This is a genomic window from Terriglobus albidus (genome assembly GCF_008000815.1).
Taxonomy (GTDB): Bacteria; Acidobacteriota; Terriglobia; order Terriglobales; family Acidobacteriaceae; genus Terriglobus; species Terriglobus albidus_A.
Window position 1 is genome coordinate 6046187 of sequence record NZ_CP042806.1, and the last position, 230686, is coordinate 6276872.

Annotated in this window: 181 protein-coding genes, 3 tRNA genes, 2 rRNA genes and 1 riboswitch (2 of these 187 cut by a window edge); of the genes, 88 read left to right on the plus strand and 98 right to left on the minus strand. The window is 59.1% G+C overall.

Going from position 1 to position 230686, the window contains the following annotated elements:
• From FTW19_RS24165 to FTW19_RS24185, 5 genes are all read right to left on the minus strand, one after another.
• Positions 1–2755, minus strand: a 23S ribosomal RNA gene (locus tag FTW19_RS24165); it reaches 180 nt to the left of the window's first position.
• A gap of 391 nt (positions 2756–3146) precedes the next feature.
• Positions 3147–3222, minus strand: a tRNA-Ala gene (locus FTW19_RS24170).
• Between the two features lie 46 nt (positions 3223–3268).
• A tRNA-Ile gene (locus FTW19_RS24175) sits at positions 3269–3345 on the minus strand.
• A gap of 246 nt (positions 3346–3591) precedes the next feature.
• A 16S ribosomal RNA gene (locus FTW19_RS24180) occupies positions 3592–5091 on the minus strand.
• The 16S and 23S rRNA genes sit together here with 2 tRNA genes alongside, the layout of an rRNA operon.
• A gap of 941 nt (positions 5092–6032) precedes the next feature.
• Positions 6033–6932 carry a M48 family metalloprotease gene (locus tag FTW19_RS24185; protein ID WP_147650117.1) on the minus strand — a complete coding sequence of 300 codons (900 nt, stop codon included), beginning with the start codon at positions 6930–6932 and terminating at the stop codon, positions 6033–6035.
• Between the two features lie 140 nt (positions 6933–7072).
• On the opposite strand from FTW19_RS24185, the gene FTW19_RS24190 reads away from it, so the two are divergent.
• Positions 7073–8014 carry a branched-chain amino acid transaminase gene (locus tag FTW19_RS24190; RefSeq protein WP_147650118.1) on the plus strand — a complete coding sequence of 314 codons (942 nt, stop codon included), beginning with the start codon at positions 7073–7075 and terminating at the stop codon, positions 8012–8014.
• A gap of 401 nt (positions 8015–8415) precedes the next feature.
• Here the strand turns inward: FTW19_RS24190 and FTW19_RS24195 are convergent, their stop codons facing one another.
• Together FTW19_RS24195 and FTW19_RS24200 are read right to left on the minus strand one after the other, a co-directional pair.
• Positions 8416–9420: an alpha/beta hydrolase gene (locus FTW19_RS24195; protein WP_147650119.1), complete on the minus strand. Its 1005-nt coding sequence runs from the start codon at positions 9418–9420 to the stop codon at positions 8416–8418.
• A 165-nt stretch (positions 9421–9585) separates the two neighbouring features.
• Complete coding sequence (locus tag FTW19_RS24200) at positions 9586–10101, minus strand: hypothetical protein (RefSeq protein WP_147650120.1); 516 nt, start codon at positions 10099–10101, stop codon at positions 9586–9588.
• A gap of 209 nt (positions 10102–10310) precedes the next feature.
• Here FTW19_RS24200 and FTW19_RS24205 point away from each other — a divergent pair, with 209 nt between their 5' ends.
• The 3 genes from FTW19_RS24205 (at position 10311) to ligD (ending at position 14744) form a co-directional block, all read left to right on the plus strand.
• Positions 10311–11258: a Ku protein gene (locus tag FTW19_RS24205; protein WP_147650121.1), complete on the plus strand. Its 948-nt coding sequence runs from the start codon at positions 10311–10313 to the stop codon at positions 11256–11258.
• 47 nt (positions 11259–11305) lie between these two features.
• Positions 11306–11677, plus strand: a complete 372-nt coding sequence (locus FTW19_RS24210) for a hypothetical protein (protein WP_147650122.1) — start codon at positions 11306–11308, stop codon at positions 11675–11677.
• A 304-nt stretch (positions 11678–11981) separates the two neighbouring features.
• Positions 11982–14744 (plus strand): DNA ligase D, encoded by a 2763-nt coding sequence (gene ligD, locus FTW19_RS24215; RefSeq protein WP_147650123.1) that lies wholly within the window; start codon positions 11982–11984, stop codon positions 14742–14744.
• Positions 14745–15231: 487 nt separating this feature from the next.
• On the opposite strand, the gene FTW19_RS24220 is transcribed toward ligD, so the two are convergent.
• Positions 15232–16266 carry an aldose epimerase family protein gene (locus FTW19_RS24220; RefSeq protein WP_246153473.1) on the minus strand — a complete coding sequence of 345 codons (1035 nt, stop codon included), beginning with the start codon at positions 16264–16266 and terminating at the stop codon, positions 15232–15234.
• Between the two features lie 48 nt (positions 16267–16314).
• Positions 16315–17598, minus strand: a complete 1284-nt coding sequence (locus FTW19_RS24225; RefSeq protein ID WP_147650125.1) for an aminotransferase class V-fold PLP-dependent enzyme — start codon at positions 17596–17598, stop codon at positions 16315–16317.
• Between the two features lie 153 nt (positions 17599–17751).
• Between FTW19_RS24225 and FTW19_RS24230 the strand changes: the two genes are divergently transcribed.
• From FTW19_RS24230 to priA, 8 genes are all read left to right on the plus strand, one after another.
• Positions 17752–19059, plus strand: coding sequence for an MFS transporter (locus FTW19_RS24230; RefSeq protein WP_147650126.1), 1308 nt, complete (start codon positions 17752–17754; stop codon positions 19057–19059).
• A 73-nt stretch (positions 19060–19132) separates the two neighbouring features.
• The gene (locus FTW19_RS24235) at positions 19133–19888 is read left to right on the plus strand and encodes a FadR/GntR family transcriptional regulator (RefSeq protein ID WP_147650127.1); all 756 of its coding nucleotides are present in this window, start codon (positions 19133–19135) and stop codon (positions 19886–19888) included.
• A 341-nt stretch (positions 19889–20229) separates the two neighbouring features.
• A complete protein-coding gene (gene metG, locus FTW19_RS24240; protein WP_147650128.1) occupies positions 20230–22362 on the plus strand; it encodes a methionine--tRNA ligase in 2133 nt (710 codons plus the stop codon).
• On the plus strand, positions 22362–23189 hold the full coding sequence (locus FTW19_RS24245; RefSeq protein WP_147650129.1) for a TatD family hydrolase: 828 nt from the start codon (positions 22362–22364) through the stop codon (positions 23187–23189). Before metG ends, FTW19_RS24245 begins: the two co-directional genes overlap by 1 nt.
• A gap of 282 nt (positions 23190–23471) precedes the next feature.
• Positions 23472–23972 carry a YajQ family cyclic di-GMP-binding protein gene (locus tag FTW19_RS24250; RefSeq protein WP_147650130.1) on the plus strand — a complete coding sequence of 167 codons (501 nt, stop codon included), beginning with the start codon at positions 23472–23474 and terminating at the stop codon, positions 23970–23972.
• Between the two features lie 116 nt (positions 23973–24088).
• Complete coding sequence (locus FTW19_RS24255; protein WP_147650131.1) at positions 24089–24376, plus strand: hypothetical protein; 288 nt, start codon at positions 24089–24091, stop codon at positions 24374–24376.
• Positions 24377–24393: 17 nt separating this feature from the next.
• A complete protein-coding gene (locus FTW19_RS24260; protein ID WP_147650132.1) occupies positions 24394–25383 on the plus strand; it encodes a polyprenyl synthetase family protein in 990 nt (329 codons plus the stop codon).
• A 414-nt stretch (positions 25384–25797) separates the two neighbouring features.
• A complete protein-coding gene (priA, locus tag FTW19_RS24265) occupies positions 25798–28290 on the plus strand; it encodes a replication restart helicase PriA (protein WP_147650133.1) in 2493 nt (830 codons plus the stop codon).
• Positions 28291–28572: 282 nt separating this feature from the next.
• Here the strand turns inward: priA and FTW19_RS24270 are convergent, their stop codons facing one another.
• Positions 28573–29574 carry a site-2 protease family protein gene (locus tag FTW19_RS24270; protein WP_147650134.1) on the minus strand — a complete coding sequence of 334 codons (1002 nt, stop codon included), beginning with the start codon at positions 29572–29574 and terminating at the stop codon, positions 28573–28575.
• A 48-nt stretch (positions 29575–29622) separates the two neighbouring features.
• Positions 29623–29892: an HU family DNA-binding protein gene (locus tag FTW19_RS24275; RefSeq protein ID WP_147650135.1), complete on the minus strand. Its 270-nt coding sequence runs from the start codon at positions 29890–29892 to the stop codon at positions 29623–29625.
• Between the two features lie 179 nt (positions 29893–30071).
• On the opposite strand from FTW19_RS24275, the gene dcd reads away from it, so the two are divergent.
• From dcd to FTW19_RS24310, 7 genes are all read left to right on the plus strand, one after another.
• Positions 30072–30626, plus strand: a complete 555-nt coding sequence (gene dcd / locus FTW19_RS24280) for a dCTP deaminase (protein WP_147650136.1) — start codon at positions 30072–30074, stop codon at positions 30624–30626.
• Positions 30627–30765: 139 nt separating this feature from the next.
• Positions 30766–31380 (plus strand): response regulator transcription factor, encoded by a 615-nt coding sequence (locus tag FTW19_RS24285; RefSeq protein WP_187143158.1) that lies wholly within the window; start codon positions 30766–30768, stop codon positions 31378–31380.
• A 302-nt stretch (positions 31381–31682) separates the two neighbouring features.
• Positions 31683–32375: a lipid-binding SYLF domain-containing protein gene (locus FTW19_RS24290; RefSeq protein ID WP_147650138.1), complete on the plus strand. Its 693-nt coding sequence runs from the start codon at positions 31683–31685 to the stop codon at positions 32373–32375.
• 63 nt (positions 32376–32438) lie between these two features.
• The gene (locus FTW19_RS24295) at positions 32439–34046 is read left to right on the plus strand and encodes a two-component system sensor histidine kinase NtrB (protein ID WP_147650139.1); all 1608 of its coding nucleotides are present in this window, start codon (positions 32439–32441) and stop codon (positions 34044–34046) included.
• Between the two features lie 140 nt (positions 34047–34186).
• Entirely contained in the window at positions 34187–35116 is a 930-nt protein-coding gene (locus tag FTW19_RS24300) for a lysophospholipid acyltransferase family protein (protein ID WP_147650140.1), read from the plus strand.
• A gap of 130 nt (positions 35117–35246) precedes the next feature.
• Positions 35247–36182 (plus strand): UDP-3-O-(3-hydroxymyristoyl)glucosamine N-acyltransferase, encoded by a 936-nt coding sequence (locus FTW19_RS24305; RefSeq protein ID WP_147650141.1) that lies wholly within the window; start codon positions 35247–35249, stop codon positions 36180–36182.
• A 3-nt stretch (positions 36183–36185) separates the two neighbouring features.
• Entirely contained in the window at positions 36186–36830 is a 645-nt protein-coding gene (locus FTW19_RS24310) for a hypothetical protein (protein ID WP_147650142.1), read from the plus strand.
• A gap of 122 nt (positions 36831–36952) precedes the next feature.
• Here the strand turns inward: FTW19_RS24310 and FTW19_RS24315 are convergent, their stop codons facing one another.
• Positions 36953–38401: a hypothetical protein gene (locus FTW19_RS24315; protein ID WP_147650143.1), complete on the minus strand. Its 1449-nt coding sequence runs from the start codon at positions 38399–38401 to the stop codon at positions 36953–36955.
• A gap of 136 nt (positions 38402–38537) precedes the next feature.
• Between FTW19_RS24315 and FTW19_RS24320 the strand changes: the two genes are divergently transcribed.
• The 3 genes from FTW19_RS24320 (at position 38538) to rpiA (ending at position 41439) form a co-directional block, all read left to right on the plus strand.
• A complete protein-coding gene (locus tag FTW19_RS24320) occupies positions 38538–40409 on the plus strand; it encodes a bifunctional homocysteine S-methyltransferase/methylenetetrahydrofolate reductase (RefSeq protein ID WP_147650144.1) in 1872 nt (623 codons plus the stop codon).
• Between the two features lie 14 nt (positions 40410–40423).
• On the plus strand, positions 40424–40642 hold the full coding sequence (gene xseB / locus FTW19_RS24325; RefSeq protein ID WP_147650145.1) for an exodeoxyribonuclease VII small subunit: 219 nt from the start codon (positions 40424–40426) through the stop codon (positions 40640–40642).
• A 101-nt stretch (positions 40643–40743) separates the two neighbouring features.
• Positions 40744–41439, plus strand: coding sequence for a ribose-5-phosphate isomerase RpiA (gene rpiA, locus FTW19_RS24330; protein ID WP_147650146.1), 696 nt, complete (start codon positions 40744–40746; stop codon positions 41437–41439).
• A gap of 250 nt (positions 41440–41689) precedes the next feature.
• Here rpiA and FTW19_RS24335 read toward each other — a convergent pair whose 3' ends face one another.
• Both FTW19_RS24335 and fbp read right to left on the minus strand, forming a co-directional pair.
• Positions 41690–41950: a hypothetical protein gene (locus FTW19_RS24335; protein ID WP_147650147.1), complete on the minus strand. Its 261-nt coding sequence runs from the start codon at positions 41948–41950 to the stop codon at positions 41690–41692.
• On the minus strand, positions 41950–42945 hold the full coding sequence (fbp, locus tag FTW19_RS24340; protein WP_246153474.1) for a class 1 fructose-bisphosphatase: 996 nt from the start codon (positions 42943–42945) through the stop codon (positions 41950–41952). The genes FTW19_RS24335 and fbp overlap by 1 nt, the downstream gene beginning before the upstream one ends.
• Before the next feature lie 89 nt (positions 42946–43034).
• Between fbp and FTW19_RS24345 the strand changes: the two genes are divergently transcribed.
• Positions 43035–44333 carry a M24 family metallopeptidase gene (locus tag FTW19_RS24345; protein ID WP_147650148.1) on the plus strand — a complete coding sequence of 433 codons (1299 nt, stop codon included), beginning with the start codon at positions 43035–43037 and terminating at the stop codon, positions 44331–44333.
• Positions 44334–44511: 178 nt separating this feature from the next.
• Here FTW19_RS24345 and FTW19_RS24350 read toward each other — a convergent pair whose 3' ends face one another.
• The 7 genes from FTW19_RS24350 to tilS all read right to left on the minus strand — a co-directional run bounded on the left by FTW19_RS24350 (position 44512) and on the right by tilS (position 53224).
• Positions 44512–45840 carry an IS4 family transposase gene (locus FTW19_RS24350; protein ID WP_147650149.1) on the minus strand — a complete coding sequence of 443 codons (1329 nt, stop codon included), beginning with the start codon at positions 45838–45840 and terminating at the stop codon, positions 44512–44514.
• Between the two features lie 184 nt (positions 45841–46024).
• A complete protein-coding gene (locus FTW19_RS24355) occupies positions 46025–47293 on the minus strand; it encodes a GGDEF domain-containing protein (protein WP_187143159.1) in 1269 nt (422 codons plus the stop codon).
• Positions 47294–47445: 152 nt separating this feature from the next.
• On the minus strand, positions 47446–48588 hold the full coding sequence (gene holA / locus FTW19_RS24360) for a DNA polymerase III subunit delta (protein WP_147650151.1): 1143 nt from the start codon (positions 48586–48588) through the stop codon (positions 47446–47448).
• A gap of 201 nt (positions 48589–48789) precedes the next feature.
• A complete protein-coding gene (lptE, locus tag FTW19_RS24365) occupies positions 48790–49305 on the minus strand; it encodes an LptE family protein (protein ID WP_147650152.1) in 516 nt (171 codons plus the stop codon).
• 327 nt (positions 49306–49632) lie between these two features.
• Complete coding sequence (locus FTW19_RS24370) at positions 49633–49989, minus strand: DUF4260 domain-containing protein (protein WP_147650153.1); 357 nt, start codon at positions 49987–49989, stop codon at positions 49633–49635.
• Between the two features lie 64 nt (positions 49990–50053).
• Entirely contained in the window at positions 50054–51970 is a 1917-nt protein-coding gene (ftsH, locus tag FTW19_RS24375; protein ID WP_147650154.1) for an ATP-dependent zinc metalloprotease FtsH, read from the minus strand.
• 216 nt (positions 51971–52186) lie between these two features.
• Positions 52187–53224 carry a tRNA lysidine(34) synthetase TilS gene (gene tilS / locus FTW19_RS24380; RefSeq protein ID WP_147650155.1) on the minus strand — a complete coding sequence of 346 codons (1038 nt, stop codon included), beginning with the start codon at positions 53222–53224 and terminating at the stop codon, positions 52187–52189.
• A 20-nt stretch (positions 53225–53244) separates the two neighbouring features.
• Between tilS and FTW19_RS24385 the strand changes: the two genes are divergently transcribed.
• Positions 53245–53700, plus strand: a complete 456-nt coding sequence (locus FTW19_RS24385; protein ID WP_147650156.1) for a GNAT family N-acetyltransferase — start codon at positions 53245–53247, stop codon at positions 53698–53700.
• Between the two features lie 245 nt (positions 53701–53945).
• On the opposite strand, the gene ispD is transcribed toward FTW19_RS24385, so the two are convergent.
• Positions 53946–54647, minus strand: coding sequence for a 2-C-methyl-D-erythritol 4-phosphate cytidylyltransferase (gene ispD, locus FTW19_RS24390; protein WP_147650157.1), 702 nt, complete (start codon positions 54645–54647; stop codon positions 53946–53948).
• A gap of 54 nt (positions 54648–54701) precedes the next feature.
• Between ispD and ispF the strand changes: the two genes are divergently transcribed.
• The 4 genes from ispF to gltX all read left to right on the plus strand — a co-directional run bounded on the left by ispF (position 54702) and on the right by gltX (position 57556).
• Positions 54702–55304, plus strand: coding sequence for a 2-C-methyl-D-erythritol 2,4-cyclodiphosphate synthase (gene ispF, locus FTW19_RS24395; RefSeq protein WP_147650158.1), 603 nt, complete (start codon positions 54702–54704; stop codon positions 55302–55304).
• 118 nt (positions 55305–55422) lie between these two features.
• The gene (locus FTW19_RS24400; protein ID WP_147650159.1) at positions 55423–55716 is read left to right on the plus strand and encodes a hypothetical protein; all 294 of its coding nucleotides are present in this window, start codon (positions 55423–55425) and stop codon (positions 55714–55716) included.
• A gap of 55 nt (positions 55717–55771) precedes the next feature.
• A complete protein-coding gene (locus tag FTW19_RS24405) occupies positions 55772–55984 on the plus strand; it encodes a hypothetical protein (protein ID WP_147650160.1) in 213 nt (70 codons plus the stop codon).
• 72 nt (positions 55985–56056) lie between these two features.
• Positions 56057–57556 (plus strand): glutamate--tRNA ligase, encoded by a 1500-nt coding sequence (gltX, locus tag FTW19_RS24410; protein ID WP_147650161.1) that lies wholly within the window; start codon positions 56057–56059, stop codon positions 57554–57556.
• 240 nt (positions 57557–57796) lie between these two features.
• Here gltX and FTW19_RS24415 read toward each other — a convergent pair whose 3' ends face one another.
• Both FTW19_RS24415 and FTW19_RS24420 read right to left on the minus strand, forming a co-directional pair.
• Positions 57797–58273 carry a protein-disulfide reductase DsbD N-terminal domain-containing protein gene (locus tag FTW19_RS24415; protein ID WP_147650162.1) on the minus strand — a complete coding sequence of 159 codons (477 nt, stop codon included), beginning with the start codon at positions 58271–58273 and terminating at the stop codon, positions 57797–57799.
• 2 nt (positions 58274–58275) lie between these two features.
• The gene (locus FTW19_RS24420) at positions 58276–58911 is read right to left on the minus strand and encodes a TlpA disulfide reductase family protein (RefSeq protein WP_147650163.1); all 636 of its coding nucleotides are present in this window, start codon (positions 58909–58911) and stop codon (positions 58276–58278) included.
• Between the two features lie 76 nt (positions 58912–58987).
• On the opposite strand from FTW19_RS24420, the gene FTW19_RS24425 reads away from it, so the two are divergent.
• Complete coding sequence (locus FTW19_RS24425) at positions 58988–59974, plus strand: KpsF/GutQ family sugar-phosphate isomerase (RefSeq protein ID WP_147650164.1); 987 nt, start codon at positions 58988–58990, stop codon at positions 59972–59974.
• A gap of 321 nt (positions 59975–60295) precedes the next feature.
• Here the strand turns inward: FTW19_RS24425 and FTW19_RS24430 are convergent, their stop codons facing one another.
• Positions 60296–61036: a Crp/Fnr family transcriptional regulator gene (locus FTW19_RS24430; RefSeq protein ID WP_147650165.1), complete on the minus strand. Its 741-nt coding sequence runs from the start codon at positions 61034–61036 to the stop codon at positions 60296–60298.
• 202 nt (positions 61037–61238) lie between these two features.
• Entirely contained in the window at positions 61239–61583 is a 345-nt protein-coding gene (locus FTW19_RS24435) for an STAS domain-containing protein (protein WP_147650166.1), read from the minus strand.
• Positions 61584–61664: 81 nt separating this feature from the next.
• On the opposite strand from FTW19_RS24435, the gene FTW19_RS24440 reads away from it, so the two are divergent.
• Together FTW19_RS24440 and FTW19_RS24445 are read left to right on the plus strand one after the other, a co-directional pair.
• Positions 61665–63410, plus strand: a complete 1746-nt coding sequence (locus FTW19_RS24440; RefSeq protein ID WP_147650167.1) for a proline--tRNA ligase — start codon at positions 61665–61667, stop codon at positions 63408–63410.
• 10 nt (positions 63411–63420) lie between these two features.
• Positions 63421–66015 carry a PBP1A family penicillin-binding protein gene (locus FTW19_RS24445; protein WP_147650168.1) on the plus strand — a complete coding sequence of 865 codons (2595 nt, stop codon included), beginning with the start codon at positions 63421–63423 and terminating at the stop codon, positions 66013–66015.
• Positions 66016–66351: 336 nt separating this feature from the next.
• Here FTW19_RS24445 and FTW19_RS24450 read toward each other — a convergent pair whose 3' ends face one another.
• Positions 66352–67563 (minus strand): acyltransferase family protein, encoded by a 1212-nt coding sequence (locus FTW19_RS24450; protein WP_147650169.1) that lies wholly within the window; start codon positions 67561–67563, stop codon positions 66352–66354.
• 1118 nt (positions 67564–68681) lie between these two features.
• Positions 68682–68852, minus strand: a complete 171-nt coding sequence (locus FTW19_RS26530; protein WP_432445163.1) for a hypothetical protein — start codon at positions 68850–68852, stop codon at positions 68682–68684.
• A 68-nt stretch (positions 68853–68920) separates the two neighbouring features.
• On the opposite strand from FTW19_RS26530, the gene FTW19_RS24460 reads away from it, so the two are divergent.
• Genes FTW19_RS24460 through rimM form a run of 3 tightly spaced genes read left to right on the plus strand, consistent with a single transcriptional unit; the run spans position 68921 to position 70754 of the window.
• A complete protein-coding gene (locus FTW19_RS24460; RefSeq protein WP_147650170.1) occupies positions 68921–69688 on the plus strand; it encodes an enoyl-ACP reductase FabI in 768 nt (255 codons plus the stop codon).
• An 11-nt stretch (positions 69689–69699) separates the two neighbouring features.
• Positions 69700–70209, plus strand: a complete 510-nt coding sequence (locus tag FTW19_RS24465) for a DinB family protein (protein WP_147650171.1) — start codon at positions 69700–69702, stop codon at positions 70207–70209.
• Positions 70206–70754, plus strand: coding sequence for a ribosome maturation factor RimM (gene rimM, locus FTW19_RS24470; protein WP_147650172.1), 549 nt, complete (start codon positions 70206–70208; stop codon positions 70752–70754). The genes FTW19_RS24465 and rimM overlap by 4 nt, the downstream gene beginning before the upstream one ends.
• A 179-nt stretch (positions 70755–70933) precedes the next feature.
• Here the strand turns inward: rimM and FTW19_RS24475 are convergent, their stop codons facing one another.
• The 6 genes from FTW19_RS24475 to FTW19_RS24500 form a co-directional block, all read right to left on the minus strand.
• Complete coding sequence (locus tag FTW19_RS24475; RefSeq protein ID WP_147650173.1) at positions 70934–71863, minus strand: hypothetical protein; 930 nt, start codon at positions 71861–71863, stop codon at positions 70934–70936.
• A gap of 236 nt (positions 71864–72099) precedes the next feature.
• Positions 72100–73494 carry an alpha/beta hydrolase family protein gene (locus FTW19_RS24480; RefSeq protein WP_147650174.1) on the minus strand — a complete coding sequence of 465 codons (1395 nt, stop codon included), beginning with the start codon at positions 73492–73494 and terminating at the stop codon, positions 72100–72102.
• A 23-nt stretch (positions 73495–73517) separates the two neighbouring features.
• Complete coding sequence (locus tag FTW19_RS24485; RefSeq protein WP_246153475.1) at positions 73518–74525, minus strand: pectinesterase family protein; 1008 nt, start codon at positions 74523–74525, stop codon at positions 73518–73520.
• 155 nt (positions 74526–74680) lie between these two features.
• On the minus strand, positions 74681–74947 hold the full coding sequence (locus FTW19_RS24490) for a hypothetical protein (RefSeq protein WP_147650175.1): 267 nt from the start codon (positions 74945–74947) through the stop codon (positions 74681–74683).
• A gap of 12 nt (positions 74948–74959) precedes the next feature.
• Positions 74960–76687, minus strand: coding sequence for a sodium:solute symporter family protein (locus FTW19_RS24495; RefSeq protein ID WP_147650176.1), 1728 nt, complete (start codon positions 76685–76687; stop codon positions 74960–74962).
• A gap of 603 nt (positions 76688–77290) precedes the next feature.
• Complete coding sequence (locus FTW19_RS24500) at positions 77291–78388, minus strand: L-rhamnose/proton symporter RhaT (RefSeq protein ID WP_147650177.1); 1098 nt, start codon at positions 78386–78388, stop codon at positions 77291–77293.
• Between the two features lie 171 nt (positions 78389–78559).
• Here FTW19_RS24500 and FTW19_RS24505 point away from each other — a divergent pair, with 171 nt between their 5' ends.
• The 6 genes from FTW19_RS24505 to FTW19_RS24530 all read left to right on the plus strand — a co-directional run bounded on the left by FTW19_RS24505 (position 78560) and on the right by FTW19_RS24530 (position 88164).
• Positions 78560–79774 carry a TIM barrel protein gene (locus tag FTW19_RS24505; RefSeq protein WP_147650178.1) on the plus strand — a complete coding sequence of 405 codons (1215 nt, stop codon included), beginning with the start codon at positions 78560–78562 and terminating at the stop codon, positions 79772–79774.
• Positions 79775–79823: 49 nt separating this feature from the next.
• The gene (locus tag FTW19_RS24510; protein ID WP_147650179.1) at positions 79824–80921 is read left to right on the plus strand and encodes a substrate-binding domain-containing protein; all 1098 of its coding nucleotides are present in this window, start codon (positions 79824–79826) and stop codon (positions 80919–80921) included.
• 390 nt (positions 80922–81311) lie between these two features.
• Positions 81312–84071, plus strand: a complete 2760-nt coding sequence (locus FTW19_RS24515) for a glycosyl hydrolase (RefSeq protein WP_147650180.1) — start codon at positions 81312–81314, stop codon at positions 84069–84071.
• Positions 84072–84081: 10 nt separating this feature from the next.
• Positions 84082–85491, plus strand: a complete 1410-nt coding sequence (locus FTW19_RS24520) for a glycoside hydrolase family 28 protein (protein WP_147650181.1) — start codon at positions 84082–84084, stop codon at positions 85489–85491.
• A gap of 7 nt (positions 85492–85498) precedes the next feature.
• A complete protein-coding gene (locus tag FTW19_RS24525; RefSeq protein ID WP_147650182.1) occupies positions 85499–86710 on the plus strand; it encodes a glycoside hydrolase family 88/105 protein in 1212 nt (403 codons plus the stop codon).
• A gap of 302 nt (positions 86711–87012) precedes the next feature.
• Positions 87013–88164 carry an IS481 family transposase gene (locus FTW19_RS24530; protein WP_147649897.1) on the plus strand — a complete coding sequence of 384 codons (1152 nt, stop codon included), beginning with the start codon at positions 87013–87015 and terminating at the stop codon, positions 88162–88164.
• A 340-nt stretch (positions 88165–88504) separates the two neighbouring features.
• Here FTW19_RS24530 and FTW19_RS24535 read toward each other — a convergent pair whose 3' ends face one another.
• The 3 genes from FTW19_RS24535 to FTW19_RS24545 form a co-directional block, all read right to left on the minus strand.
• Positions 88505–89845 (minus strand): oligogalacturonate lyase family protein, encoded by a 1341-nt coding sequence (locus FTW19_RS24535; RefSeq protein ID WP_147650183.1) that lies wholly within the window; start codon positions 89843–89845, stop codon positions 88505–88507.
• A gap of 91 nt (positions 89846–89936) precedes the next feature.
• Complete coding sequence (locus FTW19_RS24540) at positions 89937–93836, minus strand: carboxypeptidase-like regulatory domain-containing protein (protein WP_147650184.1); 3900 nt, start codon at positions 93834–93836, stop codon at positions 89937–89939.
• A 268-nt stretch (positions 93837–94104) separates the two neighbouring features.
• Positions 94105–95982: an alpha-L-arabinofuranosidase C-terminal domain-containing protein gene (locus FTW19_RS24545; RefSeq protein WP_246153477.1), complete on the minus strand. Its 1878-nt coding sequence runs from the start codon at positions 95980–95982 to the stop codon at positions 94105–94107.
• A gap of 187 nt (positions 95983–96169) precedes the next feature.
• Between FTW19_RS24545 and trmD the strand changes: the two genes are divergently transcribed.
• Complete coding sequence (trmD, locus tag FTW19_RS24550) at positions 96170–96964, plus strand: tRNA (guanosine(37)-N1)-methyltransferase TrmD (protein WP_147650186.1); 795 nt, start codon at positions 96170–96172, stop codon at positions 96962–96964.
• Between the two features lie 260 nt (positions 96965–97224).
• Here trmD and FTW19_RS24555 read toward each other — a convergent pair whose 3' ends face one another.
• The 12 genes from FTW19_RS24555 to dnaK all read right to left on the minus strand — a co-directional run bounded on the left by FTW19_RS24555 (position 97225) and on the right by dnaK (position 111643).
• A complete protein-coding gene (locus FTW19_RS24555) occupies positions 97225–98277 on the minus strand; it encodes an IS110 family transposase (protein WP_147650187.1) in 1053 nt (350 codons plus the stop codon).
• Positions 98278–98621: 344 nt separating this feature from the next.
• Positions 98622–99860, minus strand: a complete 1239-nt coding sequence (locus FTW19_RS24560; protein WP_246153478.1) for an MFS transporter — start codon at positions 99858–99860, stop codon at positions 98622–98624.
• The gene (locus tag FTW19_RS24565) at positions 99860–101461 is read right to left on the minus strand and encodes a fucose isomerase (protein WP_147650188.1); all 1602 of its coding nucleotides are present in this window, start codon (positions 101459–101461) and stop codon (positions 99860–99862) included. The genes FTW19_RS24560 and FTW19_RS24565 overlap by 1 nt, the downstream gene beginning before the upstream one ends.
• A 5-nt stretch (positions 101462–101466) precedes the next feature.
• Positions 101467–102369 carry a dihydrodipicolinate synthase family protein gene (locus FTW19_RS24570; protein WP_147650189.1) on the minus strand — a complete coding sequence of 301 codons (903 nt, stop codon included), beginning with the start codon at positions 102367–102369 and terminating at the stop codon, positions 101467–101469.
• Positions 102370–102514: 145 nt separating this feature from the next.
• A complete protein-coding gene (locus FTW19_RS24575; RefSeq protein ID WP_147650190.1) occupies positions 102515–103267 on the minus strand; it encodes a GntR family transcriptional regulator in 753 nt (250 codons plus the stop codon).
• Between the two features lie 374 nt (positions 103268–103641).
• Positions 103642–105567 (minus strand): CocE/NonD family hydrolase, encoded by a 1926-nt coding sequence (locus FTW19_RS24580; protein ID WP_246153479.1) that lies wholly within the window; start codon positions 105565–105567, stop codon positions 103642–103644.
• A 68-nt stretch (positions 105568–105635) separates the two neighbouring features.
• Positions 105636–106022, minus strand: coding sequence for a DUF3037 domain-containing protein (locus FTW19_RS24585; protein ID WP_246153480.1), 387 nt, complete (start codon positions 106020–106022; stop codon positions 105636–105638).
• Positions 106006–106785 carry a HipA family kinase gene (locus FTW19_RS24590; protein ID WP_147650192.1) on the minus strand — a complete coding sequence of 260 codons (780 nt, stop codon included), beginning with the start codon at positions 106783–106785 and terminating at the stop codon, positions 106006–106008. The genes FTW19_RS24585 and FTW19_RS24590 overlap by 17 nt, the downstream gene beginning before the upstream one ends.
• 462 nt (positions 106786–107247) lie before the next feature.
• Positions 107248–108456, minus strand: coding sequence for a DnaJ C-terminal domain-containing protein (locus FTW19_RS24600; RefSeq protein WP_147650194.1), 1209 nt, complete (start codon positions 108454–108456; stop codon positions 107248–107250).
• An 18-nt stretch (positions 108457–108474) separates the two neighbouring features.
• Entirely contained in the window at positions 108475–109392 is a 918-nt protein-coding gene (locus tag FTW19_RS24605) for an Fpg/Nei family DNA glycosylase (protein ID WP_147650195.1), read from the minus strand.
• Positions 109393–109422: 30 nt separating this feature from the next.
• On the minus strand, positions 109423–109593 hold the full coding sequence (locus FTW19_RS25965) for a hypothetical protein (RefSeq protein WP_187143160.1): 171 nt from the start codon (positions 109591–109593) through the stop codon (positions 109423–109425).
• Positions 109594–109729: 136 nt separating this feature from the next.
• Positions 109730–111643, minus strand: coding sequence for a molecular chaperone DnaK (dnaK, locus tag FTW19_RS24610; RefSeq protein WP_147650196.1), 1914 nt, complete (start codon positions 111641–111643; stop codon positions 109730–109732).
• Positions 111644–111831: 188 nt separating this feature from the next.
• Here dnaK and FTW19_RS24615 point away from each other — a divergent pair, with 188 nt between their 5' ends.
• Positions 111832–112599 carry a hypothetical protein gene (locus tag FTW19_RS24615; protein ID WP_147650197.1) on the plus strand — a complete coding sequence of 256 codons (768 nt, stop codon included), beginning with the start codon at positions 111832–111834 and terminating at the stop codon, positions 112597–112599.
• 62 nt (positions 112600–112661) lie between these two features.
• On the opposite strand, the gene FTW19_RS24620 is transcribed toward FTW19_RS24615, so the two are convergent.
• The 3 genes from FTW19_RS24620 to FTW19_RS24630 all read right to left on the minus strand — a co-directional run bounded on the left by FTW19_RS24620 (position 112662) and on the right by FTW19_RS24630 (position 115125).
• Positions 112662–113540, minus strand: coding sequence for a transglutaminase-like domain-containing protein (locus tag FTW19_RS24620; RefSeq protein WP_147650198.1), 879 nt, complete (start codon positions 113538–113540; stop codon positions 112662–112664).
• 86 nt (positions 113541–113626) lie between these two features.
• Entirely contained in the window at positions 113627–114376 is a 750-nt protein-coding gene (locus tag FTW19_RS24625; protein ID WP_246153481.1) for a molybdopterin-dependent oxidoreductase, read from the minus strand.
• Positions 114377–114378: 2 nt separating this feature from the next.
• Complete coding sequence (locus FTW19_RS24630) at positions 114379–115125, minus strand: cytochrome b/b6 domain-containing protein (RefSeq protein ID WP_246153482.1); 747 nt, start codon at positions 115123–115125, stop codon at positions 114379–114381.
• Positions 115126–115197: 72 nt separating this feature from the next.
• Between FTW19_RS24630 and FTW19_RS24635 the strand changes: the two genes are divergently transcribed.
• Positions 115198–116364 carry an AAA family ATPase gene (locus FTW19_RS24635; protein WP_147650200.1) on the plus strand — a complete coding sequence of 389 codons (1167 nt, stop codon included), beginning with the start codon at positions 115198–115200 and terminating at the stop codon, positions 116362–116364.
• Positions 116365–116385: 21 nt separating this feature from the next.
• On the opposite strand, the gene FTW19_RS24640 is transcribed toward FTW19_RS24635, so the two are convergent.
• The 7 genes from FTW19_RS24640 to FTW19_RS24670 form a co-directional block, all read right to left on the minus strand.
• The gene (locus FTW19_RS24640) at positions 116386–117474 is read right to left on the minus strand and encodes a hypothetical protein (RefSeq protein ID WP_147650201.1); all 1089 of its coding nucleotides are present in this window, start codon (positions 117472–117474) and stop codon (positions 116386–116388) included.
• Between the two features lie 325 nt (positions 117475–117799).
• Positions 117800–119623, minus strand: coding sequence for a beta-L-arabinofuranosidase domain-containing protein (locus FTW19_RS24645; protein WP_147650202.1), 1824 nt, complete (start codon positions 119621–119623; stop codon positions 117800–117802).
• An 18-nt stretch (positions 119624–119641) separates the two neighbouring features.
• Entirely contained in the window at positions 119642–120718 is a 1077-nt protein-coding gene (locus tag FTW19_RS24650) for a glycoside hydrolase family 88/105 protein (protein ID WP_147650203.1), read from the minus strand.
• Between the two features lie 278 nt (positions 120719–120996).
• Entirely contained in the window at positions 120997–122082 is a 1086-nt protein-coding gene (locus FTW19_RS24655; RefSeq protein ID WP_147650204.1) for a hypothetical protein, read from the minus strand.
• Between the two features lie 200 nt (positions 122083–122282).
• Positions 122283–123479 (minus strand): methionine adenosyltransferase, encoded by a 1197-nt coding sequence (gene metK / locus FTW19_RS24660; protein ID WP_147650205.1) that lies wholly within the window; start codon positions 123477–123479, stop codon positions 122283–122285.
• Positions 123480–123671: 192 nt separating this feature from the next.
• A complete protein-coding gene (locus FTW19_RS24665; protein ID WP_147650206.1) occupies positions 123672–127061 on the minus strand; it encodes a TonB-dependent receptor in 3390 nt (1129 codons plus the stop codon).
• Between the two features lie 205 nt (positions 127062–127266).
• The gene (locus FTW19_RS24670; RefSeq protein ID WP_147650207.1) at positions 127267–127692 is read right to left on the minus strand and encodes a helix-turn-helix domain-containing protein; all 426 of its coding nucleotides are present in this window, start codon (positions 127690–127692) and stop codon (positions 127267–127269) included.
• 100 nt (positions 127693–127792) lie between these two features.
• Between FTW19_RS24670 and FTW19_RS24675 the strand changes: the two genes are divergently transcribed.
• Both FTW19_RS24675 and FTW19_RS24680 read left to right on the plus strand, forming a co-directional pair.
• Entirely contained in the window at positions 127793–129286 is a 1494-nt protein-coding gene (locus FTW19_RS24675) for a hypothetical protein (protein WP_147650208.1), read from the plus strand.
• A 135-nt stretch (positions 129287–129421) separates the two neighbouring features.
• Positions 129422–130525: an ABC transporter permease gene (locus FTW19_RS24680; RefSeq protein WP_147650209.1), complete on the plus strand. Its 1104-nt coding sequence runs from the start codon at positions 129422–129424 to the stop codon at positions 130523–130525.
• Positions 130526–130847: 322 nt separating this feature from the next.
• On the opposite strand, the gene FTW19_RS24685 is transcribed toward FTW19_RS24680, so the two are convergent.
• Both FTW19_RS24685 and FTW19_RS24690 read right to left on the minus strand, forming a co-directional pair.
• Entirely contained in the window at positions 130848–132179 is a 1332-nt protein-coding gene (locus FTW19_RS24685) for a DUF1501 domain-containing protein (RefSeq protein ID WP_147650210.1), read from the minus strand.
• 32 nt (positions 132180–132211) lie between these two features.
• On the minus strand, positions 132212–134635 hold the full coding sequence (locus FTW19_RS24690) for a DUF1800 family protein (protein ID WP_147650211.1): 2424 nt from the start codon (positions 134633–134635) through the stop codon (positions 132212–132214).
• A 171-nt stretch (positions 134636–134806) separates the two neighbouring features.
• Between FTW19_RS24690 and FTW19_RS24695 the strand changes: the two genes are divergently transcribed.
• Positions 134807–136381: an ArnT family glycosyltransferase gene (locus FTW19_RS24695; RefSeq protein WP_246153483.1), complete on the plus strand. Its 1575-nt coding sequence runs from the start codon at positions 134807–134809 to the stop codon at positions 136379–136381.
• A 12-nt stretch (positions 136382–136393) separates the two neighbouring features.
• Here the strand turns inward: FTW19_RS24695 and FTW19_RS24700 are convergent, their stop codons facing one another.
• The 4 genes from FTW19_RS24700 to FTW19_RS24715 form a co-directional block, all read right to left on the minus strand.
• Positions 136394–136750: a VOC family protein gene (locus FTW19_RS24700; RefSeq protein WP_147650212.1), complete on the minus strand. Its 357-nt coding sequence runs from the start codon at positions 136748–136750 to the stop codon at positions 136394–136396.
• A gap of 48 nt (positions 136751–136798) precedes the next feature.
• Complete coding sequence (locus tag FTW19_RS24705; RefSeq protein ID WP_147650213.1) at positions 136799–137215, minus strand: MmcQ/YjbR family DNA-binding protein; 417 nt, start codon at positions 137213–137215, stop codon at positions 136799–136801.
• Positions 137216–137234: 19 nt separating this feature from the next.
• Entirely contained in the window at positions 137235–138821 is a 1587-nt protein-coding gene (locus FTW19_RS24710) for a DHA2 family efflux MFS transporter permease subunit (RefSeq protein WP_147650214.1), read from the minus strand.
• Positions 138822–139016: 195 nt separating this feature from the next.
• Complete coding sequence (locus FTW19_RS24715; protein ID WP_147650215.1) at positions 139017–140504, minus strand: GH39 family glycosyl hydrolase; 1488 nt, start codon at positions 140502–140504, stop codon at positions 139017–139019.
• Between the two features lie 275 nt (positions 140505–140779).
• Here FTW19_RS24715 and ada point away from each other — a divergent pair, with 275 nt between their 5' ends.
• Entirely contained in the window at positions 140780–141865 is a 1086-nt protein-coding gene (gene ada / locus FTW19_RS24720) for a bifunctional DNA-binding transcriptional regulator/O6-methylguanine-DNA methyltransferase Ada (protein ID WP_281292410.1), read from the plus strand.
• 247 nt (positions 141866–142112) lie between these two features.
• On the opposite strand, the gene FTW19_RS24725 is transcribed toward ada, so the two are convergent.
• Positions 142113–142988, minus strand: coding sequence for a carbon-nitrogen hydrolase family protein (locus tag FTW19_RS24725; protein WP_147650216.1), 876 nt, complete (start codon positions 142986–142988; stop codon positions 142113–142115).
• A 207-nt stretch (positions 142989–143195) separates the two neighbouring features.
• On the opposite strand from FTW19_RS24725, the gene FTW19_RS24730 reads away from it, so the two are divergent.
• From FTW19_RS24730 to ahcY, 3 genes are all read left to right on the plus strand, one after another.
• Positions 143196–143888, plus strand: a complete 693-nt coding sequence (locus FTW19_RS24730) for an epimerase (RefSeq protein ID WP_246153484.1) — start codon at positions 143196–143198, stop codon at positions 143886–143888.
• Positions 143889–143930: 42 nt separating this feature from the next.
• Complete coding sequence (locus FTW19_RS24735; protein ID WP_147650218.1) at positions 143931–144194, plus strand: hypothetical protein; 264 nt, start codon at positions 143931–143933, stop codon at positions 144192–144194.
• A gap of 346 nt (positions 144195–144540) precedes the next feature.
• On the plus strand, positions 144541–145971 hold the full coding sequence (gene ahcY / locus FTW19_RS24740) for an adenosylhomocysteinase (RefSeq protein WP_147650219.1): 1431 nt from the start codon (positions 144541–144543) through the stop codon (positions 145969–145971).
• A gap of 558 nt (positions 145972–146529) precedes the next feature.
• Here the strand turns inward: ahcY and FTW19_RS24745 are convergent.
• Positions 146530–146853: a hypothetical protein gene (locus FTW19_RS24745; protein ID WP_147650220.1), complete on the minus strand. Its 324-nt coding sequence runs from the start codon at positions 146851–146853 to the stop codon at positions 146530–146532.
• A gap of 124 nt (positions 146854–146977) precedes the next feature.
• Entirely contained in the window at positions 146978–147724 is a 747-nt protein-coding gene (locus FTW19_RS24750) for a DUF4397 domain-containing protein (protein ID WP_147650221.1), read from the minus strand.
• A 97-nt stretch (positions 147725–147821) separates the two neighbouring features.
• Between FTW19_RS24750 and FTW19_RS24755 the strand changes: the two genes are divergently transcribed.
• The gene (locus FTW19_RS24755) at positions 147822–148979 is read left to right on the plus strand and encodes an LssY C-terminal domain-containing protein (RefSeq protein WP_187143161.1); all 1158 of its coding nucleotides are present in this window, start codon (positions 147822–147824) and stop codon (positions 148977–148979) included.
• A gap of 166 nt (positions 148980–149145) precedes the next feature.
• Here the strand turns inward: FTW19_RS24755 and FTW19_RS24760 are convergent, their stop codons facing one another.
• From FTW19_RS24760 to FTW19_RS24775, 4 genes are all read right to left on the minus strand, one after another.
• On the minus strand, positions 149146–151785 hold the full coding sequence (locus FTW19_RS24760; protein WP_147650223.1) for a SpoIIE family protein phosphatase: 2640 nt from the start codon (positions 151783–151785) through the stop codon (positions 149146–149148).
• Positions 151786–151966: 181 nt separating this feature from the next.
• The gene (locus FTW19_RS24765) at positions 151967–152287 is read right to left on the minus strand and encodes a ComEA family DNA-binding protein (protein WP_147650224.1); all 321 of its coding nucleotides are present in this window, start codon (positions 152285–152287) and stop codon (positions 151967–151969) included.
• Positions 152288–152471: 184 nt separating this feature from the next.
• On the minus strand, positions 152472–152810 hold the full coding sequence (locus FTW19_RS24770; protein WP_147650225.1) for a ComEA family DNA-binding protein: 339 nt from the start codon (positions 152808–152810) through the stop codon (positions 152472–152474).
• Between the two features lie 366 nt (positions 152811–153176).
• On the minus strand, positions 153177–154229 hold the full coding sequence (locus FTW19_RS24775; RefSeq protein WP_147647179.1) for an IS110 family transposase: 1053 nt from the start codon (positions 154227–154229) through the stop codon (positions 153177–153179).
• Between the two features lie 285 nt (positions 154230–154514).
• On the opposite strand from FTW19_RS24775, the gene FTW19_RS24780 reads away from it, so the two are divergent.
• The 12 genes from FTW19_RS24780 (at position 154515) to FTW19_RS24835 (ending at position 164570) form a co-directional block, all read left to right on the plus strand.
• Positions 154515–155309 carry a glutaminyl-peptide cyclotransferase gene (locus tag FTW19_RS24780; protein ID WP_147650226.1) on the plus strand — a complete coding sequence of 265 codons (795 nt, stop codon included), beginning with the start codon at positions 154515–154517 and terminating at the stop codon, positions 155307–155309.
• A gap of 233 nt (positions 155310–155542) precedes the next feature.
• Positions 155543–155884, plus strand: a complete 342-nt coding sequence (gene hisI, locus FTW19_RS24785) for a phosphoribosyl-AMP cyclohydrolase (RefSeq protein ID WP_147650227.1) — start codon at positions 155543–155545, stop codon at positions 155882–155884.
• 3 nt (positions 155885–155887) lie between these two features.
• A complete protein-coding gene (gene hisG, locus FTW19_RS24790; RefSeq protein ID WP_147650228.1) occupies positions 155888–156763 on the plus strand; it encodes an ATP phosphoribosyltransferase in 876 nt (291 codons plus the stop codon).
• Entirely contained in the window at positions 156763–158025 is a 1263-nt protein-coding gene (gene hisD / locus FTW19_RS24795) for a histidinol dehydrogenase (RefSeq protein ID WP_147650229.1), read from the plus strand. The genes hisG and hisD overlap by 1 nt, the downstream gene beginning before the upstream one ends.
• Positions 158022–159158, plus strand: coding sequence for a pyridoxal phosphate-dependent aminotransferase (locus tag FTW19_RS24800; RefSeq protein WP_147650230.1), 1137 nt, complete (start codon positions 158022–158024; stop codon positions 159156–159158). Before hisD ends, FTW19_RS24800 begins: the two co-directional genes overlap by 4 nt.
• The gene (gene hisB, locus FTW19_RS24805; protein ID WP_246153485.1) at positions 159145–159795 is read left to right on the plus strand and encodes an imidazoleglycerol-phosphate dehydratase HisB; all 651 of its coding nucleotides are present in this window, start codon (positions 159145–159147) and stop codon (positions 159793–159795) included. Before FTW19_RS24800 ends, hisB begins: the two co-directional genes overlap by 14 nt.
• Complete coding sequence (locus FTW19_RS24810) at positions 159792–160136, plus strand: hypothetical protein (RefSeq protein WP_147650231.1); 345 nt, start codon at positions 159792–159794, stop codon at positions 160134–160136. Before hisB ends, FTW19_RS24810 begins: the two co-directional genes overlap by 4 nt.
• Positions 160133–160741, plus strand: a complete 609-nt coding sequence (gene hisH, locus FTW19_RS24815) for an imidazole glycerol phosphate synthase subunit HisH (RefSeq protein WP_147650232.1) — start codon at positions 160133–160135, stop codon at positions 160739–160741. Before FTW19_RS24810 ends, hisH begins: the two co-directional genes overlap by 4 nt.
• A 292-nt stretch (positions 160742–161033) precedes the next feature.
• Entirely contained in the window at positions 161034–161813 is a 780-nt protein-coding gene (hisF, locus tag FTW19_RS24820; protein WP_147650233.1) for an imidazole glycerol phosphate synthase subunit HisF, read from the plus strand.
• Between the two features lie 77 nt (positions 161814–161890).
• Positions 161891–162586 (plus strand): HisA/HisF-related TIM barrel protein, encoded by a 696-nt coding sequence (locus FTW19_RS24825; RefSeq protein ID WP_147650234.1) that lies wholly within the window; start codon positions 161891–161893, stop codon positions 162584–162586.
• A 43-nt stretch (positions 162587–162629) separates the two neighbouring features.
• Complete coding sequence (locus tag FTW19_RS24830) at positions 162630–163184, plus strand: methylated-DNA--[protein]-cysteine S-methyltransferase (RefSeq protein WP_147650235.1); 555 nt, start codon at positions 162630–162632, stop codon at positions 163182–163184.
• A gap of 162 nt (positions 163185–163346) precedes the next feature.
• Positions 163347–164570 (plus strand): hypothetical protein, encoded by a 1224-nt coding sequence (locus FTW19_RS24835; RefSeq protein ID WP_147650236.1) that lies wholly within the window; start codon positions 163347–163349, stop codon positions 164568–164570.
• A 283-nt stretch (positions 164571–164853) separates the two neighbouring features.
• On the opposite strand, the gene FTW19_RS24840 is transcribed toward FTW19_RS24835, so the two are convergent.
• Positions 164854–165906 (minus strand): VWA domain-containing protein, encoded by a 1053-nt coding sequence (locus tag FTW19_RS24840; RefSeq protein WP_147650237.1) that lies wholly within the window; start codon positions 165904–165906, stop codon positions 164854–164856.
• A gap of 154 nt (positions 165907–166060) precedes the next feature.
• Between FTW19_RS24840 and FTW19_RS24845 the strand changes: the two genes are divergently transcribed.
• The 6 genes from FTW19_RS24845 (at position 166061) to rseP (ending at position 173189) form a co-directional block, all read left to right on the plus strand.
• A complete protein-coding gene (locus FTW19_RS24845; RefSeq protein ID WP_246153486.1) occupies positions 166061–167338 on the plus strand; it encodes a VWA domain-containing protein in 1278 nt (425 codons plus the stop codon).
• 117 nt (positions 167339–167455) lie between these two features.
• Positions 167456–168373 carry an EamA family transporter gene (locus FTW19_RS24850; protein ID WP_147650238.1) on the plus strand — a complete coding sequence of 306 codons (918 nt, stop codon included), beginning with the start codon at positions 167456–167458 and terminating at the stop codon, positions 168371–168373.
• Positions 168374–168484: 111 nt separating this feature from the next.
• Positions 168485–169291 carry an isoprenyl transferase gene (locus FTW19_RS24855; protein ID WP_147650823.1) on the plus strand — a complete coding sequence of 269 codons (807 nt, stop codon included), beginning with the start codon at positions 168485–168487 and terminating at the stop codon, positions 169289–169291.
• 143 nt (positions 169292–169434) lie between these two features.
• Positions 169435–170256: a phosphatidate cytidylyltransferase gene (locus FTW19_RS24860; protein ID WP_147650239.1), complete on the plus strand. Its 822-nt coding sequence runs from the start codon at positions 169435–169437 to the stop codon at positions 170254–170256.
• A 382-nt stretch (positions 170257–170638) separates the two neighbouring features.
• Positions 170639–171817, plus strand: coding sequence for a 1-deoxy-D-xylulose-5-phosphate reductoisomerase (locus FTW19_RS24865; RefSeq protein WP_147650240.1), 1179 nt, complete (start codon positions 170639–170641; stop codon positions 171815–171817).
• A gap of 19 nt (positions 171818–171836) precedes the next feature.
• Positions 171837–173189 (plus strand): RIP metalloprotease RseP, encoded by a 1353-nt coding sequence (gene rseP / locus FTW19_RS24870; protein ID WP_147650241.1) that lies wholly within the window; start codon positions 171837–171839, stop codon positions 173187–173189.
• A gap of 207 nt (positions 173190–173396) precedes the next feature.
• Here rseP and FTW19_RS24875 read toward each other — a convergent pair whose 3' ends face one another.
• The 5 genes from FTW19_RS24875 to FTW19_RS24895 form a co-directional block, all read right to left on the minus strand.
• The gene (locus FTW19_RS24875; protein WP_147650242.1) at positions 173397–173786 is read right to left on the minus strand and encodes a YciI family protein; all 390 of its coding nucleotides are present in this window, start codon (positions 173784–173786) and stop codon (positions 173397–173399) included.
• 202 nt (positions 173787–173988) lie between these two features.
• Positions 173989–175431, minus strand: a complete 1443-nt coding sequence (locus tag FTW19_RS24880; protein ID WP_187143162.1) for a sensor histidine kinase — start codon at positions 175429–175431, stop codon at positions 173989–173991.
• 466 nt (positions 175432–175897) lie between these two features.
• Complete coding sequence (locus tag FTW19_RS24885) at positions 175898–176884, minus strand: DHH family phosphoesterase (protein WP_147650244.1); 987 nt, start codon at positions 176882–176884, stop codon at positions 175898–175900.
• Between the two features lie 189 nt (positions 176885–177073).
• Entirely contained in the window at positions 177074–177757 is a 684-nt protein-coding gene (locus FTW19_RS24890) for a GNAT family N-acetyltransferase (RefSeq protein ID WP_147650245.1), read from the minus strand.
• Positions 177754–179340, minus strand: coding sequence for a Na+/H+ antiporter (locus tag FTW19_RS24895; protein ID WP_147650246.1), 1587 nt, complete (start codon positions 179338–179340; stop codon positions 177754–177756). Before FTW19_RS24895 ends, FTW19_RS24890 begins: the two co-directional genes overlap by 4 nt.
• A 41-nt stretch (positions 179341–179381) precedes the next feature.
• Here FTW19_RS24895 and FTW19_RS24900 point away from each other — a divergent pair, with 41 nt between their 5' ends.
• Genes FTW19_RS24900 through FTW19_RS24915 form a run of 4 tightly spaced genes read left to right on the plus strand, consistent with a single transcriptional unit; the run spans position 179382 to position 184886 of the window.
• On the plus strand, positions 179382–181874 hold the full coding sequence (locus FTW19_RS24900) for a penicillin acylase family protein (RefSeq protein ID WP_147650247.1): 2493 nt from the start codon (positions 179382–179384) through the stop codon (positions 181872–181874).
• Positions 181871–183592 carry a hypothetical protein gene (locus tag FTW19_RS24905; protein ID WP_147650248.1) on the plus strand — a complete coding sequence of 574 codons (1722 nt, stop codon included), beginning with the start codon at positions 181871–181873 and terminating at the stop codon, positions 183590–183592. The genes FTW19_RS24900 and FTW19_RS24905 overlap by 4 nt, the downstream gene beginning before the upstream one ends.
• Positions 183593–183603: 11 nt before the next feature.
• Positions 183604–184509 carry a polyprenyl synthetase family protein gene (locus FTW19_RS24910; RefSeq protein ID WP_147650249.1) on the plus strand — a complete coding sequence of 302 codons (906 nt, stop codon included), beginning with the start codon at positions 183604–183606 and terminating at the stop codon, positions 184507–184509.
• A gap of 2 nt (positions 184510–184511) precedes the next feature.
• Positions 184512–184886, plus strand: a complete 375-nt coding sequence (locus tag FTW19_RS24915) for a DUF59 domain-containing protein (protein WP_147650250.1) — start codon at positions 184512–184514, stop codon at positions 184884–184886.
• A 269-nt stretch (positions 184887–185155) separates the two neighbouring features.
• On the opposite strand, the gene FTW19_RS24920 is transcribed toward FTW19_RS24915, so the two are convergent.
• Positions 185156–185719, minus strand: coding sequence for a peroxiredoxin family protein (locus FTW19_RS24920; protein WP_147650251.1), 564 nt, complete (start codon positions 185717–185719; stop codon positions 185156–185158).
• A gap of 141 nt (positions 185720–185860) precedes the next feature.
• Between FTW19_RS24920 and FTW19_RS24925 the strand changes: the two genes are divergently transcribed.
• Positions 185861–186589 carry a hypothetical protein gene (locus FTW19_RS24925; RefSeq protein WP_147650252.1) on the plus strand — a complete coding sequence of 243 codons (729 nt, stop codon included), beginning with the start codon at positions 185861–185863 and terminating at the stop codon, positions 186587–186589.
• A gap of 50 nt (positions 186590–186639) precedes the next feature.
• Here the strand turns inward: FTW19_RS24925 and FTW19_RS24930 are convergent, their stop codons facing one another.
• The 4 genes from FTW19_RS24930 to FTW19_RS24945 all read right to left on the minus strand — a co-directional run bounded on the left by FTW19_RS24930 (position 186640) and on the right by FTW19_RS24945 (position 190757).
• Positions 186640–187884, minus strand: coding sequence for an MFS transporter (locus FTW19_RS24930; protein ID WP_147650253.1), 1245 nt, complete (start codon positions 187882–187884; stop codon positions 186640–186642).
• Between the two features lie 35 nt (positions 187885–187919).
• Complete coding sequence (locus FTW19_RS24935; RefSeq protein ID WP_147650254.1) at positions 187920–188834, minus strand: tetratricopeptide repeat protein; 915 nt, start codon at positions 188832–188834, stop codon at positions 187920–187922.
• Between the two features lie 419 nt (positions 188835–189253).
• Positions 189254–189329, minus strand: a tRNA-Thr gene (locus FTW19_RS24940).
• Positions 189330–189674: 345 nt separating this feature from the next.
• Entirely contained in the window at positions 189675–190757 is a 1083-nt protein-coding gene (locus FTW19_RS24945) for a DUF6599 family protein (protein ID WP_147650255.1), read from the minus strand.
• Positions 190758–191024: 267 nt separating this feature from the next.
• Between FTW19_RS24945 and FTW19_RS24950 the strand changes: the two genes are divergently transcribed.
• A complete protein-coding gene (locus FTW19_RS24950; protein WP_147650256.1) occupies positions 191025–192536 on the plus strand; it encodes a M20/M25/M40 family metallo-hydrolase in 1512 nt (503 codons plus the stop codon).
• A gap of 197 nt (positions 192537–192733) precedes the next feature.
• Here FTW19_RS24950 and FTW19_RS24955 read toward each other — a convergent pair whose 3' ends face one another.
• A complete protein-coding gene (locus tag FTW19_RS24955) occupies positions 192734–195283 on the minus strand; it encodes an amylo-alpha-1,6-glucosidase (RefSeq protein ID WP_147650257.1) in 2550 nt (849 codons plus the stop codon).
• Positions 195284–195589: 306 nt separating this feature from the next.
• Positions 195590–199087 carry a TonB-dependent receptor gene (locus FTW19_RS24960; RefSeq protein ID WP_147650258.1) on the minus strand — a complete coding sequence of 1166 codons (3498 nt, stop codon included), beginning with the start codon at positions 199085–199087 and terminating at the stop codon, positions 195590–195592.
• Positions 199088–199248: 161 nt separating this feature from the next.
• Here FTW19_RS24960 and FTW19_RS24965 point away from each other — a divergent pair, with 161 nt between their 5' ends.
• Positions 199249–200445, plus strand: coding sequence for a hypothetical protein (locus FTW19_RS24965; RefSeq protein WP_147650259.1), 1197 nt, complete (start codon positions 199249–199251; stop codon positions 200443–200445).
• Positions 200446–200516: 71 nt separating this feature from the next.
• On the opposite strand, the gene FTW19_RS24970 is transcribed toward FTW19_RS24965, so the two are convergent.
• Together FTW19_RS24970 and alaS are read right to left on the minus strand one after the other, a co-directional pair.
• Complete coding sequence (locus FTW19_RS24970; RefSeq protein ID WP_147650260.1) at positions 200517–202793, minus strand: N-acetylmuramoyl-L-alanine amidase; 2277 nt, start codon at positions 202791–202793, stop codon at positions 200517–200519.
• Between the two features lie 308 nt (positions 202794–203101).
• A complete protein-coding gene (gene alaS, locus FTW19_RS24975) occupies positions 203102–205780 on the minus strand; it encodes an alanine--tRNA ligase (protein ID WP_147650261.1) in 2679 nt (892 codons plus the stop codon).
• Between the two features lie 126 nt (positions 205781–205906).
• Between alaS and FTW19_RS24980 the strand changes: the two genes are divergently transcribed.
• Positions 205907–207055, plus strand: coding sequence for a GGDEF domain-containing protein (locus FTW19_RS24980; RefSeq protein WP_147650262.1), 1149 nt, complete (start codon positions 205907–205909; stop codon positions 207053–207055).
• Between the two features lie 220 nt (positions 207056–207275).
• On the opposite strand, the gene FTW19_RS24985 is transcribed toward FTW19_RS24980, so the two are convergent.
• Positions 207276–207791, minus strand: coding sequence for a DinB family protein (locus FTW19_RS24985; RefSeq protein ID WP_147650263.1), 516 nt, complete (start codon positions 207789–207791; stop codon positions 207276–207278).
• A gap of 246 nt (positions 207792–208037) precedes the next feature.
• Here FTW19_RS24985 and FTW19_RS24990 point away from each other — a divergent pair, with 246 nt between their 5' ends.
• A complete protein-coding gene (locus FTW19_RS24990; RefSeq protein WP_147650264.1) occupies positions 208038–209270 on the plus strand; it encodes a YXWGXW repeat-containing protein in 1233 nt (410 codons plus the stop codon).
• A gap of 158 nt (positions 209271–209428) precedes the next feature.
• Here the strand turns inward: FTW19_RS24990 and FTW19_RS24995 are convergent, their stop codons facing one another.
• Together FTW19_RS24995 and FTW19_RS25000 are read right to left on the minus strand one after the other, a co-directional pair.
• Entirely contained in the window at positions 209429–210325 is an 897-nt protein-coding gene (locus FTW19_RS24995; protein ID WP_147650265.1) for a hypothetical protein, read from the minus strand.
• Positions 210322–210831 carry a regulatory protein RecX gene (locus FTW19_RS25000; RefSeq protein ID WP_246153488.1) on the minus strand — a complete coding sequence of 170 codons (510 nt, stop codon included), beginning with the start codon at positions 210829–210831 and terminating at the stop codon, positions 210322–210324. Before FTW19_RS25000 ends, FTW19_RS24995 begins: the two co-directional genes overlap by 4 nt.
• A gap of 440 nt (positions 210832–211271) precedes the next feature.
• Between FTW19_RS25000 and lepB the strand changes: the two genes are divergently transcribed.
• Both lepB and FTW19_RS25010 read left to right on the plus strand, forming a co-directional pair.
• Positions 211272–212069 (plus strand): signal peptidase I, encoded by a 798-nt coding sequence (gene lepB, locus FTW19_RS25005; RefSeq protein WP_147650267.1) that lies wholly within the window; start codon positions 211272–211274, stop codon positions 212067–212069.
• Positions 212070–213704, plus strand: coding sequence for an AsmA family protein (locus FTW19_RS25010; protein WP_147650268.1), 1635 nt, complete (start codon positions 212070–212072; stop codon positions 213702–213704).
• Positions 213705–213801: 97 nt separating this feature from the next.
• Here the strand turns inward: FTW19_RS25010 and FTW19_RS25015 are convergent, their stop codons facing one another.
• Positions 213802–215610, minus strand: a complete 1809-nt coding sequence (locus FTW19_RS25015) for a M1 family metallopeptidase (RefSeq protein ID WP_147650269.1) — start codon at positions 215608–215610, stop codon at positions 213802–213804.
• Positions 215611–216396 carry a 23S rRNA (guanosine(2251)-2'-O)-methyltransferase RlmB gene (gene rlmB / locus FTW19_RS25020; RefSeq protein ID WP_147650270.1) on the minus strand — a complete coding sequence of 262 codons (786 nt, stop codon included), beginning with the start codon at positions 216394–216396 and terminating at the stop codon, positions 215611–215613.
• Positions 216397–216580: 184 nt separating this feature from the next.
• Here rlmB and FTW19_RS25025 point away from each other — a divergent pair, with 184 nt between their 5' ends.
• The 4 genes from FTW19_RS25025 (at position 216581) to FTW19_RS25040 (ending at position 219016) form a co-directional block, all read left to right on the plus strand.
• A complete protein-coding gene (locus FTW19_RS25025) occupies positions 216581–217210 on the plus strand; it encodes an RNA polymerase sigma factor (RefSeq protein ID WP_147650271.1) in 630 nt (209 codons plus the stop codon).
• Complete coding sequence (locus FTW19_RS25030) at positions 217210–217533, plus strand: hypothetical protein (RefSeq protein ID WP_147650272.1); 324 nt, start codon at positions 217210–217212, stop codon at positions 217531–217533. The genes FTW19_RS25025 and FTW19_RS25030 overlap by 1 nt, the downstream gene beginning before the upstream one ends.
• The gene (locus FTW19_RS25035; RefSeq protein WP_147650273.1) at positions 217533–218072 is read left to right on the plus strand and encodes a zinc ribbon domain-containing protein; all 540 of its coding nucleotides are present in this window, start codon (positions 217533–217535) and stop codon (positions 218070–218072) included. The genes FTW19_RS25030 and FTW19_RS25035 overlap by 1 nt, the downstream gene beginning before the upstream one ends.
• Positions 218073–218197: 125 nt before the next feature.
• A complete protein-coding gene (locus tag FTW19_RS25040) occupies positions 218198–219016 on the plus strand; it encodes a LytR/AlgR family response regulator transcription factor (RefSeq protein ID WP_147650274.1) in 819 nt (272 codons plus the stop codon).
• Between the two features lie 280 nt (positions 219017–219296).
• Here the strand turns inward: FTW19_RS25040 and FTW19_RS25045 are convergent, their stop codons facing one another.
• The 5 genes from FTW19_RS25045 to gyrB form a co-directional block, all read right to left on the minus strand.
• The gene (locus FTW19_RS25045) at positions 219297–221084 is read right to left on the minus strand and encodes a tetratricopeptide repeat protein (protein WP_147650275.1); all 1788 of its coding nucleotides are present in this window, start codon (positions 221082–221084) and stop codon (positions 219297–219299) included.
• 27 nt (positions 221085–221111) lie between these two features.
• Positions 221112–221771, minus strand: coding sequence for a ferredoxin--NADP reductase (locus FTW19_RS25050; RefSeq protein WP_187143163.1), 660 nt, complete (start codon positions 221769–221771; stop codon positions 221112–221114).
• A complete protein-coding gene (locus tag FTW19_RS25055; protein ID WP_147650277.1) occupies positions 221768–222202 on the minus strand; it encodes a DUF971 domain-containing protein in 435 nt (144 codons plus the stop codon). Before FTW19_RS25055 ends, FTW19_RS25050 begins: the two co-directional genes overlap by 4 nt.
• 139 nt (positions 222203–222341) lie before the next feature.
• On the minus strand, positions 222342–223124 hold the full coding sequence (locus tag FTW19_RS25060) for a sulfite exporter TauE/SafE family protein (protein ID WP_147650278.1): 783 nt from the start codon (positions 223122–223124) through the stop codon (positions 222342–222344).
• A 257-nt stretch (positions 223125–223381) separates the two neighbouring features.
• Positions 223382–225994: a DNA topoisomerase (ATP-hydrolyzing) subunit B gene (gyrB, locus tag FTW19_RS25065; RefSeq protein ID WP_147650279.1), complete on the minus strand. Its 2613-nt coding sequence runs from the start codon at positions 225992–225994 to the stop codon at positions 223382–223384.
• A 151-nt stretch (positions 225995–226145) separates the two neighbouring features.
• Between gyrB and FTW19_RS25070 the strand changes: the two genes are divergently transcribed.
• A complete protein-coding gene (locus FTW19_RS25070; protein ID WP_147650280.1) occupies positions 226146–226685 on the plus strand; it encodes a GNAT family N-acetyltransferase in 540 nt (179 codons plus the stop codon).
• 118 nt (positions 226686–226803) lie between these two features.
• Here FTW19_RS25070 and metE read toward each other — a convergent pair whose 3' ends face one another.
• Complete coding sequence (metE, locus tag FTW19_RS25075) at positions 226804–229074, minus strand: 5-methyltetrahydropteroyltriglutamate--homocysteine S-methyltransferase (protein WP_147650281.1); 2271 nt, start codon at positions 229072–229074, stop codon at positions 226804–226806.
• A gap of 165 nt (positions 229075–229239) precedes the next feature.
• A riboswitch (cobalamin riboswitch) is annotated at positions 229240–229431 on the minus strand.
• A gap of 119 nt (positions 229432–229550) precedes the next feature.
• Between metE and rpmI the strand changes: the two genes are divergently transcribed.
• The 3 genes from rpmI to FTW19_RS25090 all read left to right on the plus strand — a co-directional run.
• On the plus strand, positions 229551–229748 hold the full coding sequence (gene rpmI / locus FTW19_RS25080; protein WP_147650282.1) for a 50S ribosomal protein L35: 198 nt from the start codon (positions 229551–229553) through the stop codon (positions 229746–229748).
• Between the two features lie 184 nt (positions 229749–229932).
• Positions 229933–230307 carry a 50S ribosomal protein L20 gene (gene rplT / locus FTW19_RS25085; protein ID WP_147650283.1) on the plus strand — a complete coding sequence of 125 codons (375 nt, stop codon included), beginning with the start codon at positions 229933–229935 and terminating at the stop codon, positions 230305–230307.
• Positions 230308–230576: 269 nt separating this feature from the next.
• Positions 230577–230686, plus strand: the beginning of a protein-coding gene (locus FTW19_RS25090; protein WP_246153777.1) for an FAD-binding oxidoreductase. It continues 1219 nt past the right edge of the window; only the first 110 of its 1329 coding nucleotides appear in the window; its start codon is at positions 230577–230579; the stop codon falls past the right edge of the window.

Sequence of the window (230686 nt, forward strand, 5' to 3'; positions counted from 1 at the left end):
CTACCCAGCCGTGCCTTTGGCAAGACAACTGGAACACAAGAGGTTCGTCCATCCCGGTCCTCTCGTACTAAGGACAGGCCCCCTCAAATCTCCTACGCCCACAGCAGATAGAGACCGAACTGTCTCGCGACGTTCTGAACCCAGCTCACGTACCGCTTTAATAGGCGAACAGCCTAACCCTTGGAACCTTCTACAGCTCCAGGATGCGATGAGCCGACATCGAGGTGCCAAACCATTGCGTCGATATGAACTCTTGGCAATGATCAGCCTGTTATCCCCGGCGTACCTTTTATCCGTTGAGCGATGGCCCTTCCATACAGAACCACCGGATCACTAAGGCCTGCTTTCGCATCTGCTCGACTTGTAGGTCTCGCAGTTAACCACACTTATGCCTTTGCACTCGACGGTCGATTTCCAAACGACCTGAGTGTAGCTTCGCGCGCCTCCGTTACAATTTAGGAGGCGACCGCCCCAGTCAAACTACCCGTCTTACAGTGTCCCTCTCCCGGATCACGGGAGTAGGTTAGGATCACAACAATCGCAGGGTGGTATCTCACCGTTGGCTCCTCCGAGACCGAAATCCCGGAATCAAAGCCTCCCACCTATCCTGCGCAGCAATTGCCGTAACCCACTGTAAAAGTATAGTAAAGGTGCACGGGGTCTTTTCGTCTAGCTGCGGGTAACCGGCATCTTCACCGGTACTACAAGTTCGCCGAGCAACTCGTTAAGACAGTCGTACGATCGTTACTCCATTCGTGCAGGTCGGAACTTACCCGACAAGGAATTTCGCTACCTTAGGACCGTTATAGTTACGGCCGCCGTTCACTGGGGCTTCAGTTCAAAGCTTCGAGTTACCTCTAACCTCTCCCTTTAACCTTCCAGCACCGGGCAGGAGTCAGCCCCTATACGTCGTTTTAGACTTTGCAGAGACCTGTGTTTTTGTTAAACAGTCGCCGTACGCGTTTCACTGCGGCCCACCAGAGGTGGGCGACCCTTCTCCCGAAGTTACGGGTCTAATTTGCCGAGTTCCTTAACAAGCCTTCACTCGAGCGCCTTTGGATATTCTCCTCGTCTACCTGTGTCGGTTTGGGGTACGGTTCCCAATCTCTCTCCTTAGAGGTTTTTCTTGGCAGCGTGGAATCAGCAGCTTACACCCATGCGGGCTTGCTTTGTGCCTCACTGTTAAGACCTGACGGATTTGCCTATCAGATCCAGCTTACGCACATCGACCGCCATAGCCATATGACGACCTGCTTATCCTTCTGCGTCACCCCATCGTAATAACGAGATATTGGGAGGTCCGGAATATTAACCGGATGTCCATCGCTTACGCCTCTCGGCCTCAGCTTAGGGACCGCCTAACCCTGAGCGGATTAACCTTCCTCAGGAAACCTTAGACTTTCGGCGTCAACGGTTCTCACGTTGATTATCGCTACTTATGCCGGCAGGGTCTCTTCTCAACGCTCCATCAGTCTTCTCAGTCTGACTTCATCGCTGTGAGAATGCTCTCCTACCACGCACACAAAGTGTGCATCCGCTGCTTCGGTATACAGTTTTAGCCCCGTTGTATTGTCGGCACCGGACCGCTTGACCAGTGAGCTATTACGCTTTCTTTAAAGGATGGCTGCTTCTAAGCCAACCTCCTGGCTGTCTGAGCGTTCCGACTTCCTTTCCCACTTAACTGTAATTTGGGGACCTTAGCAGGCGGTCTGGACTGTTTTCCTCTCGACTGTGAAGCTTAGCCCCCACAGTCTGACTCCCGGACTGGTTGTCATTGGCATTCGAAGTTTGGCTGGATTCGGTAAGCCGGAAAGCCCCCTAGTCCAATCATGTCTCTACCACCAACGCAAATCATCCGAGGCTAGCCCTAAAGCTATTTCGGAGAGAACGAGCTATCACGGAATTTGATTAGCCTTTCACCCCTACCCTCAGCTCATCCGAGCTTTTTTCAACAAACACCGGTTCGGTCCTCCAATGGGTGTTACCCCATCTTCAACCTGGCCAAGGGTAGATCATCCCGCTTCGCGTCTATTCCTGCCAACTTAATCGCCCTATTCAGACTCGCTTTCGCTGCGGCTCGCTCACGCTTAACCTTGCTGACAAGAATAACTAGCCGGCTCATTATGCAATAGGCACGCGGTCAGACATTCCCTTACGGGCATAGTCCTCCCACTGCTTGTAGGCACACGGTTTCAGGTACTTTTCACTCCCCTCACTGGGGTGCTTTTCGCCTTTCCCTCACGGTACTGGTTCACTATCGGTCAGAAACGAGTATTTAGCCTTACGGAATGGTCTCCGTGGATTCAAGCAGGGTTTCACGTGCCCCGCCTTACTCAGGTACCTGCTTCGAGTCTGGACTCATTTCGTCTACGCGCCTGTCACGCTCTATGGACCCATTTTCCAAAGGGTTCGACTATAAGCCAGATTGGTAACTCTACTGTTGCAGGCCCTACAACCCCCGTTGCACCGTAATGCGACGGGTTTGGGCTGTTCCGATTTCGCTCGCCACTACTTTCGGAATCGAGGTTTCTTTCTTCTCCTGGAGGTACTGAGATGGTTCACTTCCCTCCGTTCGCTTATCTCCGCCTATGAATTCAGCGGGATATAACTGGGTTTTGCCCAGCTGGGTTTCCCCATTCGGAAATCTCCGGATATAACGCCTGTGTGCGGCTCCCCGAAGCTTATCGCAGCTTGCCACGTCCTTCATCGCCTGTTTCTGCCAAGGCATCCACCGTGCGCCCTTAGTAGCTTGACCATAGAATTTACTCACACACAGAATGTGCGAGCGTCCAACTCTATGTTGTTGTCCGCCTTCGCTAGCGCGATTCACTCTCAGAAACTACCTGATCGCTATCGCCTAGCCGAATTATTCTAAAGACACTCAACACTGATTATTGTCAGCCGCATAAGGAAACAACCCTTACCGCTGACAGCTCAGCCTTGTAGTTATTTAATTTACCCAATCTATTCAGTTGTCAAACATCACTCGAGCAACCTTATGCTGCTCACCGACCTTGGCCGGCTTGAGTGTTGACTGCTACTCAAGGTTCAAGCTCCGACTTATCGTCAGAACCTCAACCTCAGTTAGAGGCAACGTTTTTCAGTATACCGCACTTAGCGGGATCGTCAAACCACATCGAGAGGGTTGGTGGAGCTGAGCGGGATCGAACCGCTGACCCCCTGCTTGCAAAGCAGGTGCTCTCCCAGCTGAGCTACAGCCCCATGGACAAACCATATTGCCGAGCCTGGCTGCTTTCTACCTGAGAAATGGTGGGCCTGGGTAGATTCGAACTACCGACCTCACCCTTATCAGGGGTGCGCTCTAGCCAACTGAGCTACAGGCCCTTTGGTAGAGCTTCCAGAAGCTCTCTCGAAAAGTTTTTCGAGGACACAGTTGAACGTGCGGACCAGCTAAGCCGGTCCTGACCATCGATGTCGATGACAAGCAAGCCAAAAGAAGGCTTGATTCAGAATTCCATCACTCCTGCAGGTAAGTCAGGCGATGGTTGACATGGTCACTATAACCGCTCGATCCGAAGATCGTCCGCATTCCGCGGAGCGCGTTTATATGCCATGACGTTTCTCTTTTAGAAAGGAGGTGATCCAGCCGCAGGTTCTCCTACGGCTACCTTGTTACGACTTCACCCCAATCATGAATTACACCTTGGGCGGCTGCTCCCTTGCGGTTAGCTCACCGACTTCTAGTGCAACCCACTTTCGTGATGTGACGGGCGGTGTGTACAAGGCCCGGGAACGTATTCACCGCAGCGTTCTGATCTGCGATTACTAGCGATTCCAGCTTCATGAAGTCGAGTTGCAGACTTCAATCCGAACTGAGGCCGGCTTTATCCGATTGGCTCCCCCTCACGGGTTCGCGACGGTTTGTACCGGCCATTGTAGCACGTGTGTAGCCCTGGACATAAAGGCCATGAGGACTTGACGTCATCCCCACCTTCCTCCCCGTTATCCGAGGCGGTTTCGCCAGAGTGCTCAACTAAATGGTAGCAACTGGAGATAAGGGTTGCGCTCGTTGCGGGACTTAACCCAACATCTCACGACACGAGCTGACGACAGCCATGCAGCACCTATATAGAGGCCTATTGCTAGGCGCCGATATTTCTACCGAATTCCTCTACATTTCGAGCCCAGGTAAGGTTCTTCGCGTTGCGTCGAATTAAACCACATGCTCCACCGCTTGTGCGGGCCCCCGTCAATTCCTTTGAGTTTCAGCCTTGCGACCGTACTCCCCAGGCGGATTGCTTATCGCGTTAGCTTCGGCACGACGGGATTGGGTACCCGACACACCAAGCAATCATCGTTTAGGGCTAGGACTACCAGGGTATCTAATCCTGTTTGCTCCCCTAGCTTTCGCGCCTCAGCGTCAGTTATGGTCCAGTGAGCCGCTTTCGCCACAGGTGTTCCTTCCGATATCTACGCATTTCACCGCTACACCGGAAATTCCACTCACCTCTCCCATACTCAAGCCCGGCAGTTTCCAGTGCAGACTTCGAGTTGAGCCCGAAGATTTCACACTAGACTTGCCAAACCGCCTACGCGCCCTTTACGCCCAATAATTCCGAACAACGCTTGCCCCCCTCGTATTACCGCGGCTGCTGGCACGAAGTTAGCCGGGGCTTCTTCTTCCGGTACCGTCATAATCGTCCCGATCGAAAGGAGTTTACGTCCCAAGAGACTTCATCCTCCACGCGGCGTTGCTGCGTCAGGGTTTCCCCCATTGCGCAAAATTCCCCACTGCTGCCTCCCGTAGGAGTCTGGACCGTGTTTCAGTTCCAGTGTGTCCGTGCGCCCTCTCAGGCCGGATACAGATCATCGCCTTGGTGGGCCATTACCCCGCCAACTAGCTAATCTGCCGCGACCCCCTCTCCAAGCGCATTGCTGCTTTGACTCGTAAGTGTTATGCGGTATTAGCCTCGGTTTCCCGAAGTTATTCCCCACTCGGAGGTAGGTTAGTCACGTGTTACTCACCCGTGCGCCACTTTACTCAGGTATTGCTACCCTTTCTCGTGCGACTTGCATGTGTTAGGCACGCCGCCAGCGTTGATTCTGAGCCAGGATCAAACTCTCGTTTGAAACCTGTTGGCAGCCCACAGGACGGAGGTCCGTGGGTCCTGCCTGCCCGCCAAGGCTCGAAAACCTGGCGGGCCATTACCTTGTGAGATTGATCAAGCCAAAGCTTGCATCTTCTCACGACTGGCACGTTCAACTATGTTGTCAAAGATCCGTAACGGACAACCGCCTTGGCGGGCCGTTTGGATCAAGGACTCAGGCGCGTAAACGCAACCATGTGTCCTCGAACTTGATGCGCTGTTTTGTCCGGGTGGTACGACTTCCACTTACCCGCTGGCTTCGATCCTCGATCTCAACCGCCGGTTCGCTTCGTCGTCGCTTTCGACTTGCGCCAACTTTTCTAAGGTATCGAACTTTCGTTCGCTTGTCAACCTCTTCGTTGCTTTTCTTTTCTTCACCCTATCTGCTATCGGTCCATCGGCCGATCAGCCCCGCGGGCACAGATAATGCGAATTCAAGAAGCAACTCTGTATTACTTAGAGTTTGACGTATCCACCTCAAGTGGCGTCATCACAGCACAGAAACTCAAACATCGCTTCAGTCGACACGCGACTGCGGCCTCTAGGGCCCTTTCGATTTCAACTTTGCAGTGGCTTGGGTTTGACTGGGGGCGGGGCATTTACCCTATCGCTCGGTCCCAAATACAAACGCTTGGACTGCGGGTTGAAGAATCTGATCTTTCTAGATTCTCCCAGTTTTCACCAGGGCGGCCTTCCCTTCAGGCTCGCGCTTCAACCTCAGCGTTGCTCGCTGTTCGCTGCAACGTTTTTGAATGTAACCCGTTGATGAACGGAAAGCAAGCTTAACGCTGTTGAAAATTGCATCTCAATGTTGAAAACCAACCAATACCTATTTGTATTCAACAACTTATAAAAGTTAAGGTTGCACCGGGAACGGTGCAACCTTTGTGTGGTGAAAATAGCTACGCGGAATTAGCCGCCGACTTAGTCCATCTTGGGAGCCTTCTCGTACTCCCCTGATTTCTTCCAGGCGCCCGCCTTTACCTCTTCCGCCTTTAACGCCTTCTCCTTCATGGCGATATCGTGCATCCTGCGGAACGCATCGGTGGTACGCACCTGTTTATCCCTGGGCGGAAGAGACGCAATCTCAGCGCTCACATACTGGGTCCGGTTCCCGGGATTAGGGTGATCGCTCAGAAACTGAGCCCCGCCCTCGCCATACTTCGCCTGAATAATCTCAAAGAACTGCGGCATGCCACGCGGATCGTATCCTGCGTCGTACAGAATATGCGTGCCCATCAGGTCAGCCTGCTTTTCGGCATCGCGCCCCATCCGCAGGAAGTCCAGCCCCGCAGCTGTCCCGATGCCCTGGGCGGCGATATCTCCGAGCCTGCCGCCAATGGTTGCCTGCGCCGCGATCTGCCCCAGGCCATACCAGATGCTCCGGGTCTGCTGCTTGGTGATGTTGCAGGTCGCGTGACGCATCACCACGTGGGAGAGCTCATGGCCCATCACGCCCGCCAGTTGCGCCTCGCTTTCGGCTGCCTGGACGGTCGCCAGATTCACAAACACCGACCCTCCCGGCAGCGCGAACGCGTTGATCTCATCGCTGGCGACGACGTGGAAGTTGTATCTCCACGCATATCCAGGGGCATAGTTCACCAGCTTCTCTCCCAACTGGCGCACGTAGACGGCGACCGGGTCGGAATCCTTCAGGACCGGCATCGCGTCGTAGACCTTGGCCGCTACCTGCTCGCCCTGTTTCTGCTCGTCCGGCTCGGTGAAGCCGTTCTTGCAGACCGGAAGTTGGATCTGCGTCGCCTCGCACCGGAGTGCCGCCGCCATTGCTACCACTACCAGCCATCGTGTCAGTTGCTTGTTCATCGCCGTCTCCACGCCCTACCGGGCCTGTGCCGCGATTGTAGTGAATCCCGCAGGAAACGGGAAAACACACGGAAAATGGCCCTTTTGCGGGCTATAATCTAACCCTTACCTCGCAACCGCGAGGCTTGGAGCGACGTACCATGCCAATTACGCCCACCCAGAACATCTGGCACAACGGACAGCTCATCCCCTGGGAGAAAGCCAACATCCACGTCATGTCCCACGTGGTGCACTATGGCTCTTCTGTATTTGAGGGGATCCGTGCCTACACCCAGGGCAGCTCCGCCGGCGTCTTCCGCCTGCCGGAGCACATGCAGCGCCTGATCGACTCGGCCAAGATCTACCGCATGCCCCTGCCCTACACCGTCGACCAGCTATGCGCCGCCGTCGTCGATGTCGTAGAGGCCAACGGTGTCGCTCCCTGCTACATCCGTCCAGTAGCCTTCCGCGGCTATGGTGAGATCGGCGTCAACCCCACCAAGTCGCCCATCGAGATCTACATCGCCAACTTTCCCTGGGGTAAGTACATTACCGCCAGCGAAGGCGCGGATGTCTGTATCTCCTCGTGGTCGCGCCTGGCGCCCAACACCATGCCGTCGCTGGCCAAAGCCGGCGCCAATTACATGAACTCGCAGCTCATCAACATGGAGGCCAAGGTCAACGGTTACGTGGAAGGCATCGCGCTGGACCGCAACGGCTACCTCTCCGAGGGCTCGGGCGAGAACCTCTTCCTCGTCCGCAACGGCGTCATCTACACCTCGCCGCTGGCGAACTCGGTACTGTCGGGCATTACGCGCGACTCCATCATCACCATTGCCAAGCATCTGGGCATTCCGGTGGTAGAGCAGTCACTGCCCCGCGAGCTGATCTATATCGCAGACGAGGCCTTCTTCACCGGCACCGCCGCCGAAGTGACCCATCTGCGCTCGGTCGACCAGATCATGATCGCTGACGGCAAGATGGGCCCCATCACCACCGCCATCCACGACGAGTTCTTCGCCCTGGTCAACGGCCTGCAGCCCGATCGCTACAACTGGCTGACGCCGGTGAACGTGAAAACCAACGAAGCAGCTTCGGTCTAGAAACTTCTGATGCAAGCAGAAGAGGCGGCCTGATGGCCGCCTCTTCTGTTTTGTGCCCGGTGTGCTAATCAATTCAAGATAGGCCACGCATTTGAAGTTGGTGGGAGCCGAGGCTTTTAGCCCTCGGGTTACCGGCTCAATAAAGAAATGGGCTTTAGAGTGTGTGTGAGGGTCGAATCTGCTCATCGAAGATATTGCCTCGTCGTAGCTGGCCGCGACGTACCGGCCATCGTTGGCGAGGTCGGCGTTCTGCAGATAGAGCGGAATCTCCCGCAGCACGGCCGCGGGATCGCTGGGCGCACACTTTCCGTATTGCCCGTCACTCGGGAAGCGGTCAACGATTGTGACCAGAGGCTCACAGCCGCCGACGGCACGAGGTTTGGAAGTTCTAACTATTTCGGTTATTGACTAATGTGGAGTAGCCGCGCCGTTTCTCCGTCAAGCGGGCGTTGAGTCGTGAGGACGAATCGCATCCAGCCGAGCATGGACATCTGCCAATCGTGCTTGCCGGTGATCTGAGAACCTTCTGATTCTTGTTGATTGTGTTGGATCAAGATGACATTTGCGCGGTTGCCAGCCACCCGCAGTGCATCCAGAAGTTTGGTGGGCACGACAAGAGAGTTGGGCGTAGCCTGGTCTCCTTGAATCAACAAGAATGGCGGAGCCGCGGAATGAACCAAATTCAACGGATCAATGGCAGCCACTGGCGAACTTGATGGCGATTCTGTCGAGAGGGGATCAGCATGGAACCCAGGATTTGGTGGCGAGGTCCAACCTCTGGGCGTAAGCACTCCCTTTGTTGGGGAAACCAACTCTTTGCCAAAGTCGCCGACACCGGCAAGCATCACAATCGCCTGAACTTCATCGGACTCCTTATCCCAATCGTATGGTGTCCGCTTTCCTTTTTCGGGCGGCATGAGGCCGGAGATTGTTGCCAGGTAGCCGCCCGCCTCATCGCCAATAAGCACAATCTTGTCAGGGGCGACGTTGAAGCGAGCGGCTTCATGTCGTACGAAGCGAACAGACCTCTGCACATCCATGATCATGTCATTTAGGGTCGCTCCTGGGGCCAGTCGATAGTCGACTGAAAAAACGGCAACGCCCGCAGCCACCAGACTGTTGGCCAGTGATAATTGGTTGAGGTCCCAGCCTGAGCCGGAGGTTAGTCCGCCCCGATGTATTAGAAGGGCGGCAGGGTGTGGTTCCGTGGGACAGGCAGGAGCCCAAATACGAATGGAAAGGTTGTCCTGTCCTTCTATTTTTCCTCCGCCCAGCCCGACACCAGCCAGCGGTAGAAATTCATGTCCTCGCTCGAACACACATGATGAAGCAGCGCCATTGGCTTGAGCGACTACTAGGTTGCCACACAGAAATAATGCTGCAGCTAGTACTCCATGGACGCGCATGGCTTGAGCTTATAACTGACAGCAAGCAGACCGTCAAGGATCTTGGTCAATTATGAATTATTCGGTGCCACGGTCTCTGTCCCACATTGCGTTTATGTGGTTGACTACCAAGAAGTACATCTGCATTCTATGCAGCGTATCGCTCTTGCCTGTCGGATATCCGCCCTAATGAGAAGCGACAGTCTCCGGCGCCAGCGTAATCGCGCGACCGTCGTTGAGCAGGATAAGTAAGTTTCCCGATGCTTGAAAACCCACGACTCTTCCCCATGGCCGTCCTTCACTGGAACGCGGCAACGATGTCAGATCCGCTACAGCCTCGCCTACAGTCACAACGCGTGTCCTGCCGGTGGCCGAGTAGAAGGTGATCAGCGTGTCTGAGGGTCGAACCTTCTCCTCGAAGATATTGCCTCCGTCATAGCTGGCGGCTACATACCGGCCATCGTTGGCGAGATCGGCGTTCTGCAGATAGAGCGGAATCTCCCACAGCATTGCCGAAGCATTGCTCGCCCGGAAGATCCTGGTCCGTTTCTCCTTCACGCTGGAGATCAGAAAGAAACGATGGTTCGGTGAATACTCCTTGTGGTCGGCAGGAGCAACAGGAGGGCTTGCGGCATACAGTATCGCAGGCACAATCATGAACAACGCAAGTGTTATCGAGCTGGTGATGGAAGGCCGAATCATTACTGCACGCACCTCCATCACGATAGGACGCCTGAAGACATCCAGCAGGGGTTAACCACTCCCCAACACTATGAACTAACTGGTAATCTTTGCGGCGAAGGGTTGGCGAAACTCAGCATAATTTCGGCGAAAACCCAAGAAAAACCGCAAAAAGGCATCCATTCCTGCCTACAATGGCTTCTCACGCCGTTGTTGGAGGAAGGCTCGTCATGGCTGCTCGTCCTTACTGGTCCGGTCACATTCAAATCTCCCTGGTCTCGTTCGCTGTCAAACTCTTTGTCGCTACGGAATCCAAGTCCGAGATCCGCTTTCATCAGATCAGCCGCTCCACCGGCGAACGGGTGAAGTACCAGAAGGTCAGTGCCTCGGAAGCAAACGAGTCGACGCCGGCCTCCACGGTCGAGAAGTCCGACATCGTAAAGGGCTATGAGTTCCGCAAGGGCGAATACATCCAGATCGAGCCGGAAGAGATTGCCAACCTCCGCATCCCCTCGCGCAATACCATCGCGCTGGAACAGTTCATCGCGCTCGAAGAGCTGGACCCCGCCTACTTCGAAAAGCCTTACTTCGTGGCGCCGGAAAACACAGCGCAGACAGAAGCCTTCGCCACCATCCGCGAAGCGTTGCGCGGCATGAAGAAAGCCGGCATCGGCAAGATCGCCTTCGGCGGCCGCGAGCATCTGGTCGCCATCGCCGCACCTGCGGACAAAGAGCTCAAGGGCCTGATGGCCTACACCATGCGCTACCAGGAAGAGCTCCGCGATGCGAAGGAGTACTTCAACGAGATCAAAGACGTCACTGTCGAAAAGGACCAGCTCGATCTCGCGCAGGAGCTGATCAAGCGCAAAGCGCAGAAGTTCGATCCGTCGAAGTGGCACGATGAGTATGAAGCCGCTCTGCGCGCCATGGTGCAGGCCAAGATCGACCACCAGCCCCTGCCGGTCGAAGAAGAACACCGGCCGATGGCCAAGGTCATCAACCTGATGGATGCGCTGCGCGCCTCGGTTCACGGCAACAAGCAGGAAGCAGCCCCCGCAGCCACAGGCCGCAAGAAGCCCGCGGCGAAGGCTACCGCATCCGATGCAAAGCGCGGCATGGAGATCGTGAAAGAGACGAAGGCCGTGGCAAAGAAGGGTGCGAAGAAGAAGTCAGCATGAGCAGATTGAATCATTGAAGAATGGAATGATTGAATAAGTTCTCGGTGATGAAGAAGCTTCTGCCCCTCCTGCTGACCGCTACTGCTCTGGCCGCACCTGATCCAACACCCAGGCAGGCGTGGAAGAACTTTCACGACCTGCTGCAACAGCAGTGTCCTGTTAAGCGCCTTGATCTGATGGCGCCTGCGGAGCTGTTGAACTCCATCGAAGATTACGAAACCCAACTCTCGGCCCAGGACATGGCACTGGTCGACAAGTACACGACTCGCGCATGCCGTGATGTGGCCGCAGGAGCAGGCTGCAACAACACCGGCTTCCTGCAGGCAGCGATCAAGCTCAACCGGCTGGAGCACTTCACCGGAAAGCTATGCCAGTTGCCGGTGGTCTGCACGGCGCAGTCGAAGTGTGCCGTGCCGTAGATGCAATATGGCTGCCCACGATCAGTAGACTAACCTCGGATCTGGGTGCCCCATCCATTGCGTAGCAATGGGTGGGAACGTTCGAGCGCAGCTCGAATCATTGGCTCCTGTGTAATCGGGCCCCACGACGAAAATGGCGAGTAAAAAAGCAGGTTCGAGCTGCGCTCGAATCTCCCACTCACGCTTTCGCGTGAATGGGGCACCCAGAGTATGGCCAACAGTGCGGCCTTTTTTCTCAAAGAACCAGCTCCGAAATACCGATCTTTGTAATACCCTCATCCCCACTGCGGCATCTGAATCCGACATGGCCACGAAAAAAGCAGCGAAGAAATCCGGAACACGCAAAGCTACCGCCAAGGCCACGGCGAAGCGCGCACCTACGGCCTCCTCAGCGGTCGACAAACAGCTTGCGAAGTATCGCTCCATGCGCGACTTTGGTATCACCGCCGAGCCTGCCGGAGGCCACAAAACCGCCAAGCTCAGCGAACGCCCGTTCGTCATTCAAAAGCACGCCGCGACGCGCCTGCACTATGACTTCCGGCTCGGCTGGAACGGTGTGCTGAAGAGCTGGGCCGTAGCCAAAGGGCCAAGCTACGTCGTCGCCGACAAACGGCTTGCCGTTGAGGTGGAAGACCATCCGATGGAGTACGGTGGCTTCGAAGGCATCATTCCCAAGGGACAGTACGGCGGCGGCACCGTCATGGTCTGGGACCACGGCACGTGGGTGCCGCAGCCGGGGCACGATTTCGACGAAGGGCTGAAGAGCGGCTCGCTGAAGTTCATCCTGCATGGCGAAAAGCTGAAAGGAAAATGGGCGTTGATCCGGATGAAAGGCGGACGCTTTGCTGGCGATACCAAGCCTGGCGCCAAGCCCAACTGGCTGCTCATCAAAGAACACGACGACTTCGAGCGCGGGCCCGATGATCCGCCGCTCACCGAAGCAGAGCCGGACTCAGTCGTTACCGGCCGCTCCATCGAGCAGATCGCCGCCGCCGAAGACCACGTCTGGAACAGCAAAGAGACCAGCACCAGCGACCAACCCTGGTACAAACAGCCGTCGAAGGCGCCCGAGGAGGCTCCTCGCAGCCCCAAACCACCCGGCAAGGCAGTCAAAAGCGCAGTCTCACTCGGGAAGCTTCCCAAGGAGGAGCTTCCCGAATTTTTGAAGCCCCAGCTCGCCGTAGAGGCTTTCACTCCGCCAACTGGCTCCAACTGGATTCACGAGCTCAAACTCGACGGCTATCGCATTCAGGCCCATATCGACCACGGCAAGGTAAAGCTATTCACCCGGCGCGGACTCGACTGGACACATCGTATCCGGCCTGTCGCCACCGCTCTGGCCAAGCTTCCAGTAACGACAGCCATCCTCGATGGAGAGCTCTGCGCCGTGCGTCCAGACGGCACCACCAGCTTTGCCGATCTGCAGGCTTCCTTCGAGCATGGAGAGCGCCGGGCACTCACCTACTTCGTCTTCGATCTACTGCATCTCGACGGTCACAACCCGCGCGATCTGCCGCTACTCAAACGCAAGGCCATGGTCGAGAAGCTGCTGACACAGCTTGACCATCCACAGATCCAGATCTCGCAACATTTGCAAGGCGACGCGAATGCCATCTTTCAGAACGCTTGCAGCCTGCATGCGGAAGGTATCGTCGCCAAGCGCGGCGATGCCCCCCATCGCGCGACACGCTCGCCGGAGTGGCTGAAGCTGAAGTGCATTCGCCAGCAGGAGTTTGTCGTCGGAGGCTTCACGCTTCCCTCCAATGCCATACACGGCGTAGGTGCACTCTTGCTGGGCTATTACAACGACCTGAAGCAGCTTATCTATGCAGGCCGCACTGGTACAGGCTTCGATGCCAGGACTCATACGATGTTGCGCGACAAGCTGAATGCGTTGCGACAGGCGAAGCCTGCTTTTCAGCGGGTCCCCAACGAAGCGCAGAAGGGCGTGCTCTGGGTAAAGCCCGAGCTCGTCGCTCAGGTCACCTTCACGACCTGGACCGCCGACAATCTCATACGACAGGCCGCCTTTCAGGGCCTTCGCGAAGACAAACCTGCGGAAGAGGTGCGCCGCGAAGAGCCAACGGTCGCTCCCTCCGCGAAGCAGGAGAGAGGGAGGATGCCGATGCCGCAAGCAGCTATAAAAGCGCCAACGCAAAATTCCATCGCAGCTCGAGTCGCGACGAAGAAGAAGACAACCGAAGACGCCGCGCCTGTCCGCCTGACCCATCCCGATAAGGTTCTCGATGCGGCCAGCCACCTCACCAAACAACAACTCGCCAACTACTACTGGGCGATCGCACCGTACATGCTGCCCCACATCACCAATCGCCCGTTATCGCTGGTGCGATGCCCTGAAGGTTCCGGCAAACCATGCTTCTTCCAGAAGCATGTAAATCACACGTTGCCGCCAGGCATCACGGGAACTCCCGTACCCGATAAGAAGACAGGCAAGATCGAGCAGTACATCACGCTCTCCACACCGGAGGCGCTAGCCGGACTGGCCCAGATGGGAGTGCTCGAGGTCCATCCGTGGGGATCGCAGAACGACGATCTGGAGCGGCCCGATCGCGTTGTCATCGATCTCGATCCTGACACAGCAATCTCCTGGAGCACTCTCTGTGACGCTGCCGCGGAGGTGCGCGATCGTCTGAAGAAGCTTGGTCTAACCTCCTTTTTGAAGACCACGGGAGGTAAGGGACTGCATGTCGTCATTCCCATCACGCCGAAACATGACTATGCAGCGGTGAAAGAGTGGGCGCATGAGTTCGTGCTGCAGATGGAGCGCAACAATCCGCGGCTCTATCTCAGCAAGATGAGCAAGGCCGCACGCGCGAACCATATCTTCCTCGACTATCTCCGCAATGAACGAGGAGCCACGGCAGTGGCTCCGTTCAGTCCGCGCGCTCGCGAGGGAGCACATGTTTCGCTCCCGCTTCCATGGACGGATCTCAAACTTCCTGAGCGGCCTGTCTTTACGGTTGTCGACTTCGAGACATGGAAGCCGCGGCTTAAGCGCGATCCGTGGAAAGAGATGGGGAAGGTGAAGCAGCAGTTGCCGATTTAGAGTGGCCGATGTTTTTGCCGCATTGCTCAACTACCGCGCGAAGCGCAACCATTTCGCACCGCAGATGCGAATGTATTGCTTAAGGGGACGGCTTCAGCCGTCCCGTAGAACGTCTTCATACTGATGCGGCTTTAGCCGCTGAGGTCAAATTCATTCACTTCGGAGTACTACATCTCCCCGCACATTTTCTGTTTGTCATTTCGCAGTGACCGAAGGGAACGGAGAAATCTGCTTCTCCCACGCATTGCCCTCAGCGGCTAAAGCCGCTTACTTATACGGCATCAGATCGCACGGCTGAAGCCGTGCGCTTAAGCAAGACAATCGCGCGTTGCGCGATGCTTCTTCTTCGCGGCAAAGCCGCGAAGAAGAAGCCAGTAACGCAGGTCCTTCGCCTATGGCTCAGGATGACAATCGAGAGAGCTACGCCCTCTTTGTTCGCGCTGTCTTAACGCTTTACCTTTTAACCTTCAACTTTTAACTTCATCCCTTACTTCACACCAAAGCCATACACCGTCTCCGACTCGAAGACCTCTCCCGGACGCAGCATGACCGATGGGAAATGGGCATGATTCGGCGAATCGGGAAAGTGCTGTGTCTCGAAGCAGAAGCCGGTCCGAGCGGTATAGACCTTACCGAAGCGGCCGACCAGCACGCCCTTCAGGTTATTGCCCGAATAGAACTGCATTCCCGGCTGAGTCGTCTTCACCGTGAGCGTGCGTCCGCTCTCAGGCTCGTGCGCCTGTGCCGCGACACGTATCGTCCCTGCATCCCCGTTCAACACCCAGGTATGGTCGTAGCCTTTGGCAAACTTCAACTGTTCATACTCCGCATCAGCACGGTCTGCAATCGCATGCTCGGTCCGGAAGTCCATCGGTGTTCCTTCCACCGGAGGCAGCTCACCCGTCGGAATGGAGGTCGCATCGGTCGGCACAAAGGCATCCGCGTTGATGACGATGCGCGTGTTGGTAATGTCGCCGCGGTCATCACCGCGCAGATTCCAGTAAGCGTGGTTGGTGAGATTGACCACCGTCGTCTTATCACTGGTCGCACGATAATGGATATGCAGATCGCTTCCCTTCAGGGTGTAGGTCACGGTGACCGTCATTGTCCCCGGAAAACCCATGTCGCCATCCGGCGAAACGAGTGAGAGCTCAACGCCATTCGGCACTTCCTTAGCAGTCCAGAGCTTCTTGTCGAAGCCCTGCGGTCCGCCATGAAGTGCGTTCTGTCCGTTGTTCTGCGGAATCTGGAAGGTCTGACCGTCCAGCTCAAACTGACCGCCGGCGATGCGGTTTGCGACACGTCCAACTGTGGCGCCGAAGAACGCCGTATCGCGCAGCCACTCTTCCAGCGTGTCGTAACCCAGTGAGATGTGCGCCATCTCGCCATTACGGTCTTTCGTCTTGACGCTGACAAGGCGGCCGCCCCAGTTCATCACACGAGCCTCGACCTGTTCGCTCTTCAGTGTGAAGATCTCTACCTCTGATCCGTCCGGCAACGTGCCGAAGACTGCCTTGCTCACCACAACCTCTCCGCCCATCCTTAACCCCATCCTTTTCGATTCGGTTCCCTACGCGAACATTCCCGACTCCGCCTTCAGCGCAGCCACCAGCTTATCTATCTCACCCTCAGTGTTATACAGCGCCGGTGTAACGCGGACAGCCGCTCCTTTGGCGATACCCTTTCGTGCAACCGTTACGATGCCGTACTTCTTCAAAAGGGTCTCCTGCATCTGCTTCGCCTGTTCAAAGCTTTTCATCCCCTTCACCCGGAACGAGGTCGTCGCACCGTAGCGGCCCTTTTCTTCCGGAGTCAGGATTTGGATACTGTCGATCTCCATTGCCTGATGGACCCAGCGATCCCGCAGGCCAGTCAGCCGGGCCTGCTTCTTCTCTACTGTCAGCCTGTTGTGAAAGGCGATGGCCGCGGGAACCGTAAGAGTCGCTGCAAAGTTATAAGTCCCCGGATACACGCGAGAGCGAACGTCGTCGGGAGCGTCCTCGCGGTTGCCCATGCAGAGCTCCAGGTCACCGAGCCGTTCTTTGCGGACATAGATGGCGCCGACACCCAGAGGAGCTCCAATCCACTTATGCAGGCTGAAGCCGGCGAAGTCGGCGTCGATCTCCATGAGGTTCACCGGCATCTGACCTACGGCCTGTGCTGTATCTAGAATCACCGCAACACCGTGCCGGCGCGCGATAGCGATGATCTCTCGAACTGGATTCACCAATCCTGTCTTATGGCAGAGGTGGGTAACCAGCATGAGCCGCGCCCTTGGCGTGTTCTTCAACTTCGTCTCATACGCATCCAGAATGGCCGTGGTAGTCGCAGGCTCTGGCATCTCAAATGTGGAGACCTTCACGCCGCGACGGTCTTCCAGATACAGCATGGTGTTCACCATGGCGTCGTAGTCGATATCGCAGAAGACAACCTCATCCCCTGGCTTCAACAGCCTGTACCCGATGATCAGGTCCTGCAGACTCTCGGTGCCGCAACGCGTCAACGCGATCTCGTCTTTCTGTACACCGACAAGCACCGCCACGTCGGTGCGTACTCTGTCCAGATCTGCGGCCAGCGTGCGATCCGTCGTAACACTGCGAACGAACGGGACATTCACGCGATTCAGGTATTGTGTCTGCCGCCAGTACTCGTCCATGACCGGGCGAGCCATCACATTCCAGTACGCGTTTTCAAGATTCGTCAGGCTGCGGTCTACGTCGTACCACTGGATGAACTCGGCTTCGTGCGCCGAACCAAACGCCGGCGCCTGCGGCTCCATCACATTGGTCATCGCCGCTGGCAACACAACTCCCCCGACTGCCAGCTTCAGGAAATCCCGTCTGTTTCCAGCCACTTCCGCCTCCGATTTGATTGCAACTCCGAACGATTTGTGCAGACTGGCTTCATCTTACCCAAGCAAACTCCTTGCCACCCCTCATCCCCGTCAACTATGCTCTGACCGGAGGGCCATACTGGTCTGACCAAAAATCCCCTTGGAGACCATCGCATGGCTGCCGTGACTCGCCCATCGAACTCGTCCAACCTTCGTTGGGTTGTCTGCTTCCTTCTCTTCCTTGCGACCACAATCAACTACATGGACCGGTCGGTCTTCTCGTTGATTGAGCCCGTCCTGCACGGCGTCTCCTTCATGGGCTGGAACCCGGCGGCCGACAAGTTCCATCAGCCGGTCTTCGACAACAACTTCGGCAATGTCGTTATCTTCTTTCAGATCGCCTACGGCATCGGCCTGCTGATCTCCGGACGCGTTGTGGACCGGCTCGGCACCAAGGCCGGCTACGCCATCGCCATCGCCGTATGGGGTCTGGCTTCCATGAGCCACTCCCTGGTGACTTCGGTCGTCGGTTTCTATATTGCACGTGTCTGCCTGGGTCTGGGCGAAGCCGGTAACTTCCCTGCGGCCATCAAAGCCACCTCCGAGTGGTTCCCCTCGGAAGAGCGCGGTCTGGCGACGGGCCTCTTCAACTCCGGTGCGAACTTCTCCGCGCTGATTGCGCCGCTACTGGTCTCTGCCGTCACCCTCCACTTCGGCTGGCGTTACGCTTTCGTCGCCACCGGCTCCATGGGCGTGGGCTGGCTGGTGCTGTGGCTGCTCTTCCCCTATGCCAAACTGCGCCCCTCGCAGGACACGCTGACGCAGCAATATGTTGCGTTGCCAGTGGAGAAGCAGGGCTTCCTCTCGATTCTGTTCACGCGGCGCGCCTGGGCCTTTGCCCTTGGTAAGGGACTCACCGACGGCGTGTGGTGGTTCTATCTCTTCTATCTGCCGCAGTTCCTTAACCGGAACTACGGCCTCGAGCTGCGCGCTCAGTACTGGTTCCTGGTCACCGTCTATCTGTTCTCGTCGGTCGGCTCCATCTTCGGCGGTGCGCTCTCGGGCATTCTGATGAAGCGCGGATTCTCCATCAATGCCGGCCGCAAGGTCGCCATGCTCTCCATGGCCATCTGCGTGATCCCCATCATCTTTGTGCCGCACGTTGGCTCGCTGTTCGTCAATAATCCATGGCCGGCTACGGCGCTCTTCGCTCTGGCCGCTGCTGCGCACCAGGGCTGGTCCGCCAATCTCTTCTCCACCACCGGTGACATGTTCCCGTCGAGCGCGGTCTCGACCGTCGTCGGCTTCGGCGGTGCCATGGGCGCCCTGGGCGGCGCCGTCTTTACCGCAGTGGTCAAAAAGAACCTTTCACTGCACCCGACGCTGATCTTCACCATGGCCGGAACCGTGTACCTGCTGGCTCTGGTGATCATGCACCTGCTGGTGCCGCGCATGGGACGCCCACTCGAAGCCACCGAATAGGTTGAACCAGTTCGACCATTGCCCGGACCAAAGTGGTATGCTTCGAGCGACCGCAAGGATTTGAATAGAAACCATGCCGACGAAGACATCCAACAGCCGTACTACGGCGAAACCACACTCTCAACTCACCATGCAGGTGGTGGAGCACGTCCGTTCCCTGATCGCCCGCGGCGAGTTGCGCCCCGGCGATCGTCTGCCGCCTGAGCGCGAGCTGGCGAAGAAACTCGATATCTCCCGCTCTTCGCTTCGTGCCGGCATTGGATTTCTGTCGGCCATGGGTGTGCTGAAGTCACGGCACGGCGCCGGTACCTTCGTCTCCGACGGTCCGCCGGCCCTGGATCGCAACTCACTCAATGTCCTGGGAGCGCTGCACGGCTTCCTGCCCTGGCAGATGTTTGAGGCGCGCCTGGTGCTGGAAGCGGATCTCGCCGCACTTGCCTCCGAGCGCGCCACCGATGAACACATCGCAGCCCTCGCCGAAGAGGTTGCCGAGATGTACGCCTCGCTGGAACAGCCGCAGGAGTACCTGATCCACGACGTCCGGTTTCACCGCACTATCGCTCTGGCTGCAGGAAACCCCATCCTGGCCACGCTGATGGAGACCATCACGGCGGCCCTGTATGACGTCCGTTCGAAGACAGTGGCGCAATCGACCGACCGCAAGGAGTCGGCGGAGATGCACCGTGCGATCTATCGTGCGATCCGCGCACGCAATCCCGAGGGAGCCCGCGATGCGATGCGTGAGCACCTCTATCGCGCCCGCGCCTCACAGGATATGGAAGTGCCTACCAGTGCGACCGAAGGCGCGGCCGGCAAGACACAGAGCTAACAAACAGAGCGCTGAAGGCGCGGCTCTATACCAGCCTGGGGCAACGCCCCAGGTACGGAGGTTGGGGAATGCTAAGAGGGCTGAAGGCCCGATCTATAATCCCGAATCGCCGCAATGCCACAGTCTCTAAACGAAACAGTCGTGAACCGTTGTATCCCCATCAAAGCGATACGCGTGGATTGATGGCTGCTTTATAGGGCGGGCCTTCAGCCCTTCAATCCTGTGGGCCTCGAACCCTGGGGCGTTGCCCTGGGCGTTGCCCCAGGCTGGTATAGAACGCGCCTTCAGCGCTTCCTGCCCCATTTATCCGCCTCCCACCCGTTTATCCTTAACAACTGACCATGTCTGACCAGCACAAGCCCGGCACCTTCTACCTGACCACGCCGATCTACTACGTCAATGCGCGTCCGCACATCGGCCATGCCTACACCACGCTCGCGGCCGATACCGTTGCGCGCCGCCAGCGCCTGCTGCGCGGTAACGACAACGTCTACTTCCTCACCGGCACCGATGAGCACGGGCAGAAGGTTCAGCGCTCGGCCGCAGCTGCCGGTATCACGCCGCAGCAGTTCACCGACGAGGTCTCGGCCACCTTCCGCGCGCTGTGGGACCGGATGGGCATCACCTACAACGACTACATCCGCACCACCGAGAAACGTCACGCCAAAGGTGTTCAGGCACTGTTCAACCGCCTCTACGAGGGCGGACACATCTACCTGGACAGCTACACCGGCAGCTACTGTGTCTCGGATGAAGCCTTTGTCGATCTGCCACCCGGAACTCCCTGCCCCGACTGCGGACGCCCGCTAGAGACCGTTACCGAAGAGAACTTCTACTTTCGCCTCTCAGGTTTTCAGCTTAAGTTGATCGACCTCATCGAGTCGGGGCGCTTCGCCGTCGAGCCGGAGGCCCGCCGCAACGAGGTGCTGAGCTTCCTACGCGGCAATGTCGCCGCGGCGCCCGCCGCGGCACTCGAACTCTCCGCCGCCGGCACGGCTTATATCCCCGGAGCGCTGAAAGACCTCTCCATCTCCCGCTCCAGCTTCGACTGGGGCATTCCCGTTCCTGAGCCCGCCGCCTCCGAGAGCAAGCAGAAGCACGTCATCTACGTCTGGCTGGACGCGCTTGCAAACTACATGACCGCGCTCGGCTTCGGGCAGGACGACTGCGAGAACTACGACAAGTTCTGGCCGGCCGATCTTCACCTCGTTGGCAAAGAGATCATTCGCTTCCACTGCATCTACTGGCCTGCCTTCCTTCTGGCCGCCGGACTTCCGCTGCCGAAGATGGTGCAGGCGCATGGATGGCTGCTCTTCGAAGAAAGCAAGATGAGCAAGTCACGCGGCAACATCGTGCGCGCCGAGACTATTCTGGACGCCTTCGGCACCCTGAAGCCCGAAGCCACAACAGAAGAACAGGACCTCTTCGGTACCGACGTGCTGCGCTACTTCCTGATGCGTGAGATTCCCTTCGGCCAGGACGGCAGCTTCAGCTTCGACGCCTTGGTACAGCGCTATAACTCTGACCTCGCCAACGGCTACGGCAATCTGGTCAGCCGCACGCTGGCAATGATCGAGAAGTACTTCGGGGGTGTTGTCCCGAATGTAGCGAACATTGAGACAACTGGCTCTCATCCTCGCGAAGCCCTCCTGAGCGGTGTCCCAACCGACTATGACTTCGGCGCGCACCTGCAGCGGATCTGGAATCTGATCGCTGTCACCGATGGCTACATCACGGCCAATGCGCCGTGGAAGCTCGCGGCTGACGAGACGAAGAAGGAGCAGCTTGCGGAGGTGCTATACAGCGCCGCAGAGGCGATCCGCCATCTGACCGCGGCGCTGTACCCGTACCTCCCCTACACGACCTGCAAGGTCTGGGCTCAGCTTGGGCTCGGCCAAATGACTGAGGCCGCCAACACAGGCGAACTCAAAAATCTCGAATGGGGCGGCCTGCAGCCGGGCACAAAGCTCGGTGCACTTGCTCCTATCTTCCCCCGCGCACCCAAGGAACTGATTCAGAAGATGACCGACACCGAACAGAAACCCGTCACAACCGAAGCTGCCACAGCGGTCGCTGAAGCCACAGCACCAGCAGAAGCCGCTGCTGCACCTGCCGAGAATGCCAACGGCATTCCTGCCATCGCCGAGACCATCACCATCGACGACTTCGCCAAGGTCGATCTGCGTGTCGCCAAGGTGCTCGCGGCCGAGCGCATTCCCAAAGCAGACAAGCTGCTGAAGCTGCAGGTAGATCTCGGCTTCGAGCAACGACAGATCCTTTCCGGCATTGCCGAGTTCTATGAGCCCGAACAGCTCATCGGCCGCACCGTCGTCATCGTCGCCAACCTCGCTCCCCGCAAGATGCGCGGCCTGGAGTCGAACGGCATGATCGTAGCCGCCAGCATCGGCGACCACGGACATCCTTACCTGGCGACCTTCCTCGAGAGCCTGCCCCTGGGAGCACGCCTCAAGTAATGCACCTGGTCGATTCGCACTGTCATCTGGACAATCCTCGCTATGTCGAGGATCTGGACGCCGTGCTGGCGCGCTCCTATGCCGCCGGCGTCCGCACCATCCTCACCATCGGCATCGGCGAAGGTCCGGCCTACATGGGCAACGGCCTGGCGCTGGCACGCTCCGCGACCGCGTCCACGCCTGCTGTCTACGCCAGCGCGGGCATCTATCCCGGCAACGCGCATGAGGCGACAGAGGCCGACTATGCGCGCCTGGAGCAGCTCATCCAGGATCCCAACTGCATCGCCGTCGGCGAGATAGGTTTGGACTACTACCACGCCGAGTCACCGGCCCCCGAAATTCAGGCAGCATGCTTTGTACGGCAGATGCGGATTGCCGTCGCGGCACGCAAGCCGATCCTGATCCACTGCCGCCCCAACGATGGCACACCCAACTTCCCCGGCCTGGATGTGTGGAACAACCTCTTCGCCCTGATCGAAGAACACTGGACGCCGCATGACATCACCGGCGTCATGCACTGCTTCAGTGGAACGCAGGCCCACGCCGACCGGAGCCTGGCCAACAACTTCGTCCTCTCCTTCGCGGGACACACAACCTTTCCAAAGTCCAAGGACCTGATGGCAGTCGCCGTCTCGACGCCCCTGGACCGCATTCTGGTGGAGACTGACGCCCCGTATCTGGCTCCGATTCCTCACCGCGGTCAGCGCAACGAGCCCGCCTACACGGCCTATACCGCCTCGGCTATTGCAGCTGCCCGCGGCCTGACGCCGCAGGATTTTGCCCAGGCGACTACCGCCAACTTCCGGCGCATCTTTGGCGTAAGCTAGGGTGTGTCATCAAACTCCTGTCGCCAGCGTTGCGAGCGCAAATTGGTCCAGACGAGGCGGAGGCCGAAGGCTGTGGCGGGTCCACAGTCGAGGACGACAACGAAGTATGGGCGAATCTGCGCCGCAACCCGGAGGGCCGGGGCAGATTTTCCCGATCTCTTCGTCCCTCGTCGTTCCAGTAGACCAGCTACAGTTCTCTCCTCACTCCTAGAGCTCAGAAAAATCTGCTCCCGGCGCTGACGGCAGGAGTTTGATGACACACCCTAGACCACGGAGAAAAACATGGCAGGCGAGAACTCGTTTGATGTTGTCAGCAAAGTAGATATCCAGGAAGTACGAAACGCCATTGAACAGGCGTTGAAAGAAGTAAAGGCCCGCTTCGATCTGAAGGACGCCAAGGGTGAGATCACCCTTGAAGGTCAGGACGTGATCCAGACCGCCGCCGCAGACGAGTACAAGCTGAAGGCGGTCAGCGAGATTCTGCAGCAGAAGCTGGTCAAGCGCGGCATCTCCCTTAAGAACCTGAACTTCGAAAAGATCGAGCAGGGCTCGCACGGATCTGCCCGGCAGAAGATCAAGCTGCAGCAGGGCATCCCCTCCGAGAAGGCCAAGCAGATCGTCGCCCTGATCAAGGATTCCAAGAAGAAGGCCCAGGCCTCCATTCAGGGCGATACGGTCCGCATCGCCTCCAAGGACCGCGACGTGCTGCAGGAGGTCATCGCGCTGCTGCGCGGCAAAGACCTCGGCATCGATCTGCAGTTCACCAACTATCGTTCGAACTAGAGCGTTTTCCCTGTTGCTGGGTATCCCGGAAGCGTCGTACAGCGGCGCTTTCATTACGGAAAGCGCCCATAGATGCGGAAGCCCTACACTACACCCACAGGGAAAAGCTCCAACCTATGACCAGAACCGCGGTAGTCGTCCAATACATTCAGACTGCCGTGGTTCTTGGCGTTCTCGCCGAGTTTATTGACGGAGCGACGCGGCACCTTCGCCCGCCCTGCCCGAGCTGCCTTACACCCCACGGCTGGCCCTTTCACTATTACTTCGACCCCGGCCCCGCGGGGCCGGGCGGCTGGATCTGGACTGGACTTGCAGTGGACCTGCTGCTGTTGCTCGGTCTCAGCGCGGTAATCGTCCGCCTGAGGCAACGCCGCGCTCTTACGGCGTCACCTTCGTCCAAGTAACTGGTACATTCAAAAGAGTGAGTGATTTGCAGATAGCGACGGCGAAAGAGGTCTTCGACCTGCTGCGTGACGATCTTGCCGCCATTGAGCGGGAGTTCGTCTCACAGTCGCAATCCCAGGTGGAAGTCATCACCGAGATCGGCCGCTATCTCATCGCCGGCGGCGGCAAGCGTATCCGCCCACTGCTGCTGCTACTCAGCGCCAAGGCCCTCGGCTTCGAGGGCGATTCGCGCATCCGGCTGGGATCGGTGGTCGAGATGCTGCACACCGCCACCCTGGTCCACGACGACATCATCGACGAGGCGGACACCCGCCGCGGCCGCCCCAGCTCCAACACCACATGGGGAAACTCCAAATGCGTCCTGGCCGGCGACTGGCTCTATATGCAGGCCTTCAACGTGGCGCTGCAGGAGCAGAACTTCCATATCCTCGACCTGCTGATTTCACTGACCCAGCAGATGGTCGAAGGTGAGCTGCTGCAGATGCAGAAGCTGGGCCACCTGATCAACGAGGAAGAGTACTTCGACCTGATCTTCCGCAAAACCGCCTGCCTCTTCAAGGTCTCCATGCAGCTCGGCGCGACTCTCGCTGGCGCTCCGGACGCGATTGAAGCCCAGCTCGGCGAGTACGGCCGCAATCTCGGCCTGGCCTTCCAGATCATCGACGATGTGCTGGACCTGACCGCGACCGAGTCGACCCTGGGCAAGCCTGTCGCCAGCGACCTTCGCGAAGGCAAGGCCACCCTGGCCGTGATCCACGCCCTGGAGCGTGGCACCGGGGCCGACCGCGAAGCCATCCGCACGGTACTGGCCGACCGCAGCTTCCAGCGCGTCACGCATTCACAGATTCTGGAGATCCTCGGACGGCACGGCTCGCTCGAGTACGCACACGACACCGCCCGCGCCTACGCCGAGGCGGCTCGGCTCTCCATCGCCGACCTGCCCGACACCGACGCCAAGCGCGCTCTGCTATGGGTGCCGGCTTACGTCGTCGACCGCGACCGGTAAATAAGCACTATCTTTTCGGATCTGTCATCCTGAGCAACGCGGGGTCCCCGGTCAGCTTTGCTGACTGGGGTGACAAAGCGAAGGACCTGCTTTTCTTGCCCTAAGTAGAAGCCTGGTGATCGTCGATCTCTTGTTTTGTCATTTCGTAGCGTAGCGGAGAAATCTGCTTCTCCAATACATGCCCTCAGCGGCTAAAGCCGCTTCCTTCGCAGCTCAACTCCGGCATGGCTGAAGCCATGCCCTTAAGCAAAACCGTTGCGCACCGCGCAACTAGTTCGCACCTGCGGTGCGAATGCCTCGCTTAAGGGGACGGCTTCAGCCGTCCCGTGAAAACGCTCCATAGACGGCGGCTTTAGCCGCTGAGGGCAAATCCCACCCCACATATCCGCACCCAATCCTCGTACCCTAGAACCAGTGTCCCGCTTCGCCGACATCGCTCTACCCGTCCCTCTGGACCGCCCGTTTACCTACGCGGTAAATGGCGTCGTGCCGGCTGTCGGAGCCCGTGTTCTGGTTCCCTTCTCCGGGCAGAAGCTGATGGGCATCGTCGTCAAAGTCCATGACACTCCTCCACCTCCCGAGGTCGAGACCAAGCCGATCCAGCAGGTGCTGGATGCAGATGCCGTACTCTCCCCTGAGCAGATGGAACTTGCCGGCTGGATCAGCAGCTACTACCTGGCGCCGCTGGGCGAGGTGCTGCGCGGCATGTTGCCGCTGATGGCGGAAGTCCGCCGCGACATCACCTATCGCATCAGCGAGACAGGACGCACCATTCTCTACCAGGGAGCCGAGCTGGGCTCCTCCCGCCGCAGCAAGCTCTCACCCGAAGACCAGAACCGCGAGTACGCTGTCCTGAATTTGCTGGAAGCCGGCGATGCGCTGCGGCCGGGCCGCATCCGCTCCAGCACCGGCGCCAACAAGGCCCTGCTGGAAGGCATGGTGCGCAAGAAGTGGCTGGTCCGCGAGACCGTCGCCGAGCAGCGCGATGCCCGCCGCATGGAGCGTGTTGCGGTCCTTGTTCCCGATGCCCGGCTTCCCAAGCTGAACGCCAACCAGATGCGTCTGCTCTCGGAACTCGCCGCAGTCAACGGAAGAATGAAGCTCACCGACCTGCGTGGGCTTCCTGTGCCACAGACAACGCTTGGCACCCTGGTCCGCCGCGGCCTGGTCACCATCGAAGAGGTGCCAGAGAACTTCCATCTGGGAGCGGTCCACGCACCCGGCAAGAAGCACGCTCACGAACATACGCTGAATCCGCAGCAGCAGGCGGCCGCTGACGCCATCATTGCCGCGTTAGACAATCCCCCAGAGCAGTTCCAGCCCATCCTGCTCTATGGTGTGACCGGCAGCGGCAAGACAGCGGTCTACTTCGCTGCCATGCAGGCCGCGCTCGATCGCGGCAAGGCCGCTATTCTGCTGGTACCGGAGATCGGCCTCACCCCCGCCATGGCCGCGCAGCTTTACGCAGCCTTCGGATCGCAGGTAGCCCTGCTGCACTCGCAGCTCTCGCCCGACGAGCGCGCCGAGCAGTGGCATCGTATTCGCCGCGGCGAAGCTCCTATCGTCGTCGGTACACGGTCGGCCATCTTCGCTCCGGCGCCGAACCTCGGGCTCATCCTCGTAGACGAAGAGCATGACGGCAGCTACAAGCAGGAAGAAACGCCGCGTTACCATGCACGCGACACGGCCATCATTCGCGCCCGCCTGAACGGCGCGGCTATCGCTCTCGGCTCCGCCACGCCATCGCTCGAGAGCTGGCACAACGCCCAGCGCGGCAAGTATGCGCGCGTCGAAATGCCGGATCGCGTCTCCAACCGCCCACTGCCCGAGGTCGAGCTCATCGATATGCGCGCCGAGTTCCAGCAGACCGGCGCGGACCAGATCTTCTCGCGCACGCTGATCGAAGAGACCCGAGCCACACTGGAGCGCGGCGAACAGGTCATCATCCTGCTCAACCGCCGTGGCTACAGCTTCGTAGTGATGTGCCGCTCCTGCGGCGAAAAGATCGAGTGCCAGAACTGCGCCATCGCCATGACCTATCACAAGCATGGCCGCGCCGATGAGATGGACGATCACGCACGGGCCGGGCAACGTCTGGAATGCCACTACTGCGGCTTCCGCCGTACCGTCCCGCAGGTCTGTCCGCACTGCCAGTCAGAACACCTCTACTACCTGGGCGCAGGTTCACAGCAGGGCGAAGAGCGGCTGGCCGAGATCTTTCCCAACGCGCGCATCGGCCGCATGGACCGCGACACCGTGCGTGGCCGTGCGGACATGGAACGCCTGCTCACCCGGCTGCACTCCGGCGAGATCAATCTCCTGGTCGGCACACAGATGATCGCCAAGGGACACGACATCCACGGTGTCACGCTGGTCGGCGTTGTCGGCGCCGACTTTGCTCTCGGGCTGCCGGACTTCCGCGCTGCAGAGCGTGTCTTTCAATTGCTCACCCAGGTCAGCGGCCGCGCCGGACGCGGCGACAAACCAGGACGCGTCGTGGTGCAGAGCTATCATCCCGAGCACTACGCCATGAAGTTCGCGCAGCAGCATGACTTCCACGCCTTCGTGCAGAAAGAGCTGCAGTACCGGCGATGGATGCACTATCCCCCATTTACGGCGCTGGCAAACCTGGTCATCCAGTCTGACCATCTGGAGCAGGCAGCGGGATGGGCAGCAACGCTCGGGCGCTTCCTGGAGAAGATGTCTCTGCCGAAGGTGCGCATCATCGGTCCGGCAACAGCTCCGCTCTCTCGGATCAAGAGGATCTATCGTTTCCACTTTGTGTTGAAGTCAGAGAGTCGTGCGGCGTTGTCCGAAGCGCTGAGGGCCATGCTCGCGCATGCAGCCGAACAACAGATACCACGCGCGGCACTGATCGCCGACGTCGATGCGGTTCACTTGATGTAAATCGGGAATCGTTTCAGGACATATGCGTGGCTAAAACTGGTGGGAGCAGCGGGCTTCAGCCCGCTGATACAGGCTCAACAAGTAAATGGGCTTTAGCCCTGGGCCTTCTCTGCGCGTCAGGAGAAGGCCCAGGGCTAAAGCCCATTTCTATATTGAACCGATAGACCGTGGGCTAAAAGCCCACGGCTCCCACCGGATCGAGCTCCCGCTCGATACTCCCACATAAGCTCCGCGTATGTGGGGCACCCGGTGTATGGGTCTAATTCAGATTCCTCGAACGCCCTACCGTCCCCATGTAATGCGCGAGAACTCAGCCACCAGGCTTGCATCGGCGAAGGGCTGCAGCGAGAAACAGAGCAGGAAGATCACACCGCAGACAGCAATCACGCCAACCTGCCACGGCTCCATCTCATCGTCGAGCGGAACATTCGGATGTTTCATTGCGGGCAGCATCAAGAGCATTGCCCATAACAGCCAACCGATCCAGTAAACAGTTCCCAGCAGCATAAGCACGCCAATGGTGATCTGCGTACCAATGTGGTGTGCTTTGGGAGAGATGGCGTAAAGGATATGGCCGCCATCAAGCTGTCCGGCAGGGATGAGGTTGACGGCAGTGATCAGCACGCCTACCCAGCTTGCCACCACCATCGGGTGCGGAACGATGTTATAGATATCCGGCAGCGAGTGATTCGCTCCCTGCAGCAGCACATGAAAGATCTGCAGCAGTAGCGGCGGATTGAACCGAACGATTGAAGAAGCAACGGGCTCCGGCCTGGAGTTCGCCAGGCCCACCCATGTGGTGACGATTGCAACCAGGAAGCCCGCAATCGGGCCCGAAGCTCCGATCAACAGCAGTGCGCGGCGGGAGCGGATGCGCGACCGCAATCGGATCACGGCGCCCACCGTGCCACTGAGTGTCGGCGCCGGTAACAGATACGGCAGCGACGCACGCACGCCCACATAACGGCAGGCAGCATAGTGCGCGAACTCATGCGCCAGAAGAATGGCCAGAAGCGTCAGGGAGAACGGCAGCCCCAGCGGTAGAAGGTTCAGATGCCCAGCGATCCACACGTGGGGAACGATATCTTCGCTGCTGGTCAGTGGCGGCTTGCCCTGATTGAAGTTGACCATGTAGCGCATGCCGAGCGCCGTAGTCGTGAACAGGGTCAAGAGAAACAGCAGCAGGTGCACCCAGATGGGCGAGGATGCCGGACGCCGCGCAGCACTTACCTGTGGTGTCTCAACAACGGGTTCGGCAACAGGATTCAGGAGGCCGGCACTCATAGAACCACAAGCTTCCTATGGCTGCAGCGACGCCTGGAATGCCCAAACTCAGCCAATGACCTGAAGGTCCTTGCCGGGCTTGAAGCGAACTGCTTTTCCTGGAGTAATGCTGACCTCGGCGCCAGTCCTGGGATTACGGCCGATGCCGGTCTTGCGCGGGCGCACGTTGAAGACACCGAAGCCGCGAAGTTCAATCCTGTCTCCGGCTGCCAGAGTCTGCTTCATGGCATCGAAGATAGTGTCGACAGCCGCCTCGGCTTTCGTCCGGGGAAGGCCGGTTCGATCCACAATCCGCTGAATGAGATCTTGCTTGATCAAGAAGGATTGCCTCGCCGCCATGGAATTCTGCACGGGCTCGGAAAGACGCCATATGCATGTGCTGATGGTAGAAAGCGTTGAAAAGATTGTCAACGCGCAGCCCGTCCCGTAAGATTGCCTTTTCCGGCTCCCTTTAAAAGGGGCCTGGAATTTGTTATCGAAGGAGATTCACCCCAGACATGTCCATCAAGAGCGACCGCTGGATTCGGCAGCAGGCCATCGAACACGGAATGATTCGCCCGTTCAGCGAGAAGCAGGTACGGGAAGGCGTTATTTCCTACGGACTGTCGTCGTACGGCTACGATCTCAGGGTCTCCGATGAATTCAAGATCTTTACCAACGTCAACTCGGCCATCATCGACCCAAAGCAGTTCGATGAGCGTTCGTTTGTGACGGTACAGGCGGAATCTGTCATTGTTCCGCCGAATTCCTTTGCGCTGGCACGATCGATTGAGTACTTCAAAATCCCCCGTGACGTACTGACTATCTGCGTTGGTAAGTCTACGTACGCTCGATGCGGCATCATCGTCAACGTGACGCCGTTCGAGCCTGAATGGGAGGGTTTTGTGACCCTTGAGATCTCAAATACAACCCCTCTGCCGGCGCGCGTCTACGCCAATGAGGGCCTTTGCCAGATTCTCTTCTTCCAGTCGGATGAACGCTGCGAGGTCAGTTATGCCGATCGCGGCGGAAAATACCAGAACCAACAGGGGATTGTCCTACCGAAACTCTAAGGTTCATCCACTGGTCTCTGTTGTCGTTCCCAGGCAAAGCACGAATTTCCTCGTGTTGTGCCCGCAGCCCTTGTTGAGTAGAAATCACTGCGGAAATATGACACTAGCGTCCAAGAATCACCCTTTCCGTTTGGGTCTGATGACGACGGATCTCGTACGCCTTGCCGGCCTCGAGGCAATCTTCGAATCATCGAGGATTGAAGTCGTCCGAATCGCGATCCCCGGCGGCTTCCGAGAGGACGAGATCTCCGTCCTCATCATCGACTCTCAGGCAACGGAGCATCCGTTCGTCCTGCTGGCATCCCTCGCACGCACGCATCCCTCGCTGCTCACCATGGTTCTGGGTGATCGCACGGATCAGGAATATGTCGAAAAGGTCATCGCTGCGGGTGCGCGCGGTTATCTGACCTACTCCGCGTCAGAGCGAGACTTCCAGATGGCGATCGATGCCGTACGTGAAGGCTCCATCTGGGCGCCCCGGAAGGTACTGGCGAAACTCATCAGTCAGGCTCCAACCAACAGCCGAACTACCCCTGAGCCGCCGGAATTTACCCCGCGAGAACTTCAGGTTTTGGAGTTACTCACCGCCGGACGCTCGAATCGTGAGATTGGCCTCTCCCTCGACATTGACGAGTCTACGGTCAAAGCACACGTCGGCCGACTCATGAGGAAGGTGGGGGTGGCGAACCGTATCTCATTGACAATGTTCGCGATGCAGCACCTGTTCCCGATCTCCGGAAGGAAAAACCGGTAACTTTGGCCTATTTGCAAATTAGTAAACTTTTTTAGCACTTACGTCGATAGACCTCCGTACCGTTGCGTACTCTCTCGTAACCACTCAGAGTAATCACAGCAACACAGACCTGGGAGAAGCGGGGCTGACGGATACGGGACCCACCGGGAACGCAGCCCCCATTTTTTTACCCCCCTACTTCTCCTCACTTCACCCAATCACATCCAGCTTTCTTCGCACTTGTTCCTTCGGGACAACTTCTCTAATTGCCCGTCCATCCATTCCAATAGGACGAGGCGCTTGCGCCCGAAAGGAAGAACAACATGAAAAAGTTTGCAGCAGCACTGTGTGGCACGCTGTTGACCCTGGCTCCACTGGTTCACGCATCCGACAACTCCAAAGAGCTGGAGCGCCTTCAGGCATCCGAAGGCGTACTCAACGAGATCATGGCCACTCCGGATAAGTCGATTCCACAGAGCATTCTTGCCAGCGCTTACTGCGTCACCGTGATTCCTTCGTACAAGAAGGCTGCCTTTGTTGTGGGTGGACAGTACGGCCAGGGTGTTACAACCTGCCGCACCGGCCACGGCTGGTCTGCGCCTGTCTTTGTGAAGCTGACCGGCGGCAGCCTCGGTTTTCAGATCGGCGGTCAGGCAACCGATCTGGTCATCATTGCGATGAACCAGAAAGGCATGCAGGACATGCTGAAGAATAAGTTCAAGATCGGTGGCGATGCCGCGGCGTCAGCCGGCCCCGTGGGCCGCAACGCGCAGGCCGGAACGGACTGGAAGCTCAACGCCGAGCTGTTGACCTATTCCCGCTCCAAGGGACTGTTCGCCGGCATCGATCTGGAAGGTGCGTGGTTCGAACAGAATTCGGACGATACCCGCGATTTCTATGGATCGGCAATTCCCTTTGAGACCATCCTGAAGGGAAATACTCCTACTCCTCCTTCGGCTCATCCATTCGTCGCAACCGTGGCGAAGTACTTCGTGACCGCCAAGGCATCCAAGTAACCTCTCTTGCATCTCAACAAGTGAGGCCGCCTCTCTGGCGGCCTCACTGCTCTTCTGACTATTATGTCTGCCGCCGCACACATTACGATCTTACGGGAACAGGGCGATGCCTCGCGCCTGCTCGCAGAAGCAGGTCTGTCTCTTCTTCGTGCAACAGAGAGCACGCAGGCATTGTGCTTTGCGGTCGATACCGGGCGCACTCTCAGCGCTGCAGACGCAGGGGTTCTGCTGTATCGTCCATCTGACACCGGCTCGGTGTGGTGTGCGGAACCAGGCGCATCTATGACGCCGCTTGCTGCCGACTTCCCTATACCCGATAAAGTCATTCGCATCGATAACATCAGTACTCGCTTCGGCATACCTGCTCTGCCGGAAAAGATTTCCCGCAAAGCGTTTCGCAGCTTGCTGGCAGTTCCATTGCCGTGCACCATCGGCGCGGGAGCCCTCGTTTACATCAGCGGTCGAACCGCCGCCTTTTCCGAGGAAGGTGTGTTCTCGATCGGCGTGTTGGCATCGCAGACGGCGGCTTGCCTGGAAACCATCCGTTTACGGAAACAACTCGTCCTGCACGCCGGCGAGCAAAAGGAACATGCCAAACGTCTGAGTGAGCTTGCGGCGATTGTCACTTCATCCGACGACCCGATCCTGAGCAAGGACCTGAACGGCATCATTGCAAGCTGGAATGACGCGGCAACCCGCGTATTCGGGTATCGCCCTGAGGAGATGATCGGGCAATCCATCCTCAAGCTCATCCCACCGGAGTTCCATGCCGACGAGGAGCTTATTCTGAGCAAGATCAGAGCGGGAGAACGGATCGAACGCTTTGAAACCACGCGCTTGGCCAAGAGCGGAGAGCGGATTCCGGTCTCCCTGACGGTCTCGCCGGTCAAAGATGAAACCGGCAAAATCGTCGGCGCCTCGAAGATTCTTCACGACATCTCCAACCGCAAGCGGATGGAAGAGTCGCTCCTGCAGGCCGAGAAGATCGCAGCTACTGGACGGATGGCCGCCACCATCGCACATGAGATCAACAATCCGCTGGAAGCCGTGGTAAATCTGCTCTATCTGTTGCGGCCAATGGTGACCGATCCCCAGGGCATGACCTATCTCGAAACCGCGGAGAACGAGCTCGCTCGCGTCTCTCACATCGCCAAACAGACCCTGGGCTACTATCGCGAGCACTCTTCAGCGAAACCTACCTCCATCTCCGACCTGGTGGAGAATGCTCTCAAGGTCTATGAGCCACGTTGCAAGGCCTATCGCATCACGCTGGAGAGGCATCTGGAGTCAGACCGGAAGATTGTGTTGCGCCAGGGCGAGATGCTGCAGGTGATCTCAAACCTCATCACCAACTCTCTCTATGCCATGCCCCAGGGCGGCACCTTGACCGTTTCGGTGCAGGACGTCTCATTCCCCTCAGATGGAGTTCAGCTGCGCGTCAAAGACACGGGCATTGGTATTCCAAAGGAGAACCTCGAACGCATCTTCGAGGCGTTTTTCACCACCCGCAGCACCATCGGCACGGGGATCGGCCTATTCGTCGCAAAGCAGTTCGTGGAAGGGCACGGCGGGTCTATCCGCGTGGAGAGCAGCATCGCCCCTGAGAATCACGGAACCACCCTTGGGATCTTTCTGCCCATTCACACGTCTCACGAGCTACAAAGCCTGTAGGCCCGGTGTCGACACGGCATGGAGCGTTTTCCTGCAGGTGTAGTGCCTCCGCATCGTATGGGCGTTTTCCGCAATGAAAACGCCGCTGCGCGCCGCGTCTGGGATACCCAGCAGCAGGGAAAACGCTCTAGACTGTTGTTTTGGCAACAAGCACGAACAAATCCGCGACCTTTCGCCACTGGCTTGAATTCATTCCCCTGTGGCTTCTTGTTGGCGCCCTGCGCATCCTGCCCCGCTTTCTGGCACGGATCGTCGGCGCTGCCGTGGGTGCTGCGGCATTTCATCTGCTCTCCCGGCTTAGAAAAACTGGAATCCGCAACCTGGAGATCGGCTTTCCGGCGATGCCTCCCGAGGAGCGGGAAGGCATTCTGCGCTCACTCTACCGGCACCTCGGATGGCAGCTCGCGGAGTTCTGCCAGATGGCGGGATACACCGCCCAGCGCGCCAGCCAGTTCATCCGCTACGACGGCCTGGATAACTACCTGAAGGCTCGGGACAAAGGCCACGGCGTGCTGATCATCACCGGCCATCTGGGAGCATGGGAGCTCTCAAGCTTCTTCCATTCCCTGCGCGGCTTTCCGATGGCCATGGTGATCCGGCGTCTGGACAATCCGCTGGTCGACAGATTCGTCAACGGAATCCGCTGCATGCACGGCAACCGTGTCCTTCACAAAGATGACTCCGCCCGCGGTCTGCTGCGCGCCATGCATCAGGGAGAAACGGTCGGCATCCTGATGGACACCAACATGACGCCGCCCCAGGGCGTCTTCGTTCCATACTTCGGGACCCAGGCATGCACCGGCGCAGGCCTGGCACGCGTCGCTCTCAAGACCAATGCCGCCGTGCTGGCGGGCTTCCTGTTATGGCATGAAGCAGAGAAACGCTATGTACTGCACTTCGGTCCGGAGATTGAGCTGACCCGCACCGGCGACCACGAGATGGACGCAATCACCAACACCGCTCGCTTCACCTTGGAGATCGAACGCTATGTGCGCGAATATCCTGACCAGTGGCTATGGGTGCACCGCCGCTGGAAGACACGGCCTGAAGGAGAAGCGAAGCTTTATTAAACCCAGGACGTGTCCTCAAACTCCTGCCGTCAGCGTTGCGTGCGAAAATTGGTCCAGATGAGGCGGAGGCCGAAGGCTGTGGCGGGGGCCACAGTCGAAGCTGACAATGTAAAGTACGGAGGCACACCTCATGTTTGACCTTTCGCAGCTAGCAGCGAAGATTACGGCCTCCGGCTGTCCCACCTTTGCCTCGGCCGATGAGGGCCCGGGTGAGATCGCTCGCGTTTCTGCTATCAGCAAAGCGACGCCGGATGCTGTCGTCTTCGCCAGTGATGAAAAGACGCTGGAGGCTGCTCTGCTCTCGGCAGCCGGGGCAATTCTGACTAAGCCTACGCTCGCTGCCGAGATCTCCGACCCTCGCATCGTTCTGACCAAAGATCCGCGGCTTGCCTTTTCCCTGGCAGCGCAACATCTCCTGGCTCCGCAGAGGACGGAGATTCATCCCTCTGCCGTCGTGGATGAGACCGCCACTATTGGGAAGGGCGTAAGCATAGGCCCCTACACCGTCATTGAGGCGCGAGTGAGCATCAGCGATGGTTGCGTCATCGGGCCTCGCGTCACCATCCATGCGGACACGATTCTTGGTGCTCGCTGCGTCATTCAGAGCGGCGCCGTTCTCGGCTCCTTTGGCTTCGGCTATGCACGCTCCTCTTCCGGAGCCTATACGCTGTTTCCCCAACAGGGGACGCTGACCCTGGAGGACGATGTCGAGGTGGGCGCAAACTCTACCATCGATCGCGGCGCTCTGGAAGAGACCCGCATCGGCCAGGGCACAAAGATCGACAACCTGGTGCACATCGGGCACAACTGCCGCATCGGAAAGCACGTAGTCATCGCGGCGCAGACAGGCATCTCCGGAAGCTCCGTGGTGGAAGACGGAGCGATCCTCGGGGGACAGGTCGGTATCGGCGAAAAGGCCATTGTCGGCCCCGGAGTCATTCTGGGCGGCGGCGCCGGCGTACTCTCGAATAAGAAGCTCTTCGGAGCCAACCAGGTCTTCTGGGGCCGTCCGGCCCAGCCGCTGAAGCAATATTTGCGAGACCTGGCCAAACTGCGGAAGGATTAGGGCATGCTCGTCGTCATCGGCGGACACACACGCAATATCGGCAAGACCTCTGCCGTCTGCGAGTTGATACGCACCTTCCCTGCCCTGCACTGGACCGCGGTCAAGATCACGCAGTACGGCCACTACGTCTGCTCCGCCGATGGCGAGCCATGTGACTGCCAGACAGCCGACCACACCATCGCTCTGACCGAAGAACGCACCTCGACCTCCGGGACAGACACCAGCCGGTATCTCGCAGCCGGTGCGGCCCGCTCCCTGTGGCTGCGGACCCGCCAGGGACAACTCGCCGAAGCGATGCCCCGGCTGCGCGCCGAGCTGGCTAAGTCAGCCAACAACATCCTGGAATCGAACTCAGTGATGCGGTTCCTGAGACCCGACCTCTACCTGGTAGTACTCTCGCCGGAGACAGCCGACTTCAAGCCCTCGGCACAGTACGTCCTGGACCGCGCCGATGCTTACCTGCTGACAGCGAAACCGAACGCCCCCGCATGGCAAGGCATCTCGCTGCGGTTATTGTCTGGAAAGCCCAACTTCGCATACATGGCAGGAGAACCGTTCTCACCCGAGTTGAAGGCTTGGCTTGCCGAGCGTTTGGGACAAATTTCGGGGTCGCGTGTTGGGTGGGAGCAGCGGGCTTCAGCCCGCTGATTAAGCGTAAAAAGTAATCGGGCTTTAGCCCTGGGTCTTCTCTATCCATCAGGAAAAGACCCAGGGCTAAAGCCCGACTTTTATAAGCCAATAGACCGTGGGCTGAAGCCCACGGCTCCCACCTAGTTGTCGAAGTTCGTCAACGCATCCATGAATGCGACATCCAGAACCGTACCCTGAATGGTGATCTGGCTGTTGTTGATCTCCGATCCATCAGAGGTATTGAACGCATGGATCTGGCCGCCGTAGGCCGTGTACACCTTGTGCAGGCTCTGCACCCAGCACAGGCCCGTCAGGTCGCCATAGTAGTAGAGGTTGTAATCCTGGTTGGGATACTTCACGGTGGTGTTGGCGTTGCGATTCACCGAGGGCACAATCTGCACGGAGCTGGCTGAGCGGTCAAAGCGGGTCAGGCAGTTGTAGTTTGCCGCCTGGGTCGCATTACCAAGATCCGCCTGGTGTGCACGCTCACCGTTCGCGCAGCTCTGCGATCCGACCCAGAGCGTGTTGTCGTCTCCGAAGAGCATCTTGGTGTGATAGCCGTCAGAGATCGAGTACTTGCCCGTCACTGTCTTCGTGGAGAGATTCAGCGTGGAGAGGTTCCCCGACCAATACCCGTCAGCAAGGAATTGCTGCCCGCTCAAATAAAGCGTCGAACCATCTGTCAGCGCCGCCGTCACACCTCCGGGCACAGCCACCGTCTGAGACAGATAGTTGGGCTCGGGCGAGACCGTCGGGATGTTGTAGATGGTCAGGTTGCTGAGGTTCAGGAAGCCGACGCCGGCCGTCGTGCCGCCGCACTCCGGGCCACAGTTCAGGATGTAAGCCTGGCTGCCGTCATTGGAAAAGTAGGCGCCGACCGGACGATCGAAGGAGCCCGTCACCTTCACCAGGCAGTAAACCGGCAACTGATATGGCTGGCAGTCCACCGAGCCCGGAGGCACGGCCTGATTGCTGTTCAGCTTCACCAGGCGATAGATGTTGTTGCCATTCCGCTGCATGGCCAGCACGACCGTGTTGCCCTGGTTCACGAAGACCCGGTTCACATTCGGCAGGTTGAGCGAATAGCTGGCCTGGGTTGCACCACGGATCACCACCTGAAGCTGGCCGGCAGTCTCCTGCGCCGAGTAGACCATGGTCTGGTCGGTAGAAACCTTGATTCCGTCCGGAACGGCGGTTCTATTGATCAGCGTCGCGGCCGCGCCGCCGGTCTTCTCGCCACCGTAGTCGATGGCCGCCAGAGAGCCGTCGCCCTGGGCGTAGACATAGCCGGCGACCTGCTCCGGGAAGTTCAGGATCGGGCTCGGCGAGTTCCCCGAGTATCCCGAAATGGTGTAGGACGAGTTCGCGTCAAAGATGTTGTTGCGCAGGTCACGCTGCCCGTCCAGAATCTGCAGCCCGCCGCTCAGCGTGCTGGTGTAGGAGGCGAGCACGCGATACGCGAACTTGCTGGGAGGAATCGGGCGTCCGGCGTAGGTGTATTGCGGAAACTTATAGTAGCGGACACCGCAGGCGCTCAGCACCAGAGCCACAGCGGTCAGGGCTGCAAAAACATACAACTTACGCTTCATCAAGTAACGGACTCCAGCCCACCGCCCGGCGGTAGCAAACTGCGGTGTAAAAACCGCCTGAACTTTTGCCTCAAGTATAAAGCAAGCGCCTGCCCGGCTGCCCCATTCCCGCTACACTGGGAATAGCATATCCGCCATGGTCGAGACCTCAGAATCCTTGCTTGAGACCCTGCTCGCCCCCGGACGCACTGTATTGTGTGACGGTGCGATGGGCACCATGTTGTACGCCCGCGGTGTCTTTATCAACCGCTGCTACGACGAGTTGAACCTCTCCCAGCCCGACCTGATCCGCTCCATTCACGAGGAGTACCTCCATGCCGGCGCGGAGATGATTGAAACCAACACCTTTGGCGCGAATGCCATTCGCCTGGCGCGCTATGGCCTGGCCGACAAGGTCTCCGCCATCAACCATGCCGGCGTCGCACTGGCCCGCAAAGCCGCCCAGCACTCCGAAGAGAAGACGGCCACCCATGCCTACGTCGCGGGTGCCATCGGCCCCCTGGGAGCCCGCCTGGCCCCCGCAGGCACCATCACGGCACAGCAGGCGCATGATGCCTTTGCCGAGCAGATTGCGGCCCTGGCTGCCGCCGGCGCCGATCTTCTGATCGCCGAGACCTTTCCCTCCGTCGCCGAAGCCGAAATTGTCGTGCGCGCCGCCCGGGATATCGCTCCCCATCTGCCGCTGTTCGTCATGGTGACGGTCGACGATAACGGCAACACCCTTGACGGCACCACCGCCGAGGAGACAGCGACCCGTCTGACCATCGCCGGTGCTGACGTGGTGGGCTGCAACTGCAGCTCCGGGCCGCACGCAGTTCTGGACGTGATCGAGCGCATGCGCGCCGTCACCCACCTTCCGCTGGCGGCGATGCCCAATGCCGGTCTGCCGCGCGCCGTGGACGGCCGTAACATCTACCTGACCTCACCCGAATACATGGCCAGCTTCGCCCGCAAGTTTGCCAAGGCGGGAGCGACCTTCATCGGCGGCTGCTGCGGCACCACGCCGAACCACATCAAGGCGATGCGCTCCGCCCTGCGCGCGATCGACGCCCAGGTGACCGCCAAAGCCGAGGTCACCGACGAGACTCAGGCAGCCGTCCAGCCGCCGGCCTTCGGCGAACGCTCCAAGCTCGCCGGCCTGCTGGCCAACCGCCAGTTCGTCTCCATGGTGGAGATCGTGCCGCCGCTCGGCGTCAACTGCCAGAAGGAGCTGGACGGGGCAAAGAAGCTCGCCGACCTTGGCGTCCATGTCATCAATGTGCCCGACTCTCCCCGCGCTTCCGCGCGTATGTCCGCACAGTCGTTGTGCGTGCAGATCCAGCACAAGATCGGCATCGAGACCCTGATCCATGTCACCTGCCGTGACCGCAACCTGCTGGCCCTCCAGTCGGACATGCTGGGCGCCTCCTCTATCGGGCTGAAGAACGTGCTCTGCCTGACCGGCGACCCGCCCAAGCTCGGGAACTATCCGGATGCAACCGCCGTGTTCGACGTGGATGCCATCGGCCTGGTGAATGTCCTCCGCAATCTGAACCACGGCCTGGATCTTGGCAAAAATCCAATCGGCGAGTCCGCTGCCTTTGCCATCGGCGTCGCCGCCAACCCCGGCGTCCCGGACGTGGACAACGAAGTTCACCGCTTCGCTCTCAAGGTGGAAGCAGGAGCGGAGTACGCCATTACGCAACCAGTCTTCGATATGCGTCTGCTGGAGACCTTCCTTCGCCGCGTCGAGCAGTTCCGCATCCCGGTCATCGCCGGCATCTGGCCGCTGACCTCGCTGCGCAACGCCGAATTCATGAAGAACGACCTGCGCGTCGCTGTACCGGATGAGATTATGTTCCGCATGCACAAGGCAGGCGAGGTCTCAGCCGACCACGCACGCGCCGAAGGCATCAAAATCGCGCAGGAGATGCTGGCTCACACGCGGCCCCAGGTCGAGGGCGTACAGGTCTCGGCCCCCTTCGGCAAATACACCGCCGCAGCACAGGTGCTGGAGCTGCTGAACTAGAACAGGAAGAGACGATGCCAACCTTTGAAGAGAATCTGAAAGCGCTGGAAACGGTAGTGGAACAGTTGGAGCGGGGCGACCTGCCGCTGGAAGACTCCGTCAAGCTCTTCGAGCAGGGCATGGCGCTCTCTGCCGCATGCAAGCAGGACCTGGAGGCAGCCGAGGGCAAGCTGCAGGTCCTGATGAAACAGCAGAACGGCAAGATGGAAGCCAAGGACCTGAATCTCGAGTAATTTCCTGTTCTTATCCTTGGCATTTGGGTTGTCACCCTGAGCCGTAGGCGAAGGACCTGCTTTTGCCTCGGAGCCTGGACTAACCGATATACCCTAGTTCCATGCCTACTCAGGACGAGCTCAAGCTTCTCGCTGCCAAACGCGCACTCGACTTCATTCAACCCGGCATGGTCGTGGGCCTGGGCTCCGGTTCTACCGCTACCCTGTTCATCAAGCTGCTTGGCGAAAAGGTGCAGCAGGGCCTGAAGATCCGCGGCATCGCCTCGTCCGAAGACTCCGCGAAGCTCGGAGCATCGCTGGGTATTCCCGTCGTCGGCTTTACGGAAGCAACCGAGACTGATGTTACGGTCGACGGCGCTGACGAAGTTGCCCCCGGCCTGGCATTGATCAAAGGCGGCGGCGGCAAGCTGCTGCGCGAAAAGATCGTCGCGTCGGCCTCAAAGAAGTTCATCATCGTGGCCGACTCTTCGAAAGTCGTGAAGAAGCTGGGTAAGTTCAAACTGCCGATCGAGGTGATCCCCATGGCCGAGCCTCTGGTCTCGGAGCGTTTGCGTGCGCTGGGTTACCCCAGCAGCATCCGCCAAGCCAAGGACGGCAGCGGCAACTACATCACCGACGAAGGCAACCTCATCCTCGACTGCGACCCGACACAGATCGATGATCCCACGGCCCTGGCGGCGCAATTGGACACCATGGTCGGCGTCGTCGAGCATGGGTTATTCCTGGGCATGGCAGACCTCGTACTGGTCGCGGGCGAAGACGCCATCACTGAATACACACCGGAAACAAAGTTTTAGGCACGATCCTTCGGTTTTGTCATCCTGAGCGAACGGGTCCCCGGCCAGCGTCGCTGGCTGGGGTGACTAAGCGAAGGACCTGCTTCTCTTAATGCCCTTCGCGTCGCGAAGGGCATTCATTCGCGCTACGCGCGAACCTTTTGTTTGTCATTTCGTAGCGAAGCGGAGAAATCTGCTTCTCTACCCCAAAAGCGGATTTCTCCGCTCCCTTCGGTCGCTGCGAAATGACAAACAAAAAAGACGGCCACTGTTAACTGGCAACCGGCTTTACCCGCCCCACAACCACCGTTCCCTCAAGCAACGGCTTCAGGGTCACGTGCCACGTAACGCCGGCCTCGTCCCGCACGACCTCAAGCACCGGGACCTCCAGCTTCGCTCCACTGCGTGCCGTGGCTTCCAATACACCTGTCGCACCTGGAGCGAACTCCGTATGGCTGAGTGAGATCTGCCACACGGAACGGCCCTGCTGTCGCGATGCTTCGCGAATATCTGTCACTTCTGCTTCGAACATTACTTCGCCAACGCGCTGCGTAGCGCCTCCACTTCAACCTTGCTGCCGATCGCCAGCGGTGTGCGCTGATGGATCGCCTCGGGCTTGATGTCGAGGATGCGATCGACGCCATTGGTCGCCATGCCGCCCGCCTGCTCTGCGATGAAGGCCAGCGGATTGGCCTCATACATCAGCCGCAGCTTGCCATGAGGAACCTTGGTCGTCGGCGGATAGAAGAAGATGCCTCCCTTCAGCAGGGTGCGATGGAAGTCCGCCACCAGCGAGCCGATGTAGCGCGAGCCATGCTTCTCGCCGATCTTGCCGGCACGCATATCATGCACGAACTGCGTGTACTCCGGCGCCGACTCTTCGAGATTCGCTTCGTTGACCGAGTAGTATGGGCCGGAGTCAGGCATACGCATGTTCTCCCAGCTCAGGAGGAAAGCACCGATCGTCTGATCGAGCGTGAAACCGTGCACGCCGTGTCCTGTGGTGTAGACCAGGATCGTCGATGGCCCATACAGCACATAACCGGCAGCCACCTGTTTGATGCCCTGCTGCAGCACCGAGGTATTCACATCGCCCCACTGCGGACGGCGGAAGACCGAGAAGATCGTGCCGACATTTACGTTGACGTCGATGTTCGATGAACCATCCAAAGGATCAAAGACGATGATGTACTTTCCGGTCTCGCCGTCGCGATTGAAGACCACGGGCTCATCGTCTTCTTCGCTGACCAGTGCGGCCACGCTGTCACGCAGACCGAGGCAATGCTCCATCGCGCGGTTGGCGTAGACATCGAGCTTCTGCTGCTGCTCGCCCTGCACATTCGTCTGTCCGTAGGCGCCCAGGATATCGCTCAATCCGGCGGAGCGGATCTTGGCCTCGATCATCTTCGCCGCAAGCGTGACGCCGGAGAGCAGCCAGGAGAAGGTGCCCGTTGCGTCAGGAAAGTTCTTCTGCTGCTGCAGAATGTGCTGCTGGACAGTGGTGATCATCGACTGCTGCTGAGCCATGTTTGTTTTTATTCCTTTCCTCCATGCTAAAGCCTGCGCATGAATGAACATCCCCTATGTTCTAACTTGCCGCTACAATCTCAGTCATCATGAATCGCAGACATTTCCTTCTCTCCTCGGCTGGAGTTGCGGCCACTGGTCTTGTTGAAGCGCCGTTATTCGCACAGGGACGTGGTGGTGCGCAGATGCCCAACGGTCCACTGCCGCCTGCGATTGCTGCGCTGACCAATCGTGTATCAGGCGTGAAGCCTATCACCATTGCAGAACGACAGGAACGTTGTAACAGTGCGCAAACGTTGATGGCAAAGAACAAGATTGACGCGATCGTCATCACCAGCGGCACCTCCCTGGTCTACTTCACCGGCATGCGCGGCGGCAATTCGGAGCGCCTCTTCGCCTGGGTACTTCCCGTCAAAGGTCCGGCCTTTATCATCTGCCCGGTCTTCGAAGAAGAGCGTATGCGTGAGCTCACCGGCAACGTCCCCGGCGGCGACAAGGTCCACTTTTATACCTGGGACGAGCACGAGAACCCCTACGCCCTGCTGGGTAAAGGGTTGAAAGATGCCGGGCTGGCAACCGGAAATATCGGTGTGGAAGAGCAGACCAAGTTCGCTTTCTCGGACGGTTTTGCCCACGCCCTGCCTGCAGCAAAGATCGTTTCTGCAACGCCGGTGACCGCAGGTTGCCGTGGCATGAAGTCAGCCCATGAACTGGAACTGATGAAGCTGGCCAACGACATTACCTGGCATGTCTACGAAGCTGCATGGAAATCGCTCACGCCTGGTATGACCACGCGCGACGCCTCGGCGCTGATCTCAGCCGCATATATGAAGTGCGGTGTCTCCGGATATGCCTCGGTAGAAGTGGATGAGTTCTCCGCTCTGCCGCACGGCTCCATCAAGCCGCAGACGCTGAAGGAAGGTTCCATCGTGATGATCGACGACGGATGCACAGTTGAGGGCTATCAATCCGATATCACCCGCACATTTGTGCTCGGCGGCAAAGCGACCGACAAGCAGAAGCAGGTCTTCGAGATCGTACGCAAAGCGCAGGCCGCCGCACTCGCCGCGGCCAAACCCGGCGCGCCCTGCGAAGCAATCGATATCGCCGCACGCAAGGTCATCACGGATGCCGGCTACGGCCCAGACTACAAGTTCTTCACTCATCGCCTTGGTCACGGCATCGGTATGGATGGCCACGAATGGCCGTACCTTGTACGTGGCAATAAGCAACTTTTGGCCGTCGGAAATACCTTCTCCGATGAGCCGGGTGTCTACATCCGCGGCGAGTTCGGCGTGCGTCTGGAAGATGACTGGGTGATGACCGAAAACGGCGGCGAGATGTTCACGCCAACCAGCAAATCGATCGAAGAACCGTTTGCGGTTTAGGTGTGTCGACACGTTCATAATCAGGTGCAATCCGGTGGGAGCCGTGGGCTTCAGCCCACGGTCTATCGGATCTATAAAATAAGGGCTTTCGCCCTGGGCCTTTTGTTTGATCAAGAGAACGGCCCAGGGCTAAAGCCCGTTTACTTTTATACCTTTGTCAGCGGGCTGAAGCCTAATGTCACTTACTTTTTGTTTTTGGTAGAGGGCCGAAGTGATGTTTGGAGGGGAAGGATTTGCCTCTACCCCAGACTTCTCTGGGGTAAGAACGTTTTTTCTTTCGTTGAGGCAGCTTTGCTTTGGAGATGTAATCGAGTAGCCGGTCGTAGGTTTGTTGTCTGAGGACTGGGTCTGGAGAGCAGAGTTTAGGGCTCATGGCATTGATCAGGCCGTAGGCCTGGGTGAAGCTCAAGATTCGTGGATCGACGCCGGCCCTGCGGGCGGCGGTGGCCATAAAAGCCCTGACCAACCCATAGGCTACGACGGCGATAAGCAACTCTTTCTCTACCGCGGCTTGGCTTTTGCCATGCAGGTGCTCCAGCCGCAGAGTTCCCTTCAGGGTTCTCAGATCCAGTTCTAGATTCCAGCGTTCTCCGTACAGAGCGACGATCTCGTCGGCCTCCTGCTCCAGCGTGGTGAACAGATAGAGGCTGTCGCGAAAACCCTTGGCCGAACACACGATCAAGCGGCCTTTTATTTCAGCATCCGCCAGCTCTGGGTATTTTTTGCGTTCCTGAGCGCTGGGTTTCCAGCACACCAAAAACTCCCCCTGAACCGGCAGAGATTTACCTCCCAGGGAGAGGGCCCGTGCCTTGCTCAGACGGAACAGAGCTTGATGCCCGCTGCCGATCACTTCCTGCGCAAAAGCGAAGATCCCGAAGCCGCCATCCCCGATAATCACACTGCCTGCGGGGGCCCGGCTCAGAACCTTCTTCGCAAGGTTTTGCTCGCTCACCGCCTCCGGTCCATACATCGGTCCCCAGGCTGGACGTTGTGCGATCCCTGTCCGCACATCATGCAGGCAGACCCACTTCATGATCCCCCAGTGACCGAGACCGTGCTGGTTTCGGCCCGCTGGAAATGCCTTCAAGATATCGGCTGTATGCTCCAGGCGCACACTGCTGCCATCCAGCAGCAGCACCGGGCGACCCCATTTCGCCTCCGCTTCGATCTGACCGCTCAGTGCGGCCAACGTCTGATCGCAGACCTGTTCCACCGTCTCTGGGGTGATTCGCCCACATGCCCGGGCGTAGCCGCCAGTGTTGGCTGAAATACGTCCCCCTTGCACGCGCTTGCTGTTGGGTAGCAGCCTATCCAGACGACCACCCAACAGCGCATGAACTGCTTCCTGCTGCGTCCCGTGTTCACTCAGACGCTGCAGCAACATCATCTCCACCACTACCGGCAACGTGTAGATTTGGCCACCACCGCCAAATTCCCCCCACGAGATAACAGGAACAACCCGTTCAAACAACTTCAGTAGGTTTTCTGCTTCCGCCTTGATCTCCATCCAGACCTGACGCGATTCCCAGAGCTCTTACAGATTGCTTCTTATCTCCCTCTCCTGCACACAATTTTCCAACTCACAGGTACAAAGTAAGTGACATTAGGCTTCAGCCCGCTGCTCCCACCAATCACACGCGGGAATGCAGCAAACGCCACTCTGCCGATTTCAAAACGCAAACAATGTGTCTCTACTCATATCCCTTGCGTTGCCAGCTGACAGGTTCCAGCAGCGGCGCGGCGCATACGCGGTTACGGCCTTCGGCCTTAGCCGTGTAGAGCGCCGTATCTGCCGCGAGCAACAACCGCCGGCGATCAATACCTTCGACATCCTGGGCAGAGGCGACGCCGCAGCTTACTGTCGTCCACAGCCCGATCTCTGGCTGCGGCACAGGATGAGACGGCGCCGGAGAACCGGCCATCTTGATCAGTTGCCGTATGCGCTCAGCCACCTTCATCGCGGACTCAAGGCTTGCCCCTGGAAGAAGAAGAACAAACTCCTCGCCGCCGTAGCGGGCTGCAAAGTCATCTTTGCCACGTAATGCCTGCTGGATCAGCAAGGCAACGCGCTTGATTACTTCATCGCCATACAGATGCCCCTGTGTATCGTTCACAATCTTGAAGTGATCGATGTCGATCATGACCGCGGAGATCGGCTGGCGCGTCTGTGCCGCATGGTTCCACAACACCTCGAACTCCTTCTCGAAGGCGGAACGGTTTGCAAGCTGGGTCATGGGATCGTGCGTTGAAATCAGTTCTAGCTCACGATTGGCTTCACTGAGCTCTACACGCTTCAACTCATTGCTCCGCAACAACAGATAGGCGAGCCGCTCTTCACGCTCCAGGCTGTAGTTCGCAATCAGGATGAATACACCGCCCCAGAAGACCAGGCCGCCCATGTGGACCTTTTCGATCGGCTGGAGGAAGGGATCTTTTACAAGAAAGGCAATCGACGTGAGATTGCAGAACAGCATCGATGCAATCGCGTAGCTGAAACGCAGCCGCATCACGATGTTGGATACCAGCAGGATCAGCATCAGGCTGACGGGCGCATGGGTCGAGATCTGATCGTTGACGCGCCAGTAAAGGATTACGGCGCAGGTGGCGGCAACGCCCGAGAGCACGACAATGGAACCTTCACGAACGAAGGCCGAGGGTTCCCGGCGAAGCACCGCATAGATCACGAATGCAATCGGTGTAAAGACGCAGGTGCGCAGAAGGACCGCCAGCCAGATACGGTGCGGCATCACCTGATAATCGCTGATCAAAAAAAGGTTGTAGATCAGGATGATGAGCAGACCATCCCGGCTCATCCGAAGCGCACGCGAACCACCCACTGTGCGCTCGAACTGGGCTTCCAGTTCCTGAGAAAAACGCAAGGGTGCGAAACGCCCGTTCTTCAGGCGGCCGACCTGCTGATCGAGCAGCAACTCCTGCGGATTGGCGGTATCCCGTACCACGGTACTTTCCACCGTAGACGTATATCGGCAACAATCCCATGCCCCATTAGTGGAGTTTTCAGTACGTTGGTGTAACGGCATCTACCGCGAAGAGGCCAGTGCGTGTCGTCAAACACGCTGGGGCATATCAGCTGATTCGGGCACCCATGCGCCTAGATCTCCATCGCGTACTGCCCCGAGACAAACCCCGCGGGCGCCGGCTTTGGCTCCGCCGCCAGATCGAGGATCAGCCGCTCCAGCACCAACCGCTTATCCGGCGGACTGGAACGCAGCTCCAGGTCGGCCCTGGCGATCAGGCGCAGCGCACGCGTCAGCTCACGCCGCGTCTTATAGCGGCGTGCCTGCCGGATAAGATCATCCGCCGCAAATGGAGGCATGCGGAAGCCCTGCCACAGCGCCTGCCAGATAGCGCGCGAATCGCGCACATTCTTCTCCAGAATGATGAGCATCTGGCGGAAGGTGCGGGCCAGCATATAGAGGTGCCCGATCGCCGAGTCTTCCCCGCCGTCCGACGCATTCAACAGGCCGTGCAGCAGCGCTAATGCTGCGGCGCGGTCATGGCGGGAGATCGCGTCCGTCAGCTCGTACAGCGAGCGCTGCTTGGCAGCGAGCACCTGCGTCTCCACATCGCCCAGCGTGATGCGGCCCTTACCCAGGGTGTAGAGCAACAGCTTCTCCACCTCAGAGGCAATCAGCATCATGTCGGCGCCCAGCGCATCCACCAACTCGCGGGCGGCGTCCTGCTCAAAGTTTGTCTGCTGCTGGGCGGCATACTCGATCACCCAGCGCACGGCATCGCCTTCGTCCACGCGGCCCATCTCCACCACACCGCACCAGTCGCCCAGCGTCTCGCGAATGCGATCGAACCGCTCCTTCTCCTGGTAATCCATGCGCCGCAGATCGGCGGGAATGCGGAGGTGATCCGCAACAAACAGGATCAGCGCCTGCGGATTGGCAGCGCGGAAGTAGGCGTCGATCGCTGCAAACTCGTCCTTCTTTGCGCCGCGGGTATAGAGGTTCTTCAGGTTGCGGATGAAGATAACCTGGAAAGGCGCCATCAGCGAGGGCGTTCGCGCAATATCCAGAGCATCGAAGATCGAGGTCTCCGCCAGATCCAGATCGTGCAGGCAGAAGTCGCGCAGGTCGCCGGGCACAAACTGAGCCAACACGGCCTTGCGGGCCCGTTCCAGCAGGAACAGTTCATCGCCGACAAGAACATATCCGGGCTTCGGGTTCGGGGAAGCGATCTCCGCCTGAAACCGGTCCACAGATGCAAAGCTGCGCAAAGCTGCCATTGCCTTGATTTTCAATGGCTACGGCGTGTTAACGGCAGTGGAAATCAGGGGACGAATCCAAAGAAGAACATACTTTGAGCCTTGACTGACGCGGCCTGCACAAGGAACTGTGCAATCCACAGGCCCCCTCGGATAACTCGGAGCATGAGCCCGTACGCTCGCGGCCTCACACCATTCAACTATTCAACAATTCAACTTCTTTTAGAAGCTCTCCATCATGTCGCTGACCAGCGCCTGGGCAAAGTTCCGTGCCAGGCGCTGTACGGCCGGGCTGTCTTCCTGGATGAAGGCGCTCAGATCCTGTGTCGACTGATACTGCTCCCGAAAGCTGAAGCCGTTGTTCTTATACAGAACCCGTCCATCGGGCGCCGTCAGCACTACCTTGGCCACGATCGTGATCAGGTAACTGGAGGTCTGTCCGGTAGAGGAATCATAGGTCAGCGGCGCAACGGTCTGCGAAGTGATGGTTCCGTTCAACAGGGCGTCGCTGTTCTCCGGCTTCTCATCGGAAGTGACCACATAGCGAGTGCGGTTGTTGAGCGCGTGCACCACGGCCTGTGTGAAGGCCACTTCGGTGTGATAGCTCTGCGTATTGTTCTTGAAGATAGGAACCGCGAGCGTACGAACGCCCGCAGGAATATGCGTAGCCTGACCCGCACGGTGATAACCACAACCAGTTGCCGCCAGAAGTACAGAGAGAAGAGCAAACCGCTTCATCGCATGTTCAGTGTACGCAGAAACGAACGCGGCCACCTTTTGCCTTGTCATTTCGGAGGCCAAAGGTTTCGAAATTCGGCTTTGTGTTTCTGCTAGGAATTTAGGGTGTTCCAAACCCACCCTCACGTTATGAGGATGGGGCACCCAGGCAAAGCAGATTTCTCCGCTACGCTCCGAAATGACAAACAAAAAAGTGCCACAGATCTAAGCGCTGAAGGCGCGTTCTATACCAGCCTGGGGCAACGCCCCAGGTCTACGACCCATAGGAAATAAAGGGCTGAAGGCCCGCTCTATAGGTTTTCAGTGAAAGCTAATTTACCGATACATCTACAGACGCTGCAGATGCGTGTCCTTGAAGTGCGTGGGATACTTCAGACCGTAACCCAATAGCCGATCAAAGCCGATGTGGCTAATCCAGATCAATGCAATTGCCAGTGCGCGCGAATGATGCATGCTGGCAGCCGCGATACCAAGCAGCACGGGAAACACTTCCGTATGTACCAGGTTGTACGCCGCCGCACCTGCGCGTGCCCCTGCTGCAAATCCGATCATGGAGAGGTCCGGTGCAAGGAAGAGCAGGCCGAAGAGCAGCCAGCTTGCATGGATCTGTTGGTAGAAGAACAAGGCAACCGCAAAGACGGCCGCACCTTCGAGATGCAACAGAACCCGTGGACGCGTCAGCATGCCTTCAAGCTAAACGAAAAGGCCACCCAAGAGGGTGGCCTTTCGATTTCCCGTTACGAGGAATTTATGCGGGGCTCGGACGGCTGTCGCCAAAGCCAGGAGCGCGACCGCTCTCAGGCTTCAGGACCTTCTGCGTATCCGCAGTGTTCGAGTCCGCGTGGGCCAGGGCCGACTTCGACGGAGGCAGATCCTTGCCCTCGATGATGAGGCGGATCTCCTGTGCGTCGATCGTCTCACGCTCCAGCAGGGCCTGCGCCATGCGGTGCATGATGTCCTGGTTGTTCTCCAGGATCGAGTACGCCGCCTTGTAGCCCGCATCGACGAAGTTACGAACCTCACCGTCGATCTGCTTAGCCGTATCGTCAGAGAAATCGCGGTGCTGCGCGATCTCACGGCCGAGGAAGATCTGCTCTTCCTTTTTGCCGAAGGTCAGCGGACCGAGCTTCGACATACCGTACTCGCAGACCATGCGGCGGGCCAGATCCGAGGAACGCTCGATGTCGTTGCCGGCGCCGGTGGTCATCTTCTTGAGGAAGATCTCCTCGGCGCAGCGGCCGCCCATCAGGATGGCAAGCTGCGTCTCCAGGTAGTCCTTGGTCACGGTGTGCTTGTCTTCCTCAGGAATCTGCATGGTCACACCCAGAGCCATACCGCGCGGGATGATGGTGACCTTGTGCAGCGGGTCAGCATGCTCGCGCATGGCGGCAACCAGGGCATGGCCGGCTTCGTGGTAGGCCGTGACCTTCTTCTCTTCGTCGGTCAGCAGCATCGACTTGCGCTCGGCGCCCATCAGGACCTTGTCCTTGGCAACTTCAAAGTCGTACATGTGTACGGCCTTGCGGTTGTTGCGGGCGGCGATCAGGGCAGCCTCATTGACCATATTGGCCAGGTCGGCGCCGGAGAAGCCCGGTGTTCCACGAGCCAGGATGTTCAGATCGACATCCTCGGCGAGAGGCACCTTCTTGGAGTGAACGCGGAGCACTTCCTCGCGGCCACGGACATCCGGACGGCCCACGATCACGCGGCGGTCGAAACGGCCGGGACGCAGAAGCGCCGGATCAAGAACATCAGGACGGTTGGTGGCAGCCACCAGGATCACGCCGTCGTTGGACTCAAAGCCGTCCATCTCAACGAGAAGCTGGTTCAGGGTCTGCTCACGCTCATCGTGTCCGCCGCCCAGGCCTGCGCCACGGTGACGGCCGACAGCGTCGATTTCGTCGATGAAGATGATGCAGGGAGCATTCTTCTTGCCCTGCTCGAAGAGGTCGCGGACGCGGCTGGCGCCCACACCGACGAACATCTCAACGAAGTCCGAACCGGAGATCGAGAAGAACGGAACATTTGCCTCGCCGGCGACTGCGCGCGCCAGCAGGGTCTTACCGGTTCCCGGAGGTCCGACGAGGAGCACGCCCTTGGGGATACGGCCTCCCAGGCGCTGGAACTTCTGCGCCTCGCGCAGGAATTCGATGATCTCCTTCAGCTCTTCCTTGGCCTCGTCCACGCCGGCAACGTCCTTGAACGTCACCTTCTTCTGCTGCATGCTCAGCAGACGGGCGCGGCTCTTGCCAAAGCTGAGGGCCTTGTTGCCGCCGGACTGCATCTGGCGCAGGAGGAAGAACCACAAACTCAGAATCAGCGCGAAGGGAGCGATCTGGATCAACAGGCCAAGCCATGCATTCGACTGCTGATCTTTCACCGTGATGGCGACACCGTGATCACGCAGCGACTTGTACATGTCCGGATAGTTGGCCGGAATGGTGGTATGGAACTGGTCCTTGTTGTCTCGGTAATGTCCGGTCACTTCCGTGCCGTTGACCACTACGTCAGAGATCTTGCCTTGCTCGGCATCGTTCAACAACTGACTCAGGGAGATGGTTGTGTCATGCCCGATGCCTGTTCCCTTGACCACGAACTGCCAAAGAATCACGAGGCAGGTGATCATGAATACCCAGATCAGGACGGTTTTAACAGTTGAATTCAAATCCGGTTCCTCTTTCCGGCTGCTTCGCCTGGAAGCTAAACCAGCCGGACACGTTTCGCAGAAACGTTCCTGCAATGGTTTAGACGCCACCCAGGAGCGGAAGGTGCCCCGGGAAAAAGCGTTCGCGCTGGTGTTTTTGATTCTACTCCCAGCATTAACGATTCGGCCGCCCCTTTCAGGGGAAGTTTCTGCAACTTCGGTCGGAGGTAACGATGTTCAGATCCGGGACAGTTGCAGCTCCCGGGCGGTTCTGCGGGCTCGTAAGCCTCCCGGCAGGTGAAGCTGAGCCCCCGGCTTTGGCGAGACGGTCGGATCCGGAGTCCACCCTTCCCCCGGCAGACCGCACATCGCCAGCAGCTTTGCCGTCTCCACGAAGCTGAGCCGGCATCCCAATCCGGCAGCCGCCCCCCGCAGCACCCTCCGCCGCGCCGCCAGCGAGAGCGGCCGCAGCCGTTCAATCTCCATGGCGACCGCCCTGGCTCCGGGAGCAGTCTCCGAGCTACGCCCCCCGCCCCGGACCGGCGTTCCGGGCAGCACCAGCCCCGGCAGCAGCCTCGCCATCTCCCCGGTCCAGAACTCCTCTTCGGCGCGTGCCAGATCGGCCACCTGGGCCAAGGCCGGCGTGATCTGTGGATTGAACTGCCGCAGTAGCGGCATCAGCTCGTGCCGGACCCGGTTACGGGTCAGCTCGAGGGACCGGTTCGTCGAATCATCTCTCCACTCCTGGCCGCGCGTCCGTAAAAACGCCTCTACCTCCGTCCGGGAAACACTCAACATGGGGCGGATTATCTTCGGTTTGCCCGTGACCACCGGCGAAATGGCTCCCAGCCCCTCCGTCCAGGCGCCGCGCAGCAGCTTCATCAGCACCGTCTCCGCCTGGTCGTCCTGCGTATGGGCGGTAGCGACGGCATCGACATCCAGCTGGGCAAAGATCTGGTACCGCAGGGTGCGGGCAGCCTCTTCGATCGACTCTTTTTCCCGCTCCACCCGTGCCGGAACATCGACCCGCTCCACGGTCACGGGAATATCCAGATGCTCACAGAGCTGCTGCACAAAAGCGGCGTCGGCCTCTCCCTCCGCTCCGCGGATGCCATGCTCCACGTGCACAGCGCTGAGTCCGATCCCCAAATCAGCTCTCCGGTCGGCCAGGGCAAGCAGCAGCGCCACCGAGTCTGCACCGCCCGAGACACCGACGGCGACGCGGTCGCCCACCCGGAAAAGACTGCCGTTCAAATTCAGTGCACCTTCAGCCATCGTTCCATTATCAATACGTTATGTTCCATACACGTCCCGCCACGCTAGCCGACTCCGCCCTGATCGCCGAACATCGCCAGCGGATGTTCGCCGACTCCGGCCAGGGAGACGACGCCGTCCGTGCCACCGTGCGCGCGAACTTCGAGCCCTGGGTACGGCCGCGGCTCGAGTCCGGCGAGTACACCGGATGGATCGTCGAGCTCGATGGGCGTCCCATCGCCGGCGCGGGAATCTGGTGGATGCAGTGGCCCCCGCACTTTCTGGACCCGGTGCCGCTGCGGCCCTACCTGCTCAATGTCTTCGTGGACCCGGCGCATCGCGGCCATGGTCTGGCGCGGAAACTGGTCGAGCTCGCCATTGAAGCTGCACGGAGCCGCGGCTGTCGCATACTCTCGCTCCACGCCTCACGGATGGGAAAGCCCATCTACGAAAAGATGGGCTTCAGCGGAACAACAGAGATGATGCTGCACCTGTAAGGGAGCCTGAATCACCACAAAACCGGGTGCCCATCCATCGCATCGCGATGGGTGGGACCAGCCTGATCGTATTTTGATTGTCATCCTGAGCGTAGCGAAGGACCTGCTTCATCCCGAGCCGGGTGCCGACCATCACGGAGTAAAGGAGGCCTCCAACCGAAAAACGGGCGCGCGGAGCGCGATATCCCACCCGTTGCTACGCAATGGATGGGCACCCAGAGTTTGGGCTCCCACCACAACCGCCCCTAGTGCTTCAAATAAAACTCCGCCAGCTCCAGATCCCCAGGCTGGGTGATCTTGAAATTCCGTGGTGATCCTGCCACCACAGCGACCTCCATCCCGGCACGCTCCAGCACGCTCGCCTCATCCGTCCCGCTGAAGCCATCCGCATTGGCCTCCGCAAAGGCCCTCCGCAACCGGGCGGCAGTGGCTCCCTGCGGTGTCTGTGCCTGCACAATCAGCTCACGCGGAATGGTGCCGGTAATAATTGCTCCGTCCGCGGTACGCTCCACCTGTTTGATGGTATCGATCGCCGGCACACCAACGATGGCCGCTCCATGCTTTTGAATCGCCACAATCGTGCGTTCGATGGTGTGTCCGTCGATCAGCGGACGCACCGCGTCGTGCACCAGCACAATGTCATCATCAGCACAATCCAGCGCAGCCAAGGCATTGGCGACCGATCCCTGGCGATTTTCTCCGCCTTCCACCACTCGCACCCGGCCGTTGAGGCCCGCAGCCGCAACTTGCTGATGGACACGCTTCATCTCCTGCGGCCGCACCGCGACCAGGATCTCAGTGACTGCCGCGACTCCGGCGAAGGCCTTCAGGCTATGGATCAGGATGGGCTGGCCGCCCAGCTCCAGAAATTGTTTGGGACTGGCAGCTCCTGCCGCCGCCATGCGCGTGCCGATTCCGGCCGCTGGAAGAATGACAAAGACTCGCATATATCAGGACGCGAGTATATCGCGTCCGCCCGGTGCATTTATGCTGGTGCTTGCATGCGAATTGGTTACGGCTTCGATTCTCACGCCTTTAAACCCGGCGTTCCCCTTATCATCGGCGGTCTGCCGATTGACTATCCGGAAGGCCTGGCCGGGCACTCGGATGGTGATGTACTCTTGCACGCCATCACGGACGCCCTGCTTGGAGCTGTCTCCGCCGGAGATATCGGCACCTTCTTCCCTCCGAGCGATCCGCGCTGGAAAGGCGCGGCTTCAGACATCTTTCTGCGCACCGCACTGGAGGAGGTGGCCACTGCCGGCTACCGCATCGTGAATATCGATACCGTGCTGGTGCTGGCCAAGCCGAAGATCGTTCCCATCGCCGGCGACATGCGCGCCCGCGTCGCCGAACTGCTCGGCGTCTCGCCGCGTGACGTCGGCATCAAGGCCAAGACTCCCGAAGGCCTGAACCAGGACGGAGTCGCCGTGGCCCACGCGACCGTTCTGCTGGAAGAGATCAAGACCCCCGAAGGCAAACTGGCCATCGCTGTGGAAGACGATGTGGACGCCGCGGTGAAGAACCTGGTGGACGGCATCGAAGTCCACGACACCCGCGCCCTGGGCCGCAAGCCGGCCTTCGATACCGACGATCTGACCTAGTAATTCCCTCATCGCAAAACAAAGGGCGTCCCGCGGGACGCCCTTTGTTTTTTCATTGGCAGACCACCGGAAAGCATCTACAGTGGCACTCATCTTCAGGAAAGCGAGTCGAGCTGGCATGAATTCTGGTAATCCCGATCCGTCCGCAATCATCGCTCTTATGGCGCCCGTAATCCTTATGTGTTGGGTCATCTTCGCGGCCATTGTCATTGTTCCCTTCTGGCAGATCTTCAAGAAAGCCGGCATGGCGCCTGCGCTTTCGTTTCTGATGGTGGTGCCGCTGGCGAACCTTGTGACGCTGTATGTCCTGGCCTTCTCACCGTGGAAGACTCCAGTCGTCCCGGCATACGCAACGGCCGGATATCCGCCGCCGCCGCCACCCTCGCCCTATGAGGCTCCGCCACAGGCCTGATTGCAAAACCTGGCTTCCACAACCTCAAAATATTCGTACGGAGAAGCATTTAAAGATGAGTGAGCTTTTCGTTCCAACGCATCTGATCGTCCTGTTCGTTCTGTTTTTTCTTGGTTCCTTATTTGTTGTCGTTCCCTTCTGGCAGATCTTCAAGAAGACAGGTTTTCCCGCCCCGCTCAGCATCCTGATGCTCGTGCCGCTGGTCAACCTCATCCTTCTCTACGTCCTTGCCTTTAGTAAGAACAGACCTCAAGTCGAGTCGCTTTAGCGGATGCCTCCTGCCAAATCCGGAGAGGGGCGGAATCTCCGCTAGAATCAGAGATTGGTTCTGATATCCAGCATGACTGATTCCGCCCGCCCTACTCGCGTCCGTATTGCACCTTCGCCCACCGGCGATCCCCACGTCGGCACCGCCTACATTGGCCTGTTGAACTACATCTTTGCCCGCCAGCGCGGGGGACAGTTCATCCTGCGCATTGAAGACACGGACCGCACCCGTTTTGTCCCCACCTCCGAGCAGATGATCTTCGATTCGCTGCGCTGGCTGGGTCTGGACTGGAACGAGGGTCCGGATGTCGGCGGCCCCTACGGCCCCTACCGCCAGTCCGAGCGCACCGAGATCTATCGCGAGCATGTGCAGACGCTGCTCAACAACGGCACCGCCTACCGCTGCTTCTGCACTCCCGAGGAGCTCGAAACCAAGCGCAAGGCGCAGATGGCCGCCAAGGTTGCACCCAAGTACGACCGCACCTGCAAGTACCTGCCGAAGGAGACCGTCGAGGAGAACATCGCCGCCGGTAAGCCCTTCACTATCCGCATGGCTGTGCCGGAAGACGGTTCCACCACCTTCCGCGATGAGCTGCGCGGCGAGATCGTCATCGACCACAACAACGTCGATGACCAGGTCCTGTTGAAGTCTGATGGTTTCCCCACTTACCACCTGGCGAACGTCGTTGACGACCACCTGATGCAGATCACCGACGTCATCCGCGCCGAGGAGTGGATCAGCTCCACGCCGAAGCATGTGCTGCTCTATGCCTCCTTCGGCTGGGAACGGCCGAAGTTCTGGCACATGCCGCTGCTGCGCAATATCGACAAGTCGAAGATCTCCAAGCGTAAGAACCCGGTCTCACTGATCTACTATCGCGAGTCCGGCTTCCTGCCGCAGGCCGTGATCAACTTCCTGGGCCTGATGGGCGGCGGTATGCCGACCCTCAACCCAATCGAAGCCGCCAATGCCGGAAGCACCAAGGAAATCGATATCTTCTCGGTGGCGCAGATGGTGGAGAAGTTCGAGTTCCAGCGCATCTCGCTCGGCGGCCCCGTCTTTGATCTGGTGAAACTGAAGTGGCTGAATGGCGAATACCTCCGCGCCCTTCCGCAGGAGGAGTTCGTCGCCGCGCTCAAGCAGACCATCCTCTCCGACAGCTACATCCGCGCGATTGCGCCGCTGGTGCAGACGCGCCTGGAGACGCTGGGACAGTGGGGCGACCTCACCGACTTCTTCTTCCGTGACAACGTGGCTCCTCCCGTCGACGTATGGGTTCCGAAGAAGCGTACGCCGGAAGAAACTCTGGCCTTCGCCGCAGAGATGCTCACCTCGCTGGAAGGAACGGACTGGACAACGGAAGCCCTCGATGCGGCACTGCGTGCCCTGCTGACAGCCAAGGAATGGTCGGTCAAGGAAGCTTTCATGCTGCTGCGCGCCATCCTCACCGGCAGCGCACAGTCGCCGCCGCTGCTGGAGTCGCTGGTGGTCTTCGGCAAAGCCCGCAGCATCGACCGCATCCGGCGCTTCATCGATAACCAGAAGAAGGCAGCCGCCAATACAAAGAAATAAGAAAAAGCCCGGCTTTATGCCGGGCTTCTTGTTTGTGTCTTCGCTTTTTATCGGCATCGTGCGAAGCACGATCTGGGTGGGAGCAGCGGGCTTCAGCCCGCTGACTAAACGCGTGTTAGGACTTGGGCTTTAGCCCTGGGCCTTTTCTGTAGCTTGTATGAAAAGCCCAGGGCTAAAGCCCAAATTCTTTAAGATCGCTTGACCGCGGGCTGAAGCCCGCTGCTCCCACCCAATAACCCTCTACTTCGCAGTCACTTCAATCTCCACCGGAAGCTTCTTCGGCGGATAGCAGGCCGCGTTATCGCAGGCCTGATAGCTGAGCACGCCCTTCACCGTATACGTCCCCGCTGCTGCCGCGGTGAGGTGCGTCTTCAACGTCACGTCGCCGGTATAAACATCCAGCTTCTCCTGCGGATTGAACGAGAAGCTGTACTCATGACCCGCCGGATAGTCGATCGCGCCAAGCTTCACGCCGGTGGCCGGCTCCAGCTTCAGCACCGTAGGAATCAGGAGTTCACTCTTCGGCGTATGCGAGTTCATGTGATAGCCGTCGAGCACCTTGAAGTGCAGCTCCACCACCGCAGCCTTCTTCGCAGCAATCGAAGCGGGCTCCGCCGCGTAGGTCACAAAGCTCTTCGGCACAGGGCCGTTCACCTGTGCGGACGCGAGTCCGGCAGCGAATACAGGCACAACCAGCAGGTTCAGTAGACGCTTCATCGTTACATAGCTCCCGTTGCAGCAATGGTCTTTTTGATCTTGGTTTCGATGTCGTCCTTGCTTCCCAGCCCGGCCGACTGCTCGACGATGGTGCCGTTGCCGGCGACGTAAAAGCTCATGGGCAGAATCGCGAAGTCGCCATAAGCCTTATCCGCTTTGTGGTCGGTCAGCAGGATGGGATAGGTCACGCCCAGCTTGTTGGCAGCCTTGGCGATCGCTTCCTTCGGCTCATCCTCATCTTCAGAGATGCCAAGAATGGTGAATCCCTGATCGGCATACTTCTTGCGGAGCTCTTCGAACCAGGGCATCTCCAGCTTGCAGGGAGCGCACCAGGTAGCCCAGAAGTTCACCAGGACCGGCTTGCCCTTGTAATCGCTGAGCGAGACCTTCTTGCCATCGAGCGTGGTCAGCGTGAAGGCCGGCGCAGGTTTACCCCGCAGATCCAGATCTCCCACGAAGCTGTCTGCGCTCACAGTCGGTGTGGGAGGCGCCTCTCCCTCTTTCACCATGGCAAGCTCGGGCACTTGCTTTGCCTTCTCTGCCGCCAGACGGCGTGCGCGCAGGTTCTGCACCCCCGCCCACACCAGCGCCGCTACCAGCAACGCAACGACGCCGAGTACTGCCAGATTCCGCTTCACGATTGAAGTCTCCTACACTCCAGTGTACCGGCACGGCTCACAGTCATGCCTGCCGGTGTAGCATCTGGTTGGACTGATGGAAACCGCAAACAGCATCACCCCCTCCGACCTGGTGCGCATTGAAGCCGCTGCCCTGGAGAGCCTGGCTGCGCGCCTGGACGGCTCCATGCACGATGCCTTTCACGACGCCGCCCAGCGGCTGGCCGCCTGTGCCAACAATCGTCAACGCGTCGTCGTTACCGGCATGGGTAAGAGCGGACTCATCGCGCAGAAGATCGCCGCAACCCTGAACTCCACCGGCACCCCGGCACAGTTTCTGCATCCCGCGGAGGCTATCCACGGAGACCTCGGCATGCTTACCCGCGGAGACCTGGTGCTGGCGCTCTCCTACTCCGGCCAGACCGAAGAGATTCTGCGCCTGCTGGAGCTGCTGAAGCGGCTGGGCGATGCCCTCATCACCATGACGGGCGAGCCGCAATCGACGCTCGCCCAGGCAAGCGATGTTGTTCTGGACTGCTCTGTCTCACGCGAGGCCTGCACACTGAACCTGGCGCCTACAGCCTCCACCACCGTGATGCTCGCCCTTGGAGATGCGCTTGCCATCGAGGTAGCGCGCCAACGTGGATTCCGCAGCGAAGACTTCGCCCAGCTTCATCCCGGCGGCAAGCTGGGTAAACGGCTGCGGCTGGTCTCGCAGCTCATGCATGCGGGCGACACGATCCCGGTCGTCGCTCCCTCCACCCCCATGCCGGAGGTCATCCACGAGATGAGCCGTAAGCGGCTGGGCATCACCACCGTGGCGGAAGACGGCAGGCTGCTCGGCATTATCTCGGACGGCGACCTCCGCCGCTTGCTGGAACGCGAGCAGGCGCAGGCACTCTCCCGCACGGCCGCAGAGGTAATGAACACGACGCCCCAGACCATCGCTCCCGATGCCCTAGCGTCGTCCGCCCTGGCTGTGATGGAAGAACGAAAGATTACCTCGCTGGTGGTTGTCACCAAAGACAGCCACCTGCAGGGAGTTCTACACCTTCACGACCTCTGGGGCCTGGAACTGGTTTAGGAAGTATGGACAAATTTGATCGTCTTGAGATAGCCCAGAGACTTAGACTGGGTGGGAGCAGCGGGCTTGAGCCCGCTGATAAAGGCATAAAAGTAAATGGGCTTTAGCCCTGGGCCTTCTTTGTCTGACAGGAAAAAGCCCAGGGCTAAAGCCCATTTCTATGTTGAGCCTATAGACCGTGGCCTAAAGGCCACGGCTCCCACCGATTCGAGCTTCGCTCGAATAGTTCACCCAAGTGAAATCAAAATTCGGGCAGCCCCGAAAAACCCACCCATTGCGATGCAATGGATGGGGCACCCGGTGCATGGGCTGTCGAGCGCCCTAAGCCTTCTTCAGAGCCGCCGGCCTAAACCGTTCCGTCGTCGTACGGAGCGTGTGATAGCACTCGCAGGCAGCCTTCTCCAGCTCAGCGCGGTCCTTGATGCGGATCTTGCCGCGGGTGTACTCCATCAGTCCGGCGCGTTGCAGATCGCCCGCCGCAATCGTCACGGTCGATCGGCGCGCACCCAGCATCTGCGACAGATACTCCTGCGTCAGCCGCAGCGAATTCGACTGCATGCGGTCAGACGCTGTCAGCAGCCAGCGCGCCAGGCGTTGCTCGACGGAGTGGATGCGGTTGCAGACCACGTTCTGGCCCATCTGCACCATCTTGAGGTATGCCGCCTGATGGACGGCATGGAGAAGAGCCGGATCCCGGCGCACCTCCTCCCGCATCACAGCGGAACGGATACGCAGAGCCGAACCCTCGCCCCGGACAGTAGCCAGGTGGGGCCCAACAGGCTGATCGATCAGCGGACCGACATTGATCAGGCTTTCGTGGCCGATCGTAGCCACCTCGACCGAATCGCCCGACTCAGTAAGCACGCTCAGTGAGACGAATCCGCTCAACGGAAAATACACAAATTCCGTCGGCTTCTCCGGTTCTGCAAGTGTCATACCCACCTGTAAATCCACTTGCGTGAAATGCCGTTGCAGTGCGGCATAGGTGGCTTCCGGGAGTTGCAGCAAAATCCAGTTCAGGGGCCGTTGATTCATGGTCCCCGTCGTTTCCAGTCCATTCATCGTGGGGTTCCTTACACAACACAGAGCACGACGAATGCCATACCTTGGGTATGCCTATCCTTGGCATTTATCAGCGTGTATATCGAAGTGCTGAACCTATCGTGAATGATTCTGCATATACGTGTCTGTCATACAGCACACATAGTGCAACTTTTTGAAAAAAAAGACCGTTTTGGGTCTGGATCCTTAAGCCTGGCTTAAGCTACAGAGTCGATTCGGCGTCGGCGACAGTGGGAAACACCTTCAACACCGTATTCACCTTGGTGAGCTCCATCAGCGCGGCGATTCGCTGTTGCGGAGCCGCGACAGCCAGCCTTCGCCCCTGTTTCTGGGCTGCCAGATGGAAGTTCATGATGGCGCCGAGCCCGGCCGAATCGACGTACGGTACCCCAGAGATATCCAGAACGACCAGGGGCTCCGTGGACGCCTTTGCCGCGGCCTGCAGTTTGGGCAGATCGCCCAGCGTCAGCGAACCGGAGAGACGCATGATGAGGATTCCCTCCAACGCACCAGGAGCAGTATCAATCTTCAGCGGCACAGGCGGCATGGTGCCTACCACTATACCAAGCAGGAACCATGGCCGCCGGAATCGTTTTTCGCCGAGTTCCCTTCGATACAATCAACACTTATGCATCGTTGGTCTCAGCTCTTTATCCCCACCTTGCGCGAGGCTCCGGCCGACGCCGAGGTGGCAAGCCATAAGCTGCTTCTCCGGGCCGGGTATGTGCGCCAGTTGGGCGCCGGTATCTACAGCTACCTGCTTCTCGGCAACCGTTCGATCAACAAGATCGTCGCCATCGTCCGCGAAGAGATGGACGCCATCGGGCAGGAGTTCCTTCTGCCGGCGCTGAACCCACGTGAGATCTGGGAGGCCAGCGGCCGCTGGTCGGTGATGGGCGAGAACATGTTCCGCCTGAAAGACCGCAAGGGCGCCGACCTCTGCCTGGGCATGACCCACGAAGAGGTGATGACGGACATCGCCCGCAAGGAGCTGCGCAGCTACAAGCAGCTTCCGCAGATCTGGTACCAGATCCAGACCAAGTTCCGCGACGAGCCCCGTCCCAAGGCGGGTCTGCTGCGCGTCCGCCAGTTCATCATGAAGGATTCCTACAGCTTCGACATCGACGCTGCCGGCCTGGATGTGAGCTACGACAAGCACGACCGCGCCTACCGCAATATCTTCTCGCGCTGCGGCCTGGACTTTGTCGCCGTCGAAGCCGACTCCGGCGCGATGGGCGGCTCCGCCTCGCAGGAGTTCATGGTCTACACCGATGCCGGTGAAGACCTGATCGCAAGCTGCCCCAACTGCCACTACGCCGCCAACCTCGAGAAGGCCACCAGCGCCCTGGCAGTCGTCACAGAACTCGCAGATGGCGTCGTGGAAGAGGTCTCCACGCCGACCCAGCGCACGATCGATGAAGTTGGCGCGTTCCTGAACGTTGCTTCGGTCTACCAGATGAAGACGATGGCGATGGTTGTCACCACGCCCGACGGCAAGTCGAAGACCATCGTTGCCTTCCTGCGCGGCGACCACATGCTGAACGAGGCGAAGCTTGCAACCGCCGTCGGTGGAGGCGAACTGCGCCCCATGGTCGCCGAAGAGATTCTGGCTGCCTTCGGCGCTCCGGCCGGCTTCCTAGGCCCGATCGGCGTCAAGGCTGACTTCGTCATCCTCGATGCCGCCCTGGAAGGCCGCAAGAACCTGATCACGGGCGCCAACAAGGAAGGCTTCCACCTGCGTAACGTCACCCCAGGCAAGGACTTCAAGCCGACCCTCATCGCCGACGTCCGCAACATCAACGAAGGCGAGCCCTGCCCGAAGTGCGGCACCTCGCTCAAGCTGGGCAAGGCAGTCGAGATCGGACACATCTTCAAGCTCGGCTATCGCTACTCGGAGTCGATGGGCGCCAGTGTGCTCGACAGCAACGGCAAGGAAGTGATGCCCATCATGGGCTGCTACGGCATCGGCATAGAGCGCATTCTCACCGCCGCCATCGAGCAGTCCGCCGCCAATCGCGGTATCGACGCCAGGGGTGAGATCAGCTATGCCATGCCGCCCTCCATCGCGCCGTTCGAAGTGGTTGTCACGGTGACCAACGTCGCCGACGAGACGCTTCGCGCAGCCGGTGAAACGGTGGCCCAGGCGCTCGACAAGGCCGGCTTCGATACGATTCTCGACGATCGCGACGAGCGTGCCGGGGTGAAGTTCAAGGATGCCGATCTGGCCGGTATCCCCTTCCGTATCAACATCGGCAAGAAGCTTGCCGAAGGGAAGGTGGAGTTCGTGAACCGCCTGACCAATGAGAGCGTAGATGTTGCTGTAGAGGAAGTTACGCAGGCACTGACGCGTGTCTGCGAATCTGCGTCTAAGTAAGAGAACGCCTATGGCCGTAAAAGTGAAGATCGGCGGCAACAGCCGCACCGGCGCCCAGCACTCGCTGGGCGTTCGTATCCTTCGGGTCGCGCTGATCGCGTGCTCGGCGCTGTTGCTTCTGTTCTTCTCCGTCTTCGGCTACTACTACTTCAAGTACCAGAAGATTGTGGACGATCGGCTAAATGCCGGTCCCATGTTCACCAATACTTCGCAGGTCTTCGCTGCTCCGCGCGAGGTGCGTCCCGGCCAGAAGCTGAGCGCCGGCACGATTGGCCAGGAGCTGCGCCAGGCCGGCTATAACAACAATCCGCAGATGGGCACTTATCAACTGCGCGGCGATACCATCCTGATCAAGCCTGGCCCGCAGAGCTTCCACTCGACCGATGGAGCCACCATCACCACCGAGGATGGCGAAGTACAGTCCATCACCGCCGAGAACGGCGTAGCGCTGCGCGGCTATGAGCTCGAGCCGCTGCTCATCACCGGCCTCTCGGAAGATAAGAACCGTATCAAGCGCCGCCTGGTCAGCTACAAGGACATCCCGCAGCGCATGGTGCAGTCAGTCACTGCAATCGAAGACCGCCAGTTCTTCGAGCACGGCGGCATCAACTACGCTCGTACCATCAAGTGCGGTGTACAGGATCTGTTGAGCGGCCGCAAAGCCTGCGGTGGATCCACACTGACGCAGCAGCTTGCCCGCGGCTTCTTCCTCACTCCTGAGAAGCACATCAAGCGCAAGCTGATCGAGATCCTCATCAGCTTCCAGCTCGAAGCGCGCTTCTCCAAGCAGCAGATCTTCGAGATGTATGCCAACCAGATCAACCTGGGTCAGCGCGGCAGCTTCGCCATCAACGGCTTTGGTGAAGCGGCACAGGCATACTTCGGCAAAGACCTGAAGCAGCTTGATCTGGCTGAATGCGCGATGCTGGCCGGCATGATCCAGCGGCCCAACTACTTCTCGCCGTATAAGCACCCCGAACGCGCGATGGAGCGCCGCAATATCGTTCTCGATTCGATGGTGGAGACCAATGCCATCACGAAGAGCGAGGCCGAGCGCGCCAAGGCTGAGCCGATCCGCCTGGCTCCGCCGAACGTCGATGCCTCTGAGGCGCCATACTTCGTCGATGTCGTGCATGACACCCTGGTGCAGCGTATCGGCGATCAGGAGCTCTCGCACCAGTCACTGCGTATCTATACCTCGCTCGATCCTGATCTGCAGCGTGCCGCTTCAGAAGCTGTTGCCATCGGCATGCAGAACGTAGACGAGATGGTCCGCAAGCAGCATCGCGGCAACGGCCCCATCACCTGGCCGCAGGTCTCTCTCGTCGCCCTCAATCCACATACCGGACAGGTGCTGGCGATGGTCGGCGGACGCAACTACGGCGTCTCGCAGTTGAACCACGCCACCTCGAAGCGGCCGACAGGATCGATCTTCAAACCCTTCGTGTACGCGGCTGCTTACAACGCCAGCGTCAACGGTCAGACGATTGGCGATAAAGGCATCTTCACTGCAACGACGATGCTGGACGATGAGCCCACTACGTTCACCTTTGACAACGGCCGTCAGACCTACACGCCGCGCAACTACAAGGACGAGTTCCACGGCTCTGTCACCGCCATCTATGCTCTGGCGCACTCCCTGAACAACGCGACCATCTCGCTGGGACAGATGGTGGGCTTTGAGAACGTCGCTGCTCTGGGACGCCAGGCCGGCATCGCCGCTGCACGCGGCACACCTGCTGTCTCTCTGGGCGCATATGACGCGACACCGCTCGATATGGCCGGTGCTTACACCATCTTCGCCAACAATGGCGTGCACCTGAACCCGTGGACACTGGCCAGCGTCCGCAACCTGAATGGCGATATCGTCGCCGACTTCGCCCCTGAAGCTCGCCAGGTGCTTGATCCACGCGTCGCGGCACTCTCCACTTCGCTGATGGAAGGCGTGATGAACTTCGGCTATGGTTATGAGACCCGCAAGCGCGGCTTCATGGCTCCGGCCGCGGGCAAGACCGGCACCAGCCACGATGCGTGGTTCGCGGGTTACACCTCGAACCTGATCTGCATTGTGTGGGTGGGCAACGATGACTACACCGACGTCAAGCTTGCAGGTGCTCTGGCCGCGGCGCCCATCTGGGCGGAGTTCATGAACCGAGCCATCAAGCTGCCGCAGTACTCCGACATGAAGGCGTTCAGCTATCCGGACGGCGTCATCATGGAGCGGCTGGATAAGAACACCAACCTGCTTTCTGATTCATCTTGCCCGAACGCTTACTCGGCCGCCTTCCTCGCAGGAACCGAGCCGCATAACACCTGCTCGCACATGGGCGACGACCAGCGCAACTTCTTCCAGAAGATGCTGGGCATCGGAGGACAGACGCAATCGCAGGAGAACCAGCAGCCTCCTGCAGGCAACGAGCCGGGGGCTTCTCCGAATCCGGCCGCCGTGCATTCAGGCCCTCCACCGAATCCAGGTGCGCAACCGAACCCGGGCTCTTCGCCAAATCCAGTGGTGGAAGAGCCGAAAAAGAAGAAGAACTTCTTCCAGAAGATCTTCGGCGGCGGTGATAAAAAGCAGCAACAGCCTACACAGCCTCAGCAGTAGCAGATCGAACCAGAGGTTGGATAATCCGGTGGGGATCGAGCTTCGCTCGATCCCCATTTTTGTTTGTCATCCCTAAGGCGCGAGCTGATCTTCGTATGTTGGTGTTTATGTGTATTTAAATGGCATATTTTTGAATGTGCAGAATCTGTGCAGAAGATTCATGAAGATTTGCCAATCTACTATTCGGGGCATAGCTGGCAAAGGGTGGCAGATATCCTGCGCTCCAATAGCGAAAGAGTGAAAAAGCGCTGGAAAGGGTAAAGCAGATCGGCGGATGGAAGCGGTACGGCGATCAGTGGGTGGAACTTCTGGAGAAGCTTACTGAAAAGTGAATTCCTAGTAAGAGGCACCGCTTTGCTCTTCCTGCGGTTTTCCGGGGATCCATTTCGGCCTTTGTTGTCGAACGGATGGAGCGAGCTTGGACTTCAAGCTGAGAAAGTAGTCTTCGAAAAAGCGTTTTGAAATATAGGCGACCGCCACCGCCAAACTCGACTCCACGAGGAAGCCCAAACCCCAGACGAGGGGACTCCAGTGGCCCAACCGCCCGAACCTTCCCAGTAATCGGAAGAAGGCTTCGAAAACGAGTTCATGGAAGAGATATAGACCGTAGCTGATGTTGCCCAGAAAGCGAAGTGGTCTCAGGGCAATAGGCAATCGCATTGCAGGGTCTAATAAGAGGGCGAAAAGCAATGCCGAAGCGAAGAGAAACTCGAATGGGACTGTCTGAAACGTAGCTCCGGCGGCCGAAGTCCGATGGAGAATGCCGAATGGGATTCCGAAGACCAAAGAAGAGGTTCCGATTATCAACAGGATCCAAGCAAGTTTCTTAACCAGCAGCCGCCCGACATCGGCAGATCTAAGCCAAACGGCAAGAGCAGCGCCGGCAATCAGGTTGTCGGAAATGAGCCAGGTCATCCCGTGAACATCTCCTAGCGGGAGAATGTTCTTGAACGAGATGAATCTGAGCACAGGAGACAGAATCAGGGTGGCGGACATGATAAGAATCAGCTGAGTGCGCGATGCGCTCTTCACCACCCACGGCCATACAAGGTAAAACTGCTCTTCAACCGCAAGCGACCAGAGCACAAAATAGGTGTATCCGCCGATGTGAAAAACCGGCGCGAGATTAGCCAAGTTAAAAAGGCAGAGCGCAACATATGGCCAGGAGGCATGCTCGGCCACTTTGATTAAAAACACAACAACGAGGAACGCAGGGAGGATGCGCAGCGCACGTCTGATATAGAAGCTTCGCCAGTAAGAAGGACTGTCCTTCGTATCGAGGAGGATGCCGGTGATCAGAAAACCGGAGAGGACAAAGAACAGAAATACTCCGAGCCACCCAAATGTAAAGAATGAAGAAAGTCGAGACCATGCGGTATGTGGCGGAGGAGTGACAAGTGGGCCCCAATAGAGACCGTGATAAAGAACAACAACGAGGACTGCTATTCCGCGCAAGACATCAAGGCCGGGCATATGCTGCGTCAGGAGAGGAGATCTAGCGGATACCGCGAAGGTGCTTTCTTCAGAACGGAGTGTTTCTGGGGACATTAAGAGCGGCCACCTCTCGCTGTGGTTTGCAACACTTCACTTCAAATTTGAAGATAGCAAGATATTCTGCGCAGAGAATTCATTTAGAGTGTAATGCACACACGGCTGCATCTTTTCTAGAATTTGCGATGAGGTAGATAGCGAGAGTGCTTGCGGATAGTTTCAAGAGGGCCACAGTTTTCCGATCAGTCGGCGTTTCCCGAGACTGTGAAGAGCACATGAGCCGGGCCGCTCTCGAAGGGATGAGCGGGTCTGCGCATGGCAACAATAGGCGATTGCTGCGTAGAACTTCTTTAGATGACTTTCGAGGCGCCGAGACGCCCGATGTCGACTGAACGTCTTCCCATCAACCGATGCTGGGATCGAAGCAAACAAGAACGCTTTGACGGTCGAGAGCCTACACTGTATTCGCAAAAAGATATGGCAGCATCAGGAGACCCTGAACTCATGCCGAAAGTGGCGTATCTGATCCGGTCGCTCGCAAATCGGCTCGATCGCGCTAGGTTTAAATGTTCGAACTGCGCTAGCACTCAAAATCAAGTGCAGACCGGAAGTGGTTTTATCACACAGCTTAGCCGCTGCATGAATTGCAAATTGCTCTTCCGTACGCCTACCGACGACCCGGCCCTGAATGCATCCTTCTATGAGGATGCATATCCGCAGGGATTCTCATCTGTTATTAGCCGGACGCGATCAAGTGTACTGCCGAGACTCTTCTCGGAGTTGTAGGACGGCAATATAGCCGTAGGCCGCACAAAGGCCGTAATACCGCACGCAGTATGTGGCCATCTTCCCGACGAGCCGGATGATACCGGCCGCAAAACCAAGACTTCAATTTATCTCTTCCCCTGCTTCCCGATCAGCTGGGGTGATTACTTTTGGTGTCTCAGGTGCTTGTGGACCTGAGACATCCGTTACAACCCCCTTGTGAGGTTGTTTTGAAAGATTGAACCAGTCATCGGAGCGGTGGGAATGTGGGAATCCCGAAGGGATTTCCAAGTGGGGTTGGAAGCCGGCTTTATGGCTTTCCATGCTTTCCATTCCTCGTCATTTCCTCGCTCCTGTCAGGGGGATTCGCAGCTCCCGCAGAACGCCCGTCGCTCTGATGCGCCCGATCGCTAAAGTTGAACTTGTCCAGCCTTCACGGAACGTCCGAGGTTCTTCCATGTCCAGAACCCGGCAACATGGGTTGCTGTAGGCATCTGCCGGGCGATCTCCAGCACATTGCTCTGCTTCACCCCAACGAACCTGTTCGCCAGGTGGAGACGCGTCGATGCGGCCTTGGGCACCACCCAGATCGTATGGCCTCATCTTGCTCCAATCCTGATACCCTTTCCCATGGAAAGGAAGGATTTGCATGATTGATCTGACCGGCAAAGTTGCCGTTATCTTCGGCCTGGCCAACAAGCGCAGCATCGCCTGGGGTATCGCCCAGAAGCTCTCTGAGGCAGGCGCGACCATCGCCCTCTGCTACCAGAACGAGCGTCTGAAGAGGGAAGCCGATGCTCTGCTGCCGGAGCTGAAGAGCGCCAAGGCCTTCCAGTGCGACCTCTCCGTCGATGCTGAGATCGAGTCCACCTTCGCGGCCTTCCAGCAAGAGTTCGGCAAGATCGACATCCTGGTCCACGCCGTCGCCTACGCACCCGCCGACGAGATCAAGAACGACTTCATCTTCACCAGCCGCGAAGGCTTCCGCATTGCGCACGACGTCAGCGCTTACACGCTAATCGCGATCTCTCGCGCGGCCCTGCCCCTGATGACCGAAGGTGGAGCCATCCTCACCCTGAGCTACTACGGCGCGGAGAAGGTCTTCCCCAACTACAACGTCATGGGTGTCGCCAAAGCCGCTCTGGAAGCGACCGTTCGCTATCTCGCCGCCTCACTCGGACCGAAGAACATCCGCGTCAACGCCATCTCCGCCGGCCCCATCAAGACACTGGCTGCGCGCGGTATCGGCGACTTCACCAAGATCCTGGACACCGTCACCGAGCGCGCTCCGCTGCATCGCAATGTCGATCAGCTCGAGGTCGGCGGCGCAGCACTCTTCCTCTGCTCTCCTCTGGCCAGCGCCATCACCGGCGAGATCACCTACGTCGATTGCGGTTACAACATCACCGGAATGTAAGGAGATCTTCCATGCGCATTGCAGATGTTTTGCTGGCCGACTATGACACAGAGATCAGAAGCGCCCAGCGGCTCTTCGAGCGGCTTCCCTCCATTGAGAAGGCCGACTGGAAGCCTCATGAAAAGTCCATGCTCTTCGGCAAGCTGGTGATGCATGTAGCCACCTTGCCCGGCTTTGGCGCCATGGTGCTGAGCGAGCCGATCCTCGACATGGCACAAGGCAAGATACCGAGCTTTGCTTATGAGAGTCCGGCTCAAGCCTCGGCTGTACTCGCCGACTTGGCAGCAAAGACACGCAAGCTGCTCGCAAACATCCCCGATGAGGAGATGGAGACAACCTGGCAGTTGAAGTTCCATGATCGGGTCTTCTTTACCGGCAGCCGCATCCTGGCCTATCGCACCATGTTCTTCAATCACTTTGTCCATCACCGGGCACAGCTTGGCGTCTATCTGCGCTTGCTGGAAGTTCCCATCCCAGGCATGTATGGACCATCGGCGGACGAGCCGATCAATCTCGGATGAACAATTCACCTTACACCGCCATCGCTCGCCTTTTGCGTCCACAGGGACGCAAGGGCGAGCTGTTGGCGGATCTGCTGACCGATTTCCCCGAGCGCTTTGAAACCACCAGCTCCGTGCTGCTGGAAAATGCTACCGGCGAACCTACACCCGCTACTCTGGAAGGCCACTGGTTTCCCGTGGGCCGCAACGCCGGCCGTGTCGTGTTGAAGCTGAGCGGCATCGATTCCATCAATGATGCCGAGACCCTGCAGGGCAAGCTGGTGTTCGTTCCCGACGCGGAACGCGTCGCGCTCGCGGAAGACCGCGTGTGGATCGCAGACCTGATCGGCTGCGAGCTCTATCATCACGATCGCCCTGTCGGCACCGTCGTCGATGTCCACGGGAGTGAATCGCCGCACGGCGCATCGCTCCTCGTCGTGAAAAAACGCGAGAGCGACGATGAACTTTTGATCCCCTTCGTTCAGGCATATATCCAATCGCTGAATCTCGATGCGAAACGCATCGAGATGAATCTCCCGGAAGGTTTGCTGGAGATCAACGGTTAAAGTCCATACGTCGCAGCTCAAGTCAGGCACGGCTTCAGCCGTGCGATATCAAGGCCACAATGAGGGCGGCTTTAGCGGCTGAGGTCAAAATCCATGGATATCACCAGACAGAAATGGGACGGCTAATTAGCCGTCCCATTTCAACCTAACCAGAAAGAAGCTTCAAAGATCAATCAAGACTAATCACGCGATCCGAAGTTCCACGCGAAGCCCACCGAAATCACCGGGTACACCGTCGCATAGTCATTAAGATCGTTCTGGATCTTCACCCGCTGGCGCTGCAGGTCAGCCATCGCGGTCGCATCGGTTGAGAGCTTGCCGCAGCCTCCCGCATCGCAGACCGTTCCATCCAGGTCCAGACCGAACTTCGGAGCTCCCGTAAAGACCACTCCGATATCCACCGGAATACTCCAGCGGCGGCCATTGCGCGGAATCAGATTGCCGAAACCGAAGGTGACCATCGGCGCCACCGTGCGATCGTAGGCAAACGTGGCATTTCCCTTCACCGGATCCGTCGGCGAGTTAGTGTAGGTGCCGTCGCCCATGTCAAACCGTGCACCTGGATCGATATGGATAAACGCCGATCCATGGTTCTTCTGAAAGGCAAGGCCCGGGCTGACGTGAAAACCGCCCGCCTTATAGAACGGGAAGTAGTCGACCTGCACCTGTCCGGACTTGAAGTTGAGGTCGGCGTCGTAGTTCCATCCACCGTTCCCAAACGTACCGGTATATCCAAAGAAGTTTGCGCCCATGCGCAGGTTAACTCGCCGGCCAAGTGGCGTCGCTACCTCCGGTCCGAACCCAAGAGAACCAAAGCGAAATCCAGTGGCGTACTGACGAAACGGACGAATCTGGAAGGCCGACCTCCCTGCAGGAGGCGGGATGATCGCCCCGGCATCGGCCGCATCCTCCTCGTCCATGGAGCCAATAGGCTGGGACGAGCTGCTCATGTCGAGCGCGGCGAGCTGCAGTGTGGGGCGATTCGACCGGCCATTTACCGACCAGTCAGAAGTTGTTGGTTGCAAAGGCGACGAACTCTGTGCGTGCAGAGGGAGGGATGCGACGCCGGCGGCGGCCAGCGTAAGCATTAGAATTCGGTGTTTCAGCACGTTAGTCGATGTCCTAATAGAGGGAAATTTGGTCAACGCACACACACATCTACCCGGCAGGTTTCGCATACACGATCCCCTTTTGAGGCTCACTCGTCGTTCCGGGACCCCACCCGCTCACTGCAAATTGTGGCTGACTTCGTGAACCTAGAATAGCCCGGTTTCAGCGCCTCTCGATGAATTCCACGCAAACCGGGGACTCCAACTGTACCATTCTGGGACAGTGCCGTCTTCCCTCAGCGGGCGGCATTCCGGGCCTGCATCGCCGCCGCCCACGATTCGTACAGAAGCTGTTTCTGCTCCCGCTTCCATTCCTCTTCCGGAAGTACCATCAGGTCCGCTCTAGGAATCCCTGGAAACCCGCTGCCGACCGCATCAAGTCCGCCTTCACGATCTTCCCGGATGTAGTTCTTCGAGATCTCAACGTTGTTCTTCTGGATCCACGCGGAGATATGCGTCATCCCGGCAGCGCGGATTCCCGCCTCATCCCAGAACCCGAAATGCAATTGCTGGTTGAGCCAGAGCATCCCGTCCAGGTTCACCCAACTGGTGCGATGGCTGATCCCTGGATATAGCACTGTCGTAAACAGACCTTCTTCAGTGCCCATCAGACGCGCGGCACTGTCGCGTGTCGCTGCAAACCACGCCGGAGGATGATCGCTCATCTTCATCACCGTATCCGCATCGCCGTTCATCACGTACATGGGACCGCGCTCGGCATTCAGGGTGTAGAGAATCGGCCCACGATCGCCCAGCACAGCCAGCGCACGATACGGAGGCGCCTGGCAGGGCAGCTTGCCGGTATCGAAGTACTCATGCGGACCGTCGAAGGTGCCGCCACCGCTCAGCAGTACAGCATGAATCCGCGTATCGATCGCTCCGGTAATGCCGCTGACAAACGCTCCCATGGAATAGCCGACCGTTCCGATACGCGCGGAATCGACCTGCGGCAGCGAACGTAGATAGCTGACTGCCTGCATCACATCCACCTGCATCAGGCCCGCAAGCCGCTGTCCCCAGTGCGGCTGATCGACGGCGGCATCATGTGGAGACGGACTCTCGCGGCTGGCGCGATGCGCATTGCGCTCTCCCTCGCCGATGGGGTCGTAGGTCACCGCAACCGCGCCGGCCTTCGCGAAGAGCATGCCGCTATAAAAGGCATACCAGCTGAACTTGTCGCCGCCATGTCCGTTCACCACCACGATGCCGGGCAGCTTCTGCCCCGGCTTCAGCAGCTTCGGATCGGGACGATAGATAATCGCCGGAACACGCATACCGTCAGCCGTCGCATAGGTCACACGATCGGCAACAACACCGGGCATCGGTGAGAAGCTCGACCACACCTTTGCATCAAGAGCAGGCAGACGATCCGGAGCATAAAGCTGCCGACGGATCTCATGCCTCCACGCTGCGTTACGAACCTTCCTCTGCGCCGGTGTCAGGTCTTTACCCGGCTTGACGAAGTTGCCGCTATCAAACGGAGGCTGCACCTGGAAGTACTGCTCCGGACGTGGATCGCCACCGCCGCCGGCTGCTACAGGAGGCACATCCACGTGGCTCTGCCCAGCCAGCACACCCGCCGCGGTCAACGCGATACCGGCAAGACTCTTACGGAACGATATGAATCGCATGATGGCTTTTGCTCCTGACGCAGCTATGGCAGCCTCGCGGCTTCGGCAACCGGGTTCCAGCTATCACTTCCCTTCAGGAAGGCCGCAGGCTCAAACGTCTTTGCCTGCGTAGCAGTGAGCTGATGTGTCCAAGACGGACGATGAGCGGTATCCGCTCCCAGTCCGGTGTTGCCGAATTCCGCATAGAAAGTCTTCGCGAGATCGGCAGCATTCGATCGCCACTCCTGCCAACCCTGCGGATTCAAGGTCGCCGGCAGTTCGGTGTGCATGAAGACCACCCGCGAGTAGGCACGCCACGGACGACCGAGATAGAACCCCTTGCCCTCGACATTCTCCGCCGTCACCTTCGAATTTGTGATGACGTAGCCCGTCGTTTGCTCCGCTGTCGTTCGCGACTGCGCTGTCAGATAACCGGGACGGAAGATGTGAATCTCACTCTTGTCGAAGACCGCGGTTGCATTGCCGAAGATGAAGTCCACGCCACCGGCGATGTACGAGTCCACATAGTACTGGCGTCCAAAGTCGGCAAAGAGGGTGTCCTGATCGCCGAGGAAGCGGCAGTGCTTGAAGATGGCCCGGTCAGAGCTGACAGCAATCGCAACCGCCTGTCCGGTATTGCCCGCGGTGTTCTCGAAGGTGACGTTATCCGCCTGGAAGTCGTCGCCGTTGATCTCGACCGACTCCGAAAAAAAGGTACCGCCAGTCGTCGGTCCGGTACGTGCGGCCGTAATCACTACCTGTGACGGATCGCTGCCGGTGCCGAGAAAGGTCGTATGCGCGCGGCGGCGTGAGACCCACACCCGCTCCTTGTAGGTCCCGGGGGCAATATGCAGATACAGACGTCCGTTCGGTCCTGGATCAGGCGCGTGATCCATCGCCATCTGAATCGTGGGAAAGTCGTCGGCGCTGGAGGTGTTGCCCTTCGAATCAGGAGAGACCTTCACGTGAACATCCTGCGCCGTCAGTGCAGGAACAGAGACCAGGCAGGCAGCAAGCGCCAGGCACGGCGCGGCAAGCTTCCGTAGACACACCACTCAGACTCCTATAAAAACGTTTTGATTCTAAGAAACGCAATCCTCCTCCGGCTAGAGCATTTTCCCCTTGTTGCTGGGTATCCCGGAAGAGGAGTGCAGCGGCGCTTTCATTGCGGAAAACGCCTATAAATGCGGAAGCCCTACTCTACACCCTATGGCCGAAAGCGGATCGTGTAGAAAGCGCCGAAGAAAGTCATCCCAAGCCCCCACCAGAAGGTGGAGTGAAGCTCTGCAAGAACGACTGCCGGTGGATGTGAGAACTGGTACGCTCCGATAGGCAGCAGCACCAGGCCGTAACCCAGGCACAAAATCCCGACGAAGAACCAGATGGAGAGCGGCCGATGGCCGCTCTCCGGTGCCGTTACCGACGAGGATGCCGGATGCGGATGAACATCAGGGTGAGGCGTTTGACCGGACATTGAGGCTTCCTCCTACCAGAAGATGAGATTGACGATCACGAGTAAAACGGCCACAACCACGGCCCAGAAGATTGGACGCTGCCACAGCGGAACTTCATCCTCGGCAGGGATGACCGTGGCTCCATAGACCAGTCCGTTGAGCTCCTCATCGGACTTCGCCTTGCCCATATAGCTGACCACTACGGTCACTACAACGCAGATGATCCAGCTCCACAACGCGCGATACAGATTCTCGGCCATCGGCTTGGCATCCGGTGAAAGCGCGATATACCGCAATGCACCGGGATCTTTATAGACCCAGACCCACATCACGATCGAGGACAACGTACCGATCAACAGACCCCAGAAGCCGCCGGCGTTCGTGCCGCGCTTCCACAGCATGCCCAGGATCACGGTTCCAAACAGCGGCGCAATGAAGAAGCTGAACAACGCCTGCACGTAGTCCATGATCGAAGCCGCATTCATCACCAGGTACGCCGTCGCTACCGACAGCAGCATACCCACCACCGTGGACGCACGGCCCACCATGACGTAGTGCTTGTCGGGAGCATCCTTCTTCATGAAGGCGCCATACAGGTCATAGGTCCACACCGTGGAGAAGGCGCTGACGTTGCCCGCCATGCCGCTCATAAAGCCCGCAACCAGCGCGGTGATGCCAAGGCCCAGAAGTCCCGGACCACAGTAGCGCACCAGCATCAGGGGAAGAGCTTCGTTGAAGCTGTGCTGACCGGTGCGGATAGCCTCGCTCTCCGAGACCAGGTGCATCAGCGTTCCATCAGGATTGCGCAACACGGCAATCGCGAGCACGCCCGGCAGAATCACGATCAGCGGCACAGCCATCTTGAAGATGGCGCCGATGATGGGAGCCATCTTAGCCGCGCGCAGGTTATTGGCCGAAAGCACACGCTGCACCACCAGGAAGTCCGTCGTCCAGTAGCCGAAGCTGATGACGAATCCAAGACCGAAGACCAGTCCGGTCCAGTGGATACCCATCGCGTTGCCCTGGAAGGTGCCGGTATTGGCCCACAGATGCATGTAGCTTTCGTTGCCGATCTGCGCAGCGATCTGGTGCTTCAGGTTGGTCCAGCCGCCGGCCTCGATCAGGCCGAGAATCGGCACCAGCGCCGCGCCCGCCCAGATGAGCACAAACTGCAGCACCTCGTTGATGATGGCCGAACGCAGACCGCCGAGCATGACATACAGGCCGACCGTAAAGGCGCCAACCCAGATGGAGAAGTTGATATCCCAGCCGAGCACGACCTTCATTACCAGCGCCATGGAGTACATGTTCACGCCGCTCATCAGCACCGTCATGACGCCGAAGGTCACCGCGCTTACCCCACGCGCACCTTCGCCGAAGCGGAGCTGCAGATAGCCCGGAACCGAGTGCGTCTTGGAGATGTAATAGAACGGCATCATCACGATGCCCAGGAACAGCATCGCCGGGATCGCGCCGATCCAGTACCAGTGCGTAGCCAGAAGGCCATACTGGTAGGCCGTTCCTGCCCATCCCATCAGCTCCAGCGAACCCAGATTCGCCGAAACGAAACTGAGTCCAGCAATCCAGGCCGTCATCTCACGGCCTGCCAAGAAGAACTCTTCGCTGGTATTGGCTGAATCCTTCACGTAAAAGCCGATGAAGATCACCAGCACGAAGTACATCAGCAAAATCAAAATGTCGGGCCAGGACAAGGTAGCAAGCTGCCTGGCACTCAAGAGCGCGAGCGCGAGATGGGTCATAATTTGCGGTTCGGTCTGCGAAACCATCATCTACGATAGACGATTATTTTCGTAGGCCGAATTATATCAACAGGGTTTTATCTTTGGCTCCCGGAGAATACGTTTACTCATTAAGACGTATAAACCGCAGAGATAGCTGGCTTTGTGCAGATCCAACAGGATTTTACGTTCAGCGCAACGATTTCTCGACATGGCTCCAAACGGGTGGCCCGGATCCCCGTTCCGCTTGCTAACGGAGGCAGTGCGGAACCTCTATGAACTCTGTTCGGGTCGGAGTGAAGCTGAGCGAAGAAATCTGCTTCTCCTACACATCGCTCAGTGTTATCGGGCAATATGAGCGCTGAAGGCGCGTTCCATACCAGCCTGGGGCAACGCCCGGTCTCTTGGCACATTGAACGACGAAGGGCTGAAGGCCCGCTCTATAGCTCCTCAATGAAGGTGCCGGCCTTTGTCGACAAACCCTCATCTTGATTTCAGCGGTCCGATAAAAACAGATTTCTCCGCTGCGCCGCGAAATGACAAAACAAAAAGCGGCTCGAGCTGTAGCTCGAGCCGCCCATCTCCGGGTCCCCGACGAACAAGTTCGTTGGGGTGGTCACTCGTCTAATGCGCCGACCGGTAGTTCCCGTATCCCACAATCACCGTCGAAAAAATCAGTAGCCCTACACCGCACGCAAGCACTGCCTTCGCCCGCGGGCTCGCCGACTTCCACTCCTTCAGACTCACACCCCAGATCGCCGCAAAGATGATGATCGAAGCCATATGCAGCGTCCAGCTCGAAAAGTCATACTTGCCCATCTTGGTCTGACCCATCGAGTAGAAGAAGAACTGGAAGTACCAGATGATGCCGGCTGAGGCAGCACAGAGATAATTCTTCACCAGCTGCCCGCCGGTAAGTTTGTTCACGCCACCCACCTGAGGATCAGAAACCGCACCCGAGAGCTGTCCTGCCGAGCGCTTTCGCAGGATCAGCCACGTTGACCATGCAAGGTTCGTCGCAAAGCCGCCCCACAACACCACGATCAATACCGGCAGGTTCTGCCAGAGATCGAGCCTGCCCTGCGCGCGCAGCTCCACGGCGGCGATGTCGCCGATCGGCTTGCCTGCCGCCAGACCGAAGGCAAAGAACGAGCTCATGATGCCGGCGAAGACCGCAACCACAATGCCCTTCCCGAAGGAGAGATCTTTCTGCTGCTCGCTCGTCGGTGTCTCATCGGCGGTGTCACGGTCCTTGTAGTAGCCGGCAAGGCCATTCACCGCGATCGCCAACAGACACACCCCTACGCCCAGAAGAATGATCTGCCCGCCGGTCTGGCTGGCGATGACACTGAGCTGCCCTGCCAGCATGGGTGGGATCAGCGTGCCGAAGGCCGTGCAGAAACCCAGCGCAACCGCATATCCAAGCGCGATACCGAGATAGCGCACCGCGAGTCCAAACGTCAGGCCACCGAAGCCCCAGGCCACGCCATAGAGAACGGCATGGACGACGGCCTCACGCGGCGCGCGGGACAGAATCTCGCTTACATGCGGAACAAAGATCCAGGCGATGACCGAGGGAGCGATGAGCCACGCAGCGACGCCCTGAATGATCCAGTAGATCTCGAACGACCAGCGCCGGATGGCGCGAAACGGAATGAAGTTACTGGCTGACGCAAGACCGCCAAGCCAGTGATACAGGACGCCGAGCAGAGGTCCGGGCATGCAAACTTCCTTTAGCTGCAAAAGATAGGTACGGCTATGCTGAAAAACACATGAGACGGCTCAGGCATCAAAAAGAGCTTGTCTCCATTAGGTGAATAGTTTCTCATGTGAATTCACACTCTGGTAGTATGTGCGTTGCAGTAACCGAAATCATTTCCAAGGACCCTAGCGATGGAACGAAGCGTGTCATCTCTTCCGCAGGAGAAACAGGAGCGCGTGTGGCGCGCTCTCGATGGACTCCAGATCGAGATTCCATCGTGGGGCTTCGCCAATACCGGAACCCGCTTCGGCAAGTTCATTCAGGCGGCCGCCGCCACCAACCTGACCGAAAAGTTCGCGGACGCCTCCGAGGTTCATCGCCTGACCGGCATTACGCCCACCGTTGCACTGCACGTGCTGTGGGATCTCCCCGGAGGCGAAGGCAGCGTTGCACAGGTCAAGGAGCTGGAGCAGACCTACGGTGTGCGCGCCGGCTCCATCAATCCGAACCTCTTCCAGGATCAGGAGTATAAGTACGGCTCGCTTTGTAACCCTGACCCCGTTGTTCGCGAAAAAGCCGTACAGCACATGCTGGCTTCGGTCCGCATCGCCAAGGCTCTCGATTCGCGCGATATCTCACTATGGGTCGCCGACGGATCGAACTATCCCGGCACGCAGAGCATCTCCCGCCGCATCGGCTGGCTGGAAGAAGCACTGAAGGCCACCCATAACGAAATGGCTCCGACGCAACGCCTGCTGGTGGAATACAAGCCCTTCGAGCCCGCCTTCTATCACACCGATATCGCCGACTGGGGCATGGCCTACTCGCTCGCTAAAGCCGCCGGACCGCAGGCCGTCGTCCTCGTCGATACCGGGCACCACGCCCTGGGCACCAATATCGAGCAGATCGTTGCGTGGCTGCTGCACCTTGGAGTTCTGGGCGGCTTCCACTTCAACGACCGCAAGTTCGCCGACGATGACCTCACCATCGGATCGATCGATCCCTACCAGGTCTTCCGCATCTTCCACGAGATTCTGAGCTACAAGACCTGGAACAAGGTCCACGAAGACCAGATCGCCTACATGATCGATCAGAGCCATAACCTCAAGGGCAAGATGGAGGCTATGGTCCAGACCGTCATGCAGGCGCAGGAGCTCTTCGCCCGCGCCGCCCTGGTCGACCAGAACCTGCTCGCCGAGCTGCAGGATAGCTGCAAGCTGGTTGAGGCCGAGGAGCACTTCCGTGGTTGCTTCTATACCGATGTCCGCCCCATGGTCGCCGAGTGGCGCCAGTCGCGCGGTTTGCCCGCAAATCCCCTCGAAGCCCTGCGTACCAGTGGTTACGTGGAGAAAATTACCGAAGAGCGGGCGGCAAAAAACAGCAATACCCAAAGCTCTTACGCCTGAAACATAGGCAGCCACGTTCAGGTTCCTTCATAATGGAAGGCACCTGAACGTGGCACCTAAAGGCAAAAGCCGGCAGCTCTATCTGATCCCTGTTCTCTCCAAGGCCCTCGACATCCTCGAGATGCTGCAGCAGAGCCAGGGCATGACGCTCGAATCCATTCACAAGCAGACGGGTATCTCGAAGACCACCGTCTACCGCATCCTGAAGAGCTTCGTGCACCGCGGTTACGTCTCGCAGAGCGCCGATGGCACCTACCGGCATGTCACGCGGCAGAAGAAGCTGCGCTTCGGCTTCGGCAGCCAGAGCAGCGAGATGCCCTTCGCCATCGCTGTCGAAAAGAGCCTGCGCAAGGCCGCGGCCGCTGTCGGCGTCGATCTGCTGGTGCTGGACAACTCCTACGACGGCGCCACCGCCGTCGCTAATGCGGAAAAGTTTGTGCAGAGCCAGGTCGATGTTGTCATCGAGTGCCAGATCGACCAGCACGTGGCCCCCATCATCGCCGACCGCATCGCAGCGGCCAACATCCCGATGATCGCGGTCGACATCCCTCATCCGCACGCCATCTACTTCGGTGTCGACAACTATCGCGTCGGCTATGCCGTAGGCGAGGTCCTCGCCGAACATGCCCTTGAGCGCTGGAAGGGCAAGATCGACTGGATCATTGGCCTCGATCTCGCCGAAGCAGGCCCCATGGTGCAGAGCCGCATCACAGGCGTCTTCGAAGCCCTGCGCAACCGCCTGCCCGAAACACCGGTCGAGTGCTTCGTCCGCATCGACACCCGCGGCCTGCGCGATAAAAGCTCCATCGCTGTCCTCGAGTTCCTCAAACGCCACCCGAAAGACCGCCGCATCCTCATCGCTGCGGCCAACGACACAGCTGCTCTGGGCGCGATCGACGCAGTCCGCAAGCTGGGCCGCGAGAAGCAGGTCGCCGTCGCCGGCCATGACTGCGTGGAAGAGATGATCGCCGAGCTTCGCCGCAACGACTCCCCGGCAGTCGCCTCCGTCTCGCACGAGGTCTCACAGTACGGCGAATACCTCATGCGCCTGGGCCTCTCCCTGCTGCGCGGCGAGATCGTGCCCCCCTACAACTTCACACAGTACGAAGTAGTCAGCCGCGAAAACCTGCCGGCATCGGGTTCCTGAGAGAGTCTCGGCAAAATTGAAGAACGGGCGTAGGCATTGGCCAGCTCTGTTGGCCAATAGAAGCGCCTTCAGCGCTTGAGTCTTGCTTAAGGGCATGGCTTCAGCCATGCCGTACCCATAGCCGGAAATGCGCGGCTTTAGCCGCTGAGGTCAGTGATGGAGCTCTCGATTGCCCTCAGGGGCTGAAGCCCCTGAACATCCCCACTCTTCTGACGGCATGGCTGAAGCCATGCCCTTAAGCAAAACGAAAAACATCAGATCGCAAAACGAACACTGCAAATCGTCTTTTGCGCGATGGGCAACACCTTCCTTTTCTAGAAACTGTTTACCTATTGACACTGGTATGTCAGGTTCACTAGAGTTCGCACCTGAGGGAGTAAGCTCGCCAGCATGAAATCTCAACTCTGCAAACAGCTGCTCCTGCCGGCGGCTGTCTTGGCTTTTGCCTGCTGTCACGTCTCTGCCTACGCGCAAGCCGCACCATCTCTGCAAGCCATCCAACAGGGATTTCTGAATCCGCCCAACGAAGCCAAACCCATGGTGCGCTGGTGGTGGTTTGGCCCCGCGGTCGAGAAGCCCGAGATCCTGCGCGAGCTGCAGCAGATGAAGGCCGATGGCATCGGTGGAGCAGAGCTCGCCTTCGTCTATCCCGAGGTTCTCGACGACCCGGCTCACGGCCTGAAAAACTTCGCCTTCCTCTCACCGGAGATGCTCGATGCCGTGCAGTACGCCCAGGCAGAGGGCCGCAAGCTCGGTCTGCGCATCGATGTCACCCTCGGCAGCGGCTGGCCCTACGGCGGCCCGACGGTCACCCTGCATAACGCAGCAATGCGCCTGCGCACCATCGTCGCAGCCCTGCCTGGTGGAGCTGCAAGCGCGCCTCTGCCCGCACTCAAGGAAGGCGAGAGCATCATCTACGCCGCAGTCGTGAACGGAACGCAGTCGAAGTGGGACGCCTCTGCTTCATCGCCCGCAACACTCGACTCCGAGGCCGCAAGGGTCACTCCCGCGGAGACACCTCGCGTGATCCTCTTCTTCGTCCAGAGCCACACCGGCCAGATGGTGAAGCGCGCTGCCGTCGGCGCCGAAGGCTGGGTGCTCGATCCCTTCAGCAAAGAGGCCGTCGCCACCCATCTGAAGACAGTCGGCGAGCCACTCGTCAAAGCCTTCGGCAACACGCCTCCCTACGCCATCTTCTCCGATTCGCTTGAAGCCTACGGAGCCGACTGGACGCCGACACTTCCCGAAGAGTTCCGCAAGCGCCGCGGCTACGATCTTCTGCCGCACCTTCCCGAACTGGTAGCAGGCGACACGCCCAACTCCGCGAACATTCGCCATGACTGGGGGAAGACGTTGACCGAGCTGGTGAACGAAGCCTACCTGGTACAGATCAACGACTGGGCCAACCAGCATGGCACGAAGTTCCGTTCGCAGACCTATGGTGAGCCCGCCGTCTCGCTCTCGAGCCAGAAGCTGGTCGCTCTGCCCGAAGGCGAAGGTCCACAGTGGCGCACCTTTTCGACGCTGCGCTGGGCAAGCTCCGGCAATCACGTCCTCGGCAACAACGTCACCTCCGGCGAAACCTTCACCTGGTTGCACTCGCCCGTCTTCCGCGCGACACCCCTCGACATGAAGGCCGAAGCCGACATCGACTTCATCATGGGTGAGAACCAGCTCATCTTCCACGGCTGGCCCTACTCGGCGCCGCAGGTGGGTGAGCCGGGATGGTCGCTCTATGCTGCCGCGGTCTTCAACGATCACAACCCGTGGCATCCGGTCATGCCAACGGTAAATAACTACATCGCCCGCCTGAGCTACCTGATGCGCCAGGGCAAGCCCGCCAACCAGGTTGCCGTGCTGCTGCCGACCGACGATGCATGGGCAGCATTCAAGCCGGCCAAGGTAACCGTCACCGGAGCGATGCAGGACCTTCTTCCCAGGGAGATGCTGGGTGCGATCCTCTCCGCCGGCTACAACTTCGACTTCACCGATGCCGAAGCGATTGACCGCCTGGGAGTACAACACAGCATTCTGCTGCTGCCGCCAACGACACGCATCCCAGTCGCTACACTGCGCAAGATCGCGGCCTTCAAGGCAGCCGGAGGCAAAGTAGTCGCCTTCGGTCACACACCTACACTTAGCCCTGAAGGAAAGTCTTCAGGCGAGCTCACGAAGCTGGCCGCTTCTATCTTTCCTTCAACAGCCAACACAACAGCCGAACTGACTGCAGCCTTACATCAGGCGGCAGTTCCTGACCTCGCCTTCGAGACCACGGACTTCGATCGCAACGCGATCGGCTTCATCCGGCGCAAGCTTCCGACCGGCGATATCTACTTCCTGACCAACACCAGCAACCGCGAGATCAAAGCGACCGTCAGCTTTTCCACCAGCTATGCCTCTGGCGTTGCGCTCGATCCGGAGACTGGTCACACCCTGCCCAGCAAGATCGCACCGAAGAAGCTCACGCTGACACTGGCTCCTTATGAGTCGAGGACATATCTCTTCGGCAATGGAGTAACTGCCGCCACGAGCAAGGCCACAACAACGGCATCGGCTGCTCCCATCGATCTTAGCCGCGACTGGAGCGTCAGCTTCACCGGCACCGGCAAGACCGAGACACAGCACACACTTACAGACTGGACCGCGAGCGATGCCACGCAGCACTACTCCGGCGAGGCCGTTTACACGCGCAGCTTCCAGGTCGAGAAAGCTCCGTCCTTGGGCGTGTATCTCACCATCACCGGCGGCAGCGCGGAGCCTGGAGCTCCGGATGCTCCGCCGACGGCTGAGAAGCGCGAGGGCATTCCTAATCCCCTGGTCACACGCACCGGCCCCGGCACACGCGCCTGGTACAACCCGCCCATCCGCGAGGGAGCCCTGCTTGTCGTCAACGGTAAGCCGGCAGGCGCGCTGTGGCATCCGCCCTATCGCCTGGACATCGCTTCCCTGCTGCAGCCGGGCGAGAACAAGATCGAGATCCATGTCTACAACACCGCGCTCAATGCCTGGGCCGCACTTCCGCCGCATGACTACAGGCCGCTGATCGCCAAGTACGGCGACCGCTTCCAGATGCAGGATCTCGACAAGGTCAAGCCCGTTCCGTCAGGCATTCTCGGCAACATCGAACTCGTATTTGAAGCGCAGCGATAACAGGAAACTCATGAAGAAGACACTTCTTTCCCTCCTTGCTTTGGCCTGCACCACCGTCTCTGCTACGGCCGCAACCTTCTCCGTCGCCAAATACGGAGCCAAGGGAGACGGCGTCACGCTGAATACCAAAGCCATTCAGGGCGCCATCGACGCTGCCGCTAAAAACGGCGGCACCGTCACCTTCCCCGCGGGCACCTACCTGACCGGCGCCATCTTCGTGAAGTCGGGCGTAACGCTGCAGATCGATAAAGGCGTCACCATTCAGGGATCGCAGAAGCTCGAAGACTATCCCATGCGTCCCACGCGCGTTGCCGGCATTGAGATGACCTGGCCCGCGGCCCTGATCAACGTCTACCAGGAACACAATGCCGCCATCACCGGCGAGGGCACCGTCGACGGTGACGGTAAGGTCTGGTGGGACGGCTACTGGGCACTGCGCAAAGAGGACGATCCCAAAGGCCTGCGCTGGGCCGCGGACTACGACGCCAAGCGCCCTCGTCTGATCGTCATCTATGACTCACACGATGTGAAGCTCGGTGGCGGGCTGCTGCTGAAGCGCCCCGGCTTCTGGACCGTGCAGGTGGTGTACTCACACGATGTGCTGGTGGACGGCGTCATCGTCCGCGCCAACGAAGGCGGACACGGCCCCTCAACCGACGGCGTCGATATCGACTCCTCCCGCAAAGTCACCGTCGCCCATGCCGACATTGAGAACAACGATGACGCTATCTGTCTGAAGGCCGGACGCGATGCCGACGGACTGCGCGTCAATCGCCCCACGGAAGACATCATCATCCGCGACTCACTCATCCGTGTCGGCGCCGCTGGTGTGACCTTCGGCAGCGAGACCTCCGGCGGCTTCCGCAACATCGAGATCTACAACCTGCACACACTGAAGGGCGTACCCTCGGGCATCCTCTTCAAGTCAGCACGCACCCGCGGCGGCTTCGGTGAGAACATCCGTATCCACGACCTGGTGATGGAAGACACACCGACCGTGCTACGCATGACCATGAACTGGAATCCGAACTACAGCTACACCAAGATTCCCGACGGCCTGACCAACTACCCGGACTACTACAAAGTCCTGACGACGCCGGTTCCCGAGGAGAAGGGCATCGCTTACTTCCACGATGTGCACATCTGGAACATCAAGGCCACCGGTGCCAAGATGGTCTTCGACGTCGCCGGCAATCCTAAGAAACCCGTTGAGCGCTTCGAGATCGATCACCTCGACGTACAGGCTGCAACCGCGGGACACATCAGCGCCGCACGCGATTGGAACCTGCACGACCTGAAGCTGCAGATCGCCGATGGCAGCTCCGTCGCTCTGGACGACACCCAAAACATCAAGGGCCTCACCGAAGGCTCAAAGAAGAGCGATGCCAACGCTCAAACCCCGCATAAATATGAGGACTAACCCACGCATGAAGACATCGCTTCTCTTCCGCGCCGGAGTTGCATCGCTTGCTCTCGCCGCTGTCTCCATCTCTGCGCACGCGCAGCAAGGCCCGAAGCCAACGCCGGAGATGCAGGCCATCATCGACAAAGATAACGGCCGCCACTTCGGCACCTCGCCCGAAGATCCGGGGCCGCTCGCGAAAGACATCTCTCCCGCATTGACTCCTGCCGCTATCGACAAGGTCATGCGCAAGGTCGCTGACTGGCAGCTGAAGGAATCACAGCCCTACTTCGACAAGATCTGGACCTGGAGCGTACTTTACAGCGGCTTCATGGCCGCCTCCGACTCGCTTGGCGATCCGAAGTATCGCAACGTCATGGCGGAGATGTCAGAGAAGTTTGAGTACCAGCCGCGCAATCCCGACAAGCTGCCGAACGCCGACGACATCAGCATCGCGCAGACCTACGCCGAGTTGTATCTCGCCGGCGGCAAAAAGGACGCGAAAATTATCGCGCCCACCATCCACACCCTCGACACCGTTATGCCGTTGGAGACACTGCGTCCCGGCGATCCGCGTATCCCCTGGTGGTGGTGCGATGCGCTGTTCATGGCTCCGGCCGTGTATACCCGCATGTACGCCGCAACCGGCGATCACAAATACATCGACTACATGAACGCGCAGTGGCAGCACACCTATGACCTGCTGTGGGACAAGGACGAGCATCTCTACGCGCGTGACGCGAGCTACATCCCCAAGCGCGGGCCGAACGGACAGAAGATCTTCTGGTCACGCGGTGAAGGCTGGGTTATCGCCGGTCTCGCCCGTACACTGCAGTTCCTGCCCAAAGACGATCCACGGCGTCCCTTCTACGTGCAGCAGCTCAAGGACATGGCCGCACGCGTCGCTGAGCTGCAGGACAAGGACGGACAGTGGCATGCAAGCCTGCTCGATGCGGAGCACTTCCCTGCGGCCGAGACCTCAGGTGCATCTCTCTTCGTCTACGGCATGGCTTACGGCGTGAATGAAGGCATCCTCGACAAGGCGAAGTATATGCCGGTGATCAGGAGGGCATGGGCCGGACTGCTCAACAATGTCTACGCCGACGGCCGCCTGGGCAACATCCAGCAAACCGGCGCCGAGCCCGCCTACTACCGCCCCAGCGCCAGCTACACCTACGGCGTAGGCGGCTTCCTGATGGCCGGCAGTGAGCTGAAACGGATGGCGAAGAAGAAGTAGTCGGGATCAGCACCGCTTCGGGTGCCCCATCCATTGCATAGCAATGGGTGGGACATTCGGGGTCCCCGGCGAACTTGGTTCGCTGGGGTGAACCATTCGAGCGAAGCTCGAACCGCTTTATTTGCGATCTCGTATTGTGTTGGATGAATCTGCTTTCTCCAACACATTGCCCTCAGCGGCTAAAGCCGCACGTCGTTTAGTGCTGTTTCGGCACGGCTTCAGCTGTTCAGTTCCATGACATCCTTTACACCTTGTCTCCAGACATCCTTTACAGGTTTATGCCTGTTTAGGGGTGTTTTTGGATGGCATGGAGGAAGGTGGAAGTGGAAGCGCAGCGATTGCGGTTTGTGGAGGCGGCGATGATTGGAGAGCGATCGTTTTCGTCTCTGTGTATGGAGTACGAGATTAGCCGTCCGACGGGTTATCTGTGGCTGAAGCGATACCGTGAGCATGGAGCGGCCGGCATGCAGGAAGCCAGCCGCAGGCCTCTGCTGAGTCCCCGTCAGAGCCCTGCCGAGTTGGAAGAGCAGATCGTGTCTTTACGGCGCCAGCATCCTGACTGGGGTGCACGTAAGCTTCGCGTTCTGCTCGGCCGATCTGGGGTGAAGGTGCCATCGTCGACCGTACATCGAGTGTTGCGTCGGCACGGTCTGATCCACCGGCTGGACAGCCATCCACAGGCCACTGGCAGCTTCTGTCGCGAGGCGCCTAATCAGCTCTGGCAGATGGATTTCAAAAGCCCTAAGGGATGGAACGCGCATCTTGGCCCCTTATCCGTGTTGGATGACCACAGCCGCTATGCCTTGGTGTTGGAGCAACTGTCCTCGGGTGAAGGTCTCGTCGTCCAACAGAGGCTGGATAAGGCGTTCTCTGACTGTGGGTTGCCCGAGGCCATGCTGATGGATCACGGCCAGCCCTGGTGGAACGCGCAGTCACCAGGAGGATGGACGCAGCTATCCGTGTGGCTGATGCGGCTGGGCATCCGGCTGTACTTCTCCGGAGTCCGCCACCCGCAGACCCAGGGTAAGGTGGAACGCTTCCACGGTGCCCTGGAGCGGGCACGGAGAAGGTGCGGGCCGATGGATACGCCGCCTGGCCAGTCATGGCTGGACCGCTTCCGGGAAGAGTACAACCATGTTCGTCCCCATGAAGCGCTGGACATGGAAACGCCAGCAGACCACTGGCACCCCAGCCAGCGAGAGTACACCGAACCACGTAACCCCGCGTATGCCCCGGATGCCGAAGTGCGCGAGCTCAACAGCAACGGAGCGCTCTGGCTGGACGGACGCAGCTGGCAGGTAGCCGGAGCCCTGGCTCATCAGCCTGTCCGTCTCGCTCGCATCGATCAACGCATCCTGATCTTCTACGGTGACACGCCCATCCGGGAACTCGACCTCACGGGGCAGGGTTCCACGATCGTGGAACCCTGCCCCGCAAACTCACTCAATCTGTAAAGGATGTGTGGAGACAAACTGTAAACCATCTCTGGAGACTAGACAGCTTCAGCCGTGCCCTTAAGCAAGACCATCCTGCCGCGTTGATAAAGAATACTTAGAGATGAGGCTTCCCCTCCTCGCACAAGAGCGGCTACGCATTGCGTAACCATTTCGCGCTGCAGGCGCGAATGCCTTGCTTAAGGGGACGGCTTCAGCCGTCCCGTACAGGCGCAATAAGCAGGCGGCTTTAGCCGCTGAGGGCATGGCTGAAGTGATTGCTTAATCCCATTCAATCGACAATTCGAACCAAGCAAAAGAGGCACCCCATCGGGGTGCCTCTTCCCATCTTTACTTCTTACTACTTAGCCTTCTCAATCTCCACACCAAACACATACGTCGGTCCAAACATATTCGACCGGAAGATCACCATCTTCATATCCGGCGTGAAGCTTACATTCGGCTCCAGCGTGTAGTTATGCTTGCTCATATTCACCAGCTTCTCCGACTGGAAAGCCCATGGCTGTACATACTCCGGACCATCCACCATGCCCTCGCTCTGGACCTTCTTCGCGTGAAAGAGATAGATCCACTCGCCATCAGGAGCGCGAGCGACCTGGTGCGGATCACCGCCGTCACCTGTAAACAGGCCAGCCTTCTCATTCACGTTGAAGTGAATTGACCACTCGTTGCGGTCCATGTGGTACCAGTTGCGCTTGCCGGTCTCCAGGTTCAGAGAGGCCAGCCAGAAGTCCTCGCCCTTCGGCGTCTGCAGATCGTAGTAGACGGTCTTTCCATCCTGTCCCCAGAACTCATGTCCCGCGATCTCCATCGCCATGGTGCGCTTATGCATAAGCTGGTTGTGCGTGCCGTCAGTCCAGATGGTCCAGATGCGATCGACCTTCTGCCACGGGCCCTCATGGCAGTACATCAGCAGCTTGGGATCGCTGGGAGAGAAGAGCAGATGGTTCACCCAGTCAGTCGAGTGCAGAAGCGGCGTGACCTTGCCGTTACGCAGGTCCAGCGTATAGAGCACCAGCGGAATCCTCGCCGCCAGGCGACGCTCCATCATCTCGCCCTTATTCAAAGGCTGATCCAGCGGGCTGGTCTGCGAGACGCCCGCAGAGGGCTGTCCTGTTGATGTACGTCCGTTGCGGCCATACTGCTCGTTCGGACGATCTTCTTCGTCATAGGTGCCTGCGGCCAGCGTCTCATCGGCGTTCACCGAGACGATGTTGCCGCGCGGCGGCAGCTTGGCCAGCATGGTGGTCTCACCGGTATCGACGTTGGTCTTATAGACCGCGCGCTCCTCATTCTTCACATAGAAGATACTCTGCGTCTTGTGGCCTACTTCCAGCGTACGAACCTTACCCTTCACCACGCTGCGCGTCTTCATGGTCTGCAGGTCCAGCACCGAGATACCCTCAGGCGTGGTGTAGACCATCTCCTTACCATCAGGGGTATAGGCATTGACGTTGAAGTAGAAGCTGGCGGAGCCGGGCTCATCCGTCAGACGGATGACGCGGTGGCCAGTGTCCTTATCGATCCAGCTCTTGGGAGGATGCGCAATCTCCTCCTGTGTGGGGCGCTTTTCGGGAGGACGACGGTCGTTGGGGAGGTTGAAGTCTTGCGCGGCAGAGAACGCCGGACAAAGCAATACGCCGGCGGCAAAGGGGACGAGTGCAGTTACCTTGAAGCGCATACAACATACTCCTGCGGTACAGATTGAATGCCAGAAAATTAGGCCCCACATGACAGCGGTCATGCAGGGCCCATGAATTGAGGAGGCTACGTTAGAAGTTGAGGTGACCCGCGAGCTGGAAGCTGCGCGGTGTGCTGGCACTACTAACTCCGGTGATGGTTCCGAATGCCGTGGTTCCCCACTGCGCATTCGGATTGCCTAAAACAGGATGATTCAGTACGTTCGAAGCCGTTACTTCAAACTGGAAGTTGATGGCTTCACGGATCGGAATCGTGCGACGCAGCGCGGCATCCAGAGTAAGAGCCGCGGGATTCTTCAGGCCAAATGGCTGAGTACGCGATGCATTTCCCAACAGGTACACAGGAGTGCTTCCGGTGGAAACACTCCTCGGCGCCTGGAAGGCATTCGAGTCAAGGTACTTGGCCGCGGAGCATCCCGCGCCGCCAAGGTTACAGGCGATGCTTGTGCCCCCTTTACCGTAGTTGTTCCCCGTACGTCCTGACCCGACATACGACGGATTCACGTCGGGCATGCAACGTCCCTGAAGAGGATTGGATCCGGTTGCAGTCGACAGCGTGTTGCAGCTTGCGTCCGTATTCCACACCACCGCGACCGGCGTGCCGGTGCTGTAAGTAAAGATGTTCGAAAGCTGCCAATCGCTGAGCAGCAAGCGCGTCGCCAGATGGTTACCACCGAATCCGTTCTTACCGAACGGCATCTTCCAGACGCCATAGGCATGGATCGTGTGCGGCGACGAGATGGTCGTCACACCGCGATCGATGCGATCCTGCGCCCAGCTCTGCGTACCACCCGAGATTGCGGCCTGCGGAATCGCGAAGCCGCTGCGGAAGGTCCCATCGTTGCCGACGTTCTTCGACCACGTGTAGTTGAAGTTGAAGGTAAGCCCACGCGACATGCGCTGCTGCACGGTTACCTGGAGAGAGTTGTAGCTGAAGTTGCCAACGTTGCCCCAGGTATCCGTAACACCGGAGTACTGTGGAAACGCCGTCAGTCCTTGAGCGATTGTCGCCGCCCCACCATTGCTGGCTGCTGCAGCGTCCTGGAAATTCTGTGGAATTTTGATGCCCGGCATAGCGGCCTGTGCCTTGGCAACATTCGCCGAGGTAGCCGGTGCGATCAGGATCGGTGTCTTGCCGTCAGTGGCCGTTACGCTTCCAAGGCCGGCAAGGTAGATCGGGTTGAGCTGATTCGACCAATAGCCTCGGGCATTTGCGGCATTGGAGGTCGAGTTAATGAGGTGGTGACTCTGGTTGCCGACGTAGTTGATGGCAAGCACCATGTCCTTCGTCAACGAATGCTGAATGCCCACGTTGTAGAACGTGAAGTTCGGAGCGCGGCCGGAGAAGTATGGGTCGGCGAAGCTTACGCCTTGTCCCGTTACCATTCTTCCGTTGCTCAGGTAGAAGCCCGTGTTGAGACCCAGTGTTGCGGCTCCAGGAGTAGGAGCAGTCGGATATGCCTGACCGCCAAAGAGAGCCGTGTTGGCCCTGCCCATCGTCTGGAAGGCAGAGCTGTTGTTGAGGTAGTACGACGGTCCCGCACCCGCGCCCGTGGTTACTTCCGCCGGCGAGGCAATGCTTGTGTTGAAGCCCAACTGGCCGGTTCCATTGAACGCTCCACCGCGGCCGCCAACGCCACCGCCCTGCGAGAAGACGCGGCCGATTCCGATACGAAGAACGGTCTTATCGTCAAGAGCATAGGTGAGACCTACGCGCGGTCCCCAGTTCTGCCAGTAGGTTTGCACTGGAGTACGGCACTGGCAGCTCGTTGTGGCGCCGCCATAGTTGCCCGCAAACTGGATCGCACCAGGTGTTCCGGTGACTGGATTGGTGAGGTTCGGATTGAGGAAGCTCCAACGGTCCTTTACCTCGCGATAGGGCGGCAGGTAGTCCCAGCGGAGTCCCGCATCCAGCGTCAGCTTCTCCGTGATTCTCCAGGTGTCCGAGACATAGGGGGCGATAGGACGATAACGCCCACCCACTTCACTGACCGGACGAAGCTGCAGACTTGGGCTGCCACCGATTGCACCAAGCAGGTAGCTGGCATAGGAGTAACCGGACGAACTGGAAAGCGTCTGCGAATTCGCTCCGAAGTTCGCGGTTGAAAAGTTATTGAAAACCATCTGCAACAGACCGGTGTAGGTATCGGGATTGGCATTGTTGATCTGCTGCCACTGGACCTGGATACCGGCTGTGACCGAGTGCTTGCCCTTGGTCCACAGAACGTTGTCGAGAACGGTGTAGTTATTCGGCGTCGTCTTCTGCGTCGATACCGCATCACTTGCGCCGGTCCATGTCTGCAGTGCGACCGAGCTTGCTCCGCCGGCAGTAAACGTCATACCTGGGAAGGTCTGGCCCGCCTGCCCGGCAGGCAGATTTGTAACACCTAGATCGCCGATCTGATAGCCCGGGACATTCTGGGTTGCGTTCTTGATGTCCTGGAAGAACCGCACGAAGCCGAACTTCAACTGGTTCACCAGGTTGTTGTTGATGGTGTAGACATCCTGTACGTCGAAGATCTTCGGATAGATGGTTGCGAGATTTCCGCCGGTGTAAGGCTGCGGCAGGAAAGGCGCGCTGTAGTTGTTCAGATAACCGACCTTTCCGATGGCGCCCACGGTCGAGATGCGATGGTTCGGTGTGATCTGAAAATCAACGCGGTAGTCGACCGTAAAGTTGTCGAAGCCGTATGGGACGCTGCCGAGATAGTTATTCGTCGTGCCGGAGTTCGATGGCTGGGGCAGATACTGCTGCGCCGCCTTTGCAAACGGGGACAGATAGCTTGCGGGAATTACGTTGTAGGTCGGGACTCCGTTCTTCGAGCCCTGGAATGGCTGGCGAGTGCAGGTCCCACCGGAACAGCTCGTCGTTGTCGGGTCGAACAAAGCGGGGTTAGAGGTACCGAGCAACTCGGTGAAATCACCCTGACGCTCGAGAAGCGTTGGAATGGTGTAGGCAACAGGACCACGCACCGTACGGTTGTGGTAACGATCGTACGCAGCGAAGAAGAAGACACGCTTCGTGCCCGGCACATGTCCTCCGACACTGGCCGACAGCTCATTCTGGTGATCGACAGGTTTCGGAGCAGCAACCTGCCCTCCCTTGCCATCGGAGACAGTCTGCGCCTTGGTCAACAGTGGCCATGCGTCCAGGGCCGTGTTCCGGATGTAGTCCGAGACCTGGCCGTGATACTTCAACGTGCCCGATTTAATGGTGAAGTTCTGCGCACCCGCGCCGGAGTACTCCACAGGCGGCGTGCTGGTGAGGACCTGCGTCTGGTCGATCGCCTCGATTGAAAACGCCTGCGAGACCAGGCGATTATCACCCTGCTGGCTGACCGTCTGTGCGGGCAGGCCATCGACATAGAGCTGGCCGAGGTAGTTTCCCGTTCCGCCTACGATAGGCAGGCGAGCACCGCCCTGCGCGCCAGGAGCCAGGGCTCCAAATGCAGTCGCGTCGCGCTGGGCGTTGTTGGTCACCAGCGGAAGGTTGGAATATGCTTCGTTTTCGATCGTGAGACCAAGCGATGCGTTCGTTGTCTCCAGCTGCGGCGGAGCCTCGAGAACGGTGATCACGTCGCTGGTCGCGCCGATCGTCAGGGTCACATCGAAGCCGGTAACGATCATCGCGTTGACGGTCAGGTTCTTCTGGAGGAACTCCTGGAAGCCTTCGTGCTTCACGTCAACGGTGTAGATCCCAGGCGGCAGCGGGCTGACGGAATACAGGCCGGCGCTCGTGCTCTGACGGGTGGTCTGCGTACCTGTTCCCTGGTTGGTAATGATGATGGTTGCGTCCGGAACTGCGGCTCCGGTGCTGTCCGTCACTGAGCCCTGCAGGCCGCCTTCACCGCCGGTCTGCGCCGGCAGCATGCCCGGCATCAGCACAACGGCGAGAAGGGCCAACATGCCCAGCAATCGACTCCACCTGGAAGACGCAATGCGCTCACACGGCTCCAAAAAGGTTGTTGCCATACTTCCTCCTGCGACTCCAAATCTTGTCGTTGGATGTCCATCGGAACGCTATTTCGTGAAACGTTTCATTGTCAATAGGGAAGAAGTTTCAGCAGAGGAATTAAAAGCCTGAATTCCCATAAATTTCGCCAGATATATCAGGAAATCGGGATTGTGGACGGCCAGAAACGTTTCCTGAAATTTCCTCGAGAGAGGAGCTTTCCGGGCACAAAAAAGCGGGCGGGGCGCTGTTGCGCACCCCGCCCGCTCCTTTTCTGGGGAAGGACTCTTACTTCAGAGGAATGTCGATCACCTCAATGGTGTTCGCCCCCACGACGTGCTTCCAGCTACCCGCCGTAACAGTCGTCGTTCCCTTCACCGGCTTGATGGTCTCCGGATGATCGATCGCGTTGGTCACATACCAGGTCGCCGCGTGCATGGTGTTGGTGACCGCAGCGCCTGCCTTGGCTCCCGTGACATCCAGCGTCAGCGACTGCGGACGATCACTGGCGTTCACCAGCTTCAGGTAGAGCACCTTTTTCTCCGGCGAGACCGTCGCCGACCAGAAGAACCGGTTCCCCACTCCCTCGGCCTGGCTCTTCGCCACTTGTGTTCCCAGGTGTTCATTGAAGAGCACCTGCGCCCAGTAGCTGGGAGAGCCGTACGAATGCAGCGCGTCATAACCGATCAGATCGCTCGACCACTGCATACCGCCCGGGTTCACGTTCGTAAACAACGGCGCATAGGCAGCCATCACCACCAGGTCGGCATTGCGCTCCATGGAGGTCATCCAGGCGGCATCGCCCAACGCCGCTCCGAAGTCAGGCGTCGGTGAGCCGGTTCGCGTTGCCCACTCGCCCACGAAGATCTTCGGTCCGTTACGGTCGCCGTTGTCGTACTTGTGTACCAGGTCAAAGAACTCGTGCGGGGTCTGGTAATAGTGATCGTCCACCAGGTCCGGCGAACCGCCATGCTGCCATGAAGTCGCAATCAGCTTCAGTTGCGGATACTTCGCGCGAATTGCCTTCTCGAACGGCGGATAGCGCTTGATGTAGCTTCCCGAGCGGTCGAGGTTATCTTCGTTCCCCACCTCGATGAAGCGCAGCTTGAAGGGTTCCGGATGGCCGTCACGCGCGCGGATCGCGCCCCACTTGGTGCTGGCGTCACCGGTCACGTACTCAATCTCATCCAGGGCTTCAGCGATGTACGGATTCAACGCCTCGCCCTCGGCATGCTCGCCGTTCAGCGTGTAGCCGGCGAAGATGGCCAGTACCGGCTCCATCTTCAGGTCTTCACACCACTCCAGGAACTCGAGCAGGCCCATGCCGTCGCTCGACGTATAACCCCATGAGGTCCGCTTGGTGGGACGGCCAACCAGCGGTCCGATGGTCTTCTTCCAGTCGAAGTGCTCGGCCAGCGTGTTGCCCTCGACGTAGTTGCCGCCGGGGAAGCGCAGGAAGTTCGGGTGCATGGCCGCCAGCATCTTCATCAGGTCAGGACGGTTGCCATGCTCGCGGTTGTTGAACGTCGGTTCGAACAGGCTGACCAGCTGCAGCTCAATGCTGCCCTTCTGGGTAAACGTCATCTCCCAGTGGTTGTCCTTGCCCGGAACCACGCCCGCACCGGTCTTCAGGGTGTACTCGTACTTCTTCCAGTCGCCATCAGTCAGCGCCACGGTCGCCTCCGCCAGCGTCGCCGCCGTCTGGTTGGCGATCAGGCGAATGTGTGCCGTCCCCACGCCTGCGGGTTTGGCATAGAACGATCCGCGATAGGTTGCGGAGGGCCGTACCGCCATACCCCAGTAGCCATCGTTGGAGACGCCGGCCTCATTGCCCTTCGACGCCTCGCGCACCACGAGCTTCATGCTCTTCGCCAGCGCCTCGCTCGGCCCACTGTCACCGTTCTCCACCACTGCGGAGGATTCGCCCTGGGTCACTACGCGCCACCACTCAAAGCGAGGCCAGCGGTTGGTGAAGGTGCGGTTGCGGATCAGTTCCGCATACAGGCCACCGTCGTAGCTGAAGTTGATCTCTTCCGTCATCAGGCCATAGAGCGTTGGGCTCACATCAGCCGTCTTCTGCGTGGTGTCCACGCTCAGCTTCGCCGGCTGCTGCGCCGCCGCAACCCCCAGCGCCAGCGCGCTGAGGCCAACTGCCATCCACTTCATTCGCATGTATCTTCCTCGAACGGATTTAAGAAAACGTTATCTCAACCGGCCGGATTTGTCCCAGAAAAACATCCCGGAAACGCAAAACGGGCTCACACACGGTTCGGTATGGACTATACCTTCCCGGCCCCGGCGAAGTACATCCCCCCTTCCCGCCTCGCTGCCGACGTACACTGAAACTCTCAGGATGCAGTTCGAGCTCATTACCATCTTTCCCGGCTTCTTCGCCGGCCCCCTCGACTACGGCGTGGTCTCCCGCGCTATCCGCAAAGGCGTGGTCTCTGCCAATACGCATGACCTGCGCGCCTTTACGCACGACCGCCATCGCACCGTAGACGACCGCCCCTTCGGCGGAGGCGAGGGGATGGTGCTGAAAGCTCAGCCCATCTTCGAGTGCGCCGAATCGATCGGCATCACTCCCTTGGCCGAACGCGACCTCAGCCGCGAGTCTGTCATTCTGCTGGCCGCCGGCGGGAAGCCGTTTACCCAAACCATCGCGCACGAGCTCTCGAAGCTGGAACGCATCACCTTGATCTGCGGACGCTACGAAGGTGTGGACGAGCGCGTGAACACGCTGCTCTGCGACCGCGAGCTCTCTGTGGGAGATTACGTTCTCTCAGGCGGCGAGCTGGGCGCGGCCATCATCCTCGACGCAGTCACACGCCTGCTGCCCGGTGTACTGGGCAATGCCGACTCCGCCCGCTTCGAATCCTTCGGTCACAGCGATGAAGAGATCGAACACACTCTCGAAAGCCCGCAAGCCACCCACGGCAGCGGAGGCCTGCTGGACTACCCGCACTACACCCGTCCCTCCGAGTTCCGCGGCCATACTATCCCCGAAATCCTGGCCAACGGCGACCACGCCCAGGTGCGCAAATGGAGACGGCAGCAACAGCTCCTGAAGACCGCCCGCAACCGCCCCGACCTGCTGGCCAAAGCCGACCTCTCCGAAGAAGACCGCGCGTTTCTGGATTCGCTGTAGGAATAGCCCATACATCGGGTGCCCCTCGATAAGGAAGAAGACTGTGTCAAGGGGTAAAAAGAGCGTACGTCATTATTCGATGCGAGGGCACCGTTTGAGAGTCCAGAGGCAAGGGGTTAGAGGACCGGTGTCTTCTGGGGTAACTCAACGCTGCATCACATCTCTGTGGGGCCTAGCCCCACCAACCATCGATTCGACCGTATACAACAGGCCATGATGCTTCTATGCGGACATCCAGCCTGTGCTGGATGCGAAAGCGCTCACTCAACGTCACGACCATGGATGGCCAGGGGCACCCCCGAGCCGCTCTCGATATGGGCGATCTCTGGATAGCGTTTGTTCAGCCTGAGCATCCAGTAGAGTCGCACTGCTAACCTCCTTGCTGCCGCCACCTTGGCCACTGCTTTCGGCTTGTGGTGGCAGCGAGCCTGATACTGCTTTCGAAATCCCTCATCCAGCCGGCAGGCCGTCTGTGCTGCTTCCACCAGCAACTGGCGCATGAACCGGTTGCCCTGCTTGCTGATGGCTCCCAGTTTGCGCTTGCCGCCCGAGGTGTATTCGCTGGGGATCAGGCCCAGATAGCTGGCGACCTTCCCGCTGTACTCGAACCGGCTCACATCGCCGATCGTCAGTACGAAGGCCATCGCCGTGATCGGGCCGACTCCCGGCTGGCTCATCAACAGCTCCGCCTTCGCATCCTCCCTGGCCGCCTGCACGACTGCCTCATCCAGCTCCTTGACCTGCCGGTCCAGACCCTTCATCAGTTCCAACAGATCCTCCCGTCGACGAGCACTCCAGCCCTCCAGGGGAAGCTTTTCCAACTCAGCCCTCCCCCGAACGCTCCACAGCCGCGACTGCTTCTGTACGCCACGGTTCATCGCCAGGTGCTGCAGCCCGTTCTTCACCCGGGTCCGGATCTCCACCAGCTTGTGTCGGTGGATCAGCAGCTGACGAAGATCCCGCTGCTTGGCTGAAGGCGTCCACAACCGCGGAAACCGGTCCTCCACCAGAAGCTTCAGGATATGGTCCGCATCCCGGCGGTCCGTCTTCTGCTTCCGTACATAGCTGGCTCGGATCTTCGCCGCATCTCCGACCCACACCGTGTGACCCAGACTGCTTAGAAGATCAATAAACCACTGCGCGTTGCCGCACGACTCGATCCCTACAAGCGCTCCTGGAGACAACGACCGGTAGAACCGCTCCGCCTCCCCATCACCGTTGACTAGCTTCGCTTCCCGGTACTCGCCAGTCTCCTGATCTAAAAATGAAACCTGCTGCCACTGCGGATGGAAATCACAACCTACAATCTGCATAAGAAGGCTTCTCCTGATCTTCCCGATAGGTCAGTCCTCTAACCCTTACCTATCTCGATCTTCGCTGAAGCCTTCTTCCTTATCCCATCAATATCCCTCGGGGACATGGGCATCGCGCTACGCGCGACCGCTTTTGTTTCTTCGGCGAAATGAGGTAGAGAAGCAGATTTCTCCGCTTCGCTACGAAATGACAAACAAAACAGTAGATCGAGCTCCGCTCGATAAATCACCCCAGCGAACAAGTTCGCTGGGGACCCCGATACTCCCACATAAGCTTCGCGTATGTGGGGCACCCGGACCTCACTCCCCCATGCATTGACGCTTCAACTTTTAACTTTCAACTTTTAACGCGAAGCTCGCTTCGCGAGCTTCGCTGCCAGTCCCATCATCACCACTGCCAGGCAGAGATAGATCACGGACGTCGCGCTGATACACGCTGAAAGGCCAAAGCGCTGCGCAGCCGCTGCGATTAGCACCGGGGCGAAGCCACCGCCCAGCCATCCCAGGCTGTTCATCACACCGGCGGCCACGCCGCGCTTCTCTACCGGCACGACGTCATACAGCGATGCCCAGATATTCGCGTCGTAGATGCCTTTGAAGAATCCAAAACCGGTCATGCTGACGATCAGCCCCAATACCGTGATCGACCATCCGGTAAGAAACAGAAACGGCACGCCGCACAGCAGACCGATCGCCTGCGTCAACTGACGTCCGCCTGCTCGCTTTGCTGCAAAGCGATCGGCAAGCCAGCCGCCCAGCAGCACACCCAGCACCGAGGCAGCCTGCAGATACGCCGTCGAGCTGAAGCCCGCATTGCTCAGGCTCATGTGGAACTTTTCCAGCAGGAACGTCGGCAGCCACGTCAGGAAGACGACTGCGACAAAGTTCGCCCCCATGAAGACCGCGATCATCAGCACGATGCGGCCGTTGCGCAACACCTCGCGCACTCCATGCGCAAAGTGCAGCAGCGGGTTCTCCCGCGGTTCATCGCCGGCAACACGCGGGGGCTGCCGCAGACAGAAGAGCAGCACCACCGCCAGCACCACACCTAGCGCGCCAAAGATGGTGAAGCTCGAGCGCCAGCCGTGCCGCTCAGCAATAAACGCCGACATCGCTCCACCGGCAATCGTGCCTGCGTACACGCTCGACTGGTGCAGTGCCATCGCCCGCGACCGTGTCGCCGCACCGTGATATGCCCCAATCAGCGCCATCGCCGCGGGAAAGTAAAAGGCCTCGCCCAGCCCGCCGAGCGTACGGAAGAAGACCAGGATGCCGTAGCTATGGCACAGCGCCGTTCCCGCCGTCACCACCGACCAGAAGGCCAACGCGCCCACAATCACCTTACGTGGCGAGACGCGATCACTCATCCATCCGGCCAACGGTCCGGCAAGCGCATACATCCACATGAAGCTCGAGCCCACAATGCCGAGCTGAATCGGAGTAAGCGCAAGCTCCTTACGCAATAGCGGAAAGACCGAAAAGATCGCCTGCCGGTCCGCATAGTTGAACAGGCAGACAAACCACAGCATGCCTACAAGCAGCCATGGATAGGCCTTGCCCGTGCCCGCCTCGATCTTCGTCACTACGCCTTTACACCACAGAGATGGACGTTTACCCCGAGTTCGGCAAACGCCGCGGCCTTTACTGCGAGCGCATGATCGGCTCCAGCAGCATCGTTCGCATACGCAATGCTGATGTGGTTGGCGCGATGCCGCGCCATGAAGCTGTCACGCGTAACGCCGTGCAGTACGGTATTCACAATAGGCCACTGATACGTGGTCTCGCGCCAGCGGCGTTCTGTCTCTTCATTCGGCAGTGCGACAACCGTGCCACGCCCAAGGTCCACGTGCAGCGCTCCACCCTCGACAAAGACGCGGCTCCACACAATCTCACCGGGCTTGCCGACGCCTTTCAACGACCCTCCACCGAGCGGGAAGTACATCGCCGGCTGCCGCTCACTTACTGAACCTGCATAGCCGCCGACAAAGTGACTGGCCGGAGCAGCGCCCGAGATCTGCAGCACCCACACGAACTGCTTTTCCCCATCGACCTCCAGTTCTTCACCCCAACGCACATCATGCAGCGTCGTCGAAGGATCAAGCCCAAGCTTCACCCAGCAGCGATTGGTCACCAGGGCATCCACACCCGCACCCTCGTCCACCTCGTTGAAGTGCGGCAGAGCCTTGCCCGCAAAGAGCTCCACACCGTTCTCATCGAAGACCGGAGGACGATCAGGGTTATTCAACAGGCCTTCCACCAGGTCCGATGCCGGGGTCGTGTCTTTAAGTCCCTGCTGATACTGAATACCGATGGCGTCGCAGCCGAACTCCGCCGCCATGCGTACGGCGGCTATATACATCTTCGCCTGCAGGAGGATCTGACGGTCGGTCAGCTCCGTCGCCTCATCCGCACCGGTAACGAAACGAAGACCGCGTGCGTCCAGCCAGGTACGCACTGCCGCAGCCTCCTCGTCGCTGACCGTGGTCATGCGAGCGGCAAGCGCACTCTGGCTCAACCGCTCTTTGAAGAACCCGCAGGGATTCAGCAGCTCGTCATCGATGATGGCGTTGTACATCCCCATGCAGCCTTCATCGAAAACACCGAAGATCGCCTTGCGATCGCGCAGCGCAGTAGCCACCTCGCGGCCCGCAGCCTTTGCTGACTCCGGAAGCTTGGCGATCTTCAGCGGCTCTACGTGCGACAGGTCATGTGTGACCGTCCCCGTCTCCAGCCACTGCTTCAGGCCATTCAGAAAGAAAGCATCGTCAAAACCGCGGCTCCACAGTGTCGAAAACTTCACGCCCGCCTTCACCAGCGATCCATTCAGATTCAACAGACCCACCAGGCCGGGCCACTGTCCGGACCAGTTGGCGATAGTCAACATCGGGCCTTTATGGAAGCGCATGCCAGGCAGCACATGATGCGTGTACTGCCACGCTGCAGTAGCGAAGATAAGTGGTACATCCTTCGGTATGGTGGCAAAGACATCCATGCCCATCCGCTGGCTGGAGAGAAAGCCATGCCCTGCTTTTTCATCCACAGGAAAGGCACGCCGCATCATTACCCCCATGGCCGCGAGCACCGAGGTCAGCTTCTCTTCCAGTTCCTTCTGCGCCGGCCAGCAGGCCTGGTTTGCCGAAAGCCGCAGATCTCCGCTTGTTACCAGAACAACTTCCTTCACCATCGCCATCACTCCTGAACCATCATGGCCGCGCGGTTCTCCGCAAACCACGCCAGCATCTCCTGCATCTGTTGCCTGCGCTCATCGCTGAGTGCAAAGGGGAACGTCGCCTGTGCCAGGCCGCGTGCTTCTCCGAAGACCTTCAGCCCCCAGGGCGTCGGCATCCGGTCAAGCTGCTGGATGAACATGCGCAGCCTTCCGTTGAGTGCATCCAGATCCACACCCCTGGTCTCCTCCAGACCGGAGGAGAAGATAGCTGTGATCAGCTCCGGCAACACGCACGATACGCCAGAGACCACTCCATCGGCCACCTTACCCTTCAGGGCCGGCGTCAGAGCGCCATCGTTGCCGATGATGCGGCATGCATCCGGCGCGCGCTTGCTCAGTAGAGAGATCGTATCCAGCGAACCGCTCGAGTCCTTGATACCGATAATGTTGCTGCACTGCTCGATCAGCGCCAGCGACGCCTCCGGTTGCAGACCGGAGGTAAACTGCGGCAGGTTGTAGAGCAGTATCGGTGTCTCCACGTTCTCGGTCACCTCGCGGCAGAAGGCAGTCAGGTCTCCCTGGCTATAGGGAAAGAAGTACGGCATTGGCAGCAACAGGGCCTGCGCACCGGCTTCATAAGCGATCTTTCCCAGGCGGATGGCGGCAGAGCTTCCAGCGGCCCCCACACCAGCAAGGAAGCTCCCTCGGCCCGCGATGGTGCCGGCCACGATCTCCATCAGCTCCGAGAACTCCGCTTCGGTCACCAGCGGAAACTCACCGGTCGCTCCATTGATGGCAAAACCCTTGACGCCTTTGCCCAGAAGAAATTCGATCCAACCCCGAAGCTGCCCTGCGTCAATCTTTCCTGCTGCATCGCGCGGCGTAAGCACCGCCGCATAGACCCCGGTCACCAGTTTTGCCATGTGGGCATGATAGAGGTAATGTCAACTATTTGTCGACAAATAAGGATTAAGCACAGTCTCTGACCGAAAAGCGCGGCTGGGGCAATGCTATTTCTTCACCCATACCGTACCTCTTCAACTTTCAACTTTTAACTTTCAACTTTTCTCATCCTCCCAAACTGGCCAGGTGCTGCTCCCTCTCCCAGTGGTCGAATTCTTCCAGCCGTTCCTGTGCGCTCGCCTGGATATGCTGCGACAGCAAACTGCGCGCCGCCTCCGGCTCGCCGTCAATCACGGCCTGCAGGATCTCTTTGTGGTGACGATGAATCCGCTCCAGTTCTTCCCGGCGATGACCGCTGCGCTGAATGCCGAAGATGCGGATCATCAGCCGCGTCTCATTTACCACCTTCAACAGGCGTTCATTAGCAGCCAATCGCAGCAGTAAGGTGTGAAACCCAAGATCACTCAACGCAAACCGGCGCATCTGCTCTTCGTCCAGCTCTTTCTGACCGGAGGACTTCAGCTCCTTCAGCAGCGCCTGCGTCTCGTCCAACAGCTCTTTCAGGCGGGCAATGTCGGTCGGACGAACTCCGTTCTGCGCCGCACGGCCCACGGCGAAGACCTCCAGCGCCTCACGCAGCTCGTAGAGCTCCGTAATGCCCTGCCGCGTCAGCCGCGTGACCACAATACCGCCACCGGGACTCAGCTCCAGCATGCCTTCCGCCAGAAGTTGCCCGGCGGCCTCACGTATCGGAGTACGGCTGCTACCAAGTTCCTTGGCCAGAGCAACCTCTGAGATCAGCTCGCCGGCCTTCAACTGACCGTTGCCGATCTTCTTCTGGATAAGCAGGTATGCCTTACGGCGTACGGAATCTTTCTTTCCCTTTTGCTGGTGGTGCGTGGTGGACCGTCTCGGCATGCAACAAGTCTAGGGCGTATCGGCGTATACGGATAGAGCATTTTCCCTGTAGGTGTAGTGTAGGGATTCCGCATCTATGGGCGTTTTCTGCAACGAAAACGCCGCTGCGCGCCCTTCCGGAATACCCGGCAACAGGGAAACGCTCTAGCCCATAATCGGGGTGCCGCAGGCGGGTCTTTTGTTTGTCATTTCGTAGCGACCAAAGGTCGCGGAGAAATCTGCTTCTCTCCCAGACTCACAACGGAGAAGCAGATTTCTCCGTTCCCTCCGGTCACTGCGAAATGACAAATAAAGCAATAGGCGAGGCAAATGTCTCCGCCTCGCCCATGCCGCACAATTCAACCATTCAACGATTCAACCATTCAACCGCCTCACTACTTCACCACCGGCAATTCCACCGCACTGCCGGCATAGATCCGCTGTGTCGCCTTCACATAGTCCTCAGGCTTTGCCCAGAAGATGTTCGGAACAAACTTCTGCGGATTGCGGTCGTAGAGCGGAAACCAGCTCGATTGCACCTGCACCATGATGCGGTGACCCGGCAGGAAGACATGATTTGCCGTCGGAAGCTCCCAGCGGTACTCAAGCGGCTTGTTCGCTTCAATCGGCTTGGCTGTCGCAAAACTCTCGCGATAACGGCCGCGGAAGATATCCATCGATACCGCGAGCTGATATCCACCCAGCTCCGGTTGATCTGCCATCTCATCGGGATAGACATCGATCAGCTTCACCACCCAGTCCGAATCCGTCCCTGACGTCGAAGCCAGAAGCTTCACCAGCGGCTGACCGCTGATCTTCAACGGCGCGGTTAGCGGCTGGCTGAGATAGCTCAGAACATCCGGCCTGCCGGAGGCCTCACGCTGATCGTCCACCAGCCAGTTCACCCAGGTCAGCGGAGGCGTATATCCAATGGGCTGGTTCGGACGCGCACGGAAGGGCACCGGCTTCGCCGGATCGGAGACGTACTCCTCGAACTCACCGGTCTTATTCGCCGGCGTGTTCCAGGTCGCTGCCAGTCCTTTACCGAGATACAGGTCTTTCTTCTCAATCGAGCAGCTTCCTTCACATCCCGCAGGCCAGCTCTTCAACTTGCGCCACTCGTTGGTGCCGGTCTCAAAGGCCGTCACCGGAGCCACGTCCATTGCAGGAGCGTCGTCTTTCAGATAGTGGTCGAGGAATGGCAGCAGCACCCTCCGCATGAAGTAGGTGCCGGTCGCGCTACCCCAGCGGATCGCGGCCATATTGCTGGACTCTTCAATCTCCTGCCCATGATGCCAGGGCCCCATCACCAGGAAGAGCTTGCCCTTGTTCGCCGGCTGCGCCGACAGCGCCTTGTACACCGCGATGCCGCCGTAGATATCTTCCTGGTCCCACAGGCTGTGCACCACCATCATTGGAACCGCCAGCGGCTCCTTGGCCAGCAGCTTGTCGACAGCCTGTTGCTGCCACCACTCGTCATACGCCGGATGGGCCAGGATATTCCGCCAGAAGCCGACCTGCTCCGCTCCATGACGCCGGCCCATCTCCCCGGCCGAGCCTGCCTTCATCCAGAAGTCGTACTCGTCGAAGGCATCTGACCACCACTTGTAATCGTTGGAGCGCGAGCCTTCCTGCTCATAGATATATGGAAGATTCTGTTGACGGAAGGCCCCGTTGTGGAACCAGTCATCGCCCATCCATCCGTCGACCATCGGGTTCATCGGCACCGTAACCTTCAACGCCGGATGCGGATGATAGGCCGCCATCAGGGGCTCGAAGCCGTCGTAACTGATGCCCAAAGTCCCAACACGTCCATTGCACTCTGGAATGTTTTTCACCAGCCAGTCAATCGTGTCGTAGGTATCGGTCGAATCGTCTACCGGCGTGGGATTCAGCGGCCCATGCACCGGGCGATTCATCACATAGTCGCCCTCGGAGCCATACTTACCGCGAATGTCCTGCACGACGCGGATATATCCGCCGCCCACGATCGTGTCGACGGCGTTGTCATACCCATATAGAGCCGCGCCCAGATGCGCGCTGGCACGGTTCGCCGTCAGGATGTTGGCGTTGTACGGCGTGCGCGTCATCAGGATGGGCGCTTTCTTCGCCGTTGTCGCGGACTTCGGCACCAGGATGACCGTATGCAGCTTCACGCCGTCGCGCATCGGAATCATCACCTCACGGCGCGCATAGTCGAAGCCCGTCTCGGTCGGCTTCAGCGTTGGCGGAGTCTCACTGGGATACTCGGGATACTTCGGCGTCTCCTGCGCAGCGCAGGACGCCACCATCGCGGCCAGAACAAGGACGTGCAATTTCACGAGGTGCCTCCGATATGTGTCGACTGCAACCACCATATCGCGAGGCATCACGAGAGCCTACGAATTTTTCAGGGATTGGCGATGACCAACTGCCGCAGCAGGCTCTCCACCAGATCTTCCGTGCCTTCACACACACCCGTTCGCACCGGACCAGTCTGGAGAATCGTACTGCGCGGCGAGGTAAGCCAATGGAACCTGGCCTTCAGTTCCATCTTCGCCAGCGGACCGGCAGATTCGTCACCGGCAGCGATCTTCTCGACAGCTTCCAGATGCAGGCGAATGGCGCCGAGATCGGCCTGCGGCCACAAAGCCTTCAGGCGCTCTTCATCCAGCATTGTCTTCGCCGCGAGATAACGTTTCTCCAGGCAGAGCACGATCACACCGGCGTTGATGAACTCCTCGCGCTCGACCCGGGGGACAATGCGGATGACGGCGTAATCAAATGAGGCGCGCACGTGTTGCCTCCTCTTCGAAGCGATCGGCATCTTCAAGCCGCTTCATCAGGAACTCCACATACGCGGCACGCTTGGCCTCGGGCGTCTCTGCGCCCTCCTCCGGCTCCAGCCACGCATCGGGCGCCAGAGCGAGAATACGCTCAAACTCGCCGCGATTAAGCCGCGCACGCGCCGTCTTCCCGGCAGCTTTTACATCGGCCGCCCACGACAACAACACATGATCGCGAATGGCGACGAAAGGGCTCGCTGCTTTCTCCATCATCGACATCCAGTCATGCTGCACATAGAGCGCCGCTCCATGATCGATGAACCACAGATTGCCGCCCCAGCACAGCAGATTCGGATTTCGCGGTGTGCGGTCGACATTCATCACAAACGCATCGAGCCACACCGCCATCGACGCAACCTCTGCCGTCGCACAGTCACCAGCCGCTACCTCAAACATCGTCGAGCCGGGCAGATAATCCATACCCAGATTGCGTCCGGTGGAGGCCTTCAACAGATCACGGATCTCCTCATCGGGATAGTTGCGTCCCAGCGCCGCATCGATCTCGACAAAGACCAGCTCCGGCACACGCAGGCCGACGGTTCGCGCAATCTCACCAGCAACAATCTCAGCCAGCAGCGCCTTGACGCCTTGCCCGGCTCCACGGAACTTGACGACATACATGCCATCGTCATCGGCCTCCACAATTGCAGGCAGACTTCCGCCCTCCCGCAAGGGCACGGCATAGCGGGTCGCGAGCACTTCACGCAACGGCATGTCTAGATCGACTTCTCTTTCTCAGGTTGCGTGAGCGTCTTGATCAACACGCGCAATGTGTTATTGATAGCCGTAGAATCGCGAGAAACCCAGGATACATTCGGTTTCAGGAGCACCAGATTCGTTCCCAGTGCGCCTCGAACCGCATACTTGCCGCGTATTCCCTTACCGAAATCGTATTCTCGACGCATGGTGTAACTAAACAACGCAGCTCGTAAGCTTAGGACGGTTGGGTTATAGAGCGGGCCTTCAGCCCTTCGTTTGTCACTGCCTAAAACCTGGGGCGTTGCCCCAGGCTGGTATAGAGCGCACCTTTGGTGCTCTAGTTATTGCGGCCACTGGCTTTGTCATCCTGAGCAACGCGAAGGACCTGCTTCTCTACCCACACATCCTACCCGGGTGCCGCCTGGGTATTCCCAACGAATTTTGTCCGTTGGGAATACCGAAACACCCGAATCTTCCCTACACCTTGCTGAAGAGCTCGTCCCGCGGATCCTCCGGATTCAGCTTCGCGAGCTCGCGCAGGATCTCCTTCGAGCGCTCATCCTGCACCTTCGGTACCGCAATCTTGACCTCGACGATCTGGTCGCCGCGCGTCCCCTCGTGTGTAGCTGACGGCACACCCTTTTCCCGCAGCCGCAGCTTCTGCCCTGTCTGCGTGCCCGGCGGAATCTTCAAATGCGCCCGGCCATCGATCGTGGGCACTTCCACCTTCGCCCCCAGCGCGGCCTCAGTGACGGTGACTGGAACCGTGACAAAGATGTCGTCCGCGACACGCGAGAAGACCGGGTTTTCCCCGACCTTGATGATCAGATACAGATCGCCCGCCGGCCCGCCATGCAGTCCGGCATTGCCCTTGCCTGCCAGACGGATGCGTTGTCCATCACGCGTGCCGGCCTTGATGCGGAACTCCACAGGCTCGCGCTTCAGTACAACGCCCTGCCCGTGGCAGGTGACACAATCGTTCTGCACCTTACCGGTTCCACCGCAACGCGGGCACTGCAGATTGAACTTCATACGGCCGCCCATCTGCGTTACCTGGCCGCTGCCGTGGCACTCCGGGCAGGTCATGCTGCCACCCGTGGTGGAGCGTCCGTGACACGTCGGGCAGACCTCCTGACGCTGAATCTCAAGCCGCGTCGTTCCACCACGAATCGCGGTCCAGAAATCGACCGTCACCTGGTACTCGATATCCGTGCCGGGCTGCGGCCCCTCGTCGCGGTCACGGCCGCCATTGAAGATGCCGCCGAAGATGTCGCGGAAGCTGCCCCAACCGCTCGATTCACTCTCCTGTGGCTGCTGCTGACGCCCACCGCCACCCGTGAAACCTGAGAAGTCAAAGCCCCCGAAATCGAATGGAACGCCCTGACCACCGGCGCCACGTGCGCCGGCGCCTGCTCCGCCGCGGGCATACGCTTCGGCGGCGGCAGGATCGATATTGTCGGAGTAGAAGCCAAGTTGGTCATAGACCTTGCGCTTCTTCGCGTCGGAGAGGATATCGTTCGCCTCCGAGATCTCCTTGAACTTCTCCTCGGCCTTCTTATCCCCGGGATTCACGTCGGGGTGATACTTACGCGCAAGCTTACGGAAGGCCTTGCGAATCTCGTCCGCCGTCGCCGTCTTCTTCACGCCAAGTGCGCCGTAGTAATCCTTTTGCTGCGTCGTTGCCATAATCCGTTTTCCTTAAACTTACTCCGCCTGGCACGTCGGGCACCAATACAAACTGCGCCCAGCCATCTCCTGCCGCTGCACCTTCGTACCGCACACCCAGCAGGGCTTGCCGTGGCGCCGGTAGACGTAGTGCACCTCCGGTTTCAACGGCTTCCCTTCACCGTGCGGACGATCCTTCGGCAGGGTCGTGACAATCCTTCTGTCCACCATACCTGCCTTAAGCAGCGGAATGGAATCGTTCCACATCGCCTCAACTGTTGTCTTTGGCACATCTTTGCCGGCAAGAAAGGGCGACAACCGCGCCCGGTACAACAACTCCGCGCGATAGATATTTCCGATGCCCGAAAGCACCGACTGGTCCATCAACAGCGCCGCAATCTGCGTCTTCGACCGCGCAATCTTCGCAAACGCCGGCTCGGGATCGTCCCCGTTCAACGCATCAGGCCCTAACCGACCCAGCAGCTTCTTCCACTGCTCGCGGTCATAAAGCGAACAATCCGAGGGGCCACGCAGCTCGATCCAGTCCACATCCGCAGGCTCCAGCGAGGTCGATCCGTCATCCTCGGAGTACCACCCATGCCGCGTCGTACTCGCCTCTCCGTTGTCATCCTGAGCGGAGCGCGGCGAAGCCGAAGAACCCGCTTTCTTTGCACACTGTCTGGATAACCTCACCCGCAATGCGCCCTTCACCGGCAGCAACTCGCCGACACCTTCCGTCCAGTCACCGTAACGACCGAGATGCACATGCAGAATCGCATCCGGCCCGAACTCATAGCCGAGATGCTTACCCACTGCATGAATCTTTTTCAGTGTCTTGCCATCGATAGCATCGGCATCAGCAAAGCGTCCGCCGGGAGCTTCAACATGAAGCTTCTTCCCGACGAACGCTTTGGTGTGTCTCTCCGCCCAACGGTGAATCTCATTTCCTTCAGGCATGAATCTCCGCTTTACCTCGCAGATGCGCTCTTAGTTCCACACATGCTCTAACGGCATCGGCTCAATCCGGAAGATCACATCCGGAGCTACCTCGGAGAACTTACGAACGAACTCACGCGCCTGGTCTTCCGTCTCAAACATGTTCTGCTGGTGCATCTTGCCGCCTACAAACTGTTCGCATTTCCAGATCATCGTGTTCATATCGTTACCTCTCCTCCCACCTGCTGTTTCTATAAACCCCAAATCCTGCTCTTCGTTTCTGCCGTCAGATACACCGCGGGCGCTCTGAATCAAACTTCAAGAGCGCCCGCGTATGCTTCTCAGCGAGAAGCAGTTGTTACTTCTGATCGACGTCTACGTACTCGGCGTCGATCACGCCCTCATCCTTCTTCGGCTGCTCGGTCGTTCCGGTAGCAGCTGCTCCACCGTCCGTAGGAGTGCCCGATGCATTGGCCTTGTACATGGCCTCCGCCAGCTTATGGCTCGCCGCCGTCAGCTTCTCGTGCGCCGCCTTCAGATCGCTGACCGAAGGTGTTCCAACCAGCGTCTGCTTCGCATCAGACAGAGCGGATTCGACCTCGCTCTTGTCCGCGGCCTGCACCTTCTCGCCACTCTCCTTCAACATCTTCTCGATGTTGTAGACCAGCGAGTCGAGCTGGTTGCGGGCCTCGATCTCCTCGCGCTTGCCCTTGTCTTCCGCGGCATTCGCCTCGGCTTCCTTGGCCATGCGCTCCACCTCGTCCTTGCTCAGGCCCGACGAGCTGGTGATGGTGATCTTCGCGTCCTTACCAGTGGCATTGTCCTTCGCCGTCACGTTCAGAATGCCGTTGGCATCGATGTCGAAGGTGACCTCGATCTGCGGCACGCCGCGCGGAGCCGGCATGATGCCGCCCAGCTTGAACTTGCCCAGCGTGCGGTTCTGGCTCGCCAGAGGACGCTCGCCCTGCGTGATGTGCACCTCCACCTCGGTCTGGTTATCCGCCGCCGTCGAGAAGGTCTCACTCTTCTTCGTCGGAATGGTGGTGTTACGCGGAATCATCGGAGTAGCCACGCCGCCCTGCGTCTCGATCGCCAGCGTTAGCGGCGTTACATCGAGCAGCAGAAGATCCTTCACATCACCGGTCAACACACCGCCCTGGATAGCAGCACCGATGGCAACCACCTCATCCGGGTTCACACCCTTATGCGGCTCCTTGCCGAAGAGATCCTTCACCAGCTGCTGCATGCGCGGCATACGCGTCTGTCCACCGACAAGAACCACCTCGTCGATCTTGCTGGCATCGACGCCCGCATCGGCCAGCGCCTGCTTGCAGGGGCCAACCGAACGCTGCAACAGATCCTCAACCAGCGACTCAAACTTGGCACGGGTCAGCTTCTTCACCAGGTGCTTCGGTCCGGTCGCATCCGCCGTGATGAAGGGCAGATTGATCTCCGTCTCCATGGTGGTGGAGAGCTCGATCTTCGCCTTCTCGGCCGCGTCCTTCAAGCGCTGCAGGGCCATCTCATTGCCCTTGGCGCCCAGATCCATGCCCTCGTCCTGCTTGAACTCGGCAATCAGCCAGTCCACGATGCGCTGATCAAGGTTGTCACCGCCCAGGTGCGTATCACCATTGGTCGACTTCACCTCAATGACGCCCTCGCCCACTTCCAGGATCGAGATATCGAAGGTACCGCCGCCGAAGTCATATACGGCGATGGTCTCGTCCTTCTTCTTGTCCAGTCCATAGGCCAGCGCAGCCGCCGTCGGCTCGTTGACGATACGCTTCACATCCAGACCGGCGATCCGGCCGGCATCTTTGGTCGCCTGGCGCTGGGCGTCATTGAAGTACGCCGGAACCGTGATGACGGCCTCCGTGACCGACTGGCCCAGGTAGTCTTCCGCAGCCTTCTTCAGCTTCTGCAGGATCATCGCGCTGATCTCGGGCGCGGTGTACTCCTTGCCCTGCGCCTCAACCACCACGTTGTCGCCCTTGGCGACAACCTTGTAGGGCACCATCTTCTGCTCTTCCGAAATCTCGTTCGGACGACGGCCCATAAAGCGCTTGATGGAATAAATCGTGTTCTGCGGATTCGTGATCGCCTGCCGCTTGGCCACCTGGCCCACCAGACGCTCGCCGCTCTTAGTAAAGGCGACAATGGACGGCGTCGTACGGCCGCCCTCTTCATTCGGAATCACCTTCGGCTCGCCACCTTCCATCACAGCGACGCACGAGTTGGTAGTACCGAGGTCAATCCCAATAATCTTGCCCATAAGCCTGCTCCTAAACCCTCTGAAATCCGTCCCGAAGGACGCAAACCCAATCCCTCGACAGTCTCTATTCTGAACATTGAGTGAGTTACTGTCAACTTATCTGATGCGCCACCATTCGCCCAGGTTTCACCCTCTTTTTCCTTTCTTTCCCGCTCGAACCGAAGGATACTTCTGCCCTTGGAGGCTCAATGCTGCGAACGGTTTGCCTCACTCTTCTTTCTGCCACCCTTCTTGCCCAACAGCCCGCCACCGCCCCGCAGGACGCCACGCCCAAGGCCCCTGTCAGGCCGCCGGACGGCGGCACCTCCGAAGTACTGGAGAGCATCTACATCCCCCCAAAGCCGGGCGCTCCCTTCTCCTTGACCCTCAATACGGAATGGGTGCGGAGCTATGCCGACGGCAATACCACCACCGTGACCAACCACCGGTTCATCGCCCGCGACGCCCAGGGGAGGATCTTCGAGGAGCGCCGCCTTCTAGGCCCGGTTGGCAGCCGCGGCAACTCCTACCTCTCCTGGTGGCAGCACGGCGACCCGGCCGCGCATGTCTTCTACAACTGCCATCCCTACAAGAAAGTCTGCTACATGCTGCCCTACAACGACCCGGTCGACGTCGACCCCACCTTCGACCCGGGTGTACAGAGCTTCCCGGCTGGTTCTACGACGCGCGAGGACCTGGGCCGCCGGTTCATCCTCGGAATCGATACCCACGGGGTTCGCGTGACCACCACCCTAAAACCAGGGGTTCTGGGGAACTCGCAGCCCTGGGTTATCACCCGGGAGTACTGGTACTCCGAGCAGCTCGGCATCAACCTGCTCTCCATTCGCAACGATCCGCGCTCCGGCCACCAGACCTTCACGGTTGCCGAGATCAGCACAGCGCCGCCGGACCCCAAACTCTTCGATCTTCCTGAAGGATTCCCGATCATCGACCAGCGGGCACCCAGCCAAAAGTAAGCGAGGCGTACGTCTACACACACCCTCGCCCAAGCCGCCCCGGACCAACTGGCAACTGCTTTTTAAGCTGCTATCGAAGCCTCGGGATGTCCCTGCGGCAGGATCAGGTTCCCGTCGCCATCTATCTCATTTGACTCCACATAGAAGTGGGTCAGATTCGCGACGCCGAAGGTCGTCGTGATCGCTACATCGGTCGCATCGCGGCCTGTCGCCATCAACACACGACCGATGCGCGGATGATTGTGACGCGCATCCATCGTCCACCAGCGGCCGTCGAGAAAGACCTCGTACCAAGCAGAAAAATCCCCCGCTCCGGCGTAGGGCGAACGAATGTCGCCGAGGTAGCCGGCAACATACCGTGCCGGAATATTCATGGCCCGCGTCAGCGTAATCGCCAGGTGCTGAAAGTCACGGCATACACCGACACGCTCCGTGAACAGATCGAGCGCGGTCTTGGTGGGCCGCGCCGAGTTGTAATCGAAGCTCACATGATCGTGTACCCAGTCACGAATGGTTACTGCCAGCAGCCATCCCTTAGGAACACTCCCGAAAAGATCGCTGGCAAGACCGCACATCCGGTCTACCTCGCAGTAGCGGCTGGCAAGCAGGAAGGGCAGCACTGCTGCCGGAAGATCCCGCACCTCGGCCTGTTGGGCGTCTATCTTCATGAGATCGGGCATGCCATCGATCTCCACCACATTCGATCCGCTCAACCTCACCGCCCCAGCGGGCAGATGCACCCGTGAGCAGCGATTACCGTAGCTGTCCTGATACTTCTCCGTCACCAGCCGCGACATCTGCCCACCATCAACATGTTCCACGACAAGCGGTGTCACCTCACGCGCAAGAGCATCGACCGACGGATGCAGGTCCAACATGGCGAGCATCGTTATCGGAGCAGGCAGCTGGAACTGAATATCGAATTCAGAGCGAATGAGCATAGATTCACCACGGGCTTTCCTGGAGTGAGATGCCGAAATGCCATCGGACCGCTGTCTGCGGCCCTTATGCCACAGCCATTGCAACCCTAAATGCCTGCATACCAGGCATATCCGCCCTCCGGCGAAGACGATCCCAGTCCCTTACCGAAGTGCTTCATCGAGTCGGTTACGGTGATAGAGTCGACAAACTTCAGGCTCTTATAGCCAAGTTGCCGTGGCAGACGAAGACGCAGTGGTCCACCGAATCTGACAGGCAGATCGTCATCGTTCATGCCATAAGTAAGCAGTGTCTGCGGATGCATCGCATCGGCCATGTCGATACTCTCCCACCAATCGCGGTCGATGGAACGATAGATAACGTAGCGAGCCTGAGTCAGCATGCCGGCAGCGTGCAGTACCTCGAAGAGCGGCGTACCGATCCACTCCGCGATGTACGACCAGCCCTCCTCACACGCCAGTTCCGTAACCTGGCTGCGTATTGGCAGCGCCTTGAGATCTGCAAGCGAGAGCGATGCCGGGTGCGCCACCATGCCGTCGATCGTCAGCTTCCACTCCTTGAATCCGGCAGACTGATGGCGTTTGAACTCGTCTTTGAGTGGCGGTATCTCATTCGCGAACGGAGCCTTCGAGATCATGTTGCGAGAGAACTCACGCGCCGTCGAGTGAGCGGTCAGCAACCGTTGCGTCGCGTAGGTCAGCGTCTCTCCCGGACCATAGATACCACCGCTGTCAGGAGGCACCAGGCCATATCTCCGCGCCAGCCGCGCCGCTACTCCTGCAGCAGAAACACCGGCGCCTGCAGCTACAGCCGCCACAATCATCCTTCGCCGCGTCATGCTCATAGCTGCTCCTCCTTCACGACACCGGTCACCATCGCCCGTGTCCGGCTCCAGAAACCCGCCAGCGTCACCATCACGACGTGCACAACAAAGAACAAGACCAGCGCAACGGTCGCGAAGAAGTGCAGTGTGCGAGCTGACTGCCGTCCACCGAGAGCCTCCACTGCCCAGGGAGCAACAGAGGCAACCGCAGGCGACAACGCCAGACCAGTCCAGATCAGAAGTGGCAGCAGACCGAAGATCACGCCTAGATAGGCCGCGCGTTGCACGGCGTTATAAGCGCCACTCTCTTTCACCGGAGCGCGGTGAAGATATCTGCCCAGCACCGCAGCGTATGCCTTCCAGTTACGCTGCTCACGTGCCGGCAGTAGATCACGGCGAAGATGGCCGTTCCAGAGACTCGCCAGCACATAGACGATGCCAGTCAGAATAATCAGCCATGCGGCCTCAAAGTGCAGATAGCGGCTCCATCCATTCTGATCCGGCAGCACGGCGTATCCCGTGGGCACCATAGCGCGAGACGATGGCACATGCAGCGTGAACAACGGATGCATATTCACATTGCCTGTCTCTCCCCAGTAAAACCGTGGATGCGAGAGAAGAATCTCAACACCGGTCACCAGCAGCGCTAGAAAACAAAACACCGTGATCCAGTGCGTCACACGCACGACGGCGGAGTGCCGCGATCTCTCGGTAGCAGGCGCTGCAACGGTAGTTGGCACGACGGGAGCATAGCACGGAGTCACCCTCGTCCCGCCACAAGAAATCAGCCAATTTCAGAGTGCAACAGCAATGCTGCGACCAGCTATGCTGCATCTATGATCCGCACGATCGCCATCCAGGGATACCGCTCGATTCGCGATCTCGTTCTTCCCCTGGGGCAGCTCAGTGTCGTCACCGGAGCCAATGGCAGCGGAAAGTCCAATATCTACCGTTCGTTACACCTGCTCGCCGATGCGGCGCAGAACTCTGTGGTTGGTTCGCTGGCGCGTGAGGGCGGACTGCCCTCCACCTTCTGGGCCGGTCCTGAGACCATTGCCCGCAGCGTGCGGCAGGGAGAGCATGCAGTGCAGGCCCTGGCGAAACGGAGCGTCGCCAGCCTGAAGCTCGGCTTCGGCAGCGATCTCTACGGATACAGCATCGACCTCGGATATCCGCCACCTTCCAGGACCATGTTTGGACTGGATCCGCATATCAAGCGGGAGTGCATCTGGAACGGCGCCATCTATCGGAAGGCCTCCGCCATGGTCGACCGTCGCAACAACTACGTCTGGTTCTCCACCACACGTGACGAAGAGCCAGTGATGCTGACCCAGCACCTTGCCGACACTGACAGCATGCTGGCAACGATTCCCGATCCCCAACGTGCACCGGAGATGCTCGCTGTCCGCGAATCGATCCGCAAGTGGCGATTCTACGATCACTTCCGCACCGATGCGGACTCACCTGTTCGTGCGGCACAGATCGGCACGTTTTCTCCGATTCTGCATCATGACGGAAGCAACCTCGCGGCTGCACTTGAGACCATTATCGAACTTCGCTCCGACGAGGAATTGGCACGTACCGTTGACGATGCGTTCCCCGGAAGCGGCCTACACGTCGAGAACACCGATGGCCGATTCAGCATCTGCCTGCGGCAGCATGGGCTGCTACGCTCACTCTCTGCCGCGGAACTCTCCGACGGAACCCTTCGCTATCTACTGCTGACGGCTGCCCTGCTAACTCCGCGGCCGCCGGAGCTTCTGGTCCTCAACGAACCAGAGACGAGCCTCCATCCAGACCTGCTACCGGCGCTGGCAAGGCTGATCCGCGCCGCTGCAAAGAACACGCAAATCATCGTCGTTTCGCACGCTCCAGTACTTATCGAAAATATCCTCGCCGAACCCGGTTGTGCCCACCTGCACCTGATCAAATCATTCGGAGAGACGACGCTCGAATCGGCCACGCTCTTCAATACACCAAAGTGGGCCTGGCCCGCACGATAGTTCTAGTAGAAGATCTGATCATTATCCAAAAGCAACGACCGCGACCGGCTGCGCTTCCGGATCCTCTTTCGCTGCCCGAAGCAGCCACCAGCCCACCACATAACCGACAATCGCCAGGGGCAGAGAGATCTGCAATGGCGTCCCTATATCCGGCAGGTAGCTCACGATCAGATGAATCGCCAGGAACCCCCACGCCTTCGCACCGCTCTTGAAGATCGGCGGCACGCATGCCGGAACGGCAAGCATAAAGAGCGGCCAGGCATAGCCGAACAACCGCGGCACCGCTGTTCCCAGCATCGGCGCCAGCAAAAACGAAATTACGCCGTAAATTAAGCAGAAGCGCAGAAAAAGGCTTTCACGCCACAATGAACGCCACGTACGGATAGGAAAAAAGAAAAGCAGGAGCAACGGGAAAAGCCCAAAGCGTGTGAGGCCATCAAAAAGTGTCGTCAAGGGCAAAGAAAGCACCCACTCGCAGACACCAAAGACTTTGATGGGACCGAATGGCAAATGTATCTGCCATGCCGGTGTACATATGTTCATTCCTGCTGTCCACGGATAAGCTCCAATAACATTCTTAAAAAAATTCCAGGGAATCTTGCCCAGAACATAGAGCGAACCCGGAACGTGTTGCTGGTTCGCCAGAGCGTTCGCGCTCAGCCGGCTCGTAATGAAGGAACCTGCAAAGGTCGCAACAAAAGCAAGTACACGCTCGATTACACGCAGACGTTTCCAGGCAGCTAACAGCAGACATAACAGCACCAGAAGAGTGGACTCCCGCGAGAGCGAAAGCGGAAACAGCATAAGCATCGCCGCCAGCGTCTGACGATTCGCTAAAGCGTAGAGCATGATCCCCAACAGCGCTGCATACCAGAGATCAGGAAGCGCGAGCCCCCGGACCAGATCAGCCCAGAAGAAACAACCGCCAGTAGCAATTAGAATCCACACCGGTGTTCCCGAGCGCAACAGAAGACCACCAACGATCGTCAGTACGACGACGATCGAAGCAACCCCGAGAGCAATAAAAATCGAATAAACAGAAAAGCCCGTCAGATGCGAAAGGCCACGAACGACCAAAGGCTGCAGTTGACGCGTGGCAAAGGGCTGCATGACACGCTCAACATGACCTTCGGCGAGAGCGATGTACCACTCTACATCAGAGATCGCAAAGAAACTGCTGCCCCGATATCCCCTAACGAGCGCCAGTAACGAAGAAAATACAACGAAGATCGCCAGTTGCAGGAGCTGAATGGGCTGCTCTGACCGCACCCGTGTCTGCGAAGAAGGAGCCGAGAACAAGGTCATGACCTGTTTCTTTCAGAAAGGTAGATAAAGCTACTTTATCCTGACCTGCACGGAGCGCGCATCGTCCCTGCAGGATCCTTAACATGATGTAAACAGTTAGTTCCTGGTCTTCGATTCTTATTCGAAAGGATCAAACCTTCTGATACAGCCGATACCGCTCCGTCGTAATCGCATCAAACGGCCGCATCTCCACGTCGCCCTTTGACGTCGCAACCTTCCAGATCTTCGACCGGCTGCTGGTCCGCGCTGCCTTCAGCAGATTCTCCTGCGTCAGCCCCGTATCTCCCGGTTGAATCGCAAACAGCGCCAGCGGACCGACCTTCAGCGCAACAAGGTTACGATGTGCTGCATCGATCGGCTCCAGTACAGCGGGGAACGCAAATGAGATCTCCACACGATCGCCATCACGCCACTCACGCTGCACCTTGGCCCATGTACCGGCCGTAACCGCGACGCCGGCGTCCTTTCCATTCACCAGCAGACGATTCTCCCCTGTGGCCCATGCCGGAATCCGCAACGCCAGCGCGAACCGGCTTGCCGAACTCATCTTCAGGCGCATGCTGATGTTGTTGTCGTATGGATACTCCGTCTGTTGCTCGAGCTCCACCCGAGCTCCGCCCTGCTTCCACGCAAGCCGCGACGGGATGTACAGGTTTACATAAACGCCGGAAACATCGTGGAAGTACGCACTGAGGCCGTAGTCCGCCGTCAACTGCGGGAAGGTACCGGAGCAGCACGGCCACTTCTGTTCGTAATCCACCTTGACGGCATCCATCGAGTAGTCGGCGTAGTAGAAGCTGACGCCGTCAGACCGCATCGGACGAGCTCCCAGGATGGTGTTGTAGAGCACGCGTTCCATGCTGTCGCCGTAACTCGAGTCGCCCGTCACTGACAGCAGATAGCGGGTGATCTTGAAGTGTCCGTACGCTCCGCACGGGGTCTCGAAGCTGTTGTGGTTCTTCTCCAGCGACTTTGCAAGCTGGTCCGACCCAGGCGTAACGAAGGTCTCTCCCGGTCCCCAACCGCCGGTGGCAAAGCTCTGTTCCAGTACATAACGGAAGCCGTTCTGCGCTGCCCGCAGATGCTTCGCCGAACCATCATTCAGATATGCCTGCATCGCTGAACACAACGCATTCACATGGCTGTACGCGTGCTGCCCCGGAAGGACATTTTTCCCTTCTGCCAGCGGATTGAAGTAGGTATCGTCCTGCAGGAAGCGCTGAGCCAATGCGCGATAGCGTGCTCCGGCGCCGCGTTTGTACGCCAGATAGAAGTTCTCCGGCAGGGTATAGCTCTCATCCCACGTATACGACACATTCGGATGAGGACGTGCCGCCATCTCTTCACGGTTCAGAGCCTTGGGAGGAAGCCATGGCAACGCCGCGTCGGTAGCCTTCTGCAGCACCGGCAGAGCACTGTGACAACCGGCAATAGCATATGCATCGCTGAGACCGCACATCGTCTTCTCGAAGGTATACGCCGGCAGGCAGTAGCCCTTGTAGAAGTTGGTCGTAACCGTCGGCGCAAAGCCCGCGACCAGCCGCTCCACCTTTGCCTTCGTCGCTGCATCCCCAGTAACGGCATAAGCCCGGGCCAGACCGGAGAGATACTGCCCAAAGGTGTGACCTGGGATATATCCGGTCATGTTCTTCGGCGGATCGAATTTGTCCGAATAGGAATACCAGCCGCCCATATCTTCACCGGGCGCGGCCATACCGGCCGCCTGGCGGAATGGCTTCAGCAGACTGTCCTCTGAGAGATTCAAGAAGAGCTGCTGGTTATGCCGGAACTGCTCATCCAGCGGCCCCGGAAGCAGCTTCGCAGCTCCATAGGAAAAAGTCTGCAGCCTCACCGTATCCTGCTGCGATGTTGCAGCGGCTAATAGACGAGAGGCCGGGACGCGCGATACTACCGCGGCCCCGGCCATGCCCTTTAGAAACGACCGTCTCTTCATCGCAGCTCCTTGAAGCATCTACCGCAGCAGTGCGTTGGTGCACCAGATGGCAGCTTCCTGTCCGTGGAAGTCGCCTGTGCGGCGACGGCGAGCGTAGTAGTAGGCAAGATCGTTCTTCTTGCCAGTGCCCTCACACACCTGCGTGATGTCGCTGTTCTGATCGATATAGCCGGCCACGGCGATCCATCCCTTACGCGCCGCAGGACCGTACTCCGCCTCTGGCAGCCAGCCGTTCTTTACACCGGTGATGAAGGCGTAGGTAAACATCGCCGAGCTCGAACTCTCCGGCCAGGCATCGTCCTTATCGATCAGCTCACGCCACATGCCGTCTTTGCCCTGGTACTTCAGAAGGCCGGCCATCATCAGCTTGTAGCCTTTCAGGATTCGCGCACGGTCGGGATGATTGTCAGGCAAGTCACGCAGCATCTCAGCCATTCCCACGGCAACCCAGCCATCGCCACGTCCCCAGAAGAAGGGCACATCGGGCGCGTGATGGAACAGGCCATTCGGCTGCTGCAGTTTGTCGAGATAGCTCACCATCTCCTTTGCGGTGCGGTCCAGATACTTTTTGTCGCCCGAGGCGCGATACTCCTGCAGCTGCAGGATGGTGAGCATGTACATGTCGTCGATCCAGTAGCGGGTCTCAGCCGAAAGGCCGTCCGGCTGCGGATTCTCCCACTGACGGTCAGCCCAGCTCTTGCCATAGCTGGCATACTTCTCGTCCTTGGTCAGGATGCCGATCTCGATGGGCACGATGCCGAAGATCGAGTCGTCCACGTGCCGCCGCTGCGGAATACGGGACTCCTCGGCGCCACCGGGCATCAGCGGCTCGAACTTCTTAATCAGCTTGTCACGCAGCTCGGTATCGCCGGTGAGCTTAGAAAACTCCAGCGATCCGTACCATGCCCCGACTTCTGAGTAATGGATCGTGGCCGTGTACTGGTGAGGGCTCACAACAAAATGGTCGGCCAGCTTCTTTCCCACAACCTTGGGGTCGGTATTTTCCGGCCAGTTCGTGAAGTACTTGTCGCCGGGCTTCTGAGCCAACAGAGCGGTCGCAAAGAGAGGTAGAGCAGCCAGGATGCGGAGCTTCATAAGAAAACGGTTTCTCCTTCTAGAACGAGAGGATTGTACCGAATGGAGCCACCACTTGTTGAGTACTTCGTTTTTTCGCCGTCTCAACGGAATCAGCCCAGGTTAGCGCTAACAATGGCACGACCAACCCTCCCCCCCCCGACGTGGAGCATTTTTCCTGTAGGTGTAGTGTAGGGTTTCCGCATCCATGGGCGTTTTCCGCAATGAAAACGCCACTGCACGCCCCTTCCGGGATACCCCAGCAACCGGAAGAACCTCTAAACATACCATTCACTCGCTCACGAATGAGCAATCATCTTCTCAACCGCCTGCGCAGGCCGGTCGGCGGCCGCATTCCCACGCCTGACAATAAGCAGGCTGTTGCTGACGATCAGTGCCAGGCACGCCGTCACATAGGGAATCCATTCGTTGTACAAACGGATCTCCAGCGGATCCCCTGTATAGAACATCACTGCGACCCAGAGCGGAAGCAGATACGCGCTGCGGCGCAGCCGTGTGTCCGAAACTCTGTCATGAAACAGGACCAGCGGGATCCAGAGAAAACCGAAGGTGCTGGCAAAGAGAGGCCAGTGCGTTGGATTGGAGACGATATGCAGATTGTTCCGCCAGGAGATCACAATGCCGGTTCCGGGTCCTCCGGTCATTCGCTCGCACCACATCACCAGGAGCTGCCATACCACCAACTGAGCGGCTGCCTCGGCTAACACAAGGGGACGAATCTGCCGCCATGCCTGGCGCAGGGAGAACTCCTCCGGCAAGGAGCAGACAACAAACAGCAGCGGCAGGAACATCGTCGTCTCACGATTCAACGTTCCAATCAGAAAAGCCGCGTAATAAAGCCATCGCTTACGGCTGATCAGAGCGTATAAGCCGGTCCCGAAAAATACCGGCGTGGTCAGATCATAAGGAAACTGCGCTCGGATATCGAAGGAGAGCAGCTCGTGGGTATCGAGCATGTAGATGGCCGCCAGAGAGAGCCATTGCCACGGGGTCTGGCGTCCCAGTAGTTGGCGGATCAGTGTCCAGGTCACTACAACCATCAAAATTGACGCGACGAAGCCGGTAAGAAACAGAACCTGCTGCTCCGGAGTCATGATGCGCTTGCCCAGATGAAACACCCGGGTACCATGCAAGTGCAGAAATGCCCGGTAGACCCACTCCATGAAGATGCGCCGGCGGTACGGGCTCTCAACGTGACCATAGGCGAAATCCTGCAGGGTAAACGCGGGCCCCAGAGTGATGGAAAATCCCTGCGCGAACTGGAAGCAGCCAGCAATACACAGCATCCAGAAGAGAAGATTGCGCTTCCCGCCGGAGCCGCCGTCGCCGGAAACCGTTAGCGGCTGAACCTCGGTCGTAGGCATACTTCAAGCTACCATGCGGAACAGAACGGCGTGATGAAGGCAACCCGATTGCTTGCAGGTTGGCAAAGCCGGTCACCCACAGTGGCAATTGTCGCTGCATGGATGAGATGACGATAGCGTCCCACGCAAGCCGCCAAAAGTAAAAGCGCCGCAAAAGCGGCGCTTTTCTTCTTCCATCATTCCTTTATTCGATCATTCAATTACTTGGTAGCGACCGCTTCCCGCTGCACGGCAGCCTTCAGAGCGGCGGCCTTGTCGGTCTTCTCCCAGGTGAACGCATCGCCGGTGCGGCCGAAGTGGCCGTAGGCTGCGGTCTGCTTGAAGATCGGGCGGCGGAGCTCGAGGGTCTCGATGATGCCCTTCGGCGTCAGCGAGAAGTTCGCGCGGACAGCCTCAGTGATCTTCGCCTCGGAGACCTTGCCGGTGCCGAAGGTGTCCACCAGAACCGAAACCGGCTCGGCGACGCCGATGGCGTAGGCAAGCTGAACCTCGGCGCGATCGGCCAGACCGGCGGCGACGATGTTCTTGGCGATATAGCGGGCCATATAAGCAGCCGAACGGTCGACCTTGGTCGAGTCCTTACCGGAGAAGGCGCCGCCGCCGTGACGGCCCATGCCGCCGTAGGTGTCGACGATGATCTTGCGGCCGGTCAGACCCGAGTCACCCATCGGTCCGCCGATAACGAAGCGGCCGGTCGGGTTGATGTGGTACTTGGTGTCGGCATCCAGAAGCTCGGCCGGAATGACGGCCTGGATCACGTTCTTCAGGATGTCGGCGTGAAGCTGCTCATTAGTCAGCGTCGAGTTCGGATCGCGGTCCTTGAACTCGGCGTGCTGCGTCGAAATCACCACCGCATCCACGCGGACGGGCTTGTGGTTCTCGTCGTACTCCACCGTCACCTGGCTCTTGCCGTCAGGACGCAGGTACGGCATCAGGCCGTTCTTGCGGACCTCGGAGAGGCGGAACGACAGCTTGTGCGCCAGCGCGATCGGAGTCGGCATCAGGTCCGGGGTCTCGTTGGTGGCATAGCCGAACATCATGCCCTGGTCACCGGCGCCGCCGGTATCTACACCCTGGGCGATGTCAGGCGACTGGCTGTTGATCGAGGAGATGACAGCGCAGGTCTGGCTGTCGAAGCCCTTCAGGGCGTCGTCATAGCCGATAGCCTTCACCGTGGCGCGGACGATGTTCTGGAAGTCGACATACGCCTTGGTCGTGATCTCGCCGGCAACCACCACCAGACCGGTGCAGGTGAGGGTCTCACAGGCGACACGGCTGTAGGGGTCCTGCTCCAGGCAGGCGTCCAGGATTGCATCCGATACCTGATCGGCAATCTTGTCAGGGTGTCCCTCAGTTACGGACTCACTGGTAAACAGAAAACGGTCGCGTGTCGCCAAAACTACTTCCTCCAATGCCGCGTTGCAGCTCGTGTGATGCACTATTCATTTTACGCGGTTGTGCCCATTTCGGGTCAGATTTGCAGCGAGCGGGGCGCCTGGAGGGCCGAACGGGCCATTTCCCGGCAAAAAAGAGCGACGGCCGCCGAAGCGGCCGCCGTCCAAGATCCCCGATCAAGGGGAATGAAGGGTTTAGAAGGTGAGCTTTGCGCCAAGCTGCACGATGCGCTTGTCGCGGAAGCCAGTTACCTGGCCATAGGTTGTCGTCGTTGAGATATTCGTTCCCACGGTATCCCAGTTGGTGTGATTGAAGACGTTGATGAACTCGCCACGGACCTGCACCGAGACGCCCTCGACAATGCGCACGTTCCGGAACAGTCCCGGATCCACACGCCACCAGCCAGGCCCGTTGACCACACCGCGACGAGCATTGCCCGGACGATAGACGCCGGTTGGAACTGTCGCAAATGCTGCGGTATTGAACCAGTGCAGGTACTGGCCTGTACCGGTCCCCGAGTTCGGATCGGCGACCTGATCAGGGCGTCCGCCTGCCGCCGACGATCCCAGAAAGCCAATCCCACCTGGATCCACCGAGGAGGTCGCAGGGCTGAGCGGCAGACCGGTCTGGAAATAACCGGCAGACGACAGCTCCCAACCACCCAGCACCCGGTGAACCAGACCGCGCTGGTCCGCAAACGGCAGGTTGTAGACGAAGTTGAAGTTGAAGATGTGTGTACGATCGGCGGCGGCGCGGCCATACTCGGCCATCAGATCGTAGTTGTTCTGCGGTGCTCCGGTCCGATCGGCGCTGGCATTGGTCAAGGCACGTGACCAGGTGTAGTTGGCGCTGAACAGAGAGCCGTTCTTCCAGTTCTTCTGTCCGGCCAGCTGCAGGGCGTTGTAGTTCGCCATATACATGGGCGATACCGTATTGATCGCGTTGTAGCCCTTGTAAGGACGAATGCGGTTCAATAACGGCGTATTAGTAGTCGTTACCACATTGCCCGGAATGATTCCGGCGGTCACATAAGCCCCCGGCTGCAGATTGTTGATATCGATCAGACCGATCAGATGACGCGAGACATTACCCACATATCCCAAATCAACCATCACGCCGCCCGGCGCCATCGCCTGAACGTCCAGCGAGTACTGCTGAGTATATGGAGTTTTAAAGTTCGGATCGGTCGCGCGTACGACAAAGGGGCTGAAGCTGGCTGCCGCCGAATTACAACCGGCGGGGTCGTTAAGACACGTGTTGGGAATAGAGGGTGAATTCACATACGGCTTGTTCTGAAAGATGTTCTGCTCGTAGATGCCGAACAGAGCCGAATCATAAGCAAGACCGTAACCGCCACGGAGCGCGACCTTGCCGTTGCCCAGAACGTCATACGCAAAACCGAGACGCGGAGCAAAGTTCAGGCCGCTCGACTTGCCCACCTTCGCGCCATACGGAGAGCTGCCGCCGTTGACGCTCATACCATTCAGCGGATCGTAGGATGTATTCGGACTCACACCTGTGCACGGAGCACCGGTGGTGCAGATCAGGCCGTTGTTATCGATCGTGGGAGCTTTCGCTGCCACGTAGAGAGACGGATCGAAGGTCGTCAACATTCCCTTCGCGTCAGTCGGCTGATTGAAACGCGAATAGCGCAGACCGGCATTGATGGTCAAACGGCGAGTAGCCTTCCAGTCATCCTGAAAGAAGATCTCGTATTGCGTCGTACGAATATCCGGAGTCAGATCCAGCGATGCCTGCGAATAGGTCGTTACCCATCCGGTAAGGAAGTTGGCGAACGCCTGAACGTAGTTAGGAGTGCTGGCCGCAGGCGTACCGCTGACACCGGCACCGGCGTTGGTGAACGAGAAGGTACCCGCATTATTGCCGGCGTTATTTTCCGTCTTCTGGTACTTGTTCCAGGTGAAGCCGGCTTTGAGCGTATGGTTGCTAACAGTCTTGGCCACGTTCGCAAAGATATTGTGATTGCGGTTGTAGTCGCGGTACGGTCCATAGCTGGTGAGGTTTCCGTTGGTCACACCCGTGCTGGTGTATGTAATGGTCGGAACACGGGCCAACATAGACGAATAGGGAAGCTTCGGACTGATGTCGGGCGAATTAGCCTTGGCCATCAGTCCGACCGGATCGCTCGTGATTGCACCGTATGAGAACGCATATCCGCCATCAATCAACAGGGTGGGCGAAACGATATAGGTAATGTGCCCCAGCCAGTTCTGGCCGGGAGCGTTCGTCTTCGTGGTGTTCACACCCGGCAGTCCAGAACCGCTGAATAGGCCGCCGGGTTCGACGGTAGGGATGATGTCGTTGATCACACGGAACGTCGCCGTAATCTTTTGGCCGAACTGGTGATCCAGGCGGCCGATCTGCTGGTTCTGGTTATAAGTGCTTTGCTGCGTCGTGATGACGCTGTTCGAAGTAGCTGACAAGGGAAGCTTGGAATAGATGTCTTTGATGTAGGCCTGGGCAACCGGATTGATGGTGGTCACCTGATTGGAGTAGGAGGTGCAGCTACCGGCAGCATTGCGCGCAACGCAGACCGTGTATGCACCGAAGTTACCGGTCAACTGTGAAGTCACCGGCAGACCGGTGCTGCGCACCTGCGCCTGGGTCACCACACGACGAACTTCCTGTGAGTAGAAGAAAAAGGTATGGTCCTTCCACACCGGACCGCCGATGGTGCCGCCAAAGTCGTTATAACGAAGCTTCGCGCGCGGCGCTCCGCCCTGCTTGCCGAGTACGGTATTGGCGGCGAAGACGTCGTTCCGAACGAACTCATACAGGCTGCCGTGGAATTTGTTGGCGCCGGACTTCGTGATCACGTTAATCTGGCCGCTGGCGCTGCGGCCATACTCTGCCGAGTAATTGCCCCGCAGCGTACGGAACTCAGCAATCGCATCGACCGAAGGATAGGTCAGCACGTTCAGGTTCGCTCCGCGGTCGACATTATCCGCACCATCCACGGTCCAGTTATTACCGCTGGTACGAGCTCCATTTACGGAGAAGCTCACCAGGTTGTTTCCGCCGACAGGGTTCGTATTGCCGACATAAAGCTGGTCGCCACCGGTGTATGAGACGCCCGGCTGAAGCGCCACAAGCTGCTCATAGTTACGGGTAGCCGTCACCAGTTCCTTGATCTGCGTGCTGTCGATCAAGCCGGCCTGTGTCGAGTTCTCGAAGTTTATCTGTAGAGTGCTGGCATTAACGGTCACCGTAGAGTTCTCGGCGCCCGGCTTCATTTCGCGATTGACCGTAAGAGTATCGTTCGCGTGCAGAACGATGCTCTGCACCTCTTCGGCGGCAAACCCAGTTGCCTTGATATGAACGTCGTAGGTTCCGACTGGCAAAGCCGAGGCGGCATAAAACCCGGCATCAGAAGTTGTCAGTGTGCGGAGAGTCTGATTGCGTTCAGTGAGAACGATCGTGACGGTAGCTCTCTGAATAGCGGCGCCGGTGGGATCGGTTACCGTTCCGCTGATGCTACCTGTCACGGACTGCGCCAAGGCGGGCGTACCCGTCAGCAGCAGTACAGCCGCGACGGTACATAAATACTGCAAAATACGCTTCATAGTGGAACTGCCTCCTCAAAATGGCGAACAAAAGAGGAATCGCCAAACAACAATTTGGTTGGAAATGGAGGTGCTGACGCGCCACTTAAAAGGAGTTGGCTGCGCCGCGTGGATGGCATTTGTATTGCAAGCAGTTGAATATGCTGCAACAGGATTGTCAATGAAGATTTTGTGCGACTGACAGGGAAACGATCATTCCATCTGATCAAAGACGGCGGTTAAGCAAATACCATGCCAGCGTGGCCAGGAAGAGGAAAACGAGCCCCATCAGCGCAACCCCGGCCCATCGCAACCGGATCGCCGGGTCGGCGGCCTGGTCAGAATTCACCATATTTTCGGTAAATGCGAGCCAGTCGGCGTCGTCGTGCTTTAGAGAGCCACTACTGCGATAGCACTCCATAAAGCGATCGTGCCATTCCTGCTCGTCGAGTCCGACTACGCGGGCATAGCTACGCACCATGCCGCGGTTGAAGACCCCGCCGGGCAGATCTTTGAAGCGTTCCTCTTCCAGGGATTCCAGATGACGGACAGCAATTTTCGTCCTCTCCGAGATCATCTCCAGCGATATCCCACGCTCCGCACGTGCACGCCGCAGTTGCTCTCCGAATCCAGCCATGGATCCGTTCACCATGGTCTCCCCGTCACCCGAATATTATTTTCTTGAGCATAGAGACAGAATCCTATCGAGTCAAAGACAAGCACCCTGCTCTATCGACTAGACTAGCAGTAACGTGCGACTCCCCTTCCCAACCAAGGTTCCCCTGTGGGGCGCAATCCTATTTGCCATCGTGCTCTGCCTCTTCGAAGTACTTCAGGGCACATCGACCTTTTTCACGCTGGGCGTATTTGCCTACATCATTGTCTCGGTCCTGGCCTTCAATGCAGCTGGCGGCCTGTCGACGCCGAGCGGCGGGTACATCTTCTTCCAGGTTGTCCTGACAGCGCTGTTTGGCTTTGTGATGAAGGCCGTCTTGTGGGAAGCAGCTGACAGCAGACTGCGCGTACCTGAAACCACCATCATGGCCAACCTCGGCTTCAGCCTTGTCATGCTGATCGCCGTTTATGTGAAGCGGCCGTTGACCAAAAAACCTGCCATTCTCAGCGGCCTTCTTACACCCGCCAGCACACGGCAGGCGACCATCGGTTGTGTCATCATCGCCATCGCCATTGATGCCTACTCAGCCATTGCGGGCCTGGGAGATGGCACTCTTGCCAGCGCACTGAATCGTGCGAATGTCTTTCTTCCTATCGCCATCCTGATCGGTACGTTCGACACGGTCAGGCGGAGCGGAGGGCGCAAGAATGTGAGCTTAATTGCGGTCTTCGCTGGTGTTTACTCCTTTGTGATCGTCGGCCTCCTGAGGTACTCCAAGGAAGCAATGCTGGCGAGCCTTGTCGCCTGGCTGATCGCTGTGGCCGCCAGTGGCGGCAGGCTCTCTCTCCGGCAGATCGCCTTCATCCTCGTAGCAGGCGCGGGAATCGTGTACTTCCTGGTGCCCTATGCGCAGGGAGGCCGGGTTGACAGAGGTACTCCAGGCAATCAGCTCGACAAGGCAATGACTAACCTTTCCCGTATCGACGAGTTTCGTGCCCAAACGGCTTTAGACGCAGCGGACGCGGAGCGTCAGCCAAACGAACCGCTGTTTTATGACGAGAAGGTGGGATTTCTCGAGCGCTTCCAGATGATCAGTTGGGATGACGCTTTGATAGAAACGGCCGTTAACGGCAGCACACTCGGCTACACCCCGCTTCTGACATACATGTACAACATAGTGCCCCACTTCCTATGGCCCGATAAACCCGTGACAATTTGGGGGAACTTTTACGCCCATCGCATCGGAATGCTCGCCGACGACGACATCTATACAGGCGTCTCGTTTTCGCCAGTAGCGGAGGTATTTCTGATGGACGGCTGGAACAGTCTCTTCTTCGTCTGTCCTTTCATTTACATCGTCGTCTTTGCAGTCATCGATTCGGTAGGGGGCGACGTTCGCTATAACCCCTGGGGCCTCTTTTTCACCATGATCTCAGCCCATAATGCCAATGAAGGCATGCTTGCTGCCCCTTTCACGATGGCAACATTCCTGACGCCTCTGCTGATCGGGCTCGCCTATTTCACGGTATATGTACTTCCACTCATCGGCAGTCTGCTGCTGCCGCGCAGCCGCGCAGCGATCATGCAGGGCCGCACTCAGCCACGATTCATCCGTGAAACGCCAAGCTAGAGCATTTTCCCTGCGGGTGTAGTGCAGGGCCTCCGCATCGATGGGCGTTTTCCGCAATGAAAACGCCCGCTGCACGCCTCTTCCGGAATCCCCGGTAACAGGGAAAATGCTCCAAGGCGATACACTGCAAAAAGCATGAATAAGCTGGTTATTGGAAATCTCGTCCACAGACCGCTACGCTCGCTGATCAGCGTCTTCGCCGTGGCCATTGAAGTCATCATGATCTTGTCCATTGCGGCAATCATGTTCGGCATGCTGAACGGACAGAAGGTAAGGACCAGCGGCATCGGCGCTGACATGATCACGCACCCCGGCGCGGCATCGAATCTGATAGGCGTCAGCGGCGCCGCAGCTTCCATCAAAGTTGCAGATGTGCTGCGCCCCCTGCCTCATGTCACCGTGGTATCCCCCGTGAACATCAAGCTCTCTTCAGGCGCCACACTAGAGAACATCTACGGCATCGATTTCAAGAGCTTTCAGGATCTTCGCCCCTTCATATTTATCTCCGGTGGTCCCTTCCAGGCTCCTGACGATGCCATCATCGATGACTATGAAGCGGCTCGGGGGACCGGGAAAAAAGTAGGTGACCCCATTCAGATCCTCAACCATACCTTCCGCATCGCGGGTATCGTTGAGCACGGGCGCGGAGGCCGCAAGTTCATCCCGATCGACACCATGGGGCAGCTGATTGGTACCGAGGGCAAGGCCAGCTACTTTTATCTCAAACTTGACGACATCAAGAACAGCGACGCCGTTCGCGCTGAAATTAAGGCCACTCCGGGCATGGAGCAGTATGACGTTCAGACCATGGAAGAACTGCTCTCCAGTCTGACGCCCGATAAGATGCCGGGGTTCAATGTAGGCCTCCGGACTGTCATCGGCATCGCCATCATCATTGGCTTCCTCGTAATCTTTCAATCCATGTACACCGCGGTCATGGAACGCACCCGTGAGATCGGCATCCTGAAGTCACTGGGAGCCTCCAAAGCCGCCATCGTTGGCGCCGTCCTTCGTGAGAGCGGTTTGCTTGCCGTCTGCGGCATCGTTTTGGGGATCGCTGCGACATTCGGCATTCGCGCCGGCCTGCATGCAAAGTTCCCTACGATGGATTTCGAGCTGACAGGAAATTGGATCGCCATTGCAACCCTTCTGGCTCTTGCCGGAGCTCTCTTCGGTGCTCTCTATCCAGCGCTGAAAGCTGCAGCAAAAGATCCTATCGAAGCACTCGCATACGAATAGAGCATTTTTCCTGTAGGTCTAGTGTCGGGGCTTCCGCATCCATGGGCGTTTTCCGCAAATGAAAACGCCGCTGTACGCACCTTCTGGGATACCCAGCGACAGGGAAAATGACCTCCTCCTGCGTTATTCCCATGCAACGAATAACCCATGTCGGAGTCCCGTGGGGACGTGGGCGATTCGAGCGGAGCTCGAACCGCCCTTTTGTCATTTCGTAGCGACCGGGGTCCCCAGCCAGCTTGCTGGTTGAGGTGGATCGACCAACGGGAGCGCAGATTTCTCCGCTATCGCTACGAAATGACAAGCAAAATATGCTCAGGCGTTCTTATCCCAGAAAACCTAACGTACTCTTCGAGAAGTTACTCAGCTCCGGAAACACATTGCTGAGATCCTTGCTCTGCACCCCCAGCCACTGCGCCAGCGTGGCGGCATATTGCGAGCCGGAGGTTGTCGGGATCCAGAGTCCATTCGTCGCAAAGTCGTCATCACCGCCGATAACAAGGCTGGGGAAGGTGCCATACATATCACCACCCTTGACTGCACCACCGACGATGAGGTGATGATTGCCCCAGGCATGATCGGTTCCACCCCCGCTGTTTACCAGGTGCGAGCGTGCGAAGTCGGTCATAGTGAAGAGCGTCACCTGATCGAACATGTTGATCTCCTGCATGGCAGCCGCAAAGGCGCCGACTGCACCATCAAGATCTGCAAGATTCGATTCCTGTTGCGGGAGCTGCAGCGTATGCGTGTCATAGCCTGACACGCTGGAGAGGAAGATCTGCCGATTGACATCGAAGCGTGAACGGCCATTGATCATCTGCGCGATGACCTGCAACTGCTGGCCAATATATGTGTTGGGAAACTTGGTCTGAATGCTGGAGCCCGTGGAAGCGGCATCCACAAGTAGCTTCGTTGTGGACAGGTGACCGCTCTGCATCTCAGAGATCGTATTCGACAACGCGTTCGAGCCCGGTGTCGAGTCCATCTGATTCAGGGAAGGTGTCAGAGACTGCAATGCATTCAGAACAGACAGAGCGTTGTTACCGGCGCCGATGGCGGCGAGCTCGGTTGTTGTGCCGCTGCCGAGCAACTGCCATCCGCTGGTCGAGATCACGACGGGCGAGCTCGAAAGATTCTGCTTCGCGAGAAGATCGGCAAGACGTCCGGCCCATCCATTGGTGCTGTCAGCCTGTGTAAGCGCGGACTGCCATTCGGCGGCCTGCCCGGTGTGGGAGAACAGGTTGAGCGGCACCTTGCCCGTGGTCTGTCCCTTCTTGTAAGGCATGGTCAATGGACCCGCATTGCATAGCCATGTAGCGTGACCCTGGTTGTAGAGTGAGGCTACATTCTTCAGGCTGGGATGCAGACCGAAGAGACGTCCACCACTGGTAGCCCGCAGGCTGGCAAGGCTGGTTCGATCGAGAGCCAGTGCACCTCTACCGTTAGCGTACTGCGAGTAGTACGAGTCGACAGGAATGACAGTGTTATTTCCATCATTGCCACCGTCGAGATATATACAGACGATCGCTCGGTAGCCGCTATTGCTGCCGGCAGCCTGTGCCAGAAGAGGTGCTGAGATCAGCCGCGGAATGAGCGGTGCTGCACTCGCCCCTAGTGCAAATTTTGAAGTGTGTTTAAGAAATTCACGCCGATTCATCGTTGCCCTCTAACTTATGTTGTGTGCTTTACCTATTGAATGGTCTGGTATGCCGCGCTTGAAACTGCCATAAACATCAGGTCCGGGAGCATGGAATTAATCGATGATCCGGTGTTAGCGGCAATGTAATTGGTCAGTGTCGTGCGAACGCTATCGGGCATCTGGCCGTGATACAGCAGGTGATTGACGCGCGCCAGAAAGTCATCCGTGGAGGTGGCGTTCGAGAACGGAGATGTCTTCCAATTGACCTGGAAGCCTGGTTGCTTGTTAGTGAAGATACTGTAGATCAGGCCAAGCTTGGTGACACCGTTCGCATTCGTTAGCAGTTGCGCCTCAGGAGCGTAGGTCCCATTAGGAAGCATGTGATCGGGGCTGTAATAGCTGAAGACCGAGGACGGACTGTAGAGGGCCTGTCCCATGGCGGCGTCGACGTTGCGCACCTGGTCGTCCGTGTAGACACCCTGCACTGCGTTCATAACATTCGCCAGGTAGAGAGCGGGCTCCATGTAGTGTCCACTTGCGGAATCGACCTGTGCGGCGTCATCGCCTTTGCGGGCTTCTTTATCGAGCAGGATTGCCTTAACCACCGCACCGAGATTGCCACGGACGCCGTTGCCATCATCCGCGAAGACCGCAGCGATGCGAGCGATGTATGCGGGTGAGGGATTGCTGGTTACCAGATGCTGAATCAAACGGCGCGAGAGAAATGGCCCATAGTTCGGATGATTGAAGAGTGTTTCGACGACCGCATCGAGATCGACCTCTCCTCTTTGCCCCGCCGGCAGTGTGATACCGGGCAAAATATTCTTGGCGCCCTGGTTGTGCCATCCTTCCGCCATGACCATAGGAACCTGTATCTGAGGGAGAAGTTCTCCCGCGCGGGCGTATTTCCATCCACTCAGTGCGTTTGCCATCTCCGCGATGTTCGACTGCGTGTAGGTCGGTACCGGCTGTCCATTCGCATCTAGAACGGCTGTTCCATCCTGGTTGAGCTGCACGGTTCCAATCGTCATCAGCTGCATGAACTCGCGAGCGAAGTTCTGGTTGGGCACTATGCCGTTGTAAGCGGCGTTATTGGCGTTGTCGAGATACGAGCCCATCAGGGGGTTAACCGCAACATCTTTCAGAAGCGTGCGCGCATTGCCAAAGGCATCGTTCTCCAGCACTGCTTCCCAGTAAGGTCCGCAATCCGTGGAGACACAGGCGCTGCTGCCGCTAGCGACATAGACATGTGAGAGTGCGGACGAGACACGCTGACGCAGTGAGTACTGTAGCGACTGGGTATTGCGATAGTACTGTCCGTACGAAAGCCCGGCGGTACTGGTGTAGTCATAAGCCGGATTCTTCAGTTGCTGATCGATCCAGCTACTCATACCCATCTGCTGTACCTGTTGCACGGCGGCCGGCGTTGCGCCGTAGGCGGCTTGCTGCAGGAAACGCACGGCAGCATCGTAGGAGACCGGTAATGCTTTGACTGAGAGCTGCAATGTGCCGGTGCTTCCACCATCGGAGCCGCTCATGCTTCCCTTGATGGCTATCGATCCGGAGTCCCACGACTGCATCGCGGCCTGCACGGAGATCTGTGTATCGCTGACCTTAGTAAAGCTCTGCGACTGACCGTTGATCATCAACTGCGAAAGATTCGAGAGGTGAGTTCCTGTAATCGTGAGTGTGGTCGTGGCCCCGGCATCGATCTGCGTGGGCGTGCTGCTGGTTAGTGTCGGCAGCGCGCGGCCAATGGGGAGGGCCAGTGTCGCAGTGACAGATGGAGTTGCTGTCAGAGATGCGGTGATGTGCGCGGTGGTGCTTGCGGTAACGTTACTGCTGGCAGTGTAGGTGCCGTCCGTTGTTACCGAGCCTGAATCAGTGCGCCACGTGATGGATTGTGTTGTTGAGGCTCCGTTGAGCAGTGCCGTAAACTGCGTGCTCTCTCCTTCGCGAAGAGAGGCTGCAGCGGTGCTGACGGTCAGTGTCTGCGAGATGCCCTTACCGGAAGCGGTAACAGTCAGCGAGCCGGTGCTCGTGGCAAATGTAATACCTCCGGTCAAGGTACCGGACTGATCCGGTGTAAACAGTACAGCCATGGTGCACTTCGCGTTGGCACCAAGTGTGCCAAGACAGAGAGAAGTATCCGAGTGGAAGCTGCCGGTAACGTTGATGCTCTGCACCGTTGCTGCGGCGGTGCCGGTGTTGCTGAGAGTAATGTTCTGTGCAGCGCTGGCGGCGCCTACCGAGGTGTCAGGGAAGGCGAGTTGTGTCCCGCTCAATGTCAATAGCGGCGCACCGGAGGAGGTGCTGCCTGACGATCCGGCGCCGGAAGTAGAGTTGGAGACTGCGGATGTGCCAGACTGGCCTGTACCGCATCCATACAGAACGATCGACGCTCCAAGTGCAAGGTGGAGAACCACATCTCCCATGTGCTTTCTGAAAATGCGAATCCGCTGCCGCTCAGCCATTGCTCTGCTCCCTGCACAGGCTTATCGGCGACGGATAGGAATATCGCTGCGCTGTTGCAAGATCGGACAGTGCACTGGTTGCAGCACACATAACGCCAAAAGCTGCCGTCTGGACCGCACTTCTGGAGACCGCTGTGTGGACTGCGAGGATGATCCGTTAAAATCACATACGTGAACGGAAATTACCGTGTTCTTCGTGGAACCCTGCTGGCAGTCGCGGCAATGTTCTTCGCGTTGCACGCCGTACACCTGACTGCTGACTTCCCCAATCACTCCCCTTGGATGGATTGGGCCAAGTACACGGACGAGGGCTGGTATGGCGATGCCGCTATCCGCTACTTCCTGCGGGGCAACTGGTACGTCTCAGGCGACTTCAACCCTGCCGTCGCGCTCCCCGTCTGGCCGCTCCTGGAAGCCATCGTCTTCTCCATCTTCGGCGTCAGCCTGGCCACGGCACGCGGCCTGGCCATCGGGGTCTTCGGCGGCATTCTGCTCGTGACCTATCTGCTGCTTCGCCGCATGCGCCAGGCCTCACTGGTACCGGCCGTAGCGGTTTTGTTATTGGCGGTAAGTCCATTCATCTACGCATTCAGCCGGCTCGCCATCCTGGAACCATTGCTGATCTTGCTCACCCTGCTCGGTCTATACGCAGGATCCTTTGTGCGGCCGGCGGCGACGGGACGCACGAGATGGCTACCGGCGATTGCTCTTGGCATCATTCTGCCCCTCATGGTGCTGACCAAGACGACAGCGGTCTTTCTGCTTCCCGCCATCTTCTGGATGGTCTTCGCGCAGTCTGAATACAACTGGCGTGAGGCGCTGCGGTTCGCGCTGCCGGCAGGCGTAACTGCCGCCGCGATCTGGGGCGGATACTTCCTGCTCTTCGTCCGGCCATATTACCTGGCAGACTACCGTTACCTGTTCAGCGCAAATCAGTACACCAGCTTCAATAAAGAGCCTTTATGGAAGGTGATCGCCAATACCTTCCGCGACGGCATGTGGATGGGACGGGCCTCCTACTTCCTGGTTGCCATCGCGCTTGGGGCGGTCGTGCTAACCCATCGGAAGGCGTGGCGCAATCCGCTATACGTCTCGCTTCTGCTATGGGTAGGCGGCTACTTCTTTTTCCTGGCGTATCACAACAATCTTCAGCCCAGATACTACCTGGTGATTGCGGTTCCGCTGACGATCCTGTTGGCCATCTCGCTGACGCTGCTCTCTGAGGACCGTGCGATGGTGCGCGGCGCGGCTGCTGCGGCATTAACAATCGTTGCAGTGCTGCACGCGGCAGAGACGGTCCACTACGTACGCAATCCGGAGTACACCTACCTGAATGCCGCACGCCGAATCCGCTCCCTGATCGATGCGGATCCGCGCGGAAACCACCTGGTGCTCTCTATCTCCGGATCAAACCTGGCCCTGATGACCGGACTGCCGGCCATTTGCGACGACTTCGGCACCATGGCGCTGGACCAGCGGGTCGCCGCCTACAAGCCCGGATGGTTCATCACCTGGAACCTGGTGGAAGACGACAAAATGGACGCCCTGGCGCCGCTCTATAAGCTGACGCGGGTCGCAGAATATCCAGCACTCGACGACCCGGAGCGTAATTTGCTCATCGTCTATCGCCTTGACCCCAAGGCGGCGACACCCGCCCCTACGAAAAAGAAGACGCGCAGGCGGCCACAGTTCATGGCCACCTCGCTTCGCGACGGAGAGGCAAAGGTCTCGCTCGACGACGAATAGTTCAAGCCGTGCCTAGGCCGTTTTCGGCTCCCAAAGGGCAAACATTGCACCGGTGGGATCAAGCAGGATCGAGAAGGCGCCCATCCCTTCAACCGTATCTCCATGCAGGAGCTTCGCGCCGAGAGAGACAGCCTTATCGGTTGATTCCTTCAGGTTCTCGACACCGACGTACGGAGTCCACTGGGTGGGAGCTCCAGGCATGGTAAACATGCCGCCACCCGGGCCGGAGTCGGTCTGGAAGATGGAGTAGACCCCGACGGGCATCTGATGATCCTGATAGGTCCATCCGCATAACTCGCCGTAGAAGGCCTTTGCCGCGGCCAAGTCCGGCGTCGTCAGTTCAAGGTGTACGAAGGGTAGCTTTGCCATGCGGGAAGAGTGCTCCCGCCGCACCGCCGCGAGCAAGTTAATTCTCGATCAAGCTTTCCGCTTCGCGCTCTTGATCGATTTTGATTTCACAGGCTGCAACTCCCTCACCGTGGCAGTCTTGACCGATTTGGCTGGCCTGGCAGTCTTTGCATTCTTCGTAACACGCAGGCGGTGCGCTGTCATAAGCGCTCCGCGAATCTGATCTTCGCTGGCCGCAGCCAGCACCATGTGGGTGGCGCCGTTGCGACCCCAGCCACCAGGAACGGGCAAAAAGATCTCGGGCAGTTCTTCCACCAGGGGCTGCTGTGTCTCCGGGTCGAGCATCAGGTTGCCGTAACCCTTCGCCTCAGCGGCGAGTGTCGCAAAAATACGTCCGCCGACGCGAAAATCGGCAGCGCCCATGTGTGAGCCCTCTTCGGCGCCGGGAAGTGAGAGTGCGATCCTGCGAAAGTCGGCGGGAGTCATCGGCCAACATTTTAGCCGCTTAGTGCGCTCCGGCCGGTGGACCTTTTCCTTTGACCTTCTGGAAGGCCCAGACGATTGCCACACACCCCAGACATAGCAGCGCTAACAGACGGAAGACATCAACGAACGCCCAGTACAAGGACTGCCGGATAAGTTGTTGATAGAGATTGGCGTTAGCTCCCGCGGCGGCATTGGCCGGGCCGAGAAAAGAGCCCGCCAGGAACAGCCGCGTCGTCTGCACGGCCTGTTGGAACGCGGCACCCGTGATGGGCACGAAGTTGGTTATCTCGTTCTGGTGGAGGGCGGCACGGCGCACCAGCAACGTCTGGGCGATCGAAATTCCGATGGAGCCGCCGACGTTACGCATCAGGTTGAAGAGCCCGGAGGCATTACCGATCTGGTCATTACGCAGCGTGCCGTAGGCCATGGTGCTGATGGGCACGAAGACGAAGGCCAGAGCCACACCGGTGATCACGATGGGCCAGAAAAGCGTCGTCGGCGAGATGTCCAGCGTGATATTGCCGAAATAAAGCGTCGTAAGCCCGAAGACAAGGAAGCCGAGCGCAAGCAGGATGCGGTTGTCAATCTTCGACGAGATCTGGCCCACCAGGACCGAGCCGACGATCGCACCAAGACCACGTGGAGCCACGACCAGACCGGCGGTGAAGGCGGTGTAGCCCAGGAGCTCCTGATAGAAGAGCGGAAGGACGGTCACCGTCGAGTAGATGGCCATGCCGAAGAGCAGAATCAGTAGGCAGCCCACACCGAAGTTACGATTCTTCAGAATCTGCAGACAGACCAGAGGATCACGCGATCGCCAGGAATGAATGATGAACCAGATCAGCGAGACCACCAGGAACGTCGCAGCCCAGCGAATCCAGATGGCTCCGAACCAGTCATCCTCCTGCCCCTTGTCGAGAATGATCTGCAGACAGCCGGTCCAAACGCACAGCGTACCGAAGCCGATCATGTCGAACGCCGGCACCTTCGCCTTAGAAATATAAGGGGGGTCGTGCACGAAGCGGCTGATCATAAAGACCGCAAGAATGCCGAACGGAATATTGATATAGAAGGCGTATCGCCAGGAGTAGGTATCGGTCAGCCAGCCGCCGAGTGTAGGCCCGATGACAGGAGCGACGACTACACCGAGCGCGAAGACGGCCATCGCCGCGCCTCGTCTGGCCGGCGGGAATGACTCCAACAGGATAGCCTGCGAGAGGGGCTGCAGGGCTCCTCCGCCGGCGCCCTGAATCACACGAGCCAGAAGCATGAGCGCAAGACTCGGAGCTGCTCCACAGAAGAAGCTGGCAATGGTGAAGATGGTGACGCAGGAGATGAGGAAGCGCTTACGTCCGAAGCGCAGGCTGCACCAGTTCGAGGCCGGCAGAACAATCGCATTCGAGACCAGGTAGCTGGTCAGCACCCAGGTAGCTTCATCGTTCGAGGCCGAGAGCGAGCCCGCAATATATGGCAACGCAACGGCGGCGATAGAGGTGTCCAGAACCTCCATGAAGGTTGCCAGCATCACCGACGCAGCAATGAGCCACGGGTTTACCCCCTGGGTGACGGCGTTGGATTGGTCCACCGTAGCGGCGGCTGAAGCCATGTTCCCTCTCGTTAGGGGTAAGGATTTCCAAAACAGGCGCGTTTGATCTCGTTAGAAGCCGGCCGCAGCGAAGAGGATGCACCTAGAGCATTTTCCCTGTTGCTGGGTACCCCGAAAGGGCGTGCAGCGGCGTTTTCATTGCGGAAAACGCCCATGGATGCAGAAGCTCTACATTACACCTGCAGGGAAAATGCTTCATTTCTCGACCGTCACCAGAAGCAGAGCATTTGGCGCGAGTTGCAGACGAAGGGCGCCGTTTGCCAACCGCATATGCTCGGGCTCTTCCAGAGCCGTCTTGCTGTTAAGCTCTGTAGCCTGGGCGGCTGTAGGGCTGACGGGACTTCCCATCGCCTTGTAGAAGGGAGCAACGTTGCTATGCGTCTCATCGACACGCTGGATACTGACATCGGCATTCGCGCTAACGCCTTGAAGCTGCAGCGTAACGGTACTTGTTTGCGGTTGCGCCTCAGGATCGACCAGATTCCATAACGCGATAGCCAATCGCCCATCCGCGAGGCGAGTGACGATAGCGTTCTTCGACGGATTGGCGATGCGCTGCTCACCGAGCTTATGCAGCAGAGCAAAGTCATAGAAGGCGGGTTTGTTAATCCCGCCCATCGCGCGGATCCCGAACTGTGTAAAGGGAGCGCGCGCCGGGCCTCCCTCCTCAAAGACCTCAGAGAAGGTCCAGAAAGAGAGATAGTCGACATTGCCATCACTCTCGCGGATGGTGTTCGCAAGCGCCGGGCCGACGTACGGCGTCTCGCGAGCGTCGTGGACGGGATAGACGTTCCATTCGGTCCAGAGCAAAGGAAGGTGCGGCGTCGGTGAAGAGTCGATCTGGCGGCGCACCTTTGCGACAACGGCAGCAACGCGGTCTTCCGGCGCAATCACCTCGTCGGTGCCGAGCAGGCGCTTCACGGGCTCGTCGGCGTAGCCGTGGGTCGAGACGAAATCCACCGGAACGTGGTCGCGGGCGCAGAAGGCAAGGAACCCCGGAATCCAGGCAGCGGCGGCGGTCGCTGGACCGCCGACACGAAGGCGCGAATTGACGGCTTTCAGAGACCGGGCGGTGTTGGCGTAGAGAGCGAAGTAGGTCTCGCCCCGGGGAACGCCACCCCAGAAGTCGATGTTCGGCTCGTTCCACACCTCGAAGTACCACTGCGCCACTTCGTCGATACCGTAACGCTCCACCAGATGGCGGGCGAGTGCCGTCATCAGGTCGTTCCAGCGCTTGATGTCCTTAGGTGGAGAGACGTTCTGCTTGTACCAGAAGGGATGCAGTGCGTCGGGGTTGAATGCCAGCTTCTTCGGCATGAAGCTGAGCTCCACCACTGGACGGACACCTGCGGCGCGCAGGCCATCGTAGACCTGGTCAATGTAGTTGAAGTTGTAGACCGGATTACCATGTTCGTCCTCGTTGTAGACGCCCAGCTCGTCATGCAGGATGGCATGGAAGCGGATGTACTTAACCCCGGTAACGGCGTGTACGGCGGCGAGGTCGTCGCGGTAGCTCTGACGAAGGGAAAGAATCGCGCGGCCTGAGCCGAACATCTCTTCCCAGAAGTGGGGAAAGGGTTTGGCCTCGGCATGGGCATCGACACGCACCGTCTCTTCCCGTTGCGCCACAACGGGAAGTACGGCACACCACAACAGCACGGAAAGGACGGCTCGGCGGCGCATACTGCGCGGTTAGATGCAGGGGTGTCGATAAATTCTTGCCAGTCAGATTTTTTGTCGAGGGGTGAAAGATATCCAGCCGGCAAAGCTACCGAGGATCCCACCCATCGCGATGCGATGGATGGGGCACCCGGTGTATAGCTTCCGATCCGCCAGTCCGCCTCAGAAGAGGTGAAAGCAGGTCCTTCACTTCGTTCGGGATGACAGCATTTTGAATGCAAACTTTGGCGGCAAGAACCGGGATGTGGCCAGCTGGCTAACCGTTGCAGGATACTGACATGAACTTCGCTATGGCACTTCGCCCCTCCATCCCGGCCGCGATTCCAACCGTGATCGAAGACACCCGCTGGAAGCAGGTGCTCGACCGCGATGCTGCCGCCGGCTTTGTTTACGGCGTGCAGTCGACCGGAATCTTCTGCCGTCCATCCTGCCCCAGCCGCAGGCCGAACCGGACACAGGTCCGCTTCTTTGACACCACAGCCGAGGCTGCGGCGGCCGGCTTCCGCGCCTGCAAGCGCTGCCGGCCGACCGAACGTCTCCATGACCGTTTTGCCGAGCCGGTGAGCCGGGCGGCGGCGTATCTTGCCGCCCACAGCGATGAGACGGTCACTCTGGACGAACTCGCCCGAATCACTCGAACGAGCCCCTTCTCGCTGCAGAAGAATTTCAAGCGCATTCTCGGGGTGACACCGAAGGAGTTCGCGGCAGCGAAGAAGCTGGAACGCCTGCGCAAGCACCTTCCTCAAGGACGGGTAACAGACGCCACTTATGAAGCAGGCTTCTCTTCGCCGAGCCGCATGTACCAGGCGGCGGAAGCTCTGGGCATGACACCGGGCGAGGCGGGACGAGGAGCGCATGGGCTAACGATCCGCTTTACCACCAGCGAGTGCTCTCTCGGCCGAGTGCTGGTGGCAGCAACCGACAAGGGCATCTGCTCTATCGCCTTCGGGGACTCTCCATACCAGTTAGAGATTGATCTGCGCGCCCGGTTCCCTCACGGCGAGATCGTATCGACAGAAGACGATCCACTGCTGACGCAGGGAGTTCGTTTTGTGCTGGCTCAGCTGCGGTCTGCTTCGCACGAGCTCGATCTGCCGCTCGATCTGCGCGCAACCGTCTTTCAGCAACGGGTGTGGAAGGCACTACGCGAGATTCCTCGGGGAGAGACACGCACCTATGCCGAGGTGGCGAAGTCTATGGGACAGCCCACAGCAACACGAGCCGTGGCACGCGCCTGCGCGACCAATCCGGTAGCCGTAGCAATTCCCTGCCATCGTGTGATTGGAAGCGATGGCAAGCTCACCGGCTATCGCTGGGGAGTGGAACGGAAGAAACGTCTTCTGGAGATGGAAGGCAAATTCTAAACATTGAAGCCCGCACAGCATGGGGCGCCCATACACCGGGTGCCCCACATACGCGAAGCTTATGTGGGAAGATCGAGCGCAGCTCGATCCGCTTTTTGTTTGTCGTTCCTCAGAGATCTGTTTTATTGCCTATCCGAGACAAAAAGACGGTTCGATCTGCGCTCGAATACCCATGTCCAGAATCGGGACACCACCCCAGCAAACTTGTCTGCTGGGGACCCCGGACATAGGGCATCCGGTGCATAGGCTAGTCCAGACGCGGTTCAAATCGGAAAACATCAGGCCTACTGTAGTGACCAGCAACGTCGAGGTCGAACTTGCCGCGCTGAATCTCGTCCATGTCGAGCTCAGCGAAGAGGAGGTCGGGTTCCGCCACTGGGCCTGCGAGCAGTTCGCCGCGTGGAGAGACGATAAGACTTCGGCCGTGGATCTCTCCACCGATTTCCTGCAAATCCGCAGGCCAGTCGGATGTGGCAAGTTGCTGGCAGGCACTGAGGACAAAGCAGCGTCCCTCATAGGCGATGTGCTTCATGCTGGTCTGCCACATCTCGCGCGCATCCACAGTCGGTGCGCACCATAGCTCCACACCCTGGTTGTAGAGGTGTTGCCGGTAGAGCGGCATGTAGTTTTCCCAGCAGATAGCCATACCGATGCGGCCGATCTCTGTCTGGACGACCTGCATGGTGTCGCCTCCACCGAAGCCCCAGATCAGACGTTCACTGCCTGTGGGCATGAGCTTTCGGTGTTTCGCCACAACGCCGCCGTTCGGTGTGATGACTAGCGAGATGCAGTAGAGCGTATTGCCATCGCGTTCGACCGCGCCGCTAACCAGGTACAGGTTCAACTCATGGGCGAGAGATTCGAGCTGCGCTGTCTCCGGGCCGGGACAACGAATCGCGGCTTCCATGTAGCGGCGGAAGAGCTCGCGACCTTCGTCCGTGCGATTGCCTACGGTGGCCCCGAAGCTTAGGCCTTTCGGATAACCACCAACCATCGCCTCGGGGAGTACAAGCAATTGCGCGCCTTGAGCGGCGGCTTTGCGGCAGAGCGTCTCGACGCGATCGAGAGTACGCGGTATATCGAAGAGGATGCTACCGGCCTGGGCAACAGCGACTTTCAGCATGGAGACGACTCCTCAAGACCATTCAATCATCCGGCCATCCATGCAACGGTGGCCCCAAGGCGTATTAACAAATCCGCTTTCACTGCGGAGTTTATCTTTCTATGAGCATCAGACGCGCCTTCAGTGCTTCATTCTCGGCATTCCGAGCAAATTTGCCGAAATCTAGTGTCTGTTTCTCAGGATGACAACTTTTTGACAAGAACTTTGTTGGCTCGGCGACATCTATTGAATATGCGGGTGTTGATCTTTGGAGCAAGTGGAATGGTGGGGCAGGGCATCCTGCTGGAGTGTTTGCGGGCTGTCGATGTAGCAGAGGTTGTCTCCGTCGGGCGGTCACCGCTACCGCAAAAGCATCCGAAGCTGAAAGAGATTCTGCTACCGAACCTCTTTGACATCGCTACCGTAACCGACGATCTGAGCAACTTCGATGCGGTCTTCTTTCCGCTGGGCGTTTCGTCGTTTCGTATGTCCGAAGCGGACTATCGTTACATCACCTATGACCTGGCCATGAAGATCGCCTCGCTGGTGGCCAGGCAGAGTCCGCAGGCGACCTTCTGCTACGTCTCCGGCCGTGGGACTGATATCAACAGCCGCACCATGTGGTCGCGAGTCAAGGGCGAACTCGAAGAGGCCCTGCTGCGGCTGCCGTTTGCCGATGCATTCATGTTCCGCCCCGGGGCGATCCGGCCGATGGACGGCATCAAGACCAAAACGCCGCTCTATAACGCCATCTACCTTCTTTTCAGTCCAATTGTTCCGCTGCTGGCACGACTGTTTCCAGCGCAGATTACCACCACGCGCGAGGTAGGCAAGGCGATGCTGGCCGTGGCGCGGAAGGGATATCCCAGCCCGATTCTGGAGCCGATCGATATTCGCCGGGCCGCCGGAGTCTCTATTTAGGGGCTGTTTCCCTCGTGGGGGCCTGTGATACGTTGCCCCCATATGTCCTATACCGAAAGCTACGAGTGTGATGTTTGCGGCAATAAGAAGGGAGAGCGCGACCTGTGGTGGCTCTCATTCAGTGACTGTATCCCTGGCTCCTCACCCGACGACACCATCCCGGTCATCAAGTTCTCTCGCTTCGATGTCAGCCACTCCCATGACAAGACCGTAAAGCATATCTGCGGCGCCCAGTGCGCGGCGACGCTGATGAACCGCTGGATGAGCGACCAGCACGACGACCCCGATCAGCATTGCGCCCGGTAGCACACCAGCACTTGTGCACAGGAAAGTGGGCGTTGCGCCCGGTAAGGAACAGAGCACCTGTGCACCGTAACATCGGGCATTGCGCGCGGTAGAGTATTTCTCCCGTAGGTGGAGTGCAGGGCTTGTGCATCTATGGGCGTTTTCCGCAATGAAAACGCCGCTGCACACTCTCACGGGATACCCAGCAACAGGAGAAAGGCTCTAATCTATAAGGGCGCTTGAATGCGTGGTTTTTACCGCTCGCTGCACGGATTCCCCGTTCCCGCAGGTTGCACGAAAGGTAGTGCAATCCGGGTGCTATTCTGGGGCGGGAAATTTTCTATCCCAATCTTTTTAAGAGGTATCTATGTCTACAGCCACTCTGGAACAGACACTGCCCTACAAAGTAGCCGACATCTCGCTGGCCGACTGGGGACGCAAGGAGATCACCATCGCCGAGCAGGAGATGCCCGGCCTGATGTCGATCCGCGCGAAGTACGCCCCCGCCAAGCCGCTGAAGGGCGTGCGCGTCACCGGATCGCTGCACATGACCATCCAGACCGCCGTGCTGATCGAGACGCTGGTAGAACTGGGTGCCGATGTGCGCTGGGCAAGCTGCAACATCTTCTCCACACAGGACCACGCCGCAGCAGCCATTGCAGCCGCGGGTGTACCCGTCTTTGCCTGGAAGGGCGAGACGCTGGAAGAGTACTGGTGGTGCACGGATCAGGCGCTGAGCTTCCCCGGCGGCCTGGGACCACAGCTCGTCGTCGATGACGGCGGCGATGTGACCCTGCTGATCCACAAGGGCTATGACCTGGAGAACGGCGACCGCTCGTTTGTCGACTCCGCGGAAGGCAGCGAAGAAGAGCGCGTGATCAAGGCGCTGCTGAAGAAGATTTTGGGGCAGAGCCCGAACCGCTGGCACGATGTGGCCAAGGAGTGGCGCGGCGTCTCCGAGGAGACGACCACCGGCGTTCACCGCCTGTACAAGATGATGGAACAGGGCAAGCTGCTGGTGCCGGCCATCAACGTGAACGACTCCGTCACCAAGTCGAAGTTCGACAACCTCTACGGCTGCCGCGAGTCGCTGGCGGACGGCATCAAGCGCGCCACCGACGTGATGGTGGCCGGCAAGGTTGCCGTTATTTGCGGTTATGGCGATGTGGGCAAGGGCTCGGCGCACTCGCTGCGCGGCATGGGCGCGCGCGTGATCGTCACCGAGATCGACCCCATCAATGCGCTGCAGGCCGCGATGGAAGGCTTCGAGGTCACGACCATTGAAGAGACCCTCGGCCGTGGAGATATCTACGTCACCTGCACCGGCAACGTGGACATCATTACCTTCGAGCACATGGAGCAGATGAAGGATCAGGCTATCGTCTGCAACATCGGCCACTTCGATAACGAGATCCAGATGGACCGCCTGAACGGCGCTGCGGGCGTGACCAAGCTGAACATCAAGCCGCAGGTCGACAAGTACACCTTCCCCTCCGGCAGCTCGATCTTCGTGCTCGCCGAAGGTCGCCTGGTGAACCTGGGCTGCGCGACCGGCCATCCGAGCTTCGTGATGTCGAACAGCTTCTCTAACCAGACGCTGGCTCAGCTCGACCTCTGGAAGAACAAGGACACCTACGCAGTTGGCGTGTATGTTCTGCCGAAGAAGCTGGACGAAGAGGTCGCCCGCCTCCACCTGGAGAAGATCGGTGTGAAGCTCACGACGCTCTCGCAGAAGCAGGCTGATTACATCGGTGTTCCGGTGGAAGGTCCGTTCAAGGCCGAGCATTACCGGTACTAAGTTGGTTGAATGGTTCAATAGTTGAATCGTTGAATGGTGAAAAAGCCCCTTGTACATCGAGGGGCTTTTTCTATTGGGATAGTGGGATTGTTCTCTGTTTAGAAACCGGACACTGTCCGACCCCATATAGGTACCTCAGCGGCTGAAGCCGCGTACACCTCAGCACGGGTGCGGCATGGCTGAAGCCATGCCCTTAAGCAAAACAAAAGCTCATCTCTCGTTCGCGCAACGCGCGAATGCCTTGCTTAAGGGGACGGCTTCACAGGCTGCGGAAAAACTCGATTTTCGAGAAGCGCAAAAAAAACGATCGCGTCAGAATGACCTATAAGCGATCCCGGGACATTGGGTGATGATTTTCTATCCCCAAATTTGACCCGATTATCCCCTCATATAGAGTTTTTCCGCAGCCTGTTCAGCCGTCCCGCAGTCAGAGTAAGGTAGAGCGGCTTCAGCCGCTGAGGTACATGGGCCGATACCAATCAAGCGCCCTGCAAACCCACATCTCGGCTTCGCCGAGATATGGGGCACCCGCCTGTGGGAGCACCCGTCTGTGGTGAGTTAGCGGACGCGGGCGTTGTGCTTGTCGCGATAGATGCGGCGGGATTCCGCGTTCTGCTGTTTGTTGATCAGATGGCGATCCGCGGCGGTGAGGTGGCCGTTGTCCTGGGCACGCATGGCGCGTTCTTCATGATTGATGGCCGCCTCCTGGTGTTCCAGGTGCGAGGTCTCACGCGGTGTGAGTTGGCCGGAGCGGACACCCTGGGCGATGCGGTCCTGCTGGTTGATCTTGCGGTCACGAATCTCCTGCGAGCTTTGTGCAAGAACGAGGGTAGGAGCAACGGCGATCAGCGTGGTGAGAGCGAGGGAAGCGAACTTCTTCATGACGGGGGATCTCCTTCAACTGCCGTGGCAGAGATAATGCGCCTGCCTACGAAGAGAGCAGACACAGGGAGATACACCATGTTGCGAAGTTTATTTTTCGCGCTGCAGCGCGACATCCGGTGCTTTACTGGGTCGCGGTCGCCGAGTCGTAGTCGTTGGCCACAATCACGTTCAGCGCGGGAGTGGTTACGAGCTGGCGATCGAGAATCACGATGGTGCGCGCGGAACCCTGCGGATAAGCTGTCGCTGCTCCTGTGTAAAGCGTCGTGGTCGTTGTGGTGAGCGCCGTTCCGTTGCTGACGATGTAAAGCGTATAGGTACCGACCGGGATGTTCAGATAGCCGGTGTTGGTGTTGAAGCTGATGTCGCTCTGCAACGACGAGACAGCAGTGACAGCCGTTCCTGACGGAACCATGTAGATATCGATATTGCCGACCGCAGTGGACTGGTCGAGGAAGCGGATGGCGATCTGACCCGAAGGAGCGGGCTGCGACTGGTCAGTGAGCACCGTTGCACTCAGGTTGGCGGCGACGTTGCCGACCAGGACGGTGTATTGCTTGCTGTTGGCCAGGGTCGCGCGGGCGGTGGCCAAAGCCTGCTTGGTACCGGCGGTGTCTGCAGTAATAACGTAGGTGGCCGGGGTGGCCGGGATGTACGACGTAATGGTGCCGAAGCCGACGTTGTAGGCGACGGCGGTGCCGCCCATGTACATGTCCAGACCGCCGGCATCGATGGAGGCATCAATGAAACGGACCTGCGAGGTGCTGGTGCTGCCGGTGACACCCTGGCAACCACCAAAACCAAGCGTCGCGGCGGCCAGAGCGGTCGCAGCGGCGACTCGCTTAAAGAACTGTGCAACGTCTGCTTTCATTGGCCTGTCTAAGTCGTGTGGACTACTTGCAACAGAGTACCTGATTCCGGGTTATCAACCTAGGGCGAAAGTCGTTACCCCCTGGAACGAAAGTCGTATGGTGAAGCTTCCCGTATATCTGGCATGGCCACTTGTTCTCTCCACCGCCGTCCTGGCGCAACAACAGGAGGCGCCGCAGCAACGCGTCACTGCGATTCCCAGCATGCGTGCCAAGCAGGGGACGCAGCCCCTTCCACAACGCAAATCTTCCTATAGCTTTACGCTCGCGAACACTACCTGGCTGGATACCGGCGTGACCGTAGCTGCAGGCGAACGCCTGAAACTGAGCGCAAAGGGGAGCTTCCAGCTCGCGGACGGGCGCAAGTCGGGTCCCGCGGGCGTCGACCGCGGATGGCGCGACCTGCTGGCGAGCTTTCCCATGAACGCCGCACCCGTGGGTTCCCTGATCGGACGTGTGAGCGATGCGGGCGCCTCTATTCCCTTTCCCATCGGCGAAGATGACACGGTCACCGCGCCCACTACCGGACATCTTTACCTTGGAGTTAACCTTCCTGACAGCATCACGGCCACGGGCAGTTTTACCGTCAAGTTGGAGTTCCCCAAGCCTGAGGCAGTCGCACCGAAGGCCCTGGCAGCGACGCCGATGCAGGACCTCACCTCGATGATCTCTCCGGATACCTTCGCCGAGGTGCCGCGCCGCGTAAGCGACCAGCAAGGCAATGTAGGCGACATGGTGAACTTCGCTCTGGTCGGTACACGTGGACAGGTAGAGCAGGCATTCAAGGCAGCCGGGTGGGTACAAGTCGATCAATCCGTCGATGCGGCCATCGTGCACGGCATCATGTCCACGTTGTCCCATGAGGCCTACCTGCAGATGCCAATGAGCACGCTGTATCTCTTCGACCGGCCACAAGATCTTTCGTATGCCCGAGCGGAGGCGATCAGCGTCGTTGCCGTACGGCACCACCTGCGTGTATGGAACAGCGGAAAGACGATCAACGACGTGCCGTTATGGGTAGGATCGGCAACACACGACAACGGCTTTGAGAAAGACCAGCGCAATGGCCAGGTGACCCACCATATCGATCCTGATATCGACATCGAGCGAAAGTTCATCCTCGACAGTTTCGATGCCGCCGGTGTGTTTTCTTCTGCGGCCTATGTGTTGCCGGATGATCCGTTTTCGAGTGGAAAGACGGCGACGGGAGGAGAGTTTCACTCCGATGGGCGGATTCTGGTGATGATGCTGAAGTAGGGAGAAGTCAAAGTTGAAGACCTACGGTATGGGCTCAACCCAGATCGTGGGTGCTGCAAACCCACATCTCGGCGTAGCCGAGATATGGGGCACCCAGTTGTTCTGGGATAAGCAGATGACGCCGATGCAAGCATCAATAACTAGGAACCAGCAACTAGCAACTGTTTTAGCTGACCTTCATCACCACCGACGTCATGTCGTCATGCTGCGGAGCGCCGTTGACGAACTCATCGGCGCGGCGATAGAGAGCGCGTAGCAGGCCTTCGGCCGTAAGTGCTCCGCGGGCGCGTTCCTGTTGGGCGGCGGTGATCATGCGGCACTCGCCCCACTCTTCGTCGTCGCCGTCCATAGCTTCGGAGATGCCGTCGGTGAAGAGCACCAGGATGTCGCCGGGCTCTAGAGTAATGTCGCGCTGCTCGTAGGCTGCGTCTTCAGTAATACCAACGACCATACCAGTGACTTCGAGCGCGATCACCTGATCGCCGCGCAGGATCACTGGTGGATTATGCCCACCGTTGGCATAGCAGAGGCGGCGGCTTGCGGGATCGTATTCGGCGTAGAAGAAGGTGGCGTAGCGGTTGGCGTGGCTGCCGTCGTAGACAAGCTTGTTGACGTGACCCATCAGCTCGCCGAGATCGGAAGAGCCGACCAGCGTAAGGCCGCGCAGGCTGGCGCGGAGACTCGCCATCAGCAAGGCCGCGGAGATGCCTTTGCCGGAGACGTCTCCGATGGCCAGGCCGAGCAGACGCGGCTGCGGTGAGCCATCGTCGCTCTCGCGCTTCACCTCCATCACGTCGTAGTAGTCGCCGCCGATCTCCTGCGCCGGGCGACAGTAGCCGGCAACATCGACGCCATCGAACTTCGGATAGGTCTGCGGGAAGAGACGTTCCTGCACCTCGCGTGCGATCTCGATGTCGCGGGTGACACGCTCGCGCTGCGCAGCTTCGTGGGCAAGAGACTGGAGCAACTCTGCATTCTCAAGCGCGAGGCCGGTCTGCGAGGCGACGCTCTCAAGCAGACGGCGATCCATGCGGGAGTAGGGCTCTTCGCTGCGTTTCGGGCCGAGCGCCATGACGCCGATCAAGCGTCCACGGCCTGGCAGCGGAACCAGAAGCTCAGTCTGGAACTCGCTGAGTGCGGCACGCTCTGTGTCGCTGGCCTCGAGCAGCCAGTGGGAGCTGTCGTCAATGCGCATCGCCGCGGGCCGCTTCTCACGGGAGAGTGTGTTGACGGTCGCCGAATGCGCCGGCAACAGAACAGGCGAGGTCAAGTCGACTCCGGTGGCCGTCTGCAGGCGGAAGACATCGCCGCTGCCGCGCAGGAAGACAGCCATCCGTTCGATGTGCAGCGTGTCGCTGATGCGCTGGGTAATGGTGCTGAGCAGAGGACCGGTCTCGGTGAAGTTATGCGCCTGCTCTGACAGCTCGCTCAGCACCTGTTCGGTGGAATACGCTTCGCGAAAGAAACGGCGGTCGATCTCCTGCTGCAGCCGTCCGGAGAGGACCATGCGGAAGCCGAAGAAGAGGAGGAGCAGAGCGAAGATGAGGATAACGTCGACCGGTCTGCGATGAGATTCCGGATCGGCGAAGAAGATCGTAAGCCGCCACGAGAAGAGAACGCCGAGCAGAGCCCGAATACCGAAGAGGGTGTAGCGCGCGAAGGCGTACCTGGTGCCCTGGCGGACGATCAGGCGAATATCCATGGCGCGCTGTACGACCAGAGCGTAAGCGAGCGAGAGCGGGAAGATCGCCAGCACCAGGACGATGCCAAAGCTGAGCCACTGCGGGAAGGTCTCGCTCACGTCTTCGCCGGTAACAAGCGTGTAGATCACCATGGCGCCAAAGGGAGTAAGCCCGATCAACGATCCCCAGAAGAGCAGGCGCAGACGGCGGCCGGAGTCGGCGCCGACCTTTTCGGCGAAGATCTTGTGGCTGAAAAGAACGAAAAAGTAAGCGACGCAGAGGATGCTGAGAAAGCTCTCGATGCGGTCAGTCGGCAGAAACCACGGGCTCATGGTGCGATCGAGCGACAGGTTCCAGAGACGCGCATAGCTGTGAAACAGGTTGAAGGGCAACAGGGCGAGCAGAGAGATGCTCAGCAGCCACTTGATCCACGGAGCGCGGCGATCAAAGCCGGCACGCTCTGGAAAGAGAACACCAAACCACATCAGGCAGATGGGCATGGCCATCTGTGCGGTCTCATTCCAGAAGGGGGAAAACCAGATCGTCCAGTCCCCTTGCGGGTTAGCCGGTGAGAGCAGCGCCTCAAAGTAAGGCAGGATGCCGAGGACCAGCCACGCGCTGAGGTCATGCGGTTTGGCGAGCACGACCCACAGACCCACCAGGAGAAAGGCCAGGGGAAGGATGACAAGCAGCAGCAGCGGACCGATCCATCCTGCGGGCCTGCCTCCGCCACGGCGGCGCTGCGGCGTAATGAGCTGCCAGCTTACCGTCTGCTGTTTGCCGTCGGGGTGCCGCACCTCCACCTTGATGGTGTCGCCGAGATGCGCATGGGCGAACTCCCGCAGCAGAACGGCCTCACCGGTCAATTCATGACCGTTGACCGCGAGCACACGGTCACCGACCTGCAGACCCGCATGACGAAGAAAGGGACTCATCCCCTCGATCACCCCGTTGTTGAGGCCGAAAGGAGCTCGAATGCCGCGCTCAGCGCTGAAGATACCCCGCACCACGCGATACGCAGTATTTCCCCACTGCCCCAGGGCCATGGCGGCGATGAGCAGGAGCAGCAGATACTGCACGACGGCGGAGCGGTGCCTGGGCCGTGATGGGGAAAATGTATGCATCCGTGTCGGTGCTCATCCTAGCATCGGAGACGAACGAGCAGACCGAATGGTTTACGGGTGGCGGTTGCTAGAGCATTTCTCCTGTAGGTGTAGTGGAGGGCTTATGCATCTATGGGCGTTTTCCGCAATGAAAACGCCGCTGCACGCTGCTCCCGGGATACCCAGCAACAGAAGAAATGCTCTAGCTGGAGTGATGCGCTACCAGGCGCTCTTTGATCGGCTCGTACGCATCCTGCGGCAGAACACCCCGGCTCACGAGCTGATTCTTCGCCGTGTAAGGGCGGCCCGCGATGACGCGGCGAACATAGTTCTCGCCCAGTCCCAGCGATTTGAGCTGTTCAGGGGTTGCCGTATTGATATCCAGCTTTGCGGGAACAGTCTCGGTTCCATCGACGTCAATCTGCTGAGCCTGTACAGGGGGTAGGGCGGCATCAGTGAGGCAGACAAAGGCAGAGAGCCCGAGCGCCAACAGATATGGCAGCAGTTTCCGGGGAGAAATCATTACTCAACAGTCTCCAAGAATCTAGAAAAGACTAACATGAGCTCCTAAACTCTGGCAGCAGCTTTTTTCGGAAGACCGTATATGGGCCCATCGGAAGTTGCCAGATAGCGAGTGCCCCGGAGTGACCCTTATCTGGGTCACTCCGGGGCACTCGCCGTTCCGAGGCAGGCGTCTGAGCGGAGATTTACTTCTTCGCCTGCTTGGCGATGATCTTGTCCTTCACCTTGTCATAGACGCCCTGCGGAAGGATGTTTTTGCTGACAAGCTGTGTCTTGTTGGCGTAAGGGCGGCCGTCGATGATTTTTTTGGAGTAGACATCGCCGATACCTGGAATGGCCTGGAGCTGATCGGCGGTTGCGCTGTTGATATCGATCAGGCTGGAGGTGGAAGCGGCTGCGGCCGGCTTAGCCGGGGCTGTCGCGGCAGCGGGTTTAGCAGGCTTAGCAGCCTGCGCCGACGCAGCGGGGGAATACAACAGAGGGATTAGTACCAGCAACAACGCGATGCGATGAAACTTCGACATATCTTGCCTCCTCCCAAACGGGCCGCCAGAGTAACACAGGGGCAGCGAAACTCGCTTTGCGAGTTTCGCGTTGAAAGTTGAAGGTTGAAAGTTAAAAGTTGAAGCGTGGACTGGTTATATCTGGGTGCCCCTCGATAAGGAAGAAGACTGTGTCAAGGGGTAAAAAGAGCGTACGTCATTATTCGATGCGAGAGCACCGTTTGAGAGTCCAGAGGCAAGGGGTTAGAGGACCGGTAGCTTCTGGGGTAACTCAACGCTGCATCACATCTCTGTGGGGCCTAGCCCCACCAACCATCGATTCGACCGTATGTAACAGGCCATGATGCTTCTATGCGGACATCCAGCCTGTGCTGGATGCGAGAGCGCTCACTCAACGTCACGACCATGGATGGCCAGGGGCACCCCCGAACTGCTCTCGATATGGGCGATCTCTGGATAGCGTTTGTTCAGCCTGAGCATCCAGTAGAGCCGCACTGCTAACCTCCTTGCTGCCGCCACCTTGGCCACTGCTTTCGGCTTGTGGTGGCAGCGAGCCTGATACTGCTTTCGAAATCCTTCATCCAGCCGGCAGGCCGTCTGTGCTGCTTCCACCAGCAACTGGCGCATGAACCGGTTGCCCTGCTTGCTGATGGCTCCCAGTTTGCGCTTGCCGCCCGAGGTGTATTCGCTGGGGATCAGGCCCAGATAGCTGGCGACCTTCCCGCTGTACTCGAACCGGCTCACATCGCCGATCGTCAGTACGAAGGCCATCGCCGTGATCGGGCCGACTCCCGGCTGGCTCATCAACAGCTCCGCCTTCGCATCCTCCCTGGCCGCTTGTACGACTGCCTCATCCAGCTCCTTGACCTGCCGGTCCAGACCCTTCATCAGTTCCAACAGATCCTCCCGTCGACGAGCACTCCAGCCCTCCAGGGGAAGCTTTTCCAACTCAGCCCTCCCCCGAACGCTCCACAGCCGCGACTGCTTCTGTACGCCACGGTTCATCGCCAGGTGCTGCAGCCCGTTCTTCACCCGGGTCCGGATCTCCACCAGCTTGTGTCGGTGGATCAGCAGCTGACGAAGATCCCGCTGCTTGGCTGAAGGTGTCCACAACCGCGGAAACCGGTCCTCCACCAGCAGCTTCAGGATATGGTCCGCATCCCGGCGGTCCGTCTTCTGCTTCCGTACATAGCTGGCTCGGATCTTCGCCGCATCTCCGACCCACACCGTGTGACCCAGACTGCTTAGAAGATCAATAAACCACTGCGCGTTGCCGCACGACTCGATCCCTACAAGCGCTCCTGGAGACAACGACCGGTAGAACCGCTCCGCCTCCCCGTCCCCATTGACCAGCTTCGCTTCCCGGTACTCGCCAGTCTCCTGATCTAAAAATGAAACCTGCTGCCACTGCGGATGGAAATCACAACCTACAATCTGCATAAGAAGGCTTCTCCTGATTTTCCCGATAGGTCAGTCCTCTAACCCTTACCTATCTCGATCTTCGCTGAAGCCTTCTTCCTTATCCCATCAACGCCCGGGGTCCCCAACGAGCTCGCTCGTTGGGGTGGTGTCTGGCGGCTTTATCGCCAGATGTGGGTGTGGTTCCTCGACAGTCCGGTCGTACCATCACGTAGGCATGGCGTTCTGCAAACCCACATCTCGGCTTAGCCGAGATATGGGGCACCCAATTGTTCGGGGGCAAAGGAATCTTTGCGAGGGATAGGAATGAGTAGTCAGACAATTCGGTCGCTTCTCTGCTTCTGTATTGGGCTGTTGTGGGTTCTTCCTTTGGCTGCGGCGCCGGTAGTGGGATATCGAATAATTGCGACGTATCCGCACGCAACGGACAACTACACCGAGGGCCTCTTCTACCGGGACGGCATGTTCTATGAGGGCACGGGGCGTGAGGGCGACTCACGCCTTGTCGTGACCGATCCCGCAACCGGCAAGGTGTTGCAGCAGACCACCACCCTGCCGTCGCAGTTTTTCGGAGAAGGCATCGTCGACTGGGGTGCGAACCTCTACCAGTGGACTTGGCAGACACACGCCGGCTTCGTCTATGACCGCTTTTCCCTGCAGCCGATCCGGCGGTTCACCTACGAGGGCGAGGGCTGGGGGATGACCCGCTCCTCGCAAGAGATCATCACCAGCGATGGCTCAGCAAAACTATCGTTTCGCGATCCCATAACCTTCAAGGTGCGGCGGACGATCACAGTGCGCGACGGCGGCCGACCGGTGACACAACTCAATGAGCTGGAGTTTATTAAAGGTGCGATCTATGCGAACGTCTGGCATTCGGACCGCATCGCCCGCATCTCGCCCGCGACCGGCCGGGTTCTTGGCTGGATCGACCTGACCGGCATTCTGCCGGCGGATCAACGGCGGGATAGCGAGTCCGTCCTGAACGGGATTGCCTACGACGCGAAACAGAACCGCATCTTTGTGACCGGCAAAAACTGGCCAAAGATCTTCGAGATTCAAGCCGTCCCCAGAATCACTACGACCGGCGCAAAACACTGACAAATTGACAAAACGGAGCCCTGTTCGGTACTTTCGAAGGTAGAGATATGCGCTTTGTGCACCATCATGGCCACCATCACCATCACGCGATCAGCGTGTCGGCGGCGGTGTCTGGTGCGGTAGAGAAGTAAGCACAGAGACACTCAAAGGATTCAAAGCCCGCTGATGCGCAAAGCCAGCGGGCTTTGTTGTGTCTGCGGCTGATGCGCACGGCAAGAAACGGAAAACAGGACATGGCAGAACCTATACAGCTCGACTTCGCAAAAGAAAACGGACTCGTCCCCGGCATTGTGCAGGACGCGAACACCGGCCAGGTGCTGATGCTTGGCTTTTTGAATGAGACCAGCTATCAGAAGACGCTGGAGAGCGGCTTCGTCACCTTCTGGTCGCGCACGCGGCAGAAGCTGTGGATGAAGGGCGAGACCAGCGGCAACCGCCTGCGTATTGTGTCGATCTCGACCGATTGCGACAGCGATGCGCTGCTCTTCAAGGTAACCGTCGACGGCGACGGCCTGGTGTGCCACGAAGGCACTGTAAGCTGCTTCACCAAACCGATTCAGCAGGAGACGAAGTAAGTCATGGCGAACAAACTGAAGCTTGGCATTCCGAAGGGCAGCCTGCAGGACGCAACCATTGCGCTGTTCCAGCGCGCGGGCTGGGAGATCTACGCGAGCGGCCGCTCCTACTTCCCCACCATCAACGACGGCGACATCGAATGCATGCTGGTACGCGCGCAGGAGATGGCCCGCTACGTAGAACACGGCGCCCTCGACGCCGGCCTGACCGGCAATGACTGGGTCCTGGAGAACCTGTCGGACGTGGAGCGCGTCACCTCGCTGACCTACTCCAAGCAGAGCCGCCAGAAGGTGAAGTGGGTACTCGCGGTTCCGGAAGATTCGCCCTTCCAGAAGCCCGAGGACCTGGCCGGAAAGATCATCGCCACGGAGCTGGTGGAGTTCACCAAGCGCTACTTCGCCGAGAAGAACATCCCGGTCAAGGTGGAGTTCAGTTGGGGCGCTACCGAGGTAAAGCCCCCGATGCTGGCTGATGCGATCGTCGAAGTGACCGAGACCGGCAGCTCGCTACGCGCCAACCGTCTGCGCATCATCGAGACCCTGATGGAGAGCGAGACCCAGCTCATCGCCAACAAGACCGCCTGGCAGAATGACTGGAAGCGCGAAAAGATCCAGAACATCAGCCTGATGCTCAACGGCGCCATGGCCGCACAGACACAGGTCGGCCTGATGCTGAACGTAAAGAACGAGAGCCTGAAGGATGTGCTGGCGGTGCTGCCGGCGCTGAACTCGCCGACCATCTCGCACCTGTCGAACTCGGAGTGGGTGGCTGTAAACACCATCCTGGATGAGTCGACCGTGCGCGAGGTGATTCCCAAGCTCAAGGCCGCGGGTGGCACCGGCATCGTCGAATATCCGCTGAGCAAGGTGGTCCTGTAATGAAGCTGATCCGCACCTTCGGCAAATCGGCGGCTGAGGCAACGGCAGTTATCCAGGAGATCGCGGCGCGTGGAGCAACCTCCACCGCCTCGGTCGCTCCCGCGGTGAAGAAGATCGTCACCGATGTGAAGCGCAAGGGCGACAAGGCCGTGCGCGAGTATGCGGAGCAGTTCGACGGCCTGCAGCCGGAGCAGGACATCCTGGTCGATCCCTCCGAGATGGAAGCCGCTTGGAACGCCCTGCCGAAGCATCTGAAGGCCGCGATGAAAGAGGCCGCGGCCAACATCCACGCCTTCGCCGAGGCGCAGATGCCCGAGGAGTGGATCATTGAACCCGCAACGGGTGTACGCACCGGACAGGTCGTACGCCCGCTTGACGCTGTAGGCTGCTATGTTCCCGGCGGCCGCTATCCCCTGCCCTCGACGCTGCTGATGACCACGCTGCCGGCGCAGGTCGCAGGCGTGGAGCGCATCGTTGTCTGTTCTCCTAAGCCCGGGCAGGAGACGCTGGCGGCAGCCCACCTGTGCGGCGTAAGTGAGTTCTACCGTGTGGGCGGAGCGCAGGCGATTGCCATGATGGCCTACGGCACCGACTCCACGCCGCCGGTCACGCGTATCGTCGGTCCTGGCAACCTGTACGTCACCGCGGCGAAGCAGCTTGTCTCGCAGGACTGCGGCATCGATATGCCTGCCGGCCCGACGGAGATTGTAGTGACCAGCGACCTGGGCGACGCCCTTGGCATTGCCACCGATCTGGTAGCGCAGGCCGAGCACGATCCGGAGACGCTGGCGATCTTCATCACCACCAATGAGCTGCTGGCCAAAGAGGTACAGAAGCAGGCCAAGGCTCTGGCGCGGAAGAACAAGCTGGCCAAGCAGTCGCTGGAGGCGCGCGGCACCATCTTTATCTGCGAGACGCCGATGGAAGCCCAGGCGCTGACCAACCTGCTGGCTCCGGAGCACCTGACGATCGACCGGCCCGAGGATCTGCAGTGGGTCCGCAACGCCGGGTCAGTCTTCATCGGCCCGCAGTCGCCGCAGTCGATGGGCGACTACGTCTCCGGTCCAAATCATGTGCTGCCAACAGGCCGCACCGGCAGGCTGCGCGGCGGGCTTTCCGTCATGGACTTCGTCAAGCTGATCACCGTACAGCAATACACCTCCAGGGGATTGGCTAAGCTGGGACCGCATGCCATTGCGATGGCCGAGGCCGAGGGCCTAGTGGGTCATGCCGAAAGTGTCCGTGTGAGGTTGAAGCCATGAGCGCAGCACTCAAGTCGCAGGTAAAGCCGCGTAAAGCCATCGACGAGATGCCGGAGTATCATCCGCCGCTGGCTGGACGCAACGCGTTACGCCTGGACTTCAACGAGAACACCTTCGCGCCGTCACCAAAGGTGCTGGAACGTATCCGCTCGCTCTCGGCAGAAAGCTTCACCATCTATCCCGAGCGCGAGCCGGTAGAGCGCAAGCTTGCGAAGCACCTCAAGCTGCCCCCGAACCAGGTGCTGCTAACCAACGCTGTTGATGAGGCCATTCACCTTGTGACCTTCACCTTCTTGAACGAAGGCGATGAGGCGGTGGTCGCGGTGCCCAGCTTCTTCATGTACGACGTCAATGTGCTGGCCATGGGCGCGAAGCTGCATCGCATTCAGGCCGATAAGACGCTGGCCTTTCCGTATGAGCGGTTTGTCGCCGCCATTAATGAGAAGACCAGGCTCATCATTCTGTGCTCGCCGAACAATCCGACGGGCGCGACGATGACAAGGGAGCAGATCCGCAACATCGCGAACCTCGCGCCTTGGGCCGCGGTGCTAGTGGATGAGGCCTACTACCACTTCTTCGGCGAGACCATTCTGGACGAGCTCGCTTCGCTGCCGAACGTGATCGTCGCGCGCACCTTCTCGAAGGCTTATGGCCTGGCAAATCTGCGCGCCGGGGCTCTGATTGCCTCCACCGAACTGATGACGCATCTGCGCAAGGCAGCCTCGCCGTACAACGTGAACGGTGTAGCGCTGGCGGCGCTGGAGGCCTCGCTCGACGACGATGTGTATCTCGACTGGTATGCGGACCAGATCCGCCTTGGCCGCGACCGCATGGCCAAAGGTCTGGATGAGCTGGGGGTTCCGTACTACCCCTCGCACGCGAACTTTATCCTGATGCGGATTGGACCGCGCCACAAGCAGTTTGTCGCCGACGCGCGGGCACATGGTGTGTTGCTGCGTGACCGCTCGAACGATCCCGGACTGTCAGGATGTGTGCGCATCACCATCGGCCCGAACGATCATGTAGAACGTGGCCTGGCTGCGCTGAAACTGGCGATCCACGCCATGAACTGGACGCCGGCCGAGGCCGGCCTGAGCAAAGGAACAAGCGGAGAAGAACATGAGTACGAGTAAGACCACGAAGAAGAAGTCTGTTGCTGCCCCTGCCGTAAAGCCGCTGAAGGCGCGCACCGGAGCCGTCAAGCGCGATACGACCGAGACCCAGATTGCGCTGAAGCTGAACATCGATGGCACTGGCGTCTACAAGGTTACGACCGGCATCCGCTTTTTCGATCACATGCTGGAGCTCTTTACCCGCCACGGCGGCTTCGACCTGACGCTAACCTGCAACGGCGATCTTGATGTCGATCAGCACCACACGGTAGAAGATGTGGGCATCGCGCTGGGCGAGGCATTCGACAAGGCTCTGGGCAACAAGAAGGGCATCCTGCGCGCCGGCTACTTCGTGATGGCGATGGATGAGACGCTGGCCGTTGCCGCGGTCGATCTCTCAGGCCGTGTGGCTTATGTGGTCGATGACAAGGTGAAAACCCGCCTCGTCGGCGACTTCCAGGCCGAGCTGCTGGCCGACTTCTTCGACGGCTTCGCCCGCGGAGCTCGCGCGAATGTGCATGTGAAGACGATGTACGGCCGCAGCAACCATCACAAGATCGAGGCGATCTTCAAGGCGTTTGCCCGCGCGTTGCGCGGAGCCTGCAGCCGCGATGAGCGTATGGCTGAGATTCTGCCGAGCACGAAGGGATTGCTATGAGTACGGTCAAGTCGCCTGTCGAAAAGAAGCGGCTGAGTCTTTTAAATGATTGTAGAAACATGTACTGGTGGAACGATAAGGCCAGCCGCAAGCTCATCCCTTTGGGGAGACAACGTGGACACCAGGCGCTTCGCCGTGCCGCCAATCGGTCGCTTCAAAATGCCGGCCGGTTCATCGATGAAGACGCCGCCATCGCCGCTGAACAGGAAGCCCGCGATTCCATCAAAGCGCGGAAACGTGACCTCTTTCGCAAAATGTCGGATTTTCCTCTTGGAAAAGTATTGAACGCCCAACGAACTGGTGATCGGACACCTCTTTACCGGAGTTGGTCAAAAACATGATTGCCGTAATCGACTACAAAGCCGGAAATCTCACCAGCGTCGTCAAAGCGCTGAACTACCTTGGCGCACCGACTGAGGTCACGCAGTCTCCTGACGTTGTTCGTCGCGCACAAAAGATCGTGCTTCCTGGCGTGGGGCACTTTCAGGCAACGCAACTACTGCATGACCTGAAGCTGACCGAAGCAACACGTGAGGCGGCCGCCAAAGGCACGCCCTTCCTCGGTATCTGCGTGGGACTTCAGTGGCTCTATGTCGGTTCGACCGAAGCGCCGTCGACCGATGGACTGTGCCACTTCAATGGCCGGTGCGAGCGCTTCCCCGCGACCTGGGAAGGCGCTGACCTGAAGAGCCCACACGTCGGCTGGAACTCGCTGGAGCAGATTCGTCCAGACTCGCGGCTGTTGCGCGGTATCTCCAATGGGAGCTTTGTCTACTACACCCACTCCTGGCGCGCCCCGGTAAGCGAAGACACGGCTGCGGTGACGAACTATGGGGGAGCCTTCACCGCTGCCGTCGAACGTGACAACGTGATGGGTGTTCAGTTCCATCCGGAGAAATCCAGTGAGACCGGACTGCAGTTGTTGAAGAACTTCCTGGAGATCTAGGGATGAACCGTCTGGCAAGCCGAAACGTCAAGTGCGCCGATGTCCTGGGTGCCCCATATCTGCGTAGCAGATGTGGGATATTCGCGCTCTGCGCGAACCGCTTTCCCTGCGATTTGGCTATCGAGTCGAAGAGCAATGTTCAGACCGCCCGGGTGCCCCACCGTCACAGAGTTAGGGTGGGCAAGGAAGCCACGAAATTCCGAACAGAACGCAGAATCAATTCTTTCGATGTACCTCAATTCTTTGTGAAGACATCATCTACGAACCAGCAACTTCTTACGGAAGCAAACGCATGCTGACCAAACGCATCATCGCCTGCCTCGACGTCCGTGATGGACGCGTCGTCAAAGGCATTCAGTTTGTCGACATCATCGACGCCGGTGACCCGGCGGAACTGGCGCATCGCCACGCTGCTGCAGGAGCGGATGAGATTGTTCTTCTCGACATCACTGCCACCCACGAAGGCCGAGCTACGCTGATTGACACCGTGCGCCGCGCTGCATCGCAGCTCTTTATTCCCTTCACCGTCGGTGGCGGGATTCGTTCCGCACAGGAAGCAGAGGCAGTCTTCACCGCGGGCGCAGACAAGATCAGCATTAACTCCGCCGCCATCGCGCGGCCGGAGCTGATCGGCGAGATAGGCGGAGCCTTCGGGGCACAGGCGGTCGTCGTCGCCATCGATGCTCGCCGCGCTGCTGATTCACCCGATCCGGTACGCAATGCAGAGGTCTACGTTGCCGGTGGACGCAAACCTACGGGACGCAGAGTCGTCGACTGGGCTCGTGAAGCGGAAGATCGCGGCGCCGGAGAGATTCTGCTGACCAGCATGGACTCCGACGGTACTCGCGCAGGCTTTGATTGCGAGCTCACCGCTGCAGTTTCTGAGGCCGTTCAGATTCCCGTCATCGCCAGCGGCGGTGCCGGCACGGCGCAGCACTTCGCCGATGTCTTTACGCGGGGCAAGGCTGATGCCGCACTCGCGGCAAGCATCTTCCATTTCGGCGTCACCTCGAGCCGTGCACTCAAGGAAGAGCTGGCCAAGAGCAGTATCCCCATGCGCTTACCCTGCTGAGAAGCAGACCCTCCGCTTACGCTGCGGATGACAAAACAGATTTGAGAAAGATTCAACGTTAGAAAGGTTGTCGTGACGTGCTGATTCCATCCATAGACCTGATGAACGGAAAGATTGTGCAGCTTCGCCAGGGAGCGGAGCTGAAGCTGAGCTTCGATGACTTCGACTACTGGATCAATAAATTCAGCAAGTACCCTCTGGTGCAGTTGATCGATCTCGACGCCGCCATGCGCAAGGGCGACAACCGTGCGCTGATTCATGACATCGCCAAGCGCCTGCCGGTGCAGGTGGGCGGAGGCATTCGCACCGCCGACGATGCCCGTGCGCTGCTCGACAGTGGAGCCAAACGCGTGATCTTCGGCAGCTCGCTCTTCAACACCGAGCCGGATGCCAAGCCCGATCAGTTGATCCGCAAAGACTTTGCCGCCTCGCTGCAGAAAGAAGTCGGCGAAGAGAACCTGGTCTTCTCCGTCGATACCAAGAACGGCAAGGTTGCGGTGCGCGGATGGCAGGCCAACGTTGACCTGACCCCGGAAGAGGCCATCACCTGGCTGGAGCCGTACTGCGCCGCCTTCCTCTACACCCACGTCGATACCGAAGGCACCATGCAGGGCTTCCCCATCGACACCGCGGCCATTCTTCGCGCAACGACGACGAAGCAGTTGATCGTCGCCGGCGGTATCCGCTCGAAGCAGGAGGTCGACGATCTTGACGCCTTCGGCGTGGACGCCGTGGTCGGTATGGCGGTCTACTCGGGAGCGATGGAGGCTTAAACCCGCGCGGGCGGGTGGTCTATGATCAAAGCACGGTTGTGTCATGAAGAAGCTCTACTCCAGCGTCTTTCAGACTCCGCTCGGACTGATGATCGCCATGGCCGAAGACAACGGTCTTGTGCTGCTGGAGTTCTACGACCGCCCCGCCCTGCCTACCGAAGAGCACGAGTTGCAGAAGCGCTATGGCTATACCATTCTGCCGGGACGGACGCCACATCACGATGCCATTGAGCGGGAGATAGCGGAGTACTTCGCCTGTACCCTGCAGGAGTTCACCGTGCCTCTTATCACTCCAGGCACAAGCTTTCAGCTTCGCGTGTGGAATGCCTTGCGGCAGGTTCCCTACGGCACAACCGCCAGCTACGGTGAGCTTGCAATTGCTGCCGGTACGACGATGGGCGCCTCGCGTGCGGTGGGTGCGGCCAACGGACAGAACCGCCTGGCCGTCGTGATTCCGTGCCATCGAGTGATTGGCGCCGATGGCTCGCTGACCGGCTATGGCGGCGGAAAGCATCGCAAGGAGGCGCTGTTGAGGCTGGAGCGTGCGACCAGGTTCGATGGTCCCCCGGCGGAGCAGGCGTTGTTATTTCCGGAGTAGCGGAAACAACAGTTGAAAGTTAAAAGTTGAAAAGTTGAAGACGTACCGTATGGATAGGTAAGAGATCTTTCCACTCCAAACGAAAGACGAGAAGCAGGTCCTTCCGCTACACTGCGGGACGACAAATCAAAAGACAGTGGCATCAGCTACACTCGCTTCACTATGCGGAAGTTGATCCTGTTGCTGAGTCTTGTCACACCGCTCTTTGCGCAACACCCGGAAGACACAACGCCCGAGCGTCCGCCTTCGATCGTCTATGACCAGACGATGCATCCCTTCGATACCACCCGCGCCGACGCGAATAACTGGTCGGAGACAGAACTGGCGGCGCTTGGCACCGCTGTCCACGAAGCCAGCCACGAATGCGAACGGCTGGAGAAGACGGCGTATGAAGGCGAGGAACTCTTCTCGCTCGCTCGTCTTTGTGGCGTAGGGCTGAACTGGCCTGGAGCGTATTCGGCATCAGTCCGCTATGTGCGCGTGGAAGACGGTAAACCTGCGCCAGAGCATGTGGCACAGGGCTACTACCTGCTGGTGCAGTCGCTTCTGAACCTGCAGAGACTCTCCGATGTCGTCACGACTCTGGACGAGATCTCGAAGAAGCTTCCGTTGAATGCGCAGACCGCCGCAGTCTTCGATCTTGCGATCGATGGACTTTCAGTGCCGCAGCTCAACTTTGCGCTGAAGGCGGCCGCCACCTACCAGCCGCTGCTGCTGGAGTGCATTCACAACTCGTGCGATGGTCTGTCGGCGACGCAGGCGCAAGTGCGTGCTTACACCAATCTCTCGCTGTTGCGGAACGCACAGAAAATCTCCGACGCCAATACGGGCCTTGCAGTGCTGGACGCCGTCATCGCAGAACATAAGACGCCGCCGAGCCCGGCTGAGACTTACGTTGCGGACATGGCCAGGCGGCGATACCTTGCGCTTGAAAAACCATTTCCGAAAGCCACGCCGCTTCCGCGCCCTAAGGGGAATACCGGTAACACCATCTACACCGCGCCCGCGGCGAGTGCGAATCTTTATCTCTTTGTCCCGGAGACTTGCGGCGGCTGTAAAGCGCTACTCCAGCAGACAGGCACAATGTCGAAGGGCCTGAATGACCGAGCTACGGTCCGCATTGCGTTGTTGCATTCCGAGATCCCGGCAGATCCGGCCGCGCTGCAGCCTCTTTCATCGTTCTCCGCCGCGCTGGTCCCAGAGGAGTTTGTCCGTGGGTTGGGGATCACCGATACCCCCGCAATCGTCGTCACCGATAAACAGGATCGGGTGCGGTTTATCAGCAGTGTCGACACGAACTGGTTTATTGCGAATGGCCGTGCTCTGCTGGTGCTGGATAGGGTGGTTGGGGATCAGGAGACGAAGGAAGAAAAGCCGGACAAATGATCGCTTCCTTGTTTGTCATTTCGTAGCGACCGAAGGAAGCGGAGAAATCTGCTTTTTCTACGATTGGATGGAGCTCTATAGGTCGGGCCTTCAGCCCTTCTTTTTCTTTGGCACCTGGAACCTGGGGCGTTGCCCGGCTGGTATAGAGCGCGCCTTCAGCGCTTAGATCTGTGACACCTTTTTCTTTGTTATTTCGTAGCGCAGCGGAGAAATCCGCTTCTCTACCTATGCTCTTTTTGAAAAGCAGATCCCTGCGGGATGACAAACAAAAACGCGGCCGCCCCTAATCCTTCGCCGCTTCGTCGATCGCGTAGTAGCCGCGGCGTGCCTGGACCTTCAGGCCCTTGCCGCACTCGATCTCCTGCTTGCGGAAGGTGCCGTCGAGCTTCAGGTTGGTAGACGTATAGCTCATCAGGTATTGCGTACGGAGTTCGTCGCTGATCTGGGTAAACGCATCTTTCAGCTTCTTGCCGTTAGAGCCGACATCGATCATGCGGCCGCCACTCTCTTCCGCCAGCTTCTTCATGTAGCCGCCGCCACCGCCGCCAAACGCGATGCCGCCGTTGGAGTAGAAGCTGCGGTCTTCCACCAGGATGACGTAGACGATGGCGTTAGCCTTCTGTGCCGTCTCGATGGAGGACTTCAGCGTCTCCTGGCTGCCCTGGTCGACACCGTCGGTCAGCATGACGATCACCTTACGGCCTGCCTCGGGGCGCAGCTTATCGTGTGCCGCCAGGTAGACCGCGTCATAGAGCAATGTTCCGCGCGGATTGCTGGTGGGTACCGGGCCGCCGCCGATGCCGGGGATGCCGCCGGAGGAAGACGAGGTGTTGATGCGGGCCTTGCGGATCTGGTGGTCGAGTTCGCGTTGATTGTTGGTGTAGTCGGCCAGCAGATCGACATTCACGTCGAAGGTAATGAGGAAGGCTTCGTCCTTCGGAGTGAGTACGTCTTTCAGAAACTCCGAGCCGGCATCCTGTTCCATCGGCAGCATGCGTTCCATGCTGCCCGAGGTGTCGAGCAGGATGCCGATCGTCAGCGGAAGGCTCTTTTCGGTGGTGAAGTTCTTGATGGTCTGCGGATTTCCGTCTTCGCGAACGGTGCAGGCGTCCTTGGTCAGGTCGGTAATGAATCCGTTCTTGTCGCGGACGGAGAAGTAGGTATTGACCAGGTTGACGTTCACCCGAAGGGTGGGTTGGGCGTCAGTGACCTCTTGTGCCGCGCTGGGGGCAGAGCTCATGGGCGGAGCACCACCAGGGGACGGAGCCTCCTGGGCGAGCGCCGAGGCGCATGCCACGCTTAACACTGCTGCAACACACCACGTCAATCGCGCCATAGGTACCCTTGTCACCCTTTTAGACGCGATTCCCACCCATTGGTGCACGTCTAGCAACCCTAACCATACTCCAGCGTCAAAAACTATAGAAAGCGGTGACTCCGAATCACCGCGCTGGTAGTCTTCTATAGGTAAGGAAGCGAGGCAAGATCTAGTGAAACTGGGACTTATGGCAGGCGTCATGGCGGTTGCCCTGGCGGGGCAACAGTCGGCGACGCAATCGGCACAGCAGCAGGCCATCCCGGACGCTCCTTCGGCCGCGCCCTCACCGATCTTTTCGGGCATTGCGCCCGGCAAAGGCACGGTGCCTGACGCCCCCAAGCCGGCGAATGAAAACCAGATTCCACAGGCCGCAAAGCCAGCCGTTCCGGACGACAATCCAGGCCCCCCGCCGGATCTTCCAGCGCCCGGGGAGGCTCCGCAGTACATTCTGCGTACGAACGTCAACTTCGTGCAGGTGCCCTTCACCGTCAAAGACAAAAAGGGAAATCTGGTCTACGGCCTGACCTGGCGCGACGTCCGCGTCTATGAGAACAATCTCCGCCAGGACCCGAAGGTCTTTCTTGTGGATCCGTTGCCACTCTCCATCGCCCTGGTGATCGACCAGAGCCTGCCGTACAACGTGATGGAGAAAGTGAACTCATCGCTCGGAGCCCTTCCCGGCGCCTTCACCCCGCAGGATGAAGTAGCCGTCTTTACGTACAACAACGGCACCAAGAAGCAGACGGACTTTACCGGATCACAGTCGGCGCGTCTCCCCGCAATTCTGGAGCGCTCGAAGTCGAAGGGCCGCGAGGTGGATCTCTACGACAACAGCGGCCCTCTGGCGCAGACCACCACGATCAACGGCCGCCAGTTCGACGCCAACACCTCGCCGCGCCGCAACCAGCAGGGCATGACGCTGACCATTCCGAAGGAACAGCACACCCTCAATGACGCGATCTTGGCCGCGGCAGAGGAGTTGTCGACGCGTCCGAAGGACCGCCGCCGGATGATCTATGTCATCTCTGACGGCAAGGAGTATGGCTCCAACGCCAAGTTCGCCGAGGTTCGCCGCTATCTGCAGACCAACCAGATCTCGGTCTGGGGCACGCTGGTAGGCGATTCTGCCGCCTGGGGCCTTGGTTGGATAGAGAAGTTCCACATGCCGCTGATGATGCAGGACAACATCCTGCCGAAGTACGTCAATTCCACCGGCGGTACGCTGTACTCCGAGTGGCGGCAGCGCGCCATTGAAGACAGCTTTGCCGAGATCGGCCGCACCATGCGTGCGCAATACACGATCGGCTATTACAGCAAGAACTTCATGGATGGGAAATACCGCTCCATCGAAGTGCGCGTGTTGCGCCCGAACTTGACCGTCACCGCGAAGGAAGGTTTCATCCCGAGCCTCCGCGATGCCCGGGAGAACACTCCGACCCGCGTCCGATAAAACACCAAAAGGCTCAGTTCCCGGCCACGCAACCGGCCATGGGAACTGAGCCTTTTTGTTTGCAGCAACTTACGCACCCCAGGGCCATGCTGCCGCATCAGTATCACTGACTACTAAATGCAAGCTCTCCTCCAATCGAATGCCATCTTCGGTCTGCTGGCCGCCATCTTCTGGGGCGGCGGAGACTTCTGCGGCGGTCTGGCCTCGAAACACTCCGGCGGAACCGTGCCCGCGGCCCTGCGGGTGGTCTTGCTGTCGCACACCATCTCCATGACGGCAGTCTGCCTGATCGCGTGGTCCCTGGGCGACCCAATTCCGGGCAGGACTGCGATTCTGTGGGGCCTTGTTGCGGGCGTAGCCAACGGCCTGGCGCTGGCGATCTTCTACGTCTCGCTCTCAGGCGGAGCGATGGGTGCGGCGGCGGCAATCAGCGGGCTGCTGGCTGCGGCGCTGCCGGCGGTGATCTCGGCCTTTACAGAGGGATCGCCGGGCTGGCGCCGGTATCTGGGCTTCCTGCTGGCCGCGGTGGCGATCTGGTTCATTGCCGGGGTGGAAGGCGAGCACGAGTTGGCTGAGGCGGCGCATGCCCATGCCAAGCGGTCGACCTGGCTGGCGTTGGCTGCCGGCCTGGGTTTCGGCATCTTTTTTACGGCAATCAAGTGGGCCGGAGAAGGAAGCAAAGGGGTTCTGCTGCCGATGGCCACCACCCGTGTGGGATCGCTGGCAACCTGCGCCATCACCCTTGCCCTGATCAGCGCCGCCGGACGCCGCAGGGGAGCACCTGCGGGCGGGCTTACGCTCCCGCGGAAATCGGTTTACTGGGTACTGGCGGGGTGCGTCGTCGATACCTCCGGCAACCTGTTCTATATCGCGGCGACGCAGGCGGGACGGCTGGATGTGGCGGCCGTGCTGGGGTCACTCTACCCGGCGTCCACCATTATTCTGGCCAGCCGGATCCTGAAAGAACGCACCACAGGGCGGCAGAATCTTGGCTTCGCGATCGCGGTGGCTGCGGCGGTGCTGATTACGCTGTAACACAGCGTCAATTGCCCCGAGCCGCCTGGCGTGCTACGGTCGAAGATGACGAGGTGACCTGTTTTGCCCCTTTCACAGCCCAGCCGTGTGCATGAGCTCTCTCCCGAAGAGATGGCAATCTACCGCACGCTGGACCCCGCCCGTATTCCTGAGCACGTTGCGATCATCATGGACGGCAATGGACGCTGGGCCGGTAAACGGCTGTTAAAGCGATTCTTCGGCCACAAGCAAGGTGCCGAATCCGTGCAGTTTGTCGTCGAAACGGCGACGCGCATCAACCTGCCCTGGTTGACGCTCTATGCCTTCTCTATCGAGAACAACCTCCGCCGGCCGAAGTCGGAGGTCAACTTCCTGATGAAGCTACTGAAGAGCTATCTGGTCTCGAACCTGAAGCGGATGAACGACAACAACGTCCGCATGAACTATATCGGCCGCCTTTCCGAGCTTCCTGCCGAGGTGCAGGAGAGCATGCTGTGGGCGCAGGAGCAGACAGCGAAGAACACCGGCACCACACTGACCCTGGCGTTGAACTACGGCTCACGCTCAGAGATTGTGGATAGCTGCCGCGCCATTCTGCGTGATGCCATTGCCGCCGGCAAGACCGGCGAAGAGCTGCTCAACGCCATCAACGAAGAGACGATCGGACCTCGGCTGTACACCGGCCAGATGCCTGACCCTGATCTGCTGGTACGCACCTCGGGCGAGATGCGCATCTCGAACTTCCTTCTATGGCAGATCGCTTATTCAGAGATCTTCGTGACGCCACGCCTATGGCCTGACTTCCGCGGAGCGCACCTGCTGGAAGCTATCGCTGCCTACCAGGGACGCGAACGCCGCTATGGTGGTCTGGGCGATTCCACGACCGATGAAGAAGCGCTTCAGGGAACGGCGGCTGAAGCCGAAGCACTTGTGAAGTAGTTGAATGGTTGAATAGTTGAATGGTGTGGAGCTAACAGCTATCGCGCTGGGGCCTTTACTATTCAACGATTCAACCATTCAACTATTCAACCCGCTTCCCTTGCTCCCTACGCCCCCCACCTAGTACCTTCCCTTTAGCACTCATGCAACGGATTCTTACCGCCACAGTTTTAATTCTCGCCGTCGCGGCTTTGCTGTGGTTCGGCAATCGTTATCCATGGCTTCTGCTGTTGGCGGGCACGCTGGTCGCTCTGCTTGCGGGGTTTGAGTACACCAGCCTGGTGAATCTCTCCGGAGCGAAGATTCCTTACTGGTGGACTGGCATCGCCATCCTCACCTTCTTCGCGGCGACGTTTTTCACGCCCAACCTGCAGCTGCCGGTGCTGACACTGCTCGCGTTTTCGCTCTTCGTTATCTCTCTGTTTGCCGAGCCAACAGCGCGTGTATTGAAAGACGCTGCCGCCGGAGCGTTTGGCCTGCTGTACATAGCCTGGCCGCTGTCGCTGCTGTATCTGCTGGCGGCGCAGTCGACCGGATTGTTGATCTTCCTCTTCGTCTGCGTATGGTCCGGCGATATCGCTGCGCTGTATATCGGCCGCGCGATCGGCGGAAAGAAGCTGGCGCCGTCGATCTCTCCAGGTAAGACGTGGTCGGGATCGATCGCCTCGGTAGTTGCATCCGTTGTTCTGGGACTGCTGCTCACATGGTTCGGACAGTGGCTCGCCGCGCGTGGACAGTCGATTCTGGATGTGGGTCTCACCCTGCTGCAGGTACCGCTCTTCGCCGCACTGATCAATGTCGCGGCACAGATCGGCGACTTGCTGGAGTCGGCGATCAAGCGCGGAGCAGGCGTGAAGGACTCCGGCAACCTGCTGCCTGGACACGGCGGCGTTCTGGACCGGATTGATGCGTTGCTCTTTGCGGCCCCCGTGCTGTACTACGCGCTGCTGCTGCAGTCGTTCTAGGAGTCGGTCGCCCATGCACCGGGTGCCCCACATACGCGAAGCTTATGTGGGAGTATCGAGCGTCAGCTCGATAATGCTTTGCGATGGTATTTAGCAACACTCGTTCCTCAGGTTTCCCGATAAAGGCGTTTCGATCCTAGTAAAGATAAAACGCTTCGAGCTAAGCTCGAATGCCCACATAAGCTTCGCGTATGTGGGGCACCCGGTTCGTTGTGTCGCGCTCTGCATGACCCTTTGTTTGTCATCCCGCAGGGATCTGCTTTTTCGTCTGGCTCTCCCCAACACTTGAGGTAGAAAAGCGGATTTCTCCGCTGCGCTGCGAAATGACAAACAAAACGACAAAGTCATAGCCGAAAGCTCCAAACGCTAGAATTGAGGAGCAATGTCCGTAAAGAAGATCGCTATCCTCGGTTCTACCGGATCCATCGGCACCAGCACCCTGTCCATCTGCGAAAGCTTTCCGGATCGTTTCCAGCCGGTCTCGCTTGCCGCCGGTCGCAACCTCGATGTAGCCGTTGCGCAGTGCAAACAGTGGCGGCCGCGGCTGGTCTCCATGGCGACCGAAGAGCTGGCTGATCAGCTTGCCGCGCGGCTACGCTCTGAAGGCGTGACCGGCATCGATGTAGTGCATGGAACTGCAGGAACCGTTGCCGTGGCCACGCTGCCGGAGGTCGACTTTGTTGTCTCTGCTATCGTCGGCGTCTCCGGCCTCGAAGCTACGTATGAGGCAGTTAAAGCGGGCAAAGACATCGGCCTGGCGAACAAAGAGGCTCTGGTCGCCGCAGGCGAACTGATCATCGCGGAGGCGCGGCGGAACAAGGTTGCATTGCTACCCATCGATTCCGAGCACAATGCCATTCACCAGTGCATGCGCGGTGGAACCGCAGCCGAAGTAAAACAGATCTGGCTCACCGCCTCTGGCGGCCCTTTCCGCAGCACGCCTCTTGACCTGTTCGCATCCATCACACCGGCGCAGGCGTTGAAACATCCGACCTGGGTGATGGGTCAGCGAATCACCATCGATTCGGCGACCATGTTGAACAAAGGTCTGGAGATCATTGAGGCCTGCCGCCTGTTCGATCTACCTCCCGCCAAGGTCCAGGTGACGATTCACCCTCAGTCGACCATTCACTCCTTGGTGGAGTATGTGGATGGCAGCATCCTGGCGCAGCTTTCAGTCACCGACATGCGGCTGCCGATTCTGTACGCCATGGCGTATCCGGAGCGCATTCCTTCGGAGCTGACCTTCGACATGAAGTCATTGAGCCAGTTGGACTTCCAGCAACCGGACTTTGCACGGTTCCCCTGCCTGCGGCTGGCTTATGAGGCTGCCGAGGCCGGTCCGGCGCATTGCATCGCCCTGAATGCGGCCGACGAAATCGCGGTCGCAGCATTCCTTGAAGGACGTATTCCCTTCCTGGGGATTCCTCGTACAATAGAATCAGTGCTCCAGCTAACCAAGCCCGGCCATCCCGCGTCCATTCAAGCGGTGCTTACGGCAGACCATGAGGCTCGGCAGCTTGCACGCGAGGTAGCCCTGGGCCAGGCTGCCACCCACTGAGGTCACCGACACACTCCCAATGACAACCATTATTTATCTCGCCATCGTGCTGGGCATTATGGTGCTCGTGCATGAGCTGGGCCACTTCCTTGCCGCCAAGTGGTGTGGCGTTCGCGTTGAAACCTTCTCCATCGGCTTCGGCCGCCGACTCATCGGCTTCCGCCGCGGAGATACGGATTACCGGCTCTCGCTGTTGCCCTTCGGTGGCTACGTGAAGATGGCAGGCGATAATCCCGGCGAAGAACCGTCCGGCGATCCCGGTGAGTTCAATGCGCATCCGCGCTGGCAGCGCGTGATTATTGCGCTGGCAGGACCGGTTGCGAACTTCATCCTGGCCTTCGCCATCATGGTCCTGGTGTTCCACTTCCATAACGAAGTGGATGAGTACATTTCCGGGCCGGCACGTGTGAACTACGTCGTGAAGGGCTCTCCGGCAGACGCCGCCGGCCTGCGTAGCGGTGACACGATTGTCCACTTCGACAACGCCGCCAATCCGGACTGGGAAGGCGTAATGCGTCGTGCCGCGTTGAACATGAACCAGACCGTGGCGATGAGCTACCTGCATGACGGGCAGCGCGTGAATACCCGCTTCAACGTCAACGTTGGCAAGACTACCGAGTTCAACGCCGAAGCGATGCAGAGCCTGGGTATGATTCCGACGATGCAGGATGCACCGATCGGCGTCAATGAGGTGGCTGGAGGAACTCCGGCGCAGCGTGCCGGTCTGCAGGCGGGCGACAAGATTCTTGCGATCGACGGTCTGCAGCTTCGTTCTGTCCTCGCACTGCTGGCGTATCTGAACGACCAGGCCGGAAAGACCTCAACCCTGCAGGTACTGCGGAACGGCAAGACGCTGACAACGGAAGTCACGCCGGAGGTCGGTGACATCGGCAATGGCATCAAGAAGTATCGCCTTGGCTTCCTCCCGGCGCAGATGCCTCTTCGGATCTCACAGTTACCTTGGGGCGAGGCAGTCGTGCAGTCGGCCCAGGAGAACTGGAAAGACTCAACCATGATCGTCGAGGTGCTGAAGCGGATGTTCACGCACCAGGTCTCGGTGAAGAGCCTCTCCGGACCGATTGGTATCGGCCAGCAGATCGGCGCTGCCGCGCGTGACTCAGTGTGGACGGTCTTCCGTCTGATGGCAATGATCTCGATCAACCTTGGCATCTTCAACCTGTTGCCGATTCCGATTCTGGATGGCGGCATGATCCTGATGCTGATCGTGGAATCGGTCATCCGCCGCGACTTGAACCAGCAGCTCAAGGAGCGGGTCTACCAGGTAGCCTTCGTCTGCCTGCTGCTCTTCGCGGCTATGGTGATCTTCAATGACATCTCGAAGCTGGGATGGTTTGCGAAGCTGAAACCGTAGTTGTCTTTATGGCATTGCAAAGCCCGGCGTAATACGCCGGGCTTTTGCTTTTGTGCTTACGACCATGACGCTAGAGCATTTTTCCTGTTGCTGGGTATCCCGAAAATGGGTGCAGCGGCGTTTTCATCGCGGAAAACGCCCATTGATGCTGAATCCCTCCATTACACCTACAGGAAAATGCTCCGGGGTAAACCTGATTACACAGATTTACTTCTTGAGTGCAACCGCCTCCGCCTCGTAGCAAGCGGCCTGGTCCCCCGAGTACTGCTCGTAAAGTTGGCGCAGTTCACACTCTCCTTCTCCGACCACCTTGAGGAACTGCCGCACCAACTCGATTGCCTCTTCCTTCGAGTCCGCCTTCAACAGAGCAAATCCACCCACCACCTCTTTCGCTTCGGTGAAAGGCCCATCTGTTACGGTGATCTTGTCATCAGAGCGCCGAACCCGCACACCAAGCGCCGAAGGCAGGCAGCCCTCAGTGCCGAGAAGCCAGCCCTTGGTAAAGCCTTCCTCGATTAGCTTACCCATGGTTGCCATCTCTTCCGGGGAGGGCGGGGTGCTTCGTTCAGGCGCCTTGTAGATGCTTAGAAATTTCATCGTTGTCTCCTTAGAAAACGTTGGGGTTGTGAGCTGGGCTATTTGAGGCCATCAGCCTGCGAAGTCCGAGCTCTATCTATGCGTCGAATCAGGGCTCCCCTATTCGACAAAAGAATTAGAAAAATGTTTATTTTTCTTTTGCGGCCATCTCGGACAGCCTTCGCTGTCGCTCCGTCGCCTCAGACCAAATTTGTCGATGCTGCTAGGAGTGGGTTCCATTGTTCTGGGCCAGCGGGAGTTCCAGGTGAAATGCGGTCGCAAATGGTGCTGCGTAGTCGCTGAGGATGAGACGTCCACCACACCGGATTGCGAGTTCTCTCGCCATCCAAAGACCGACGCCTGTGCCGATGTCTGTTTTGGTGGTGAAGAACGGCTCGAAAAGATGACTGAGCACCTCGGCAGGGATACCCGGCCCGTTGTCCAGAATTCGTATACAGGCAACTTCTCCCTGAGAAAAGACCTCGACCACAATCTCTCCCATACCTTCGGCTACGGCATCGCAGGAGTTATTCAGAAGATTGATCAGGATCTGGGTTACGTCCTCTTTGGAAGCGCTGGTTCTCGCCGGGCTCTTCTCGATTGCTCTGATCTGGCATCCTTTGGATGCGCACCGCGCGGCGAACAGATCGACTGCTTCCATCGCAATCTCGTGGAGATCGGCTGGGCTTCCCTGAGGGAAGGCCCGCTGGGTCGGGAGATGCCTGGCAACCGTGCTCAAACGTCTGATTTGCGTGTGGGCGATTACAAGATATTCGCGAGATTCTTCCGACAATGCGGGATCGGACAGCGCAAGATAGATCAGGTTCGTCAGCGCGGCCAGCGGATTATTCAGTTCATGGGCAATGGTGGAAGACAGACGTCCGATCGCTGCCAGCTTTTCCGATCGGATCAGCGCCTGCTCCGATCGCTTCCTGGTGTCTACGTTGCTTGTGATGCCAATCCATGTATGCGGCCTTGCGGTCGAGGGTTTCCCCCGAGCCTCAAGCCAGTGCATCTCCCCATTCGGCCATAGACACCGGAACTCAATCTCAAACGGCGCGTTTTTCGCAAGCGCTTCCTGATACATCTGTGTGACGCGAGTGCGATCGTCCTCATAGACAAGCTCCAATGAGGTCGCAGGGGTGGAGGCATCCAGCAGCGGCCTGCCGAAGACATCGAGGCCATCCTCCTCCCATGTCATTCGGCCGGTCAAAAGATCGTAAGACCATGCCACGGCCTTTGAGGCTTTCTGTGCCTCGGTTAGTACTTCTCTGCGTGCGTTGAGTTCCGACAAGGCAAAGGCCAGGCAATCACGGTTCCGTCTCTGCCACTCCCAGCCGGCAGCGAAAAGATACCCTACACCAAAGGTCACGGTCGCTCGCAACACAGCGCGAACCGGATGCTCGCCCTGGTCGATTTCGAGAAACTTCCGCCATGCTCCAAAAGCCATCGATAGGGAGGCCACGATCCCAGCCGGGAGCCGCTGCCAGAGAGTCATCGCCCCAACAAAGAGCAATGCCAGCGCGAACGGCACGTGCTTCAGGACCTCAATATGCAGGCTGACACGCGTGAGGAGGAAAGGAAGAAAAAGAGCCGCAATCAGTCCGCCTACCGTTCGCAGGGAGGGGACCTTGCCGGAGGATATTAGACCAAGGCGAGAAGACATGCGCATTCAAAATTCTCTGGGATCGGCGCAGCTTCTCCGATAAAGAGACAGTATCGATCAATCTGGCTGAAGTGGTTTAAAGATAGCCTCATTCTTTCGCAAAAGATTACTGAATTTATTCGATTCAGACTTACCTTTTCCCGAAAAAGTTAGCCGGTTTACTTCTATACAACAGCCTTATTACGAATCATTACCTTTGTTTATCCCTCTGGTAATCGTGCGTCGATAAACGCACTCAGGAAAGATGACGAAGAAAGGGTGGCGGAAAAGGTAGCAGGTAGAGAAGCAGATTTCTCCGCTCCCTTCGGTCACCACGAAACGACAAAAATACGGTCGCGCGAAGCGCGATACCCGACGCTAAACCCCACTCTTCGCGATAAAACCGCGAAGAATGGGGCAACGGGTGTCTGCTGCTTTTGAATTTATCAATGCGCCCTGATACATGGGCTTTCGCTGATTGTGTGGCTCAGCCTTCGTATGCAGTTCGCAGCTCGTCCACGATCACCTTGGCGGCTTCGCGGGCATCGGATTCCTTGTCAGGCGGGAAGCTGATGGCGCCGACGCGGGCGTGGCCGCCACCTCCGTAACGCTCGCAGATTGCGGCCAGGTTCACTAATTTCTCTACCGGAACCTTTGTCCATGGGTTAGTGCCCACAGCTACCTTTGTACGGAACGACGATTTGCTGAGGCCGATGTTGTAGACGCCATCGGGGAAGAGATAGTAAGGGATGAACTTGTTGTAGCCCTCGGTCGGCTGATCGGTGATATCGAATGTAATCACACCGCGCTCACAGGTCGCGCGTGAACCAATTAACTCGACCGAGGCCTGATGCTTGGCCAGCAACGGCTCCAGCAGATCGGCGACAAACGGCTGCTTCAGAATCTCTTCCAGCGGCATCTCGGTGAGCATCGGAATCAGACGCGGAATCAGCGTATCGTCCTGCGTGGACTCAATCACCATGGTCAGGCGCATGGCTGCTTCTTTCATGCCGACTGCTGCCTCGGCGCTCTCATACTTGGCGCCGTCCACGATATTGGCCCAATAAATAAGGTCCTTCAGGCCGCTGACATCCATTCCGAACGTTGTGCTGGCGATGTGCGCAATAAAGCTGGTGCACGAGGTGTAGGTGGGGTCGAAGAAGTGCCGCAGCGTCTTCGAGCCGTCATGCTGACCCGCCTCGAAGGCAGCCTGATCTTCTTTGGTGAGAAAGGCCGACTGATGGTGGTCGAACCACCAGGTCAGTTTCGGTGAGGGCGAGTACTTGAAATCGACAATGGCATTCTCATCGCCGACGAACTCGTCGCCATCGAACAAAGCTCCGGCACGATGCACCAGGCCCTGATATTGGTACTCCGTCGCTGTGCCGATGCACTCCCGGTGGAAGCGCGTAAACAGCGATGCAGAGCATGCTCCGTCAAAACATCTGTCGTGATAAAAGACGCGGCAGTTCAAATGCGGGTAAGACCTCACTCGATCGCAGCCTGTTTTCACTGCGAAATTCTAAGCATAGAGTATTTTCCCTGCAGGTGTAGCGTAGGGCTTCCGCATCTATGGGCGTTTTCCGCAATGAAAACGCCGCTGCACTCCTCTTCCGGGATACCCAGCATCAGGGAAAATGCTCTAGTGGTCGGGCGGGAGGTGTCAAGCAAGCTGCATGCCGCGGAAGCTGATATTTCTGGTATGGGTGAAGCCCAGCCGCTCGTAGATCGCAATGGCGCGATGATTTGCAGCCGCCGCATGCAGATAGTTTTCCGCGCCTTCGTTGCGGTGTTCGGCCATCACGTGGCGGATCAACGTAGCGGCGTACCCCTTCCCGGTGTGTTGCGGATGCGTGCATACAGCGCTGATCTCGCGCCAGCCCGGCAGCGAGACCCGCACCCCCGCCATGGCAATCAACTCTCCCTCGACACGGAGGCCATAATACTGCCCCAGCTTCCAGGTCGCGGGACGGAAATAGCCGGGAAAGGCCACATCGGTCAGGGCAACCATCTCATGCGCCTCGGCTTCGCCCAGGAGAACGACCTGGTCGCTGAAGGCCGCCACCGAGGAGTCGCCCGCGAAGTGCATCTGCACGCCCGGGAGAAGAACACTCTCCACCAGGCCGTCCACAGCGGCCAGATCGTCGCCGGTGAGATAGACCTTTTCGCCGGGATGCAGTAGATCGCGGAAGGCGGCCATGCAAGCGGGGTCGCGGACATCCGCAACGCCGCCGAAGGGAATTACCTCAGCCGGATAACGGCGCGCGAGATCGCCGCCGATGGCGAGTGGGGCATTCGCGGTGACCAGGCCGCTCCAGAATGGATTGGTGAAATCGGGATGACTCATAGTGGCGCCTCTCTGCGGGCTTCGCTTAGATCGAGCTCACGTTCGATCTTGCGCTGCACCTCATCGCTGATGCGTCCCTCGTCGCGCAGACGGAGAAGCGCGTTGCGCTCCGTATGAATGGCGGCGAGAGCGACCTCGCGATAGCGATGCGAATGACCCTCGGTCGTATCAGGAGTGCCGCAGTCGGTCACTGCCTCCAGGCGATGCTCGTATTGATGGATCAGATCCTCGTAGGCGTGCCCGGCGTGATCTCCCGCCCGGTCCCTGCTCTCCTGCAGATAGGCCAGCGCCTCTTCCAGCACAAGCTTGCGCGCCTCGTTCTCTTCGCAGTCGGGACCGCTCTGATTATCGAGACCAAGCGCACGGATGACCTTCGGCAGCGTAAGCCCCTGCAGCACCAGCGTGACAAAGATGACGCAGAAGGTCAGAAAGACGATCAGGTTCTTCTGCGGAATCTGCTCCGGCAGCGAGAGCGCGGCAGCCAGAGCCACGACACCGCGCATTCCCGTCCAGCCGATAACGAAGGACGACTTCATGGCCGGATAAGGCACATGCTGCCTGAGCAGACGCCGGCGAATAAAGTAGGCTACACGCGAGCCGGGAGCGACCCACACAATTCGAAGGACAATCAGGGCAACGGACAGAATGATGCCGTTGCGGATCATCTCCATGTGGCTGTAACCCTTGATTCCCGCCAGCACGGTAGGCAGTTGCAGACCGATGAGGACGAAGACCAGACCGTTGAGGGTGAACTCCAACGTATCCCACACCGCATAGGCCTGCATGCGAACCTGGGGCGAGAAGATACGAGCCGCCTGCTGGCCGAGATAAAGACCGCAGGCCACCACGGCCAGGACGCCTGAGGCTTTGACCTCTTCCGCGGCAAGATAGGCGCCGTAGGGGACGACCAGCCCGAGAGCGATCTCAACCGGACCATCGTCGATCCAATGCTCCAGCCGGGTAAAGACGGCGCCGAGCAGCAGACCTACTCCGACACCGCCGACAACCAGCCAGAGCAGCCGCAGAAGCCCGCCCGTAACCGTAGGGGTTGTACCGCGCAGCATGAGGTCCAGGCCGAATTCCAGCGCCAGAAGGCCGGTGGCGTCATTCAACAGGCTTTCACCTTCCAGCACGTCTACGATGCGGCGAGGCAATCCCAGGCGCTTGGCGATTGCGCTGGCGGCGATCGCGTCGGTCGGCGAGACCACAGCCCCCAGAAGCACGCCGGCACGCCAGTCGAACTCCTTCAAAAGCCAGCGGTTAGCTACCCACGCGACGCCGATGACGGTAAATCCGACCAGGCCCACGGCAAGCATAGCAATGCTGGTGAAATTGAAACGGAAGTCGCGCCACGAGGTCTGCCATGCAGCCGAATAGAGCAGCGGAGGCAGGAAGACCAGAAAGACGATATCCGGATTCAGAGGAATAGCCGGAAGGTGCGGTACAAAACTGAGCAGCAGGCCGCCAATTACCAAAACAATGGGATACGGCTTCTGCCACCGCCGGGCCACGCCCGCGATTGAGGCGACGAAGGCCAGCAGAAGCATCAGCACCAATTCCAGCGAGTGCAGATTTCCACCCATCTCAGCAGCATACCGGAGCGTCGGTTAGACTCAAGCTGACCATGGAAGTAACCGACCTCCAGGCTGTTGCGACCTCCCCAGAGCGCAAACGCCGGATTTTGAAGTACGTTGGCATCAGCGCCGGCGTTGTTCTGGTTCTCGTGCTGATTGCCGGCGTCTCATTGCGGCTGTGGCTGTCACATGCTCTCAATGCGAGTCTGCCGCAGGTAGACGGAACCGTGCATACACGCGGGCTTACCGCAGCCGTCAAGGTAGAACGAACAGCAGAGGGAATGCCGGCGATCCACGCGGGCAATCTGCACGATCTCTCCTTCGCACAGGGATATATCACCGCGCAGGACCGCCTGTGGCAGATGGACATGCTGCGCCGCTACGCCGAGGGACGTCTGTCGGAGATCCTCGGCTCCATGACACTGGAGCATGACCGGACGCAGCGCTATCTGCAACTGGGTGCCGCGGCCGATGCCGCGCTCCCTCACGTAGCACCAGACCAGATGCAGTTGCTGAACGCGTACGCCGATGGTGTAAATGCGTACATCGCCGAGAGCGAGGGACATCTTCCGCTGGAGTTCCGGCTGCTGCACTACGCTCCGGCGAAGTGGACACCGCACGATTCGCTGCTCGTAGGCCTGTCGATGAGCCAGGAGCTCTCCACCTCATTCCCCACCAAGCTGGCCCGCGAGACACTCACGGCACGGCTGTCGCCCGAGCTGCTGGCTGATCTCTATCCGGTTGGCTCATGGCGCGATCATCCTCCCGTCGATGGCCATCCTAGCCTCTCCGCCCCTAATCAGGATCCTCCTGACGCTCCACTGGATGAGACGCAGACGAAGCTAACGCTTCCCGCCTCTTCCATCGAAGATCTGCAACATGTCCTTCATCCCTTCACCTGCGATGGCTGCGTCTCCGGATCGAACAACTGGGCGGTGAGTGGAGCACACACCGCAACAGGCAAGCCGCTGCTGTCGAACGATATGCACCTGGGGCTCGACATTCCAGGCATCTGGTACGAGACATCTCTCGAATCGCCTGAGCTGCACGCCACCGGCGTCGCACTGCCCGGCGTACCCTTCATCATCGTTGGCCACAATCAGCACATCGCCTGGGGCTTCACGGCGTCACTCGCTGACGTGCAGGATCTCTACATCGAAAAGCTGCGGACGTCCGCAGCAAATCCGAAGCAGCGTGAGTTCCAGACGCATGACGGCGCCTGGCTGCCCGTAGCGACCCGTCAGGAAGTGATCCACGTCCGCGGAGGGAAAGACGTACCGCTGGAGATCAGCCTGACCAGCCATGGCGGACATCCCACGCCTGTCATCAGCCCAATGATTCCGCGGGAACAGCGGCCGCTGGCGCTGGCATGGACCGTCTATGATCCTGAGATCACCGCCAGCCTCCCCTTCCAGGCCGTGAATCAGGCAAGCAACTACGAACAGTTCGTCACAGCCTTCCGCAGCTTCGGAGGACCATCGCTCTCAGCCGTCTATGCGGACGACCAGGGGCATATCGGCTATCACGCCATCGGCAAAGTACCAGTGCGTGGCGATGCGCAGCATCCTTCCGGCCTGTCTCCGGTTCCTGTCACCGATGGCTCGTATGAGTGGAGCGGATATGTGAGCTACGACCTGATGCCGCAGGCGCTGGATCCCGAATCTGGCGTGCTGGCCACTGCGAATGCCCGCATTACGGCAGATGACGCTCCGTACACGCTGTCGCTCGACTGGGAGAACCCTTACCGCAATGAGCGCATCTGGAAGCAACTGCTGCCTTCCAAGGGACTGACCGCAGCCGACATGATGAAGCTCCAGCTCGATGTCTACTCTGACGGCGACCGCGTCATTGCACAGAAGCTGGCGTATGCCATCGACCACTCAAAGACCAAGGACAAGCGGCTGCATCAGGCCGCCGATCTGCTGCGCGTATGGAATGGCAACATGGAAATCAACTCTCCGGCAGCAGCGATCGTGAGTGCGACGCGGACAGCGTTGTGGCCCATGCTGCTACGGCCTCTGCTGGGCAACGATTGGAGGCTGTACCGCTGGAATTCCCGCTCGTTTGTGCAGGAAGAGCTGATCTCACATGCCCCGGCGCGGTGGCTGCCGAGCCCGTACAGTGACTGGAACGATCTGTTGACGGCTGCTGTCCAGGAAGGACTGCGAGATGCGCATGCTCCCGGAGACCTGTCGCACTGGAGCTATGGCGCCATGCACCGCATCGACCTGCAGCATCCCCTCTACGGAACGAACCGGATCTTCCGCCGCATCTTCCCTGCCCCGGCCGGCCCTGGTAGCTTCCCGTTACCCGGCGACACCATCACCGTGCGTGCAGGTTCAGCGACCTTCGGCGCGAGCGAACGTTTCACCGCAGATCTTGCCGACTGGGAGAACTCAAATCTCAATGTGCCTGTCGGTCAGTCCGGCAATCCGCGCAGCACAAACTTCCGCGACCAGTGGAGCAACTGGTATGACGGTAAGCCTCTGCCGCTTCCCTGGAATACGGTGAAGGCGCAGCACACCCTTACGCTGGAACCATGAGTCCACCGGCGTGGAAGCGACAGCTTGCGCCTGCCGCCGTCATCGCGGTGGCGGCGTTTCTTGCTGTGCTTCCGCTTGTGCTGCATGGCTGCTCCTGCGGCCATGACTTCGACTTCCACCTGGTGAACTGGCTTGAAGTACACGCACAGTTTCAGCGTGGCATACTGCATCCGCAATGGGCCTTCACCGCAGCCTGGGGAGCGGGAGAGCCTCGCTTCGTCTTTTATCCGCCGCTTTCATGGATGATCGGGGGCCTGCTTGGCTTCCTGATGCCTTACACAGTGGCCCCGATTGTCTACACCTGGCTCTGCCTCTTCCTTGCGGGTGTGGCATGTCTGCGCATGGTGTCGTCAGTGGGCGGTGAAACGATAAGCCAGAACCGCTGGATACCGGCGGCGATTGCTGTCGCGTACCTTGCAAACCCGTATCTCATGTTTACGGCCTACGAGCGTACGGCCTACGCCGAACTGCTTGCGGCATCGTGGATGCCGTTGCTGCTGACAGCATTGCTGCGCGAGAGACCGCGATGGCTGGAGATCGCCATCCCGATCGCGCTGCTATGGCTGACGAACGCTCCTGCCGCGGTGCTGGGATGCTACGGACTGCTGATGCTGGGTCTGCTGCGGCTGGTGCTGTGGCCACGTGCGCTGCGCCGCGAGACGATCACGCAGTTCACGCTGGGCACCCTCTTCGGTCTGCTGTTCGCGGCGTTTTACATTGTGCCGGCGGTCGTCGACCGCAAATGGGTGCAGGCGGCAATGGCGACGGTCGAGGGTATGCGGCCCGACGATAACTTTCTCTTCGGACACACGACCGATCCGCTGCACGATACCGTCCTGTGGCAAGCCTCGCGGATCGCCGTCGTGCTGTTCGCCGTAAGCCTCACCCTGGTGCTGTTGCTTCGCAGAGATAAGACAGCGCGCCTGCTGGGCGCCATGACCCTGCTGCTGCTTGTGCTGCTGCTCCCGGTCTCAGCCGTCGTCTGGCATCACGCGCCTCAGCTCGGCTTCCTGCAGTTCCCCTGGCGTTTCCTATGTCTGCAGCAGACCATCGCAGCCGTACTGCTGACGTTAAGTGTGCCGGCGCTTACGCGCATACGGGGCACATGGGTGATGCCTGCCGGTGCCATAGCAGTTCTGGCCGTGACTACTGTCATCACACATCACTTCTACCTGCAGGAGTGTGACGACGAAGACGCACCCGGGGCACATATTGTTCTGTTTGCCCGCGGCGGCGGCGTGATGCCCACGGATGAATACACCGTACGAGATGCCGACAACGACGTGCTGCAACAGGGCAATCCGGTATGGTGGATCGCCGGCAAGCCTGACGCTCCGGTGCCCGTACTGGGTCCGGGGACGGAGATGCGCATGCGCGTTCTGGGCCTCCCTCCCCGTTCGGAAGACATCACCTGGGAGACAGAACATACGCGGCTGCAGGTGCTGTGGCCGCGGTCATTCTGGCTGATCGTCAATCGCCGGGCCTATCCCGCCTGGCAGGTGACCAACAACGGCGCTCCAGTACCTGTTACCGAGCGAGAAGACGGTTTGATGGCGATTCCTCTGCCTGCCGGGCCGAACGAGGTGGAGATCCACTATCACCACACGCCGGCAGAGTTGTTGGGCCTGGTCCTGTGCCTGATGGGCATACTGCTGGCAGTTCTGGTGCATCGGATAGAGACCCAGCGGCAGCACGCGCTGCCGACCATTTATTCTTAAACGCGAACACAATGTCTGTTGAAACCATCCTTACCGAAGCCGTCACGGTGACGGACGCCGCGCTGGAGCGTTTGCTGCCCGGCCCCGATGCCCAGCCCCACTCCATTCACCGCGCCATGCGCCATTCGACCTTTGCCGGCGGGAAACGTCTTCGGCCCGCGCTGGTGCTCGAGGCCGCGCGGATGGTTGCAGGCAATCTGCCCGAGGGCGTGGAAGAGTGTGGCGCAGCCATCGAGATGCTGCACACCTATTCGCTGATCCACGACGATCTTCCGGCGCTGGACAACGATGACCTGCGCCGCGGCAAGCCCACCTGTCATGTGGTCTTCGGCGAAGCCATCGCCATCCTCGCCGGCGACGCCTTGCAGACAACCGCCTTCCAGACACTGGCTCATCTAAAGTGCCCAGCGACATCCGCGGTGCAGATTCTTCGCGAGGTTGCCATCGCCGTGAATACCGGCGTTGGCGCCGATGGACTCGCTCCCGGCATGATCGGCGGGCAGGTGGTGGATATCGAGAGCGAGGGCAAGAAGCCGACGGCAGAGCTGGTAGAGGCGATTCACCGCTCGAAGACCGGAGCCCTGATCACGGTCTCCATCGTTGCCGGCGGCCTGTATGCCGGAGCATCCGCGGAGGATGTGGCGCGCCTTCGCACCTTCGGCGAAAAGCTGGGCCTGGCCTTCCAGATCGTGGACGACGTGCTGGACCTCACGCAGGACTCCGCCCAACTGGGCAAGACGGCAGGCAAGGACGCCGCAACCGACAAGGCCACCTGGCCCGCGGTCTACGGCCTCGAAAAGTCGATTGCCGATGCCGATGCCATGATCCGCGAAGCGTATGACGCCATTGCCCCCTGGGGAGAAGCAGCAGAACCGCTGAAGACGATTGCCCGCTTCCTCGTCGAACGGAAACATTAGGCATGACTGTCGAAGAGATTCGCCGGGCCCTGCGTGACTGCTTCCACCCTGCACTGAAGCTGAACGTAGAAGCTCTGGGCCTGATCGACGACATCAACGTCTCTCCTGACAAAGACGCGCCGGGAGCAGGAATTCCCGGCGTTCCGCAGAAGCACATCGTCAGGTTGTCGGTGTATCGTCCGACTGAGGATGAGACGGCGACGGCGATGATGACGGAGCTGATTCGCAATCGCCTCTACGGCTTCCCCGAGACCGGAACGGTCGAAATCACCCTGCTGGATGGCTGGACACCGCAACGGCTAACAGACGAAGCCCGCGAACAGCTTGCGGCACAGTTGCGGCCGCAACAGTTGGTGCAGATAAGAGCTAAAGGTTGAAGGCGTACGGCATCGAAGCCCATGCACCGGGTGCCCCACATACGCGAAGCTTATGTGGGTTGTTCGAGCGAAGCTCGAATATCTTTTTGTCATTTCGTAGCGACCGGGGTCCCCGGCCAGCTTGGCTGGCTGGGGAAAAGCGTAGCGGGGAAATCCGCTTCTCTACTGATACGGATATCCCGACGTGAACAGATTTCTCCGTTCCCTTCGGTCACCGCGAAATGACAAAGAAAAGCCGGACGACTCTCACGCACATCCCATCCGGATTACTACTCCGCAATAAGACGCTTAATGTTGCCCTCAACATCCTCTTTGCTTACGATGCCCACGTAGGTTGCAGCAATGCGTCCCGATTTGTCGATCAGGTATGTCGCCGGATACGAAGCAAAGCCATACGACTTGATAACCGCGTCGTTGCCCATCACGATCGGGTAGTTGACGTGATTGCTGCGGACAAACGGCCGCACTTTTCCCCACGCCTCATGCTCATTCTTCAGCCCTTCATAAGGGATATCCGCCGAGATACCGAGGGCGGTGAAGCCTTTAGCTTCGTAGGCGTGATGAAGTTCGATGAACGAAGGGATCTCCAGCACGCAGCCGCCGCACTCTGTCGCCCAGAAGTTCAGCAGAACGACCTTTCCACGAAAATCCGAGATCTGAACTCTTTTTCCATTCGAATTGGCAAGATGAAAGACCGGAGCAGCTTTCCGATTGGCCGTGGCGACAAGAACGGCGTGAACATTCCTCTGCCCGTAGGCAGATGGCATGAGGGTGGATGCGAAAGCACACGTAATTAGAAGAACGAATCCAACTCTGCGGCGAGCGTTCTGCATGACGAACCTTCCTTTTCAAAGGGCGGAATCTTGAATATTGCTATTATGAATCCCTGTTTGGTGCGGGGAACCGGTCTACACGGACTTGCCGACGATCATTTATCGCGAGCTGCGATCCAAAGACAATGAGGAGGACGCTTCATGCCACTCGTTGACAAGCTAAAGCTAGGATTCTCCCTGGGCGTGGTCTTGCTACTTCAAGCTCACTGGAGTGTTGCGCAGAAACCATTAAAGCTGGTGAGCGGGCCGCAGATTCGGAAGGAGGTTGCTGCGCTGCCTCGCATCGTGGCTCCGAATGCTGCCGAGGCAAAAATCAATGCCGCGCTCGATCGGCAGGACCTCTGGGTCAGGAAAGCTGCAGAAGCATGCAGCGGGCCTGACATGTTTTGGAAACGAGTTGTTCGGGTCACGAAAAGCGGCCCGGCATTGCTGAGCGTGCTTGTGTCAGACAGCGGGGACTGCGGTGGTGTTCATCCTTTTGATGAAACCTTTCCATTGGTCTACGATCTGCGGACGGGTGATGCCGTGAGGTGGGACAAAGTCTTTCCGAAGGGGAGGGCTGAAGAAATCAACACGTCTTCCGACGATGGCATGCCGTGGATCACCATTCGATCGAAACGTCTTCAGGCACTCTATGTAGCCAATTACAAGAGCCGTGGCGATTGCGGGATAGAAATCGTAGCTGAGGTGACAGAGTTTCACCTCTATCCGGATGAGAAGGCGAATGCATTGAAAGTTTTTCCCGCAGCCTTGCCACAAGTGGCTCATCCGTGTGCTAGCTCATTCGCGCTGGGTGCAAAAGAACTACAGGCCCTTGGGGTTTCGCAACAGTGGCGGGACGCGATCCTTAGTCAGGATGGGAAGCCGTAGGCAATCGACTTCGGTCTGGTTCACGAAATGACAAATAGAAGAGAGTCTTACTAAACTTCCAGCACCCGCTCCTCTTCCACCGGGATGTGGTCCATCGAGCAGGGGCCTTTCTTTCCAGTCGCATGCACCAGCGCGGCGACGCTCAGCAGGGCCAGCGCCAGGATGCAGACGCCATTCCACTGCCAATGCACCCAGGCGAAGGTCACCAGGGCTGAACCGACGGCCGCGCCCGTGAAGTACACCGTCATGTAGACCGTGTTCAGGCGGCTACGGGCTGAGGCGTCGAGGCCAAAGATGCGGGTCTGGTTGGCGATCTGCGACATCTGCGCGCCCATATCGAGGACAATGACGCCAACCACCATGGCGCCCACGTGAGCCGCCATCGGCATATGCAAGCGGTCCTGCACCCACAACCAGACAAAGCTGGCCGCAAGCGTTACCAGCGCCCAGGAGAGGACGTAGCGCGGTCCGTGGCGGTCTGCCATGCGTCCTGCAAGCGGAGCGACGACAGCTCCGGCTGCGCCGACGACACCGAAGGTGCCGGCAACACCGGCTCCGAGACCATAGCGGGTACCGAGAAAGAAGGCCAGCGTAGTCCAGAAGCAGGAGAAAGAAGCAAAGATGAGTGCGCCCATCGCAGCCGACTCGCGGAGCAGCCGCTGGCTCGACCACAGTGTCCATAAGGAGCGGATGGCCTCGCCATAGCTGAGCTTATGCTTGGGCGGCAGCGCAGGCATGGTGCGGCGCAGCATGGGTACAAAGCTGAGGTTGATCACCGCAGCGACGACGAAGACCGTTCTCCAGCCCGCGGCCGCCCCGAAGTGGATCCGGCTGACCCAGCCGGAGAAGGTGCGGGCCAGCAGTACGCCCAAAAGCAGACCGGTCATCACGGTGCCGATCGCACGGCCCCGCTCTTCATCGCTGGCAAGGTCGGGGGCAATCGGCAGCACGATGTGCGTTACGGAAGCCAGCAAGCCCACCAGCGCACTCGCAGCGATGAGCCATGGCAGCGACTGGGCGGCAGCCGTCAGAAGCAGCGCAATGGAGACCGCGGCGTACATGCGGAGCATGAGGCCACGGCGCTCCTTCAGATCGCCCATGGGGACAAAGGCCAGCATGCCCAGCGCATAGCCCACCTGCGTCGCTACGGCGACATATCCGGTGGCTCCGCTGGTGGCGCCGAAGGTGTGACCCATCTCCACCAGCAATGGCTGGTTGTAGTAAATGCTGGACACGCCCACAGCGCAGGCAAGACCAAGAAATGGCAGTGGGGTGTGCTTTTGGGCCTTACTCATAGTGGTCCTACCACTGATTGTAGGCCCTTTGAGAACTATTTGCTTGCGTGACGTTTCACGATGGACAGCTTTTCGCCGGCCAGGATGCGCCTGGCCTGGCTGCGTGCGTGGGTGGCCCAGGGGCCGATGGGGTCCAGGCGGACATAGGCGAGCCAGTGCGGCAGCGCCCGGCGGCGCTCCGCGCAACGCTCGTAGGTCAGCGCCAGGTTGTAATGCGCGTCGGCATAGGAGGGCGACAGAGCGATGGCGCGCTTGTAAGCCTCAACAGCCTCGGGAAGCCGCTGCAACTCGTCCAGGACGTTGCCAAGGTCGAAGAAAGCCAATGCGTAGCTGGGGTCGGCAATCGTAGCGCGACGGTAGAGCTGCTCGGCACGACCGTAGAGCTTCTGGTTGTAGTAGATGGTGCCGAGATTGATGCAGCCTGGAGCGTGGTTCGGATCGAGCTCCAGCAGGTCGACATAGATCTGTTGTGCCTGACCGATGGTCGCGGTGTGCTCTTCCAGTTGCACCGCCTGCAGGAACATCTCCTGCACCTGCATCGCCTTGTCGATGGCCGCCTCATGGGCGTGCACTACAGCGAGTGGACGCGATGTCTGCGGATCGAAGTCGAAGAGAAGCTGCTGCGCTACCGGATCCACCAGAGCGCCGGAGTGACGAAAGACCAGACGGGAGCCGCGACGAGCAATGGAAGCGGCCTCAACCAGCGGGTTGGTCATTCCTGAGACGCGACGCATGGCGTCGATACCGGCGCGGATAGAGCGGGATGAGATGCGTGAAGTACTGAGATCGCGCAGACGGCGCAGACGCACCAGATCTTCAAAGCTGTAACTTTCTTTGACGACGGAGAGGCCGGCACGCTCCCACCCGGCCAGTTGCCGGGGATGGAGCCGCAGAATACGAAGCACATCCTGACGGCTGTAGCTATCGCTTGTGGTTATCTCGGTCGGCACCGTCTCCTCTTGTGCCGAGTATGCGTGGCAAACAGACAGTAATCAAGAGGGTTAGCGGGGTCAACGCAAGAAATCAGTGGAATTCGCGTACCAAATCTGATACTAAAGTTCGCCCGTATCGTCAGTGAAGCCCAAAGCCACGAGACAAGGAGCAACAAGAATCACGAGAAAGAGAAGGGCGATGAAGACATCGTGCATGGTGAACATTACCGGATCATCGGCGAATCACAGTGGAGCGTGAACGGTGTTTGTTTTTAGGGCGTACCTGGACAGAACGGGTAGAAAAGCAGATCGATGGCTCTATGGACCCGGATTTCACTCAAAATTCTGGTTGAATCCTCTTGAAACGAACAAAAGGATTGCTGAGCAGTGATCTTTGATTGTCGAGGTGTTGTCGCAGGACGCGGAGTGGAAGTGACTGGAGCCGACGGCCGGACTTGAACCGGCGACCTGCTGATTACGAATCAGCTGCTCTACCAACTGAGCTACGTCGGCGGACTCCTCAGTGATTTTATCGGGGATTGACGCTGCACGCAAAGCCAGCGGAAATGAAAAGGAAGAAGCCGCCCGGCAACAGGGCGGCCTCTTCGTAGGGAGAATAGTTCCAACGGAGGCAAAGCCATCAGAACTTTCTGGCGAAATACTATGGTTCGCCCAAACGGGGTGTCAAGGCAATTTCTGGCCGTCCACAAACCGCTTATTATCAATGAGATAAAGAGTGACCAAACAGTAACCTGAGCCAAAATCCATTCGCCCTTTGTTCTCCTCAGGAAGGGTAACCTTTTCCGGCAAACCTGCCTGAATTCAGCCCGTTAGATATTTTGCTGCACCAGAAACGAGTCAGTTTTGCCGAGGCGGGGGTGGAGCGTCCTGACGCAGATCCTGGCGCAGATCAAGGTGAATGAACTCGGCATCATGCATCGATGAGGCAGGTTTCCCCTGCAACACGCGAATCAACGCACGGCCTCCACCGAAGAATGCACCCAGCACCAATGCAGCAAGACCCATGGCAAAGACACCAAGGATGATGTTGACCAACAGACGTGCTGCCTTGCTGGCTTCACTGATGTAGCCCTCTGGTTTGTTCCAGGTGACGTTGGTCTCATAGTGCACCTGGTCAAGAAGCTTGTTGGCCTCTTCCGCGGTGAACTGACCATAGGTGATCGCAACAATAGGACCAGCTCGCCGAACTGCGATGGAGTCTGTTGTCGCTCCTGCAGGCAGATGATCGAGCAGATCTTTCAGCAGCGCACGCGAGCGATCGCCGGCAATCGTCGGCGTGGGATAGTAGATCGCAACGAAGGTGCCGTGGGGATATTGCCCCGTGGCGATCTCAGGCGACTTAGAGAAATCTACGAGGGATGGATTCAACTGCCCGCCATCGTGCTGATAGGTCGCGGGACCAACGGCGTACTTCACGCTCTCCGCACGAAGACCTGACTTCGGCAGATACGAGAGCAGTCCCGGAGCGCGGCCGGCGGCGCCGCCAAGCTTCGGCAGGCCATTGGTCAATGTCTCCAATGCTTTGTAGTCAGGCTGCGTTTGGAACGATGCGGAGACCAGCGTTGGTCCGCTCCAGAAGAGCACCTCGTTTCCCTTCACATCAGCCTCATTGCCGATCTTTGCCGGAGCGGCGTGTGTGCCCGCCTGCCGCAGCGAAGCGAAGGCCGCATAAGCGCCGGTTGCATCCATATACTGCGTCGCGACGATCGAGAGCTGATTGTTTCCGGAAGTGTAAACGCCGGCCTGCGACCGCTTTACACCCAGCTCTTTGTTGATGACGTCGTTGAGGCCTGTATCGGTGACAGCGGGCTTCTGATCGCTGAGGGTCCAAGTGCCAAGCGACTGCGGGAGTAGCGGCGCCGGAGGAAGCTGCACTGTGGTCGACGGCGTTTTCCCCTGCGCCGGCTGCTGGGCAGACACACCTGTCCCCAGAGCAACACTGAGAAGAATCGCGGAGAAGCAACGCCTGATCACAATTGTGAGACTACCACTCGACCGCCAATGGAAGCACGCCGCATCCTGCATGAAGAGATAGACAACGGCGGGGTTGATTTAGTTCCCGAGACGGCTATGGCGCAGAGCGCCTGATGTGTATAACTCAGGTATCCGTTCCATCTTTATGAAGCGGCGCGGCTTCCCGGTAGCCGCACGTGTCTGGCAGTTCAACTCTGTTCGAAGGAGTGTGCTGTGACGAGTTCCCGTATTCTGTCTCTTCTTGCACTTACCTGCAGTATGGTCTCTACCCTGGCGGCGCAGCAGTCAGAGTTCGACAAGGTTCGCACGTACGCTAACGCACATCGCCACGAGATTGTCGCAGAGTATCTCAAGCTGCTGTCGCTCCCGAATATTCATGGAGACGCGAAGGCGCTGCAGGCGAATGCCGATCTGCTGGCCGCGATGATGAAGAAGCGCGGTCTGGATACAGAGATATGGCCGACGAGCAGTGGGGTTCCGATGGTTTTTGGAGAGAAGCGAGTTCCGGGAGCCAAACGGACGATCCTCTTCTATATCCACTACGACGGCCAACCGGTGGATGTAAAACGGTGGGCGCAACCGGATCCATTTGTCCCCGTCGTGCGGACCGACGGCATCGAAGCCGGTGGCGAGCTGGTGACCGATCTGTCGAGCGCAACCTTTCCAGATGCATGGCGGATCTATGCACGCGCTGCGGGAGATGACAAAGCTCCGATCGAGGCGATGCTCTGCGCTCTGGACGCGATTGGATCCACACAGAAGGAGAACGTAAAGATCTTCCTCGATGGCGAAGAGGAAGGCGGCGGCAAAGGTCTGGCCGAAGTGATTCAGAAGTATCCGGAGAAGCTTCGCTCCGATCTCCTGGTCATACTCGATGGGCCGCAGCATCCTAGCGGGCCGACCATCTATTACGGCGCGCGTGGCGGAGCCAGCGTCAACGTAACCGTCTACACCGCCAAACAGGGGATGCACAGCGGCAACTACGGCAACTGGATGCCAGACGCCAATGTGCGCCTGGCGCAACTGATCGCATCGATGGTGGACAGCACGGGCAAGGTCGTCATCCCCGGTTTCTACAGCGATGTGCTTCCCTTCTCTACCGAGGCGAAGGCAATGATCGACGCGGTACCCGACCAGAGCGCGCAGATGCAGCGCGACTTCGGCGTCGGATCGCTGGACGGGGCGGCGCATTCGCTGCAGGAGGGTCTTAACCTTCCCGCGTTCAGCGTGCACACGATGAAAGGCGGCGAGGTCGGTGGTGTGATTGCCGCCAACGCGACCGCAGAGATCGCGATGCGGCTGGTGAAAGAGAACCGTCCTCAGGTGATGGCGGAACGGGTCATCGACTTCATCCGCGCGCAGGGCTACTACATCGTCGACAAGGATCCGGATGTGGCAATGCTTGCGTCGCATGCGAAGGTGGCCAAGGTGACCTCGCGGGCTCTCACTGCCACGAGCGGCGGAGCGTGGAGAACAGACCCGAACGATCCTCAGGCAGTATTCGCAACCAACGCGCTGAAAGCTGTCTGGGGAGACAAGGTCGTGCGCATTCGCACGCTGGGCGGCAGCGTGCCGGCTTCACCATTTATCGATGCGTTTCATGTGCCGACCGTGGGGGTATCGATTGCGAACTATGACGATAACCAGCACACGGATAACGAGAATATCCGGTTGGGGAATCTATTTGACGGCATGACGACGCTGGCGAGTTTGATGCTGCAGTAGCCAGAATAGGTGGGAGCCGCGGGCTTCAGCCCGCGGTTTTTCATGTCTTATAAGAAATGGGCTTTAGCCCTGGGCCTTCGTCCTGACAGAGATGAAATGCCCAGGGCTAAAGCCCATCATTTTAGGGGCTCATATCAGCGGGCTGAAGCCCGCTGCTCCCACCTGGTTCGAGCTGCGCTCGAATACATAGGTCCCTGTTACCAGGTCAGAGTGACGGTTTTGGACATGTACTTCGGCGAGGACTGTGGCGTTCCTTCGAAAGAAAGCCGCAATATATCGTCATGAAGTTCCCCGCCGGTGGCGTGCAACACAAGTTTCCGCTTGGTGTTCGTCCGCACCCTTAATTGTTGTGACGTTCCTGCGGGCGCTTCCAGGGTGAGCGTCAGACGACGATCCGTCAGCTGTTGATCGACGACTTTGAGCCCTGAGGTCTCTTCTCCCTCCCGCGGTTGCGCAAGCGGGAGAGCCACCTCAACCGCCGGTAACGGCAGGCGAAGTACATGATGCGTCGATGGCTTCTGCGGAGCTGCGGGCGCTTCAGAATCCGCAGCCAGCGTGAGTGTCGTCGGCTTTTCCGAAGTAGCCTCCACTTCCAGTGATCCGTCGACGCGCCGCATGGTGACCGTGTAGAAGTCATCGCCAACGCGAACGTTCTTCAATGTGGCTTCGTTCCAATCCGCCGGCAGTTGGGGGTGGGCATACAGAGCATGCCGCTGTGCATCCGCTTCAATTCCAAAGAGCCCACGGATGGCAGGCGAGAGCACCATCGCCGACGACCACAACTGGTGCGAACTGCTGCGCCCCAGCGGCTGATAGAACTTGCCTGACAAGACCTCAGTAACGAAGCCGGGATCCTGCAGCCAGGTAAGCTGCATGTTCTGACGCAGATGTTCAATCGCCGAAAGACTGTGTCCGGAGCGGAACTCCGCCATACTGACCCAGCCGGTGTAGAGCGGCCACACTGAGCCGTGGTGATAACTGATGGGATCGTAGATCGCCGCTGAACTCGCCACCGAACGCGTTCCCCAGTCCGTGCTGAACTGCGAGCCTGCCCACGCAGCAAACATCGGATTTGCATCCGGCAAACTCAGATGTCCGTTCCACCATGCGACGCTGGAGAAGATCGACGGCACATGTTCATACGCTCCATCGGTATCGCGGCTGAAGGCATACATGCCGTCGCTGCCGCGGAACTCCTTGAGGAGCGTTGCAATCGACTTTGCCGTACTGACTGCGGACGCAGAGGCTTCCGCATCCTTCATCAGCGTTGCCAGCCGCGACATGGCTTCACTGCTCTGCTGATCGAGAGCGACCAGGTAGACCTCCTGATGCGGCAGCTTCGGCAGCCACTCTTCCACCCAGCCCGTACCCTGCGAGTTATCGAAGGCGCCCGCGGTGGTGTGAGCGCGGGTAAATGCATAGGCCCGCTTCACGTTGTCCCAGTGCGTCCGCAGGAACGCAATATCACCCGTAGCGCGGACATAGTCTTCCATCTGCATGACGAACAGAGGCGTCGCATCGGCGGAGGCATAGAGATACGGCAGCTTTGTCCACTCCACCGCTTCGGCTGTCTGCGAATACTCATGCATCATCTTGCCGTCTTCGCGCTGATGCGAGATAAGGAACTCAAGCGCCTGGCGGCTGAGAGTGAAGTCGCCATAACTATTCACCGCATAGAGCGTCCACAACGTGTCGCGGCCGAAGAACCAGCCGAAGCCTGGGCGTGCTGAATCACCCGAGGTATACCATCCGCCGGCGAGACCTGCGCCATCGCTGCGCGTAATCTTCGATTGCTCGATTGCCACCTCGGCCCACTGCAGAGCTTCATCAAATTTCTTGTCGGGCGTGTGAGCGGTCAGACGCTGATCGAAGAAATGAGCGAAGTAGTCTGCCGTAGATCGATAGAGGTCCTGAACGTGATCGCCGGCGGCAAAGGTCTTTTCCAGCAGCGCGCGCCTGTCTTGCTGTGTGCCACTCGACAGATCTGCGACAGAACATAGCAGCGGGAAAAAATGCGCATCGTCCTTTGCAGGATCGTAGGTAAAGGTAAAGGTCAGCGGTGTGGTTTGTGGACGCTCCTGATAAGGACGGATATCGCCATGTGTCGCCTGCGGCATGGCGATAGCGCCGAAGAAAGCGGGATTGTCCGTCTCCAGCAGATAGGCGCCGCCGGTGCCGGCGGGAATCCAGCTACCGTTCGGACGGCCGAAGTTCGGCGCGGGCCACTGGCGTTCCAGGCTTGGATCGAGTGAGAGCGTAATTGCCGCGGGGCGTGATGCGTGCACTTCGAAGAGCACCACCGCTGTCGCCTGGCCGGCGGGCTGTCCACGCGGGATGAACATGTGCTGCTTCACCGTAATCGCCGCATGCGAGTAAGTAATCGTCGTATGGTCGGGACGGACCTCGATCTCCGCGGCCTGGGCGTTCAGATCGATGAGTGCCGGATATCCCTCAAGCCGCGCCGAGAGCTTTGCGTTGTGAAAGATCTTCACGGGGAGCAGCCACAGCTCAAAGCTTCCATCCTGCTGGCCGAGAATGGCTCCGCGCTCTCCTGTTACAGAAAAGGGCTGATTGGGGCGGGCAGCACGAGGGATGACGAGTGGATTCGCATTCAGCGCAAACGCATCGGCGGCACGGAAGTCACGCTGCAGGTACGCGCGATCGAGCGGCAGTGATTGTGCGTGTGCACTCGGCATAGAGAGAAGCTGCAGTGCAGCAAGAACGGGCAGATGCAAAATGCGTGGCATGGCGGAACGCATGAGACCTCAGGTGCTGATGGGAGAGATTCTTGTGTTTTTCAGGAGACTTGAGCATTTTTCCTGTTGCTGGGTATCCCGGAATGGGCGCGCAGCGGCATTTTCATTGCGGAAAACGCCCATAGATGCGGAAGCCCTACGCTACCCCTACAGGAAAAATGTTCTTGCCGTCCGAAGCGTTGAAAAGCAGGTCCTTCGCGATGCTCAGGATGACACCATTTTGATACGGACTTCCAAAACATTGCACTAGCAAGTGGGCGTGAAGACCGATACCGGTCTTCACGCCCACTTGCATGGTTAGAACTGCAGACGTGCCGCGAATTGCAGACGGCGCATCGTGCTGTTGGGTTCGAGGGAGGTGATGGTGCCGGCGGTCGACTGTGTTGAAGCGGAGCAGTCGACGCAGCGGCCGTAGGTTGCAGTGGGAATATCCAGAGCCACGTGGTTGAAGACGTTGAAGGCCTGGAACTGGAACTGGCCCTTTACACGCTCGGTGATCGGGAAGTCCTTGATGAGCGAGGCATCCGCAAAGAAGTCGCGGGGCCCGACCATCGAGAGACGGCCGACGTTGCCAAACTGTCCGACCTGAGGACGGCTGAATGGACCGGAAACAGCTCCATTGGTTGCAAGCGCGGACACCGGCGTGAAGTAACGGCGGGAGTGACTGGACGTATCGAACGAACCAACCGACAGCGGAAAGGCCGAAGCGTTGCCGTTAGGACGGCAGAGGCTGGTCGTTCCCGGACTGGCGAAGCCGGTGTCGAGGTCCTGATCGGACGCGCACTCTGCATAGGTGGGCGTGAACGGACGTCCGCTCTCCCACGTGCTCTGTCCGGAGAGAGACCATCCGCCGATCACGTAATCGACCGGCTTGTTCACCTTGGAGAAGAGCATGCGGTTCTTGCCGAAGGGCAGCTCATACACGCCACTCAACACAAAGATGTGTTCGCGGTTGGTGTCGTTGCGGCCCCACGAGGCACGCTTGTACTGCGCAAAGGCGGCGTCGTTGGCATAGTTCATTGCCCTCGACCAGGTGTAGTTAGCGTTGAATGACAGACCATTCGACATATGCTGCGTCACCTTGGTCTGTAGTGCGTTGTAGATAGCGCGGCCGTTCGGCTGGGCGCTGGTCATACCGCTTGAGCAGCAGGTAACGACCTGTCCCTGATACACACCGGAGAACCGGTTGTAGTACGGACGGCGCAAGGTATTGCCGGCGGCAAGCTGTGCCGCCGAGGTTGGCAGACTTGGGCTGTTCAGATCGTAGCCATAGGTCTCACCGGGATAGACGCGATCGCCGATATTACCGACATAGGCGATCTCAGCCGTGGTTTTGCTGCCGAACTGCTGCTGGATAGCGACGTTGTACTGGAAGACCCGAGGCAGCGTGATGCGGTCGCCGCGGAACTGCTGCGCATACTTATCCTGGAACGGAATGATGCCGTTCGTCGGAATGGTGAACGCCGTGGGCCGTGCCGGTGGTGCGGCCAGCGTAGAGGCATATTGATTGGCTGCGTAGTTACCGGTGCGATCGGTATCTTCATTGCCCTGCACCGGCAGGTTGTGCGAGAGTACGCTGCCGAAGAGCGTTCCGAAGTAGCCGACCGTGTCATAGGTCATGCCCGCGCCGGCGCGGACGACGGTGTTGGGATGAAGCTGGTAAGCGATGCCGAGACGGCCTGCGACGTTGGTGTAATCCATGCGCTGGCCGCCGTTGGTGCCGATGCCGTTCGCACCCGCGACACGGATGCCGCCCGCCTCAAGCGAGGCAAAGCCGCCATGACCCACGCCATTGACCGCTTCGGGGAAGATGAGATCCCAGCGCACGCCGTAGTTCACGGTGAGCTTCGGCGTAACGCGCCAGTTGTCCTGCGCATAGAAAGCAAGACGTTTTTGATAGCTGTACTGATCGTTGATGAAGACATCGAAGCGCTGGAAGCGCGCTGCATAGCCGACGAGGAACGAAGCGACATCACTGCCGCCGGATCCATTGAGACCCGTCGATGAGTTGTCGAAGAGGAACTGGCCGCTGCGGTTGAAGTCGCTGGCGTTACGGACGTTCTTCGCGTAACGCAAATCGGCGCCGAAACGGATGGTGTGATTGCCGCGGGTCTTGGTCCAGTTATTCACAAGCTGGAAGACCTGCTCGCTCTGCAGCAGCGGGCAGTTGCAGCCCTGGTTTCCCAGGCCGCTGAAGCCGCCCTGGTTGAAGTTGAAGGTCGGGGCTCCGCCGGTATCAGCGGCAACATTCAGGTTGGGGATGCCTAGAGTATCTGCAGATACCTGGCCGGGATACTTGCTCTCGGCAACGTGATAGCTGAGAAAGCCGAAGCGTAGATCGGTTGCAAGCGAAGGTGAGAGCGCCCAGTCGAGACCGGCGGTCGCGCTCTGGTTCTGCGTGTTGGTGAGGCCGCTGGTGTTCTGCAGACCAAAGCCCTGTCCGCCGGCAGCGCCGAAGACCGGAACACCGGTCAGGCGGAAGAGAGCGTAATCATAGCGGCCGAAAAGATGCAGGTTCTGCGTCGCCTGATGATCCAGACGAACGTCCGCCTGGTCTCCATTGAGAACGCCGTTGCCGCTGGCGACGTAGTTGTTCGTCGCCGCCGTTCCGTTGGCGTTGGGGGCGGGGATAAGATGAAGCAGATTTACTGCCTGCGCGGAGAGAGCGCTTACCGGAATCTGTCCGGGCGTGCTGCTATACGGAGTCTTGGTGACAGGGTTATAGAGCACCTGGCTGGTGTACTGCGAAAGGTTGCAATTTCCGCTCGACGCAAGGCAGGTGGAACGCAGCAGCGCCGTGGGCACGTTCTGTTGCAGCGTGCTGCCGAGCCGCTGACGCAGCCCCTGGTAGTCGAGGAAGAAAAATGCCTTGTCCTTAATAATGGGACCGCTGAGGGCTCCGCCGAACTGGCTGTAGAGCTCACTGGGGATAAAGCGGTTGCTGACAGGATCGGCCTGGTACTGCGTGAATGGGTTGCGGGCGTAGAAGTAGTCGCTGTGGCGGAAGAAGAAGGCATCGCCGTGAAGGTCGTTGCCGCCCGACTTGGTAGTGACGTTGACGATGCCGCCGGCAGCGCCGCCGAACTCGGCATCGTAGTTCTGCGTAATGACCTTGGTCTCGGCAATGGAGTCGAGGGTGGGGTTAATCACGATGATTCCCAGGACGGGGTCACGGTTGTCGGTACCGTCGAGGATGAATCCCTGTTCGCCGTAGTTCGAGCCGTTGGAATTGAGAGCGATGCCGCCCTGCGGGTTCTCCGGACCGGCGATGTTGAAGCTGGAGTGCTGCACGCCCGGGGTCAGCAGCAGGAAGTTGGTGAAGTTCCGGGTGAAGTTGGGGACGTTCGCGATCGTGGTCTGATCAAGCACCGTCGCAACGTCCGCCTTATCTGTCTTCAGGGCTGGAGCTTCGGTGGTGACGTTGATGGTAGTGGTCGCGGCTTGCAGGCCGACGGTGAGATCTACTTTCTGCGCGCTGTCCGCGTGGACGTCAACGGGCTGCGATTCTGTCGGGGAGAAGTTGGGAGCCTCGACCTTTACCTTATAGGTATCGGGAATCAGGCGATCGACCCTCCAACCACCATCAGGTCCAGAGGTGACGACCTGCTGGGTTCCCTTCTGAGTGTCTGTCACGGTCACTGTGGCTCCAGGAATGGCGGCACCGGTCGCGTCGAGTACGTTGCCGTACAGCGATCCGTAGAGTGCCTGGGCAGAGAGCTGCACCGCACCGGTCATCAAAAAGACCAGTGCGAGCAGACAGTAGCCCACTAGGGATACACGTCGTTGCTTCTTCATTGTGTTTACTCCTGCGTGGTGGAAGCACCATGCGTCGTCTCTTTTCGGGACGTCGTGTTGGATGCATCAGCTTTGCACCCGGACTGCTGCCTGACACCCGTTGGCAAGGCGCTTTACGGTCAATTCACCGTGCTTCACGGGGAGTAAACTGTTGATTGGAAATGAAGTTCAGTCCGGAAGAGATCGAACAGTACCGGGGCGTCACGGAGCGGGTTTCAAACGGTTCTCAGCTTGCCGCTTCTCCGAAACTCAGGGAGTTCCTGAACTACATCGTGGACTGCGCTCTGCGTGAATGCCCGGAAGAGGCCTCAGAACAACAGATTGGAGTGAATGTCTTCGGCCGCAAGCCGGGCTACAACTCCAGCGAAGACTCGATCGTTCGATCGCAGGCGCGACTGCTGCGGCAGAAGCTCGCCTCCTTTTTTAAGGAGGAAGGTGCATCGGAGCCCATCACCATCGAGATTCCCAAGGGCCACTATCTACCTCTCTTTAAGGCGCGCTCGATCGGCGAAGTCAGTCTTCCCGCAGTGGCGTCCGCCCTCTCGCTTCCCTCATCAGTCATCGCTCCCGAGAGCCGAGGGCGAATATCGCTCGGCATCATCTTTATTCTGGTGGCACTGGCGGCGGGCCTGGTGCTTGGCTATGCCCTGCCGCGCCGGACTGTTGCATCGGCACAGTTGCACGATCCCTTGTGGGCGCCGTTTCTCAGCCAGGACCAGCCACCGCTGGTGATCTACAGCAACCCCGTCTTTCGTGGCGCTCCTTTAAAAGATGGGCTTCGGCTGCTTCCTCCCGGCACGGCCAGCAATGCGCCCGAAGACGACACCTACACCGGTACCGGCGAGGCACAGGCTATCTATACCCTGACGCGTTTCTTCGATCGCGCGAATCGTGACTTCGTGCTGAAGCGAAGCAGGCTGGTGACGTGGGATGACGCAAAGTCGCGCAACCTGGTCTTTCTGGGAGCTTCAACGCAGAACACGGCGCTGGCGGAGTTGCCAACGGCGACCCAGTTTGTCATCCGCCTGGATGAAAATGCCCACGGCTATGTGAGTAATGAACATCCGCTTGCGGGGGAGCCGCATAAGTTTGTCACCGACAGTAGCGATGAGTACGCCATCATCGCGCTGCTGCCTGGCCTTGAGTCTTCGACGCGGATTCTTGCTTTTACAGGATTGACGACCGTCGGTACACAGTCTGCTGTGGAGTTCGCACTGGATCCAATACATCGTGCGGATCTGGCAAAACGCGCCGGGCTGGACCACAATCTGGCGCGGCCGTTCGAAGCGTTGCTACGGGTACATGTAAGACGTAACGTCGGCCTGGACTCAGAGATCGTCGCGTTTCATACGCGGTAGTTGCGGTTCGAGCTTCGCTCGAAGACCCACATAAGCTTCGCGTATGTGGGGCACCCGGAGTCTGGGCTCGACTAGTTTCCGGTAGCCTTTGGGCCGCCGCTATTCGCGTCGGCGAGCTTCATACCGCTGAGGCCACTGGTATAGCGGGCAACACCTTTATAGATGGACTCGGCGATGCGCTCGCGATAGTCCGCCTGGCGGAGCTGCGAGGCATCTCTCGGGTTGGTCACGAACGAGATCTCGGTGAGGATCGAAGGCATGTTCGCACCAATGAGTACGACAAACGGAGCCTTCTTGATGCCGCGGTTCTTCAGGCCGTCATTCCCCTTCTGCAGGCCGCTGTAAAGCGACTGCTCGACGTCGAAGGCGAACTCACGCGACTCTTCGATCTTGTCCTTTAGCGTGATCTTCTTTACCAGGTCACTCAACTGCGAGATCGACTGATTGGAGACTGCGTTCTCACGAGCGGCAACCTCCAGCGCATCGGGCTGCGAGGTGAAGTTCAGATAGTAGGTCTCGACACCGCGCGCGGAGTCATCGCGTGAGCTGTTGGCGTGGATGGAGAGGAAGAGATCGGCCTGTGCCTTGTTGGCAATCGCCGTACGTGTCTCCAGCGGGATGAAGGTATCGTCGGAGCGTGTATAGACGATCTCCGCACCCAGACGCTCGTGCAGCAATTTGCCGAGACGTAGCGCGACGTCGAGCACGACATCTTTCTCCATCAGCCCGTCGACACCGATGGTGCCGGCGTCATGGCCACCGTGGCCGGCATCGATCACGATGCGGCCGATCTTCAGACCAAGCGCACGCACCAGAGAGGTTTCGCCCGCAGTGGTCGGTGTCGCGACATGGCCGATGGACTCATCCGCAGCGGTGATCTTCTTTCCTTTGCGCTGTTTCTTGTCCGCGGCGGGAGGAACGGGCAGGTCGCTCACCGCAACCTCCACCGGGCGCACACTCGCAGCGATGGGCTGTGTCGTGGGAGCGGACGTTGCCTTCACCTTGCCGGGCTGGGTGCTGAGATTCGCGACCTCACGCGTACTCGCCTGCTTCGTCGCAATCGTGCTGGGCACGGCCAAGACCGGAGCCACACTCTTCTCCGGAGCGGGAGGCAGAGGCTCATCCTCGGTAATGGGATCGCTTGCCGGGCGAGAGATACCTTCGTGCTCATCGCCCGCGGGCTTGGCGGGTTTGTCGGCGACCTTTGCGGTTGCGCCATCGCTCGGCTGTTTAGCGGCAACTTCGGTGGGCTTGTTCTTCCCTGCACCCTTCGATCCGTGAATATCGATGATGAGCCGGTAGGGATTCGGCAGCAGGAACGCGGAGTACTCAGTGACATTGCTCACGTCGAGCACGACGCGGGTCACGTCATTCGAAAACTGGGCGATGCGGATCTTCTTCAGGAAGCCGTCGTCGGTGACGGTAAAGTTCTTGCCGACCATGTCCTGAGCCAGCCGTGTGCCGTGCAGATCGAAGAAGATGCGCTCGGGATTGGGCACGCGCGCGGCCTCATACTGGACTTCATCCCCGAGGTCGATGGCAACGCGTGTGTAGTCCGGCGTGGACCAGTGGCGAATGCCGCTGACCTGTGCCAGCGCTCCCTTGTGGCGAGGTATGGGCGCGGTCGAGACCGGCTGCAGTTTCTGCGAAGAAGTATCAACCGGTGCACTCGAAGGCGTTGGATCGATCGCAGACCCCGAAGCCGCTCCAGAGGTAAGAGGCATCGCGGGCAACCGTGCCAGGTTGTTTTGGCGAGGCTGCGGCATCTCCACCGGAGGCGGCGCTGGCGGAGCAGCCGCAACTACCGGCTGACGCGGAGCAGGACGGTCGCCATGCTTGATGGCGTCGAGACCGGCGCGAGCGTCCTGCGCTTCCGTCGAGCGAGGATAACGGCGCAGCAGCTCGTCATAGTGCTGGCGGGCGAGCTTCGCGTCGCGGAGATCGTTCTGCGCAATGATGCCTTCGGCCAGGAGCGCCGGGATCCGCAATGACGAGCCGGGATACTGCTTGCGCAGGAACTCGAATTGACCGAGCGCGGCCTGGAACGACTTCGGATCGTTCAGACTGCGGCCCTGCTCGGCGAGCAGCTCTCCCACGGCGAAGATGGAGCCGGGAGCGTGCACGTCGGCGGGGTTGGCGTGATAAATGGCGCGGTAAGCGTCCATGGCATGGGCAAAGGCCACTCGGGTCCGCTGTTGCTCGGGCGTTGCTTCGAGCTGCTCGCGCAACTGCTCGGCCTGTTGCCAGGGCGAGACCGTGACCGCCTTCTTCCGCACCGCCGCCATCGCCAGCGTAGAGACGCACAGACCAACAACGATTCCAGAGCGAATTGAGGCAAAGACACGCATGCGGCAGCGCCGGCAAAAGCCGAAACGCTTCCAGTTTACCGAGCAGTTAACCCGGAAACACTGCACAAAAACCGGAGCGTACTTGGGTGGTAAATGGGGGTGTCGGGATCGATCCCGGGAAAGCCACCCAACCGATTGGGCCACTTTTGGGTTTGTCATTTCGTAGCGAAGCGGAGAAATCTGCTTTCCGCCTATATCTTGGCGCCCCTCGGAACGAGGAAACCAGGTCTCGCTTCGCTCGATACCCCACCCTTTGCTTGCGCAAAGAATGGGGCAACGAGATCTGTGGTTCCTAAACTTCGGTTTCTCTACGACAATAACGATTTCAGGGTCTCGGTTGCGGAAGAGATGGCGCCGTCGAGCGCCGCGACATCCGATCCGCCGGCTTCGGCCAGGTCAGGACGACCGCCGCCCTTGCCACCGACCTTGGCTGCGAGCGCGCCGACCAGCTTGCCGGCGTGCACCTTGCTGCCGGCGAGATCTTTCGTGGCGCCGACGATCAGGGCTACCTTTCCATCTTCGGTGGCCGTACCCAGCACCACCACACCGGAGCCGATCTGGTTACGCAGGTTGTCGACCAGCTCGCGCATCTGGTTGCGGTCCAGGCCCGGCACGCGCTGCGCCAGCAGCTTGATGCCGTCTACATCGACGGCCGCATCACCCGTAACCGCGGAAGCCGCCGACTTCATACGCGCCTGGTCAAGCTCGCGCTTCAGCTTCTTCAGCTCCTCTTCCTGCGCGGCGATCTTGTCGCGAAGCGCCACGGCAGGGTCAGCCGCCGTCGTCGCACCGACGATCTGTGAAGCGACACGAGCCACATCGAAGTCCTTGCGGAACTCGCTGAGCGCACCTGTACCGGAGACTGCTTCAACACGGCGGACGCCGCTCGAGACCGAACCCTCGCCGACAAGCTTCAGCAGGCCGATCTCGCCGGTGGCCGCGGTGTGGATACCGCCGCAGAGCTCGGTGGAGAAGTCGCCGATCTTGATGACGCGCACGCGGTCGCCGTACTTCTCGCCGAAGAGCGCCATCGCCTTCAGATCATTAATAGCCTCGTCGATCGGCACATCTTCGAAGACCTGGACGGTGGTGTTCTTGAGCACCTGTTCGTTGACGATGGACTCGATCTGTTCGAGCTCTTCGTCCGCGACCTGCGAGAAGTGCGAAAAGTCGAAACGCAGGCGCTGCGGATTGACCAGCGAGCCTGCCTGCTTGACGTGCGTACCGAGCACCTCGCGCAGCGCGGCGTGCAACAGGTGCGTGCCGGTGTGGTTGCGCGTGGAGGCAGCACGGACTTCGCCATTGACGACGGTGTCGAGGACGTCGCCGACAGCGATGGGCTGACGCGCGACCACCTTGTGCGCAAAGACGCCCTGCACCGGCTTGGTACATCCAGCCACATCGGCGACAACCGAGTTGTGATCGGCAGAATAGAGCCAGCCGATATCGCCCACCTGACCGCCGGAGTCGGCGTAGAAACTGGTGGTATCGAGGACGACCTCGCCGGCATCGCCGGGGTTCAACACAGTGGCGCCGACGCCATCCTTAACTATAGCCAGAACCTTCGCGCCATCGACACGCAGTAGCTTGTATCCCTGGAACTCTGTCTTCGCGAGGTCGCGGAAGACCGGAGCGGCGGTCTTCTGGGAGCCGCCCTTCCAGGAAGCGCGGGCGCGGGCCTGTTCTTCTTCCTTGGCCTTCTCAAAGCCAACAAGGTCGAACTCAATGCCGGCATCGCGGGCGGCGTCCACCATGAAGTCGAGCGGCATGCCGAAGGTCTCGTACAGACGGAAGGCGAGAGCGCCGGATTTCAGCGTCTCCTCGTTCATCTGCGAGAGACCGAGCTGCAGCGTGCGGGCGAACTGCTGTTCTTCGGCGAGCACGACCTTGGCGACGCGGTCGGCGGTCTCGTGCAGCTCCGGATAGGCCGTTCCCATCTCATCGCGGACGGCATAGACCATCTCGTGCATGAAGGGCTGCTCCTGCCCCAACAAACGTCCGTGACGAATACCGCGGCGCATGATCTTGCGCAGCACGTAACCGCGGCCTTCGTTGGCAGGCAGCACGCCGTCACTGATCAGGAAGGTAGCGGCGCGGGCGTGGTCGGCGATGATACGCAGCGAGGCACGCGAGCGGTCGTCGATATCCGAATCCTTCTCGACCCTGTGGTGAGTAAGCTGTTCGGCGCGATTGATCAGCGGTGTGAACAGATCGGTCTCGAAGTTCGAGATCTTGCCCTGCAGCACGCAGGCGATGCGCTCCAGGCCCATGCCGGTATCGATGGAAGGCTTGGGCAGCGGCGTCAGCGTGCCGTCGGCGGCACGATCGAACTGCATGAAGACTAGGTTCCAGATCTCGACATAGCGCTGCTCATCCTGCGGGAAGGGGACGTCCACGCCCGGCTGGTCGGCGGCCTCGAGGCCAAGGTCAAAATAGATCTCGCTGCAGGGGCCGCAGGGGCCGGTGTCGCCCATCTGCCAGAAGTTATCCTTGGCGCCCATCTCGAAGATGCGCTCCCTGGGGACTCCGGCCGCAATCCAGAACTGCTCGGCCTCATCGTCGCGGGGCACGGAGCCCTCGCCGGCGAAGATGGTGACGTAGAGCTTGTCTTTAGGGATGCCGTACCATTCCGGGCTGGTCAGCAGTTCCCAGGCGTAGGCGATGGCGTCCTTCTTGAAGTAGTCGCCGAAGCTGAAGTTGCCCAGCATCTCGAAGAAGGTGTGGTGGCGGCGGGTGAAGCCGACGTTTTCGAGATCGTTATGCTTGCCGCCGGCGCGGACGCACTTCTGGCTGGTAGTGGCACGCGAATAATCGCGCTTTTCCGCCCCCAGGAAGACGTCCTTGAACTGGTTCATGCCCGCGTTGGTGAACAGCAGCGTGGGGTCATTGGCCGGCACCAGCGATGACGAATGGATGCGGCGATGCTGCTTGGTCTCGAAAAAGCGAAGGAAATCCTCGCGAATCTGGCTTCCGGAACGATATTGCATGACCTGTTAAGTCTAGCAGCGCGGCGCGGCCATTTTTGCCGTTGCGTTGCCGCCCTCCGCCTGCAACACTAAGCGCAAGTACCCCAAATGATGTTTTTATCCGTTCTCTGAACGGACTACGGCCCAATGGATATCAATACTCTTTTCTTCGTGGAGTCGAGCCTGTTTTTCCTCTTCGGCCTCACGATGCTCGTAAATTCCCTTGCGAACCCGGGTCTGCGCGGAGCGTACTGGTTCGTTGCCTCGAACCTGGCCGGAGGCGTTGCCCTGTCGCTGCAGGGCGCACGCGCGCATCTGCCGGTGACGATAGGCATTGTCCTCTCAAACCTGCTCTTCGTAACGCAGTTGGTGTGCCTGAACCGCGCCGTCACCGCCTTTCTGGGCCGCATGGAACGGATGTGGATCGCCGTACTCGGCGTCTGCATGGTGGGAATGTGCGGTGTCGCGTATTTTTCGCTGGTGCACCCTGATATCGGCGTACGGGTTGCGGTCATCTCCGCCATGATGGCAGCGCCGGCGCTGATGACAGCATGGGTACTCTTCGGGCCGGCGGCCCCCGGCGTACGGACCGCATCGCGTCTGCTGGGCTCAGTCTTCCTGTTCTTTGCCGCAGTCACCTCCGTGCGCGGGTATGCGGTCTACCGCTTTCACGTCCCCAGCTTCTACTTCATCTGGCTGGACCTGATCGTGATTGCAGGCATCGCCTTCGGGTTTATCTGGATGTCGGCGGCCCAGTTGCGTGAGGATCTGGAGCGCCAGGCTATGACCGACCCGCTCACCGGGGTGCTGAACCGCCGCGCCGTGGAGCGTGAGGTGGTAGAGCTGCTGCAGCGCTCGGCGAAGACCGGTGGAACCATCTCGGCGCTGATGCTGGATATGGACCACTTCAAAGGCATCAACGATCGCTTCGGCCATCATGGCGGCGACAAGGCGCTACTGGCGGTAACGCATGCCATCCGGCGCTCGGTGCGCGGCACCGACCTGGTGGCTCGGCTGGGCGGGGATGAGTTCATGGTGGTACTGCCGGATACCCCTATGGAGATGGCCCGTATGATCGCCGAACTCATCCGCGGAGAGGTCTCCTCCCTGAGGGTGCAGACCGAAACCCATCAGTTCCAGGTGCGGGTCTCAGTCGGCATCACCACGCTGGTGGGCCAGATTGTGGGGCTGGAAGATCTGATCAAGCAGTCTGATCGCGCGCTGTATGAGGCGAAAGCGGCAGGACGGAATCGGGTATTCCCTTCAGGCGAATTTGAGCCGGCGTTTATGGCTTAGGTTTCCAGGCGGATCGATAAATTCGGTTGAGCCACCGCTTTTTGATTTGTCATCCCGCAGGGATCTGCTTTTCTTCCGATTTTGCCCAGGCAAAAGCATCGGAAGAAAAGCAGATTTCTCCGCTATCCTTCACCCCAACCCGGCAAAGCCGGTTGGGGACCTGGGGCGTTGCCCAGGCTGGTATAGAGCGCGCCTTCAGCGCTTGGGGCCCTGGCACCCTTCAGAGTCCTTCAAACAACTCCCAGATGCGGGCCAGGTGATGGTCATCGTGTTCTGCGACAAAGAACAGATGGTCCGTCAGCGTCATGGGCTGCTTCAGACGTGGGTGCACAATGCTGCGGTCCCATGCCTCTTCTTCCAGAGAAACCACGCGGGTCAGAAGCCTGCTGCGCGCACTGCGGAAGCCGGAGAGTATCTCTTCCAGTGGACGCTCGTTATATCCACCGTCGGTTGTTGCGCGATTGGCAAGGTCAGTAGGTGTAAGGGTGTTGCTGCCTCGGACGAAGTCTTCCACCCGGGTGAGCCATAGCGGCTCGAGCTGCAGCAGATGGCCGGCATTCTCCTGCGCGGACCAGCCATGTTCAGGTCTGGCGATCAGCCGCTGATGGGTATAGCCTCGCAGCTCTTCCTCCAGTCGCGCTGGCGTGCCGCGCAGACGCGCCATCAGGTTGGGTAACAGCTCCTTTGGATATCCGAAGGAAAACTTCCGCTCAAACCACACTGCAATCTGCGTCATGCTTGCTCTCCTTAAATTCCGCGAGAGAAGTGTGCTTTACCTTCACGGCTCCGCGCCATCGTTATAAGTAAAAATGCATTACGCATAAACAGAGCAGTGGATGCGCAACCCCTGCCGCAGGTTTTGGTTGCCTTTTGCTGACGAAATTTATTTTCCTCCTCCGCTGCAACATTCTTAAATCGCGAGGGTATGAGGGAGTGGACCCGCCGTATATAAGCGGACACAAAGGTCGCAGGAGTTTCCCCCATGTCGCTTCTCACCCGAGGTCGTACACTTTTCGTCGCCGCCGCGATGTTGTTCTCCGCAGCCGTTATTCAGGTGCCGCAGAGCCAGGCAGGCGTGTTTATCTCAGTTAATTTTGCTCCGCCGGCGTTGCCTGTCTACACGCAGCCGCCGCTTCCTGCACCCGGCTACATCTGGACTCCTGGTTATTGGGCCTATGGCCCCGGAGGCTACTACTGGGTTCCCGGCGTATGGGTTGCGCCTCCACGTCCAGGTTTCTTGTGGACCCCTGCCTACTGGGGCTGGGAGAATGGCGCCTATCTCTTCCACCCCGGCTACTGGGGACCGCACGTCGGCTTCTATGGCGGCGTTAACTACGGCTTTGGCTACTTCGGTTCCGGCTTTGGCGGAGGCGAGTGGCGGGGCGGCAGCTTCTTCTATAACAGCGCCGCCGCGAACTTCGGCAGCGTTCACGTCACCAATGTGTACGTGAACAAGACCGTGATTGTGAACAACACCACGATCAATCGCGTCAGCTATAACGGCGGCAATGGCGGCATCCAGATGCGTCCGACTCAGTTCGAAGCAAGCGCCATGCGCGAGAACCACGTAGTAGCGACCAACGAACAGATGCAGCACCAGACCTTCGCCTCGCAGAACCGCGCGCAGTTCGCCACAGCGAATGGCGGACATCCTGGAGTGATGGCGGCCGCGACTCCTGCCTCGTTCCATGCCAATCCGACGAATGCGGCGGCAGCAGCGCGCTTCAACCCGAATCAGCGTGAAGCCAACCAGGACCAGCGCATCGCCAATGGACTGCATAGTGGACAGATGACCTCCGGCGAGGCTGCCCAGGCGGAACGGACACAGGCCAACATCGATCGGCAGGTCCATAACGACCGTGCCGCGAACGGTGGCTCACTGACCCCCCAGGAGCGCCAACAGGTCAACCGCGAACAGAATGCGGCCAGCCGCCAGATCTACAACGACAACCACAACGCCAACCGCGTTGCTCCGAACGCCGTGAACAATCGCGAAGCCTATCAGCAGCAGCGGGTTGCCAACGGACTGCGTGATGGCCAGCTCAACTCAGCCCAGGCTGCACGCGACAATCGCCAGCAGGCCGGAATTGCCCAGCAGGTGCACAACGAGCGTGTCGCGAACGGCGGCGCCATGACCCAGCAGCAGCGGCAACAGGTCAACCGCGAACAGAACCACGCGGGACGCCAGATTAACCGCGAGGAGGGCCGGCGTTAGCCGTTCCCTTCCCGCCCTAACCGAAGAAGAGCCGTGGCCTGAAGCATTTCCCTGTAGATGTGGTGTAGGGCTTCCGCATCGATGGGCGATATCCGCAATGAAAACGCCGCTGCAATTCTTTTCCGGGATACCCAGCAACAGGGAAATGCTCTCTGTCGTCAGCCGCGGCTCTTCTTCTTTTGTGTCGTTTGCAGGTCGGGCGCCCATGTCCAGCCCTCCATCGCATGCAGCGGATCGCGTGGCTGAACAAGCTGCGGAAACTCATCGCGCCGTTCGACCATCACCATCATGCTGACCAGAGCATCAAAGGCGTCCTCCCCCGCACGAGCCGTCTGCAGCACCCCGCGCGGCAGAGCGGCATAGGCAGGATCTTCTTTCCGCTTCCGCAGCAGATACTCTGCACGCTTTTCCGGATTCGACTTGTGGACCGGCCCGGTGTTGAGCCGCGTGTATATCTCCACCACCAGCGGCAGCTTTGGCCGGTCAAAGGGCCAAACGGAAAAGCCTGCTTCGCGGAGTTGCAACAGCACCGGCATGCCGCGCAGCGAAGCCGTGCCTACCGAACCGGAACCGCCGATCTGGAAAACGGACTTCGGCGTGATGCCTTTCACGCGCAGCGCGCGCTCTTCCTCGGGAATCAGTGCCGCCAGCTTGCAGTCAATGTCAGTAGCGCGCAGCATGCGATGCAGCCGGTCGCCTGAGAACTCCGCGGGTCGCTTGTGTGGCTTCCCCCAGAAGCGGCGGTCTTCACACTCGCGCGAGAGCCATCGCTCGCCGTGCTGCTCGGCCACCAACCGCCAAAAAGCAGGAGCGCTCTCCATCTCCAACTCACGCAGGAACCATGCCGGGAAAGAAAAGCAGAAATCGAAGCCGACGACCAGCGACGGATCTTCCTTTGCCAGCTTGATCAGCCACTCGGCCGTCTCCTGCCGCGTGCGGCCGTTGGTCAGTGTGACTTTACCGTTGTGCCAGCGGGCGGCGTAGATGTGACGGCGTTGCCCAGCAGTATCGACGCGGCCTGACCAGTCGATCGCAATGACCTGCGCGACGCTCATTCCATCTCGTCCAGGCTTTCAACCTCAGCCAGCACATCATCGCTGGCCTTCAGTTCCTTGAGCGCCGCAAAGATGGTGCCGGTGGAGAAGCCGGCCGCAGCTAACCGCCGCACGATCCGTGCCGACTCTTTTTCGTTGGTCGGCGCGGCGATCCGCTTTTTGCGCAGGTGTTCGCGGGCCAGGTCGAGCTCTTTCACATCTTCGAACGCTGCCGTGAGTGTCTGCTCGATCAGAGGAGACGCAATCCCCTTCTGCCGGAGGTCATTGGCGATACGGCGCTTGCCGAAGGCCTGGTTCTCCTGGCGGAGCCGGGTGAAATCGGCGGCAAAGCGTGGATCGGAGAGATAGCGCATCTCTTCCAGCCGGGCAATGACACGGCCGATCTTTGCTTCGCCCTCGGCGGAGTCTTCCACACGGGCCTTCATCAGCTTCTTCAGCTCGGCCACGGTACGCATGCGGCGGCCCAGGGCGGCGGCAGCGTAATCCAGCAGCTCAGTCTCACTCATCGGTTCACGCGCTTTGGGTTTACGGAACGGCATTGACGTGAGGAGATTCTAGAAGAATTGACGGACGGGGTTCGGGGATTGATCGTCCCTGACGAATCTGGTTAGCTGGGTCGAACCGGGTGGGAGCCGTGGGCTTTTAGCCCACGGTCTATCGGCTCACTATAAAAATGGGCTTTAAGCCCTGGGCTTTTCTGCCCATCAGGAAAAGGCCCAGGGCTAAAGCCCATTTACTTTTGCGCCTTTATCAGCGGGCTGAAGCCCGCTGCTCCCACCCGTTAAGCCAGGGTCCGGGCTGTCTCAAATCAATCGAATTTGCCGATACGCCCTAGTCTGCGGAGTGCTCGTTCAATAGCCTCTTTTAGCCCTCTTTGTTGACGACAAAGCCCCCTTTGGCCCCTCCGGAGACGCGACCAGTTACACTTGCTGAGGAGAAAGTTCCTTTGCCAAACGAAGAGCAGCAGCCTGCAGAACAAAAGCGCGAAGAGACCCTGCTCGAAAGCATTGCCTCCATCGCCAGTGTTCTGGCCGTGGGTCTCTTCGTCATGACGTTTATCTTCCAGAACTTTGAGATCCCGTCGGCCTCCATGGTGAAGACGCTGCTGATCGGCGACCATGTGCTGGTCGACCGTGTCACCCTGGCCCCGCAGAGCAAATGGATGCCTCTGGTGCACTACCGCCAGCCCCACCGCGGCGACGTCTTCGTCTTCCTGAAGCCCGGCTGGCCCGATCTCTTCCTGGTCAAGCGTCTGGTCGGCCTGCCCGGCGACAAGATCCATCTGCGCAACGGCATTCTGTACGTCAACGGCGTTCAGCAGAACGAGTCCTACATCTCCAAGCCCGGTGACCGCGACGAGAACGGAAATATCCGCGAGTATCAGGAGTTCCGCGACGACTTCCCGATGTATCCGCCGCCGTCTTTTTATTCTTCAGAAGACGTGCCCGGTGTTTGGCGCGAGGACCTTCCCTCCCACATCCAGGGAGAGGATCTCGTTGTTCCCCCGGGCAAGGTCTTCGCCATGGGCGACAACCGCCTGGACTCACTGGACAGCCGCTTCTGGGGCTTCGTTCCCATGGACAACATCGTCGGCCGGCCTATGTTCGTCTACTGGTCGTTCGAGACTCCGGCGGACCAGATCAACAAACAGACGGTCGGCGACCGCATCGGCTTCGCAGCCCACGTGATTCTGCACTTCTTCGACGAGACGCGCTGGAAGCGTACGCTGCACCTGGTGAAGTAGATGTCTGAGATCGGCGCACAACCGAAGCGTTCGCGGCGTCGGCGTATCGCCATGGCTCTTGGCCTGATTGTTCTTGTGCTGGTAGCCATCTTTGCGCTGCCCCTGATCAACGTGGGCCGCTATCGCCTGCGGGTCGCGCAGAGCATCAGCGAGGCCATCGGCCGGCCGGTGCACATCGACAACATCACCCTGAGCATGCTGCCCACGCCGGGCTTCACGCTGGAGAACTTCGTCATCAGCGAAGATCCGGAGTTTGGCGCAGAGCCGGTGATGCGCGCCAACCAGGTGCACGTAACTCTTCGTTTGAGCTCGCTGTGGCGGCGAAAGCTGGAAGCTTCCTCTATCTCGCTGACAGAGCCCAGCGTGAACCTGGTCCGTGCCGAGAACGGCCGCTGGAATCTGCAGGGAATCCTGATGCACGCCACGCAGGTGGACGCCGCCCCTACCGCGCAGCCCAAAGCCGGTGCCAAGCCCCGCTTTCCCTACATCGAAGCCACCAGCGCCCGCGTCAATCTGAAGCTGGGCAACGAAAAGACGCCCTTCTCTCTTACCGAAGCCGAGTTTGCGCTCTGGTTGCCGAATCCGGACGAGTGGCGCATTCGCCTGGAGGCGCATCCCTCGCGTACCGACACCGATGCCAGCGATACCGGCGTTCTGCGAGTTGAAGGCACTCTGAAACATGCCGACAGCTTCAGCCAGGTTCCGATCGATCTGCACGGCGTATGGACCAAGGCTCAGCTCGGCGAGACCAGCAAAGTACTGACCGGAGCCGATGCCGGTCTGCGCGGAACCCTCGAATGGGGAGCCAACGTCAAGGGCACCTTCTCCGAGTCCAACGTGCAGACCTGGATCAAGCTGGAAGGCCTGCGCCGCGCGGAGTTCTTCCCGGCACAGCCGATCTCGGCGGAGATACGCTGCGGACTGCGCGCCACCAACCGTTTCCTGACCCTGGATGATGTGAAGTGCGAGGCGCCCGTCGATGCCGGCGCCGTTGCCCTGGGCGGACGGATCGAAGACGTCCGCGAGCCGGAGAAGGCGGCGATCCAGCTCGGACTTCGCCAGGTTGCCGCGGATACGCTGCTGAACTGGGGCAAAGTTGCGAGCTCACGCGTATCGCCGCAATGGACCGCCTCCGGAACCGTCGATGCGGATCTGACCTACGGAGCAGCTAGCGGATGGAAGGGGCATCTCACCGCCAACAAGCTGGGACTCTCCGCAAAGAACAATGAGGTCATCAAGGACCAGACGGTCGAGCTGACTGACGTTGCCGTGACTCCAGTGGTATTCAAAGGACGCCCCGGCCGGAAACCCGAAATGAGCAATCCGCAGGGCGATCTGCGGCGCTATGCCTTCACCTTCGATCGGCTGCCGGTGGAGCTTGGAGGAGAGGATCCTGCCCAGGTCAGCGGCCGATTCGATTCCCATCTGAGCCTGATCCAGATCACGGGTGAGGCCGATGCGACGAAGACACGGGATCTGGCCGCGCTGACTCCACTGGGCGACCAGATCGATCCGCTGCTGCCGAAAGACGGCTCCACCCAGTTGAACCTGAGCTGCCAGCACAGCAATACCACTCCACCGTTTACGTGCGCCACGAATGTGGTGCCTCCTGCGCGCGTTGCGCGCAGGAGGTAATTGAATCATGGAATAGATTGAATAATTGAAGAATGGGCTACGCGCTCCGTTCCTCTAAGCCCTCATTCAATTATTCCGTTATTCAATCATTCAATCCCTACGGGGCTGCTTTCACATCCAGCACATGCACCGTCGAGCGTAGCTCCGGTGTCGTGCCGTCATTCACCTGGACCTGTTGTGGTGCGTCGTTGAAGACAATGCGGGTGGTGGAGCGGGAGCGCGCCGGAACGCGGAGGCGCTCCGTAGTGGTCAGGTTGCCGGAGCGGATCGTCACCGGCACGTCGACCGCAGCATAGCCGGCATTCGAGACTTCGACGGAGATCAGGTAGCCGCCCGTGCGCTCGATGGCGCGCGGTGTTACGGAGACGATGGAGAGATCGGGCAAGCCACGGTCGTGGTCGACCCAGTCGTCAAAGAACCAGCCGAGATCTTTCTGCGATGTGTCTTCGAGCAGACGGCGGAAGGTTGCCGCATTCGGCGTGGGTTGCGTACGCAGCGCCGCCAGCGCCTGCTGCAGGGCGGTATCTCCGGCAATCGACCGCAGCATCCAGAGCACATAGGCCGCCTTGGTGCGGTAGATCAGATCGCTGTGTGCCTTCTCCAGCGGCTGTCCTTCACCGGCATCCGGCTGCGAGAGGTCAGGCTCGAGCAGCGTCAGCGCGCTGCGGCTGTCTTCCAATGCCGCAATTGCAGCTTCGCGACCTTCGGAGCGTTCGATCCAGAGCAGTTCCATAAAACGCGCCAGGCCTTCGTCCAGCCAAACGGGCTGGTTGCCGGTGTAGGCGTGCGTGAAGGCATGCACCAGCGCCTCGGCATCCTGGCCTGAGCCGCTCGGAATTTGCCCCACGAGGAATGGTCCGGACTCAAAAGGCTGCAGGATGTCTGCTTCCAGCATTGTTAGTGGTCCGTTAGGCCGCGCGCCCAGCCAGGTGGTGAGCAATGGAAAGACATTCAACGCCGTCTTGTTCAAATTGCTCGCCCGCTCAGCATCTTCAGAGATCACCGCCAGGTAACCACCGCCCAGCATCTCCGGCTGGTCTTTGCTGAGAAACAGGCTGAGCGGATGGAAGCCCAGGGGGAATGCCGCGAAGCTGGCGGTGGCAACACCGGTGGCAGCGGCGGAGGGCTGGTTCGGATTGTCCGGGTGCGTCTCCAATATCGCCTGGTGGCCGCACAAAAACGCCAGCCGCGGTGGGTCGCCGGCGTATTCGACTGTGAGACGTCCGCTCACGCGTGCCGTCTGCGTCGCCAGCCGATTGCGGCCGATGAGGTCATAGACACGGTTTCCATCACCCATGAACGCAGGCGGTGCACTGACGGGATACCAGAGCACATTACCGAAGCCGCGGACACCGGTAAAGTCGTCCGTGATGCGATCCCACTCCAGGGTGGAGGCCGAGGAAGAGCTCTCGGCGCCGGTGGTCTGTTCCACCTTGCCGGAGTACAGCACATCGAGGGTAACTGATGCATCAACAGAGAGAGGCCTGGGCAGATGTAGCACTGCCTCGGTGACCGCGGCGGTGTGGTCGAGATCGGTCTTCACCTGGTGTTGAGCCACCGGCAGGGTGACGGTGCGGCCATCTTCGACCAGCCGGGCCAGGTCCCACATCATGGACGATGAGATCTGGAGCGGAAGATCCTCGATCGGCTTCGTTCCACCGTTGCGCACAGTCAGCCGCACCCGGGCAGAGAGCGTGCTCTCTGTCGTATTCAGGTGAAGGTCCATGTCGTAGGCGGTAAAGATCAGCGAGGAACGAACCTCGTCCGGGACCTGGATCAGCACCGCCGGCTTCTTCTGGGGGGTCTCCGGAGGAGACTGAAAGATGACCTGGGGCGGTTGCTGCGCCCACGCCATACCGGCAGCCAGCAGCACAGCCGCACATCCCAATCGGTTTACAAAAGACATCTAGGAACCTAAACCCTTACGCGGTTTGGACGGCTTTGCCACCTGTACGGGAGCGCCGGCACGTTGTCGAACGGCCTCAAACATCACCACCGCGCCGGCGACTGAGACGTTCAGTGAGCTGACAGAGCCTGCCATCGGGATACGCAGCAGGTGATCGCAGGTGCGCTTGACCAGATCGTGCAGCCCGGCGCCCTCGCGTCCAAGGACCAGCGCCGTGTGTGTCTTGAAGTCGTGGTCGCTGTAATCGGGCGTACCACGTTCATCCAGACCGACCACCCAGACATTCGCCTCTTTCAGGCGTTCGAGAGCGCGCACAAGGTTGGTAACGCGGGCGATACGAACGTATTCGCTGGCTCCGGCAGACGACTTGGCGACCACCGCAGTCAGAGGCGCCGAGCGCCGTTCGGGCAGAAGGATGCCATCGACACCGGCTCCATCGGCGGTACGCAGCAGCGCGCCGAGATTATGGGGATCTTCGACGCCGTCGAGGGCGAGGAAGAAGTAATGCTCTCCGTTCCGGGGCGGAGCGGCCAGCAAGTCCTCAATAGCCAGGAACTTACGCTCGCGTACCTGGGCGACGATGCCCTGGTGCATCTCCGTCTTGGCCAGCCGGGTAAGCTCGTCTTTGGAGGCCGGCGAGCACTTAACCCCTGCTTTGCGACAGAGATCGAGCACCGCTTCCAGCCGGGCATCGCGGCGGTCACGGGCGAAACGGACGTGATCCAGCGGGCGGCCGCCGGAACGTACTGCCTCCTCTACCGGGTGAATGCCGTACAGAACTTCCATCCAAGCAGTTTATCGTCCTGCAAGCCCGCAAACGGCTGTTGCCAATTACGGGAAAATCGGGCGAAAACACGGGAAATTCTGCTCCACGGCTACGGCCAGGCGACCTATACTGAGCTTCACCCGATTTTTACGAAAAAATCGTCGCCTCCGAGTCTTTTGGCGCGAGAGGCCCGTCAGAGGAAATGTGCCGTCCTTCTCTTTAGTCCGTACTGAAGCCGCCATCGCGGAGCAGGCGCAGGAAAACGCCGCAATCGCGCGCGGGCTGAAGCGGCAGGACCCGGACCTTCTGGACACACTGATCGAGCAGTATCAGCACCGCCTGATGCGGTACCTGACCTTCCTGACCGGACGCCGGGAGATGGCAGAGGACCTCTTCCAGGAGACCTGGATGCGGGTGCTGGTGCGTGGCTCGCAGTACAACGGCAAAGCTCGTTTTGAGACCTGGCTGTTTACGATCGCCCGTAACCTGGTCATCGACAACGCCCGCCGCAAGACCATGGCCAGCCTGGACGAGATGAGCGAAGGCGGAGAGGACGAGCGCCCCTTCGAGATCGCCCTGGATGCGCCGTCTCCCTTTGAACAGTTTCAGGAGCGCGAGCACGCTGCCGAGGTAGCCGCGGTGTTGCTGACGCTGGAGCCAAGCTACCGCGAGGTACTGACGCTGCGCTTCCATGAAGACATGTCGCTGGAGGAAATCGCGACGGTAACGCGAGCTCCTCTCTCGACCGTAAAATCCCGGCTCTACCGCGGCCTCGCCGCCTTGCGACCGCAGGTCGAAGCCCTTCGCAGAGTACCAGCGGAAGGAACACGGTGATGGCTACAATGACTCCCCCCGCTCCATCGCGCGTCGTCAATCGCACGCACCGGGCGATTCGCGCACAAGCTCTTAAGCAACAGGCACAGAAGAGGAAAGTGCGGAGTCTCTATCTCCCGCTGATCTTCGGAGGTGTCTTGCTGATTGCTGCCATGGTCACTACGGCGGTGATCCTTGCCTCGGACTCCGACGTGGAAGACACGTTGCCCTATGCCAGTGAGCAGATCTTCGTGCTGCTCATGTGGCTCATCCCTGTCTCCGCAGCAGCGATCGGCGTGGTTTGGTACAAGCGTGTGAATGCTGGCCGCGGAGGTCGTAACTAATGGCGGAAGTTCACGAGCGCCGAGATAGAGATACCGGTAATGCCGAATACGATCTGAGCCTGGTTCCCACCTGGTCGATCCTGCTGGCTGCGATCTTCTTTGTCGGGCTGCAGTATCTCTTTCATTTCAAGATGCCCCATCGTCACGGCGAGCTGCTGGCGATGCGCATTGCGATGGGCTTCTTCTGGGGATCTGCGCTTGCCAGCTACGCCCTGCTGGCCGGTTACGTCAGCCGCGACGTCAAACGCCGCAATATGTCGGCGCCGCTGTGGGTGCTGATGGTCATCCTGATGCCTGCCGGCATCGGAGCCATCGTCTACTTCCTGGTGCGGCAGCCGGTAGTCTCCCGGTGTCCCCACTGCAGCACGGAGCTGCAGGCCGGCTTCAACTTTTGTCCGCAGTGCCGCTTCCAGACTGCGCCCGTTTGCGGACAGTGCTATCGCAGCGTGCAGATTACCGATATCTACTGCTCCAACTGCGGGCATGATCTTGCCACGGACGGATCTCCGCGCCGCCTGCGGGCCTATCACGACGAGTAGCTATCTCGATTTTGTTCGCGGTTCGGCTAGAGCATTTTTCCTGTAGGGGTAGTGTAGGGATTCCGATACCCAGCAACAGGGAAAAATACTCTAATTCGTCCCTTCTTCTATACTGAGTTATTGGCATGGCGATGACCGCTCTTATCATCGACGACGAGCCGCTTGCACGGCAGGAGCTGGAGTACCTGCTGGAAAAAGCCGGCGATGTGGAAGTGCTTGCCCAGGGATCGAATGGGATTGAAGCCGTCGAACTCATCCGTGAACACAAGCCGGATGTTGTTTTTCTCGACGTTCAGATGCCCGGCCTGGACGGGTTTGCCGTCCTGAAGAAGCTCATCGGCAAAGTCGCACGCCTGCCGCAAGTGGTCTTCGCAACCGCATACGATCAGTACGCCGTGCGCGCCTTTGAGGTAAATGCGGTGGATTACCTGTTGAAGCCCTTCGACCGCGCACGTGTGGAACAGACAGTCGAAAAGGCACGCGGCCGTGTGGCTGCGGAAGCCGCAGCCGCTGCACAGGCTCCCAGTGATCCGAACAGCGCCAAGCTCGATGCCCTGATGAAGCTGCTGGAAGAACAGGCCCAACAGGCCGCCGTTCCGGCACGCGCCAGCAGCAAGGTTGTGGTGAGAGCTCAGAGCCGATTGCTGCTCGTCGATCAGAAGCACATCTGCTTTGCCGCTATCGATGAGGGCCAGATCTCCATCGTGACGCAGAACGTTGAGGGAACCTCAAACTGCCGCACCCTGGAAGAGTTGATGGACCAGTTGAATCCGGAGATCTTCTGGCGTGCGCATCGCAGCTATGTCGTGAACATCCATCACATCCGCGAAGTGGTGCCGTGGTTCAAGTCGAGCTACCAGCTCCGCATGGACGACCGCCAACAGACGGAGATTCCGGTAAGCCGTGCGCAGACGAAACGGTTGAAAGAACTGTTCAATCTGTAACCCACGCCTTACATAGCCAGAGTGAGTAAGCGCTGAAGGCGCGCTCTATACCAGCCTGGGGCAAAGCCCCAGGTCTCGGGCGTATTGAAAATCCAAGGGCTGAAGGCCCGCTCTATAGTTCTTCAGTGAAGGGCGCGTTTGTCCAATACGCCCTAATGAGGTGGATCTAAAGCTCGTGACATAAATCATGAAGAGTTTGTGCCATCCGAAGCGTCGAAAAGCAGGTCCTTCACTACGTTCAGGATGACAACTTCGTGTAGGTAAGAGCATGGAATTTGCCTCAATGTCCCTGTTGGAGAAGTCGCATGTTGCGCAGCGTATCGGCGTCGTCCGGCTTCAGCTCCAGAACCTTCTTATACAGAACCATCGCGAGATCGCCTCGTCCTGCCTTCTGGAAGAGCGCTCCCAGGTTGTAATACGGCACGATGTCAGTAGTTTTCAAGTCAATCGCCATCGCAAACTGATGCATCGCATCGTTCGTGCGCTGCTCGCTGAGGTAGAGCACACCGAGATCGGTATGCGCGGCACTACTCTTCGGATCAACGTCCAGAAGCTTCTGCCAGGCCGCCTCTGCCTCCGCATTTGCACCCATGCCCTGATACGCTGAGCCGAGATTGAGGAGGACAGCCGTGTCATCGGCTTTCTGGGCCAGCGCTGTTCGATAGGCTTCCATCGCATCGCGATACGCATTCATGGCGAGATAGACATCGCCAATGCTGGCGTAGCCATTGGGATACCTGGAATCGATCTCCAGGGCGCGGCGATATTCCTGCAATGCCTCCTGAAGCTGCCCGCGTTCGCGAAGCGTGAATCCAAGATTGAAGTGCAGCAGAGCGCTCTTCGGCGTTCCCTCAAGAGAAGTTCGATAGAGCTGAACAGGATCGGTCCAGTCTCGTGCCCGAAGCCAGGTGCGGCCGATATTCCAGAGACTCCAGCCAATGAGGCAGAGCGTAAGAACCTGTTTGACGGCTGGACGTCTGATTCCGAAGATACCGGTCACCAGGGCCGTCACAAGACCGATGCCCGCCAGGTAGACGAACCGCTCTGCGATGCCCTGGTAGGTCATTACAAGGCAGAACGGCAGAATGACGATGAGATACCAGCACAAACCTTTCAACATCGACGGATTCTCTTTCCGTCGAATAGCGGCATAGGCAAACCCGGCTGCGGCGAAACACAATCCCACATACGACCAGATGTGACCTTGTTGGAGCGATAGGCTCGTCGATCTCTCCACACTCATGTGCACCGGCAGAAGCGACAGATGAAGATATTGGCTGAAGGCAAGCAGGCTCCACTTCAGCGAAGCGAATGTCGTAAAGGATTTCACTCCCACAGCAGCCCTCACCCCTGCCGATGCGAGCGAGGCGACCAGGATGCCGCCAGCCGGAAACAGCCATAGACGAGGAGATACTGCGGGGCGCATCATCCACAAAACCAGTAGGAGCAGCGGCAGCGCTACGACACCGAGCTCGTGAGAGAAATCCGCCGCAAGAATGCTGAGAAAGCTGACCAGAAGCCAGGAGCTGCGCTTGCTCTCGAGATATTGCAGTGAAGCGAGCAGGCAGCCAAGAGTAAACAGCGTGCACAGTTCGTAGGCACGTGCGCTGACCCACGCAACGACTTCGGTATTGATTGGAAGCGATAGCCAGATCAAACCAATCGCTGCCGCGACGGTAGCAGGGATCTTCGTCTTCCGGAAAAGCAAGAAGAGAAGAATGCCATTCAGAAGATGCAGAAGCAGATTGGTGGCATGAAATGCGGTGGCATTCAGCCCCCAAAGGCTATGGTCAACATAGATTGTCAGCCAGAAGATGGGACGGTAGGTAGAACCGCCATAGCCAAGATAGGACGTGCTGAGAGAGACCGGCTGCCCCAGGAAACGATGTGCGAAATTGCTCCATGGCTGCAGATTGCGATTATTCACCACCTGATCAAGGTCGTCATAGACGAAGGGAGCGCCAAGAACACTTCCGTAGGTGAGCAGCACAAGAGCAGTCGCAAGCAGGACAAACGTTCTGACGGGATGCATCTCGAACCAGCGACTCAGGACGTTCCCGAACTGCATCAATCTCTCTCCCACAACCGGCGGAAGTCAGTCGTAACGCTCGAAGACGATCTGCTTACGATCCCATCCGCGGTCTTTCAACCACTGCCGCAGCGGAGCCGCAAAAGCATTCAGACCGACGATGTAAGCCGTCGGTTTTTCGCCTCCAGCTTGAGACAGAATCTCTTCCAGACGCGGAGCAAGCTCAACGCCCGGCAGCGGCAGATAACGGAACCCGGTGATCTCGCGCTCAGCCCGCTCAAAACGGTCGCGATAAAACAGCTCTGACTCCGAAGATGCCGTATGCAGCAGATGCAGCGAGCCGGCGTTGCGCTGTGCTCGCAGTAAAGCATCCACCATCGCTGCTACAGGCGCTATGCCAACGCCGTCGGCGAGGATAATGCCTGGACCTTCGTGAAGGACAAACCCACCATAGGGGCCTTGTACGTGCACTGTCTCTCCAGCCTTCAGATCGCACAGCAGATTGGAATACCATCCGGCGCGATTGAGACAGAGCACCATACGATCGCCATCGGGAGCCTGCGTCAGCGAGTACGCGCGGACCTCCTGCTTGCCATCACGCTCCGTGACAAACGAGTAAAACTGGCCGGGCTGATAGGTGAGCGGTTCACTGCAGGTGAAGGAAAGCTCCCAGGTCTGCGAGGCTTCACTGAGCAGACGCTTCGAGGCAAGCGCGGCAGCGATCACGCCCGCGTGCTCCGGCAAGCGTCACAGTTGCAGACGCGGCGCAGGTGATCCCATGAATAGATGCCGGCCTCGTGCCCGTCGTTCCACTTGAACTTCAGCGCGTAGTTGCCGATCTTCTCCACCGAAGTTGGCTTGGCAGGCGCCTGGTACATGGTGAAGAGCTCCTTGGGTTTCGGCTTTGGCTCACCCGGCTTGCGGCCGGTATGCTGACGCTCTTCATGACAGGTGGCGCAGGGGCAGGCGTCGCGCAGCCAGGGGAAGGTCCACTTCGAGTGATGGCCGTCCTTCCACTCGATCTCGACTCCTTCGCCGGAGGTCAGGTGCACGCGAACCTTGGCCGGAGTAACCGCCTCGCGCGGCAGACAGTTGTCCTGCGCGGCGTCGGCCAGCGCCTCTTCCCGGCTTACGAAACGGATGCCTTCGTGACTCATACAGCTTCTATTTTAGGCGCTTTTCGTTGGCGACGAATCAGATCCCATACCAGGCAACATAGAAGCAGATTCCCCCGCTGCTCTTCACCCCAGCCGGCAAAGCTGGCTAGGGGCCCCCGGCTACGAAACGACAAAAAAATCAAATCGCATTGCGGTAGAAGAACCAGCCGGCGACGGCACAGCCAATGATGACCACCAGGGCTCGCAGCACGTTGCCGTTCATACGCCGGGCATAGCGGGCGCCAAGCCATCCGCCCAGTCCGGCAAAGATCATCGCTACCAGGCAGAAATGCCAGACCACCGCTCCGCGCACGATAAAGGTAACCACAGCGGAGAAGTTCGAGACGCACGCGCCGAGGACTTTGAGCGAGTTCAACTGGTTCATCTCTTCCACGCCGAAGAGCGCCAACACCGTCATGATGAGGAACCCCGCGCCCGCGCCGAAGTAGCCGATATAGAAAGTAACCGGAAGCAGGCAGAGCAGCACGTAAAGCGCCGGCACCTTGTGCTCGAGGTGCGGATGCTCACTTCGGTTGCGCAGCCAGCGGGAGATGTGTCCGCTGACGCCGAAGAGCAACGATGCCGCCAGCAGCATCCACGGCAGCACGTGCAGAAAGGTCTGCTGCTGTGTGTGCAGCAGAATGATCGCTCCTCCGATGCCGCCGATCACTGAGGCGACAACTACAACCCAGGCCGTATCGCGCCGCAGATCTTCACGCAACGCGGCAAGCGAGGTAAGCTGCCCCGGCCAGATAGCCACCGTGTTGGTTGCGTTCGCCTGGATGGGAGGCACGCCCACCGCCAGCATCGCCGGAAAGGAGACGAACGAGCCTCCGCCCGCGAGCGCGTTCATCACGCCTGCGATAAAGGATGCAAGAATCAGCCAGAGATAGTGGCCGTGCGTGGTGAGGTAAGCGGGCATTGTCTTTATTGTAGGTTGTCAAATGCGCTGCTTGAAAAGCGGGTCCTTCACTACGTTCAGGATGACAAATTTATGACAAGAGCTTCTGAACAGCCTGATGGCCAACGCTCCCACCTGCGAATATGCCACCCATCGCGTTGCGATGGATGGAGCACCAAGCGTGTGGGCTGTTCCATGCTCGCCGATATGCCCTGAGACCTTAGAAATGCAAAAAGAGGAGGCCGAGGCCTCCTCTTTTTGTTCGGTTGAACAATGAATTAGATGTCGAGGTTCTTTACATCGAGCGCGTTCTCTTCGATGAACCGGCGGCGGCTTTCAACGTCTTCGCCCATCAGTGTGGTGAAGATCTCTTCCGTGCCGGCAATGTCCTCGAGCTTCACTTCGAGCAGCGTACGGCGATCGGGGTCCATGGTGGTCTCCCAGAGCTGTTCGGCAGTCATCTCGCCGAGGCCCTTGTAACGCTGTACGTCGTACTCTTTACGGCCCTGCTCGATGACGAACTCGAAGAGGTCACGTGCGGACTTCTTCTCGACCGGATCCTGCGGCAGCTTGGAGGCGCGCTTGGTGCCCTTGTTCTGCACGGCGGTGCCGGGAGCGGCAGCGGCCTCGGCAACGCCTTCGGTCTGCTGCTCTTCGACGATGTCGTCCGCATCGGCCTTGGCGCCCTTCTGCACGTACTCGATCATGAACGGTGGCTGGAGCTGTTCCTTGATCTGCGCGTGCTTGCCGAAGAGCTGACGGATCTCAGGCGTGGAAGCAAGCGTCCAGTCGAGCTTGCGCTCAGCGCCATTCGAGTCTGTAAAGCTTACCGACCAGGTCTGATGCTCTTCGTCGAGCATGGGATCGGAGACGCCCTTGAACTTGGCTTCCTTGCCAATCTCGATCAGCTTCGTACGAAGCTGCTTGATCTTGTCCTGCGTCTCGAAGTCGGCACGCTTCGACGGATCCTTGCCTTCGTGTGCAAAGAGGTCGGCGAAGGCCGCCGTCACCGCTTCGTTGCGCAGGCGCTTGTTGGCCTTGTCGAAGAAACCGATGTAGTCGTTCAGCTTGCCCATGAAGTCGGTCAGGGCACGGCCTTCCAGAGCGGCGGCATTCTCGCCGTAGCGGATCACCATGCCGTCAGAGGCGCGCTTGACCATCACCTTCACAAACTCGCGATCGTCCTTGATGTACTGCTCGAACTTGCCCTTCTTGATCTTGTAGAGCGGCGGTTGAGCAATGTAGACGTGGCTGCGCTGGATCAGCTCCGTCATGTGACGGAAGAAGAAGGTCAGCAGCAGCGTACGGATGTGCGATCCGTCGACGTCGGCATCGGTCATCAGGATGATCTTGCCGTAGCGCAGCTTGGCGGCATCGAAGTCGTCCTTGCCAATACCGGCGCCCAGCGCCGTGATCATGGCACGGATTTCTTCGTGGCCCAGCATCTTGTCGTAGCGGGCCTTCTCGACGTTGAGGATCTTACCCTTCAGCGGGAGGATGGCCTGGAATTTACGATCGCGGCCCTGCTTCGCGGTTCCACCTGCGCTCTCACCCTCGACGAGGTAGAGCTCGCAACGGTCAGGCTGCTTCTCGCTGCAGTCAGCCAGCTTACCCGGCAGACCACCGCCGTCCAATGCTCCCTTACGACGGGTGAGATCACGAGCCTTACGGGCTGCCTCACGGGCGCGCGCGGCTTCGATGGCCTTGTTGATGATGCGCTTGGCTACCTGCGGGTTCTGCTCGAAGAAGGCGCCCAGACGCTCATTGACGAAGCTCTGCACCTGGCCCGAAATATCGGAGTTCAGCTTGCCCTTGGTCTGTCCTTCGAACTGCGGCTGGGGAATCTTGACCGAGATCACGGCGACCAGACCTTCGCGGACGTCGTCGCCCGAGAGCGACTCCTTCAGGTCCTTGAAGAGGCCAAGCGACTGTCCGGCGGCGTTGATGGTGCGCGTCAGCGCCGTACGGAAGCCGGAGAGATGGGTTCCGCCGTCGACCGTGTTGATGTTGTTGGCGAACGAGAAGACCGTCTCCGAATAGGAGTCGTTGTACTGCAGCGCCGCCTCGACGACCAGCGTGCCCTTCTCCGCCTCCATGTAGAACGGCTTGTCATGCAGCACCTGCTTACCCTTGTTGAGGTGCTTGATGAACTCGGCGATACCGCCATTGTACTTGAAGGTCGCCATCTTGAACTCACCGCTCTTGGGGTCGGTGGTGCGCTCATCGGTGAGCGTGATCTCGATGCCCTTGTTCAGGAAGGCGAGCTGACGCAGACGGTTGGCCAGGGTGTCGTAGTTGTAATCGGTGACCGTGAAGATGGTCCTGTCGGGCAGGAAGTGCACCTTGGTGCCGCGCTTCTTGGTTACACCGGTCTGACGTACCTTGCTGGTGGGGTCGCCCTTGGAGTAGGTCTGCTCGTAGGTCTGACCGTTGAGCCAGATCTCGACATCGAACTCCTCCGAGAGGGCGTTGACGCAGCTTACGCCTACGCCGTGCAGACCGCCGGAGACCTTGTAGGTGCTGGCGTCGAACTTACCGCCGGCGTGCAGCTTGGTGAGCACCACCTGTACGGCGGGCATACGCTCACCGTTGGGCAACGTCTTTTCGTCCACGGGAATACCACGGCCGTCGTCGACGACGGTGATGGAGTTGTCGACGTGGATCACGACGTCGATCTTGGATGCATAGCCGGCCAGGGCCTCGTCGACCGAATTGTCAACGACCTCATAGACCAGGTGATGGAGGCCCTGCTCAGAGGTGGAACCGATATACATGGCCGGGCGCAGACGGACGGCCTCGAGGCCTTCCAACACCTTGATGTTTTCGCTGGTATAAGAACCGCTCGGCTGGGTATCGGGCATTGCTTCGGGGAGAACGTTCAGAGTGGACATCAGGCTCCGTAAATTACTGAATTTGAGTGCCTTAGCGTGGCCGTTCGAGATTTCTTGGACATGCTTATTTTAGCACGTTTGGGGGGTCCTCTGCTGCGGCGCCCAGGGCGGGAACAAGGCCGTTTTTCGCGGGAAATGGCACACTTTTTTCATGGAATACACACTCCGCACCGCACGCATCGAGGATGTCCCTTACTTGCAACAGTTGCTAGAGGCATCGGTCCGGTCGCTGCAGGCCGGAGACTACGGTCCGGCGGAGATTAATGCCGCCATCCGCACCATTTTTACCGTCGATACCCGCCTGGTCGCCGATGGTACCTACTTCGTCGTCGAGGCGGCGGACGGCATCTTTGCCGCCTGTGGAGGCTGGAGCCGCCGCAAGACCCTCTATGGCGGCGACTCGCAGGTCGAAGCAAAAGAGCCGGAGCTGCTGGATCCGGCCAAGGATGCTGCCAAGATCCGGGCGATCTTTGTGCATCCGGACCATGCCCGTAAAGGGCTAGGCAGCCTGGTATTGCGCACCGCCGAGGAGGCCGCCGCGGCCGAAGGGTTCCGGGAGCTGGAGATGGGTGCGACGCTGACGGGGTATCCGGTTTACTTGAAACATGGGTATGTCGAGGTGGAGCGGCATCATGCGCCGGTGGGTGATGGGTTGACGGTCGAGGTGGTGCGGATGCGGAAGAGCATTTAGCAGGGATAGCAAACGGTTCGATCAGTGCCTAGGAAAGTAAAGGCGGGCCCATGTCCCCGAGGGACATGGGGCACCGGTGTATGGGTTATTCGAACTTGTCGATATCCCCTGTCAGCCACTACTCCGTTGCCAACTCCTCCCGCACAGCCTTCGCAGCCGCCACCATGTTCTGCAACGAAGCCTCCGTCTCCGGCCACTGACGGGTCTTGAGGCCGCAGTCAGGGTTGACCCATAGCTGATCCGCCTTCAGCGACACCAGCGCCATGTCCAGCAGGCTGTGGATCTCGTCCTGCGAGGGCACACGAGTCGCATGGATGTCCCAGACACCCGGGCCGATCTCGTTGGGATAGCCCTGTGCTTTGAAGTCCCGCAACAGAGCCATCTTCGAGCGCGCCGACTCCATCGAGATGACATCCGCATCCAGCGCCGCGATGGCAGGCAGGATGGTCTCGAACTCGGCGTAGCACATGTGGGTATGCACCTGGGTCTCAGGCTTCACCGAGCTGGTGGCCAACCGGAAAGCCTTCACTGCCCACTCGAGATATGCCGCATACTCGCTCTTCCGAAGCGGCAGCCCTTCACGCAACGCCGGCTCATCGACCTGGATTACGCCGATCCCCGCGCGCTCCAGATCTTCAATCTCTTCGCGCAGAGCAAGGGCGATCTGGAAGGTGGTCTCGCTCTCGGGAATGTCATTACGGACGAACGACCACTGCAGAATCGTCACCGGCCCGGTGAGCATGCCCTTCATCGGCTTCGAGGTCAACGACTGCGCGAACTTCGACCAGCGCACTGTCATCGGCTCCGGGCGATGCACGTCGGCATAGATGACAGGCGGCTTCACACAGCGGGAACCATAGCTCTGCACCCAACCGTTCTTCGTGAAGGCGAAGCCGTCGAGCTGCTCGCCGAAGTACTCGACCATGTCGTTGCGCTCGAACTCACCATGCACCAGCACATCCAGCCCCAGCTCTTCCTGACGGCGGATGCACTCTGCCGTCGCTTCCTCCAGGAACCTCTCGTATGTCGCGTCGTCGATCTGCCCCTTGCGCCAGGCAGCGCGGCGGCTGCGCACTTCCTGTGTCTGCGGGAAGCTGCCGATGGTCGTTGTCGGCAGCAGCGGCAGATGCAACGCAGCACGTTGCAGCGGAGCACGTTCCGCATACGTCTGCGGACGACTGAAATCCGTCTCGTTGAGCGTGGCCAACTTCTCACGAACCTGGCTTGGCCGCGCCGCGCGGCGCTGTTCCTCAAAGTGAGCAGCATTGGCGGCGAACGCCAGAGTATCGGCCGTAGCCAGATGGCGCACCTCGCCGAGCTTCTGTACGGCAAAGCTGAGCCGTTCGAAGAGGCCCTCGGGGAGCTTGTCTTCTCCGGTCTTATCGACCGGCACATGCAGCAGGCTGCACGATGGAGCCACAACTACCCTCTGCGGACCGAGCACACCAACAGCGCGGTCGATCAGGGGCTTCACCGCGGCATACTCTGTGCGCCAGATGTTGCGGCCATCGACAACTCCAAGGGACAGCGTCTTCTCCGGCGGAAGCGCCGCGAGTACGGCATCCAGTTGCTGCGGAGCACGCACGAGATCGATGTGCAGCCCGCTTACCGGAAGGGTTGCTGCGATCTCCAGGTTGTCGCCCAGCGCGCCGAAGTAGGTGGCCACCGTGATCTGCAGCGGCTGCATGGCCAGTACGGCGTAGGCCGTGTCATACACCTGCTGCCACTCCGGAGCGAGATCCGTGACCAGCATAGGCTCATCGAGCTGGACCTGGGTTGCTCCTGCCTCAACCAGTGCGCGCAGGACGGTTTCATACGCGGTCAGCAGCTTCGGCAGCAGGCTCAGCGGTTCAATTCCGTCAACGCTCTTGCCGAGCAACAGCAGCGTAATGGGACCAATGAGCACCGGCCGGGTGGCGATGCCGAGGGACCGTGCTGCTTCGAACGCTTCGACGACTCCGGTGGGGTTGGCCTGGAAGTGCAGCCCGGCGGACCACTCGGGGACGAGGTAGTGGTAGTTGGTATCGAACCACTTGGTCATCTCCAGAGCCGGCTGCTCGGCGCTGTTGCGGGCCATGTCGAAGTACTGGCGCAGGCTGGCCCTGGCTCCATCGATCTGGGCCTCGCCATAACGGGCGGGCGTGGCTCCGAGGAGCACCATCGCGTCGAGCACCTGGTCGTAGAGGCTCAAGTCGCTGGAAGGGATAATGCCGATGCCAGCCTGCTGCTGCAGCAGCCAGTGCCTGCGGCGAAGATCGCGGGCGACGGCAAGAAGGTCGTCTTCCCCGGTCTTGCCGCTCCAGAAGGACTCAAGGGCGAACTTCAGCTCGCGATGGAGTCCCATGCGGGGAAAGCCCAGATTCGCAGTCGTCAGTTTTGCGGTAGTCATATGCAGGTTCCTTGTCAGCGGTTCTTCCGCCGGGAACCACCCGTGCGCAGTCTCTACGCCTCTGCCTAAACAGCAGAAAGCAAAAGAGATCGTCTGCAAAGTCCAATCCACGAGACCAGCATCCACAAGCGCACGCCGCAGTGGGAGAAGGCCGTGCCTGCTCCTCCACGGTGGTGGCGGCAGGCCGGTCTTCGGACTTTGGGCTGCCTACAAGATGCCGCTTCCCAGCTCCGCCAGGAGCCAGTGCGATGATGCATCCTTCGTTCCCATTACCGCTGCGGGACAGCGCCGGATTCACACCGGCTTCCCGTTTAACCGCCGCCCGTGAGCGGCAGCACCTGCACAGGCCTAGTCTATCGAACCGGCCGGGACACTGCTGCAGCCGTGGTGCAACCCGGCGGAAGAGGGCCAGCGCAAGCAGAATCTGGGGTATACTGAAAAACGTTGTCCAATGCAGTAACTCCGTAAGGGAAACCATGCCTAAGCTCAAGACACACTCAGGTGCGGCCAAGCGCTTCAAGAAGACTGGTACCGGCAAGATCAAGCGCGGTCAGTCGAAGATGCGCCACATCCTCACCTCGAAGGAGAGCAAGACGAAGCGCAAGCTCGGCAAGTCGTCTTATGTCTCCGACGGCGACCACGCAAAGGTCAGCCGCATGATTCCCTACGCGTGAGCGTAGGCAGAATCTGAACCATTTCAGGTTGAGCCGCTGGAGACAGCAACGGGCCAAGAAAAGCGTACCGGCCCCTCGGTGAGCACAAGGGTGCAACACCGACATCAGACCTGAAGCAGCAAGCGCGTGAAGAGGTACTCTCACCTCCAGCCGCCAAAACGAAGTACGCAAAAGGAGAAACACGATGCCTCGCGTAAAACGTGGCACAAAACGCAGTGACCGGCGCAAAAAGATTCTTAAGCGCGCAAGTGGTTACTTCCTCACAAAATCGAAGCTCTACCAGGCAGCGCAGGAAGCTGTTGAGCGTGGACTGAAGTTTGCCTACACCGGCCGTAAGCAGAAGAAGCGTCAGTTCCGCTCGCTGTGGATCGTCCGTATCGGCGCCGCCGCCAAGCTGAATGGCCTGAGCTACTCGCAGTTCATCAGCGGCCTGAAGAAGGCCGGCATTGAGCTGGATCGCAAGGTTCTGGCCGACATCGCCGTCAACGACGCCGCGGGCTTCACCGCCCTGGCCCAGCAGGCCAAGGATGCCAACGCCGCCGCCAAGCAGGTTGCGTAAGTAACCGCTGCAAAGTTTCAAACTAATGGGCGCGACTTCGGTCGCGCCCATTAGTTTGTCGGCTACCGATAAAGCACCTACGGAACGGAACCGCGTAAAAGCAGATTTCTCCGCTACGGCTCCGAAATGACAAACAAAATGGGGATCAGGCCGAAGCTGCTTCGAGTTTTTGCGGTTTCGTAAACTCCATCAGCTATTCTGTCTTCATGGCCACTGCCGCCGGATCCCCTCAAAGAACCTTGAGCGTACCTGACCAGAGCGACGACCAGATGACCGGAAAGCCTCCCTTTGAACCATGGGGACGCTATCCGAAATACAACGCAAACGTTGTTCCCCTGCAGTGGCAAAGCGACTTTCCCGCCATCGTTTCCAGATACGG

Coding starts and splice junctions, on each gene's coding strand:
- FTW19_RS24185 (WP_147650117.1), bottom strand. CDS start 6,932: ATGAACAAGCAACTGACACGATGGCTGGTAGTGGTAGCAATGGCGGCG.
- FTW19_RS24190 (WP_147650118.1), top strand. CDS start 7,073: ATGCCAATTACGCCCACCCAGAACATCTGGCACAACGGACAGCTCATC.
- FTW19_RS24195 (WP_147650119.1), bottom strand. CDS start 9,420: ATGCGCGTCCATGGAGTACTAGCTGCAGCATTATTTCTGTGTGGCAAC.
- FTW19_RS24200 (WP_147650120.1), bottom strand. CDS start 10,101: ATGATTCGGCCTTCCATCACCAGCTCGATAACACTTGCGTTGTTCATG.
- FTW19_RS24205 (WP_147650121.1), top strand. CDS start 10,311: ATGGCTGCTCGTCCTTACTGGTCCGGTCACATTCAAATCTCCCTGGTC.
- FTW19_RS24210 (WP_147650122.1), top strand. CDS start 11,306: ATGAAGAAGCTTCTGCCCCTCCTGCTGACCGCTACTGCTCTGGCCGCA.
- ligD (WP_147650123.1), top strand. CDS start 11,982: ATGGCCACGAAAAAAGCAGCGAAGAAATCCGGAACACGCAAAGCTACC.
- FTW19_RS24230 (WP_147650126.1), top strand. CDS start 17,752: ATGGCTGCCGTGACTCGCCCATCGAACTCGTCCAACCTTCGTTGGGTT.
- FTW19_RS24235 (WP_147650127.1), top strand. CDS start 19,133: ATGCCGACGAAGACATCCAACAGCCGTACTACGGCGAAACCACACTCT.
- metG (WP_147650128.1), top strand. CDS start 20,230: ATGTCTGACCAGCACAAGCCCGGCACCTTCTACCTGACCACGCCGATC.
- FTW19_RS24245 (WP_147650129.1), top strand. CDS start 22,362: ATGCACCTGGTCGATTCGCACTGTCATCTGGACAATCCTCGCTATGTC.
- FTW19_RS24250 (WP_147650130.1), top strand. CDS start 23,472: ATGGCAGGCGAGAACTCGTTTGATGTTGTCAGCAAAGTAGATATCCAG.
- FTW19_RS24255 (WP_147650131.1), top strand. CDS start 24,089: ATGACCAGAACCGCGGTAGTCGTCCAATACATTCAGACTGCCGTGGTT.
- FTW19_RS24270 (WP_147650134.1), bottom strand. CDS start 29,574: ATGAGTGCCGGCCTCCTGAATCCTGTTGCCGAACCCGTTGTTGAGACA.
- dcd (WP_147650136.1), top strand. CDS start 30,072: ATGTCCATCAAGAGCGACCGCTGGATTCGGCAGCAGGCCATCGAACAC.
- FTW19_RS24285 (WP_187143158.1), top strand. CDS start 30,766: ATGACGACGGATCTCGTACGCCTTGCCGGCCTCGAGGCAATCTTCGAA.
- FTW19_RS24290 (WP_147650138.1), top strand. CDS start 31,683: ATGAAAAAGTTTGCAGCAGCACTGTGTGGCACGCTGTTGACCCTGGCT.
- FTW19_RS24295 (WP_147650139.1), top strand. CDS start 32,439: ATGTCTGCCGCCGCACACATTACGATCTTACGGGAACAGGGCGATGCC.
- FTW19_RS24305 (WP_147650141.1), top strand. CDS start 35,247: ATGTTTGACCTTTCGCAGCTAGCAGCGAAGATTACGGCCTCCGGCTGT.
- FTW19_RS24310 (WP_147650142.1), top strand. CDS start 36,186: ATGCTCGTCGTCATCGGCGGACACACACGCAATATCGGCAAGACCTCT.
- FTW19_RS24315 (WP_147650143.1), bottom strand. CDS start 38,401: ATGAAGCGTAAGTTGTATGTTTTTGCAGCCCTGACCGCTGTGGCTCTG.
- FTW19_RS24320 (WP_147650144.1), top strand. CDS start 38,538: ATGGTCGAGACCTCAGAATCCTTGCTTGAGACCCTGCTCGCCCCCGGA.
- xseB (WP_147650145.1), top strand. CDS start 40,424: ATGCCAACCTTTGAAGAGAATCTGAAAGCGCTGGAAACGGTAGTGGAA.
- rpiA (WP_147650146.1), top strand. CDS start 40,744: ATGCCTACTCAGGACGAGCTCAAGCTTCTCGCTGCCAAACGCGCACTC.
- FTW19_RS24335 (WP_147650147.1), bottom strand. CDS start 41,950: ATGTTCGAAGCAGAAGTGACAGATATTCGCGAAGCATCGCGACAGCAG.
- fbp (WP_246153474.1), bottom strand. CDS start 42,945: ATGGCTCAGCAGCAGTCGATGATCACCACTGTCCAGCAGCACATTCTG.
- FTW19_RS24345 (WP_147650148.1), top strand. CDS start 43,035: ATGAATCGCAGACATTTCCTTCTCTCCTCGGCTGGAGTTGCGGCCACT.
- FTW19_RS24350 (WP_147650149.1), bottom strand. CDS start 45,840: ATGGAGATCAAGGCGGAAGCAGAAAACCTACTGAAGTTGTTTGAACGG.
- holA (WP_147650151.1), bottom strand. CDS start 48,588: ATGGCAGCTTTGCGCAGCTTTGCATCTGTGGACCGGTTTCAGGCGGAG.
- lptE (WP_147650152.1), bottom strand. CDS start 49,305: ATGAAGCGGTTTGCTCTTCTCTCTGTACTTCTGGCGGCAACTGGTTGT.
- FTW19_RS24370 (WP_147650153.1), bottom strand. CDS start 49,989: ATGCTGACGCGTCCACGGGTTCTGTTGCATCTCGAAGGTGCGGCCGTC.
- tilS (WP_147650155.1), bottom strand. CDS start 53,224: ATGGCTGAAGGTGCACTGAATTTGAACGGCAGTCTTTTCCGGGTGGGC.
- FTW19_RS24385 (WP_147650156.1), top strand. CDS start 53,245: ATGTTCCATACACGTCCCGCCACGCTAGCCGACTCCGCCCTGATCGCC.
- ispD (WP_147650157.1), bottom strand. CDS start 54,647: ATGCGAGTCTTTGTCATTCTTCCAGCGGCCGGAATCGGCACGCGCATG.
- ispF (WP_147650158.1), top strand. CDS start 54,702: ATGCGAATTGGTTACGGCTTCGATTCTCACGCCTTTAAACCCGGCGTT.
- FTW19_RS24400 (WP_147650159.1), top strand. CDS start 55,423: ATGAATTCTGGTAATCCCGATCCGTCCGCAATCATCGCTCTTATGGCG.
- FTW19_RS24405 (WP_147650160.1), top strand. CDS start 55,772: ATGAGTGAGCTTTTCGTTCCAACGCATCTGATCGTCCTGTTCGTTCTG.
- gltX (WP_147650161.1), top strand. CDS start 56,057: ATGACTGATTCCGCCCGCCCTACTCGCGTCCGTATTGCACCTTCGCCC.
- FTW19_RS24415 (WP_147650162.1), bottom strand. CDS start 58,273: ATGAAGCGTCTACTGAACCTGCTGGTTGTGCCTGTATTCGCTGCCGGA.
- FTW19_RS24425 (WP_147650164.1), top strand. CDS start 58,988: ATGGAAACCGCAAACAGCATCACCCCCTCCGACCTGGTGCGCATTGAA.
- FTW19_RS24430 (WP_147650165.1), bottom strand. CDS start 61,036: ATGAATGGACTGGAAACGACGGGGACCATGAATCAACGGCCCCTGAAC.
- FTW19_RS24435 (WP_147650166.1), bottom strand. CDS start 61,583: ATGCCGCCTGTGCCGCTGAAGATTGATACTGCTCCTGGTGCGTTGGAG.
- FTW19_RS24440 (WP_147650167.1), top strand. CDS start 61,665: ATGCATCGTTGGTCTCAGCTCTTTATCCCCACCTTGCGCGAGGCTCCG.
- FTW19_RS24445 (WP_147650168.1), top strand. CDS start 63,421: ATGGCCGTAAAAGTGAAGATCGGCGGCAACAGCCGCACCGGCGCCCAG.
- FTW19_RS24450 (WP_147650169.1), bottom strand. CDS start 67,563: ATGTCCCCAGAAACACTCCGTTCTGAAGAAAGCACCTTCGCGGTATCC.
- FTW19_RS24460 (WP_147650170.1), top strand. CDS start 68,921: ATGATTGATCTGACCGGCAAAGTTGCCGTTATCTTCGGCCTGGCCAAC.
- FTW19_RS24465 (WP_147650171.1), top strand. CDS start 69,700: ATGCGCATTGCAGATGTTTTGCTGGCCGACTATGACACAGAGATCAGA.
- rimM (WP_147650172.1), top strand. CDS start 70,206: ATGAACAATTCACCTTACACCGCCATCGCTCGCCTTTTGCGTCCACAG.
- FTW19_RS24480 (WP_147650174.1), bottom strand. CDS start 73,494: ATGCGATTCATATCGTTCCGTAAGAGTCTTGCCGGTATCGCGTTGACC.
- FTW19_RS24490 (WP_147650175.1), bottom strand. CDS start 74,947: ATGTCCGGTCAAACGCCTCACCCTGATGTTCATCCGCATCCGGCATCC.
- FTW19_RS24495 (WP_147650176.1), bottom strand. CDS start 76,687: ATGACCCATCTCGCGCTCGCGCTCTTGAGTGCCAGGCAGCTTGCTACC.
- FTW19_RS24500 (WP_147650177.1), bottom strand. CDS start 78,388: ATGCCCGGACCTCTGCTCGGCGTCCTGTATCACTGGCTTGGCGGTCTT.
- FTW19_RS24505 (WP_147650178.1), top strand. CDS start 78,560: ATGGAACGAAGCGTGTCATCTCTTCCGCAGGAGAAACAGGAGCGCGTG.
- FTW19_RS24515 (WP_147650180.1), top strand. CDS start 81,312: ATGAAATCTCAACTCTGCAAACAGCTGCTCCTGCCGGCGGCTGTCTTG.
- FTW19_RS24520 (WP_147650181.1), top strand. CDS start 84,082: ATGAAGAAGACACTTCTTTCCCTCCTTGCTTTGGCCTGCACCACCGTC.
- FTW19_RS24525 (WP_147650182.1), top strand. CDS start 85,499: ATGAAGACATCGCTTCTCTTCCGCGCCGGAGTTGCATCGCTTGCTCTC.
- FTW19_RS24530 (WP_147649897.1), top strand. CDS start 87,013: ATGGCATGGAGGAAGGTGGAAGTGGAAGCGCAGCGATTGCGGTTTGTG.
- FTW19_RS24535 (WP_147650183.1), bottom strand. CDS start 89,845: ATGCGCTTCAAGGTAACTGCACTCGTCCCCTTTGCCGCCGGCGTATTG.
- FTW19_RS24540 (WP_147650184.1), bottom strand. CDS start 93,836: ATGGCAACAACCTTTTTGGAGCCGTGTGAGCGCATTGCGTCTTCCAGG.
- FTW19_RS24545 (WP_246153477.1), bottom strand. CDS start 95,982: ATGAAGTGGATGGCAGTTGGCCTCAGCGCGCTGGCGCTGGGGGTTGCG.
- trmD (WP_147650186.1), top strand. CDS start 96,170: ATGCAGTTCGAGCTCATTACCATCTTTCCCGGCTTCTTCGCCGGCCCC.
- FTW19_RS24555 (WP_147650187.1), bottom strand. CDS start 98,277: ATGCAGATTGTAGGTTGTGATTTCCATCCGCAGTGGCAGCAGGTTTCA.
- FTW19_RS24565 (WP_147650188.1), bottom strand. CDS start 101,461: ATGGTGAAGGAAGTTGTTCTGGTAACAAGCGGAGATCTGCGGCTTTCG.
- FTW19_RS24570 (WP_147650189.1), bottom strand. CDS start 102,369: ATGGCAAAACTGGTGACCGGGGTCTATGCGGCGGTGCTTACGCCGCGC.
- FTW19_RS24575 (WP_147650190.1), bottom strand. CDS start 103,267: ATGCCGAGACGGTCCACCACGCACCACCAGCAAAAGGGAAAGAAAGAT.
- FTW19_RS24590 (WP_147650192.1), bottom strand. CDS start 106,785: ATGCCGTTGCGTGAAGTGCTCGCGACCCGCTATGCCGTGCCCTTGCGG.
- FTW19_RS24600 (WP_147650194.1), bottom strand. CDS start 108,456: ATGGCAACGACGCAGCAAAAGGATTACTACGGCGCACTTGGCGTGAAG.
- FTW19_RS24605 (WP_147650195.1), bottom strand. CDS start 109,392: ATGCCTGAAGGAAATGAGATTCACCGTTGGGCGGAGAGACACACCAAA.
- FTW19_RS25965 (WP_187143160.1), bottom strand. CDS start 109,593: ATGAACACGATGATCTGGAAATGCGAACAGTTTGTAGGCGGCAAGATG.
- dnaK (WP_147650196.1), bottom strand. CDS start 111,643: ATGGGCAAGATTATTGGGATTGACCTCGGTACTACCAACTCGTGCGTC.
- FTW19_RS24615 (WP_147650197.1), top strand. CDS start 111,832: ATGCTGCGAACGGTTTGCCTCACTCTTCTTTCTGCCACCCTTCTTGCC.
- FTW19_RS24620 (WP_147650198.1), bottom strand. CDS start 113,540: ATGCTCATTCGCTCTGAATTCGATATTCAGTTCCAGCTGCCTGCTCCG.
- FTW19_RS24625 (WP_246153481.1), bottom strand. CDS start 114,376: ATGACGCGGCGAAGGATGATTGTGGCGGCTGTAGCTGCAGGCGCCGGT.
- FTW19_RS24635 (WP_147650200.1), top strand. CDS start 115,198: ATGATCCGCACGATCGCCATCCAGGGATACCGCTCGATTCGCGATCTC.
- FTW19_RS24640 (WP_147650201.1), bottom strand. CDS start 117,474: ATGCAGCCCTTTGCCACGCGTCAACTGCAGCCTTTGGTCGTTCGTGGC.
- FTW19_RS24645 (WP_147650202.1), bottom strand. CDS start 119,623: ATGAAGAGACGGTCGTTTCTAAAGGGCATGGCCGGGGCCGCGGTAGTA.
- FTW19_RS24650 (WP_147650203.1), bottom strand. CDS start 120,718: ATGAAGCTCCGCATCCTGGCTGCTCTACCTCTCTTTGCGACCGCTCTG.
- FTW19_RS24655 (WP_147650204.1), bottom strand. CDS start 122,082: ATGCCTACGACCGAGGTTCAGCCGCTAACGGTTTCCGGCGACGGCGGC.
- FTW19_RS24665 (WP_147650206.1), bottom strand. CDS start 127,061: ATGAAGCGTATTTTGCAGTATTTATGTACCGTCGCGGCTGTACTGCTG.
- FTW19_RS24670 (WP_147650207.1), bottom strand. CDS start 127,692: ATGGTGAACGGATCCATGGCTGGATTCGGAGAGCAACTGCGGCGTGCA.
- FTW19_RS24680 (WP_147650209.1), top strand. CDS start 129,422: ATGAATAAGCTGGTTATTGGAAATCTCGTCCACAGACCGCTACGCTCG.
- FTW19_RS24685 (WP_147650210.1), bottom strand. CDS start 132,179: ATGAATCGGCGTGAATTTCTTAAACACACTTCAAAATTTGCACTAGGG.
- FTW19_RS24690 (WP_147650211.1), bottom strand. CDS start 134,635: ATGGCTGAGCGGCAGCGGATTCGCATTTTCAGAAAGCACATGGGAGAT.
- FTW19_RS24700 (WP_147650212.1), bottom strand. CDS start 136,750: ATGGCAAAGCTACCCTTCGTACACCTTGAACTGACGACGCCGGACTTG.
- FTW19_RS24705 (WP_147650213.1), bottom strand. CDS start 137,215: ATGACTCCCGCCGACTTTCGCAGGATCGCACTCTCACTTCCCGGCGCC.
- FTW19_RS24710 (WP_147650214.1), bottom strand. CDS start 138,821: ATGGCTTCAGCCGCCGCTACGGTGGACCAATCCAACGCCGTCACCCAG.
- FTW19_RS24715 (WP_147650215.1), bottom strand. CDS start 140,504: ATGCGCCGCCGAGCCGTCCTTTCCGTGCTGTTGTGGTGTGCCGTACTT.
- ada (WP_281292410.1), top strand. CDS start 140,780: ATGAACTTCGCTATGGCACTTCGCCCCTCCATCCCGGCCGCGATTCCA.
- FTW19_RS24725 (WP_147650216.1), bottom strand. CDS start 142,988: ATGCTGAAAGTCGCTGTTGCCCAGGCCGGTAGCATCCTCTTCGATATA.
- FTW19_RS24735 (WP_147650218.1), top strand. CDS start 143,931: ATGTCCTATACCGAAAGCTACGAGTGTGATGTTTGCGGCAATAAGAAG.
- ahcY (WP_147650219.1), top strand. CDS start 144,541: ATGTCTACAGCCACTCTGGAACAGACACTGCCCTACAAAGTAGCCGAC.
- FTW19_RS24745 (WP_147650220.1), bottom strand. CDS start 146,853: ATGAAGAAGTTCGCTTCCCTCGCTCTCACCACGCTGATCGCCGTTGCT.
- FTW19_RS24750 (WP_147650221.1), bottom strand. CDS start 147,724: ATGAAAGCAGACGTTGCACAGTTCTTTAAGCGAGTCGCCGCTGCGACC.
- FTW19_RS24755 (WP_187143161.1), top strand. CDS start 147,822: ATGGTGAAGCTTCCCGTATATCTGGCATGGCCACTTGTTCTCTCCACC.
- FTW19_RS24760 (WP_147650223.1), bottom strand. CDS start 151,785: ATGCATACATTTTCCCCATCACGGCCCAGGCACCGCTCCGCCGTCGTG.
- FTW19_RS24765 (WP_147650224.1), bottom strand. CDS start 152,287: ATGATTTCTCCCCGGAAACTGCTGCCATATCTGTTGGCGCTCGGGCTC.
- FTW19_RS24770 (WP_147650225.1), bottom strand. CDS start 152,810: ATGTCGAAGTTTCATCGCATCGCGTTGTTGCTGGTACTAATCCCTCTG.
- FTW19_RS24775 (WP_147647179.1), bottom strand. CDS start 154,229: ATGCAGATTGTAGGTTGTGATTTCCATCCGCAGTGGCAGCAGGTTTCA.
- FTW19_RS24780 (WP_147650226.1), top strand. CDS start 154,515: ATGAGTAGTCAGACAATTCGGTCGCTTCTCTGCTTCTGTATTGGGCTG.
- hisI (WP_147650227.1), top strand. CDS start 155,543: ATGGCAGAACCTATACAGCTCGACTTCGCAAAAGAAAACGGACTCGTC.
- hisG (WP_147650228.1), top strand. CDS start 155,888: ATGGCGAACAAACTGAAGCTTGGCATTCCGAAGGGCAGCCTGCAGGAC.
- hisD (WP_147650229.1), top strand. CDS start 156,763: ATGAAGCTGATCCGCACCTTCGGCAAATCGGCGGCTGAGGCAACGGCA.
- FTW19_RS24800 (WP_147650230.1), top strand. CDS start 158,022: ATGAGCGCAGCACTCAAGTCGCAGGTAAAGCCGCGTAAAGCCATCGAC.
- hisB (WP_246153485.1), top strand. CDS start 159,145: ATGAGTACGAGTAAGACCACGAAGAAGAAGTCTGTTGCTGCCCCTGCC.
- FTW19_RS24810 (WP_147650231.1), top strand. CDS start 159,792: ATGAGTACGGTCAAGTCGCCTGTCGAAAAGAAGCGGCTGAGTCTTTTA.
- hisH (WP_147650232.1), top strand. CDS start 160,133: ATGATTGCCGTAATCGACTACAAAGCCGGAAATCTCACCAGCGTCGTC.
- hisF (WP_147650233.1), top strand. CDS start 161,034: ATGCTGACCAAACGCATCATCGCCTGCCTCGACGTCCGTGATGGACGC.
- FTW19_RS24830 (WP_147650235.1), top strand. CDS start 162,630: ATGAAGAAGCTCTACTCCAGCGTCTTTCAGACTCCGCTCGGACTGATG.
- FTW19_RS24835 (WP_147650236.1), top strand. CDS start 163,347: ATGCGGAAGTTGATCCTGTTGCTGAGTCTTGTCACACCGCTCTTTGCG.
- FTW19_RS24840 (WP_147650237.1), bottom strand. CDS start 165,906: ATGGCGCGATTGACGTGGTGTGTTGCAGCAGTGTTAAGCGTGGCATGC.
- FTW19_RS24850 (WP_147650238.1), top strand. CDS start 167,456: ATGCAAGCTCTCCTCCAATCGAATGCCATCTTCGGTCTGCTGGCCGCC.
- FTW19_RS24855 (WP_147650823.1), top strand. CDS start 168,485: ATGGCAATCTACCGCACGCTGGACCCCGCCCGTATTCCTGAGCACGTT.
- FTW19_RS24860 (WP_147650239.1), top strand. CDS start 169,435: ATGCAACGGATTCTTACCGCCACAGTTTTAATTCTCGCCGTCGCGGCT.
- FTW19_RS24865 (WP_147650240.1), top strand. CDS start 170,639: ATGTCCGTAAAGAAGATCGCTATCCTCGGTTCTACCGGATCCATCGGC.
- rseP (WP_147650241.1), top strand. CDS start 171,837: ATGACAACCATTATTTATCTCGCCATCGTGCTGGGCATTATGGTGCTC.
- FTW19_RS24875 (WP_147650242.1), bottom strand. CDS start 173,786: ATGAAATTTCTAAGCATCTACAAGGCGCCTGAACGAAGCACCCCGCCC.
- FTW19_RS24880 (WP_187143162.1), bottom strand. CDS start 175,431: ATGTCTTCTCGCCTTGGTCTAATATCCTCCGGCAAGGTCCCCTCCCTG.
- FTW19_RS24890 (WP_147650245.1), bottom strand. CDS start 177,757: ATGAGTCATCCCGATTTCACCAATCCATTCTGGAGCGGCCTGGTCACC.
- FTW19_RS24895 (WP_147650246.1), bottom strand. CDS start 179,340: ATGGGTGGAAATCTGCACTCGCTGGAATTGGTGCTGATGCTTCTGCTG.
- FTW19_RS24900 (WP_147650247.1), top strand. CDS start 179,382: ATGGAAGTAACCGACCTCCAGGCTGTTGCGACCTCCCCAGAGCGCAAA.
- FTW19_RS24905 (WP_147650248.1), top strand. CDS start 181,871: ATGAGTCCACCGGCGTGGAAGCGACAGCTTGCGCCTGCCGCCGTCATC.
- FTW19_RS24910 (WP_147650249.1), top strand. CDS start 183,604: ATGTCTGTTGAAACCATCCTTACCGAAGCCGTCACGGTGACGGACGCC.
- FTW19_RS24915 (WP_147650250.1), top strand. CDS start 184,512: ATGACTGTCGAAGAGATTCGCCGGGCCCTGCGTGACTGCTTCCACCCT.
- FTW19_RS24920 (WP_147650251.1), bottom strand. CDS start 185,719: ATGCAGAACGCTCGCCGCAGAGTTGGATTCGTTCTTCTAATTACGTGT.
- FTW19_RS24925 (WP_147650252.1), top strand. CDS start 185,861: ATGCCACTCGTTGACAAGCTAAAGCTAGGATTCTCCCTGGGCGTGGTC.
- FTW19_RS24930 (WP_147650253.1), bottom strand. CDS start 187,884: ATGAGTAAGGCCCAAAAGCACACCCCACTGCCATTTCTTGGTCTTGCC.
- FTW19_RS24955 (WP_147650257.1), bottom strand. CDS start 195,283: ATGCCACGCATTTTGCATCTGCCCGTTCTTGCTGCACTGCAGCTTCTC.
- FTW19_RS24960 (WP_147650258.1), bottom strand. CDS start 199,087: ATGAAGAAGCAACGACGTGTATCCCTAGTGGGCTACTGTCTGCTCGCA.
- FTW19_RS24965 (WP_147650259.1), top strand. CDS start 199,249: ATGAAGTTCAGTCCGGAAGAGATCGAACAGTACCGGGGCGTCACGGAG.
- FTW19_RS24970 (WP_147650260.1), bottom strand. CDS start 202,793: ATGCGTGTCTTTGCCTCAATTCGCTCTGGAATCGTTGTTGGTCTGTGC.
- alaS (WP_147650261.1), bottom strand. CDS start 205,780: ATGCAATATCGTTCCGGAAGCCAGATTCGCGAGGATTTCCTTCGCTTT.
- FTW19_RS24980 (WP_147650262.1), top strand. CDS start 205,907: ATGGATATCAATACTCTTTTCTTCGTGGAGTCGAGCCTGTTTTTCCTC.
- FTW19_RS24985 (WP_147650263.1), bottom strand. CDS start 207,791: ATGACGCAGATTGCAGTGTGGTTTGAGCGGAAGTTTTCCTTCGGATAT.
- FTW19_RS24990 (WP_147650264.1), top strand. CDS start 208,038: ATGTCGCTTCTCACCCGAGGTCGTACACTTTTCGTCGCCGCCGCGATG.
- FTW19_RS24995 (WP_147650265.1), bottom strand. CDS start 210,325: ATGAGCGTCGCGCAGGTCATTGCGATCGACTGGTCAGGCCGCGTCGAT.
- FTW19_RS25000 (WP_246153488.1), bottom strand. CDS start 210,831: ATGAGTGAGACTGAGCTGCTGGATTACGCTGCCGCCGCCCTGGGCCGC.
- FTW19_RS25010 (WP_147650268.1), top strand. CDS start 212,070: ATGTCTGAGATCGGCGCACAACCGAAGCGTTCGCGGCGTCGGCGTATC.
- FTW19_RS25015 (WP_147650269.1), bottom strand. CDS start 215,610: ATGTCTTTTGTAAACCGATTGGGATGTGCGGCTGTGCTGCTGGCTGCC.
- rlmB (WP_147650270.1), bottom strand. CDS start 216,396: ATGGAAGTTCTGTACGGCATTCACCCGGTAGAGGAGGCAGTACGTTCC.
- FTW19_RS25030 (WP_147650272.1), top strand. CDS start 217,210: ATGGCTACAATGACTCCCCCCGCTCCATCGCGCGTCGTCAATCGCACG.
- FTW19_RS25035 (WP_147650273.1), top strand. CDS start 217,533: ATGGCGGAAGTTCACGAGCGCCGAGATAGAGATACCGGTAATGCCGAA.
- FTW19_RS25040 (WP_147650274.1), top strand. CDS start 218,198: ATGGCGATGACCGCTCTTATCATCGACGACGAGCCGCTTGCACGGCAG.
- FTW19_RS25045 (WP_147650275.1), bottom strand. CDS start 221,084: ATGCAGTTCGGGAACGTCCTGAGTCGCTGGTTCGAGATGCATCCCGTC.
- FTW19_RS25055 (WP_147650277.1), bottom strand. CDS start 222,202: ATGAGTCACGAAGGCATCCGTTTCGTAAGCCGGGAAGAGGCGCTGGCC.
- FTW19_RS25060 (WP_147650278.1), bottom strand. CDS start 223,124: ATGCCCGCTTACCTCACCACGCACGGCCACTATCTCTGGCTGATTCTT.
- gyrB (WP_147650279.1), bottom strand. CDS start 225,994: ATGTCCACTCTGAACGTTCTCCCCGAAGCAATGCCCGATACCCAGCCG.
- FTW19_RS25070 (WP_147650280.1), top strand. CDS start 226,146: ATGGAATACACACTCCGCACCGCACGCATCGAGGATGTCCCTTACTTG.
- metE (WP_147650281.1), bottom strand. CDS start 229,074: ATGACTACCGCAAAACTGACGACTGCGAATCTGGGCTTTCCCCGCATG.
- rpmI (WP_147650282.1), top strand. CDS start 229,551: ATGCCTAAGCTCAAGACACACTCAGGTGCGGCCAAGCGCTTCAAGAAG.
- rplT (WP_147650283.1), top strand. CDS start 229,933: ATGCCTCGCGTAAAACGTGGCACAAAACGCAGTGACCGGCGCAAAAAG.